Source organism: Vreelandella songnenensis (assembly GCF_003002925.1).
GTDB classification, from domain to species: Bacteria; Pseudomonadota; Gammaproteobacteria; order Pseudomonadales; family Halomonadaceae; genus Vreelandella; species Vreelandella songnenensis.
Genome location: NZ_PVTK01000001.1, coordinates 113430 through 344115, shown reverse-complemented (window position 1 = coordinate 344115; position 230686 = coordinate 113430). Strand labels below are relative to the sequence as shown.

Sequence of the window (230686 nt, the reverse complement as noted above, 5' to 3'; positions counted from 1 at the left end):
AGCATTGGCGCATTGCTGGCACTTTACGAGCACAAGGTGTTCGTGCAATCGGTGCTGTGGAACCTGAACCCCTTTGACCAGCCCGGGGTAGAGCTTGGCAAGCAGCTGGCCACCAGCCTTTATGAATTGCTTGCCGGTGAAGCGGCGGCCCACAAGAACGTGAAAGACCCGAGTACAGAGCAGCTGCTGAGTAAAATCAACGAGTGGCGCCAGTAACGTAACCCGATAAGGAAATTAGTAATGACCCAGGTGCGCAAAGCGATTATTCCAGTAGCCGGTTTTGGTACGCGATTGTTGCCCATCAGCAAGGCCATTCCCAAGGAGATGGTGCCGGTAGTGGACCGCCCGCTGATTCAGCACGTGGTGGAAGAGGCGCTGGCCGCCGGTATCAACGAAATCGTCCTGGTTACCCGCTCGGGCAAGTCATCCATTGAAGATCACTTCGACGCGCATGCCGAGCTTGAAGATGCCCTGGCCAGCAAAGGCAAGGATGAACTGCTGGCTACCCTGGCGGCCATTGCTCCGCCAGAGCTGAAAATCACCAGTGTTCGTCAGCCCAATGCCCAGGGCCTGGGCCATGCAGTCTACTGCGCCGCGCATTTACTGGGCCAGGACGAGCCGTTTGCGGTCATTCTGCCGGACGTATTGGTCAAGCCCCAGGCAAACAGCACTGCCTGTGATCTGGGGCGTATGGTCGAGCTGTGGGATGCCAGCAATGCCGCCCAGATCATGGTGGAAGCGGTGCCCCAGGAAGACGTTTACCGTTACGGCATCGTGGATTGCGACGAACCCAGCGCTGGCGAAAGCGCCGACATGCGCGGCGTGGTGGAAAAGCCCAAACCCGAAGATGCGCCTTCGCGTCTTTCGGTGATTGGCCGCTATATTCTGCCGTACCGCATCATGGAGCTGCTGCGCGACCAACCCCCGGGCGCGGGTAACGAAATCCAGCTCACCGACGCCATCGACCGCCTGATGCAGGAAGGCAAGCAGGTTCAGGCGTTTCGCATGCAGGGCCGCACCTTCGATTGCGGGCATATCGAAGGCTGGCTGCAGGCGAACACCACCCTGGCGCGCGAAGCCGGTTACGACCTCTAAGCACTGCCCGTTCGTGTAAGCAAGAAGCCGCCCCCGATGGCGGCTTCTTGCGTTTTCACCATCGCATAAGGTGAGGAGTTTTATGGATCACTTGCTGAATCAGGTACTGGAGATTGCTCGTGAGGCGGGCGAGGCCATCCTGCGCATCTATGCCGAGGATTTCGAGGTAGATATCAAGGCCGATAACAGCCCGGTCACCGCGGCGGACAACGCAGCCAACCGAGTCATTCTGCAGGGGCTCAACGCGCTTGATGCCTCCATTCCCATTCTTTCCGAAGAGGGCGGGGAGAAATTTACCGGGCCGGATGGCACCGGGCGCTACTGGCTCGTCGATCCGCTAGACGGCACGAAAGAGTTCGTCAAGCGTAACGATGAGTTTACCGTCAATATCGCGCTGATCGAGCACGGCAAGCCGGTGCTGGGTGTAGTGCTGGCGCCGGTGTTCAACGTGGCGTATATCGCCGCCAGCGGGGTAGGGGCGTTCAAGGTGGATGAAAGCGGCCGATACCCCATTCGCGTTGCCGGAAAGCCTGCCGAGGGCGCCAAATGGCGGGTAATGGGCAGCCGCTCCCACGCCCACCCGCATCTCGAGCGCTGGCTCGAGCAGCTAGGCCCATATGACATCCTGCCCATGGGCAGCTCGCTCAAGTTTGGCATCATCGCCGAAGGCAGCGCCGACGCATACCCGCGCCTTGGGCCCACCAGCCTATGGGACACCGCCGCCGCCCAGGGCGTGATCGAACAGGCCGGCGGCCGCGTCGTCACCCTCGAAGGCGCGCCCTTGAGTTACGCCACCCCCACCGAAACCCTCAACCCAAGCTTTGTGGTGTGGGGGCATTGATACCGGCAATGCCCTTTGAAGGGATGCTTACGTAGCGCTGCCAGGGTAGTTGATTTGGCACAAGCGCATGCCTGGGTGCCTCAATCGGGGCGGCTTGTCAGCCGCCATCCGCGGGTGCCTCATTTGCTCGTGCCTCGCAAGATTCGTTACCACGCGCTACGGGTTATCGACAATGCCCAATGTAATGCGAAAACCGTAGCGCGTGGTAAGCCGCCAGGCGCACCCGCGAATGCAGCGCGGAGAGCGCTGCCGGGGTTGGGTGATTGGGCACAAGCGCACGCCTGGGTGCCGCCATCGGGGCGGCTAACCGCCGCCTATCCGCGCCGGGCCGCCGCTGCGGGTGCCTCATTTGCTCGTGCCTCGCAAGATTCGTTACCACGCGCTACGGGTTTGCCAAACGTTTGAGACGCCACGACCGATGGCGCCTCTTGTTACTCAAAAAGGCCACCTACCGTAGCGCGTGGTAAGCCGCCAGGCGCACCCGCGGATGCAGCGCGGAAAGCGCTGCCGGGGTTGGGTGATTGGGCACAAGCGCACGCCTGGGTGCCGCCATCGGGGCGGCTAACCGCCGCCTATCCGCGCCGGGCCGCCGCTGCGGGTGCCTCATTTGCTCGTACCTCGCAAGATTCGTTACCACGCGCTACAAGGTTTGGCGCTACTCCCACTCCCTATGCGCCACGCCCGGTATTTCCTGTCGGCCCCACTCCTTGTCGTACCATCCCTTTTCTACGCACTGATGAAAGCTTGACCACTGCCAATCACTGGGGGCTTTGGCCCAGCCGTGTTTGACCGGGTTGTAGTGAATGTAATCCATATGCTGCTGCCAGTCGTTTTCATCGCGAATGACGTGCTCCCAGAACCCGCGCTGCCAGGCGGTTTGGGTGCCTGGTGGGAGCAGAAACTCTTTCGAGGCGTATTTCTTGATATCCCGCCAGCGGGAGGAGTAGTCCGTATCGCCCTCAGGCAGCGTCCAGAGGCAGTGCAGGTGATCGGGCAGCAGTACAAAGGCGTCCATGACGAACGGGCGCTCTTCCCGCACGCGACGCAGCGCTCGACCAAGTGCATTGATGTTCAAGTGATCCGCCAGTAGCGGTTGGCGAGCATAGGTCACTACGGTGAAGAAGTAGGTGCCGCCAGGTACGTGCGCGCGTCGATGGGTCGCCATCATGGCCTCCTGCCATCCATGCTGTTGAGTAGGAGCAGTAAGCATAATGGTTTGCGAAGGGTACTTCACCCAAGTGGAAGGACGGTTCAATAAGGCCGCCCAGGTTTCCAGGCGGCGTTGGGGATCAGCGGTGGAACTGCTTTTCGCGCTCGGGCTGCCAGAGGATGGCATCCACGCGTAGCTGCACGGTGGCGTTGTTGGGAATCGGCCAGTGGATCACATCGCCCACCTTGAGGCCGATCAGACCCGCGCCAATCGGCGCCATGACAGAAATGGCGTCTTCCACGGAGTCCAGCGCATGCGGGTAGACCAACGTGCGAATCATCTGGCGCCCGCGGGTGAGCTCGGTAAAGCGGATCTGGCTGTTCATGCTGACGACATTATCCGGAATCAGCTCCGGGTCAATCACTTCGCCCCGCATCAGCTCCTCTTCGAGCAGTTCGGCCACGGCCAGCTCCTTGCCTGTGGCGCTATCGATCAGCCGCTGCAGACGCTCGGCATCTAGCCGGTTGATGATGATTGGAGGACGCTGCTCCATTTTACTCTCCTTAGAAAGCAATAAAATCAATCGTATACATTAATTAAATGATAAATAAACGATTTTTGTAGCTACCAATAAAAACAGCCCTCCCCGAAAAGGGAGGACTGTTCGCCATCGCCAGTGTAAGCGATCTATCAGGGGAAGGCGATTACATTACGCCTTGCTCGATCATGGCATCCGCCACTTTCCTGAAACCGGCAATATTGGCACCCAATACAAGATTGGTAGGGTCGCCGAACTCTTCCGCCGTGGAGGCACACTGCTGGTAGATATTGGCCATGATCTGCTTGAGTTTTTCGTCCACTTTTTCCAGCGGCCACTGCTCCATGCTGCTGTTCTGGGCCATCTCCAGTTGGCTGGTGGCTACGCCGCCTGCGTTGGCCGCCTTGCCGGGGCCGTAGGCAATCTGCGCTTCCAGAAAGAGGTCGACGGCAGCGGTGGTAGAGGGCATGTTGGCGCCTTCACTGATACAGCGCACGCCGTTAGCCAGCAGCGTTTCGGCATCGGCTTCGGTCAGCTCGTTTTGCGTGGCGCAGGGGAAGGCCGCTTCCGCCTTGATCTGCCAGACGGCGTGGCCGCCTTCGGGGTAGTCGCTGGCCGGAATGTAGCGGGCGCTGGGGCGCTGTTCCAGATAGTTTTCAAGCGAGGCACGCTCGACTTCCTTGAGCCGCTTGAGCAGGTCCAGATCGATGCCGTCCGGGTCGTGAATGGTGCCGCGAGAGTCGCTGCAGGTAACCGGGCGGGCGCCCAGCTCTAAAAGCTTCTCAATGGTGTAGATCGCCACGTTGCCCGCGCCGGATACCAGGCAGGTCTTGCCTTCCAGGGTTTCATTGCTTGCGGCCAGCATGTTCTGGGCGAAGTAGACCGCGCCGTAGCCGGTGGCTTCCTTGCGGCCCATCGAGCCGCCCCAGTTCAGCCCTTTACCGGTCAGCACGCCTTCATAGCGCCCGGTCAAGCGTTTGTACTGCCCGAACAGGTAGCCGATCTCACGCCCGCCAACGCCGATATCCCCCGCCGGTACGTCGCAGGTAGGGCCAATATGACGCTGCAACTCGGTCATGAAAGCCTGGCAGAAGCGCATGATCTCGTTGTCGGATTTGCCTTTAGGGTCGAAATCCGCACCGCCTTTACCGCCACCGATGGAAAGCCCCGTGAGCGCGTTCTTGAAGATCTGCTCGAAGCCCAGGAACTTGATCGTACCCGCCGTCACGCTCGGATGAAAACGCAGCCCGCCCTTGTAGGGGCCAAGTGCGGAGTTGAACTGGATACGATAACCCTTGTTGACGTGTACACGCCCGGCATCATCTACCCAACTCACGCGAAAGAAGATCTGGCGCTCGGGCTCGACGATGCGCTCAATGATGCTGTGGTCGTGATAGTGCGGATAACGCTCGAACAGCGGGCGCAGGCATTCGAGTACTTCTTCAGCAGCTTGATAAAACTCGCTTTGCGCCGGGCTGCTGCGCTGCAAGCGGGTCAGGGTATCGTGAACATAGGGCATGGGTGTGACTACCGTGTAATGACAGTTGAAGTTATTGGCTGGCCAGCCCTTTTGCATTATTTAACTTCCGAAGCGTTTTCTTGCATACCCTATGCCGGTTTGTAATAGGTCAAAAACGCCAGCAAGTTAGACGAAAGTGGTAGATTTTTGTAAGGAAATGCCGAAAATACGGAAACGTGTTTCACGATATTTAAACGATTTGAGCATGAGCGAGCGACCAAAAATGGTGCATACAAGGCTTTTGAGGCCCCCGCACCCCGTAGCGCGTGGTAAGCCGCCAGGCGCACCCGCAGCGGCGGCCCGGCGCGGATGCAGCGCGGAGAGCGCTGCCGGGGTTGGATAATGAGGCACAAAAGCAGAGTTGGGTGCCGCCATCGGGGCGTCTTGTCAGCCGCCCACCCGCGGGTGCCTCATTTGCTCGTGCCTCGCAAGATTCGTTACCACGCGCTACGGGTTCATTGCCAACGTTTGATGTGGTGCAACACCGTAGCGCGTGGTAAGCCGCCAGGCGCACCCGTGGGAGCAGCGCGGAGAGCGCTGCCGGGGTTGGGTGGTAGGTCGCAAAAGCCGGATTGGGTGCCGCTATCGGGGCGTCTTGCCAGCCGCCATCCGCGCCGGGCCGCCGCTGCGGGTGCCTCATATGCTTGTGCCTAGCAAGATTCGTTACCACGCGTTACGGGTTGGTTGCCTCAATCGGATGTGACGCAACACCGTAGCGCGTGGCAATTAATCAAACGGGAAGCACGGCGCCGTCGGCGCGGGGTTCGGTGCCGCCTTGGAGGATGCCGTTTTCCGGGTTGCGCAGGATGATCTGGCCGCGGCCGAAGGTGAGGCCGTCGGTGCAGCGGACGATGCGGTGGCCGCGCCGTTCGAGCGCCTGGGCGAGGTGGTCGGGGAAGCCGGGTTCCACTTCGACGGTCTTGCCTTCTACCCACTTCCAGCGCGGGAGATCCAAGGCCGCCTGGGGGTTGAGGTGGTCTTCGAGCATGTTGGCGACGACCTGCACGTGCCCCTGGGGCTGCATGTAGCCACCCATCACGCCAAACGGGCCGACCGCCTGATCATCCTTGGTGATGAAGCCCGGGATGATGGTGTGGTAGGTGCGCTTGCCCGGGCGCAGCACGTTGGCATGCTCTTCATCCAGCGAGAACGACCAGCCGCGGTTCTGCAGGCTGATGCCGGTGCCGGGGACCACGATGCCCGAGCCGAAGCCTTCGAAGTTGCTCTGGATGAACGACACCATGTTGCCTTCATCATCGGCGGTGGAGAGATACACCGTGCCGCCCATCAGGGGGTTGCCGTGCAGCGGGTCGATGGCGTCATGGCCAATCAGCTCGCTGCGCTGCTTGAGATACCCAGGCGAAAGCATCTGCTCGACACTGGGCGTCATGTGCTCGCGCTCGGTGATATAACGCAGGCCGTCGACGTAACCAAGCTTGGTGGCTTCGATGCGGCGGTGCACCGACTCCACCGGGTCGCGTGGTTCGTCGCCCATGGCGTCCAGAATGCCCAGCGCCTGCAGGGCGATCAGGCCGCTGCCGTTGGGCGGAATTTCCCAGATATCGTGGCCGCGGTAGCGCACGCTGATCGGGTCGACCCATTCCGGCGTGAAGGCGGCGAGGTCTTCCTTGCGCAGAAAACCACCGTGCTTTTGTGAGAAGGCGTCCATGGCGTCGGCCAGTTCGCCTTCATAAAACGCTTTCGCGCGGGTTTCGCCGATGGCGCGCAGGGTCTTGGCCATTTCCGGCGAGCGCCACACGTCGCCGGGTTTGGGGGCGTGGCCTTCCGGGGCGAAGTGTTCGAACCAGGGCGCGAATTCCGGGCTATCGTACTGGCCGTAGCGCGTATGCGCCTGGGCCCAGAGGCGGCTCGCGGTGGGCAGTACCGCGTAGCCCTCGTCGGCAAGTTCGGCGGCCGGGGCCATCAGCGTTTCGAACGGCAGCTTGCCGAAACGCTCGGAAAGCGCGGCCCAGGCACCCGGTGCACCGGGGACGGTCACCGGCACCAGGCCATGGGCGGGCATTTCCGTGTGGCCTTTGTCACGCACGCCTTCACAGGAGATGCCCTTGGGCGCGCGGCCGCTGGCGTTCAGGCCATGCAGCTTGCCCTTGACCCACACCAGGGCGAAGGCGTCGCTGCCGATACCGTTGGAGGTCGGCTCGACCACGGTGAGGGCGGCGGCGGTGGCAATCGCCGCGTCGATAGCGTTACCGCCTTGACGCAGAATGTTGGCGCCTACCTGGGCCGCAAGCGACTGGGAGGTAGCTACCATGCCGCGCTTGCCGAACGTGACGGTGCGCTTGGAGGCCGCCGGGTAGTAGTGGGGGTCGAGATTCATGGTCAATTCCTTATTCTTGAGAGACGCCATCTTGGTAGGCGCTATTCTGTGCCGCTTCAGCGCGCTGCGCCAGCAAGCGGCGCTGACGAATATAGCTGTAGATACTGTAGGCCACGGACACCACGGCCAGGGTCAGCAGCAGCGCCGAGATCGGCCGGGTGAAGAACAGCGTCCAGTCGGCACTGGTCTGGAAGGCGCGGCGCAGGTTGGTTTCCGCGATGGGCCCAAGCACCACGCCCAGCACCAGCGGGGCCAGCGGGTAATCCAGCTTCTTCATCAGGTAGCCGATGGTGCCGATGGCGGCCAGCAGATACAGATCGGAAAGGCGGTTGTTGAGCGTATAGGTGCCGATCGCACAGCAGGCCAGCACCACCGGTACCACAATGTACTTGGGCACGTTCAAAAGCCGCATGAAGGCGCGCATCATCAATATGCCGATAAACAGCATGAAGAACGACGCCACCGCCATGGCGATGAACATGCTGTACACCAGATCCGGGTGGTCCAGAATCAGGCGTGGTCCGATGCTGATACCGTGCACCATGATCGCCGCCATGAGCACGGCGTCCGCCGGCGACCCGGGAATGCCCAGTGAAATCAGCGGAATCAGGCTGCCACCCACGGTAGAGGAGTTGCCGGCTTCCGAGGCGACCACGCCTTCCGGCTCGCCCTTGCCGAAGGTTTCCGGATGCTTGGAAGCGCGCTTGGCCTGGTCGTAGGCCACCAGGTTGGAGATCGAGCTGCCTGCCCCTGGCACGGCGCCGATAAACACGCCTAGAAGCGACGAGCGCACGATGTTGAACGGTTTACGCAGGGTGCTCATGACCACGTCCCAGAGGTGCGGGCGCATATCGCCGCTGACCAGCGAGGAGGAGGACGCCTGCTGGCTTGCCGAAGTAGGCTCGAGTTCGGAAAGCAGCTGGCTCATGGCGTACATGCCGATCAGTACCACCAGAAAGGGAATGCCCGCCGTGAGCAGCTCGTAACCGAAGGTGAAGCGTTCGCGGGCCATTAGCGGGTCCGGGCCGATGGTGGCAATGCCGATGCCGATCAGCCCGGCAATCAACCCGCGCAGGAGCGAATCCCCCACCAGGCTTGCAATGATCGTGAGGGCAAAGACGATCAGCGCAAAGTACTCCCAGGGGCCGAGCTTGACGGCCAGCAGCGCCAGGGGCGGAGCAGCCACGATCAGCACCACGATAGAGATCAGCGAACCCACGAAAGATGCAAACAGTCCCAGCGACAGCGCGCGGCCGGGCTGGCCGCTGCGCGCCATGGGAAAGGCATCGAAGGTAGTGGCCACCGCCGAAGGCGTACCCGGAATGCCGAGCAGCGCGGCGCTGAACAGGCCGCCGCTCAGGCCGCCTACGTAGACCGAAAGCATGACCGCAATACCCTGCATGGGCGGCATGGCGAAGGTGAGCGGCAGCGTCAGCACGATGGCCATGGTAATGGTGAAGCCCGGAATGGCGGCGGCCACAATACCGGCAAAGGTAGCCACCGCCATCAGCATCAGCGTATAGGGCTCGGTGACACCGCCGAGGGCGAGTAGAAATGCATCCATCATAAAGTCACCTGTTTACCACTTGGCACGGGGCAGGTAGATGCTGAACACGTCAGCGAAGAGATAGTACGGGCCGATTGAAAACAGCAGCGCTACTCCCACCACTATCAGCAGGGTTACCGGGCGCCTGGGTGCCAGGAACAGCTGGGCGAGCAATAGATAGCAGAACGTACCGAGAATGAAGCCGGCAAACGGCATACTGATCATGTAGGCAATGAACAGGCCCAGGTTCACCAGCACGCTCTTCAGCGCGACAAGGCGCCGCCAGGCGCTGTGCAGGGTGGTTCTGGGAATGCCCCGCTTGGCCAGTTCCATGATGAACGCCGCCACGCACAAGACGGCAATGGATGAAAAGATGAGCTGCGGAAAGGTACCGGCACCCATGGGCTCCCAGCGGGAGGCCGGCAGTGAGCCGGCCCTGGAGGCCATGAATATCGCACCTGTCGCAAGCACCACATACGAGGCTAGCTGCAGCGTGGGCACTAGCGCGGCGTCTGGGCTCTTACGCTCCATGAGGACCTCCTGTAAGCGCGGTAATTAATCGAGCAGGTGAGCGTTCTCTTCGATGAACTGATCGTTACGCTCCAGGTAGTCGATGTAATCGGCCCGGTTCATGAAACGTGCGGTACCGCCGATATTGACGATTTCCGACTGGAAGTCTTCGCTTTGTGCCACGCTTTCCAGCGCACTTTCCAGGCGCTCGATGACGGCCTCGGGTGTGTCCTTGGGTACGACGATGCCGCGGGTAACCAGAAACTCGAGGTCATAGCCCAGCTCGTGCAGGGTAGGCACATCGGGCATCTCATCCAGGCGCTCTTCGGTGGCGGCGGCGAGTACGTTGACGTCACCGTTTTCCACAAACGCCTTGGCCGACTGGTAGTCCTCGATGGTCATGGTGATATGCCCACCGGCCAGGGCACGCAAGCGCTCGCCGGTACCTTCATAGCCCACGTAGCCGAACTGAGTATCGGTGGCCTGTTCGAACTGTACGGCCCACAGGTGCGGAATGCCGCCCAGCGTGACGCCCATGCGGTACTTGCCTGGCTCGCTCTGTACGGCTTCGAGCATGTCGTCGAGCGTTTCCCAGCCGCTGTCGGCGCTGACCATGATGACGGAGTTGTCGCTGGTCATCATGGCAATGGGCTCAAAAGAGTCCCAGTTGAGCTCGGTCACACCAGAGTGGTGGGCAATCAGCAGCCCTTCGTGGATCTGGCTGATGGTGTAGCCATCCGGCGCGCGGCGGGAAGCCTCACGCAGCCCAACGGTACCGCTGGCACCGGGCATGTTGATGATGGGCACCGGCTGGCCCAGCTCCTTTTCCATATGCCGGCCGACCAGGCGCATCATCAGGTCGCTGGCGCCGCCCGGGCCCCAGGGCACGATGAATTCGATCGGGCGTTCGGGATACTCGTTGGCCGCCATGGCGAAGGTGGGAAGGGCGAGTGCCGCTGAAAGAGCAGACACGGTGAACAGCGTTTTGAACGTCATCGTTTTTTCCTTTTGCAGGTTGTTATAAATGAGGCGATAAATTCAAATGCTCGCATCGACGGGCACGCCGAGAGAGCAGCCTTGAAGGCAGTAGAGCGAAAAATGGCAGGCCGGAGACGCTGCGGTCGAAACGGTTTATTTACTTATCGTTTATTTTTCAAAAAATCGATTTTTCAACGAAGTTAGACTATAGGTGAAGGAAGAAAGCGACGTCAATAGCGAAGGTAGGATGAAAAGCGCTGATTAATCTTTTACATAGGCGCAAACGCCTCGTAAAACGGCATCGTTAATTTTACTGAGTTAATCTTTCTGAAGAGGGCGTGCGAACAGCCAGCAAGCGCTTCAAGAAGCCGTGCCTTACGCGTCGCCTTTGCGCAACTGATCCAATGGCATGTTTAAGTGCTGTGGCCGCTGCAGCACGTTCAGCAGCACGATGGCGCGCTCTTCGCCCTTGCAGCGCTGGAAGATGGCTTCCAGGTCCTTGAAAGGGCCGCCGGTGATGGTGACCTTTTCCCCGGCGCTGAAGTAGGTGTGTATGCCTTCCTGGCGATGGGGCTGAGCGCGCAGGGCTTCCACCAGGGCACTGGGCACGGCGATGGGCGTGTTGCCAAAGGTGAGCAGGCGCAGGACGCCGCGGGTAGAGCGGATAGGCCGCCAGTTGCTGACGATCTGATCAAGGCGAATAAACAGGTAGTAGGGAAACAGCGGCTCGGTCACCATGACCGGTTTACCCTGGCGGCGGCGTTTGACATCCAGCACCGGGTGAAACACTTCGTAGCCCTGGTTGGTCAGGTGCTCCGCGGCGCGAAACGATTCGCCCCCCTTGCACTGGATAACGTACCAGTTAGGCAGAGCGCCCTGAGCGTCTTCCTCGGCATCACCGGATGCCGAGTCGTTCAGGGCGGAACCGTCAAGAGGGGAGCGACGTTGCTGCATGGTGTCAGGTTTGCGCTTGGGCAAGCAGCGTGGCAAGCGCATCCAGCGTCTGGTCGATATGGGCCTGAGTGTGATCATGGGCGAGGAAAAAGCGCAGCCGGGCACTTTTTTCAGGCACCGCCGGGTGGAGAATGGGCTGCACGTTGATATGGTACTGCTCAAGCAGCGTATGCGAGAGGTGGGCGGCCAGCGGCGAACTGCCCACGATGATGGGCACGACGGCGGCCCCGATGCTGTGCCCGGTATCCATGCCGTGGGCCTTGGCCTGCTGCAGGAAGTAACGCGAAATGGTGTGGAGGTTTTCCACCCGCTCGGGTTCCTGCTGCATCAGCTCGAGCACCTTGATGGACGGCGCCGCTACCTGGGCAGGCATGCCCACACTATAGAGAAAGCCTGGCGCAAAGTAGCGCAGGGTCTCGACCAGCGCCTTGTTGCCGGCAATATAGCCGCCGCACCCGGAGAGCGTCTTGCTCATGGTGCCCATCCAGATATCCACCTCTGTCGGGTCGATGGCAAAGTGCTCGTGCAGGCCCAGGCCCGTGGCGCCCATGACGCCGAAAGAGTGCGCCTCATCCACCATCAGCCATACCTGATGGCGCTTCTTGAGCTCGATGAAGCGCGGCAGGTCCGGGATGTCGCCATCCATGCTGTAGAGCCCTTCGATCACCACGATCACGCGCTCGAACTGGTGACGATGGCGGCTCAGCAGGGCATCCAGCGCTTCCGGGTCGTTATGGGTAAACGACATGCGCTTGGCGCCGGAAAGCTGTGCGCCTACCAGGGAGCTGTTGTGAATGTACTCGTCGTGCAGCACCAGATCCTTGGGGCCTAACAGGTAACCCAGGGTAGAGACGTTGGTGGCATGGCCACTGACAAACGCCACGGCGTCATCGGCCTGGTACGCCTTGGCAATGGCCTGCTCCAGCTCATGGTGAATCGGCCGCTCGCCGGAAACCACCCGGCTGGCCGAGACCGACGTACCGTAGCGGGTCAATGCATCAGCGGCGGCCTGGGTCACCCGGGGGTCACCGGAGTAACCCAGGTAGTTGTAGCTTGCAAAGTTGATACAGGAGGTTCCCTGAATCACGCTGGTAGCGCCGGCGATGCCTTCGTGTACCTTGAAGAAGGGGTCCTTGAGCCCCAACTGCTCGGCGCCCTGGCGCAGCATGGCCAGCTGCTGATAGCCCGGGTGGGCGTCGAAGCGTGTAAAGCGCTCGGCTACAGGCGTTGCAGTTGCATGGGCAGCGCTGGCGCTGCCGTTGGGAGAAGCGGCACGCGGCGCGGTGCGCTTGCGTGCCTGCTCCAGCAACTGCCGTTTTAGATCAGAGCGATGGGCAGTCATGGCGTCTCGGTGGTCGATGAAGTGACGGCTGTTTCAGTAAGGGCGTCCGCGCCGTGGCGCGCGGCCAGGGAGGCTAACGCATCCTGCGGAGCTTCATCAACATCATCGTCATGCTGGTGAAGCTTCTGAATCAGCACCCCGGCAAGCTTGTTCAGCGTCGAGGCTTCGCTCAGCACCATGACCGGCACTTGAACGCCCAGACGGTTTTCGATCGCCGTCATCAGCTCGACGCCCATCAGCGAATCAAAGCCCATGTCGTAGACCGAGCGATTGACGTCGATCTTCTCCTCTTCGATCAGCAGGATGCTGGCAAGTTCGGCGCGCAGCAGCTCGGTCACCGTGGTGTGCAGCTCCTCTGGCGAAAGATCCGCCAGCAAGGCGCTGATATCGTCGTCGGAATCGGCGCTGCCGTCGTCGTCGCTTGCCCGGGCAATCTCGTTGAAGCGCGGCGCCTCGGCGGTGGGCAAAAAGCGCGCAAGCGCGCCCCACTCAAGCTCCAGCACACCCAGGCTCGGGCCAGAGGTGACCAGCATCTGCTCGAGCACCTTGAGCGCGTCATCCGAGCGCAGCGCCGAACCGCCCAGGCGCTCCTGCAGGGCATCGCGGGTGCGGGTGTTGCGGGCCAGGAAGCCGACATCCTCGATGGCACCCCAGCGTACGCAGGTAGCGGCAAGCCCTGCAGCGCGCCGGCTGGCGGCAAACGCTTCCAGCCAGTGGTTGGCGGCTACATAGTTGGCCTGGCCGGGATTGCCGAACAGCGTGGTAGCCGACGAGTAGAGGACAAAGAAGTCCAGCTGCCCGTCGCGCGTCAGGGCGTCCAGGTGGCGAGCGCCCTCGATCTTGGGGGCCAGCACCTTTTGGATACGCTCAGCGTCCAGGTTGCGAATCAGGCCGTCGTCGATCACCGTGGCGGCGTGCACGATACCGCGCAGTGGGCCAAGCTCGCTCTTGACCCGAGCCAGCACATCGGCAAGTGCGGGGCGGTCGGTAATATCGCAGGCCGCGGCGAGTACCTCGACGCCTTGCGCCTCGAATTCCGCCATGGCCGCCTGGGCTTCGTCGCTTGACGGGCCGCTGCGGCTGAGCAGCACCAGCTGGCGGGCGCCTTTGCTCACCAGCCACTGGGCCGTCTTGAGGCCGAAGCCCCCCAGGCCACCGGTGACCAGATAGCTTGCTCTGCTGTCCAGCGTCAGCGTTTCACTACCCAACGCATCGTTCTTGGGCGGGGCAATGGGCTGCTCATAGGTCACTACCACCTTGCCGATCTGACGCGCCTGCTGCATGTAGCGGAAGGCGTCGATCACCTGGCTGTGGCTGAAGGCGGTGAACGGCAGCGGGCTGAGCGTGCCGTCGTTGAACAGCGCCATCATCTCGCCGAACAGGCGCTGGGTCAGGGCAGGCTGCACCTTCATCAGCTGGTCGGAGTCGATGCCGAAGTAGCTCAGGTTGTTACGGAACGGGCGCAGGCCGATATGGGTATTTTCATAGAAGTCGCGCTTGCCAAGCTCCAGGAAGCGCCCGAACGGCCGCAGCGCGCGCAGGTTCTGGTTGATGGCTTCACCGGCCAGCGAGTTGAGCACGACATCCACCCCTTCGCCCTGGGTATCTTCCAGAATCTCTTCGGCGAAGGTGAGCGAGCGGGAGTCGTAAAGCCGCTCGATGCCCATCAGGCGCAGGAAGTCGCGCTTCTCTTCAGAGCCCACCGTGGCGTAGATCTCGGCGCCCATCCACTTGGCGATCTGCAGGGCGGCAATACCCACACCGCCAGCCGCGCCGTGAATCAGCACTTTCTCGCCGGGTTCCAGGCGCGCCAGGTGTTTCAGCGCGTAGTACACGGTGAAGAAGGTAGTCGGGATGGTGGCGGCCGCGGCGTAGCTGACGCCGTTCGGCAGCGGGGCCACCGCGTGCTGGCTGGCCATCAGGCGGTCGCTGAAGCTGGCCGGGCCAAACCCGACTACCGCCTGGCCGGGCGCAACGTGGGTCACGTTCTCGCCCACGGCGACGACTTCGCCGGAGAACTCGAGGCCCAGCGTCGGCCCGGCAAAGCCGTTCTCGATGGCTTCATCGGAAAGCAGGCCGAGGGTGTACATCACGTCGCGGAAGTTGAGCCCGGTAGCCTTGACGCGAATTTCCACGTCGTCGGCTTTCAGGTCGGCAAGCTCGCGCGGGCGCCACTGCAGCTGGCGCAGCTGGCCGGGCAGAGCAAAGCCGAGCGTCATCGCCTGGCGCGCCGGAGCCTGGGCAGTTTTCGCCGGTGCCGGGGCGGGAAGCGTGCGCAGGCGCGTGGCGTAGCGCTCGCCGGTTGCGGTTATCACTATTTCGTTCTCGCGATCCGCGAAGGTCAGCGAATCCGCCCAGGCGTTGAGCGCGGCGTCGCTTACGTCACCAGGAATATCCAGCAGGCTTGCGGTATGGCCGACGGCCTCGTTGGCAAGCGAGCGACCGAAGCCCCAGAAGGCGGCATCGTCGAATTGCGCCAGCGGTGTCTCGCCGGTTTGCCATACCGGGCTGACTCCCTGGGTGGTCAGCCAGAGCGTGGCGGCATTCAGCCCCTTGGCTTCAAGGGCCAGGCTCCACTGCTGGGCGCGGTGACAGCGCTGCGTCTGTGCCTCGATACTGTCGCCACTCAGGCCGCGCAGGTCGATCACGTTAAGTACGTCGGCGGTATCGCCAAATTCAGCCAGCGCCCTGTCCAGGAGTGTTGCCGGCGCCTGTTCGCCCTGCTCGATGACCACCTTGGCCTGGCGCTGGATAAGCGCGTTTGCCAGGCGCTGGGCCAGCGCATCGGTAGCCGCGTCTGTGACGATCAGCTGATACGGCGCCGGGCCATGCTCGGCAGCGCCCGTGGCGGCAGGCATCTGTGCGTGCAGCAGGTAGGCACCGGTCATGCCCTCTTCAAGCTCGATGGGGGCAGACACCATCAGGCCCTGAGCGCTTAGCCACTCGCTTAAAATGGCGGGCTCCAGGGCGGTTTGGTCGATACCCGGGGTGGCCAGCACATCGTCCAGCCAGCGGCTGGGGGCAATGGCGACCACCATGACCTGCGCGCCGGGGGCGAGCTGGCCGGGCAGGGCCTCGATCAGCTGACGCGTCAGGGCCGGCTGGGTAACGTCCGCACTCACGAACGCCAGCTGGGCCTTTTCAGTGCCCGCCAGTGCTTGAGGCGCACCGTCCAGCGGCTGCACGTCCATGAGCGGGAAGCGCTCCTGAAGCTGCTCGGCCTGGTAGCGGGCGCTGTCGTGGGTGGTCATCGCCCGGTAGTGGTAAGGCGCGTTTGGCGCGGAGTGTGCCAGCTCTTCAAGCAAACGCTGGCCCAATGCCGGCGCACACGGGCCGGCCTCGAGCAGCGCAAGGCGCTCGCCACTTGCAAGCTCCCCAAGGGCTGCGCGTGCAAGCTCGCCGAGTTCGCCCGCCAGCAGTTGCCAGCCGGGTTCGCCGATCAGCACGCGGTTCAGCCGGGCGAGATGCTCGGCGGAAATGCCCAGCTCATCGAGGGGCGTGGTGCCGCCCTGCAGCGCCTGGCGGTGCATACCCAGGCGCCCGACCAGGTGAATGGGGACAAAGTAGTCCGGATAATCCTGCACCAGCAGCTGCCAGATGGTTTCCGGTGCCAACTGGTCGTCGCTGCCCTCCACCGCCAGGCCCTGCTGGCTGAACGCTTCGCTCAGGCTATCCAGCAGCGGGGCAATTTCCTGGGCGTAGCGCTGGCCGGTGTGAGCCGCGTAGCGTTCACCGAGGCCTGCCAGGTGAGTCAACGACTCGGCAGGCAATGTCATGGCCGCGGCGGTCAGCGGTGCCGGGGTAAGCTCGACATCCAGGTAGCTGAACTGCTGGTGATGGGCGCGGTTCAGGCGAATCGCCTTGAAGCGGGTCTGGCTGAGCACGGCCACGGCGCGGCCTTCGGCGTCGAACAGCTCAAAGTCGGCGGTGAAGGAGTGCGGTGCCCGCTTGCCCATGACCGCGCGGGCCAGCACGGGCGTGCCGGCCTGAGTGTTCACCTGAATACGGCCTACGCGTACGGGTACGAACGCCAACTGGGCGGCGAACTCGCTGTGCTGGGCCAGCAGCGGAATGAACATCTGGAAGGCGCTGTCCAGAATGCCGGGGTGCACGTGCAGAGAAGCAAGCTGGGCCTCGACGTCGCTGGAAAGCTTGATCTCGCCGATGACGGCGTCTTCCTCGATCCAGCCGTGGCTGATCGCCTGGAAGGCCGGGCCGTAGTGCAGGCCGATCCGCTCGGCCATCTGCAGATGGTCTTCGAGGGTGTAGTCCGGTACCCGCTTGGGCAGTGTCGGCGCCTGGCGTTCGAGCAAAAAGCCCCGGCTTTCGCGCATGGTGCGGGCCACGGCGTTGAGCTGCCACTCACTGCCGTTGGCCGGCTCGCGGGAGTGGATGTCCATGCGCCCGTCATCCGGGTCGAGGGTCAGGCGCATGGCGCGGCCGTTGGGGCCGTCCAGCAACAGCGGCGCGCGAATTTCCAGCTCTTCGATATCCAGAAGCGGGGTATCGTGCTGGGCAAGTGCGGCGGCCAGCGTGAGCTCGACAAACCCGGCGCCCGGGAATACGGCGCCTTCGCCCACCACGTGGTCGGCAAGCCAGGGCTCGCGCTTGGTATCCAGCTGGCTTTCCCAGGTGTGTTCCTGCTGGGCAAGCGGGTAGCCCAGCAGCGGGTGCTGGTAGTAGCGCGAAAGCAGGCCCTGGCTGTCCTGAGTGCTGTTGACCCAGTGGTGAGTATGCTGCCAGGCGTAGCGCGGCAGCAGCACGTGCTGGCCTTCCACGGGGAAAAGATGCTGCACATTCAGCGCAAGCCCGCTCAGCAGCAGTTGGCTGACGCTCTTGTTCAGGTATTCAAGGCCCGGCTTGTGGCGCTCTAGCGTGCCGATGACGAGCCCCGTGCGCTCCTGCTGGCGCAGCGACTCGTTGAGGTAGCGGCGCAGAATGGGGTGCGCACCGACCTCGACAAACACGTTGTAGCCCTGCTCGATCAGTGCCGTGGCGGCGTGGTCGAACAATACCGGTTCGCGAATGTTCTTCCACCAGTAGGTGGCGCCAAGCTCGGTGCCCTGGCTGATCTGACCGGTAACCGTCGAGTAGTAGGGTAGCTGGGTCGGGCGAGGGGTAATGCCTGCCAGCGCTTCGATGACGCCGGCCTGGATGCTGTCCATGGCCGGGCTGTGGAAGGCGTAATCCAGCGGCAGTCGCTTGGCGAAAATGCTCTGGTCGCTCAAGGCTGCTTCAAGAGCGGCCAGCTGTTCGCGTTCGCCGGCCAGGGTAATGCCTTTGGGGCTGTTGACGCCCGCCAGACACACCTTGGCAAATTCGGGCCGGGCAAGCCAGGGTTCGATGTCCTCGGCGCTCATGGCCACGGCGGCCATCTCACCCAGGCCGCGGGTCTTGCCCTGATAGTAGCTGCGGTAGTAGATCACCTTCACCGCGTCTTCCAGGCTTAGGCTGCCCGCCGCCCAGGCGGCAGCCACTTCACCCACGCTGTGGCCAAATACCGCCGAGGGCGTAATGCCCTGGGCTTTCAACCACTCGGTGAGCGCTACCTGCAGGGCAAACAGCGCCGGCTGGGCGATTTCGGTCAGCTCGAAGCGGTGTTCGCCGTTTCGGCCAGCCAGTTCGTCGCGCAGTGAAAAGTCGCCATACTGCTGAAACAAGCGATCCACGCGGTCGATGGCATCGCTGAATACCGGGGCGGTGTCGAGCAGGTCGTGGCCCATGGTTTCCCATTGGCAGCCGTTGCCGTCGTATACGAACACCGGCCCGCGGGCGTTGTTCAGCCGCTCGAGCGTCACCACGCCTGCCGGGCTTTCGCCTTCGGCAAACTGCGCAAGCACCGTGGCGGCTTCCTGCGGGGTTTCGGCAAAGCAGAGCGCGCCGAAACCGTGCTGCTCGCGGCGATGATAAAGCGTGTGGGCGATATCGTAGTAGGCGCTATCGCTCTCGTTCAGGAACGCGGCCAAGGTGCGAGCGCTTGCGGCCAGAGCCTCCGGGCTCTTGGCACTCAGGCGTACCGGCAGGGCATGAGCCGGTGTGACAGCGGGCTGTGCGGTTTTTTCCGGCGCGCTTTCCAGAATGACGTGCGCGTTGGCTCCACCAAAGCCGAAGGAGTTGATACCGATGACCAGGCGGCCCTGCTTTTTCAGCGGCTGCGCCTTGGTGACTACCTCAAGGTTCCACTCATCGAACTTGATGCGCGGGTTCAGCTTGCGGATACCGATGGTGGCGGGCACTTCACGGTGCTGCAGGCTGTACAGCGCCTTGGCAAGCCCGGCCACGCCGGAGGCGGTTTCCAGGTGGCCCACGTTGCTCTTGACCGAGCCAATCAGCAGCGGCGAGTGACGGTACTTGCCCAGCGCTTCACCGATGGCGCGGGTTTCAATCGGGTCGCCGACCGCGGTGCCGGTGCCGTGGGCTTCCAGGTAGTCGATTTCGTCCGGCGTGATGCCGGCCTGTTCGTAGGCGCGGCGCATCAGGTCGATCTGCGCGGTGGGGTTGGGCACCGTCAGGCCGGATTTGTGCCCGTCGGTATTGACGGCCGAGCCTGCCACGACGGCCAGAATATTGTCGCCATCGGCTACTGCCTGGTCGTAATCCTTGAGCAGGAACAGCCCGGCCCCTTCAGAGCGCACGTAGCCGTTGCCCGCTTCATCGAACACCTGGCAGCGGCCGGTGGGCGAGAGCATGCTGGCCTTGGAGAAGATGATGAACCCATAAGGGTGCAGGTGCAGGCTGATGCCGCCGGCCAGCGCCATGCTGGTTTCGCCGCTGCGGATCGACTGACAGGCCTGGTGAAACGCCACCATGGAAGAGGAGCAGGCGGTATCCAGCGACATGCTGGGGCCGTGAAGATCAAATACGTAGGAGAGGCGGTTCGACGCGATGCTCGAGGTGTTGCCGGTAGCGGTCGAGGCGTCGATGGCCGCCATGTCGTCGGCCATGCGATAGGAGTAATCAAGGCTTGCCACGCCCAGGAAGACGCCGCACTGGCTGCCACGCAGGCTGGCGGGCTTGATGCCCGCGCTCTCCATGGTTTCCCAGGCAAGTTCCAGCAGCATGCGCTGCTGGGGGTCCATGTTGGCTGCCTCACGAGGGGAAATACCAAAGAACTCGGCATCAAAGCCGCTGATATCACCCAGGCTACCGGCGGCAAAGGTCACGCTGGTGCCGGGGTGACGTTTGTCCGGGTGCCAGAAAGCGTCATGGCTCCAGCGGTCGGGGGCCACTTGGGTGACTAAATCCTTTTCGGCTTGCAGGTCCTGCCAGAACGTTTCAGGGGTTGTTCCTGGAAAACGATGGGCGGCGCCGATAATGGCAACGCGTTTAGTCATTCTTGCTCCTGAGTTCTGGTTCTGCCTTGATCACATCGCTACTTATATCGTGTCCAAATGCTTGTTCAAATAGCTGGACGCCAAGGTCGCTCGCGGCCAGGGCACGCAGCGGCACCTTTCCGGACGATAGGTCGTCCGGTGGCGTGTGTGCCGCTACCTGGCCTTCGGCTTGTCCCTGCACGCGCTGGCGAGTATGTGTTGACCATAACATGTAGGGAGTAGTGCCGGCAGGCGGTGAAAAATACTGGTACGCTGCGGGCAGTATGGGCACGTGATCACCGTACCAGCCCAGCAGCCCCGGCCGTTTTGCCTCTTTCAAGGCACTTTTGAGGTTTTCGAGCATCTTGTCGGCCTCGCCCAGGTGGCGCAAGTATACGGCCAAATCACGTAAATGTGTGGGCAGCGGCCAGGGGGCCGTGGGCAGCGCTGCCGCGAGGCTTTCCTGAACCGGCGCTTCAAGATGCAACGGCCCGTGATTCTCCATGGTGATCACGAACACGAAAAGCGGCCTATTATCACTATCCTCGAGCAGGCGTCCAACTTTTCTTGCCACGGCCATGTCGCCGATATACTGCCCCTCCCGGTCGCTGCTCTCGAAGCTTTCGATATCGATAAACGTCTCGAACCCAAGCTGCGGGATCACCTTGTGGCGCATATAGAAGCTGGCGGGGTAGGGGTGAATGCACACCGTGCGGTAGCCAGCGGCCTTGAAGGTGCTGGCAAGGCTTGGCAGCGGGTGGCGCGACAGCGTGCGGTAGGGGTTGAACTGACGCGGGCCCCAGGCGCTGGGCGCAAGGCCTGTCAGCACCGCGCATTCGGTACGCACGGTGTTGGCACCCCAGGCGGGCACGCTTAGCTCGCCGTGCTGAAGGGCCTCGGCGCGCGTGGCGTCAAAATTCGCAAGCAGGCCGCCGGCGATATCCGGATACCAGGGGCGCGGGTCGAAGAACGACTCGCTCTGCACCAGCACCACGTTGGCCAGCGCCTCATCAGAAGGCCGCTGGCCGCGGGCCGCAAGCTTCTCGGACAGCTGATGAAAAGGCGACTGCTCCGGCGCTGGCGGGGCGGAGCGCATCAGCGCCACGCCGTAGGCCCAGAGGCTTGCATACAGACCCAGCCGGTCCATGTCATCTGCCGGGTTCAGCGTAATCGGTGCCAGTGCCCGCCAGCCAAGCGCTACCAGTACCGCGCCCAATAGGGCAAGCAGGCCCGCATGCAGCAGGAAGGCAGGCCCGCCCCACTGGCTCACCAGCGAAGGCTCCCAATACAGAAAACCGCCGATGGCGGCTGCCCCGGCGGCGATGGCGGCAATGGCCAGGCCCGTGCCGAAAAAGGGCACATACAGGCGCGGGTGCAGAATGGCGTCCCAGAAGTACTCGAAATCGTGGCAGATGAAGGGCTCGTTCAGAGTGCTCGATTTGGTGTTGCTGGACTGCACGACTACCAGCTGCAGCGAAAGAATGAAGATGACCGCAAACCAGGGGCGCGTGAGCACCAGAACGAACAGGCCAAACAGCAAAAGCCAGCTGCCCAGGTGCACGCTATTGGCCGCCAGCCCGCGCCGCCACAAGGGCTGCGGGCGCGGGCTGAGCAGCGCTTCACCGGCAAGCGTTGCCAAAAGCCCGACCAGCAGCGGCCAGAACAGCTGTGTTACTAACGAGGCGGTCATGTCAGGCGCCTCCCAGATCATCGGTATGGTCGAACCCCAGACGCTTGATCAACCACTGGGAGATAGAGGCTGGCAATACCGCCAGCCACCAGGTGCCGAAATTCAGGGGGAACGGAAAGCTGATGCGCGCCTTGTTGGCATCGATGCCGCGCTTGATGACCCTGGCGGCGCGCTCAGGCGGCCACTCAAAGGGCTTCGGACCCGGCATGGCGTTGCACATGGGTGATGTGACGTAGCCCGGCATTACCACGGTAACGCCAATGCCGGATGGCCCCAGCAGGCCGCGCAGGCCCTCGCCGTAGGCCTTGATGCCCGCCTTGCTGGCGCTGTAGGTGGGGGTAGTCGGCAGGCCGTGCCATCCCGCCAGTGAGCTGATGAACACCAGTTGGCCGCTGCCGCGGGCCTGCATGGCGGGTACCAAGTGCTGGGCCATGGCGATGGGCGTCTTCAGGTTGATATCCAGAAGCGCCTGCACGTCTGCCCAGGGTTCCAGCTGCCCAGGCGCTTCGGGGTGGGTGTTTTTCCCCGCGTTGGCAATCACGATATCTGGCGTGTGCGTGGCGCAAAGCGCTTGCAGCCACTGCGTCAGCGCCGCTTCATCGGTCAGATTGACCGAGGAGGTGGTGACTCGCGCGCCCAGCGTGCGGCAGGCATCGGCCAGGGTAGCGAGTGCGGCCTGCTGGCGCCCGTGAAGAATCAGATGCGTATGCTTGCCCGCGTAGGCCTTGGCAAGCGCCCCGCCAATGGCGCCGGTCGCGCCGGTAATCAGTACGCAGCGTTGGTGCAGGGCATGATGTTCAGCAGTGCTCAAAGCAGTTTCTCCAGCGGCGATGGGCAGGCTTCCAGTATATGGGCGGCGTTGTTGACCGCCAGGTCCATGCTTGGCTGGCAGTAGAAGCCGCCGTTGACCTGTACGGTGTGCATCACCGTCTTGCGAAAGTAGTCAAACAGCTGCTGGCTGGGCGGAGGCGGCTGGTGCCAGAACTCATCCAGGCTCTCCTGGCAGGTAAGACCGGCCAGGTTATAGATCGGGTCGCTTAGCGCAAAGGTAGGGCACTGCTTTTCGAGTGATACGAACCCGACGGTGCTGTTCACCGTGACCACGCCTTCAGCATGTTTGATCAGCACGTCCAGATTGCCGGATTCAAGGTACACGATACGTCCTTCCAGCCCATAGAATCTGGATAGTTGCTCGATGATATCCGGGTAGTTCACCAGGCCCATGTCCAGCGGGTGGTTCTTGATGCACAGCAGCGCGTCACTCGGAGCGTGTTCGGCAAACGAGCCCATCACGTGATCCATCACCTCCTGCATGTTGGCGTAGGGCGAATGGTCTCGGATCTGGGCATCGGTATTGAGCTGCAGCGGCAGAATGAAGTAGGGCTTTTGGCTCTCGATCAACCCCTGGATGCGCTCGGCGTCCCGGGGTTTCCACTTCTTCAGCAGCGTGAAGCGCTTGATATAGCCTGCGTATTCCACCGGCGCGCTGATCGGCGCGTGGTTGCGGTAGCGCGGTGCCACCAGCGGGTTGGCAAGCCCGGCCAGGTGATAGGCCACATCGTGCAGCGCACGGATCTTGAACGATGAGCGAAAGCGCACCGGCGCGGGCAGTTCGGGCAAGGCCTTGCCGGTATCGTAAAACCAGTTGGGGTCCCGGGGCAGCAGCGAATGACCGTTCACGCCGTCGCGTTCCAGCGTGATCCAGAAGGGGCGAAAATAGCCCTCTTCGAACACGTGGGTACGTACCCCGGCTGCGGGGGCATTTTCCACGGCAGGGCGGTGGATCGGACGCCGGTCGCCAAACATCACCTGATCGGTGATGGCGTAGCGCTGCCAGAGCGACTGTATATAAGCCGGCAGCTCGCTTAGCGGCTCGCGGAACAGGTGGGTTTCACTGTGGGTGCGCTGCCAGTAGGCAATATCGCCGGCGTTGAAGTTGACCTTTACCACGCGGTGTCCGTCGTCGGTAAGCCTACGCGCCAAACGTTGATAAAAGGGCGAGCAGACCCCCTGTAAAAATAAGAATGCGCGCTTTTGCTTCAACTTAATGTCTTCCAATCAATAAATTGCGGTATAGCCGGTAAAGACGCTGCTTCCATGTCAGCGCCGGTTGCTGTGCTCTGGCCTGTTCCAGCAGACTGACGACGGTTTCTGCATTACAGAGCTTTCGGCTTTGCGGGTCTACATAGCTTGGGTAGAGAATCAGCGTGCCCGCGACCAGCGCATCAAGCGACAGGCGGCGAGATCGGCGCTCGCAGTGCATGGCATCCTGAGTCAGCCCCCAGCCAGCGTAGAACGGCATGCCGTAGGTAACCACCTGACGGTGGCGCAAAAGTGCCTCGAAACCTGTCAACGAACTCATGGTGTGAACCGCATCGACACGTTCCAGCAAGGTCGCGATATCCATGTGGCTGGCATCCAGATCATACAGGCGTTTGGCATCGGGTTCGAGTGCGCCTATGCGCGCGCCGCTGATGACGTCCGGATGCGCCTTGTAGAGAATGAACGCCTCCGGATTGGCCTGGCGCACTGCTCGCAGCAGGGCGCTGTTGGTGCGCACGTCAGGCGAGCCTGTGGCGATGGACGCGTCGCTTTCCACCTGGCCGGGCACTAAAATGAGGCGCTTGTCCCTTGGCAGCTCGACGTGGCTTGTGCCGCGCACGTTGTACTTGGATAGCTTGAGCGCCACCAGACGCTCGCGAAGGGCAGCGGCGCGTTCGAGCAGGTCATCGCTGAACGGCGTGTGCTCGAGCAGAGTTTCCAGGTCGCTTGGCCGGGTGGGGTCGTAATAGATGCCGCGCGCGTCGATCACCAGCGACAGCGGCTGGGCAAGATCCACCCCCAGCCCCACCGAGCGGATAAAACCATCCTCTATGCGCCACAGGTGCGGCATCAGCGCCTTGTGCTGCTGCTCAAACGCGGCATCGATACGGCTGGACCAGACCAGAAGCCTCTGTTCGGGCGGCGTGGCAGGCAGCGCCGCCTGATAGGTAACGTGGGCAGCGCTGCCCGTAAAGCGATGAATAAAACCGCGTTTCCAGGAAGAAAAACCGCAGGCCAGCCACTGCCCGCGCAGGCGCTCCTGCTGGCGCTTCTGGTCAGCAATCAGCGCGATGGTCTCTTCAAGCGTGGCGGGTTCCTGAGTATAAGGGTTAACGTAGCGCGTGTAGCGCAGGTAGGCTGCGGCGAATACCTCGGTAAGCGTGCGCCGGACACGCCGGCGTGTGCAGGGCAGCCTATCCTGAGTAAGCCCCCAGCCGGCATAGAAGGGCAGGCCAAAGCAGTGCACTTGTTTGCCGGCTAGCAAGGCTTCAAACCCCAACTGGCTGGTGACGACGTAAACCGTATCCACCTGATCGAACAGCGCCCAGGGGTTGATGTCTTCACTCACCACATGACAGCGCGGGTTAGATTGCGCCTTGAGCAGATGGCCCTGCTTCTTGCCGGCAATCACGTCCGGGTGCACCTTGACCAGAATCTCCGCGTCCGGGTGGTTCAAAAGCGCTGCTTCGAGCATCTCGGTAAAGCTTTGCGCACCGGCCCCGCCATACTCGATCGAGGCATCGCCCGCGGTTTGATCCACCACCAGCACGCGGGCCGAGGCCGGGGCGGTAACCGGGCGGTCCGGGGCGTGGTTGTATTTGGAAAGCCGATAGTGGATGAGCTGTTTCATGCAGCGCTGGGCGTGAGCGAGCTCATCGTCGGTAAAGGTGGCGCTATTGAGCCAGTTTTCCAGATCCGAGGGTCGCGAGGCATCGTAGTAAATGCCGGTGTGATCGACCACCAGGCTATGCGCCTGATACCCGCTGACGCCGAGCCCGAGCGAGCGCAAAAAACCATCTTCCAGCGCTATATAAGGTAGCCCATGGCGCTTGGCGTAGCGCCTGGCGCGAAGGCTGGTAGGCTTCAGCCCCCAGCCAAGCACGGCGTCGGGGCTCTTTTGCAGTGGCCGCAGCCGGGAGAATTGGCTAAATTCAGGCAGCAGGGCATGAAGGGTATCGATTCTGCCAATACCTGCGGAGGTGTAGCCTGCCGTGTATTTCGCCATGGGTGTACGTCGTTAGTCTAAAAACGGAGATCAGCGGGCGAACATACGTGAAATAGCCGCGCTTATCAATTAGGCGCAGTAAGTGCTTACTTATCTAGCTCTTTCAATCAAGTAACTACATGGATTTAAAAATTTACTTTTATTATTTTCATCTGCGCGCACAATGACTCTATTTTCGTGACTTGGCCTCTTAAAAAAATAGCTGATGCCGCGTAAGTAAAAGGACGTACTGCAAAAAAGGATAATGGGTGTCTTTGTCTTTTCTGTTTAAAAAACTGCCTTTTTTTCGAACGCTAAAAGGTCGGCTGCTGTTAGGGCTTTTGGTGACCCTGCTGACGCTGGTGGCGTTTCTATTGGGTTTGGCATGGCAGGTGGGTAAAACCATGGTGCTTGAAACCAATATGACGCATCTGCGTTATGAAGCCCGCTTGCTTGCCGATGAAGTCACTCAGCAGGTAGAGCTGCGCTTTCAGGCTCTGCAACGCTTGAGCGAGATAGTCGGCTACAGCGACGACCCGGAGTGGCTGAGCTATGAGTTACGTCATAACGGTACGCTGATGTCCTGGTTCGATGGCATCGTGGTCATGGACCGTAACGGTTATGTCGTTGCCGATTGGCCAAGCGTGGTAGGCCGCGTGGGGCTTGATACCTCGGAAAGCGAGTTTTTCAAGATGGTGCGTGGTACTCGTCAGCCGCATATGAGCGAGCCCTTTATAGGCCGGGCGAGCAAGATGCCCATGGTGGTGGTCAGCGTACCGCGCCTGGATGATCGCGGTGAGTTTGCTGGCATGATCGGCGGCGTACTCAGCCTGGATTCCGGAGGGCTTTTCAATCGCCTGGCAAAAGTCCGCCTGGGTGAAGAGGGTTATGCGGGGGTTGCCACCGCTTCGGGCAATATTCTGTATCATCCGATCTCCTCGCTTATCAATACGCGTGTTTCAAGCGAGGTGGACAACCCGTTGCTTCATCAGGCGCTGGACGGTTGGCAGGGCGACGGGGTGGGGGAACTGGTCAACGGTCAGGTTGGACTGCAATCCTACGCCCAGGTATGGCCGGCCAATTGGGTTATCGGGCTTTTCTTGCCCAATCATCAGGCACAGCTTCCTCTGGCAGGTTTTATTCGCCAGCTTGCATGGATGTGGCTGCTGCTCGCCATTTTGATCATGCCGCTTTTGTGGTGGATTCTGGCGCGTATCCTGACCCCGCTCAATCACCTGGAGACCCAGATAGGTGAAGTAGGCCTGGGCAAGCGACAAAGTGTTGACCTGGCCACCTCCATGCAGGAATTGCAGCAAGTGGCCTCTACCTTCAATCGCGTGGAGGGTGAACGGCAATCGCTGGTCGAGCACCTTCACGAACGCCAGGCCTTTCTGGACACGGTGCTGAGTGCCGTACCCCAGGGCATGTTCGTTGCCGATTTCGATGGCGCCATTACCTACATGAACCCGGCGCTGTTGGGTATGCTGGGCATCTCCTCTGACTGGACCATGGGAGCGCTGCTTGATCAGATTCATGACGATGACCGTAACGGCGCGCGCGACATGTGGCAGTACAGCCTGAGCAGCGGCAGCGACTTTGTGCGCCAGCTGAGATTTACCCGGCTGGACCAGGAAGTGCTGTGGCTGGATATTCACGCCCGCGTAGTGCTGCTTACCCAAGGCGGCCACTCGCTTGGCCTGGTAGGCGTGGTGAAAGATGTTACCGAGCGCCGCCAGCAGGAGGCGCTGCAGCGCTGGGAAGCCGAGCACGACCCGCTGACCGGGCTCTTGAACCGCCGCGGGTTCGAGCGCCGCCTGGAAGAGGCCTTTGCCGATTTCCAGAAAACCAGTACGCCTTCGGCGCTGCTGATGTTTGATCTTGATCACTTCAAACCGATCAATGATGAAGGCGGTCACGCCCTGGGCGATGAAATGCTGCGCCGGATCGCCCAGATCATCGCCTGGGAAGTACGCCGCAGCGACCACGTGGCGCGCCAGGGCGGTGACGAGTTTGGCGTGCTGCTGCCCAGCTGTACGCTTTCCCAGGCCCAGCTGATCGCCGAATCGTTGCGTCAGGCGGTCAGTGAAGTTTCGGTAACCAACGAAGGCAAGGAGTACCGGGTCACGCTGAGCATGGGCGTAACCAGCTTCAACGATAACGATAGCGGCATTGACGATGCGCTTTCTCGCGCCGATGCGGCAAGCTACGACGCCAAGAGCCTGGGCCGGGATAGCGTCGTGGTCAACGTACCCGATGAAATAGACCCCATGACGATCTTCGACTGAGACCATGGCGCCCTGATACATCAATGTGAGTGTACTGATTTGGTAGAGCGACCTCTGTGAACCTACTTGACCTGTTTACCCAGACGCTGGATATCACCCTGCCGGTATTTGCCATGGTGTTTCTGGGAATCGGCCTGAAGCGCCTTGGCTGGATCGATCGGGCCTTTGTATCGACCGCCTCGGCGCTGGTATTCAAGGCCACGCTGCCCACGCTGATCTTTCTCAGCCTGATCAAGGCCGATATAGGCGTGGCGCTGGATATCCCGATGATGCTGTTTTTCGCCCTGGCCACCTTCTGCCAGTTCGTGCTGAGCTGGCTATGGGCGTGTTACCGCATTCCCTACGCCGAGCGGGGCATCTACGTGCAAGGCGCCTTTCGTGGCAACTGCGGGGTAGTGGGGCTGGCGCTTGCCGCGGGCATGTACGGCAACTACGGGCTTTCCGCCGGTAGCCTGCTGGTAGGCGTGGTGATCGTGATGTACAACGCGCTTTCGGTCGTCGTGCTGGCTACCTACCAGCCGGGGCAGGCCACCAACTGGAAGAGCATTCTCAAGCATATTGCCACCAACCCGCTGATCATTTCCGTGGTGGTGGCGCTGCCGTTTACCGCGCTCTCCATCTCCCTGCCCAGCTGGGTGATGACCTCCGGTGACTACTTCGCCTCGCTCACGCTGCCGCTGGCGCTGATCTGCATTGGCGCCACGCTCTCCATGTCCAGCATTCGCGATAAAAGCGATGTGGCACTGAGTTCCAGCCTGATGAAGATGGCCGTGCTGCCGGTGCTTTCCACCGCCGCGGCCTGGCTTGCGGGGTTTGACGGCGAGCGCCTTGGCTTGCTGTTTCTGTTTTTCGCAAGCCCCACGGCCGCGGCCAGTTTCGTGATGGTAAAAGCCATGGGCGGCAACGCCGCCCTGGCCGCCAACATCATCGCCATCACCACCCTGATGGCCAGTATCAGCATCACCCTGGGCATTTTTGCCCTGCGCCTGCTCGGCTGGGTGTAATAACGTGCGCGCGGGTTGGAGTGTTTTACCGAACACGCTATACTACGCGCCCCTTCTGTAAGCCAAGTCCCTGTAGCTCAGTAGGATAGAGCAGCCGCCTCCTAAGCGGCAGGTCGCAGGTTCGACTCCTGCCAGGGACGCCAACTGGGGTTCTTTAGAAGTCCTGGGAAGGCCTAAAAAAGAGTACAATACTCTGAAATACATGGTTTTTTAGCTCCTCATCGTTCCTCGCTGTTCCTTCCCAATCTCGGTGCTAAGTGGTATACCTGTTGGTATATACCTCCATTCGAAGTTGCTCGGTATACCAACATGGCGCTAACTATCCGACAAATAAACACAACCAAGCCAAGCACGAAAATTATTAGCCTCTCTGATGGCTTGGGATTAGAACTCAGGATCTGGCCTGATGGCCGCCGTGGATGGCGTTTGCGGTACACGCGACCCAACGGCAAGCGCAACATGACCAGCCTGGGTATTTACCCTGAGGTAAGCCTTGCTGAAGCGCGAGAGAAGCGGGCAGACATAAGGCGGCAGCTATCCCAGGGCATTGACCCCGTAGAGCAGAAGCAGAGCGACAAACGCCAGCAGCAGTACACCACGCAAAACACGTTTAAAGTGCTGGCCATGGAGTGGCATGCCGCGATGGTGCCGCGCTGGAAAAAAAGCTCTAAACGTGCCAATGACAGCAAGCGCGTGCTTGAAATGTATGTTTTCCCCAAAGTGGGAGATCGTGCGATAGAAACTATCTTGCCCCTGGAATGGCTGGAAATGCTTCGCGGCCTTGAGGATGCGGGCAAATTCGAGCAGAGACGACGTCTACACGCTTTTTGCCGGGATATTTACCGCTTTGCCATCATTACGGGTAGGGCTAGCTACAATCCTCTTACCGACCTAAATACGGCGCTTAAACCGTACAAGAAGAGTAGCTTTGACCACATACCCCAAGAGGAGCTGCCGGAGCTTGTGCGCAATATTGAGGCGTACGATAAAAGCCCCATGGTGCGTGTTGGTCTAAAGCTGCTATTGCTGACCGCCGTGCGCCCTGGGGAACTGCGCAAAGCTGCGTGGGCAGAGTTCGACCTGAAAGCCGCCGTGTGGAAGATCCCAGCTGAGAGAATGAAAATGGGCAAAGCACACCAAGTGCCCCTACCTACACAAGCCATTGATGCGCTGCGCTACCTGCACACGCTAACAGGCCCGTTCAAGCTACTTTTTCCTGGTCGCAACGATCCCAGAAAGCCGCTATCAGATGCGGCCTTTGGCATGGCTCTAAAGCGTATGGGCTATGAAGGGCGTCACGTACCCCACGGCACCCGACATGTGGTGGCCACCGGCTTAAAAGAGTTGGGCTACCCCAGAGAATGGATAGAGCTACAGCTATCGCACAAGCTGCCTGGCATTGAAGGCGTTTACACCCATGCCCAGCACATGGCACCGGATCAGCGGCCCGCCATGATGCAGTTTTGGGCGGATTACTTAGAGAAAATTGGAACGAGGTTAGAATGAGGCTCAAAATCCCTGTTCATTGCCCAAGCTGTAACACTGAGACAAGGATCCGCTCAAGTCGGAAAATGACGAATGGTTACTATGTCACTTACCGAGAGTGTAAGAATAAGGCTTGTGGCGCGCGCTTTAAATTTGACGAAACGTTCTCTGACTTCACTGACGATGAGCATCTCAAGAGTTTCAGGCTTGATAGTTTAGAAATAAGCCAATGCGCGCTGATAATTATTGATCAGCAAGATGCAAACGCATATTTCTCTTACACTCAAAAGCGCAATAACCCTAAAGCAGAATCACATATGCTTAGGTTGCTTAATGCTTGGAGAGAGCATTCCCTTACCGTCATCCACGTGCGTCATATATCAAAGAATTCAGATTCGCCTTTCTCTCCAGGTAGTCCAGGCTCTAATTTTCAACCGGACTTCGAGCCATTACCCAATGAGCACATTGTTGATAAAAGCATACCCGATGCTTTTTTGAGTACAGAGTTAGAGCCTTGGTTGAGGAAGCGCGGTATAGAGCAGTTGGTTATCTGTGGCGCGACTAGTGATCAATCAATTGAAGGAACGGTAAGAACGGCGGGTAATTTGGGGTTTACTGTTTGGGTGCCTGATGATGCTTGTTATACGTTCTCAAAGTATGGCTATGATAGTTCGCATATTCCGGCAGAATTTGCACATATCATTGCCATGACAAACCTCCATCAAGGGCAATCGACCGTCGTAGATACTTCCATGGTGCTCATGGCGATTGAGGCGGGTGTAAGCGTCGGTGGGAAAGGCGCAGTTCGTCACTAACGCTAGCCTTGAAATCAGTCAACACGCGAAAGAATGAGACTTCTTGTTGTAGGATTTGGCATTTCATACAACAGCGCATGCAGGTGATTAACGTTTAATGAAGTTATTATAAGTATATGATTTTTAATATAATAATTTGCATGACGTGCATTTTTGCTGTTGGTTAGCTGCCAGAGTCACTTGATATCGCTTCGATATTGAAGCTATAGCAGCGTGTCAACCTTTCTTAGTGACTTTCTGTTGTATATCCATACAGTTCTTACAACAGCGCTTTCTGGTAGTCCTCCTCGTTCCTCGTCAAGCTAGTGGTGTCTCAAGCGTAAGGCTTGCAGCGTCGCCACTAGCTAAAGGAACCCATCATATGGCTCATCAAAAACCAATCTTTCCTTTGTCATCCAAAGCCGCTTTGGATGCCCGGCTAGCTGTCCAAAATCGTTCGCGTTCCATCCCGTTGGGCGGGAATCGTGGCACAACGCGCACCGATGGCGCGTCATTCTCATAACCGTCAAGCTTCATAGGGCCACTAGGGCACTTGCCTGGAATGACACAGCGAGGACACAAATCAATGCCTGAACTCACCACTCACACACCGCCTTTCAGAACGGTGAACAAGATCCAGCTAGGTAATCGCCTGCTGCGTCGCAAGGAAGTCGAGCAGAAAACCGGTAAAAGCCGTTCGGCCATTTATGACGGTATTCGCCAGGGCACTTTCCCGGCCCCGGTGCCGATTGGCGGCAAAAGCGTTGCTTGGCTAGAGGAGGAGGTGGATAGCTGGATAGCCAACTGTTTGGAAGAGCGCAAACGCCAGCGGCTAGAAGGCATCCCCACCCCGTTACGCATGACCACACACCAGCCGGAGCGCCACGCATGAGCCAATTTGAATTCACTATCAACGGCACCACGCTAAAGCTCACCGCTGGCGATGTGGTCAAGCTTGAAGCCGCCATGGTAGACGCCACCAAATCGCCCAGCAGAAAGGCATTCCGTAAAGGTTCGACCGGTGATATCAGCGCTCAATGGTTAGATGGCCAGGGCGATGGCTTGGAGCGCTTCAACCGTCACCAGCCACCTGCCGAGATCCTTACCGACTGCTAACCCCCTAACCCTACCAAATAGGCATAACGCTGCTGGGCCAAGCCCAGTGGGTATGGGGAAGTTTTGCCCAAAGATCGCAAAAAAGGCCCCAGAGCGGGGAGCACTGGGGCCAAGCGAAGTTACATCAAAGGGAAGACATGAAGCCTATCAAATTGTGCGTAATTTGCTGCCTCAAAAGCTTGCGAGGAACACTGGGGAATGCTTATCATGATAGTGCTGTAGCAAAATCTACAGCCGGGCGTGAGAACCCGAGTTCAAATAGGCGCTACAGCGCCCCTATCACTGCAGGCGCTTTTTTTCCGCCTGAAGTGCGTCGTTATGGCGGCTGTGCGTGGGCACGCTTCGGCGTGGCCGGTTTCCTATTTGACCGGTTTCTCACCCTGCGTACAGTCGCCTCCAATCGTGTGAGAACGGTTGTTGGTGACTCCAAAGATCAAATAGGAGTCTTACCCATGGCCAATCACAGCCAAGGTGCGTACACGCACACCCAAATTTCCCCCTCGCATATCGCTACCGCGCTAATCGGTGCAAAACTGATTGCCTATCGTGTGAACCGTAAGCCTGAACAGCTTCAGCAGCTGTTGGGTATGGCACGTATGGCCACCGCGCTAAACGCCCTCTCTTATCAAGAACACGACCAACTACTCATCGAGCTTGAGCGCCTATGCGTCGAGGAGGTGGGTAATGCTTAATTCACCCATCCCCCCACGCCTTGAAGATGCGGTTTGCCTTACCGAGGCCGAGTGTCTTTTGATCGACCCCCGCGCCAGATCAGAGGATCTTTTCGACCAGTGCGAAACCCGCCTGGAAGCAGCTAGCAATCTCATGATGACACTAAGCACGCTAGATGCGCCTGGGGCCTGCGCTGATGTACGTGATCTAGCTAACGTGGCGTTGTCTTGCCGCTTACTGTTAGCCGACTCGCTTGATTTGCTCATGGCCGCCCGCGTAGCCGAAAAACGCCAACAAGCGCCTGCCAGGAAGGGGGGCGCTCATGCCTAAGACGACCGTTCAAAAAATCCAGCAAGTGGCTATTGCCGCGCTTAATGACGCCGAAACGCTAGTGGCTGAATGGCTGCCAGATGGTGCGCGCCAGGGCAGCGAATGGGTAGCACGCAACACGGCCCGCGACGACCAGGGGAAAGGCTCGTTTGGTGTGTCACTGGCCAGCGGCAAGTGGAACGATTTTGCTGATCCCGACGCCCACGGCGGCGACCTTGTGTCGCTGCTTAGTTACCTGCGCAGCTGTCGGCAGGTAGACGCCGCCATGATGATCGATCAACGGTTGGGGCTGGGCATTTTTCATCGTAACGGTGAGGCGCAAACCTCACCCCCCATTGCAGTTACCCCCACCAAAAGCCAGCTACGCCAGCAGGCGGAAGCGCAACGCCTAGCGGCCCAACAAAAAGCCGCCCAACTGGCCAAGCAACTTTGGCTCAATGGCCAGCCTGCTTGCCCTGGCCATACGTATTTGGTGAGCAAAGGGATTAGCCCTTACCGACTGCGCCAAACACCCAAAGGCCAGTTAATGGTGCCGCTTTATGCGGATGGTGAGCTGGTCAACGTGCAACTGATCGATGCCCAAGGGAATAAGCGTTTTTTGAAAGGCGGGCAGGTGCTGGGGGCTTACTCCCCGCTTGGTCGTGTCATGCCTGGAAAGACCCTTTATGTCTGTGAGGGCTGGGCCACCGGGGCCACGATCCACGCCCACACCCGCGAGCCAGTGGCGTGTGCCATGCACGCGGGCAATTTAGAACCGGTTGCGCGTGGCCTATGTGAGCGCTATGGCCACCTTGAAATGGTCATTGCAGGCGACGACGACCGCGCTACCCCTGGAAACCCTGGCCGTACTGCCGCCAATGCCGCCGCGTTAGCGGTTGGGGCACTGGTGCTGTTCCCGGCTTGGCCGAAAGAAGCCCCGCATATCCTGACCGATTTTAACGACTTGGCGTGCTGGTATCGCCAACAAGGGGGCCACCATGAGTGAGAAAAAACGCGAGCAGCAAAGCCACCTTGCGCTAGTTGGCCAACCCACTGCGCCGGAGATCGACACGTTAGAGCGCCCAAGCTATGCCGTGTATGAAGGCCAAACGCTGGTAGATGGGAAGCTGTTTCGAGCGGGCACATGGTTTCACGGTATTAAGCAGGGCCAAGGTGATGATATTGGCCAACCGTTTGATCTATGGATCTGTGCGCCGCTGCATGTGGATGCTGAAACGCTAAACAGTGATGACGGCAGCGTAGGCCGCTTACTGCGCTTCAAGCACCGGGGCAAGGTCATTGAATACGTCATGCCCATGGAAGCACTGGCCGGGAAGGGCGAGGAGATATTAAAAGCCCTTTTCCGCCAGGGCCTAAAAGTGGAGTACCACCAGCGGCGCTATGTGCCTGCCTATATCGCCAGTCACCACGACTTAAATCGAGTGCTGGCCACCACGACCAAGCCGGGCTGGCACGATGCAAGCGGTGCATTTGTTCTCCCTAGCAAAATCTTAGGCGGCCAGGACGTGCGCTTTCAGGACAGCGGCAAGGGTGCCCACCTATTTTCTGAGCGGGGCACGCTGGAAAGCTGGCAAAGCGAACTGGCGCACTACTGCCAGGGAAACCCGGTACTGATCCTGTCTGTTTGCTGCGCACTGGCGGGGCCACTGCTTTCAAAGGTAGGCGTAAACGGCGGTGGCGTGCATTTGGTGGGTGACTCCTCAAGCGGTAAGTCACTGGCTCAGGCTATCGCCGCCTCAGTGTGGGGCGACCCTAGCCGTTTTGCGGCTTCTTGGGATATGTCAAAGGGTGGTATCGAGATCGAGGCATCATCACGCAATGACACGGTGCTGATTCTGGACGAGATCAAACGCGCCGATCCCAAGCGGGTACAAGAAATGGCCTACGCCATCGCTAACGGCACCGGCAAAGGCACCATGACGCGGGAGCGGGAAGGTCGCCCCAAGCTTTATTGGCGTGTTTTGGCGCTTTCCAGTGGGGAGCGCTCGCTTTCTGAGCATGCGGCCATTTCAGGCAATGCCGCCCACGCCGGGGCAGAGCTGCGCATGGTGGACGTAAACGCGGGCACCCGCACCTATCGCGCCTTTGATGATGTTCATGGCATGAGTGGCGCCGCATTCCATAGGAAGCTGACAACAGCAACCGCGCACCACTACGGCATGGTGGGGCCTGCGTTCGTGGAGCGCTTGATTAAAGAGACTGATCCCGACGTTTTCTATCAGCGCTTTGCAGAGGTGCGTGATGCTTTTCCAGCGGAGGGGCCGCAAGCGGGCAGGGTAGCGGATCGTTTCGCCATTATCGCGCTGGCAGGAGAGATAGCCGTTAGTTACGGGCTTTTACCCTGGAAGCCCGACGATGCCGCGAGTGCCTGCCGCCAACTGTTTGAGGAGTGGTTACTTACGGTCGGTGACGGTAACGCCGAAGATCGTCAAATACTTAGCGCGCTATCGGATTTTATCGCTATGCACGGTGACAGCCGCTTTTCCGACATCGCCGCTACCTTGCCTAATCCCAACGTTAAGCACCGTGCCGGTTACTACGAAATAGAGGGCTTAAAACGCTTCTACCTGTTTAACCGCGCTTCACTGAGCGAGGCTGCCTCAGGCTATGGCCGAGAGCGGGTGATACGCACCCTGGAAACCTACGGTGTGTTGGCCAAGGTGGATTATGGTCGCAACCAGAAAAACTACCGCCTGCCAGGAGGAGGGAGCACGCGCTTTTTCGTCATTGATCCCGACAAGCTGGAGACAGAGCGGAGGAACCCATGAAAAACCAAGCGTCATGGGCGAATTCTGGCGTTCTCTCCCTATCCGTTGCCGTTTCAAAAATAGCGGCTACAGGTGGCAGCCTACAAGGCACTGAAAATAATAGGCTTTATGGCTGTTGCCGTGTTGCCGCCTTTTTCGAGTGTCAGAGAGAGGAATTATATAGAGGGGAAATTCACGCCTGCCAGGAAAGAGGAGTTTCGGCCCATAAGCTCAAGAACCTAACTACGCGTGAACCTAGTTTCTATGGCAACAGTGGCAACAAGGCAACGGCCAGCAACCACGCGGGTTCTAGCGTTGCCTTAGTAATAAGAGAGGTGGCAACAATGGCAACACATATCTTTATATACCTATGTAGTTGTGTGTCTGTTGCCATTTCAAAAAACCGTGGCAACAGTGTTGCCACTAAAAAATCTATTAAAATCAGTGAAATAGACCCTGTTGCCTTGTTGCCACGATTTTTGCGACCTAGAGGGTGGAAACACACAGGTGAGCGTATTCCGTTCGTACTGCGAACAACTTCAAGCGATCTAGTGACGCCGACCCCTTTCCCTTCCTGGCAGGCGTTTTTCACCCAGCTAAACATTTCCCGTTGGTGGGGCTTTGGCTCCACCGTTTCACCCGCGCACCCATGCCAACAGTGAGGCCAACATGACTGAGCAGACACCAGCCACCACCCAAGCACCTGAGCAGGAGCAATGCACCATGCAAGCAACAGATAACAAGCACTTCAAAGCCCCCGAAGCTGCCGTGAGCGGTGAAACTGAAACCGAGCTGGAGACGGAGATCGAGCAGCTACGCGCCACTTACCTCGCCCGGCGCTCGAAGCTCGAAAACGTGGCTGGCAGGTTGGCCAAGCTACGGAAAACGCTCGGCGCCCTACAGCACCAGACGAACACAACGAAGGATGCTTGGCGGCAAGATTTCGTGAAAGGGTTTGGGGAGCAGAGCAAGGCGGTACGTGACCAGCTTAAGCAAAAAGGCCAGTTGACGTCTGAAGCCGAGCAGACCCAGGAAATGATCGAGCTGCTTGAGCCGCAACAGGAATGGCTCAAGATGCAGACTCATTTGGCCCGACAACCGTTGGAGGGAGCTATCGGTCGTCTTGCGGAAATTTCATCCCGCAAGAGGTTGATGAAATGTCTTAAGGATATTAGCAATAGTGAGGAAATGGTCGCCTTGAGCGCTGAGCTGCCAAGGCTGTTCAAACGCATTCATGAAGGGACTTACAACGATTATGCTCACATGGCGAGGCTAGGAATTGATGTTTCAAGCCAGCCAGGGAGCAGTATCGATCCCTTGATGGATAATGCTAGTCGACTGTGGACTAGCGAAGAGATTGAGCGCCGCCAACATGCTGCATTGGGCAAACTATTGATGGACGTCATGCCCAAAGCCAAACCGGTGCCCACGCCAGGGGTTTTACAGTTGCCTTCATTGCTCGCCTGCGAAGCAAACGAACGTGAATACCCATCGCCCATTGGCTTTAACCGCCGGTTGAAAGAACTAGAAGCGCAAATGGAGTATGTACCGAGCCTGGACGACTTGGACAGCGCCCAAGCCTAACCAATCCATTCTCAAGCGTATGGCCAACGCCCTGCCTTTGTGCGGGGCGTTGTCGTGTTAGGCGAGTGAGAGGAGGGCGGAAGGGGAGCCAGCCTTGTGCGAGCGCCTACAGGGCCTCATGCGGCGATGTTGCCAACCATCCACCCCCACACCGGCCGCGACCCACGCCGCGCACTCGACACCCCGCCCCGCCCGCGCGCTAAATGTAGTGGTTTTTATGCACCCCTGCGCCCACCGCCAAGCCGCGCCGCTGCTGGGCTGGCTGGTGGAAATTGGGTGCATGAAAATCATGCGAATTCATGCAGGGTTATGCACTTTCAATAGGCCGAAGAGAGGGCAAGAGCCTAAAGCCAGGCCATCGGCTGGCCGATAGCTTAGAAAGGTATTCTTGAGAAGGCCTGTCAGTGCCTAGGCGTTCCAGTGAGCGGCGGCGCAGAGTGGTCTAAAGTATCAGATGATTGGGTTGTACAGGCTTAGTTAAATGAGGAATACTGCTTAAATATAATGAAGTAGGGAAGTAGTGCCCGATGGAACTAATTAGCTTGTAACCATTGATTTGCGATTCACCGGTCACCGTTGGTGGTACAGAGAAGCAATGTCATTCCTTTATTACAAAAGCACCTATGTTTTTCGATTTTTGCTTTTTAAGTGAGTCATCTCTCTCGAAGTTCAACCATCCCCGACCCCAATTAGGCGTGCAGAAAAATGCAACAGGCATGCAAATCTTTAATATTAAGGAATCAATATTAAAAAATATTATAAGTTTGGATGAATTTACAGAGAGCATTTTCCTGACAAGCTTACCGAAACGTTCATCCAATCATACGATTGGTAGTCTAACACCTGTAATGTGCTACTTAGCATCCTGTCAGTCTCAATACTAACTAAAGCATAGGGAAAAATATGATTACTGAATTGCATATAGAAAATGTTACAAGCTACAAAAAATCTTCAAAATTATCGCCTGTTAATAAGGTTTGCCTAATTTATGGGTTGAATGGAACAGGTAAAAGTACTATTTCCAATTACTTATATAATCCTAGCCTGAAAGAGTACAAAGACTGTAGGCTTAATAAAAAATATGAATGCGAAATACTGGTCTATAATCAACAGTTTCTAAATGATTACTTCTTTGAAGAAGATGGTTTGAAGGGGATATTTACATTATCTAAAGAAAATAAAAATATTTTGCAGAAAATTAAGCAAGAGACAACAAAGCTAGAGAAATTAGAAGAAGATAAGGAAACCATTGACGAAAAGCTAGTTGATATACAAGCTAGACTTAATAGTCAAAAAGAAAATGCCACAAACAATGTTTGGAAGATAAAAACAAATTACTCTGGTGGTGATCGTGTTTTAGAGTATTGTCTAGATGGGTTGAAGAGAACTGAAAAACTTTTCGATCATATAAAAAGCATTGCATTGCCTTCCCAAAAGCCTGAAGATACTATAGAAAAACTTAAAAACGAGGTGTCTTCAATACAAGGGGATAATGCAGTCAGGATTCCTAGGTTAAATGAGTTTAGCTTTTCTGGTTCCAATATAGAGAAAAATGATCTGTTTGAGAAAATAATTGTCGGAAGTCAAGAGGGTAGTGTAGCAGAGTTCATTAACAAGCTGGGCAACATAGATTGGGTAAGAACTGGTCTTGGTTATATCCCTGAAGAAGTTTATGAGAATGCAGCAGAGTGTCCATTCTGCCAAGAGAATACAGTAACTCAAGAACTACTTAATTCGATTAAAAATGTCTTTGACCTTTCATATGAAAATGATGTTGCAGCATTAAAAAAATTGAAAGCAAGCTATCAAGAAGCTGCTGAAGAGCTTGTTTTTGGCAATATTGATGATTTAATAGTGACAACTTCAGAAATCTCAAAGCAATGGAGATTAGCGGTTGAGCAATTAAAGTCAATACACATAGAAAACACACTTTTAATAGAGAATAAATTAAATAACCCAAGTACGCCAATAGAGCTAAAAAGTAGTGATAATGCTATATTTCAGATAAATGATGCTATAAGCAAATTGGATTCATTAATTGTCTCTCATAATAATAAATTGGAAAACAAAAGTAATTCTTTGAATGAAATAAAAGCTCGCTTTTGGAGGCTTATGCGCTGGGAGTATGACCAAACGCTATCAACATATGAAGCTGAGAAAATCAAGCTTCAAAGAGAAGAGTCTGGGATAATGACAGACCAATCAAATAAAGTAGTAGAGATAAGCACCGCTAATCGTAATATTTCCACTTTCAGAAAACAAACAGTAAATATTGAAGAGGCAATTGATAATATTAATAACGCTCTTCTGGAAATAGGAGTAGTTGGATTCTCTGTTGTCAAATATGGAGAGAATCTCTACAGGGTTGCCAGAAGTGATACAGATTCAGATGCATTCCATTCATTAAGTGAAGGTGAGAAAACTGTAATAAGCTTTTTATATTTCATTGAGCTTTGTAAAGGTGAGAAAGCGGCTGAAAGTAGTCCAAAGAAAAAGGTTGTTGCGATCGATGATCCTATATCAAGTCTCTCTCACCTATACATATTTAATATTGGACAGCTTATTAAAAAGATATTTTTCAACTCAAATTTATGCGAGCAAGTTATTGTTTTAACACATAGTTTGTATTTTTTCTACGAACTGACCCATACGAATAAAGAGAAAAGAAATGCAACTCAGAATCTTTACAGAATAATTAAAAATTCAAGTGGTAGCTCAATCGTAAGTATGAAATATGAAGAAATTCAAAATGACTATCAGACATATTGGTCAATGATAAAGGACGAATCTACTCCTCCAGCACTCATAGCAAACTGTATGCGGAATATTATTGAATACTTCTTTAGCTTTGTTCAAAAGAAAGACTTTAATGATGTCTTTCAAAAACCTGCTTTATCAGCAGATAGGTTCAAGGCATTTTATAGGTATATGAATAGAGAGTCGCATTCTCTTGGTCAAAATATATTCGATATTAAAGAATTTGACTACGAAGTGTTTAAAGACGGTTTGAGGTTGATATTTGATGAGTGTGGGTATATTGAGCATTATAATGCAATGATGAAATAGTAAATGAATGTGCATAAAGAATTGTTTTAGATGACGCCCTAGGCGCACCTGAATTAGTATATATATTATAAGGGAAGACGATGAATAACTTCGGGATTTTATTTTTTTCAACAAGCCAGCTAGGAGGGATTCTTGATATTGGCTACACCTCAGAGCAGAGTGAGATTATTACTGACTTACTTTATGTATTTGATGCTAAATTTGATGTCGATAAACAAGAGGTCAGTGTTGATTATAAACAGAAGTACACAACTTTATTCCAAGCAAGACTTAAAGTATTTATTGAAAAATATAAAAGTGTATTGCCTTCAGTTCAAAAGCTAGGTGCAAGATTCGGAAAATTAGAACAAGATGAATGGTTTTTTATCTTGCCTCCGATAGAGCTTAATACAAAACAAAAATATAATTTAGAAGAAGAGTTAGACATTCTTAATGGTCGTAAAAGCAGCTTAAACGAGGAGCAATTGCAGAAATTTTTTGGTGATGTACTGGATAATTATGAAATTATAACATTTGATTTGGATAAAGATAAAAAAATAAAGATTGGCGAAGGGCAAAAAAATAAACGAATTTGTAGGTTCTGTCAGCGCGGGATTTCAGATGTCAGTTTTACACAGGAGGCTCATGCGATATCGGAAGCTCTTGGAAATAAAAAGCTTATACTAAACGAGGAGTGCGATAACTGTAATAAGTTTTTCGACGAGAATATCGAAAGAGACTTTATCTATTATCACGATTTAGCAAGGACGATGTTTGGAATAAAGAACAAAAAAAATGAAGTCCCGGAAATGAAAGGAATTGATTTCCATTTTTATCAAAGTAATGAAAACAATTTATCAATTGCAGTTGTTAGTGATTCTATAAGTGGAGAAAAGAGTGGTACACCTGAAAGTACAGTCTTCAGAACCGGGAACAAAATAAAAATACAAAATATTTACAAGACGTTGTGTAAGTTTTCTTTAAGCGTTATTGGTTCGGAGCATGTAAGCCACTTTTGTGAAACTATTAGATGGATTAAAGATGAAAAGGAGGCTACTGCCTTGCCGAAAATAGCTGTTTTAAATAGCTATGATTTTTTTACTAAACGACCAGAGCTGAATTTGTATTTAAGAAATAATAATAATAAAAAACTACCGTACTTAGTTGGAGAGTTTAGATTTACATTCTATATGTATATTTTTATTGTCCCATTCTCTGATAAAGACAGTAGGGATTTTTTGAGTGAAGAAGATTATGAAGATTTTTTGAACTGCTTTAATCATGTTAAGTCAAAAGAAGGGTTTGAATATATTGACTTCTCTCAAAATGTTGAACGAGAGTTAAGTTTTAATATTAATTTTGAGAAAGAAAAGACTGATAAAATATTGTAGCGGAATAGCCGCTGAATGCTATATAATTTTCTAGGAGGGTAAAGTGTATTTTTATATAGATGAAAGTGGGCATACAGGTTTGAATCTGTTCGATGAGTCCCAGCCTTTTTTATATTATGGAGTCTTACGTTCGAAATTAAATTTAGATTTGCTTGCCGAACAAGATTTAAAGCCTCTCCGAAAAAGACTTGGAGTTGAAAGGCTGCATGCGGCTGATCTGGGGAATGGACGTTTAGTCGAAATAGCTCAAGAGATCAATAAGATTAAGAAAAAGTATGGTCTTGGTTTTGATCTCTACCGAGTTGCCAAGGCAGACCATGCCTTAATCAGTTTTTTTGACCAAGTATTCGATCAAGGCATGAACCCTGCCGTACCTTGGAATGCCTATTGGACGCCATTAAGATATGTTCTTTTAATTAAAGTTGCATATCTTTTTGATGAGAAAACTTTAAAAATGGCTTGGGACGCACGAATAAGTGCTAACGATCAAAAAGCACAAAAGCTTTTGATCGAAGTTTGCGAAACTATTTTGGAGCGAGTCAGTGACATACCTGATGCTAGATCTCAAGAAATAATAACGGATGGCTTGTCTTGGGTGGTCAGCAATGTCGATGCTATTTCTTATAACGTAGACACTAAGAAAGATGCTTTGCAAATATCGCCGAACCTTGTTGGGTTCCAATCCGTCATGCATGGAATAGCTTCTCGTTTGGGAAAAGCAAAAACAAAGGCCAGTAAGGTGATTGTTGATAGACAATCACAATTTAATGCTGCTCAGGAGTATATAGCTAATTTTTATCATGAGGCTCGTGATGTCCCTTGGGCCATCGGCCCAGGCTTACCTGAAATGAATTTAACCCATATGCCTACTATTCCAATCACATGCACCGCTGGTACAGATAGTGTTGGCTTGGAGTTGGTTGACATCTATATTTGGGTTTTCAAGCGTCACATGGAAAACAAATCACTGGCCAACGAGCTTGCCCCTATTATAAATGGTCAGCTTCACCGTGGCAGCTATGATGAGATCTCAATTAATGCACTAATGAATCGGTGGGGAGAATGGTTTCAAGACCTGCCCGAGCCTTCGAAAGGTGATCTAGAAAAAGCAAAAAAAATGATTCATGAGCAAGAGTTGGCCAGAAAGCAGCATGTCCAGAACTGAACTAACAATTTGGCAATTAGGACGCTCGAAAGCACGCGCTCGTTACATTGTTTTTTTCTAAAATATCGCTTTTGACTATAAGCAATCCATATTTGCCACGAATAGCACGATGATATCCAATGTGAGGTCGTCAGTGGGTCGTCAGTGGGTTGTGAGGAGGGATGGTATACGAGGTGGTATATTGCCTCTTTACAATTTAATAAATTGTTTTTTAAGATCATTTGCTTATAGTGTATTTTAGACTCCTGCCAGGGCCTTTACCTTCAACACCCCAATCAATCATGCCCCCACTACTACCGTGCATACGCGGCATCAACCTGGAATTATTAACCTCAAGCCCAGCCCCATGAAAATGCTGCCAGTAACGCGGTCAAGGATTACGCTGGCCTTACGCTGTCTGGTAAGCCATTGACCAACGGCGCCGGAAAAGTAGCCTAGCAAAGAGAACAGTACGGCGGCCTGCAAGGTGAAGGTCAGGCCCAATGCCGCCAGCTGCATGGGAACCTGACCGTGGGTGGCGACCACGAATTGCGGGAGAAAGGATAGGAAGAAGAGCACCACCTTGGGATTGATCGCGTTGGCGATGCAGCCTTTGAGAAACAGGCTACTCAACGAGCTTTCCACTGTTCCCACGGTTTTCACGCCTGCTGAACCGCTGCTGCGCCAGGCGTTGATCCCCAGCCAGACCAGATACAATCCGCCCACGGTTTTCAGCAGCGTGAAGGCGGTAGGAGAGGCTGCAATCAGCGCACTGACGCCGACCACGGCCAGGAGCGTGTGGCTCAAGCAGCCTGCCGCACAGCCCAGGCCAAAGGCGATTCCTTGCCTGCGTCCGTTGGATATACCCATGCCCAGCACCATCAGGTTGTCAGGGCCAGGCGTGGCGGTGATAAGAAGCGCCGCTACAAGGAATCCGGAAAATTGTTCCAGCGTTAACATGGGGTTCTCTTTACGTTGGGCAAGGGCTTATTGATGCCATAAAGGGCACAGACGAGCTTGAATCACCTGGCGTCACGCGTCGTTGGCCAAGCCGCTGGGGCTCAGGAACTGCGATCCTCGACAATGTTGGTAGACGAAGTGGCGGAACCACTGTTGTTCCTGTGAGGTATGAGTACGCCTGTGCCACGCCACCCAGTAGCGGAATCGGTGATCGAGAAACGTTAGCGGGCGCCAGGTAAGATTTGCCTGCTCGGTCCAGGTCTGGGCAATGTGCTCGGGTAGTACCAGCAGCATATCGCTACCCTGCAAGGCGGTCATCGCGGCAGAGTAATAGGGCACTGTCAGCCGCAATTCACGCGCCAAGCCTTTGTGGTGCAGGTAAGCATCGACAAAGCTGTCCTTGTCTCCTCCAGCACTGATCTTCATATGGGGCCAGCCCAGAAACTGGTCGAGAGTCAGATTTTTAGTAGCTGCCAGCGGGTGATCCCCGCGCATGCAGCAAACGGCGACATCCTCGCCGATCACCCGGCCATGGATATCGTCAGGCGCGTCTTCGACCATGCTGGTAATCAGGTCGACAGAGCCACTGACGAGCCAATCGAAGCGATTGGCCTGCCAGGAGACGAAATCGATACTCACGCCGGGTGCCATTGATGCCAGATCTTCAAGCAGGCTTGGCAGTATGTATTGGGCAACATGGTCAGAGCCTGCCATGGTGAAACGGCGCTGGCACTCATGTGGCAGAAAATCTGGCGTAGCCGTGATGCTCTGAAGCTGTTCGAGCACGGCCTGCATCGGCTCTACCAGTGCCAGCGCACGTTCGGTCAGTACATACTCGCGGCCCTGGCGCACCATCAGGGGGTCGCCCAGCGCCTTGCGAAACTGTGTCAGGCTTCGGCTCAGGGTAGACTGGCTAGTGCCCAGGCGTCGTGCTGCATGGCTTAAATTACGCACCTCCAGAATCGTGACCAGCGCGGTGAGCTGAGAGATGCTCAGGTTCTTGAAGGCAGGATTCATGAGATGTCTTGATCAATCTGAAACACCGCGCTCGGGCGCGTGGCGTCGAGCACGGCGTGGCCAACGCGTGTGCCGCCACAATAGCGTTCCACCAGGTCGATGGCATCCGCAATCGCGGCGGTTACCTGGTCTTCGCTCGTGGGGGGAAGCCCGTCGATATTGAAAAATACCGTAGAGGTAGTAGGCAGTGTGCGGGTATCGCCTGCCTGTCGCCATGTCCAGCGCCGAGTCAGCACGCGAGCGCCTTCGGTGAGCACGATTTCGCCAGGGGGAATGGTTTCCGTTTCTTCACCGACATTCGGCAGAAATCGGTCATGCTCGTTCGCTTCGCGCAATTCGATGGAAGTAGTGTCTTCGCCGATAGGGTGCACCCCGGCTGGCAGTCTGTAACGCAGTGAAAGCAGGTTGCCGATATCAACGAGCGGGTTGATGTCTGGAAGGTTGCTGGGCTTGAGTACGCGACGAGCCAGAGCCTCGATGGAACTGCGGTGCTCGGAAGGCTTGGCACCAAACTGGCGGTAAGCGTCGCGCCAAGCTGCCATTTCTGGAACATCGGCGGGATTGCCCGATATCCGGGTTCGCAAGAGCTGCTCACTCTCGCGAAGTAGCTGCGTCAATTGCGGATGGGGTCGAGAGTTGTCCAGGCCCGAAAAAGCCACCACGCCCCGGCGGTACGCCGGGTGAGCGGTAAAGATTTCGGGGCGGATTAGATAGGAAATAGCGCGCACAGAAACTCCGGGAGAATACTCGGCAGTTGTGAATGAGCCCACTATAGCATTGGCGAGCCATTCACTAATTGCCGATATCTGCATAGCATCTATGCAGGTTGTGAATACCGTGCAGGTGCCTTATTGCCGCTCAGATGATGACCGTCTTGCCCATGGCTTGAAAGCGCAAACGTTGACTATAGTGAACAGAGCGCAGGCCTTATCGGCGCTGCCAACCACCCGCTCAACGCATTAACACAAAGGGAGAAGCGCATGGCTCGTTATGGCCTGTTGGTCTTGATAGGGATGGTACTGGCCGGGTGTTCGACCCAGGGCACTACCGCGGGCGCTGAACAGGCGCAGCAGATCGCCGTCAATTACTGTGAGCAGGAGGGCGGCGAAGTGCGCACGCGTCAGGAAGCGGGCGAGACGCGCCAGTATTGCCACCTGGTGGAAGGGCGGGTGGTAGAGGTCAATCTGCTGTATCAGACGGAAGGGTTGCGCGTTCACTGAATACGTAGCCGTATACCGCCATGCCGTGAATCGATTGATAACGCGCCGGGCGTACTGCCGGCGCGTTTCCCTGTTGGGCTTCTAACTTGATACTCTCTCATCCCCTTCATATTAACGCCCAAGGAAGTCACGTTTATGCCCAAGCTCCCGTTGTTGTCTCGAGGCGCTGCCGTTGGTTCGCTTGCCGCCCTGCTGGCGCTGCTGCCCGCCACGCTGCTTGCCCAGGATGCCCATATCGGCAGCGTGCGCACGGAATTTCGCATGCTGGGGCCGAATAACACCATTGAAGTGGAACGCTTCGATGACCCCAAGGTGCAGGGAATCTCCTGCTATATTTCCTACTCCCAGATTGGCGGTCTTTCAGGGGCCGTAGGGCTTGCCGAGGAAGCCAGCGAGGCGAGCGTGGCCTGCCGGCAAACCGGCGAGATCATCTTTGACCCGGCAGAGGTTAACGAGCAGGAAGTGATCTTCACCCAGCGCCGCTCGATGCTGTTCAAGAACATGCGCGTGGTGCGCATGCACGATGCTGAAACCGAGACGTTCGTGTACCTGACCTACAGCACCAAGCTGGTGGATGGTTCACCCAAGAACGCGGTAACGGCGGTGCACTATGGCGATTTGACACCGGCTCAATAGCGGATGCCATCAAGCCGGTAGGAGTGGGGCGTTAGCGGGGCTGGCCCAGGGCCTGGGTCCAGTAGTGGTTGTAGCGCGTTTGGGGGTTATCGGCTTTCGCCATGCCCATCTGGGTAAAGGCGCTGTTCATGATATTGCTGCAGTGGCCGGGGCTTTGTAGCCAGCCCTCCACCGCGCCGGCGGCTGACGGGTGGCCGGCGGCGATGTTTTCACCCACGGCGCGCCACGTATAGCCTTGGGTTTCCACGCGCTGCTCGATCCCCACGCCTTCGGGGCTTGTATGGCTGAAGTATTCCTTCTCGGCCATATCTTCAGAGTGCGCCTTGGCGGCCTCGTGCAGCTTGCAACTCCAGGTAAGCGGCGCTACCGAATCAAAGGATTGCTCGCCGCACTGGCGGGCTTCGCGTCGCGCCTCGTTGACCAGGTCGAGCATCGCCTGCTGCTGTTCCGTGGGCTCGCACTCACCGGATTCGGAGGCCCACGCCGGGCCAGCGCCGAGCAGCACCAGGGCCAGGCAACGAAAAAGCGCCCGGTGAACAGGGCGCTTTACGAATGAATCAACCACCGAATTTTTCATTTTCACCAAGATCCGGGGTGGCATCTTTCTTGAGGTTGGCCTTGGCAATCTCGTAGAGCTGGTAGGTCTTGCTCTCCTTGGATTTCCAGTGCTCGCCCATCTCGACCTTGATTTCCAGAAGCGTGACGTCCGGGTCGTCCTTGCCTTCCGGGAACCAGGCGGCCACGAAGGGATTCCAGTACTTGTGAATCAGCTCGCGGTCATCGTTCAAGTTGGCCTTGCCGGAAAGCGAAACGTACACGCCATCATCCTGGTCGGAGAAGCTCAGGCACACGTCATGATCACTTTCGGTTTCAAACACCTTTTCGGCGCTGCGGCGGGTGTAGAACCATAGCGTGCCGTCGTACTCTTCCTGCACCAGATGCATGGGCCGCGCGCGGGGCGTGTCGTGGTCCATGGTGACCAGCATGCCGACTTTGATATCCTTGATCATCTTCCAGATCTTCTGCTTATGTTCCGGGCTGGACATAGCGCCACTCTCCTTATGATTTGGGTACTGCGATAGACATGACCAGTGCGATTGCATCGTTCATGACTCTTCACAGACTAGACAGCATTGCATGTCTCGGCAAACGTAGGTGCAGTGTTGGTATTCAGTAAGCCCAGATAAGCGCAAACAGGACCCCCCATCCCAGAGCGCATGCCGCCATGATGGTGTAGGTAACTGAAATGGTAACCATATCAAATGCCTTGTGGGTACAAAGGGCCTGTAACCCGTGGTAAAGCATGCTGCAGGAAACGCCCAGCGCCGCGAGTATGACCCCAACGTTGACCCATAAACTGGGTATCAGCAGTACCAGCGACGATACGAACAGCGGCAGTGGGGCAAGGGCTGCCAGTAGATAGGCATCCTGATAGCGGATGGATAGCGCTTCGGTACCGTTGACGACTGCGTGTATTACCCATCCCAGGACAAAGAAGCTTACCAGCTCCGCAAGAAAGATGACCGTGGTGATGAAGCGCCACTCCCGATCGGCAAAACCGGCCATGAACGCATCCCCATAATGGGTGCCTGCAAAATAGAGCATGACAGGTGGCAAGAGCGCCATGGGCAAGACCACGAACCACGCGAGTAAAGCAATGGAAGGGGAGGACGCTTGAAGCTCTTTCCAACCGGCACGGTGGCTGAACGGCAGCTTGAATAACGTCAGTGCATTCATTTCAGACTCCTGCTGTAGAGATAAACTCGATGGCTATGGGCATGATGCCTATATGTATCATGGCGTGATGTTGTTTTTTCAAAAGAACCCCTGTCTACTACCCAAGTGACCGATCAGCCTCTGACAAAGAGAATTGAAAGCATGAGCCAGCAATCCTCCCTTGATAAAAGCGACTTCGAACAGCTGTCGCAATTTCGTTACCGGCTGCGCTGCTTTCTGCGCCACAGTGAAGATATATGCCGTCGTCATGGATTGACGGCCCTGCAGTATCAACTGCTGCTGCATCTGCGCGGTTTTCCGCAAAGAGACTGGGCAACCGTAGGTGAGCTTGCCGAGCGTCTTCAAGCCAAGCATCACGGTGTCGTGGCCTTGATTGACCGCTGCGAGCAGCTGGGGCTGGTCGAGCGGCGGCGAGGGCGCGACGACCGCCGGCAGATAGAGGTGCATCTGCTGGAAGAGGGTGTAAAGCGGGTAACGCAGATTGCGCAAACCCATCAACCGGAGTTGCGGCATTTACAGGAAGACACGCCATTCCCTTTCTGGAAAAACCTCGATTGATCCAGGTATCAGGCGGGCGTATAGCGTCAATGGTCATTGCATACCTCTTTGGCGCCGTTGCCTTTGCGTTGGATGGGTAGTATTTAAGCGGCCTATTTCTATACTGTGGTCTCATACACGTTATCGTTAGGGTATTACGCTATGAGCAAACACGATCTACCTTCCGGCGCCGGAGATGTGGCCAACCAGTACCCGGATATCTGGGATGCCTATGCCTCGCTGGGCAAGGCCTGTGCCGAATCCGGGCCGCTCGATGAACGTAGCCGGCGCCTGGTGAAACTCTCGCTGGCCATTGGTTCGCGCTCCGAAGGGGCCGTCCACTCCCACGTTCGTCGTGCCTTGAAAGAGGGCATCAGTGCCGAGGAGCTCAAGCAGGTGGCCATGCTGGCCATTCCTACCACCGGGTTTCCCACGGCCGTCGCGGCCTTGACCTGGATAGAAGACATTACTGATCCGGATTAAAACCACGCGGTCTTGCAAAGCTCTGCCTGAACCTCATGCGTGTCAGGCAGAGCCGTGATGCTACCGATAGTCCGAACGTCTAGGGCTTGGCACTTTGTAGCGTCTGCGCTTCGATAGCGCGGTCGACGGATGAGACGTAGTACTCGTCATCGAAGGCGCCCTCAGGCTCCTTGAGCCATACAAGGCAGATCAGCCAGCTGATAAACGCGCCGGCCGCGATGATGTAGAAGAACTGCGACGGCGTGACAAACGTATAGATGGTCAAGTAGACCACTGCCCCTACATTACCGTAGGCCCCCGCCATGCCCGAGATCTGGCCGGTAATCCGCCGCTTGATGGAGGGGATGATACCGAAGGTGGCCCCCTCGGCCCCCTGGACGAAAATCGAGGTGGCGATGGTCACGGCAATGGCCAGTATCAGTGGCCAGCTTGCATTGAGCATGGCCATCATCAGAAATCCCACGCTGATGCCGAACATGTAGCACAGCATCACGAAACGTCGATTCCCCATGCGGTCTGACACCATGCCGCCCATGGGGCGAGCCACCAGATTGACGAAGGCAAACGACGCCGCGATGATTCCCGCCGTTGCAGCATTCAGCCCCCAGGTCGCCTCGAAGAACATGGGCAGCATCGATACCACAGCCAGCTCAGCGCCGAAGTTGGCAAAGTAGGTGCTGTTTAGCGCAACCACACTGTTGAACGAGTACTTGTCATCGTCAGGCACACCCTTGCGCAGAATCGGCAGATTGACTCTCAGAATCTGGACGACCTGGTAAATGACGACGGCGATGATGGCCAGGTAAGCGATGACCGCACCGTTGACCGATAGATAGCCCATGTACTGGATACGCCAGACCAGGATAGCGAGTACGCCGACCAGGGGAATGGTCCAGATGATCAGCTTGATCATGTCGCCCCAGGAACTGACTTCCATCGCGGCGCTCTTGCGCGGCTTGCGGTGGGCCTGGGCGTCCGGGCCATCAGTGATCGCGAACCAGTAGTAGACACCGTAGGCGGCCATGACAACAGCGCTTTGGGCGATGGCCCAGCGCCAGCCGTCGGGGCCGCCATACATGCCCAGGGCAATGGTCGGCAGGGACATGGCCGCTACCGCAGAGCCGAAGTTGCCCCACCCGGCGTAGAAGCCTTCGGCAAAGCCGATGTCCTTGGGCTTGAACCACAGTGCGGTCATGTGGATACCCACCACGAAGCTTGCGCCAATCGAACTCAACACCAGGCGTGCCACCAGTAGCTGCGTCATGCTGTTGCCAAAGGCAAATGCCAGCGCCGGTACCGACATGCTGACCATGAGCACCGAGAAAACCCGGCGCGGCCCGAAACGGTCCAGTGCCATGCCGACGATAATACGGGCGGGAATGGTCAAGGCGACGTTGCAGATGGCGAATAGCTTGAGATCGTCCGGGGTCAGCCAATCGACGCTCTTGAGCATGCTCGAGGCAAGCGGCGCCATGTTGAACCATACGTAGAAGGTAATGAAGAAGGCGATCCAGGTCAGGTGCAGGGCGCGGATTTCGGGGCTGCGAAACTTGAATACAGCGGAAACTTTCATGGTCGTATCATCCTGTGTCCCAAGGGTGAGTAGAGGCTGCTCAAGGGCTGGGAAGGATCAATAAGGGACACTCGGCGCGCCGGGCCAGAAACGAGCTGACGCTGCCGAAGGTCATGTAGTCGAGTTCATCGACGAAGTAGGTCAGTGACTTGGCGATAATGCCGCCATCCGGCTGGTGGCTGTGGCGGGCAATGACCAGCAGGTCCGGCGTGATCTTGCGCGTGGCCTGAAGCAGCATCTTGCGGGCGTCGCCTTCGGCGAGCAGCTGTTCGGCCTGGAAGCCTTCGTCAGCCGCAAACGCCACGCCTTCCTGAAGACGCTGCTTGAGGTCGTTCTGCTCCTGTTGGAAAAGCGCTTCATTGTTGTCGGTGGCATCGAGCGGGTTCTCGACGACGCCGACCAGTACAAGCAGCGGCTGGTTGCAGCGGAACATGTTGACGACCTGAGCAAGCGCTAGCTTGGCGTTTCGCGAACCGTCGTAGGCAATCATGATCTTCATGGTGTCCTCCCGCATCGGGGTAGGGGGCAAAACCCGGAGCCTGGCCCCGGGCGTAAAAGGGGCAGGCTAACTTCAGGGATTCTTGACGTAAGCGCCCTTGCGCAGGTAGAACCACCCGTTGATGACCAGGCAAATGGCGTAGAAAACGGCGAACCCGTACATGGCCACTTCCGGTGTGCCTGCCTTGATCTGATCGCCTATCATCACCGGCGCGATAAACGAGCCGTAACCGGCGACCGCCGCTGTCCAGCCCAGTACCGGCCCTTTGCTCTGGGCATCAAAAATGAAGCCGATGCTGCGGAAGGTAGAGCCGTTGCCGATACCGCTTGCAGTGAACAGCACGATAAACAGCAGCATGAATATCCAGAAATACGGGGTGGGGTCTGTGGCGTTGTAAGCCAGCATCATCACGTACCCGGCGGCGATGGATGCTGCGATCATGACGACGGTCACCAGTTGAGTCACCAGCGAGCCGCCGAGCTTGTCGGCGATCCAGCCACCGATAGGGCGTACCAGTGCGCCCACGAAGGGGCCGATCCAGGACCAGGTCATGGCACTGGGCGCATCCGGGTTGACGATGCGGGTCACGGTGCCGTCAGCGGCAACGTCCATCATGTTGCCGAAAATGATGGTGATGGAGAGCGGTAGCGCCGCGGAGAAACCGATGAAGGAGCCGAAGGTAAGCACGTACAGCAGCGTCATTGCCCAGGTGTGCTTATCGCGGAAAATGGCGAACTGCTTCTGGATGTTGGGCTTTATCTCCTCGCCCGGCAGCAGGCGCAGCATGGCCAGCGTCACCAGGATAGTCAGCGGCAGGGCAAGCCACATGCTCAGCCAGTTCAGCGCGGCCAAGCCAATCACCGTGGCGATGATTCCCACGCCATAAAGACCGAGGATCTTGCCGAATGCCTGAATCGGTGTGCCGGGGTTGGGCGTGATGGTGCGCAGGTTGTTCATGCCGAACCAGCAGGCAAAGGCGAGCGGAATCAGGAACACCAGCCAGATGAAACCGGCATTCTGAATCCAGGTGTCGGTACCCGCCTCGATACGTCCGATCAGGGTGCCGCTGGCGCTTTGCAGCTCCATGGGCGACCCCGCAAGCGCGCCGAAAATGCCGATGGTCATGACCACCGGCACCAGAATCTGCATGGTGGTGACGCCGAAATTGCCAAGCCCCGCGTTCATGCCCAGCGCATAGCCCTGCTGGCTCTTGGGGTAGAAGCTTGAAATGTTGCTCATGGAGCAGGCGAAGTTACCCCCGCCGATGCCCGAAAGCAGCGCCAGTGCCTGGAAGACCCAGAACGGCGTGCCGGGAGTCATCAGCGCAATACCGGTGCCGCCGGCGGGTATGATCAGAAGCGCGGTGGTCAGGAAGATGGTGTTGCGCCCGCCGGCAAGGCGCAGCATGAACGAGGCCGGAATGCGCAAAGTGGCCCCGGCCAGCCCCGCCGTCGCGGTCAAGGTAAACAGCTGGTCGGTGGTGAACGCAAAGCCCAGGTTCTGCATCTGGGTGGCGATCATGCCCCACATCATCCATACGGCAAAGCCTATCAGCAGGCTGGGTATGGAAATCCACAGGTTGCGGTTGGCGACGTGTTTGCCTGTCTGCTCCCAGAACTGATCGTTTTCGATGTCCCACGTTTCGATATCAGCATTTCTCTTGCTCATGGCGGTTTCCCTTTAGCGTCAAACCTTTCTGCGGGTAGCAGTTAAGACGAAAGATACGCGTGAGCAAGGGTTTGGGAAACGGGGTGAAAGAGCGTGGAAATCAGCGACATACCACTTGAGAGGTAGTCGCTGATGAGGGCGAGGTAGTTGATTTTAAAGCTGAAAAACCGACCGGGGGTAGGGGGGAGTCAGCGCAAACGTACCCTGAAAGTCTTTGGAGGTAACCACACAGAGTCGGTTAATGATCAAGGCCTTCCTGAACGGCCCAGACGGCGGCCTCCACCCGTGAGCGCAGATTGAGCTTCTTGAGCAGGTGCTTGACGTGTACCTTGACGGTGCCTTCCGTAATATCCAGCTTGCGAGCAATAAGCTTATTGGAGAGGCCAGCCGCCAGCTGCTGGAGGATCTCGCGTTCGCGCTGGGTCAGGCTCTGAATGTCAGGAGTGGTGGGGGCGCTACGCTGATTACGCAGGGCTTCGGCCAGCAGAGCGGTCAGGCTCTCGCTGATCACCATGCGACCCAGCGCCGCCTGACGCAGCTGGCGCACCATGTCCTCGGGCTCCATGTCCTTGAGCAGATAACCGTCGGCGCCGGTACGCAGCGCTGCCACCACATCATCTTCATGGTCGGAAACGGTAAACATTACCACGCGACCGCTGTAGTTGGCCTCGCGCAGGCGGCGTAACGCCTCCAACCCGTTGATGCCGGGCATATTCAAGTCGAGCAGAACAAGGTCTGGTTCAAGCTTGAGGGCCAACGTTATGCCCTCTTCAGGATTGCCTGTCTCGCCAACCAGTTCCAGGTCGTCTTCAAGCTCAAGCAACTGCGCCACACCGCGGCGTAATAGCGGGTGGTCATCAATGATCAGCAGGCTGGCAGGTGTATCGTTGGCGGTTATCAGTGTCATGAAGAGGTCCCTGTACCTGAATGAGAGTGGGTGGCGGTCGAGGCGGGCTGCTGCTGAATTAGCCGGGCGGTCAATGGCGTGAATACCAGCTCGACGCCCGTTCCTCCTGCGGGGCGGTTGGCAATGCTCAGTTCCCCGTTCAAGGTGTTGGCCCGGTCACGTATGATGACCAGCCCATAATGCATGGGTGGCGAGCTGTCGTCTTCCAGGCCGATGCCGTCATCCTCGATGCGAACCAGCAGCTGGGCATCGGCGAAACGCACCGTGACGGCCGCCCAGTGGGCTTGTGCGTGCTTGTGAGTATTGGCCAGCGCCTCGCGGATGATCTGGAGTACATGAATTTCTTCATTGGGATTAAGCAGATAAGGCGGCACGTCATAGTCAAGCTCGACGGTGGCTCCCAGGCGCTGGGTGAACTCATCGACGGTCTGACGCAGGGCAGACTGCAGGCCTGACCCTTCGAGTTTTAGCCGGAACGTGGTGAGCAGTTCGCGCAGTTGGCGATAGGCACTGTTCAGGCCGTTGCGCAACTCATCAAATACCGCAGCCTGGACTTCGCGGGAGGCTTCCTTCTGCTGCATGCGTTCGAGCCGGGCGACCTGCATCTTGAGATAAGAGAGCGATTGGGCCAGAGAATCATGCAGCTCGCGCGCAATGATGGTGCGTTCGTTGATCAACGTGGTCTGCTGCTGTTCTTCGATACGCCGCTGCAGGTATACCGCCGTGGCAAGCTGGTCGGCTAGCATGGTGAGCAGGCGGCGGGTGCTGTCGTGCAGCTTTTCCTTGGGGTACCACACCTCCAGCGTGCCTAGCAGCGTATCGCCCACGCTGATGGGTAATAACAGGCATTGGGCCTGGTCAGAGGCCACCATATCCAAAGGCCTGGGGTCGATCAGGCAGGCATTGCACTCCTGATCACGACAATACTCCGGCCGAGTGTGGGAGTGCGTTTGTAGTACCGCCATTTCCCGCTGGTCGAAAGGATCGTTCAGCGAAAGCCTTATTGGCCCGATATCCAGCAGTTTTTCCAGTTCACGCAGCATGGGGGCTGCGCTGGAGCACAGGTCGTTGCCGCCGCCATACAGTGAGCGGCTGGCATCGTGCATCAAACGCAGTGCCTGATTGCTACGTTCAAGCTCCTGCTCTTTTCGGGAGACTTTTTCTTCCAGCGCCGCGTAGCTTGCAGACAGGTCGGCAGACATCTTGTTAAAGGTATTGCCCAGCAAGGCCAGCTCGTCGCTGCCTCGTATCTGTGAACGGTGGTTAAAATTACGCTGGGCAGCCTCGCGGGCAAGCACCATGAGCTGGCGCAGCGGAACCACCAGATTGTGGCGAACATCGTAGAGAGCGATCAATACTACAATGGAGATCAGCGCCAGAAAGAGTACCTGCATCATGCCCAGTAACCGCACTTTTGCTTCTGTACTTTGCTCAAGGTGCATCACCAGGGTATCGATGTCGCTGACCACGGTGGTGATCATGGCTTGCAATGCGTCCAGGTCGCGTTCGCCGCCAGCCCCCGCCTCGGTCAGGCGGGGGCGGAGCATACGCTGCCAGTAAGACTGGATGTTCTCCAGTTGGCCATGGCGGTCACCGTTGCGAACGCTTTGTTGCAAAGTGGCACCATGCAGACGTTGGTCAAAGCGTGTCATCAATGCTTCGAATCGTGACTCGTTTGCCGTTTCAGGTGCATACTCCGCGCGCTGTAATTCCCCCATGATTTGATACGCATTCATGCGCAGGGAACCTGCAACGTTGATGGCAGCCGCGTCGCCACGGGTGCCGCTGGACATCGCCATGGTTAGCGTGATGCTGATAAAAGCCATGCCGCTAATGGCCAGCAGCGACGCTATAATGCGAGCAACCAGGGAACGTTGAAGTAATTTCATGGTGGTTCCGATAGCGCGTAATAAAAAGTGGAGAAGAGTGTCACTTCTCGCATGGTGATGCGAGGGCTATTCCTTAAGGGATAGCCGAACTACCTCCGATGCTTTTTGACCTGCATACCCTATTTACAGACAATTCTTACATGTCTGTTGATGTCTTCATACCCTAGCCGGGAAACGCTATGCCTTCATCCGTGCCCCCTCCCTCGCTTGAGACATCAACCGAGTCGCTGAATGGCTACCAGCTACTGGTTGCCATGTTGATCATGCCGCTGGCAAGCGCCTTGGCGGTGGCTATCTGGACGCTATATGCCTTGCTCGCCATACAGCCGGCCTATGTAGGGGTGCCCTTGATGAGCGGAATGCTGTTGGCTTGGCCTGCGTGGCGCATTGCCCGGCGAGGTGACACCTGTCGCTTGATGAAATGGCTATTGATGGCGCTGGCGCTGGCGTTGGGCGGGTTTGGTATCGCTGGCCAGCCATGGCAATTCCTGCTGGTGGGGGCAAGCCTTGGGCTAGGCGGCGCAGTAATCGCTACCGGTGTTGCTCATGCCGAGGGCTGGATGCCTGGCCGTACGATTCACTTATGCATAGGTCTATGCCTGGCATTGGTGGCGGGTATCGGGTTTTCCCTTCAGATGGTGCCTTTGGTCGTTGAAGCCTACGGCTGGCGGGTTGCACCGCTTAGCCTGTTGATTCCACTGTTGATGATAACGCTGCTGCTATGGCTTTTCGTCGAGTCGCCTGAGTAATGCCACCTGCCGAACCACGAACATAACTTATTAACGATAAGGCCCGTTTCATGACAATCGCAACGTTTGCCGATTTACTCCTGGAAGCCCGCAGGCAGCCTAAGCCCCAGCGGCTGCTGTTTGTATTTGTGCGCGCGGAATTGCCCGATTTCCCCGATGCCGAGCAGCGTCGCCGCTTTGAGCAGGGAGAAGGCGGTGTGCTGGTGCCGGTGATCTGCGTGGACAAATCGACCGAGGAGTTGAGCAGCATGGCGGCACTGGCCGAGGAGTCGCGCCGTACCGAAATCGAATGGGATCTGATGTTTGCAGCGGCCATGGATGACCCGGGCAATGACGCCGAGGTAGAGCGGCAGCTCCAGCGCATAATGGAATCTCTGCAAATGGGTAATATCACTTCTTTTCTTGTGTTCGACCCGCAGGGTAACGCGGTTAACGTGGGCTAGGCGAGGTTGATATGGAGCACTATTTTCTTATCAAGCATTTGCACATGAGTGCTGCTGCGCTGAGTATCACGTTTTTCGTGCTGCGCGCCTGGTGGTCAGTACAGGAAAGCCCGCGACTCAATGCCCGCTGGGTCAAGGTGTTACCGCACCTCATTGATACGGCCCTGCTGGGGCTCGGGGTGACCTTGATGCTGCTACTTTCCGTATGGCCCTGGCAGCTTCCCTGGCTGGGTGCCAAGTTGCTGGCGCTGCTGGCTTATATCGGTATTGGAACAGTGGCAATCAAGCGGGGCCCAACGCCCAGAGTGCGTGCCTTGGCCGCCGTCGCGGCGGTAGCCACCTTCGTGTATATGGTGGGGGCCGCCATTCGGCATAGCCCGCTCTCCTGGCTTACCTGAAGGGGCATAACTCTCCATGGTGCTATGCCCGAATTCAAGCCCGAATCCGGCTTCAGTAGGCCCATACAATAGCCATCAACAAGCCCCATGCCAGCACCCCGGCGGCCATGACGGTGTAAGTAGCCGACATGGTAGTGACATCATTGGCCTTGCGTTCACACAGGGCCTGTAACCCGTGGTAAACCAGGCTGCAAGAGATGCCAAGTGCTGCCAGCACTACAGCGGCATTCAATAGCAGGTTAGGGATCAGCAATGCGATTGCAGCAGACCACAAGGGAAGCGGCGCCAGTGCCGCTAACAGATAAGCATCGTGGTAGCTGATGGAAAGTTCGCGATGGCTGTTGACCACCGCGTGAATCAACCAGCCCATCACGAAGAAGGTAAGCAGTTCGGCCAGAAACAGGATGGTAGTGATGAAGCGCCATTGCCGGTCGGCGAAGCCGGATACGAAAACATCCCCGTAGTGAGTGCCAGCATAATAAAGCATCAGGGGCGGAACTAACGACATGGGTAATACCAGGCACCAGGCCAGCGTGGCGATGGAAGGGCTACGCTGCTGCAAACGCTTCCAGCCGCCCTGCTGGGTGAAAGGCAGTTGAATAACGGCTAAAGGGGTCATGAGTTCATCTCCCGCTCGTTTGGCGTTGTCATCAACGCTTGTATATCACGTCGTGATACTCCTATTCAGGATTAAGCCGTATCGGATGCTCTGTCAAGCGAGAAGAGTGCCTTGCTCAAACCGGCTGTCACTCGCCACCTCCGTGGGTCTATTCCCTTGTACCGGCCGCTCTATCACCTTGGGGGTAGAAGGGGGGTATATGGAGGTAACCACGCAGTAATTTGCTGATCGATCACGCAGACTTCTCTCCATGGAACCCGTTTAGGGTACGCAATTTTCCGAGGAGCCTGGAGAGCGACCATGAGTCACTTCATAGATCGGCTGAATTTCTTCCGCAAGTCCCGCGAGCCCTTTGCCAACGAGCACGGCGAACTACGCAGCGAATCTCGCCAGTGGGAAGATAGCTACCGCGCCCGCTGGCAGCACGACAAGGTGGTGCGCAGCACCCACGGCGTGAACTGTACTGGCTCGTGCAGCTGGAAAATCTACGTCAAGAATGGCCTGGTGACCTGGGAAACCCAGCAGACCGACTATCCGCGTACCCGGCCTGACCTGCCCAATCACGAACCGCGTGGCTGCCCGCGCGGGGCCAGCTACTCCTGGTATCTGTACAGCGCCAATCGCCTCAAGTATCCGCTGATTCGCAAGCCGCTCTTGGCGCTATGGCGTGAAGCGCTCAAGGCCAACCCGGACCCGGTAGATGCCTGGGCGTCTATTGTCGAAGACCCGGCCAAGACCAAGCAGTACAAGCGTGCTCGCGGCATGGGCGGCTTCGTGCGCGGTGACTGGGATGAACTCAACGAGCTGGTGGCGGCTTCTAACGTCTACACCGCCAAGCAGTACGGCCCGGACCGCATCATCGGCTTCTCGCCGATTCCCGCCATGTCGATGGTCAGCTACGCCGCGGGCAGCCGCTACCTTTCGCTGATCGGCGGCGTGTGCATGAGCTTCTACGACTGGTATTGCGACCTGCCCCCGGCGTCCCCGATGACCTGGGGCGAGCAGACCGACGTTCCCGAATCCGCCGACTGGTACAACGCGGGCTATATCATCGCCTGGGGTTCCAACGTGCCCCAGACGCGTACCCCGGATGCGCACTTCTTCACCGAAGTGCGCTACAAGGGCACCAAGACCATTTCGATTACCCCGGACTATTCCGAAGTTTCCAAATTGACCGATGAGTGGCTGTCGGCCAAGCAGGGCACCGACGCAGCACTTGCGATGGCCATGGGGCATGTCATCCTCAAGGAGTTCCACCTCGAGAACCCCAGCGCCTATTTCACCGATTACGTTCGCCGCTATACCGACATGCCGTTTCTGGTGGAACTGGAGGCGCGGGAAGACGGCAGCTTTGTACCCGGCCGCCAGCTGCGCGCCAGCGATTTTGATGCGGCGCTCGGCCAGGAAAACAACCCCGAGTGGAAAACCGTCGCCTGGGATGAAGCCCGCGACCAGCTGGTAGTGCCGCGCGGTTCCATCGGTTTCCGCTGGGGCGAAACCGGCGATGAAGTGGGCAAGTGGAACCTTGAATCGCTGGACGCCGAAGGCACCGACATCAAGCCGCTTCTGAGCCTGGCTGCCCATCACGATAGCGTGGCACGGGTGGCGTTTCCCTACTTCGGCGGTATCGAGCACGAGCACTTCGAGCACGTCAAAGGGGCGGGCGTGGGCGCCGCTGACGACCTGCTGTTCCACAATCTACCCGTCAAACGGCTGAAGCGCGCCGATGGCAGCGACCTGCTGGCGGTCACCGTTTTTGACCTGATGTGTGCCAACTACGGCATCGACCGTGGCTTTGCCGGAGATGGCGAGGACGATGGCGCGACCTCCTTTGACCAGATTCGCCCTTACACCCCGGCGTGGCAGGAGAAAATCACCGGTGTTCCGGCCGAGCAGTGCACCCGCATTGCCCGTGAGTTTGCCGACAACGCCAACAAGACCCACGGACGCAGCATGATCATCGTCGGTGCCGGCATGAACCACTGGTACCACATGGACATGAACTACCGCGGCCTGATCAACATGCTGGTCATGTGTGGCTGTATCGGCCAGAGCGGTGGCGGCTGGGCGCACTATGTGGGCCAGGAAAAACTGCGCCCGCAAACTGGCTGGACCCCGCTGGCCTTTGGCCTTGATTGGCAGCGCCCGCCGCGCCACATGAACTCGACGTCCTTTTTCTACAACCACTCCTCCCAGTGGCGCTACGAGAAGCTGGAAATCAAGGAAATCCTCTCGCCGCTGGCCAAGGTCGAGGATTACCCGGGCAGCCTGATCGATTTCAACGTGCGCGCCGAGCGCATGGGCTGGCTGCCGTCGGCCCCGCAGCTGGACACCAATCCGCTGCGCCTTTCGAAAAAAGCCGAAGCGGCAGGCATGTCGACCGCCGATTACGCGGTTTCACAGCTCAAGAGTGGCGAACTGCGCTTTGCGGCAGAAGACCCGGACGCGCCGCAGAACTTCCCGCGCAACCTGTTCATCTGGCGTTCCAACCTGCTGGGCAGCTCCGGCAAGGGCCATGAGTACATGCTCAAGTACCTGTTGGGTACCCGCCACGGTATTCAGGGCAAGGACCTGGGCGACTTCGGCGGCCAGAAACCCGAAGAAGTGGTATGGCGCGACGAGGCGCCGGAAGGCAAGCTCGACCTGCTGGTGACGCTGGATTTCCGTATGTCTACCACCTGCCTCTACTCGGATATCGTGCTGCCAACGGCAACCTGGTACGAGAAGAACGACCTCAATACCTCGGACATGCACCCCTTTATTCACCCGTTGACCGCGGCGACCGACCCGGCCTGGGAGTCGCGCAGCGACTGGGATATCTACAAGGGCATTGCCAAGGCGTTTTCCAAGGTGTGCGTCGGCCACCTGGGCGAGGAGACCGACCTGGTCACGCTGCCCATGCAGCATGACTCGCCAGGCGAATTGGCCCAGCCGGCGGTGATGGATTGGAAAAAGGGCGAGTGCGAGGCGATCCCCGGCAAGACCATGCCCTCGCTGATCGAGGTCAAGCGCAACTACCCGGAAACCTATGAGCGCTTCACCTCCGTTGGGCCTTTGCTTGAAAGCATCGGCAATGGCGGCAAGGGCATCGCCTGGAATACCGAGGCTGAAGTCGAGCTGCTGGGCAAGCTCAACCATCGCAAGCTGGATGGCCCCCATAAAGGGCGCCCGTTGATCGACAGTGCCATCGATGCCGCCGAGATGATTCTGACCCTGGCGCCGGAAACCAACGGCCAGGTGGCGGTAAAAGCCTGGGATGCGCTCTCCAGGATTACCGGACGCGACCATACCCACCTGGCAAGACCCAAGCACGAGGAAAAAATCCGTTTCCGCGATATCGTCGCCCAGCCGCGCAAGATCATCTCGAGCCCGACCTGGTCAGGCCTTGAAGACGAGCACGTCTCTTATAACGCCGGTTACACCAACGTACACGAGCTGATTCCCTGGCGCACCGTGAGCGGCCGTCAGCAGTTCTATCAGGATCACGCCTGGATGCGCGCCTTCGGCGAAAGTCTGCTGGTCTATCGTCCGCCCATTGACACCAAGGCTGCCAAGGGCTTCCAGCTTCCCGCTGACAACGGCTTCAAGAGCAAGGCGCTGAACTTCCTCACGCCGCACCAGAAGTGGGGCATTCACTCCACCTATTCGGACAACCTGCTGATGCTGACGCTCAACCGCGGCGGCCCGGTGGTGTGGCTTTCCGAGGCGGACGCTGCGGAGATCGAGATCGAGGACAACGACTGGATCGAGGTCTACAACGCCAACGGCTCGATTGCCGCGCGGGCCATCGTCAGCCAGCGGGTCAAGGCGGGCATGGTGATGATGTACCACGCTCAGGAGCGCCAGGTGAACGTCCCCGGCTCCGAGATCACCGGTACTCGAGGCGGCATTCACAACTCGGTCACCCGGGTCTGCCCCAAGCCCACCCACATGATCGGCGGCTATGCGCAGCTCTCTTACAGTTTCAATTACTACGGCACGGTCGGCTCGAACCGCGATGAGTTCGTGCTGGTGCGCAAGATGAAACACGTCGACTGGTTGGATGGCGAAGGCAATGACAGCGTCCAGGAGAACGTGGCTCTTGAGAACAGCACTAAGGAGGCCATGAAATGAAGATTCGCTCCCAAGTAGGCATGGTCTTGAACCTGGACAAGTGTATCGGCTGCCACACCTGTTCGGTGACCTGCAAGAACGTCTGGACCAGTCGTGAAGGGGTGGAATACGCCTGGTTCAACAACGTCGAGACCAAGCCCGGCATCGGTTATCCCAAGGAGTGGGAGAACCAGGCCAAGTGGAAGGGTGGCTGGATGCGCCGTACCGATGGCCGGATCGAGCCACGCATTGGCGGCAAGTGGCGGGTACTGGCAAATATCTTTGCCAACCCGGACCTGCCGGAAATCGACGACTACTACGAGCCGTTCACGTTTGATTACCAGCACCTGCACACCGCCAAGATCGGTGAGCATCAGCCGGTGGCGCGACCCCGCTCGCTGATTTCCGGCAAGCGCATGCAAAAGATCGAGTGGGGCCCGAACTGGGAAGAGATCCTGGGTACCGAGTTCGCCAAGCGGCGCAAGGATGCCAACTTCGACAAGGTGCAGGCGGACATTTACGGGCAGTTCGAAAACACCTTCATGATGTACCTGCCGCGCCTGTGCGAGCACTGCCTGAACCCTACCTGCGTCGCGTCCTGTCCGAGTGGGGCGATCTACAAGCGCGAAGAGGACGGCATCGTTCTGATCGATCAGGACAAGTGCCGCGGCTGGCGGATGTGCATCTCCGGCTGCCCCTACAAGAAGATCTATTACAACTGGAAGAGCGGCAAGTCCGAGAAGTGCATCTTCTGCTACCCGCGCATCGAGTCCGGCCAACCGACCATCTGCTCCGAGACCTGCGTGGGCCGCATTCGCTATCTGGGCGTGCTGCTGTATGACGCCGACCGCATCGAAGAGGTGGCAAGCTCACCCGACGAGCGCGACCTTTACCACCGCCAGCGCGACATCTTCCTCGACCCGCACGACCCGGAGGTGATCGCTCAGGCCAGGCGCGATGGTATTCAGGAAAACGTGATCAAGGCCGCCCAGGCCTCGCCGGTCTACAAGCTGGCCATCGACTGGGGGCTGGCGCTGCCGCTGCACCCTGAATACCGCACGCTGCCGATGGTGTGGTACGTGCCGCCGCTCTCACCGATTCAGTCTGCCGCCGAGGCGGGACATGTGGAATTCGACGGTATTCTGCCCAAAATCGAATCGCTGCGTATCCCGGTGAAGTACCTGGCCAACCTGCTGACTGCCGGCGAAGAGGCGCCTGTGGTGCTGGCACTCAAGCGCTTGATGGCGATGCGTCTTTACATGCGCAGCAAGCACGTGGAGGGCGCCCCTGATGCCGAGGTGCTCGATGCGGTAGGGCTCAGCGAAGCCCAGGTGGAAGAGATGTACCGCTACCTGGCCATTGCCAACTACGAGGATCGTTTCGTGATTCCCACCAGCCACCGTGAGATGGCGGTTGATGCCTTCCCCGAGCGGGGCGGATGCGGCTTTACCTTTGGCGATGGTTGCCACGGTGAAAGCCAGCCCAACCTGTTCAACGGCCGCAAGCAGACCAGCGTTCTGGTCAAGCCGGTCGGCGTGTTCGAACCGCAACCGCTCGAGGAGGGTCGTCATGAATGATGCCGCTTTGATGAATCTGCCGCCAACCTCCGTTCAAGGCATGCGTAGTCTGCGGGTGCTGGCCCGCCTGCTCGATTATCCAACCCAGGCGCTGCAGGATGCCTGCGGCGAGCTTATCGAAGTCATCAACGCCGAGTGCCGCCTGGGGGCGACACTCAGGGCATCGCTGATGCAGTGGTGCCAGCAACTGCACGACGGTGATCTGCTGGAGCTTCAGGCCGAGTACGTGGCGCTGTTCGATAAAGGGCGCGCAACGTCGCTACTGCTGTTCGAGCACGTTCACGGCGAGTCCCGCGACCGTGGCCAGGCCATGGTCGATCTCATGGCCGAATACAGCGCGGCGGGTTTCGAGCTGGATGCCCGCGAGCTGCCGGACCATCTGCCGGTGTTCCTTGAGTATCTTTCCCTGTGCGATGAGGCCGAGATCGGCCGCTGGCTGGGCGAGATACGTCATATTCTGGCGCTGCTGACCGCCCGGCTGGAAGAGCGGGAGGCGGGTCATGCGCTGGTGCCGCTGTCGCTTCTGGCGTTGATTGGCGCCGAGGGCGATGTCGAGGAGCACCGGCCCCAGGTCAAGCAGGAAAAGCCCGACAATACGCCTGAAGCGCTGGATGCGGTATGGGAAGAAGAAGCCGTGCGCTTCTCGGCGGCGTCGGATGAAGACTGCGCCTTGCAGTCTGCCGAAGGCCGCCGCCTGGCCGAGCGCAAGCATACCGTCACGAGCGAGGCCGTGCGCATCATGCCGGCGGCGTCACCCATTCCTTCCGGCAATCGTTAACAGGAGAGCCGCCATGTATGACGCGATTGGGCACTACTTGATTCACCTCATCTACGGTTACTACCCCTACCTTGCGGGCACGGTGTTCCTGCTGGGCAGCCTGCTGCGGTTTGATCACGGCCAGTACACCTGGAAGACCGGCTCCAGCCAGATGCTGTCTTCGAGAAACATGCGCCTGGCCAGCAATCTGTTTCATATCGGTATCATCGTGATCTTCTTCGGCCATCTGGTGGGCATGCTCACACCGCACTGGGTGTATGCGCCGTTTCTGCACGCCGGCACCAAGCAGCTGGTCGCGATCGTGGTCGGCGGGATCGCCGGGGCCATGTGCCTGGTGGGCGGGGCCATGCTGCTGTATCGCCGTATCTTCATGCCCCGCGTTCGCCAGTCCTCGAGCCTGATGGACACGCTGATTCTGGGTATTCTCGTCGTTCAGGCGGGGCTTGGTATGGGCACCATCTTCTTCTCACTGGGGCATATGGACGGCGAGATGATGCTGACGCTTTCCAGCTGGGCGCAGGCCATCGTGTTCTTCAGCGGCGGCGCGGCGGACTATATGCAGGAAGTCTCGTGGATCTACAAGATCCATATCTTCCTGGGCCTGACCATTATTCTGCTGTTCCCGTTCACCCGGCTGGTGCACGTGTGGAGCGCGCCGTTTGGGTATGTGACCCGGCGCTATCAACTCGTGCGTCGTCGCGGCTAAGGCGGCTTTTACCTGGCCAGGGCCAGAGGAGAAATACCATGCAGATGATTGATATCGAACAGCTACCCGGTGCTGCCGCGGCCCCTCTGGTACGCGTTGGCGACGCCAGTATCGATGAAGCAGCGATTGCGCTTGAGATGCAGTACCACCCCGCTGAAACGGCGGGGGAGGCCCAGCTCAAGGCGGCCCGGGCGTTGGTGGTCAGGGAGCTGCTGCGCCAGCGGGCTGATATGTTGGGTCTGATGTCATCCCGGAACCTGACAGAGGCGCAGGAGGATGCAGCGATTGCCGCCTTGCTCGAACAGGAACTGGACGTGCCCGAGCCTGATGAATCGGATTGTCAGCGCTTTTTTGACACCCATCGCGAGCGTTTCAGCGAACCTACCCAGTTACGCGTGCGGCATATCTTGCTGGCGGCGGCACCCGATGACTCGCAAGGCCGGGATAATGCGTACCGGCTGGGCGAAAAGCTGCTCGAAGAACTGACGCTGATACCGGAGCGGTTTGCCGAATTTACCCAGCATCACTCTGCCTGCCCTTCGAAAGAGATGGACGGTGATATGAGCTGGCTGGTGCCGGGTCAGACCGTACCCGAGCTGGACCGTGCCTTGCAGCACTTGCCCGAAGGGCTGCACGAGCGCCCGCTGGCATCGCGTTACGGCTGGCACGTGGTGAGTATCGACGAGCGTCGGGAAGGGCGGGCGTTGCCCTTTGAACAGGTAGCTGGCCGGGTGCGCCATAGCCTTCGGGAACAAGCGACGCGCCGCGCGTTACGCCACTATCTGCTGGCGCTGGAGAGTGATATTGGCGTCGAAGGGATTGCTCTGGATGACGATGCCGGCGGCAGTTTGATGCAGTAAAGCGGATTCGCCCCGTGAGTACGGATCTATCTACCGACAACTGCGCGTTTTATTGACGCAGCTCATGTACGCATCGCGAAAGGCTTGTTATTTTAAAGATGCATTCAATATGAATCTTTAGCAAGCCGTTGAAAAGAGGCCGTTATGCTGACACAGGCACAAGAACAGACCATCGCCGCCACTGCCCCCGTGGTAGCGGAGCATCTCAATACGATTACCGCGCGGTTCTACCCGCTGATGTTCGAGCGCTACCCGCAGGTCATGCCGCTGTTCAACCAGACGCACCAACAGGATGGCGGCCAGCCACGTGCGCTGGCGGGGTCGATTCTTGCCTATGTGGGTGTACGCCAGAACCCGGAAACGGCGCGGCAGATCATGGAAACCGTGGTGAACAAGCATGTGTCTCTGGATATCCAGCCCGAGCACTACCCGATAGTGGGCGAGTGCCTGATGGCGGCCATTGGTGAGGTGCTGGGGGATGCCGTAACCCCAGAAATTGCCGATGCCTGGGGAGCGCTGTATCAGGAGCTTGCGGACCTGCTTATCGACCTGGAAGCAACGCGCTATCAGGAATTTGAACAGCAGCCCGGTGGCTGGCGGAGCACACGGCGTTTTCGGATTGCCGATACGCGCCAGGAGAGCCGCGTTATCCGCTCGTTTATTCTGGAACCTGAAGATGGTGGCCCGGTGGCTGACTATACGCCCGGGCAGTACATCGGGGTGAAGCTTTGCATCGATGGTGAGCCGGTATTCCGTCACTACAGCCTTTCGGACGTGCCTAATGGCCGCACCTATCGGTTATCCATCAAGCGCGAGCCGCAAGGCGTTGCCAGCCGCTATTTTCATGATCAGCTAACGGTAGGCGATACCATCGAACTGCTACCGCCGGCCGGAGAGCTGACGCTTCAAGCCGGTGATGAGCCCTTGCTCTTGATCAGCGGCGGCATCGGCCAGACCCCGCTACTGCCGATTGCCAAACAGGCGCTCAGCCAGGGCCGTCGGGTTACCTACCTGCATGCAGCCATCGATATGGATAGCCGCGCGTTTGCTGATACGCTCGATGAGCTGGCGGCATCCTACCCGGAGCAGTTGACCGCGATTACCGTATACGAGCAGGGGGGCCAGGGGGACCATCAAGGTCGGATAAACCAGGCGCTGCTGGCCGAGTATCTGATGCCCGATACCCGCTGTTACTTCGTCGGACCGCATGGTTTCATGGCGGCCATCAATCACAGCCTGGAACGCCTGGGGGTGGCGCAAACCCATCGCCACTTTGAACATTTTGGACCTGCGAAGGCGCTTGAAGCTGCCTGACGGGTGAGGATGTTAGTCACCAAATAAAAAAGGCCTGGGCTACGCCCAGGCCTTTGTGGTTTATCGGTTACGCCTGGTCGTCGGTTTCCAGACTTTCGGCCAGTTCATTCAGGCTGCGCTCATAGCTTGCATGTTCGCCCGCGCTGATGAAGCCCTGCTCGCGAGCAAGCTCGGTGACGCTTTGTTCAAGAGACGCAAGCTCCTCAAGGTAGGCCTTGCGCTCGTCTTCACTCAGCGTATCGCGCTTCTCGACCGCCTCGCGCAGCGCCTGGGTACGTGCCTTGACCCAGGCCTGTTCGCGCTCGGAGACTTCAAGCCCCTCATCAGTGGGGTAGCCTTCCCAACCGGTGCCTTTCAGCAGTTCCCAGAGCGCTTCTTCGGGGCGGTAGGTGCCGCTGAGTGCTGGCGCCTGTTCGTCGGCGATGCGGGTCAAGTCCGTATTGATGAAGCAGCCGGAGCGGTGGGCAAGCTGTTGCAGGGCTTCATCCAGCCGCTGGGCAGGAAAGTCATAGTCGACGGCATCACTCTGGCAGGCCGCATAGGCAGGCAGAGCGAACAGGGTAGATAGCAGCAGGGCTGCGGTATAGCGATATTTCATGGCAATCCTCACAAAAGAGGCCGTCGACGAGTGTCCTGAAGCGGTAATGCTTCCACGCCAGATAATAGCGCGACTTCACGAAAAGCGCTTTAAATCTCCTGGGCATCGCAGCGATACCTGGAGCACCAATTTGCCTGCCCTAATCCGCTAGATATTCATTGGCTTCAGTAGTAGAGCGTAATCAACGATGGGGTGATGGGTGCGTTAAGCATTAGAACAATCTTTATCCGCTCTAAGTATATATTTAAAAAAAGAAATATTGGCTTTTTAATGCATTAATAAAACAGTCGTATGAGGCTTGGAATATATAGGGTTTAAATTGAATTACTGACTAACCAATCAGTGCTGCTTTAAATCTCGATGGTATTTTTTTTGTTCAATTTGTCTGATATTTGTTAATTCTACAGGTCTGTAGGAAATTTCTTATTTTGATGTAAGAGATTTCTTACAATGAGTTATTTAATGTATAGAATTTAATTTTTTTAATTCTTGTTGATTTTTAAGTAAATGATTTTATAGGTTTTAATTGCGTATAGGGCTTGGGCATATTTTTATCTTTCCGCCCTTTTCTATTCATATGAGTAAAAGATAATTAGCGATTCTTGACCTGCTGATTATGTTTATCTACTGATAAAGGAGGACAACACTAATATCATTTAAGGGTAGGGAGGCGGGATATGTCTTTTCTTGCAAAAGTATCTGCGCTGGGAAACGATGTCGCTGACGTTGCAGCCTTCGAAGTAGAAAATAGCATTACTCTTTCACAACCCAGTCAGGTGCTATTGCAACTCGCCCCTGAAGACGTGCTATCCATGCTCCGCGATGGCAGCGATCTGGTTATTGAAATGGCTAATGGTGAAACCCTGCGTATTGTCGGTTTTTATAACGATATGCCGGGTGGAGCGGAAAACGAGCTCTATCTCACGGGCGCCAATGACCAGTTGATCCCCGTTGAACTTACTACCCTATCTGATGGCACCGTTACTTACGTAACGTACTATCCTGTAGGTGAATATTCAGGCTTCGAACACTCCCGTGAAAAAGCGGGTTTCTATGCTGAAGACGCCGTATTTCCCATCGCTTTAGGCGCAGTTGGAGCGGCCGCCATTACCTCTGCCAATAGCTCCTCCAGCGCTTCTGCGCCGCCCCCGGTGGATGACAGTGAAGATGATGTCGGTGACCCCCTAGACCCTGATACCCCGCCCGACGGCGATCCAGACGACCCCGATGTACCGGGCGACCCGGACGATCCCGATGTACCGGGCGACCCGGACGATCCCGATGTACCGGGCGATCCAGACGACCCCGGTGTACCGGGTGACCCGGACGACCCCGATGTACCGGGTGACCCGGATGATCCCGATGTGCCGGGCGACCCGGACGATCCCGATGTGCCGGGCGACCCGGACGATCCCGATGTGCCGGACGACCCGGACGATCCCGATGTGCCGGGCGACCCGGACGATCCCGATGTGCCGGGCGACCCGGACGATCCCGATGTACCGGGCGACCCTGATGATCCCGATGTACCGGGCGACCCGGATGATCCCGATGTACCGGGAGATCCCGACGAACCAGGTGATCCAGACGATCCCGATGAGCCGGGCGATCCTGACGAGCCGGGCGACCCTGATGAGCAAACGCCACCCGCGCCCACGCTGAATTTGGTCAATGACACAGGCTTTGCCATTGACGGTATTACCCGTGACGGCACGATCGCGGTCAATGGCCTTGAAGAAGGCGCTACCTGGGAGTACAGCCTGGATAGTGGCGAGACCTGGTTGACAGGTGACGGTGGAAGCTTCGTATTACCTGAAGGTGAATATCCGGCAGGGCAGGTGCGCGTTCGCCAGACCAATGCGGAGGGCCTGACCAGTGAGGCCGGCATTCTGGGCAGCATCGTTGTCGATCAAACGCCGCCCGCGCCGCCCACGCTGACGCTTGCCAACGATACCGGCGATGTTGATGGTGTCACCACTGACGGCACCGTACTGGTGGGCAACCTCGAGCCTGGCGTACGTTGGGAATTCAGCCTCGACGGCGGCGAGACCTGGCAGGCGGGTACCGGCGACCGCTTCATTCTGCCTGAGGGGGATTACGCACAAGGTCAGGTGCAGATTCGCCAGACGGACGCGGCGGGCAATGTCAGCGATGCGGCTGAGTTTGGGCCTGTCACCGTCGATCTCGTAGTCGTTGATCCGGAAGACCCAACGCTACCTGACATTCCTACCCTGACACTTGCCGATGACACCGGCGAAGTGGACGGCATTACCTCCAACGGTACCGTACTGGTCGGTGGCCTGGTGGAAGGTGGTACCTGGGAAATTAGCCTGGATGGCGGTACCACCTGGCAAACCGGCACGGGCGAAAGCTTTGAGCTTGCCGAAGGCACCTATGCTGCAGGCCAGGTGCTGGTGCGTCAGTCAGACGCCGATGGCAATACCAGCGGCACCCGTACACTAGGCAGCGTGATTATCGACCAGACACCGCCTGTCGCGCCGGAGGTGGCGCTTGCCAACGACGTGGGCGCGCCGGATGGCGTGACCTCCGACGGTACGATCATCATTGGTAATCTGGAAGCAGGCGCGCGCTGGGAAGTCTCGCTCGATGGCGGTGAAACCTGGCAGCAGGGCAGTGGTGATCGGTTCATTCTGCCCGAAGGCGAGTATACCAGCGGCCAGGTGCAGGTACGTCAGACCGATGCGGCAGGTAACGTCAGCCAAATCGGCGAGTTGGGGGCGGTCACCATCGACCCCGATCTCTCCCTGCCCGGTGACCCGGACACCCCGGACACGCCTACCCTGACGCTGGTGGAAGACACGAGCGGGAATGATGGTATTACCAGCAATGGCAGCGTACTGGTTGGCAATCTCGATGCTGGCAATTCCTGGGAATACAGCCTTGATAGTGGGGCGACCTGGGTGAGCGGACAGGGTGATCGCTTCGTCTTGCCGGAAGGGGATTACGGCCCGGGGCAGGTGCAGGTACGTCAGACCAATGCGGCAGGCAGTACCAGCGCCGCTGGCGCGCTGGACGCCATTGTGGTTGACACGACACCACCAGCAACGCCCACGACGGCGTTGGACAATGATACCGGCGACGTTGAAGGCATCACCAGCGATGGAACCGTCAATGTCGATGACCTTGAACCCGGTGCCCGCTGGGAGTACAGCCTGGACGGTGGCGATACCTGGTTTGCCGGTATCTTTGCTTCTTTCCTGTTGCAGGAAGGCGCCTACGCCACACGCCAGGTGCTGGTACGCCAATTCGACGCGGCAGGTAACGCCAGCGGTACCAGCAACCTGGGCGCCGTGATCGTCGATACCACGGCCCCGGATGCGCCTTTACTGAGCCTGCTTGACGACACGGGCGGGTTGGATGGCGTCACTGCCAACGGTACGGTCATCGTGGGAGATCTCGAACCCGGTACCGCCTGGGAGTACAGCCTGGATAGTGGCCTGACCTGGCTGCGCGGCAGCGGCGACCGCTTCATTCTGGCGGAAGGTAATTACGCCCCCGGACAGGTTCAGGCGCGCCAGATCGATGCGGCGGGTAACGTAAGCGACGTTACAGAATTCGGACCGGTCACCGTCGATCTGATTATTGATAACCCGAATGACCCCAACCTTCCCGCTATCCCGACGCTTACGCTTGCCAATGATACCGGCGAGCCCGATGGCATTACTGCGGACGGTACCGTGTCGGTGGGTGGCCTGGTCGAAGGCGGTACCTGGGAGTATAGCCTCGACGGTGGTAGCACCTGGCTGGTAGGCGTGGACGATACTTTCGTACTGCCTGAAGGCGACTACGCGCCAGGGCAAGTACTGGTGCGTCAGACCGACGCTGATGGCTTGACCAGCGGTACGCGTACCGTGGGCAGCGTCATTGTCGATACTACCCCGCCGCAAGCGCCCACTATCGATGTCGCCAACGATACTGGTGATATTGCAGGCATTACTGCCGATGGCACTATTGTTATCGGCAATATCGAGCCGGGGGGCTATTGGGAGGTCAGCCTGGATGGAGGCCAGAGCTGGCAGCGAGGTGTGGGTGATCGGTTCATCCTGCCCGAGGGCGATTATGCGGGGGGGCAGGTACAGGTTCGACAAGGCGACCGAGCCGGTAATACCAGCGAGGCCATAAGCCTTGACCCGTTGACCGTCGATCTGACCGCGCCTCAAGTACCCTCCTTGCAGTTGGATAGCGACGCGGCCATCACGAACGAACCGACCGTGACCGTCGGCAATCTTGAAGCGGGAGCGGTCTGGGAGTTCAGTCTTGATGGCGGGGATACCTGGACCATCGGCAGTGGCTCGAGCTTCGAGCTGCCGGAAGGTGAATTCGAGGTCGGGCAGGTGCTGGTACGCCAGACCGATGGAGCGGGCAACCTAAGCCCCATCGCATCGCTTGCCCCGGTCATTATTGATATCACGCCACCTGTTGCGCCCGAGCTATCCCTGGCGGGCGACAGCATCATTACCAATGATGGCACCGTTACGGTAGAAGGTATCGAGCCGGAGGCGACCTGGGAATACAGCTTGAACGGCGGGGCGACCTGGATCGCCGGTGAGGGCACAAGCTTCGTACTGCCTGAAGGCGAGTACGCGGCCGGCCGAATACTGGTACGCCAGACTGATATCGCGGGCAACGTCAGCGCACCGGCGAATCTGAGCACGTTGATTGTCGATACCACGCCACCCCCTGCACCGCTTTTGACCCTGGCCAGCGGCGCGGATGACGATGGCGTAACCGCCGATGGTACTGTGCTGCTGGGAAATCTCGACCCCGATGCGCGCTGGGAGGTGAGCCTGGATGGCGGCCAGACCTGGCAGCCAGGCAGCGGCGACCGCTTCGTGCTGCCGGAAGGCGTTTATGACGCCGGCCAAGTGCAGGCGCGTCAGGTCGATGCGGCGGGCAACGTAAGCCCGGTCACCGGGCTCGGCCCCGTCACGGTCGATCTCACCATCGAGCCACCGACCGACCCGCAGGCGCCGGCAACGCCCACCCTGGCGCTTGCCAACGACACCGGCGATATCGACAGCATCACCAGCGACGGCAGCGTGCTGGTAGGTGGCCTGGTAGAAGGTGGCACCTGGGAGTACAGCCTGGACGGCGGTGCCAACTGGCTGGCCGGCCAGGGCGACGGTTTCACCCTGGCCGAAGGCACCTATGCGGCAGGCCAGGTGCTGGTTCGCCAGACGGACGCTGCCGGTGTGACCAGCGGTATTTCTACTCTTGGCGCGGTGATCATCGATACGACGCCCCCCGCCGCACCCACCATTACGCTGGAAGCCGATACCGGTGGTATCGATGGCGTCACCGCCAATGGCGCCGTGCGGATAGGCAATCTTGACCCGGCGGCCACCTGGGAAATCAGCCTGGATGGCGGCACTACGTGGCTGCGCGGAACCGGCGAGCGCTACCTTCTGCCGGAAGGGGACTACGCGGCCGGCGATATTCTGGTACGCCAGATTGATAGCGCCGGAAATGCGAGTGACTCGACCCCGCTGGGCGCCGTGACCGTCGTGACCCAGCCGCCGCAGGCGCCGACGATCGATCTGGTGGGCGGCAATCTTACCAACGACGGCACGGTCACCGTGGACAACCTGCAGCCTGGCGCTACCTGGGAAGTCAGCCTGGATGGGGGGGAGACCTGGCAAGCCGGTACGGGCGATCGCTTTGCCTTGCCCGAGGGCTCCTATTCAGCCGGGCAGGTTCAGGTTCGCCAGACCGATGGTGCGGGCAATATCAGCGCTTCCGCAGCGCTTGGCGCGGTTGTCATCGATACCACTGCGCCCGCTGCACCGACCGCGAGCCTTGCCGGTAACGGCGGCATTACCAATGACGGTACCGTCGAGATCGGTAACCTGGAACCGGATGCCACCTGGGAGTTCAGCCTCGATGGCGGCCAGACCTGGACCGCTGGCGAAGGCGACCGCTTCGTGCTGCCTGAAGGTGAGTATGCCGCCGACCAGATTCAGGTACGTCAGACCGATGCCGCCGGTAATGTAGGCAAGCCGCTTGCCTTGGGGGCGACGGTAGTGGATACCACTGAGCCTTCGGTGCCGACGCTGACCCTTGCCAATGACACCGGCGATATCGACGGTGTAACGGCCGACGGTACCATTCTGGTAGGCAATCTTGAGCCGGGTGGCTTCTGGGAAGTCAGCCTGGACGGTGGCGATACCTGGCAGCGCGGCGCGGGCGACCGCTTCGTGCTCCCAGAAGGCGTCTATCAGGATGGCCAGGTCCAGGTTCGCCAGGTCGATGCAGCGGGTAACCAGAGCCCGGTCGCTGAATTCGGTCCGGTGACCATCGATTTGACCATTGACCCGCCCGTGGATCCAGAAGCGCCGGCGACACCTACGTTAAGCCTGGCCAATGATAGCGGCGAAGTGGACGGCTTGACGAATAACGGTGCTGTTCTTGTTGGTGGCTTGGCCGATGGCGCGACCTGGCAGTACAGCCTGAACGGAGGCAACACTTGGCTAACCGGCAATGGTAGCGGCTTTACCCTGCCGGAAGGTGTCTACCCGGCCGGCCAGGTGCTGGTACGTCAGACCGACGCCAACGGCCTTACCAGCGGCACCTCGACCCTGGGAGCCGTCACCATCGATACGACGGCGCCTGATGCTCCGACTGTCGAGCTGGTCAACGACACCGGTGATATCGTCGGCCTGACCAACGACGGCACGCTGCGTCTTGATAATCTGGAAACTGGCGCGGTATGGGAAATCAGCCTGGACGGCGGCGCGACCTGGGTGATGGGAACCGGCGAGCGTTACATTCTTCCGCCCGGTAGCTATGCAGATGGAACGGTACAGGTTCGCCAAACCGACGGGGCCGGCAACGTCAGCGAGCCAGCACGCCTGGGAGAGATCGTGGTGGATACCACGCTTCCCGATGCGCCGGTCATCGATCTATTGGGGGGCACCGTCAACAACGACGGCATCGTGCTCGTCAGCGGTATCGAAGCCGGTGCGCGCTGGGAGGTCAGCCTGAACGGTGGCGAAACCTGGATAGCGGGCCGCGGTACCAGCTTTGCACTTGACGAAGGCCGCTACGCGGCGGGCGATATTCAGGTGCGTCAGATTGACGGTGCCGGGAATATCAGTCCAGTGGCGGCGCTGGAAGCGGTAGTGATTGATTTCGAGCCGCCTGCGGCACCGAGCGTGGCGCTGGTCGATGACAGCGCGATTACCAATAACGGCCTCGTGGAAGTCGGTGGGCTCGAGGAAGACGCCACCTGGGAGGTTAGCCTGGATGGTGGCGAGAGCTGGATTGTCGGCACAGATACGAGCTTTACCCTGCCGGAAGGCGACTACGCCCTGGGCGACGTGCAGGTGCGCCAGACCGATGCTGCCGGCAACACCGGCTCACCGGCCAGCCTCGGCGCGGTGGTCATCGACACCACCGCGCCGGACGCCCCGACACTGAGCCTAGCCAATGACACTGGCGTGATTGGCGACGGTATCACCGCCGACGGCACCATCGAGGTGGGCAACCTGGAGCCCGGCGCGTTCTGGGAAATCAGCCTGGATGGCGGCGTCACCTGGCAGCGCGGCCTGGGCGACAGTTTCGTGCTGCCTGAAGGCATCTATCTCGACGGGCAGGTGCAGGTTCGCCAGACGGATGCAGCGGGCAATACAAGCGACTCGGCCGCGTTCGGCCCGATTACCGTCGATCTCGCCATTACCCCGCCCGTGGACCCGGAAGCCCCGGCCACGCCCACCCTGGCGCTTGCGGCGGATACCGGGGAGCTTGACGGCGTGACCAGCAATGGCCTGATCAACGTGGTTGGCCTGGTCGATGGCGCTACCTGGGAATACAGTCTGGACGGGGGTGACAGCTGGATCGACGGCACCGGCACCAGTTTCACTCTGGACGAGGGCACTTACGCCGCCGGCCAGGTATTGGTACGCCAGACCGAAGGAGGCCTTACCAGCGGCACCTCGACGCTGGGTGCGGTCACCGTTGATGCCACCGCACCGGATGCGCCGACTGTGGCGCTCGTCAACGACACCGGCGCGCTTGACGGCATCACCGCCGACGGCACGCTGCTGATCGGCAACCTCGAACCCGATGCGTTCTGGGAAATCAGCCTGGACGGTGGTACTACCTGGCAGGCGGGCACGGGGGATCGTTTCATCCTGCCCCAGGGTGGCTACGCCGCAGGCGATATCGTCGTGCGTCAAACCGACGGCGCGGGCAACGTCAGCGACACCGGCAGCGCCGGAGCGATTTCCGTCATCACCACGCCGCCGGCCGCGCCTGTTGTCACACTGATCGGCGAAGCACCGTTCACCAGCGACGGCACGGTAGAGGTCGACGGCATCCTCGACGGCGCCACCTGGGAATACACCCTGGATGGCGGCGAGACCTGGCTGCCCGGTACAGGAGACGGCTTTACCCTGCCGGAAGGAACCTATGCGATCGGCGACATTCAAGTTCGTCAGACCGACGGCGCGGGCAACGTCAGCTCCCCGGCTCAAGTCGGGGCGGTGGTCATCGATCAGACCCCACCGGCAGCACCCACCGTTACACTGGCGGATGACAGCCCGATCACCAACGATGGCACCGTCACTATTGGCGGGCTTGAAGATGGCGCTACCTGGGAAGTCAGCCTGGATGGCGGCGAAAGCTGGCAACCGGGTGTGGGTGATAGCTTTATCCTTCCGGAAGGCGCCTACGTCCTGGGCGATGTGCAGGTACGTCAGATCGACCGCGCCGGTAACGTTAGCGAGCCGGTCGAGCTTGGGGCGGTCACGATCGATATCACACCGCCCGCAGCGCCCACCGTTACGCTGGTCAGCGATAGCCCGATCACCAACGACGGTGCTGTCGAGGTGACGGGGCTTGAGCCTGATGCTACCTGGGAGGTCAGCCTGGATGGCGGCGAGAGCTGGATCGTTGGCACAGGTACGAGCTTTACCCTGCCGGAAGGCGACTACGCCCTGGGCGATGTGCAGGTGCGCCAGACCGATGCCGCCGGCAACACCGGCGCACCGGCCAACCTCGGCGCGGTAGTCATCGACACCACCGCGCCGGATGCCCCGACGCTAAGTCTTGCCAATGACACCGGCGTGATTGGCGACGGTATCACCGCCGACGGCACCATCGAGGTGGGCAACCTGGAGCCCGGCGCGTTCTGGGAAATCAGCCTGGATGGCGGCGCCACCTGGCAGCGCGGCCTGGGCGACAGTTTCGTGCTGCCTGAAGGTGTCTATCTCGACGGGCAGGTACAGGTTCGCCAGACGGATGCAGCGGGCAATACAAGCGACTCGGCCGCGTTCGGCCCGATTACCGTCGATCTCGCCATTACCCCGCCCGTGGACCCGGAAGCCCCGGCCACGCCCACCCTGGCGCTTGCGGTGGATACCGGGGAGCTTGACGGCGTGACCAGCAATGGCTTGGTCAATGTGAATGGCCTGGTCGACGGCGCCACTTGGGAATATAGCCTGGACGGGGGTGACAGCTGGATCGACGGCACCGGCACCAGTTTCACTCTGGACGAAGGCACTTACGCCGCCGGCCAGGTACTGGTACGCCAGACCGAAGGTGGCCTGACCAGCGGCACCTCAACGCTGGGCGCGGTCACCATTGATGCCACCGCGCCGGATGCGCCGACTGTGGCGCTCGTCAACGACACCGGCGCGCTTGACGGCATCACCGCTGACGGCACGCTGCTGATCGGCAACCTCGAACCCGGTGCGTTCTGGGAGATCAGCCTGGACGGCGGTACTACCTGGCAGGCGGGCACGGGGGATCGTTTCATCCTGCCCCAGGGTGGCTACGCCGCAGGTGATATTGTCGTGCGTCAGACCGACGGCGCGGGCAACGTCAGCGACACCGGCAGCGCCGGAGCGATTTCCGTCATCACCACGCCGCCGGCCGCGCCTGTTGTCACATTGATCGGCGAAGCACCGTTCACCAACGACGGCACAGTAGAGGTCGACGGCATCCTCGACGGCGCCACTTGGGAATACACCCTGGATGGCGGCGAGAACTGGCTGCCCGGCACGGGAGGCGGCTTTACCCTACCGGAAGGAACCTATGCGGTCGGCGACATTCAAGTTCGTCAGACCGACGGCGCGGGCAACGTCAGCTCCCCGGCTCAAGTCGGGGCCGTGGTCGTCGATATCACCCCGCCAGCCGCACCGGTCATCGGCCTGATGGATGACAGCCCGATCACCAACGATGGCACCGTTAACATCGGCGGACTTGAAGACGGCGCCACTTGGGAAGTCAGCCTGGATGGCGGCGAGAGCTGGCAACCGGGTGTGGGTGATAGCTTTATCCTTCCAGAAGGCGACTACGCCCTGGGCGATGTCCAGGTGCGCCAGACCGATGCCGCCGGCAACACCGGCGCACCGGCCAGCCTCGGCGCGGTGGTCATCGACACCACCGCGCCGGACGCCCCGACGCTGAGCCTTGCCAATGACACCGGCGTGATTGGTGACGGTATCACCGCCGACGGCACCATCGAGGTGGGCAACCTGGAACCCGGCGCGTTCTGGGAAATCAGCCTGGATGGCGGCGCCACCTGGCAGCGCGGCCTGGGTGACCGCTTCGTGCTGCCTGAAGGCGTCTATCTCGACGGGCAGGTACAGGTTCGCCAGACGGATGCAGCGGGCAATACAAGCGACTCGGCCGCGTTCGGCCCGATTACCGTCGATCTCGCCATTACCCCGCCCGTGGATCCGGAAGTCCCGGCCACACCCACCCTGGCGCTTGCGGTAGATACCGGGGAGCTTGACGGCGTGACCAGCAATGGCCTGGTCAATGTGAATGGTCTGGTCGATGGCGCTACCTGGGAATACAGTCTGGACGGGGGTGACAGCTGGATCGACGGCACCGGCACCAGTTTCACTCTGGACGAAGGCACTTACGCCGCCGGCCAGGTACTGGTACGCCAGACCGAAGGAGGCCTTACCAGCGGCACCTCGACGCTGGGTGCGGTCACCATTGATGCCACCGCGCCGGATGCGCCGACTGTGGCGCTCGTCAATGACACCGGCGCGCTTGACGGCATCACCGCCGACGGCACGCTGCTGATTGGTAACCTCGACCCCGATGCGTTCTGGGAAATCAGCCTGGACGGCGGTACCACCTGGCAGGCGGGCACGGGGGATCGTTTTATCCTTCCCCAGGGTGGCTACGCCGCGGGCGATATCGTCGTGCGTCAGACCGACGGCGCGGGCAACGTCAGCGACACCGGCAGCGCCGGAGCGATTTCTGTCATCACCACGCCGCCGGCCGCACCTATTGTCACCCTGATCGGTGAGGCACCGTTCACCAGCGACGGCACGGTAGAGGTCGACGGCATCCTCGACGGCGCCACCTGGGAATACACCCTGGATGGTGGCGAGACCTGGCTGCCCGGCACGGAAGACGGCTTTACCCTGCCGGAAGGAACCTATGCGATCGGCGACATTCAAGTTCGTCAGACTGACGGCGCGGGCAACGTCAGCTCCCCGGCTCAAGTCGGGGCGGTGGTCATCGATCAGACCCCACCGGCAGCACCCACTGTTACATTGGCGGATGACAGCCCGATCACCAACGACGGCACTCTTACCATTGGCGGGCTCGAAGACGGCGCTACCTGGGAGGTCAGCCTGGACGGTGGCGAGACCTGGCTACCCGGCACAGGCACACGCTTTATCCTGCCTGAAGGCGAGTACCTGGCAGGTGAGGTTCAGGTACGCCAGACCGATCGCGCCGGCAACGTTGGCGAACCGGCCGAACTGGGCGCGGTGGTGGTCGATATCACGCCTCCCGCCATTCCGCTCGTTACCCTGGCGCTCGATGGCGATATCATCAACGATGGTACGGTCAGCGTAGCGGGGCTTGAGCCCGATGCGATCTGGGAATATAGCCTTGATGGTGGCATTAGCTGGCAGGCCGGCGCGGGAGAGGGGTTCACCTTGCCCGACGGCAATTACGCGCTCAATGCCATACAGGTTCGTCAGTTCGATGCGGCAGGCAACGTAAGCCCGGTCGCCACGCTTGGCCCGGTCATTATCGACACTGTCGAACCGGTAGCCCCCTCGTTGACGCTTGCCGTTGATACCGGGGAGCCGGATGGCATCACCGCCGACGGCACCGTGCTGGTGGGCGAACTCGAACCCGACGGCACTTGGGAGTACAGCCTGGACGGTGGCGCTAGCTGGACGGATGGCACCGGTGATCGCTTCGTGCTGCCGGAGGGTACTTACGCCGCCGGCGACGTACAGGTTCGCCAGACGGATGCGGCTGGCAATACCAGTGATGTCACCCCCTTCGGCCCGGTCACGATAGATCTCACCATCGACCAGCCGGTGGAGCCGGAAGCTCCGGGGGCGCCGTTGCTTACCCTCGAGGAAGACACCGGTGCGCTGGACGGCGTGACCGCCAATGGCACTGTCAACGTGGGTAATCTGGTTGATGGCGGCACCTGGGAATACAGCCTGAACGGCGGTGAAAGCTGGGTCGACGGCGTCGGCACGCGTTTTGTACTGCCCGAAAATGCGTATGCCGCGGGCGATGTGCTGGTACGCCAGACCAACGCCGAAGGCCTGACCAGCGGCACCCGCGTACTGCCGGCGGTGACCGTTGACACCACCGCCCCCGAGGCGCCTGTCCTGACGCTGGTCAATGACACCGGCGATGTGGGTGGCGTGACCGCCGACGGCACCGTGCGCGTCGATGGCCTGGAAGCGAACGCAAGCTGGGAAGTCAGCCTGGATGGTGGCACCACCTGGCAGGCGGGTACGGGCACAAGCTTCGTTCTACCGGAAGGCGACTACGCCCTTGGACAAGCGCTGGTGCGCCAGACCGATGGCGCGGGCAACACAAGCGCCAGTGGCGAGCTTGCTCCGGTCAGCGTTGATATCACCAGCCCCGGCGGTGAGCAGGGTTCTGATGCGCCCTATATCGTGCTGCCGGAACTGCTTCGTGGATTTATCAATGCCGAGGCCGCCGATGACGGTATCGAGCTGGATGTCATGCTCACCGCCGGTACCCAAGCGGGCGATACGTTGACGATCTCGTTTAACGGTAACGCGGCGATTCCGGCACTTAATTATACCGTTACCTCGCAAGACGTAGCCGATGGCATGGTCATGCTGATCCTGGAAGGCGACTACCCGGAAGGTAGCTACACGCTGACCACCACCATTACCGATGGGGCGGGCAATACATCGGCCGTTTCCAACGCCATCGATTTCATCCTCGATACGATCCCGCCGGATGGAACCACCACACAGATCGTGATCGACCCGATTACCGGCGACGACATCATCAACCTTGTCGAATCCAACCAGAGCGTTGCGATCACCGGGCGTGTCGAAGGGGAGTTCCGCCCGGGCGATACCCTGAACATCACCATCAACGGAGCCGAGTACAGCACCAGCGTAGGCGCCAACGGTGCCTTCAGCGTACCGGTATTGGGTAGCCTTTTGGCCGGTGCAACGCCGCCCATAGTGGCCTTTGAACTGCTGGCAAGCGACGCGGCGGGCAACGTGGGTGTGATCGAAGCTGACTATGAGTTCGTGGTCAATCTCGATACGCCGCTGATTACGATCGATCCGTTAGCAGACGACAACGTCGTCAACGGCCAGAACATCGTCAACGGACTTGTGATTACCGGCACCGTCGAGGGGGCACCTGAGGGCGCGCTGGTGACGGTCAGCATTGCCGGCGCCACGTTCGAAAGTACTGTGGTAGACGGTGCCTGGAGCGTTCAGGCGCCGGCCGGTTTCCTGGGCGACCTGGCCAATGGGACCTTCGAGGTCGTGGCTACGGTCGCCAACGAGGTGGGTAACGTCGGCCAGTCGGCGCCTGTCGAAGTGCTGCTGGATACGCTCCGTCCAACCGCGACCATTACCATTTCGGAGACGCTGATCGGTGGTGGCGATGCAGCGCTGGTGACGTTTACCTTCAGTGAGGCGGTGACTGATTTCACACTGGGTGATATTCAGGTAGCCGGCGGCACGCTTGCCAATTTGACGACCCAGGATAATCTCACCTGGACGGCCGAGTTCCAGCCGGGCATATCCGGACAGGCCAGCATTACGCTTCCCGGCGGCAGCTATACCGATGTGGCGGGTAACCCCGGCGTTGCCGCAAGCCTTGGCGGTATCACGGTCGATATCGACCCGCCGTCGCTCACCTCCGTAAGCTTCGCCGTCGATGGCCGGCCCTTGACCTCGGCGGAAACCACCGAGGTGACGTTCACCTTCAGCGAGGCGATTACCGGGCTTGCGCTCGGCGACTTCACCGTGACCGGCGGACGTCTCTCCAACCTGACCAATAACAACGGCGGTACTACCTGGACCGCCACCTTCCGGCCCGATGGCCTGGCAAGTTCGGCTTCCATTACGCTCGCTGATGGCAGCTACACCGATCTTGCCGGCAACCCTGGTACGGGAGGCATCAGTCCGTCGCTGCCCATTACCATCCTGCAACCGGTACTGGTCATCGAGGCCTCTGAAGATGGCTGGATCAACGGGCTTGAAGCGACGGGGGCCGAGGTGCAAGTCGGCTTTGGCGGCCTGCCTGTCTCGGCAGGCGAGGTGGTTACCCTTGATGTATTCGCCAGAGCCGGTGGAGAGTTGGCTGCAGGTGCGGGTATCGCCACGGTGACCTACACGCTGACGGCGACGGATGTTGCCAATGGTTATGCTACTTTCGCTCTCGATATTGGCCTCGAGTATGCCTTCCAGCCTGCCGGCGCAAGGGTACGCATTGGCGATAGCGCGAACTCGCAAGAGATCGACTTCGTTATCGATACCATCGTGCCCGGCAATGCCGTCGAGGGAGAGGTCGAGGTGCGCGGCAACGGTATTCTGCTCGATACGCTGTTGAATCCCGGCGAAGGTATCCGCCTGCGTATCGAAGACGATCAGGATACGCTGCGCATTCTGGATACTGACGACTATCCTGGCCTTCTGGCCCGTAACGCCAGTGGTCAACTGGTCATCGATCTGTTTGCCCTTGCGCTCAATCTGCAGGAGCTGCTGGGCGACGATCTGGGTAATTTGCTGGATCTACGCAGCCTCGATCTGCAGCTCTCTACCTATGACCGCGCTGGCAATGAAAGCGAGATCGTGACGCTGAACGATTTCAATATTCTGGGTCCGGTTGTGTCGCTGCTTGATTTCACCGGCTCGCTTGTTGGCGTGACCGACCCCGGTGCTTCCATTGCGGTCAGCGTTCGCCTGGCCGGCGTGACCCAGACCGTAACGGTCAACTCTGACGCTAACGGTGCGTTTGCCATTGATCTGCTTGCCGACCCTCGCTTGAGCTTCAGCCTGAACGACCTGCTGACGGCTTCGGTTACGGCGGTGGCGACCGATGCCCAGGGCAACCGCACCTTCTCGCCGGTAACCGCGAACCTGGTGGATCTTCTGCCGGTACCGCTTTCCACGCTGGACCTGAGCCCGATCACCAATCTCGTAGTGGGCGGTACCGGCGTGGTGGCCGCGCTCACCAACGTGGTACTCCCGCAGGGCAGTACGCTCTCCGCCACACTAGATATCGTTGGGCTTGGCTCGGTGGCAGTGCCTGTTACGTCAGGCCCCACCGGGGCGCTGACGCTCAACTTGGGCGCCGCCCTGACCTCCGCAGTTACATCATTGAACCTGCTGGGTGGTGTAACCGGGCTTCTGACCGGGCGCGGCGCAACGCTTACGCTCGAGTACACTTCGCCGAACGGCGTGGTGGGTACGACCGAAGTGGCGCTTCTGGGCGGCTCGCTTGCCACGCTGACGTTTGGCAGCGTGCGTGAAACCACGATCAACGGTACGGCTGAAGCGGATGTGCTGATCGCCGGGGCTGGCCAGTCCGTGCAGGCGCTGGGCGGTAACGATCTGATCGTGCTGAGAAGCGATGCGTTTGTCAGCATCGACGGCGGCGCGGGTACCAATACGCTGCTGATCGAGAGCCGTCTGAACCTGGATCTTGCCGATTTCGCGCGTATCAGCAACATCCAGCGTGTGAACCTGGGCAATACCGGCAGTACGCTGACGCTGGATGCTGAAACGGCCAACGCCCTGGCGGGTGATGGCGGCACACTGCAAATATTCGGCGGCGCTACCAACAGCCTGAATATCTCCGGCGCAGCGGTATTTGGTGGCACGACCGTCGTGAATGGCGTGACCTTCCAACAGGTGAGCCTTGGCGATACGACGCTGCTGATCAACCCGGGTATCGCGCTGGATTTCGTGCCCACCATCAACCAGACCGCCGGCTACATCATCAGTGGCGGTGGCGAAGCGGGCGCTGTGGTCGCGGTTCAGGTAGGCAGCACTACCTACAATACGCGGGTCGATGCGGAGGGCGACTGGCGGCTGGTGCTCAACCAGCCGGCGACAGCCGGTAGCCAGATTCGCGCGGTAGTAGGGGGCGATACCACCGAGACCGTCATCGTGCCGACCAGCGTAGCGCCACCTACGGGGCTTCAGATCCGAACGCCTCCTCTACTGGGGCTGTTACAGTCGTTCCTTGAAGGCAGCGCGGTAGGTGCCCAGACAGTAAGGCTGAACGTCTATCAAGACGATCTCTTCACTTCGCTACGCAGCGCTACCATCAACGTCAACTCGAACGGCAGCTTCTCCGTCAGTACGAGTGTATTGAGCAATCTGCTTAATAGTGCGACCGGGCTTCTTGTAGGTAACCAAGGCGTCAACGTGGGCTTTACTGCGGAACGTTCCAACGGTTCTCACAGTACAACGGAGGTGGTCAACTTTGGCTCTGCGGAGTCGGTATTCAGCAATGTGACGGGGGCGATCACGAATACGTTAGGCGGTGTCATAGGAGGTGTGCTTGGCAGTACCAATCCCTTGCCGGTGACCAACTCCTTCTACGATGGCAGTGATAACGCCGATATCGTTCAGGGCAGTGCGCGCAACCAGACCTTTACCACCGATGATGGTAACGACGTGGTGATCAGCACCGGTGGACGGGATGTCATCAATACCGGTTCGGGAGACGATGTTGTCGTGTTGCGCAACACCCAGTTCGCCAGCATCGACGGTGGTGACGGCTTCGATATCGTGGCGCTCGGTACAGGCATCAACCTGAACCTGACCAGTTCGACCGTGGGTGATATTCGCAACGTCGAACGTATCTCGCTTGGTAAGGCCAACGGTGCGAATACGCTGCGCCTGGGCGGTCAGGACCTGATCGAGCTGACCGATAACGACAATGTTCTCCAGATCACCGGGGACGGCCAGGATCGGGTAGAGCTTGCTGGCGGCAGCTGGTCACGTACCGGAACGGCTCAGACCATTGGTGGGGTGGTATTCAACGAGTACGTTAATCAGGATGGCGTTTTGTTCGTCGAACAAGGCATCAACGTGGTGGAGGTGGCTTGATTAACCATCGCATGGAAAGCAAACGTTGTCTCACCGAAAAGCGCCTTGGCCCGGCGCTTTTCGGCCCCCCGTTAGACAGTAGTTCAACAAGTAAAAAAAGGAGGTGGATTCGACAGGTTGGCTGGCTGTTGTGTCTTGCGCCGCTTTCAGCGGCAGGCATGACGCTTGATGAAGCGGTACGCCGGGGGCTTTCGATCAATCCGCTGGTCGCCCAGGCTGAACAGGAGTTGGCAGAGGCAGCAACCGAAGTGGATATCGCCCGGGACGGCTACTGGCCAACGGTGGGCCTGTCTGCCGGCCCCGAGAATTTCTCGACGAGTAACGTTGGTTATGATCTGACCGCACGCCAGACGCTCTACGATTGGGGGCGGGTAAGCAGCCAGGTAGATGGCGCCTCGGCGGCCTTTCGCCAGTTTGAAGAAGAGCTGGTGCTCGTCTCTCAGGAGGCGGCACTGGATATCGCCGAGGTCTATCTCGATGTGCTCAATGCCCGGGAGCGTGAAGCGGTCGTAGATCGGCACATCGAAGCGTTACAGCGTATCGAGCGGCTGGCGGATTCGCGCAGCCAGGTGGGTTATGCCGACCGTACGGAAAGCGACCGGGCAGCGTTGGAGCTGGCGCGTGCCCGTGAGCAGGCGGCCCTTGAAGAAGGAACACGACGCGACGCGGTGCTGCAGTTTCGCAGCCTGGTAGGCAGCGCCCCGAGTGACCTGACGCTACCGGCGCCGCCGGCGCTGACCGCTGTATTACGAGAATCGCCCGAGCTTCTGGAAAGCGTGATTATCGCCTCTCCTCAGTTTCGTCAGGGGGAGGAGCGCGTGGCCCAGGCACGCGCAGATAGTGCAGAAGCACGCGCGGCGCTCAAGCCTCAGCTCAACCTGGAAGGGTCGGTGTTGCGACGCGAGATCGGCGGCACCATGGAAGATGATGCCGTATTGGCGCTGCGACTCCGCATGGACACGTTTCAGGGCTTTTCCAACGTGCGCCGCACGGAGTCTGCTCAGCAGCGCGTGGAGGCCGCGCGGTGGGGAGTACAGGTCGCCAGGCGCGACCTGAGCCGCTCGCTCACCTCGCTGATCGAGAGCCATGAGGCGCTTGGCTGGCGCCAGGAGGCGTTGGAAACGCAGCTGCGCAATGCGGGCAACGTGGTAGAGGTTTACGAAGAGCAGTTCTCCATCGGGCTGCGTGACGTGTTCGATCTGCTGAGCCTGCAGCGCGACGCCTTCGAGGCCGAACGCCAGTTGATCGACCTCAAGACCGAACGGTTGCGTATGCAGTTTCGGGCGGCCGCGCAGCTGGGGCTGCTTGATAGGCTCATGAACGCATCACAAAACGAGGTAGAGCACCTCCTAAGGACGGCGCATGCGCGCAGAGAAGAGTAGCGGTGATGAAAGTTTAGCTGAAAAGTCCGACACGCCGCCTGACCCTGCGTTTGATCCAGGCATCGCAGGCGAAGCGTTCAACGATGGCCTGGCGCTCTTGTGCCGTCAACTGGGTCGGCCGACTACCCCGGTAGAGCTGACCGACGGTTTTGCGCTGGAGCAGGGGCGCTTGCCTCTTGGTACGGTGCCCCGCGCCTTGAAGCGGGTCGGCATGGCCGGGCGGGTGGTCGAGCTCTCGATCCAGCGGCTTTGCCAGGGGCTGCTGCCGGCCATGCTGCTGTTGGAAAACGGAACGGTATGCCTGCTGGTCGAGCAGCACGGGGAGGACGTGGTGATCCTCGTTCCGGAAAGCGGTGATGGTCAGGAGCGCCTGCCTCTCAAGGCGCTTGCTGCGCGTTATACCGGCGTGGCGGTGGTGGCCAGGCAGGTTTACCGCGCCGACAGTCGCGCCGGCGGTTTCGCCCGTGAGCGCAAGGAGCACTGGCTCAAAGGGCCAGTGCGCCGACAGTGGAAAACCTACATGGAGGTAGGGGTTGCCGCCCTGATGGCGAACCTGCTGGCGATTGGCACGGCCATTTTTGCCATGCAGGTCTACGACCGGGTAGTGCCCAACAATGCCATTGATACGCTCTGGATCCTGGCCAGCGGCGTGGCACTGGCCGCCACGCTCGAGTTTGTTCTGCGCGTCTTGCGCGGGCGGCTGATCGACACCACGGGCAAGCGGCTTGACCTTAGCCTCTCGTCCCGCCTGTTCGAGCAGGTCATGCAGCTGCGCCTGGCAGCCAAGCCGGGTTCTACCGGCGCTTTCAGCAGCCAGCTGCGCGAGTTCGAATCGGTACGCGAATTCTTCACGTCCTCGACCATCGGCGCGATCAGCGACCTGCCTTTCGTCATTCTCTTCATCGGCGTGATCGCCTATATCGGCGGGCCGATTGCCTGGGTGCCGCTGGCGGCGGTCATCTTGATGGTGCTGCCTGGGCTGCTTGCTCAGCCGCGCCTTGCCGCCTTGGCGCGCCAGAACCTGCGCGAGGGTGCCATCCGGCAGGGGGTGGTGCTGGAGACGCTGGAAAATCTTGAAACCGTCAAGACCACGCGGGCGGAAGGGCGCCATCTGCGCATCTGGGATTCGCTTTCGGCAGAGCTTGCCGATGCCGGCGTGCGCATGCGCTCGCTCGGTTCCATGCTCAGCTTCGGTGCCGCCTTTGTGCAACAGCTTTGCTATATCGGCGTGGTGATCGTCGGGGTCTATCGCATTGGCGCGGGGGAGCTGACGGTAGGGGCCTTGATCGCTTGCACGATTCTGGCTTCGCGCACCATTGCGCCGATGAGCCAGGTCGCCGGTATTCTCACGCGCTGGCAGCACGTCAAGGTGGCGCTGGAGGGCCTTGACGACGTCATGAAGGCGCCTGTGGAGCGACCCGAAGGGCGCAATTTTGTTCACAAGGCCACCCTTGCGGGAGCCTATGAACTCGAGGGGGTAAAGCTCAGCTATCAGCAGGATGGGCCGCCGGCGCTGAACATCGAGGCGCTGAATATCGCCGCTGGCGAGCGCATTGCGCTACTGGGCGGCAACGGGGCGGGCAAGTCGACGCTCCTGCGGCTGCTGGCGGGGCTAAGCGATGCCGATACCGGTCAGATCCTGCTTGATGACGTGAATATTTCCCAGCTGGAGCCTGCGGACAAGCGCCGTGCCATCGGCTATCTGCCTCAGGATATCGCGCTTTTCTATGGCACCTTGCGAGAGAACCTGATGCTGGATGGGCAGGTTCACAGCGATGATACGCTGCTCGCGACGCTGGAGTCCGTGGGGCTTGGCAACTTCGTTGGCCGCCACCCGCATGGGCTCGATCTGCCCATTCAAGGTAGCGGCAGCCTTTCGGGCGGCCAGCGTCAGGCTATCGGCCTTGCCCGGCTGCTGCTTCAGGACCCGCGCATCGTGCTGCTCGACGAACCCACGGCCGCTTATGATCAGGCCAACGAGCGACGTGTGATTCAGACGCTCAGCGACTGGCTCGAGAACCGCACGCTGATTCTCTCCACCCACAAGTCTTCTCTGCTGGCGCTTACCAAGCGGGCCGTCGTGCTCAGCGACGGGAGAGTGGCGATGGACGGGCCAGTGGAAGGCGTAGTCAGCGGCAATCAGGTCAAGGTCCCCGCCAGAAAACCTCAGGGAGTGCGCCGCCGTGACACCTAGTGAAACGATCCGCCGAGAGCTTGGCGACCCGCGCCTGACGCTGACGCCACGCCGCAGCCACGTCATCTTGTGGGTCAGCCTTTTCGCGTTTGCCGCGTTCATTGGCTGGGCTGCCTGGGCCACCATCAACGAAGTCACCAAAGGCGATGGGAAGGTGGTGCCCTTCACGCGCCTGCAGACCATTCAGAGCTTCGAGGGCGGTATTATCGCAGAGCTGCTGGTCGGCCGTGGCGACCGGGTGGAGGTCGGCCAACCCCTGGTGCGCCTGGACGAGACGCGCTTTCGCAGCGCCTATCTCGAGACGCAAAGCCAGATCGAGGTGCTCCGGGCCGCCATTGCGCGTCTGGAGGCGGAAGTGCTCGAACTAGGGGAGATCGAGTTCCCCGAGGAGATGGACCCGGAGGGTGACCTTGCCCGCTCGGAGCAGGCGCTGTTCACCGCCCGGCGCGGGCGTCTGCGTGAAGCGCAGAGCTCGATGAATGAAGAGATCGCGCTGGCGCGGCGCCAGTTGGCCCTGGTGGAACCGCTGGTGCGCAGCCGCTCGGTCAGCGAGATGGAGTCCTTGAAGCTCAGCCAGACCATTGCAGGCCTTGCGGGCAGGTTAGCGGAGCTGCGTAATACCTACGTGCAAGAGGCCTATGCAGAGCTTGCCACCAAGAAGGCCGAGCTGAGCACACTCGAGCAGATCATGCTGCAGCGGCGCGACCAGCTCACGCGCACCGAGATCCGTTCCCCGGTTCGCGGGCGGGTCAATGATATTCTCGTGACGACGCTGGGCGGGGTGATCCAGTCCGGCGAGCCGATCATGGAAATCACGCCTATTGAAGACCGGCTATTGATTGAAGCCCGGGTCAAGCCTCAGGACGTCGCGTTCGTGGCGCCGGGCATGCCGGCAAGCGTCAAGATCACCGCTTACGACTACACCATCTATGGCGACCTCAAGGGCCGGGTCGAACAGATCAGCGAAGACACCATCGAGGAGGAGACCCCGCGTGGTACGGAAGCCTTCTACGAGGTATTGATCGTCACCGATGAAACTCACCTGGTACGCCACGGCGAAACCCTGCCTATTCGCCCCGGCATGCGCGCGAATGTGGATATCCAGACCGGTGAACGCTCGCTGTTGAGCTATCTGCTGAAGCCGCTCATCAAGGCGCGGCTGTATTGACCTGCACGTGTCCGCCCCACTTCGATAGCGGGGCGGTACTGCTATAAAGCCGTACGGCTATAGAGACGTGCGGCGCCTCAAACAGCCTGCTTCGAGCTCGTCCAAGCGACTGTAGCCCAAAAGCCCAAGCGTCGATTCCATCTCCTTCTTGAGCAGCGCAAGTGCATGCGCAGCCCCAGCTTGCCCGCCGGCTGCCAACCCGTAAAGCGTGGCTCTCCCAAGCCATACCCCGTCAGCGCCGAGTGCCAGCGCCTTGATGATATCGGTACCGCGGCGAAAGCCACTGTCCACGAACAGCTCACAGCGCTCGCCAACGCAGGCCTTTACCTCTGACAGGGTGTCCATGGGCGAAAGCGAGTGGTTGAGCTGGCGCCCGCCGTGGTTCGACAGCACGAGGGCGTCTATGCCCAGGCTGGCGGCGTGCTCTGCTTCTTCCGGCGCCAGAATTCCTTTGAGGATGATCTTGCCCGGCCACAGCTCGCGCAGCCAGGCGATATCTTCCCAGTTGAGCGAGGGATCCAGCTGTGGGCCGATGATCTGCGAGGCGCCCTGAGCGTTGCGCTTGTCCGGCGGCAGCAGGTCGTCCAGGTTCTTGAACGTGGGCAGCCCGTCAGGCCACAGTACATCCTTCATCCAACCGGGTTTGGTCAGCAGATGCAGCAGGTTGGCAAGCGTGGGCTTCATCGGGCGGCGGAAGTTGCGCACGTCCCACTCGCGATTACCGTAAATGGCGCTGTCCGTGGTGACCACGATGGCGTCAAAGCCCGCCTTGGCGCAGCGCCTGATCATCGATTTGACGAAGTCGCGGTCGCGATAGAAGTAGATCTGCATCCAGGCCGTGAGCCCTTCAATGGCGGCGATATCTTCAAGGCGTGTGGTGGACACGCTGCTGAGTATGAAGGGGATGCCTGCATCGCGGGCGGCCCCGGCGAGCTTCAGGTCACCCTCCCGGGTGAGCATGCCATTGAATCCGGTTGGCCCAATCGCCAAAGGCATCTGAAACGTGCCGCCCATCAGCGTCGTGCTCAGATCCCGCACGCCCACGTTCGTCATGGTCTTGGGTTTGAACAGATACTGGTCGAACACCGCACGGTTATGGCGCAGCGTGTGTTCGTCGTCGCTGCCACCATATACATACTCGAATACGAAATTGGGCAGTCTTTTTTTGGCGATGCGTTCCAGGTCTTCGATATTCAAGGCTTTTTTGTAATTCGAGCCGGTATAAAGCTGGCGTTTCATGATCGGTCACCTTCAACCAAAGTATAGCGTGGCGGGGCTTTTGTTTGTCTCGCCATACTACCATACTAGTTATATCAGTTAAGGGCCCAGGCCCCTTCACCCAGGCTGCTGCAGATGAGCAACATCAATACCACGTTACATGCGCTATGGCAGGAGACGCCAGAGACCGAATCGGTTCGCCAGCGGCTTTACCATGTGCTGCGTCAGTCGATCATCCAGATGGTGCTGGCACCGGGCAAGGCGCTTTCTGAAAAGGAAGTGGCAGATGCCTTTTCAGTCAGCCGCCAGCCGGTGCGCGAGGCGTTCATCCGTCTTTCTGAAGCGGGCCTTGTCGAGGTTCGGCCCCAGCGCGGCACCTACGTGGTGAAGATTTCCCAGCGTGCGGTGCTGGAGGCGCGCTTTGTACGCGAAGCGGTGGAAGTTGCCGTGGTGCGCCAGGCAACGGCCAAGGGGCTGGCACCGGAGGTGCTCGACGAGCTGCATGATCTGCTGGAGCGCCAGCGCCGCTGCATCGAACCCCACGACACCATTCGTTTCTATCGTCTGGACGAGCGCTTTCACAAGACGCTGTCGCTGGGCGTTGGCCAGCAGGCCGCCTGGAAAGTCATCGAAGAGGTGAGGGCGCAGCTGGACCGCGTGCGCTACCTGAGCGTGCCCGACACCACGCCCATCGCCCGGCTGATCGATCAGCACGCCGATATCATGGCCGCCATCGAAGCCCGCGACGTGGCCCTGGCCGAGCAGGCCATGCGCCGCCATCTGCGCGAGATATTTGTTTCCCTTCCCGACCTAGTCAAGCGGTTTCCCGAGATGTTCGACGCTCAGGAAACGGTATCCCTCATTGAGGAGGCAACCCCATGAAGATCGAACACGCCTATACCATTGTCACCTCGCCGGGGCGCAACTTCGTCACCTTGAAGATCGTCACCGACGAAGGCACCTACGGGATCGGGGATGCCACGCTCAACGGCCGGGAAATGGCCGTGGTGGCCTATCTGGATGAGCACGTGATTCCTGCGCTGATCGGTCGTGATCCGCAGCGCATCGAAGATATCTGGCACTACCTGTATCGCGGCGCCTACTGGCGGCGCGGGCCGGTCACCATGAGCGCGATTGCCGCCGTGGACATGGCGCTTTGGGACATCAAGGCGAAGCTTGCCGGTATGCCGCTTTACCAGCTTCTGGGCGGCAAGAGCCGCGAGCGCGTGATGGTGTATGGCCATGCCACGGGGCGCGATATCGAGTCGTGCCTTGAAGAGGTCGCCCGCCATGTCGACGAAGGCTACAAGGCGGTGCGCGTTCAGGCCGGCGTGCCGGGTATCGCCAGCATCTACGGCGTGGCCAAGAAAGATGGCGAGCCCTACGAGCCTGCGGATGCCGATCTGCCCGCCGAGCATGTGTGGAGCACCAGCAAGTACCTGAACCACGTGCCCAAGCTGTTTGCCGCCGTGCGCGAGCGCTTCGGTGATGACCTGCATATTCTGCACGACGTGCACCACCGTTTGACGCCCATCGAGGCTGCTCGCCTGGGCAAGGAAGTGGAGCCTTATCACCTGTTCTGGCTCGAGGACTGCGTACCGGCGGAAAACCAGGAAGCGTTCGGGCTGATACGCCAGCACACCACCACACCGCTGGCGGTAGGCGAGGTGTTCAACAGCATACATGACGCCAAGGCGCTGATTGAAAACCAGTGGATCGACTATATCCGCGCCACGCTCACTCACGCAGGCGGCATCACCCATGTGCGCCGAATTGCGGATCTGGCAGGGCTTTATCACGTACGCACGGGTTTCCACGGACCGACGGATCTGTCGCCGGTGTGCCTGGGCGCGGCGATTCACTTCGACACCTGGGTGCCCAACTTCGGTATTCAGGAGTACATGCCGCACACCCGCACCACCAACGAGGTGTTCCCCCACGACTACCGCTTCGAGGATGGCCACTTCATCGTCGGTGAAACGCCGGGGCACGGCGTGGATATCGACGAGGAACTGGCCAAGCAGTACCCCTACAAGCGCGCGAGTCTTCCGGTGAACCGGTTGGAAGACGGCACCCTCTGGCATTGGTGATCTAAAGAACGGGTAAGGAGTCTTGCATCCATGAAAGCATTTCAGGTCAATGCGCCTCACGACTTCAAGGTCGCCGAGGTTGACGTTCCCACTCCGGCGCCAGGCGAGGTGCTGGTACGCGTGGCGTTCGCCGGCATCTGCGGCTCGGACATGCACATCATCCACGGCGACAACGCCTTCGTACGCTTTCCACGCATCACCGGCCACGAGTTTGCCGGCGTTATCGAAGCGCTGGGTGAGGGCGTACCGGACGTGAGCGTCGGTGATCGTGTGTGTGTCGATCCCGTCATCAGTTGCGGCACCTGCTATCCGTGCCGCATCAACCGGCCCAACGTGTGCAGCGCGCTGGAAGTGATCGGCGTGCATCGCGACGGCGGTTTTGAGGAGTTCGTCTGCGTGCCGGCGGCGAACGTGCATCAGGTGCCCGAGCATATTGCGCTGGACGCCGCCGCACTCGTCGAGCCTTACACCATTGCCGCCAACGTGCTGGACCGCATGCAGCCGCACCGCGGCGACCGGCTTCTGATCCTGGGCGCCGGCATGATCGGCATGACCATCCTGCAGATGGCCCGCGCCATGGGCATCGACGAGATCATCGTCACCGATGTCATCGACGAACGTCTGAGCGCGGCCAAGGCGCTGGGGGCGACCCACGTGCTCAACAGCCGCACCCAGGATGTCGAAAAAGAGATTCTGGCGCTGACCGAAGGCGAGGGCGTGCCGCTGATCGCCGATGCCGCCTGTGTGCCTGCGCTGCTGCCTCAGATGCTGCGCCTGGCCTCCCCGGCTGGCCGTATCGGCCTGCTCGGCTTCAGCGTACAGCCAAGCGATTTGATCCAGCTTGAAGTGATCAAGAAAGAGCTGACGCTGGTCGGCTCGCGGCTCAATAATCGAAAGTTTCCGGAGGTGCTTGCACTCATGGCCAGTGGCAAGCTGGACCCGTTGGCGTTGGTGAGCCACCGGTTACCGCTAGGCGAGATGCCCGATGCCATCGAGATGCTCGATCACCGTCCTGAAGAAGCCCGCAAGGTGCTGATTCAGATCAGTAGCTGAGGGTGCCTTACCACGCCATCTCACTAACCTGTGTCAAAACAGTCAAGCACGACTAACAATCAACAACGCAAGAAGTGCAGGAGCGATCAACATGATCAAGAAGCTATTAACCAGTGCGGTACTTGGAACGGTTCTTCTCAGCGCGCAGTCGGCGCTGGCCGCCGACTACACGCTGCGCTTTGGCCACCTGGCCAACGAGCAGAACATCTGGCACCAGGCTGCCGAGAAGTTCAAGGAGGAAGTGGAAGCCAACTCCGACGGGCGTATCGAGGTTCGTCTTTACCCCAGCGAGCAACTGGGCAGCGAAATGGATGTGATCAACAGTATCCAGCTGGGCACGGCGGACATGACCATCACCGGGGAGAGCCTGCAGAACTGGGCGCCCAAGGCCGCCATGATGGCCGTCCCTTACGCCTTCCGCGATTCCGACCACCTGCACGCCGTGGTCAACGGTGATATCGGCGCTGAAATCGAGGAGCAGATCACCGAGCGTACCAATCTGGTACCGCTGGCCTGGTTCGAGCGCGGCGCCCGCGAGCTGACCTCCAACCGCCCGATCCGCACGCCAGAAGAGCTGGACGGCCTGCGCCTGCGCGTACCTAACGTACCGCTGTTCGTGGATACCTGGCAGGCCATGGGCGCACGCCCGACGCCGATGGCATTCAGCGAAGTGTTCACCGCGCTTCAGCAGAACACCCTGGAAGGCCAGGAGAATCCGCTGAGCCTGATCGAGAGCGCGAGCTTCAACGAGGTGCAGGACTACGTCAACATGACCGGTCACGTGCGCAGCTGGATCTACGTGGTGATTGGCCGCAACCAGCTGGAAAACATGCCTGAAGATCTGCAGCAGGTGGTGCGCGACGCGGCTGACACCATGCAGGCTTATGAGTCCGAGCTGTTTGTCGAGGATCAGAAACGTCTGGAACAGGCCCTCCAAGAGCGTGGCATGGAGTTCATCGAGGTGGATGTAGATGCCTTTGCCGAAGCGGCTCGCCCGGCGGTACTGGAAGCCTTGACGCCTGAACAGCGCGAACTGTTCGACGCCATTCAAGACCTGTAAGACCGTTGGTAACGACGATGGGCTGGCCGCAGGCCGGCCCATCGTCAGTTTGCAAGCTTTGTCTGCAAGAGCTGTCTGCAAGTTATATTTGCAAACGCAGTCTGTCCCACGAGGATACGTTTATGAGCTCGGATCAAAAAACGCTTGAGCAAGAAGCGCTCGACAGTCTGGATGCGATGTCGACGGTGCCCAAGCTGCAAGGCCCCCTCGGGCGCCTGATCGGCTGGGTGGATACCTGTTTTCTGACGCTTGCCGTGCTGGCGCTGGTCGCCATTGCGGGTACGGTGCTGCTTCAGGTGTGCTCGCGGCTGTTTCTGCCGATCTCCATTTCCTGGACCGAAGAGCTTTCGCGCTATCTGTTCATCTACATGGTGGCGCTGTCGGTGGGCGTGGTCATGCGTCAAAACCGCAATATCAGCGTCGAGCTTTTCCATCATATGCTTGGCCCGCGCATGAAGGCGGCGTTCCAGGCGTTGATCTGTCTGATGATTGGGGTGTTCGCCTTCATGGTGCTGCCCTACGCCTGGCAGTATGCCCAGAACGGTACCTGGCAGACGTCCCCCACGCTGCGCGTTCCCATGCTGTATATCTTCTTCTCGACGGTCGTCACCTATGCGCTGCTCCTGCTCTACAGCGCCCTGGGGTGTCTTGAGGGAATCCTCGCGATGTGTCGCCCCTCCGCCCCCCGTGAACAGGAGTCCTGAGCATGGAAGTCATCATTTTATTCAGCGTTTTTCTGATACTGCTGGTGGTGGGCATGCCCATCGCCTTTGCGCTCGGCATCGCCTCCACTGCTTATCTGCTGATGGAAGGCATTTCGCTGACCATCGTGCCCCAGCGCATGTACGCGGGCATCGATACCTTCGTTCTGCTGTGTATTCCGGGCTTCGTGCTGGCCGGTAACCTGATGAACGTGGGCAATATCACCGAACACATCGTGCGCTTCTCCAACGCGCTTCTGGGCCATATCCGCGGCGGGCTGGGCCTTGCCAACGTGGGGGGCTCGATGATCTTTGGCGGCATTTCCGGCACCGCCGTGGCGGATTCGGCGAGCATCGGCTCGGTGATGATTCCCGGCATGGCGCGCTCGGGCTACGACAAGCCGTTTGCCGCCGCGGTCACCGCCGCGTCATCCACCGTCGGGCCGATCATTCCGCCTAGCGTGCCGATGATCATCGCGGGTTCCCTGAGCGGTATTTCCGTAGGCCGGATGTTCCTGGCCGGCGCCGTGCCGGGGCTTCTGATGGGCCTGGCCATGATGATCACGGTGTACATTCTGGCCGTGCGCCGCGGCTACCCCAAGGAGAAGCGCGTGCCGGTCCTGCAGCTTCTGCGCGAAGCCAGAACCGCGTTCTGGGCGCTGCTGATGACCGTGATCATCCTCTACGGCATCATCGGCGGCTTCTTTACCCCCACCGAAGCCTCGATCGTCGCCTGCGTCTACGCGCTGGTAGTGGGCATGTACGTCTACAAGGGCCTCACCTGGCTCAAGCTGCCGGGCATTCTGGTCGACACCGTGCTGACGTCATCGGCGCTCTTGTTGATGGTGGGCCTGGCCAACCTGTTCGGCTGGATCCTGACCAGCGAGCAGATCCCGCAGATGATTGCCACGCTGATTCTCTCCATCAGCGAAAACCCGCTGATCGTGCTGCTGATTCTCAACCTGATTCTGCTGTTCGTCGGCGCCTTCATGGAAACCATCGCCGCGCTGATCATTCTGTTCCCGGCGCTGGTGGGTGTGGCGACCGGTGTGGGCGTTGACCCGGTGCACTTTGCCGTGATTGCCGTGCTCAACTTGATGATCGGTTTGACCACGCCGCCGGTCGGGGTGTGTCTGTTCGTGGTTGCCGGTATCGGCAAGCTGCCCATGCTGACCGTCGCCCGCGCCATCGTGCCTTTCTTGCTGTGCAACCTGGCGGTACTGATGTTGGTGACCTATGTGCCGGCCATCTCGCTGTGGCTGCCCAATCTGCTGATGGGGAGTAACTAGCCGTGAGTACCCAACGCATCGAGGCCGCCGCAAACAGCGGCCAGATCGGCATCGTTCACCTGGGCCTGGGCGCGTTTCACCGCGCCCACCAGGCGGTCTATCTCGAGCGCTACCGCCAGCGCAGCGGTGACGGTGAGTGGGGCGTGTGCAGCGCCAACCTGCGTGCCAGCGTCGAGCTGGTGGATAGCCTGAAAGCCGAAGGCTATCGCTACCACGTGGCGGAATATGCCGACAGCGAAACGCTGACCCTGCGTGAAATAGGCGTAATCGAAGAGACGCTGTTCTCGGGACGCGATGGCTCAAACCGCTGGGGGCGGGATAGAGACGCGCTGCTTGCTCGAATGGCCTCACCTGCGACGCGCATCGTCACCCTGACCGTGACCGAGAAGGGCTACTTTCTGAATCCGGCCAGTGGCGAGCTGCGCCTGGAAGACCCCATGGTAGCGGGGGACATCGCCTCTCCTCAGGAGCCGCGCACCGCCCCCGGCCTGCTGGTGGAAGCGCTGGCCCGGCGTCACGCCTCGGGCGTGGCGCCGTTTACCGTGCTGTGCTGCGATAACATGCCCCACAACGGTGCGCGTACCCGTAAAGCCGTGGTCACGCTTGCGCAACAGCGCAGCGCTGCGCTTGCCGAGTGGATCGATACCCAGGTGGCGTTTCCAAGCTCCATGGTCGATCGCATCGTGCCGGCCATGACGGATGCCGATTTCGAGCGCCTGGCGGCGCTGGGCGTCGATGACCCCAACGCCGTCGTGGGCGAGGCGTTCTCGCAGTGGGTAGTGGAGGATCACTTTCCCGCCGGGCGGCCAGCCTGGGAAGCCGACGGCGTGGAAATGGTCGCCGACGTGGCGCCGTTCGAGACCATGAAGCTGCGCATGCTCAACGGCAGCCACTCGCTGCTGGCTTATCTAGGCGCCTTGGACGGCATCGAAACCGTGTATGACGCTATCAACCAGCCGGCCCTGCGCGCGCTTTTGCGCCGCTATATGCTCGAAGAGGCCGCGCCGACGCTGGAGATGCCTGAAGGTACGGATCTTGAAGCGTACGCGGATTCGCTGCTGGCACGCTTTACCAACGACAGCCTGCGCCACCGCTTGCAGCAGATCGCCATGGACGGCAGCCAGAAGCTGCCCCAGCGCTGGCTTGGCGGTGCGCTCGAGCGTACCCGGGCAGGCCTGGCGTCCCCCTGCACCGCACTCGGCGTGGCGGCCTGGATTCGCTACACCGCCGGACATGACCTGAACGGTCAGACCTACCCGGTGGACGACCCGATGGCCAAGCGGTTTGCCGAGCTGCATCATGCTCACGGCAACGCGCCGTCGGCGTTGATCAATGCGTTTCTGGCGCTCGATGACGTCGTGCCGCCTGCGCTTGCCGCCAGCCAGCCGTTTGCTGACGCGGTGCTTGCGGCCTACCGCACGCTATCTACCGATGGGCTGAGTGGCGCACTGGCGGCGCTGGCCAACGAATAGGGAACCGCTTTATGGAACATACCTGGCGCTGGTTCGGGCCGAAGGATCCGATCCAGCTTGGCGAGATTCGCCAGACCGGCGCGACCGGCATTGTCACCGCGCTTCACGACGTCCCCAACGATCAGGTCTGGCCGATCGAGGCGATCAGCGAGCGCAAGGCGATGATCGAGGCGGCGGGGCTCAGCTGGTCGGTCGTGGAAAGCGTGCCGGTGCACGAGGCGATCAAGCAAGGCCTGCCCGAGCGCGACGCGCTGATCGAAACCTACTGTCAGACGCTGCGCAATCTTGCCGCCTGCGGGATCGATACCGTGTGCTACAACTTCATGCCGGTGCTCGACTGGACGCGCACGGACCTCACCCACGCGCTGCCGGACGGCGCTCTGGCGCTGCGTTTCGATCAAACCGCCTTTGCCGCGTTCGATCTCTATCTGCTCGAACGCCCCGAAGCCGAGGCGGAGTACAGCGAGGAAGACAAGCGTGCGGCGCAGGCGTACCTGCACACCCTGGATGAGCCTGGCCGCGACAAGCTGATCAATACGCTGATTGCCGGGCTGCCCGGCGCCGAGGAGCACTACACGCTGGCACAGTTCCGGGAAGTGCTGGCCGGTTACGCGGGCATTGATGCACCCAGGCTTCGCGAGCATCTGGGGTATTTCCTGCGCGCGGTGATTCCGGTGGCACAAGAGGTAGGGATTCGCATGGCGATTCATCCGGATGACCCGCCCCGCCCGCTGCTCGGGTTGCCCAGGGTGGTCTCGACCCGGGAAGATGCCCAGTGGGTGGTGGACTGCGTGCCAAGCCCCGCCAACGGGCTGACCTTCTGTACGGGTTCTTACGGGGTGCGTGAGGACAACGATCTGGTCGCCATGGCCCGCCACTTTGCCGCGCATATCCACTTCATCCATCTACGCGCCACCAAGCGCGAAGCGGACCCGCGCTCGTTTTTCGAAGCGCCGCACCTGGCCGGCGACGTGGATATGGTTGGTGTCATCCAGGCACTGGTGGACGAGGAGCGCCGCCGGGAACAAGAGGGCGGGGCGCGCCTGCCGCTGCGCCCGGACCACGGCCACCAGCTGCTGGACGACCAGGCCCGCACCACCGCCCCCGGCTACCCGCTTTACGGGCGAATGCGCGGGCTTGCCGAGCTGCGAGGGGTAGAGCTTGCGGTGCGGCAGTTGACTGCCAAGTAAGCCAAGCATTAAGAAGCCCCGCCGATAACTGCATCGGCGGGGCTTTTTGCTTTATCCGTGTTGGTGGTAGCACGTTATGCGATTTCATTTACCGCATTGATGGGCTCTTCACCCTGTAGTGCCAAGCGGAGGTTGTCCACGGCACGCTGGGCCATGGCCTGACGCGTTTCATGCGTGGCAGAAGCAATATGCGGTAGTGCGACCACATTCGCCATATGTGGCAGGGGCGAGGAGCTGGGCAGTGGCTCCTGCTCGAAGACATCCAGCCCGGCCGCCTTGATCGTACCGTTCTCGAGCGCTTCGATGAGCGCTGCTTCATCGACTACCTTGCCGCGGGCAATATTGACGAAAATGGCAGACGGCTTCATCAGCGAGAACTCGCGCTTGCCGATCAGCTTTTCCGTCTCCTGGGTGAGCGGAACGGTAATGCATACGTAGTCGGATTCGGCGAGCAGTGTATCCAGCTCACAGCGCTTGGCGCCTAGCTCCTTTTCAAGCGCCGGCTTGGGGGAGGCGTTCGAGTAAAGAATGGGCATGCCAAACCCCAGCGCGCCGCGTCGTGCAATGGCGGCGCCTATGCGCCCAAACCCGACCATACCCAGAGTCTTGCCGTGTATATCACTTGAGAAGAGTTCCGGGCCGATGCTCGACTGCCATTTACCCTGCTTGACCACTTCGGCAAGCTCGACCAGGCGTCGGCCTGCGGCCATGATGAGGGCAAAACCCAGGTCCGCCGTGGTTTCAGTGAGTACGTCCGGCGTGTTGCACAGCAGGATGCCGCGCTTGGTCAGCTCATCGACGGGAATGCTGTCGTAGCCCACGGATACCGTGGAAATCACTTGGAGTGCTGGCGCGGCGTCCAGCAGTTCCGGCGTGACGGGCAGGCCCGAGCCGATGATGCCATGAGTCTTGGCAAGCACCTCGCGTACCTCCGCCCGGGAGATATCCAGCGAGCCTGAGTGCTCCAGCAGGGTAAAGTGCTCGGCGAGTTCCGCTTCCTGTCGGGCGTCTAGGCGCCCCATTACCATGATGCTCTTTTTCATGCTCTCTCCTGTCGGCGTGGGTCTTGTCGATGTAAGCCGTTAACGCTCGAGCGATTCGAGCGTGGCGCGGTCGGGCAGGCCTTCCATGTCGCCCACCACCTGCACGGCCTGGGCACCTACCAGATTGCCACGCTCGAGCGCCTGGCGCGGCGCAAGGCCATCCAGTAAAGCACTGATGATGCCCACTGCAAAGCCATCGCCGGCACCCACGGTGTCCACCACGTTGGCAACGGGCTGGCCGGGCACCAGAAAGCTCTCCAGGGTGCCGTCAAGGTTGCCGCGGTAGTAGCTGCCTTCTGGGCCCAGCTTGATAATCACCGCCTTGGCGCCGCGCTCGAGATAGAAGTCGGCTATCGCCTCGGGTGTTTCGCCGCCGGTCAAGAGCCGGCCTTCGGAAAGCCCTGGCAGTACATAGTCGGCGTGGAGTGCCAGCTCATTCAAGGTATCACGCATGACCGCCTCGCTTGGCCAGAGCGAGGGGCGCAGGTTGGGGTCGAAAGAGACGCTGACGCCGCTTTCCCGCGCCGTCTGCATCAAGTGGCGTGTCAGTTCGAGGGCGCTTTCGGAGAGCGCCGGGGTGATGCCGGTGGCGTGCAGGTGCGTGAGTCCCTGAAAATCGATGTCCGCGGCGTCCTCGATACTCAGGTGGCTCGCCGCGCTGCCGCGCCGGAAGTACTCCACCTTGGGGTCGGCGCCGTTCTCGGCGCGCTCCTTGAACATCAGCCCGGTAGGGTGCTGGGGATCGAGATGGATATAACGCTCGTCGATTCCCTCGGCTTTCAGGGCTTGCTGGATAAACCGGCCCAGGCTGTCGTTGCCTACCCGGCTCAGCCAGCCTACGTGAAAACCCAGGCGGGAGAGGCCGATGGCGACGTTATTATCAGCACCCGCCAGGCGGCGGTGAAAGCTCTCGACCCCGGAAAGTTCTCCGGGTGTATTGGCCACCAGCATGGCCATGGCTTCGCCGAAGGTGAGAATGGCGGGAGACGACGTTTTATGGGACATGGGCGTACTCATGGGTTGTTTGCTTGTTCGGGCGTAAATGATGAAAGGGTGGGTGAACGCTGCGTGCTGCCGCGCGCGAGCAGTCTGGGTGCGTGGCGGTGGATGACGGTAGCGGGTGTTGTGCCCTTGAGCTGATTGAGCAGGCAGGTTACCGCGGCGGCGCCGATGGCATCGGTTGGCTGGGCGAGGGTAGTGATACCGGGGGCGATCAGCGCACACCAGTCGAGCTCATCGATACCCATCAAACCGACCTGCCCCATGGCAAGCCCGAGGCGCTGAAAGCCGCGCGCAAGCGCCAGCGTCACGTTACCATTGCCGCACAGCACGGCTGTCGGACCCGCGGACTGGGCAAAGGCTTTCAGGGTGGGCATCACCGCCTCGAGTTCGAGGCTATCCAGCAGCAGCGTCCGGCGAGTCAGCCCGCGCGGGCGCGCCTGCTGTTTGAAGCGAATGAGTCGCGCCTGGCGAGTGCTGGCCTGAGTGGGGGATTCGCTGACATACAGCACCGAGCGGTAGCCCTGCAAAGCCAGATGATCCAGCGCCATATCGATGGCCTGCGCGTTGTCCAGGCCGATCACGTCAGCCTTCAACTGATTGACTTCACGATCAAGCAGCACCAGCGGAACGCCGCTGTGCATCAGCGTCTGCAGAGGCGCTTCCGGCTGGCCCGAGGCGTTGATGACCAACCCTTCCACCTGATAGGCCGCAAGCGTTGCCAGCTGGGTCTGCTCGAGTGCCGGGTCGTTATCGGTATTGCACACGATCAGCGAATAACCCTGGGCGCGCGCCGCCTGCTCGACGCCGTGCACCAGCGCCACGGAAAACGGGTTACGGATATCGGCGACCAGCATGCCCAAAAGGCGCGAGCCGCCGCCTTTCAGGCCACGTGCCATCAGGTTGGGGCGGTAGCCAAGCGTGTGCGCGGCGCGTTCGATACGCTCGCAAAGCGCAGGCGAGAGCTTGTTACGCTCAGTGCCGAAAAAGCGCGAGACGCTGGATTTGGACGTTTCTGCCAGCGTGGCGACTTCGATCAGGGTGGCGCGAGACGGCGACAAGGGCGTGATATCCGTTCATTGCAGTGAGTTGGGAACGTTCCCATTAACGTTTCACGTTAGAGGTTTCGCCCTTTAAAGGCAATATCGCCAAAAGTGGTAGATTGAACTCGCCTTGCCCCCGCGTATGCTGGAGAAAAAGAAAAAGGGAGCTGCCATGAGATGCGACGAGTATCAGCGCTTTGATGCCACGGGCCTTGCCGAGCTGGTACGCCGGGGCGAGATAAGCCGGGAGGAGCTTCTGGAAGCCGCCTTGAACGCTATCGAGCGGCGCAATAAGGCTCTGCACGCAGTGGTCAGGCTGCGCGCCGAAAAGGCTCGGCTTGAGAGCCGCCAGATGGCGGATGATGCGTTCTTTGCTGGCGTCCCGACGCTTGCCAAGGATCTGTTGATGGGGCTGTCGGGCGAGCCTTTAACATCGGGAAGCGCCGCGCTAATGAGCTGGTGCGCCCTCGAAGATGCTCCGCTGATCACCCGTTCCCGTGCGGCAGGACTGGTGATCGTCGGGCAGAGCGTCACGCCGGAACTTGGTTTAATGGGTATTACCGAGCCCAGGGCCTTCCCGCACCCGGTCAACCCCTGGCGTGAAGGCTATTCGCCGGGCGGCTCGAGCGGCGGAGCGGCGGTGGCGGTGGCCAGCGGTATGGTGCCGCTGGCATTGGCGGGCGACGGCGGCGGCTCGATCCGCATACCTGCCAGCTACTGCGGCCTGTTCGGTTTCAAGCCTTCTCGGGGGAGAGTGCCGCTGGCCCCGGGGGTTGGCGAAGTGTGGCAGGGGGCCGTGATCGAGCACGCCATTACCCGCAGCGTGCGCGACAGCGCCGCACTTCTGGAACAGATCAACGGCATGACGCCGGCAGGCCCTTACCCCGTTCTACGCGAGACTGGCTATCTGGCAGCGCTTGCATCCCCCGCCAAGCCCCAGCGCATTGCCCTGTCGCTTGGCGAACCGCTGGGGCGCAGCCTGGGAACCCGGGTCAGCGCCGAGGTCCGTGCAGCCGTTGAAAAGACGGCAGCTTATCTGGCCGATATGGGCCACGAGGTTGAATGGTGCGACCCTCCCGTGAATGGTGAGGCTCTGGTGGAAAGCTATCTGACGCTTTATCTAGGCCATCTGGCGGCGGATCTTGAGTGGATAAGCCGTCAGACCCACACGCCTGTGCATCGGTTGGCGATAGAGCCGTCCACTCGCGCCATCGGCCGGCTGGGTGCAAGGCTGTCGGCCCGGGCCTACGAGCTGGCCAAGCGGGAATGGTTCGTGGCTGCCGGGCAGATGAGTGACTTTCATCAGCGTTATGATGCCTTGGTGATGCCCGTCACGGCGGATACCGCGCCGCGGCTGGGTGAACTCTACCCATCGGGCGCACGCGAGAAGCTGATGGGGCTTCTGGCAATACCCGGCGCGGCGTGGCTGGCGCTGAAGGGGGGGCTGCTCAAGCGCATGGCCGCGGACGCCCTGAGCCGCACGCCGTTCACTCAGCTTGCCAACTTTACCGGCCAGCCGGCCATGTCGGTGCCAATGCATATTGGCGCCAACGGCCTGCCGATCGGCGTGCAGATAGTTGGCCGCCTTGGTGAAGATAAACAGCTGATGCAGCTGGCGTTTGCCCTGGAACAGCAGGAAAACTGGCAGATGCACCTGCCCCGGCAAGCGTTTCGCGTTCGAGAAGGGTAAACTACGCGCTTTTGCATGAGCGATGCGCGTGGCATGCCAACCCCTTATGAATTGACCCATGCAGGTGATCGTTACTTCGATGGCCTGGTCGACAAGTTTTCCCGCTCGCTTTATCAGGCGCCGCGCGGCGAGCTGCGCCTTGCCATGCTCGATTACCTGCTACCGCAAATGCTGCGCCTGGATCAGCAGAGCGTACTGGATATTGGCGGCGGACTTGGCCAGCAGGCGGCCTGGTTTGCCGAGCGCGGCCATTCGGTCACCATGGCCGAGCCTTCCATTGACATGCTCGACTACGCCCGCCAGTGGCACCGTGAGGCGAAGGGGCTTCCCCATGAGGCGATTCGCTACGTGAACGCGCCGCTGCAGGCGCTTATTGATGAAACCCCTGGGCCTTGGCCGATGATTACTTGCCACGCCGTGCTCGAGTGGCTGGGCGATCCGCGTGCGGCCATTGCCGTTCTGGCCGACCTGCTGGCCCCGGGTGGGCAGCTCAGCCTGATGGTATTCAACCGCGATGCGTTGCGCTTTTCCAATGCCGTGAAGGGCAATCTGGAAAAGGCGCTGAGCGACCGCCTGGAAGGAATGGGCAAGCGCCAGCGGCTGACGCCGATATCGCCGGTCACCCACGCACAGATCGAGGCGTGGGGCGCGGAAAACCAACTGGTGATCACCGAGGTAGCGGGCATCCGCGTGTTTCAGGACTACCTGCGCCATCCGCCAGCCAGTGACGGCGAGCGCGAGACCCTGCTGGCTCTGGAAAAACAGTACTGCCGCCTTGATCCCCACTGGCGGCTGGGCCGCTATCTGCTTTATACGTTAACCAAATCGGAGGCCGTCCAATGAGCGCGCAACTACCCGCCTGTCAACTGCTGGAGCGCCAGCAGAGCGACTACACGCACCACTTTGCCATCGCGCCGCCGCTTGATACCTGGCTTGTGGAGCACACGCTTGGCGCGGTAAGCGGAGATCTCAACGTGGTCGAGGCCTGGGACGAGCGCGGCAAGCTCGCCAACAGCCCGTTTGCGCTTTCGGCCTCTTTTGATCGCGCGGTGCTGTTCTGGCCCAAGGCGCTGAAGCTGGGCATCTGGTGGGTAGAGTGGCTGTGCGAGACGCTGCCCGAGGAAACGTCGCTCGAGATCGTCGGCGAACACAACGGCGGCATCAAGCGCGTGCCCAAGGTGCTCGAAGAGCTGGGCATGGCCTGCGACAAGCTGGATAACGCTCGGCGCTGCTCGCTTTATGCCACGCGTACGGTAAAAAGAGCGAGTGACGCCGTGCAGGCCGCTTGGCAACACTTCGATGCACTGGGTTTGACCCTGGTCAGCCATCCTGGCGTGTTTGGCCACGGCAAGCTGGACGAAGGCACGCAGCTTCTGCTGGAAAGCCTGGCAAGCAGGTTACCCAAGGTGCCCAGGCGAATACTCGACATGGGTTGCGGCGACGGCATCATCAGCGCCTGGCTTGCAAGCAAGGGTCATACGGTCACCGCCGTGGACGTCAGCGACTTTGCGGTGGAAGCTACCCGGCGCACGTTAGCGGCCAACGCGCTGGAAGGACGCGTGCTGCAAAGCGATGTGTACAGCGCGCTTGATGGCGAGACGTTCGACCTGATCATCAGCAACCCGCCGTTTCATCAAGAGCGCGATGTAAGCTACGGCCCCAGCCAGCGCTTGATTCAAAAAGCGCCAGAGCAGCTGGCTAGAGGCGGGCAGTTCATCATCGTCGCCAACGGGTTTCTGCCGTACCCGGCGCTGCTCGAAAGCTCTTTTGGCAGCTTCGAGGTGTTGGCCGATAACCGCCGTTTCCGGGTGTATGCTGCCAGCAAGTAACCAGTGTTCAGAGACGCTGCTTCGCTAGTAATACGTGCTTGAGGGCCGCCCACCTAACCCGCCGGTAGCACCGGCAGCCAGAAGGCCAGCGCCAGAAGCGTTGCCAGCAATACCGGCGGGGTGATCATAAGCCCCACCTTCATGTACTGCCCCCAACTGATTCGATACCCCTTGCGCGCCAGCACGTGGAGCCAGAGCAGCGTGGCGAGGCTGCCGATGGGAGTGAACTTCGGCCCCAGGTCGTTGCCGATCACGCTTGCGTAGATCATCAGTTCCTGGGTCAGCGCGGGAAGCGTTGCCTGGTCGATTGCAAGTGCTGCCACCAGGGTGGACGGCATATTGTTCATGATGGATGCAACGAGGGCGACCAGAAACCCGGTGCCTACCGTGGCGACGATATTGCCTTGCCCCGCGAGCCACTCGAGCGCCTGTGCGCCGTAGCCGGTCAAGCCCGCATTACCCAGCCCGTAAACCACCAGATACATGCCGATGGAGAACAGCACGATCTGCCAGGGCGCGCCGCGCAGCGCCTGATTGACCGATACGACCGCACCGCGGCCGCCGCGCCACCAGCGCCCGGCAAGCGCCATCAGAAGCACGGCCGCGGTACCGGTGACAAAAGCGATGGGCACGTCCAGCGGGGCGGTGACGAAGTAGGCCACCATCAGCAGCGCCAGAAGCGGAAAGGCGGCTTTGAACACCAGCGGGTCCTTCACCGCCGAGTGCGGCGCTTCGAGCTTGTCCATCGCGTACCTTGCCGGTATTCGGCGGCCGAAGGCGAGCCAGAGCACGCCGAGGGTGGCCGCAAGCGACACCAGGTTGACCGGTACCATGACCAGGGCGTAGCGATCAAAGCCGATGCCGAAATAGTTGGCGGTAACGATATTGACCAGATTGGAGATCACCAGCGGAAGGCTTGTAGTATCCGCCACGAACCCGGTGGCGATGATAAAGGCCAATGCTGCGGGCGGCGTGAAGTTCAGACGCAGCAGAATGGCGATGACGATGGGCGTGAGCAGCAAGGCCGCGCCGTCGTTGGCAAAAAAGGCCGCAATGAAGGCACCCAGCACGACCACCAGAGGGAAGAGCAGGTGCCCCCGGCCATTACCCCAGCGCGCCACGTGAAGCGCGGCCCAGGCAAAGAAGCCGGCTTCGTCGAGAATCAGCGAAATGATGATCAGCGCGACAAAGGTGAACGTGGCGTCCCAGACAATCTCCCAGACGATGGCGACCTCGGCCAGTTGCACGACACCCGTCAGCAGCGCTGCCACTGCGCCGCCCAACGCGCTCCAGCCAATGCCCAGCCCCTTCGGCTGCCAGATCACCAGCAGCAGGGTCACGATGAATATTGCCAATGCCAGCATGTTGCACGCTCACTCTAGAGGGTGGGTTGATTGACGCGCTCGGAGAGCGCTTCGACGCTTTCCACGCGCTCGGAGTAGCGGTCGGTCAGGTAGGCCGAATGGCCTCGGGTCAACCAGGTGAACTTCACCAGCTCCTCGCAGACATCGACAACGCGGGCATAGAGGGGGGATGGCTTCATGCGCCCGGCCTCGTCGAATTCGTTGAAGGCCTTGGGGATCGAGGATTGGTTGGGAATTGTCACCATACGCATCCAGCGCCCGAGAATGCGCATCTGATTGACGGCATTGAAGCTCTGGCTTCCGCCTGAGACCTGCATCACCGCCAGGGTCTTGCCCTGGGTGGGGCGCACGCCGCCCAATGACAGCGGCAGCCAGTCGATCTGGGTTTTCATGATACCGGTCATCGCGCCGTGGCGTTCCGGGCTGACCCACACCATGCCCTCGGACCACGTGGCCAGATCGCGAAGCGCCTGCACCCTGGGGTGGTCGGCCTCGGCGTCGTCGGGCAGCGGCAGGCCGGACGGGTCGAAAAGCTCGACTTCGCAGCCGTACCAGCGCAGCAGCCGCGCGGCTTCCTCGGCGGTCAGGCGCGAATAGGAGCGTTCGCGCAGCGAGCCGTAGAGCACCAGAATGCGAGGTGGATGGCGCGGCGCATCAGAGCCGGCCAAGCGGTCGATATCGACAGGGTGCAGGCGTGCAGGCTCGATGTTGGGAAGATCATCAGAGTCGCCGGTTCTAGACATCGACATGATCCTTGGCCGCAACAACTTCCCCATCTTCCTTGGTATAGCGGGCGACCGGTGTGGCCAGCAGACCGAAGACCCGCTCCGAGGGGCGGCAGAGCCGAGCGCCCTTGGCGGTCACGACAATAGGGCGATTGATCAGGATCGGGTGTTCCAGCATGGCATCGATCAGCGCATCGTCGCTCAACGCCGGATCATCCAGGCCAAGCTCGTCGAAGGGCGTTCCCTTGCGGCGTAAAAGCTCCCGGGGTGCAATGGCCATCATCGCTATCAGATCACAAAGCCGCTCGCGGCTGGGCGGGGTCTTGAGGTATTCGACGACTTCAAGCGGCTCCTTGGAGGCCTGCATGATGGCCAGCGTGTTGCGTGAGGTGCCGCAATCGGGGTTGTGGTAGATCAAGGACGTCATGGCGTTGGCTCCTTCGTTGAGGATGATGAACAGGTTGTCAGGGCATCGACGAGCGGCGCGCATAGCGTAGGGTCGCCGTTGCAGCAGTCGCTGACGAGAAAGGTGAGCACCCGCTGCATGTGCCCAAGGTTTGCGCGGTAGATGATCGAGCGGCTCTCGCGCTGCGAGCTTACCCAGCCTGCTCGGGCAAGTACCGCGAGATGCGCCGAAAGGGTGTTGTGGGGGACATCGAGCCTGCGGGCGATTTCGCCGGCGGGCAAGCCCTCGGGTTCATGACGCAAGAGCAGGCGTAGCGCCTCCAGGCGAGTTGCCTGGGAAAGCGCGCTGAAACTTGAGGTGGCATCGTTTATTTCCATATGTCCAGTATTATGGACATATGAAGCGACGACAAGCGTTTCATCAAATATTCATGAACGGAGAATGGTGGTCGAACGCGTCTTGCTGACTGTTCTTTTTACTGACTATGCGCCTTCGTAGCGAATCGCCGTGACGATATAGAACGTTTCGCCGTTGGGGGTGAGCACCGTGATCTCGTCGTCCACCTGCTTGCCCAGTAACGCCTTCGCCATGGGGGCGTCAATGCTGATCCAGCGCTTTTGCGTATCGATCTCGTCATGGCCGACGATGCGGATATCAAGGTTTTCTCCCTCATCGTCCTCGAGGCTGACAAAAGCGCCAAAGAAGACCTTGCCGGTATCCGCAGGCAGCCGGTCCACCACCTGAAGCTCATCCAGCCGCTTGGTCAGATAGCGAATGCGCGCGATCACGCGGTTGAGCTCTTTCTTGTTGTAGGTGTAGTCGGCGTTTTCAGAGCGGTCACCAAGGGCCGCAGCTTCGCCCACCTTGGTGGAAAGCGCCGGGCGTTTCACCCGCGAGAGGTGATCGAGTATGCCGCGCAGCCGGGCGGCGCCCTCTGCCGTGATCAGGTTGCTCTTGGGCTCCTGGCGCGGGTCCTTGGCCGGGTCGCGCCAGCGGGTCATGTTGCGGCCTTTCATATGAATGCTCTCTTGAGTCAATTCGGTAGCTTACGTGAACCCAGGCGCTGCGAGCAAAGCAGAATACGGCGAAGGGTGACTGGCGAATCATTCAAACGTTCGTTACATTGTCGGAGTAGGCGATTTACCCCTTAACCGCTACGCTGATAAAAATAATCCAGGAGACTGTCATGCGCGTCATACCCGTTTCACGTTTACTGATTACCGCCGCCCTCAGCGGCACGCTGGCGCTGGCCTCGGTAACGGCCTTTGGCTACGAGAGCGAACTTTTCTCGCTGAAGAATCGCTGGGAACATACGATGAGCGATCTGCCGGCCAATCAGCGCGAAAGCACCTTGAAGACCTTGTCCGGTGAGGCCGCGGCCCTGGTCAGCGAACATCCTGATCAGGCCGACCTGCTGGTGTGGCAGGGCATCATTCTGGCCTCTTATGCGCGTGAACGTGGCGGGCTGGGCGCATTGGGTGTAGCCAGCGATGCACGCGATATACTGGAACGGGCCATCGCGCTTGACCCGCAGGGCGGCAACGGTTCTGCCTACGTCACATTGGGTGCGCTTTACGACAACGTGCCGGGGCGCCCGATCAGTTTTGGCAGCAGCGAAAAAGCCCGGCAAATGTTCCAGCGTGCCGTCGAGGTTCGCCCGGAAGGGATCGATGTCAACTACTACTATGCCGAGTTCCTGCTTGATGAAGGCGATACCGAAGCGGCCCGCGAACACGCCGAGCGTGCGGTGAACGGCACGCCGCGTGCTCAGCGTGAGCTTTCCGATGAAGCGCTGCGCCGCGATGCCCAGGCCATGTTGAGCCGAATGTAATCCCGCCCCGGCCAGATTGGCATTCCCGGTAGCAAGCATTGATAATGGAACGATTGTGACTACTGGGAGTGCCGCATGGCATTCAATGCTGAAACTTCATCGCTGAACACGCCGCTATTTGGCCGCGACGATATTGAACTGATCGAGCGCAAGCCGCTCTATCAGGGGTTCTTCCGCCTGGAAGCCCTCGAACTTCGCCACCGACTGTTCGAAGGCGGCTGGAGCAAGCCCATGCACCGCGAAGTGCATAGCCGCTTTGATGCGGTAGGTGTGCTGCTGTACGACCCCGCGCGGGATGCGGTGGTGCTTGTCGAGCAGTTTCGAGCAGGCGCTGTTGATGACCCGGTTTCGCCCTGGAAGCTTGAACTGGTGGCAGGACTTGTCGAGCAGGGCGAATCCCTTGAAGAGGTTGCCCGGCGTGAAGCTCAGGAAGAAGCGGGCTGCACGGTGGGTGAGCTGACGCTGCTGCACACTTATTACCCAAGCCCCGGCGCCTGCAATGAGCGCGTCACGCTTTTTTGCGGGCTGGTAGATACTCAAGGGCTGGGAGGGATTCACGGGCTGGATGAAGAGCACGAAGATATTCGCGTACACGTGGTGGCGTATCCCACCGCCTGGGAACTCTTGAACCAGGGAAGACTCGACAACGCCATGTGCTTGATTGGAATGCACTGGCTGGCGGGGCAGCGCGCCTCGCTGCGTGCAGGCTCACAGCGAGCGCTCATGCATAGCGAAAACGACGAGGAGTGAGCATGGCGAGAACAGCCTACGTCACCGATTTGAAATCGCTCCAGGGGGAATGCAGCGCCAACTACCTGCGCCTTTCACGCCTGGTGGGCGATATGGAGAGCGGTCAGCGTCGTGAAATTGCGCTAAGCAGTGACGAGCGCCATTTCGGCGACCTGCAGCTGACGGTAGTGGAGCAGGCGCCCTACACTACCATGGTCGACGTTACCCAAAGCGGCCCGCTGGATACCATCATGGCAGGCCCGCGCATGCGTGTGCATCTGTATCACGATGTGCGTATGGCCGAGGTCACTGATTTTCAGCGCGAGCGTCACTTCAGCGGGCGCTACCGTTACCCCAATGCCCGCATGCATCAGCCGGATGAAAAGCTTCAGCTCAACCGTTTTCTGGGTGAGTGGCTGGCGCACGGATTGGCCCATGGGCATGCCTACGATCTGCCGGAGATGCGCTGATGCGACTGGTGCAGATTACCGATGCTCACCTGCATGCAGACATCGATGCCCGTTCCCGGGCAGGCGTGCCTTGGGAGCATTTTCAGCAGGTGCTCGCCGCGGTCATGGCCGAACGGCCGGATATCATCGTGTTTACCGGCGATATCAGCCAGGACGAAACACCGGCCTCCTACACGCTTGCCAAAGAGGCCATGACCGCGCTGCCATGCCCCTGGTTCTGGCTGCCGGGCAATCACGATCAGGTCGAGCTGATGCGCGCCGAACACCCGCTGCTGGATGAGGTGGATATGCAGCAGTGGCGCATGCTGATGCTCAATACCCAGGTGGCTGGCCAGCCTCACGGTGAGCTGGGTAGCGAGCGACTGATGGCGTTGACCGAACAGCTTGAAGCGGATGACCGGCCCACTGTGATTGCCATGCATCATCCGCCGGTAGAGGTGGGTGCTGCCTGGATGGATGCCATTGGCCTGCAGGATCGCGAAGCCTTCTGGCAGGTGTTGAGCGCCTATCCTCAGGTCAAGATGGTACTGTTTGGTCATGCGCATCAGGCTCACGCCCAACACTTTGAGGTAGGCGAGAGCCGCATCGGCGTGTACGGCTGCCCGGCGATGTCGGACCAGTTCATGCCCGGCGCCGAGGCCTTTGCCATTGATGAAGCCTCACGGCCCGGCTATCGGGTAGTGGATCTGAGCGGCGAGCAGTGGGAAACCTGGGTCGAGCGCGTCGACGTTTAGGCAATAAAAGAATAAAAAGATAGTTATTAATTCTTTTGGGTTATTATCGACTCAGCGTTACTCTACTCACAATCGAACGTATAGCGTTTTAATTCAGCGTGTACTGCAAGCTTAAAACAATCGGCTTGTTTTGTGAGGTAGCAGACCATGACTCAGTTCTCCACACTCTCTTCGACGCCGCGGCGCGAGGCGCCCGGCGCGCTCAGCGCCGCGCGCCAGACCCACCTGAAACAGCTTGAAGCCGAGTCCATTCACATCATTCGTGAAGTGGCGGCTGAGTTCAGCAATCCGGTCATGATGTACTCGATCGGCAAGGACTCTTCGGTCATGCTGCATCTGGCGCGCAAGGCGTTCTATCCCGGTACGCCGCCATTCCCGCTGTTGCACGTGGATACCACCTGGAAGTTTCGCGAAATGATCGAATTTCGTAACCGCATGGCATCCGAGGCGGGTATGAAGCTGATCGTGCATACCAATGAAGAGGGGCGGGCGGCCAATATCAATCCGTTCGACCATGGCAGCGCGAAATATACCGATATCATGAAGACCCAGGCGCTCAAGCAGGCGCTGGACAAGTATGGCTTCGACGCCGCTTTTGGCGGTGCCCGGCGTGATGAAGAAGCGTCGCGCGCCAAGGAGCGCGTCTACTCCTTTCGCGACAAGTACCACCGTTGGGATCCCAAGAATCAGCGCCCGGAACTCTGGAGCATCTACAACGCCAAGGTCAACAAGGGCGAGTCGATTCGCGTGTTCCCGCTGTCCAACTGGACGGAACTCGATATCTGGCAGTACATCTATCTGGAGTCGATACCAATCGTGCCGCTGTACTTCTCCGCCAAGCGCCCGATCGTCGAGCGCGACGGCATGCAGGTCATGGTCGATGACGACCGCCTGCCGCTGGCACCCAATGAAGTGCCCGAAGAGAAGTCGGTACGCTTTCGAACGCTGGGCTGCTACCCGCTAACCGGCGCGGTGGAATCTGAAGCGGCTACGCTCCCGGAAATCATTCAGGAAATGCTCTTGACCCGTACCAGTGAGCGCAGTGGCCGCGCCATTGATCGCGACCAGGTAGGCTCCATGGAGAAGAAAAAGCGCGAGGGGTACTTCTGATGTCTCACCAGTCCAATTTGATCGCCGACAATATCGAGCAGTACCTGCACGAGCACGAGAACAAGGACCTTCTGCGGTTCATTACCTGCGGCAGCGTGGACGATGGCAAATCGACGCTGATCGGGCGCTTGCTGCACGACTCCAAGATGATCTTCGAAGATCAGCTCGCAGCGATTACCCAGGCCTCCAAGACCAGCGGTACCACCGGCGACACAGTGGATCTGGCGCTGCTGGTCGATGGTCTGCAGTCCGAGCGCGAGCAGGGTATCACCATTGACGTTGCCTACCGGTTCTTCTCTACCGACAAGCGCAAGTTCATCATTGCCGACACGCCGGGACACGAGCAGTACACGCGTAACATGGCCACCGGCGCTTCCACCGCGAGCCTGGCCATCATCCTGATCGATGCGCGCTATGGGGTTCAGACCCAGACGCGTCGCCACAGCTTCATTGCCGACCTGCTGGGCATTCAGCACCTGGTGATCGCGGTCAACAAGATGGATTTGATGGGCTTTTCCGAGCAGCGCTTCAACGAAATCGTGGAAGAGTACCGCACCTTTGCCACCAACCTTCAGGCAAGCGATATCCGGTTTGTGCCAATGTCGGCGCTCAATGGCGACAACGTCGTCAACCGTAGCGAGCAGACGCCCTGGTACAGCGGCGAGACGCTTATCGAGCTTCTTGAAAATACCGAGATCAGCCGCGACCAGAACCTGAGCGATCTGCGTCTGCCGGTGCAGTACGTGAACCGGCCGAATCTCGATTTCCGCGGCTACTGCGGCACCCTGGCCGCCGGCGTGCTGCGCCCGGGGCAGGCAGTGAAAGCGCTGCCTTCCGGCAAGACGTCCAAAGTGGCACGCGTGGTTACCTACGATGGCGACCTGAGCGAGGCTTACCCGGGCCAGGCGATTACCGTTACCCTGGAAGATGAGATCGATATCTCCCGCGGCGACTGGCTGGTAAGCGCCGAGGCGGACGTGCCGCTTTCCAATACCTTCACCGCCGATATCGTGTGGATGCATGAAACCCCGCTGACCCCGGGCAAGCTTTATGACTTCAAGCTCGCCACCCGGGATCTTTCCGGCCAGGTGCGCGGTATCGAGTATCAGGTGGACGTCAATACACTGGAGAAAAACACGGCGGATGCGCTGGAGCTGAACGCCATCGCCCGCTGCGAAGTGGAACTGACCGCGGCTATCCCGGTGGATGACTACCGCACCAGCCCGGGTACCGGCAGCTTCATCATTATCGACCGGCTGACCAATGTGACGGTCGGGGCAGGCATGATTCGGGCGGTGGCCTCCGGCGAGAGGGGCAACTCGCCCACCACCGACTGGGCCGCATTTGAGCGCGACTTGAACGCCCTGGTAAGAAAGCATTTCCCGCACTGGGAAGCCAAGGACATTCGCGAGCTGTTCTAAGTCAAATGTTCTAAGCCGAATGTTCTCAACGCAAACGCCGCCGCTATCACTAGCGGCGGCTTTTTTTGGGCAAGCTTACTTGGCGTTCGGGAAGAACAGCTGCTGGCCGTTGACTTCGAAATCGGCAATGGCCTGCTGGCCCTCTTCAGACAGCAGCCACTTGTGCCACTCGTTGGCCAGATCCTGCTTCAGATGCGGGTTGTTCTCGGTGGACAGCAGCAGGCTGCCATACTGGTTGAACAGCGCTTCGTCGCCTTCAAACAGCAGGGTCAAATCCTGCGGGTTTTCAAACGCGACCCAGGTGGCACGGTCGGTAAAGGTGTAGGCGTTCATGCCGGCGGCGGTGTTGAGCGTCTGGCCCATGCCGCTACCCAGCTCGCGGTACCACTCGCCGTGGGCGGTGACGCCTGCGTCTTCCCACATGCGTAGCTCGGCGCGGTTGGTGCCGCTGTCGTCGCCACGTGAGGCGAAGGGCGACTCACTCTCGGCGATCAGCGCAAAGGCTTCTGCCGCGCTTTCGCTATCGCGAATGCCCGCCGGGTCGTCGCTGGGTCCGACCAGTACGAAGTCGTTGTACATCACATCCTGGCGCTCAGTGGCGTAGCCATCGGCCACGAACTGCTCTTCGCCGGCGGTATCGTGAACCAGAAGGCTATCGGCATCGCCACGGCGGGCAATCTCGAATGCCTGACCGGTGCCTACCGCGACCACCCGCACGTCGATGCCCGTGGCATCGGTGAAAGTGGGGATGATGGCATCAAACAGGCCCGAGTTCTCGGTGGAAGTGGTGGAGGCCAGCGTGATGAAGTCATCCTCGGCGAGCAGAGAGGCACTCCAGGAAAGGCTGACCAAGCCGGCAGTTATCATGGTTGTCATTTTCTGCATTCGTCTGCTCCTTGCGGGTAATGGGGCGCAGCCTGCGTGGTTACCACACAAGCTCTCCCCGGATAAAGGCGTCTGCCTCGGGCGATTGTGGCGCCTTGAAAAAGTGTTCTGCGGGGGAGTGTTCCAGTACCTGGCCGCTGTACATGAACAGCACATCGTCGGCCAGGCGGCGCGCCTGGTGAAGATCATGGGTGGCCATGATGATACGCGTGCCCTGCTGATGAAAGGCATTGACCGCGTCTTCCACCGCCTTGATGGCTGCCGGGTCCAGGGCTGAAGTGGGTTCGTCCAGAAACAGCACTGAAGGATTGAGCAGCCAGGCCCGCGCAAGCGCCAGGCGCTGCTGTTCTCCGCCGGAAAGCACTCGCGCCGGGCGCTTGGCCAAGGCAGCCAGGCCGAAGCGTTCCAGCGCATCGAGCGCGCGGGCCTTGCGCAGGGCGCGTGGCACCCGATGAACCGCCAGCACGTAGGTCAGGTTATCCAGCGCCGAGCGGCGCAGCAGCACCGGGCGCTGAAACACCATGGCCTGTACCGGCGGCGTGCCTTGCCAATGGATACGCCCGCCGCTGGGGCGCAAAAGCCCGTGGGCCAGGCGCATGAGCAGGCTTTTGCCCGCACCGTTGGGGCCCATGATCAGCGTACGCCGGCAGCCTGAAAACGACACGCTGGTTGGCATCAACAGGCGATGGCCGCGGTGTTCGAAACGTACCTGATCGAAATGCAGGGGGGCGATGTCATTGCACATGGTCGTTTCAGCGTTCATCCCAGGCGCCTTTTAGCCATTTCACTGACCACATGCGCCAGCGCGTTGATCAGGGTGACCAGACTCAGCAGGATGATGCCCAGGCCGAGTGCGAGTGGCAGGTTACCCTTGCTGGTTTCCAGCACGATGCTGGTGGTCATGACCCGGGTGACGCCATCGATATTGCCGCCCACGATCATCACCGCCCCTACCTCGGCACTGGCACGGCCAAAACCCGCCAGAACCACGGTCAGAAGTCCGAAGCGGGCATCCCATAACAAGGTGGGAATCATGCGCAGCGGGCTCAAGCCCAGCGAGTGCAACTGCTCGGCATACTCCTGGTGCAGGGACTCCACCTGCTGGCGCGTCAGGGCGGCGATGATGGGCAGCACCAGAATGACCTGAGCCACTACCATGGCGCTGGGCGTAAACAGCAGCCCCCAGTGTCCCAGTGGCCCGGCGCGCGAAAGCAGCAGGTAGACGCAAAGCCCCGCCACCACGGGCGGTAAACCCATCAGGGCATTGAGCATCACGATAACGATATTGCGCCCAGGAAAGCGCCAAAGCGCGAGAGCGGCGCCCAGGGGCAAGGCCAATAGGCTGGCCACCAGCACGGCGATGAGCGATACCTGAAGCGACAGGGTGACAATGTCAAAAAGCCTCTGATCCATGCTCATGATCATCGTCAGTGCCGTGTAAAAAGGGTTATCGCTTGCCGCCATGATATTCCGCAGGGTTATGTTTCAAGGCGGCATTATTTACGTTATGTTGGCTAAATGCACTGACAGCTGAAATATATGCAGCCATATGCAGTAAATGGGGAGTGTGATCATGTTAAGGGAGTATCTGACGACCAGCGAAGTGGCTGACTATCTGCGCCTCAAAGAGCGCAAGGTCTACGACCTGGTACGCCAGGGGCAGATACCCTGCAGCCGCGCGACGGGCAAGCTGCTGTTTCCCCGCCAGCGAATTGATATGTGGCTGCTCAACCACCTGGAAGGGGACCAGGCCCAGCGGCTGGCGTTGCCCACGGTGCTGGCAGGTAGCCAGGACCCGCTACTGGAGTGGGCCGTGCGTGAAAGCGGCAGCGAGCTGGCGCTGCTTTGCCACGGTAGCTGGGACGGCGTACGCCGCTTGGTTGATGGCAAGGCGCTACTGGCCGGCGTGCACCTGCTTCATCCCGAGACGCAGAGCTACAACGACCCGGCCATGCTGGGACTTGGCGGTATGCGCGACCTGGTCATCATGCATTGGGCAAAGCGGCGCCAGGGGCTGCTGGTAGCGCCGGGCAACCCTCTCAAGATCGAGTCGCTTCAGGACCTTGCGCGAAAAGAGCTGACGGTGGCGCACCGCCAACTGGATGCCGGTGCGGCGCAATTGCTTAAATGCCTGCTCGAGAAAGCCGCCATGGATACCCGCCGAATTGGCTGGGCGCCTCATGCCTCGCAAAGCGAAGATGACCTGGCACTGAGCATTCGCCAAGGGGATGCCGATGTGGGGCTGGGTGTCGAGGCCGCCGCGCGTCGCCAGCAGCTTTCATTCATCCCCCTGCACGACGAATCGTTTGACCTTTTGATGCCCCGGCGAAGCTATTTCGAACCGCCGATTCAGGCGCTGATCGACTTTACCCAGCAGGCACGTTTCAAACAGCAGGCCGATACGCTGGGAGGCTACGATATTCGCAAGCTGGGGGCGGTGTTGTACAACGCGTGAGTAGGTGGCTAGTGGTCTGGTCAGGTTTGCATGCTTGACGATTGTACAAGATGGTCCACACTGTTAAGGCGTTGGTTAACGCAAACCTCATCACGAAATGGAGAGCATGATGAATCAAGCATTAAACGGTAAACGCGTCGCCATTCTGTCCGCCGACGGCTTTGAAGAGTCCGAGCTGAGCGTGCCGCGGGCAGCGCTTCAAAAAGCAGGCGTTGAGGTGCATGTCGTAACGCCTGACGGTAAGGGCATCCGTGCCTGGGCCGAAACCGAGTGGGGCGACACTTACGACGCCGACAAATCACTGTCCGATGTAAGCGAATCTGACTATCACGGCCTTGTACTGCCGGGTGGTCTGTTCAACCCGGACGAGCTGCGCATGAACGAAGACGCCTTGAGCTTCGTTAAAGCATTCTTCCAGGCGGGCAAACCGGTTGCCGCTATCTGCCACGCGCCCTGGATCCTCATTAACGCAGGCGTTGTAGAAGGTCGCAAGATGACCTCAGTACCAAGCGTCGCCCAGGACCTGCGTAACGCCGGTGCCAACTGGGTAGATGAGGCCGTGGTGTGCGATAACGCCCTGGTCACCAGCCGCACTCCGAAAGATCTGGATGCGTTCAACGCCAAGCTTCTCGAAGAGCTGCAAGAAGGTCGTCATTCAGGCCAACACGCCTAATGTCCTGGCTAACGCCGTGGACAAGTTTTGTCAAAAGGCTTGTCCACGTTATCGCAAAACCCATGAAGCGAGACCGTGGCCACGGGGGGATGATGGTGCATCCCTACCGTGGCTACGGTTCTTCTGATGAAGTATTTGTCATGGGGCGAGTGTTTCGTCAGGCTGCACTTGGCCGCGCCATCCCTCGGCGCGGTATTCTACGCGACACTGCGGACGTCACCCGGCGTATTTTTCGCCGCGGCCTGGCCGATGCAAAGGTCGATATTCGAATCGGTGAAAACGAGCTGACCCTCACGACGGATCGCGACGGTTATTTCGATGCCCACCTGCCGATTACCCACTCACTCCCCATCGACGTTTCCTGGCATCGGGCTGATATCTGTGTTCATGCCGAAGGTCAGTCGCCGGTACGTACCGATGTGGAGGTCTATATTCCGCCGCCGGAAACGGATCTGCTGGTCATCAGTGATATCGATGACACGGTGATGTTCACCGGGGTAGCAGAAAAGCTGAAGATGCTTTATCGCCTGTTCGTGCGCAAGCCGCATCGGCGCACGGCGTTTCCCGGCGTGGCATCGCTGTATCAGGCGCTGCACCGTGGCGAAACCGAAAAGGCTGAACGCCCCATCTTGTATGTTTCGCGGGGGCCGTGGGCCATCTACGAGATGCTGGAAGCGTTTTTCCAGCTCAACCGTATTCCTGTCGGGCCGATTCTGTTTCTGCGCGAATGGGGGATTTCGTTACGCCATCCCTGGCCGCGCAAGGCTGAAGCACACAAGCGCCTGCTGATAGACCGCATGCTCACGCTGTTCGATGAGCTGCCGTGTATTTTGATCGGCGATAGCGGCCAGCACGACCCCGAGGTGTATACCGAAATCGTCAAGGCCTACCCCGGCCGCATCAAGGCGATCTATATCCGCCGTGTGGACAAGGACCCCAAGCGTGAAGAGGCTATTCAGCGGCTGCACGAAGAGCTTGCCGATACCCAGTGTGAGCTGGTGCTGGCGCCGGACAGCATACTGATTGCCGAGCACGCCCATGCCAACGGGGATATTTCCGCCCGCGGTCTCGAGGCGGTTATTCGTGACGTAAAAGAGCACCGTGAAGAGGAGCGGCGTGAGGCCAACGGTTAAGGTGTTGCTTGAGCGGCACGCATGGTAAAACGAATGCTTCAACTGTCGGGTAGCTCAATACCATGTTCGTTCTGCTTATCCTTGCTGCGCTTGCCATCTTCGTTCTGCCCAACCTGTGGGCCAAATGGGTGCTCAACAAGCATCGCCAGGGGCGCGATGATTATCCCGGCAGCGGCGCCGAACTTGCCGAGCATCTGCTGCGTCGATCAGGCGTAGAGGGCGTCACGGTTGAGCGCACCGAACACGGCGACCACTATGACCCGCAAGCACGCTGCGTGCGGCTATCAGATGAACACTTTGATGGCCGCTCGCTAACGGCAGTGACTGTTGCCGCCCATGAAGTAGGTCACGCCATTCAGCACCACCAGGGCTATGCGCCACTGCTGGCGCGTAGCCGCCTGGTAGGCGTAGCCCAGAAAGCCGAAAAGCTCGGCGCTTTACTGATGATGGCCGCTCCCTTTCTGTTTCTGCTCACGCGCCTGCCCGGCGGGCTGGCGCTGGTGATCGCCATGGCGGTCATCAGCTTTGGCACTGCTGCGGTAGTGCATCTGGTAACCCTGCCGGTCGAGTTCGACGCCAGCTTCAACCGCGCGCTACCGCTTTTGAAAGAGTACGTGCCGCCTTACGACATGCCGGGCGCCCGTCATGTGCTCACCGCCTGCGCCTTTACTTACGTTGCCGCATCGCTTGCCAGCATGTTGAATCTGGGCCGCTGGCTGGCGATTCTGCGTAGGTGAATGTCACAAATACAACCTATTCAGGCCGGTTGGCCATGATCACCGCCCGCCGCGGTGCGGAGTAGCCCTCGATGGTGCGGGTGCGGTCATCGGGGTCGAGAAAGTCCGTCAGCGACTGGTAGGTCATCCACTCGGTGGAGCGCTGCTCATCGAGCGTGGTGACCGCTTCATCCACCACGCGGATGTTGGTGAAGCCGCAGCGGCTGAGCCAGTGGCACAGCGCCTTGGAAGAGGGCAGGAAGTAGACATTGGGCATGGCGGCGTAGCGCTCACCGGGCACGAAGACCGTCTGCTCGTCGCCTTCGACGACCAGGGTTTCCAGTACCAGTTCGCCGCCGGGGGCCAGGGCCGCTTTCAGCTGCTGAAGATGTTCAAAAGGGGAGGCGCGGTGATAAAGCACTCCCATGGAGAACACGGTATCGAAAAAGCCGAGATTTTCCGGTACGTCTTCAATGCCCACGGGAAGAAACTGAGTGCGCCCGCCGTCGGCATCGCCTACGAAGTGGCGTACCGCCTGGAACTGCCAGTAAAAGCGCGGTGAAGGGTCGATCACCAGTACAAACGCCGCGCCGGCGCCGGCCATTCGCCAGGCGTGGTAACCGCTGCCGCCGCCTACGTCCAGCACCTTGCGGTACTTGAGCGGCGCCAGGTGCGGGGCGACGCGTTGCCACTTCCAGTCCGAGCGCCATTCCGTATCGATAGTAATGCCGCCCAGCGAATAGGGCCCCTTGCGCCAGGGGGCAAGCTTTTTCAGCAGGTTGAAACACTGGCGCTGCTGGCTTTCGCTGAGGTCGAGCTCCACTGTCAGTGTATCGCTTTCAAGCTGAACACGGCGCTCGGCGGGCAGGGCGGGCAGTTTGGCCACGGCCTTTTCCCAGGCAGGCAGATCGCCGTGGCGCTGGCGGTCAAGCCCCTTGGCAAGCTGTTCGGGCAACCGGGCAAGCCAGGTGGTCAGGCCCTGGTCCAGAAACGCCTGGTATAAAGCGCGGTGGTCGTCGGAAATCTCCACTCATGCCTCCTTGAACGCGATGACCGAGGCAAAATTCAGGTACTGAAACCAGGTCACCGAACGCGGGAAACCGGCTTGCTGCAGGCGTTCGTGCAGCGCGTCCAGCGTATCCGGCACCAGCACGTTCTCGAGCGCGGTGCGCTTCTGGCTGATTTCCAGATCGCTGTAGCCGTTGGCGCGCTTGAAGTCGTGATAGCGCTCGACCCGCCAGGCGTTGTCCTGCTCGTCGGCATCGATGGTCTTTTCCGAAAGAATCAGCACGCCGCCGGGCTCCAGCGCTTCATAGAGGCGCTTCAACAGCGCATCGCGGTCTGCCGGCGGCAGGAACTGCAGGGTAAAGTTGAGAATGATCATGCCCGAGGGCGCATAGTTCAGCGTGCGAATATCCGCCTCTTCCACGCTCATGGCGTAATCGGGGCACTCTTCACTGAAGGTTTGTCGGGCGCGTTCGGCCATGGCGGGGGAAAGATCCACCCCGGTGTAGCGAAATGCGTCGGGTTTCAGCGCGCCGGCCAGGGCCAGACCCGAGGCGCCCAGCGAACAGCCAAGGTCATACACATGGGCGCCGTGGCGCAGGTGGCGCTGGGCAATCAGGCTCAGCATGCCGAGAATCTGGCCGTAGCCCGGCACCGAGCGGCGGATCATGTCGGGGAAGCAGGCAACCACCTGCTCATCGAAGGAGAAGCGCGCTACTCGATCAAGGGGTGTCGAAAAGATAGCGTCACGGTAAGATGCATTACTCATTGGCAAGCCGGGAGTCATCAAAAAGGGGGGATAGTTTACGCGCCCTGATTTGACCAGAACAGACCCGAGCTGCATGCTTCGCCGCCACAGGAGAGGGCAAATGGCCTCAGCATCACGCGCTACCCCCGATAAACTGCCCGCATGGCAGACGCTCAAACAGCATGCCGAGGAGCTGAAGGGCGTCCATCTGAAAACGCTGTTTGGCACGGATCGCAGCCGCTGGTCGACATTTACTCGCCAGGTGGCGGGGCTGACGCTGGACCTTTCCAAGCAGCGCTGGGACGACGATACGCTTGAGCACCTGCTGGCACTGGCCCACGATGCCGGCGTGCCCGGAGCCATTGATTCGTTGCTGAGCGGCAAGCGGGTGAACGTCAGCGAAAACCGCCCGGCGCTGCACACGGCGCTGCGCCTGCCGGCAGACGCCACGCTCAATGTCGAAGGAGAGGATATCGTTGCCGGTGTGCATGAAAGTCTCGAGCAGATGGAGCGCCTGGTGTGCCGCCTGCACGCAGGGCAGTGGCGCGGGGCAACCGGCAAGCCGATTCGTCATGTGGTGAACCTTGGCGTGGGCGGCTCGGATCTCGGGCCGCTGATGGTGACCCATGCGCTCGCCGACTGCCGCCCGGACGACATTCATCCGGTAGAAGTGCACTTCGCCTCCACCATGGACGGCTCGCAGCTGGCCGACTACCTGAGCCGCTTCAATCCTGAAACGACGATTTTCGTGCTTTCGTCAAAGTCGTTTACCACCATCGATACGCTCTCCAACGCCAACACGGCGCGGGACTGGCTACTTGGCCGCCTGACCCAGCAGGGTGATTTCGTCAGTACCCCGGCGGTAAGCGCCGAGCTGATCGTGCGCCAGCACTTTATCGGTGTGTCGGCAAGTCCCCAGAAAATGAGCGAGTGGGGCATCGCGCCGGATCATCAGCTCACGTTCTGGGAGTGGGTGGGCGGGCGCTACTCGCTGTGGGGCACCATTGGCCTGCCGATTGCGCTGGTGATTGGCATGGCCCACTTCCGCGAGCTGCTGGCCGGTGCGCATGCCATGGACCGCCACTTTCGTGAAGCACCCATGGAAGACAACCTGCCCGTGCTGCTGGCGCTGGCGGGCATCTGGAACGTCAACTTTCTGGATATCCGCGCCCATTCGATTCTGCCCTATGATGGTCGCCTCGAGTATTTCGCCGCCTACCTCGAGCAGCTCGAGATGGAGTCCAACGGCAAGTCGGTCACCCGCCAGGGCCAGGCAGTCAGCTATTCGACCTGCCCGGTACTCTGGGGTCAGCTGGGTCCCAACGCCCAGCACGCTTTCTACCAGTTGTTGCATCAGGGCACTCAGCCGGTGGTGTGCGACTTCATTGCCCCGCTCAAGCGCTACGACGAGGTGGAAGACCCGGATACCCGCCGTCATCTGAAATCCCAGCATCGCCTGGCGCTGGCCAACTGCTTTGCTCAGTCGCGGGTATTGATGCTGGGGGATGACGCACTCGAGGATGATGGCCCGCGTCCGGAACACAAGCGCTATCGCGGCAACCAGCCCTCGACCACGGTACTGCTGGACAAGCTGACCCCGCACAGCCTGGGCGCGCTGATCGCGCTTTATGAGCACAAGGTGTTCGTGCAGGCGGTCATCTGGGATATCAACCCGTTTGACCAGTGGGGCGTGGAGCTTGGCAAGCAGATTGCCACCGACACCCAGGCGATCATCGAAGGCGAAGGGGATGTCTCGCGTATGGATGCCTCCAGCCGTGGTTTGATCGAAGCGTTCTGGGCCGCCGAGCAGGATGAGTAACTATCTCTGGCAGCTATAAAAAAAGCGCGCTGCGTCTCTCTTCGCCAAGCAATAGATATGGCTGGATATACAGCTTTTTGCTATCCTAGCGATCTTTGTCGGCCGCCTGTACCAGTCACCGGCGGCTGCCAGCTTTACCCTTCAGGAACCGACGTTACATGACCCAGTTTGATGCCTCTCAGTACGGCGCGAGCTCTATCGAAGTCCTGTCCGGGCTCGAGCCGGTACGTAAGCGTCCCGGTATGTACACCGACACCTCCCGGCCCAATCACCTTGCTCAGGAGGTGATCGACAACAGCGTTGACGAAGCGCTTGCCGGCCATGCCTCCGCGATTCGCGTCATGCTGCACAGCGATGGAGCCATCGAGGTGCAGGATAACGGCCGCGGCATGCCGATAGACCTTCATCCCGAGCACGGCGTCTCCGGGGTGGAGCTGATCCTTACCAAGCTGCACTCCGGCGGCAAGTTCTCCTCCTCGAGCTACCGTTTCTCCGGTGGTCTTCACGGGGTGGGCGTTTCGGTGGTCAACGCGCTCTCAAGGCGCCTGGAAGTCGAAGTGACCCGCGGCGGCGCGCGTCACGCCATCGCCTTCGAGTTCGGCGAAAAGGTCGAAGAACTGCACGAAATCGGCAAGGCGCCCAAGCGGGCTACCGGTACGCTGGTGCGCTTCTGGCCTGATGAGAGCTACTTCGACAGCCCCAAGCTTGCGCTTTCCAGGCTCAAGCACCTGCTGCGCGCCAAGGCGGTGCTGTGTCCGGGGCTTGCGGTGACGCTGATCGAGCCTGACGGTACCACTACCGAGTGGGCCTACGCCGATGGCCTGCGCGACTATCTGGCCGAAGCGACCGACGGCTACGAGGTGCTGCCAAGCGCGCCCTTCGTGGGCCACTTCAACGATGACGAGCACGGCGTCGACTGGGCCATTCAGTGGCTGCCGGAGGGCGGCGAATCGCTTTTGGAAAGCTACGTCAACCTGATCCCCACGCCCCAGGGCGGCACCCACGTCAACGGTTTTCGCTCCGGGCTTCTGGACGCGCTGCGCGAGTTCTGCGAATACCGCAACCTGCTGCCCCGAGGCATCAAGCTGACCGCCGACGATCTCTGGGAGCGCGCCTCCTTCGTGCTCTCGGTGAAGATGCTCGACCCCCAGTTTGCCGGGCAGACCAAGGAGCGCCTCTCGTCGCGCACCATTGCAGGCTTCGTGTCCGGCGTGGTGAAAGATGCGTTCTCGCTGTGGCTCAATCACCATATCGACCAGGCCGAACAGCTGGCGGAGCTTGTCATCAGCGCCGCCCAGAACCGCCAGAAGAAAGCCAAGAAGGTGGCCCGCAAGAAGGTGACCTCGGGCCCCGCGCTACCCGGCAAGCTGGCGGACTGCTCGGGCCAGGACCCGGCCCTGAGCGAGCTGTTTCTGGTCGAGGGCGACTCCGCCGGTGGCAGCGCAAAGCAGGCGCGCAATCGCGACACCCAGGCGATTCTGCCCCTGCGCGGCAAGATCCTGAATACCTGGGAGGTCGAGACCCACGATATTTACGGCTCTCAGGAAGTTCATGACATCGCCGTTGCCATTGGTGCAGACCCGGGTAGCGCTGATCTTGAAAAGCTGCGTTACCACAAGATCTGTATTCTTGCCGACGCCGACTCCGACGGGCTGCACATCGCCACGCTGCTGTGCGCGCTGTTTGTTCGTCACTTCCCTGCACTGGTGGATGCCGGCCATGTATTTGTCGCCATGCCGCCCCTTTACCGCATCGATCTAGGTAAAGAGGTGCACTACGCCCTTGATGAGAGTGAAAAAGCCGCCGTGCTCAAGCAATTGGCGAAAAAACGCGGCACGCCCAATGTTCAGCGATTTAAAGGCCTGGGCGAAATGAGTCCTTTACAGCTGCGCGAAACCACCATGGCGGTCGAAACCCGTCGCCTAGTGCAACTCACCCTGGAAGAGGGCGATGGCACAATGGAAATGATGGATATGCTGCTCGCCAAGAAGCGTGCCAGCGACCGCAAGAAATGGCTGGAAGATTACGGCAACCTCGCAGACATTGAGGTATAACCCCCGATGACCATGGATATTCAGGTAGCGGAGGGGGACGTCGAACGTCTATCCCTGCGCGACTATACCGAAAAAGCGTACCTCGACTACTCGATGTACGTCATCTTGGACCGTGCGCTGCCCAACATTGGCGACGGCATGAAGCCCGTGCAGCGGCGGATCATCTACGCCATGCGCGAGCTGGCGCTGCACGCCAATGCCAAGTACAAGAAGTCGGCGCGTACCGTAGGTGACGTGCTGGGTAAATTCCATCCCCACGGCGACAGCGCCTGTTATGAAGCCATGGTGCTGATGGCTCAGCCGTTCAGCTACCGCTACCCGCTGGTGGATGGCCAGGGCAACTGGGGTAGCCCGGATGACCCCAAATCCTTTGCGGCCATGCGCTACACCGAAGCCAAGCTCTCCAAATTTGCCGAAGTGCTGCTGGGCGAGCTTGGTCAGGGCACGGTCGACTGGGCGCCGAACTTTGACGGCACCATGCAGGAGCCCATCGTGCTGCCTGCCAAGCTGCCCCACGTGCTGCTCAATGGCGGCACCGGCATTGCCGTCGGCATGGCCACGGACATCCCGCCCCACAATATTTCCGAGGTGGTCGAGGCGACCTGTCATCTGCTGCGCAACCCAGGTGCCACGACCACGGACCTGCTCGAATTCATGCCCGCGCCGGATTTCCCGACCGATGCAGAAATCATCACGCCGAGATCAGACCTGCGCAAGCTCTACGAATCCGGACGGGGTTCGGTCAAGCTGCGTGCCCGCTACCTCCGCGAAGACGCCAATATCGTGATCACCGCGGTGCCTTATCAGGTCAGCGGTGCCAAGGTGCTCGAGCAGATCGCCGCGCAAATGCAGGCCAAGAAGCTGCCCATGGTGGCCGATCTTCGCGATGAGTCGACCCACGAAGAGCCCACGCGCCTGGTGATCGAGCCGCGCTCCAGCCGTGTGGACGTCGAATCGCTCATGGCGCACCTGTTTGCCACCACGGATCTCGAGAAGAACGTGCGGGTCAATATGAACGTGATCGGCCTGGATGGCCGCCCACGGGTCATGCCGCTGCCCGAACTGCTGGACGAATGGCTGCAGTTCCGACGCAGCACCGTACGCCGGCGTCTTGAGCACCGCCTGGGCAAGGTGGAAGACCGCCTGCATATTCTGGAAGGCCTGCTGACGGCCTATCTCGATCTTGACGAAGTCATTCGCATCATTCGAGAAGAGGACGAGCCCAAGGCCGCGCTGATCGGCGCGTTCGGGCTCTCCGAGCGCCAGGCGGAGGCCATTCTGGAGCTGCGCCTGCGTCATCTTGCCAAGCTTGAAGAGATGAAGATTCGCAGCGAGCAGGATGAGCTCGAGAAAGAGCGCAAGCGGCTTCAGACCTTGCTGGGTAGCGATGCCAAGCTGACCACGCTGATCGAAAAAGAGATTCGCGCCGCCGGTAAGGAGCACGGCGACGAGCGCCGCTCGCCGCTGGTGGAGCGCGCCGAATCCAAGGCACTTTCCGAAGTGGAGCTGCTGGGGGCCGACCCGATCACCGTGGTGCTCTCCGACAAGGGCTGGATCCGTGCGGCCAAGGGCCACGATATCGACCCGGAAGGGCTCTCCTACAAGGCGGGCGACAGCTTCCATCTGGCCGGGCGAGGCAAGACCAACCAGCCGCTGGTGCTACTGGATGACACCGGGCGCGCCTATACGCTGGCTGCTCACAACCTGCCCAGTGCCCGTGGGCAGGGCGAACCGGTCACCGGACGGGCAAACGTATCGGCAGGCGCTCAGATGGCCGGGCTGATGCTCGCCCCGCCGGAGCGGCGCTTTATTCTGGCAAGCGATGGTGGCTACGGTTTCATGGCCCGGCTTGACGCGCTGACCGGCAAGAACAAGGCCGGTAAGGCGGTGCTCAGTCTGCCCAAGGGGTGCAGCGTCATGGCTCCTGTCGAAGTGCCTGAAGGTGAAGGCCAGTGGGTGGCTGCGGTTTCCAACGAAGGGCGGCTGCTGCTGTTCCCGCTGGAGCAACTGCCGGAAATGGCCAAGGGCAAAGGCAACAAGATGCTGGATATCCCTGGCCCCCGCGCGGCGCGGCGGGAGGAGTTTGTGCGCGATATCACCGTGCTTTCGTCAACCGATGCGCTGTTGATTCATGCCGGCAAGCGCAAGCTCACGCTGAAAGCGGATGATCTGGCGTACTATCGCGGCGAACGAGGCCGGCGGGGCAGCAAGCTGCCGCGCGGTTTCCAAAAAGTTGACCAGCTTGAGGCAGGGGAGTAGCACATGGCAAGACGTTGTTTGATTCGGGCAACCGGCATGGCCCGACCGGGCCAGCTGGAAGGCCTGGGCAAGGCGCTGGGCCGCACGGGCGCGCAGCTTCTGGATATCAATCAGAGCGTGACCTTTGGCATGCTCTCTCTGGAAGCATTGGTAGGGCTTGATCACGATAGCGCTTTGGAAGCAACGCTAAGTGAAGCGGGCGACGCGTTGGGTCTGGATGTTCAGGCGATTACTGTCGATGCCGAGGATTATCAGCGCTGGAGCAGCGATGCCAGTCAGCCGCGGCTGATCCTGACGCTCTTGGCCCCCCGCCTGCCTGCCGGTATCCTGGCCGAAGTTGGCAGCCTGACCGCCGAGTTCGGCTTGACCGTCGAGCTGATTCACCGCCTTTCCGGGCGTGAATCCCTGGATGGGCAGGCACCCCAGGGTGGCTCCTGCGTCGAGTGCTGGCTGCGCGGTGAAGAGGCGAATATTGAAGCGCTGCGCGAAAAGGCACTGGCGCTTGGCGCGGAGCACGGCGTGGACATCGCCATTCAGGAAGACTCGATCTGGCGCCGGCACCGGCGTCTGGTGTGTTTTGACATGGACTCTACGCTGATCAAGGCCGAGGTGATCGATGAGCTGGCAAGGCGCCACGGCGTGGGCGATGAAGTGGCAGACGTCACCGAGCGCGCCATGCGCGGCGAGCTGGACTTTCAGGCGAGCTTTCGTGAGCGGATGAGCAAGCTCAAGGGCCTGGACGAGTCGGTACTTGCCAGCATCGCCGAGGAGCTGCCGCTGATGGATGGCGTCGAGCGCCTGATGGTCAACCTCAAGCGCTTTGGCTATCGCACGGTGATTCTGTCCGGCGGCTTCACCTACTTTGCCCGTTACCTGCAGGAGCGGCTGGGCTTTGATGAAGTTCATGCCAATGAGCTGGTCATCGAGAATGGCAAGGTGACCGGCGAAGTGCGCACCCCTATCGTGGATGCCGAGCGCAAGGCGGAGCTTCTTGAGCAGATTGCCCTTCGCGAAGGCTTTACGCTGGAGCAGACCATTGCGGTGGGCGATGGCGCCAACGACCTGAAGATGCTGGCCAAGGCGGGGCTGGGGATTGCGTTTCGTGCCAAGCCGCTGGTTCGCGCCCAGGCGCGCCAGGCAATTTCCACTCTGGGTATCGATGCGGTGCTGTACCTGATCGGCTATCGCCAGGCCGACCTGATTGATTGAACGCGGTTAACCCCGTCAGGCGGCCGCCAAGCGCCGCCTGATGCACTACTCTTCTGTCAGGGCGATGCCCTGATACTCCTGATGCAGCCTGGCAAGCTTGGCCGCCTCGCTTTCGCTCAGGGCAGGTGCTGTCCATAGTGGATGGCCCTCGGCGTCCTTGAGTCCTTCAAGGGTTACCGCAAGCGTTGCATCTTGAGGTATCCGGGTGTTGCCCCACACGCCAAAGCGATTGGGGGCCAGACTCCACTTGGCCGTTTCACCTGGCTCCAACCCGCCTGAAATCACGTAGTAGAAGGTATCGTTGATCCAGGGCGTGGCGCGATCATCTGTCGTCACCACTCCTCGCAGGCGCACCTCGGATATCGCCTCATCCGTGCCGTTGGTCACTTCCAGATCGATGACCGGCTCCGGCGAGCCGTAGGGGCTCTGGCTCATGGTGTAGCGGGCGCTATCGATACGAAAGCGCGCCAGCTGCGCGGCATCATGCTCGGCCTGGGCCCGCTTTTCGCTCAGGCGGGTCAGGGTACGCACAGCCTGCTCTCGCTCTCGGGCGCGCCTTTCACGCAGTATTTCATCGGCACGATGAATGATCTGATCGCCCGTGAGTCCGTGCATCTGAGCATTCGCCGCTTCGGCAATTTCCGCGCCGTTCATGCGCTTGGGGCTCAATAGCGCCATGCTGCTGAACGAAGGCATCGCCATGATCGCCAGCGCCTTGTCAAACTCGTCGCGCTTGTAGGCGGGCAGGGATTCGCGCACGTTCTCTATCGAGACCACGGCGGCCGGCATTGAGCTGGTGTCGATTTTAGGGTCTGAACAACCGGCCAGCACGCATAGCGAAAGTGTAAGCGCGGGCAGGCGTAGGAGGCTCCACATGCATTCACCTCAAGGCATTAAAAAACGAGTGGAGCTTACCCGAAAGCGTTAGCGACCACTACCATCTCTGCGAATTGTTAAAGCGTATAGCGGGCAATAAAAAAGCGCTGGCGGTCAGGCCAGCGCTTGGATACTTCGCTATACACGCACGGGTTGCCGATGGGGCATCCGTTAGCCGTGGCCTTTATCCGGATGCGGAACCGGCTTGTCGCCAACCTCTTCATCGCGAAGCTCGAACGGCTTGCCCTCGGTGGCATCGGTATGCGGCAACTGCATGTGCAGGCCGGTCTTGGCCAGCAGGTGGGCGCTTACCGGCGCGGTAATGAACAAAAACAGCGTAATCAGCATTTCCTGGATATCGGGCTTACCTTCCATGCTCCAGAAATACACCATGGAGGCGATCAGCATGCAGCCGATGCCCAGCGTGGTGGCTTTGGTGGGGCCGTGCAGGCGCATGTAGAAATCGCGCAGGTGCGCCATGCCCAGCGAGCCGATAAACACGAATACGCCGCCGGCAATCAGTAGCAGCGAAATTATCGCTTCTATCACTAGCTGCATTTTATGCCTCCTTCTGGCGAGCGGTCAGCGGGGATGAAAATGGGATCATTCGATGATATCCCCGCGCAGAATGTACTTGCACACGGCCACGGTGCTGATAAACCCGAGCATGGCGATCAGCAGCGCCGACTCGAAGTAGGTCTTGCTGTTGAGCCACAGCCCGAGCAGCACGATCAGCGCAATGGAGTTGACGTACATGGTGTCCATGGCGAGTACCCGGTCCGGCATGGCCGGGCCCACCACCAGCCGAAACAGGTTCATCAACAGCGCCAGGACCACCAGCGTCAGCGTGATATACAGCGCAACCTCTAGCATTCGTAAATCTCCTTGAGCGGGCGCTCGTAGCGCTCCCGGATCTGCTCGATCAGCGCATCTTCGTCATCCACGTTGAGCGCGTGGATCAACAGTGACTTGCCATCCATACGCAGGTTGGCCGATACCGTACCCGGAGTCAGGCTGATGGTGCTTGCCAGCAGGGTAATGGTGAAGCGCTCCTCCAGCATCAGAGGATACTCGATGAAGTGCGGCTTGAGCGTGCGCCACGGGTTGGAAATCAGGTAGGCGACTTCAAAGTTGGCGGTGACGATATCACCCAGCACGCGCAGCCCGTAGCGCAGCAGCTTGAAGGGCTTCTTGATGCGCGGTTTGGAATCCCAGAAGCGATAGGTCAGCAGCGGAATGAGAATCGCCAATGCTCCGCCCAGCACGAACTGCCCGAATGCATAGCTGCGCGCCAGCAGCAGCCATACGATGAGCAGCAGAATGGATAGAACCGGCGTGGGTAGCCAGGAACGCGGCGTAATCATGAAGCCTCCTCGGCGGCAGGCAGTAACGTATCAATCAGGCGTTGCGGGTTGGCAAGCTGTTCGGCGGTGGCCTGGGTGTACTCGCTGATTGGCCCTGCCAGAGCCACCAGCAGCGGGGCAGCACTCAGCAGCCAGACTACGCCAAACCACTGGCGGCGCGGCAATACGCTGCCGCTCAGGCTTCCCCGGTGGCTCCGCCAGAACATGGTCGAGCCCGCCCGGGAAAGGGCGATCAGCGAGGCCAGGCTTGCCAGCAGCAGAAGCGGCCATAACCACAGCCGTTGAGTGCCTTCCGCTGCATTGAGTACCAATGCCTTGCCGATGGCGCCGGAAAGCGGCGGCATGCCGATCACCGCGATAGCGCCGATGAAAAACAGCAGGGCCAGCCCGCCGCCTTGCACCATGGGGCGTCCCTTGACGATCCGGGTGCCTGCCTTGCCGCGCTGCTGTCCGATCATGTCGGCCAGCAGGAAGAGCCCGCCGGTGATCAGCGTGGTATGAATCAGGTAGTAGAGCAGTGCCGAGATGGCCGCAGGCGTACGGATGCCCACCGCAGCAAGCAGCGTGCCCACGGAAATCAGCACCAGATAAGCGACCAGCAGGCGCAGATCGCGTGCGGCAATAACGCCCGCACCGGCAACGGCCAGTGTGGCCAGTGCCAGCCACCATACCCAGGGCTGCTCGAGGGCGGAAAGCGCACCGGCGTTGTCGCTGAACAGCAGAGTATAGACGCGCAGAATGGCGTAGATACCTACCTTGGTCATGATCGCAAACAGCGCCGCTACCGGTGCGGGTGCGGCGGCGTAGGCCCGCGGCAGCCAGAAGTAGAGCGGCATGATGGCCGCTTTCAGGCCAAATACCACCAGCAGCATCAGCGCGCCGGCAGTTACCAGGCCTTGGCGTTCGGCTGGAAGGCTGGCCAGGCGCTGCGCCATGTCGGCCATGTTCAGTGTGCCGGTGGCCCCATAAAGAATGCCCACGGCAATCAGGAACAGCGAGGAGCCTGCCAGGTTCAGCACCACGTAGTGAACACTTGCTTGAATGCGCGCCTTACCGCCTCCGTGAAGCAGCAGGGCGTAGGACGCCAGCAGCAGCACTTCGAAAAACACGAACAGGTTGAACAGATCGCCGGTCAGGAAGGCACCGTTGATGCCCAGCAACTGCCACTGGAACAGGCCGTGAAAGTTGCTGCCCTTTTCATCGTCTCCTGCGCAGGCATAGATCACCGCGCCGATGGCCAGCAGTGCCGTCACCAGCAGCATCAGTGCCGAAAGCCGGTCGAGTACCAGCACGATGCCAAAAGGCGGCTGCCAGTCGCCAAGAGCGTAGTAGACAATCTCGCCCTGAACGGCCACGTTGACCAGGCCAACGGCGGTCGCCAGCGTGAGCAGGGTGGCCAGAATACTGACGATGCGCTTGTAGCGGATCAGCCCCTGCCGCTGGTAGAGCAGCAGGATGCCCGCGACCAGCGGCACGATGACGGGTAAAACAATCAGATGTTGCATCATTCACGGTCTTCCTTTTTGCCGTCTACGTGGTCGTTACCCGCTTCGCTGCGGGCACGCATGGCAAGAATCACCACGAACGCGGTCATGGCAAAGCCGATGACGATGGCCGTGAGTACGAGCGCCTGAGGCAGGGGGTCGGCGTAGTTGCCATCGCCGTGCACGATAGTGGCGCCGTCGGTGGTCAGGCCGCCCATGGAGAACAGAAACAGGTTCACCGCGTAGGAGGTCAGCGTCAGGCCGACCACCACGGGAAAGGTGCGCCCGCGCAGCGTCAGGTAAAGACCGCACGCAGTAAGTACGCCGGTGGTAATCGCGTAAAGGGTCTCCATTAGCGGGGCTCCTTGGCAGGTGTCGGGGCGGGCGTGTCGGACTCTATAGGGTCGGTAACCGGGCGGTGCGCGGTGGTGACCTTGCCCAGATTGGCAAGAATCATCAGCGTGGCGCCCACTACCGCCAGATAGACACCCAGATCAAACAGCAGGGCAGTGGCCAGCTCAAACTTGCCGATGCCCGGCAAGCTGAAATAGCCAAACGCCGAGGTCAAGAACGGATAGCCAAACAGCCAACTGCCAAGCCCGGTCAGAGTGGCGATGGCGACACCTACCACGGCGACCGGCTGGAAGGGGAAGTCCAGACGGGCCTGGGCCCATTCCACGCCGCGCGCCATGTAGAGAAGAATCAGTGCCACTGCGGTAATCAGGCCAGCAATAAAGCCGCCGCCCGGCTGGTTATGCCCGCGCAGGAAGATAAACGCCGAGACGAGCAGCGCCAGCGGCAGCAGGGTCATGGAAATCGAGGTCAGGATGGCCGGGTAGCGGTCCGGTGACCAGACGCGGCCTTCACCGTCACTGTGCGGCATGAACAGGCGCAGGCGGTTCAGAAGCTTGAAGATCGCCAGGCCCGCGAGCGCCAGTACGGTGATTTCACCCAGGGTATCGAAGCCGCGGAAATCGACCAGGATAACGTTCACTACGTTATGGCCGCCGCCGCCGGGTACGCTGTTGGCCATGAAGAAGCTTGAGATCGACAGCGTTTCGCGAGTCATGACCGCGTAGTTGAGGCTGGCGACCACCAATCCCAAGGCACCCGCCAGCAGCATGTCGCGTACATTGCGCAAAGGGCTTGATTCGCGCGGCGTTCGCTGGGGCAGGAAGAACAGCGCCAGCATCAGCAGGATCATGGTCACCACCTCAACGGAGAGCTGGGTAAGCGCCAGATCGGGGGCAGAGAAGCGGGCAAAGGTCAGCGCCACAAACAGCCCGACAATCGATAGCATCAAGAGCGATATCAGGCGATAGCGGTGGGTGGCCGCCGTGGCGATACCGCCAAAGATCAGCATGGCCGCACCAAACACCAGAATGCCATCGGACGGCTGATTACTCTTGCTGCCCGAAAGGATATCCATCTGCGCCAGGCCCAGTACGCCCATGCACAGGGCGGCCAGCAGCAGCCAACTCATGAAGCGCTGCAGCGAGTTGCCGTCCAGCGCGGCGATGCTCTGCTCGGCGCGGTAGCTCAAGGTCACCATGAAGCGCTCGAATACACGCCGCGCATCGATGCTTGCAAAGGGCTGCAGGAAACGGCGCAGATCGGCGTGGCGCCAATACATCACAAAGCCCAGCGCGAAGGCGATGATGCTCATCACCAGCGGCAGGTTAACGCCGTGCCAGATGGCCAGATGGAAATCCAGCGGCTCGCCCAGCACCGCCTGGGTGGCCAGATCCAGCAGGTTGGTGGCAAAGAATGCCGGGAACAGGCCGACCACTACACACAGCGCCACCAGTATTTCCACGGGCAGGCGCATCAGATGCGGTGGCTCGTGAGGTTTCTTGGGCGATGCTTCCTTGGCGGGCTTGTAGAACACCGCGTGCACCAGGCGAACCGAATAGGCGACCGACAGGATGCCACCTACCGCGGCAAGGGCGGGAATCAGCCAGCTGAGCCCGCCCAGCACCGGTGTCGCCAGGGTTTCGGTAAAGAACATCTCTTTGGAAAGAAAGCCGTTGAACAGTGGCACCCCCGCCATGGCCGCTGCCGCCAGCGTAGACAGCAGTGCGGTGACCGGCATGGTCTTGCGCAGGCCACCCAGCAGCTTGAGTTCCCGCGTGCCGGTTTCATGGTCGATGATGCCGGCGCTCATGAACAGCGCCGCCTTGAAGGTGGCGTGGTTGACGATATGAAACAGCGCAGCGAGTACCGCCATGGGGCTGCCGATGCCCAGCAGCACGGTGATCAGCCCCAGGTGGCTGATGGTGGAAAACGCCAGAATGGCTTTCAGGTCAGTCTTGAACAGCGCAAACCAGGCTCCGTAAAGCAGTGTAATCGACCCCACCAGCGGTACCACGACGCTCCACAGCTCGCTGCCCGCAATGGCCGGGTGCAGGCGCGCCATCAGGAAAATACCGGCTTTCACCATGGTGGCCGAGTGCAGATAGGCCGATACCGGTGTCGGTGCCGCCATGGCGTGGGGAAGCCAGAAGTGAAAGGGGAACTGGGCGGATTTGGTAAACGCGCCCAGCAGCACCAGCGCCAGCATCAGCGGGTAGCGGCCGTCGGCCACGATCTGCGCGCCGCTTGCCAGCACATCGTCCATTCGGTAGCTGCCCGCCATGTCGCCCAGCAGCAAAAGGCCTGCCAGCAGCGCCAGCCCGCCGGCGCCGGTAATGGTCAGCGCCATCCGCGCGCCCTTGCGTGCATCGCCACGGTACGACCAAAAGCCAATCAGCAGGAAAGACGAAAGACTGGTAAGTTCCCAGAACAGCCAGAGCAGTATCAGGTTGTCAGACATTGAAATGCCGACCATCGACGCCATGAAGAGTATCAGAAAGGCGTAAAAGCGCCCGTAAGGCTCATCCTTGGCAAGATAGAAGTGGGCATACAGCAGAATCAAGAGGCCAATGCCCAGAATCAGCAGGTTGAACAGCAGCGAGAGTCCATCCAGGCGAAAAGCCAGCTCAAGCCCCAGTTCAGGCAGCCACATAACGCTTACGCGCAATGCTTCGCCGGCCAGCAGAGCGGGCAGTTGCATCAACGTAAGCAGCAGGGCAATCGCCGGCACGATGCCCGTGGCAAGCGAGCACAGCGTGCGGCCGCGTTGGGCAGTGAGTGCCGGCACCAGTACGCCCAACAGGGGCAGTAGGGCTATCCACAGCAGTGTCATGGGATCCATCCAGCGCAATTAAAAACTAAAAAATGCCACCAGGTCGCCCGAGGGCATACCGGTGGCGCAGGATACGTTAAGTGAAACAAGAGGATATCACTTGTATGGTCGTTATGGGGTTTTAGTATAAAGTGGTGACGTTAACCGTTCAGAGACTCCTTGCTTCATGAGTGAACCCTTCAATACCTGGCAGGATCGCTTCGAAAAGCTGCGTAGTAACAAGATTTTCGAAGGCGTTGTCATCTCCATTATCGTGCTCTCCGCCCTGGTAATTGGCGCGAAAACCTACGAAGAGACGTCGCGTATAGAGCAGTGGCTGCTCTATCTCGATATTGCCGTCACGATATTTTTCCTGGTCGAGATTTTGATCAGAATGGCCGCCGAACGCAACTTGATCAGCTTCTTCAAGAAGGGCTGGAACGTGTTCGACTTTCTGATCGTCACCGCAAGCCTGATCCCCATGGATGACTCGGAGATGGTACTGCTGGCGCGGCTGTTGCGAATCTTCCGCGTATTGCGCCTGGTATCCATGATCCCCGAGCTGCAGATGCTGCTGGTGGCCTTGATGAAATCCATCCCCCGGATGGGTTACGTCGTCCTTTTGATGTTCATCATCTTTTATATCTATGCCGCGATTGGCAGTTTCCTCTTTCATAACGTGGATGAAGGGTTGTGGGGTAACATCGCGCTTGCCATGCTGACGCTCTTTCAGGTGGCCACCTTCGAGAGCTGGGCAACCGCCGTGCTGTATCCCACCATGGAGGTCTACCCTTACGCCTGGATCTACTTTCTTACCTTCATCTTCCTGAATGCCTTTATCTTTCTCAACATGATGATCGGCATCGTGCTGGACGTCATGCAAAAAGAGAGCGCCCAGATGGCGCTGGATAACGGCGAAGGCGAAGAGGCCGAACTGCAGGCGCTACGTAACGACGTCCACGGGCTCAAGGCCCAGCTCGATCGCATGGAAGCCGCCTTGGCGCAGCGTGATCCACCTGCAGCGGAATCGTCACCGGCTACCCAACGAGATCAAGGCAGCCGGTGAGATTACTACTTATCGAGAGAAAACGCGTAGGTCAATTTGCCGCGCTCCGAGAGCAGTTTTTCGAGCTCCTTGTCATTGAAGGCGGGTAGCTGGCCCATTTCCCGAGCGGTCAGCGGCCCCGTGGCGGTATCGGCAATGACGGTGTCGGCGGGCACTTCAACCATCAGCGTTGCAGCCTGGGTAACGGCCTCGCCATAGCCCTCCAGGGTGCTCAGGTCCAAGGCTTCGAGCGGCAGTTGGTCAACAAGCCACTGGCCCCAGTAAAACTCCAGAAATGGCGGCGGGGTAGCGGGCTTCTTATACCCCACGCCACGGGTGAAATAGACCAGTGAGCGGTAGGCGTCGTCCGCCTGAGCGTCGCGCCCCAGCCGTTCGGGCAGCTCTTCAGGGGTGATGGCCCCGCCAGGCGCGTCGAGCCAGACCAGGCGCTCATCCTGCATGGTCGCCCAGAAGCTCTCCATATCCGGCAGGTTGCTGAAGTCATGGGTAATCAGCACCGGCACCCTGAGCTCGCGCCCTTCAAGGGCCAGATAATTGCTGAACGTGTGGTGGCCATCGGTAAGGTACATTTCGCCATCTGGCGCAATCACGGCGGTCTTCATGTCCTCTGGATGCGTGCCGAGAGCATCGGTGCAGGTAAAGCTATCGGCATCCTTTAACGAAGACGCCTCGTCAAATAGAGCAATGCTGCCCTGACCGCCGGTTTCACAAAACTCGTCAAAAAACTTCTCACGGTCCACCGCGAAGCGACCCTGCTTGTAATCCATCTGCCGATAGCCGAGCGCGGGCTGCGTCGGGTGCAGTTCGCCCACGCCAACGTGGCGGATATCCTGCGAACCTGCTTCTAGAGCCAGGGCCATGCCGGGCACCAAGGCCAGCAGCGTCAAAGCGTGTTTCATGCATCTCTCCGGAGTTGTCATCATTGCTATGCCAGCAGGCAACGATACGGATCAATGATGACACTCCCTTGACGCTCAGTGGATGAGACGCAGATGGGCGCGCCGATACTCCCCAGGTGCTACACCATATTCACGCTTGAAGGCCGTGGTGAAGTTGGCAGCGCTGGTGTAGCCAGCAAGCGCAGCGGCAGCGTCAATGCTGATGGCCTGCTGCGCCATGGCGTTTCGGGCCAGATCAAGGTGGTGCCGACGTAGAAAACTTCCCAACGCTTCACCCTGCTGGTGATAGAAGCGCCGCTGAAGGGTGCTTAAACTCATGCCCAGCTGTTCGGCAAGCGCTGCCTGGGGCACGCCTTTCGCCTGGCCGCTGTCGATCAGGTTCATGAGCCTGGCCAGCCGGTGGTCCGGCATGATGGAGGAGGTTGTTCTTGAATCCGCTTGAGGCAGGCAGGCCAGCGCTTCACCCGCAAGCGTTGTGGCAAGCCCCGCAAGCTGCAGGCGTGCCGCGACGCTTGTGGGTGCTTTTTCATCCACTGCAAAGAGCCTTGAGGCCAGCGCAACAAGCCCCGAGGAGGGCGCCCAATGCCTGAGCGTTGGCGTGCTCAGGCAAGACATTACCAGCTCGCGATGCCCATGGCGGGCAAGCCAGTGGGGCGAAAGGCTCAAGGTCAACGTGCGTTCAGACGCGCCCGCTTGACCCAGGCGTGTGAAGCTTGCCGCTTCAGGAAGAGTAACCATCAAACCGCAGTGGGGGGCCTCCGGGCCCAGACGAGTTTCCACCGCGCCGTAGCGAACGCGTGCAGTTCCGCCAATCACCAGAGCAATCTTGATCCCTGCAGGCAGTACCGCCTGGCTGGTCAGCCCGAACCGATCCTGAATATCGGCCAGGCGCAGCTGCATACCCGGCTCGACCTCCGCCACCCACATTCGCCCGGTTAAAAGCGCTGAACGCCGATCCCAAGCGGGCGCTTCGAGCCGCTGGCGCTTGACCAGCGGAGCAGAAAGCGCGCGCAGATCGGCGGCGCTGATCTCATGTATCGCTGACGTTTCACCCATGTATGCCCTTTCGCGGGAGTGAGTCCTGATACGCCCATTTGCCGCGTTTGCAAAGCAAGCTGCCCGATGTGCAAAGGTGCGCTGAACGAGTGAGTGGCATAATGCGCTGCCGTAAAATTTATTGCAACGGATTCTCATTCGCAAGGCGAGCGTTAAACCAAGGGAACCAAAGGGGAGCAGCATGGCATCAGTGATATCGGGTTATCGTTTGGCAACAGTGATTGGCGGCGTTGCCGTTCTACTCAGCTTTGCGCCCAACATGTGGGCGCAGGCGGTAGAGGACGCCTCGCGGCTTGATACCGTTACGGTGGAAGGCAACCGCCTCTATGAAATGTTGCCCTCTGAAGTGACCGGCGGCTATAGCGTTGACGCAGCAACCGTCGGCACCCGAACGCCCGCCTCACTGCGTGATATTCCCCAATCGGTCAGCGTGGTCACGCGCGATGCCATCGAGGATCAAAACTTTACCACGCTGGACCAGTTGGGCCGCCGTACGCCGGGCATGCGCGTACTCTCCAACGATAACGGCCGCTCTTCCATTTATGCGCGCGGCTATGAGTACGACGAGGCCAGCATTGACGGCTTGCCCGCACCCATGACCAGCATCACCGGGTCGGTACCTACGCTTTCGGCCGTTGACCGTGTCGAGATCATGCGTGGCCCGTCGGGGCTGTTTGACAGCACCAGCGAGATGGGCGGCATCGTCAATCTGGTACGCAAGCGCCCCACGCACGATGTTCAAGGGCATGTGAGCGGCAGCCTGGGCAGCGACCAGCAGCGCGCAGGCCAGGTGGATCTGTCTGGGCCCATCGATGCAGAGGGGCGCATACGAGGGCGCCTGGTCATTGATCATGCCGAACACGGCCAATTTGTGAATAATAACGCCAATGACCAGCACGATCTTTATGCGGCCGTGGATATCGATCTCGATGACGCCACCAAGCTAGGGCTTGGCTACCTTCACAACACCAAGAACATCACGGTGAATAACGGCCACCCGGTGGGCAGCAGTGGCGAGCTTTTGTACGGGTCGCGTTCGGATTTCTACGGCGCACGCTGGAACGACTTCAATAGCCACTCGAACGACTGGATTGCCGAGCTTACTCACCGCTTTGCCACAGGCGGCTTCGGACGCTTGGCCGCGCGTTACTCCAACCGTATCGCCGATTACAACTACGCCTTTGGCGGAAGCGCCCTGAATGCCAGCGATACGCTGACCGTGGCGGGTACCGGCAGCGTGATCGATCAGCAGTCAGTGGCTGTGGACGCAAGCTACAGTCAGCCGTTTTCCGCGTTTGGCAACGTCAGCGAATTTGTACTGGGCAGTGACTACAAGCGCTTTGACACTGACATGGAGTCGGGACGCGCGCGTAGCCTGACCGGTGGGCGCGTCACACGTGACGAGCTGAACGCGCTGGCCTTCGTGGATATACTGGATAGCGCACGTACCAGTGGCCGGGGCTACTCGCATGCCAATACCACGCTCGAGGAAACCGGGCTTTATGGCAAGCTGACCCTGCGTCCGGTGCAGCCGCTGGCGCTGATTGCCGGTGGGCGGGTAAGTCGTTATGACCTTGATTACGAAGACCTTGCGGCAGGCTCAGAGCAGAGCCGTAGCGGTACAGAGGTAACGCCTTATACGGGCCTTGTGGTCGATCTTGATAATGAGCATTCGCCGTATGCCAGCTACTCACAGGTTTTCAAGCCGCAAACCGAAAGCGATATCAACAACGACCTGCTCTCTCCGCGGCAAGGCGATCAGTACGAGGTGGGCATCAAGGGTAGCTACCTGGGCGGTGATGTGAACGCGCGTATCAGCGCTTTTCGCCTGTATGACGAGAACCGTGCGGCAGCGCCGACGGACCCGGCGGCCAACTATTCAGAATCCGTGGGCAAGATGCGCATTCAGGGGGCTGAGTTCGAGGTCACAGGAAGTCTTACCGATCAGTGGGACATCATCGCCGGCTATACCTATCTGGACACCAAGGTGGAGCGCCGCTCATCGGATCGTGAAGATGGGCTGTTTCTCTTGATGCCCAACAATATCGTCAATCTCTGGACCCAGTACGATTTTGCCGGCCAGACGCTGGGCGGTTTGCGAATCGGAGGCGGCGTGACGGCAATGAGTGATTTTGCCTCGAGTAACGGCATTAAAGCGCCCGGCTACGCGGTAGTGGATGCTATGGTGGGGTATGACGTTACTTCTCGACTAAGCGGGCAGCTCAACATTCATAATCTGCTGGATCGTGATTACTACAACCGGGTAGGCAGCGACGGGACGTTCAACATGCCAGGCAACCCGGCCAACGTGGTGGCATCGCTACGCTATGATTTCTAAGTATTTGATAAAGCGCCATGGGAAACCGTGGCGCAGTTGGTCATCACCAGAAGGAGGCTTGCGATGGCTGCCTTTGTTGCTTTGCTGGTGCCCAATCATGGCCTACAGCGCGTCGCCTGGTGAGGTGACGCTGCCGGGCACTTCCCAGTTTCTGCTCACCGCGCCTGAACCGGAGCGTGAGTACCTGATCCAGGTCTCGATACCCGACGCGGCGCCGCCGGATGCGGGTTACCCGGTTCTCTACCTGCTTGATGGTAACGCGCGCTTTCCGCTGGTACAGGCAGCGCGCGATACGCTGACACGCCAGGAGCCGGATGGCGCGAGCAATTCGCTGCTCATCGTGGCGATTGGCTACCCGGATACCGAGCGTTTTAATCGAGAGCGGCGCAGTGAGGACTTTACTCCTGATATCTCGGCGGATGGCGCCCACTCCCAGTACGCCTTTGGCGGGGCGGAGCGCTTTCTGGAGTTTATCCAGACGCGCCTGAAGCCCGCCATTCAGCAACGCTTTGCAGTTGATTCAGGCCAGGAGGCGATTCTTGGCCACTCCTACGGCGGCTTGTTCGTACTTCACGCGCTGCTTACCCGGCCCTCAAGCTTTGATACCTATATCGCCATCAGCCCGTCACTCTGGTGGTATGGGGATACGCCGCTCGATAGGCTCGCCAGCCGCTACGCGGTATCATCTGCGCTGCCAGACACGCGGCTGATGCTCGGGGTAGGGGAAGACGAGCAGCCAGGCCATGACCAGCCGGATACGAGCGAACGCGTTAGCCGTCAGCGCACGCGCGCCATGGTAGACAACACCCGGGCGTTCGCTGAGTGGTTCGGCGCCCGGCAAGACGTCAACGTAAGCCTGACGGTTTTTCCCGGCGAGAATCACGGCAGCGTGATGTGGCCGGCCACGCGCCAGGCGCTGGAGTTCTTGAATGAACCTCCTCAGTGAGTCGTACAGCGTGTGCGGCTGCCCCGTCAAACCATCTTGGGTCTAACAGGCCCAGCAGGAGAGCAGCGCGTGCGTAGCGGATTACTTGTCTTGATAGTGGCAGTGGGATTGGCAGGCGGATTTTCGGCCCTGGCATCAACGGATACCTACGCGCCGCGCCTGATGCGCCTGGAAGCACGCAGCGCTCTGCCTTCCATAGAGGCATCTCTTGCTCAGGAATCCGCTGCCCTCAATAGCGTGTTTCTCGCCTACGCAGAGGATCAGCCGCTATGGATGAGTGCGCATCTGGCCATTCTGCGCTACGGCGATATCGCACGCGCGGCGCTGCTTGAGTACGCCGCGCTACCCGAATTCCAGCACGTGCTGGTGCGCTTCGGCCCCGATGCAGTGCTGCCAATCAGTTACTTTCGCGCCCACGATGTCGCAACGCTTCGCGCTCAGCACTGGGTAGGCGAGCGCTATCAGCAGTTGAGCCGCTGGTGGAGCGAGGAGGGCGAACAGGCGCAAGGTGACGCCGAGTGGACACCGCACCGGCGTGGGCAGATCGGCATTGCTCTGCTCGATGCCGAAGGGCACGCCCTGCTCAACCAGTTTGTGGTGGATGCCGAGGGCGAGGTGCATTGGCTGCAGGGCGAGCGCGTTGTGGCGGGTATCAGCGATTTTTTCACCAGCGGCCTGCGCCATCTGGAAAATCAGTGGCGCCGCGATGAAGCGATCGGGGCAAGCGACATCGGCTGGGCTGGGGTGGATCTTCTGCTGATGGCCAGTACCGTCAAGGTATTGCGTGCCGGGCGTCTAGCGCGGGGTGCCAGAGTTGGCAGCGCTGAAGCACAGGGCGTGAGGGCAGGCATGCGTCAGGGAATCGCCGCAGGCGCCGGACGGTTTGCCAGCCTCCCCCGCATGGCCAAGATAGCCGCCGTGACCACCACCGCCTACGTGGTGGTTCGCCACCCCTCACTGATCAGCGCCTTGGGTGCCAACGCGGCGAAGTGGCTAAGCCTGCCGGTATGGCTTGGCCAGTTTGGGGTATGGTTCATCGTGCTGCTGCCGGTGCTGATGGCTGCGCGATTTATCTGGCGGTGGGTAATGGTGCCTCTCTTGTGGCTGTTGATGCCGGTGATACGGACCGCCCTGAATGTTCTGGACAAGGCGCATCCGCGCAAGGCAGCGGGTGCGCCCGATAACTAACGTGAAAAGCCTCCAGTCAGTAGCGCAGAACCCCCACGATGCGGCTAGGCGGATGCCCAGGAGACGGCTACCCGCACATATTTGATACGCTGCCGGAAATAGGTGAAGGCGATGTGCAGCTTTCCATCCTGGCCTTGAATGATCGTGGGGTAGGAGTACTCACGGTTTTTCTTTTCGACCGAATTGTTGGTCATGCAGTAGCCGTCGCCGATTTCCAAGTCGCGCTTTATTGGCCAGCTATGTCCGCCATCGGTTGAAAGGGCAAGCGTCATGGGTGCCCGCGGTGCGCCCCAGAAGGCGGCTTTCCCATGCTTGCTTGCCTGATCGATGAGTTCGCCATGGTCCTCGGCGTCTTCGATATCGTCATAAAGCGAGGCCCGGCGCTCGCCTTCGAGGTCCGCCCGGCGGTGGTTGTAGACCAGCGCCAAGTGGCCGTTATCCAGGCAGGTAAACTGAAGGGAAGAGTTGTTGTTAGGAAGTTCGGTCGCTTTCGGTGCGCTCCAGGTGAGAGCGTCTTCGGAGCGGCTTGAGTAGATCGCATCCGCCCAGCGGCTGCGGTAGAGCGCCAGGTAAGTGCCATCCTTGAGCGGCTGAATATTCATATGCACACAGCCCACGCTGTCGGGTACGTCGTGCTGATGCCAGGTGGTGCCGCTATCTTCAGAAACCATGACGGCGCTGATGTCGTCGTTGCCCGTCCAGCGTTCTCCCTCGGCCACACGGCACACGAAAACGGGTAGTACCCAGTTGCCCTGGCGTGTAAAAACGGGCGGCTGGCGAATAAAGATACCTGGCGTATCAAAAAGCGCGCAGGGCTCGCTCCACTGTCTTCCGCCATCTTGAGAGATACGATACCTGACGATGGCCGTGTTTTGATGCCCGGAAAGCTGGGCGGTATAGAGCAGCCACAGCGCGCCATCTGGCGCTGTAAAGAGCACCGGGTTCTGCTCGGAGCGAGTCCCATCGTCGGATAGTTTCACCGGCTCCGACCATTGGTCGTTACCTTTTTTCAGCCGAGAGATGTGAATGGATATATCGGGCACCCCCTCCTGAGTGCCGCCAAACCAGGCGCAGAGCAGGTCGCCGTTAGGCAGCTCGTGCAGAAACGAAGCATGGTTTTGCAGGCAGGGAGTGGGCAGGTAGGCCTCAAGGCGACTACCGTCGATGGCGGCGGTATGCAGGCCACCCGTGAGTGTGTCTTGTGTGAGCGTGCTCATGCGTCATCCTTTTTACGGTATCAGATAGGCTTGTTGTGATAGGTCGGGCGGGCTTTGAGGCGGCGAAATGCAAAGCGCAGCAGAGGCCAGTAAAGCGGCAATAGTGCGACTGCCCAGATCACGGCGCTGATCGGCGTAATGAAATCCAGGTAGTTACCGCGTGTGATCAAAAGCCCGCGAGCAATCTCGCTTTCAATAATGGGCCCAAGCGTCATGCCGATGACAATAGGTGCACGTGGGATACCGGCTTTCGCCATGTAGTAGCCGAATACACCAATGCCCAGCATGACCAGAATATCCCAGGCGTTATTGCGCAATGCATAGGCGCCGATGATGCATATCAGCAGGATGATCGGCAGCAGAATGCTCTCCTTGACCTGAAGCGCTCGAGAGAAGAGCTTGGCGCCGGGAAGCCCGATCAACAGGACGATAAAGTTGACAATGACCGTGGTGGCGAAGAACTGATACACCAGCGGCGCGTGGTCACGCATCAAAAGCGGGCCAGGCTGGAGGCCGTGAATCATGAAGCTGCCAATAATGACCGCCGTGACCGCGCCGCCCGGCAGGCCAAGGGTCAACAAAGGGATCAAGGCGCCAACGCCGGAGGCGCTGTTGGCCGTTTCAGAGCACGCAATGCCCTCGGGCTCGCCGGAGCCGAATTTATCCCGGTTCTTGGAGATATTGCGCCCTTGGCTATAGGAGATGAGCGAGGCGACATCAGCACCCGCGCCAGGTATGGCACCCACGATGGTACCGATGCCGGTCGAGCGTAGCTGGGCGGGCAGCAGGCGCCGCAACAGGCTCCATGAAGGCATGACTTCCGAGACCTGAACGATGGGTTGGCTGCGATGAGAGATGCGTTCGAAACGTTGCATGATCTCGGGGATGGCAAAGAGTCCGATGATCACTGCGATGAAGGGAATGCCGCCCATCAGATAGGGGGTATCCATGGTAAAGCGTGGCTGGCCGTTGATCTCGTCAAGTCCTACGGTAGCCAGGAAAAGGCCGATCAAACAGGCGATAGCACCTTTCAGGAACGAGCCGCCGGTCAGCGATGCCACGGCCATCAATGCGAGTACGGCAATGGCACAGTACTCCCGAGGCCCCAGCGATAGTGCAAACTGCGAAATGGGGTAGGCGAGAACGATCAAGATCAGCGAGGCGAGCACACCGCCCACGAACGAGGATATGGTGCTCAATCCAAGCGCAAGCCCGGCCTTGCCCTTACGGCCCATAGGGTAGCCATCAAACACCGTGGTGACGGCCATGGCCGAACCGGGAATGCCGATGACCGTTGCAGGAATCGAGCCGCCGAAAACGGCGCCAATGTAGATACCCAGCAGGCAGCTGATACCGGTAAAGGGATCAAATACGAAGGTGAGCGGGCTGGCAATGGCTACCCCTAGCGAGGGTGAAATGCCTGGCATGGCGCCCACTACGATACCAATGGCCACGGCGCCTACCAGCAGCAGTAACAGCAGTGGGTCCAGGAGCGAGGCAAACCCTTGTAATAATAATTCGAACATACCGAACTCCTTACCAGACCGACCCTAAGGGCAGGGGGATGCTGAAGACGTGGTAAAACACCAGATAGGTACTTACCGCGATGACGACATTGATCACGCCAATTTTGACAAGGCTTGTAAGACTGAACTCGGCTCGCAGGAGCGCCATGATAAGTGACGTCACCAGAATGGACGTGGCAATAAAGCCAATGGCGTTCATCAAAAACGGGAATAGCGCAATCGCGCCTAGCGTCACGGGAATGGCATGAGCGCGGTTACGGGCGGGCTTCGCCTTGACCGTGACGCCCTGTGTGCCCTGGTGCGCGAGCATCGTGAGCTTGCCGATATCTTTAGTCGTCTCGCTCGGCTGCCAAGGTAGCTGCACATTCTGAAGCTGAGCGGTGAAGGCTTCCGACTGCGTGGCCGTTTGCAAGCGGGCCACGTTTGCCGTTTGAGTGTCTCTGGCTTGCGCTGCCGGGGCGAAAAGGGCAGCCCATTCGCCGTAGATCAGCATCGTCTCCTTTGAAGGGGTAGATTGACCGTCAAAGGTTTCCATCACGATCGCTTTCCCGGCTTGAATCGCCTGCTCGAAATCTGAGCGGGCCGCAACCACGGCATCAAGTTTTCCAGCCTCCAGATCGCTACGCAGGTCTTTTATATCCATCGGCTGCCACTGGCCGTCGGAGGACGTCTGGCCATCTTGGCGCTTCTTGAGCTTTTCTAAAAAGACCGTATCTTCGATCAAGCTGTCGTAGCCAATGCGGCTGTTTGAGCCCAGTGCTGCATCGTCAGCCCCTTGGGATGCAGATTTGACCAGAACGTAGGCGTCAAAGTAGAGCAGCGAGAAGGGTGTGAAGCCGGTCAGATGCTGCCTGGCAGCAAGCTCGGCGTTTTCCTGAGTGGCTCTCGACGAGACGGCCAGGAGTGATGTGTCCGGGTGACTTCTTTGGATGACGCTCAACGCAGAGAAACGACCAAGGCCGGAATGGTTGCAGAGTTCGAGCCGCGTACCGGGGGATTGGTTAAGCGCTTGAAAGAGGATCTTGAAGGTGGTGTCGTCTTCAGAGCCGTCGGGGAAATTGACGAATATCTTGTGATTGCGGTTCACCAGGTATTGTACGAGGGCAATAAAGGTAAAACTGATCAGGGCTACCAGTACGATAGTCGGAATGAAACCCGGTCCAATGGTGCGGCGCATCTCAAACGGCATGCCCAGCGCCTGAACAAGAAAATAGCTACCTACCACCAAAAGCAGCAGCAGCGTCCAGAACTCTATGGTTTTCAGCCGATATTTAAGGATCTGATACTTCATCGCGGTACGGTCCTTATAGAAACGCTGGAGCACTCAGATTGCCGTCCGAATACTCCAGCCCATTTGGCGTGGTTTACTGCTCGAGTAGATCGGCAGCGGCAACAAAGGCTTCGCTTTGCCGTGTCAGCCACTCGCTGAAATCATCCCCGGTACGTAACTGAACATTGAAGCCAATGCGGTTCATGCGTTCGTTGAACTCATCCTTCTGGGCAATCTGGGTACACGCATCGATCAGATAGTTTTCTACCTCCTCGGGAATATTGGCGGGCGCACCGATGGCGCGGAACAGCCCGATATCCAGCGGGTATCCCTCTTCGGCGGAGGTGGGTACCTCCGGCAGGCTCTGCGAGCGCTCGTCGCTGAAGAACGCCAGCATGCGTAGCTGGCCTGCTTGTACCTGTGAGTAGGCTTCGGCATCGGACACGACAGCACCATCCACATGTCCGCCAATGACGGCGGTAATGGAGTCGCCTGAACCTGAGTAGGGGATAAGCGTCGGATCGGTGTCAGTAACATTACCCGCCGAAAGGGCGATCAGCTCACCGATGGAGGTGTAACCCAGTGCCAACCGGTCAGGATCTTCCTGGGCGATGGTCACCCAGTCTTCAAGCGTTTCGATATCGCTGTCGGCGCTGACGGCGATCCCCACGGGTTCGGCGGAAAGTAGACAGATGGGCGTAAAATCTTCAACGCTTGCCGGGAAGCCATTGATGATGTGGGGATTGCCAACCAGAGAGCTATTGATCATCGCAATGGTATAACCGTTTGGACGTGCCGATGAAGCGGCATGAAAGCCGACCGCACCGCTGCCTCCGGTACGATTGACAGGCAGCACGTCCACGCCGCTGTATTCAGCAAGCGACTGAGCGAACGCGCGCCCAACCAGATCGTTTCCTCCGCCTTGACCAAAGGGGATGATCAGCTCGATCGGGCGTTCGGGATAGTCGGCCAAGGCGGTCATGGGAATAAGTAGCGAGGAGGCGAGAAGTGCTCCGAGTGACTTGCGTACCGTCATGTTGATCTCCGGTTTTTTTATTGTGCAATGCATTAATGAATGAAGACGATTCTCAAGAGGTGGTAACTGCCTATATCGATCGCTACCGACCTCTAATGACAATAAAATGATCGCATCGATCATGTTGTGCATTTGCACTTTTGTCTCATATACCAAAGTTTTTGTTCGGTAAAATATATTTAAATCAAATAATTGGTCTTATTTTTCATGGAATAAGTCATCGATTATGCTTCGTTAACTTGCGATATTTTTTTGAATCAATCATTTTTGTGATCGATTCAATCGAAAAGAATGTTCATCCTCGTTAAGGACGCCAGCCTCATGACGCTATTCAAGGGCATCATTCCCGCTCTCATTACCCCCATGACCCAAGAACAAAAGGTTGATGAGTCTGCCTTGCGCACTTTGGTGGATACCTTGATCGAAAAGGGGGTGCATGGGCTCTTTGCGCTGGGCACTAACGGAGAGTTCTTCGCTTTAACGGATGACGAAAAAATCAATGTCGCGCAAGTGGTCGTCGAGCAGGCGGCAGGACGTGTGCCGGTCATTGCCGGGACCGGCGGCTTCACCACGCAGAGCGTGATTGAGCTAAATGCACGTATGGCGACGGTAGGTGTCGATGCCTGCTCGATCATCACGCCTTACTTCAATGCGGTTTCCCAGCGCGAGCTGATTGCTCACTACACGGCGATCGAGAAACAAGCCGAGCTGCCGTTCATGCTCTACAACATCCCCGCCAAGACCGGCGGCACGATCACTATCGACACCGTGGCGGAGCTTTCGTACCTGCCGATGGTGCAAGGTATCAAGGATAGCGGCGGCGACTTTGATCGTCTGACGCAGTTGATTGGCCTGAAACGTGACGATTTCGCCGTCTTTACCGGTACGGATTCGCTCATTTTGTGGGGGCTTCTCGCTGGAGCCGATGGGGCTGTGGCGGCAACCACCAACGCCGTGCCGGACGTGGTCATGACGATCTATAACGCCTACCAGGCTGGCGACATGCAAACCGCCCGTGAAGCTCAAGAGAAGCTGCGCGTTCTGCGCAACGCCTTCGGTATGGCTACCATGCCGGTGGTGCTCAAGGCCGCCGCCGAGCTTTTGGGCATGCCCGCTGGCCCCACGCGTGCCCCGGCGCTGCCACTGAGCGATCAGGAGCGCCAGCGTCTTGATGAACTGCTCAAGGTTTATCGCTAATGACGGGACAGGATCGATCAGTGCCACCTTGCAAGACGCAGCTTGTCATTCTGGCCGACGACCTGTCGGGCGCAGCGGACTGCGCGGTGAGCTACGCCGCGAAAGGTTTGTCGACGACGGTCGAACTTACTGCGCAGAGCAGGGCCGATAGTCATATAGCGGTCTTCGATACCGACTCTCGCCACTTGCCGCCTGTTGAGGCGGCCAACCTATGCCTTGAAACCTGGCGCTTGAACGGGTCTTCAGATCTCAAGCTTTACAAGAAGATCGACTCTACCCTGCGCGGTAACTGGGCCGAGGAGGTTGCAGCGCTCATACCTGAGGCCGGCATGGCGATCGTTGCCCCCGCCATGCCCGCCATGAAGCGCGTGACCCGCCAGGCCAGGCAGTACATTGATCAGACCCCGGTCGAGGAGAGCGAGGTATGGCGCAACGAGCAGCTCGCCGGCCGGGCCGATATCGTTGTCATGCTCGCTCACCAGGGCGTCAAGTCGGCTCACTTGCCGCTCGCGACACTTCGCAAAAGCTCGATTGAGACGCTGACTCGCTGGTTTGCCGAGCAGCGTGAAAATACATTGCGCGCAGTGGTATGTGACGCCGAAACCGACGAAGACCTGAAGCGCATCGCCAGCGCAACCCAGTCTATCGAAGGGGCTTTCTGGGTGGGCTCGGCGGGGTTATCACAAGCCTTGAGCCACTATGCAGGGAGCGATTCCTCATCAGCGGTTCCCGTACGCACTGAAGTCAATGGCCCCGTGCTTGTGGTCGTGGGAAGCATGTCACCGATTTCGCATCGCCAGATCGACTATCTCACCCAGCAAGCTGGCGAGGCGCTTGGCGTCTTCCGGGTAGATATCCACGCATTATTGAACGCCTCGACGGCGCCCGACACACTGCTCAACGCTCAAGCAGCGCTCGAACGGGGCGAAGACGTGCTGGTCACACTTGACCAGCAAACCCCGGATGCTTCCATAAACGGCTATGCGCTATCGCGTCGGTTGGCGTACTACCTGGGGCCGCAGCTAGGGGGCTTGGGCGGTCTGATTGCCACCGGCGGTGAAACGGCGAAAGCGCTGCTGAGCGCCGGCGGGATCGAACGGCTGAGCCTGACTGATGAGCTCGAGCCGGGCGTGGTGCTATCGCTTGACGACCATGGGTTGCCCGTCGTGACCAAGGCTGGCGGTTTTGGCAAGGATTCCTCTCTCTATCAGGCGTGGCGCTATCTAGCACATCAGCGTCTTGACGATTCACTCGTCGGCGAGTCTTGCCAGGCTCATCGACGCACTTAGTTACTTACGTCGGAGTACAACAACGATGAGTTATCTTCCAGTTGTAGGTATCACCATGGGGGATGCCGCAGGCATTGGCCCCGAGGTCATCATGAAGGCGCTTGCTCACGCTAGCGTCTACCAGAACTGTCGGCCGCTGGTGATCGGTGATGCTAAGCGCTTGAAAAAGGCTGGCGGCATCGTCGGCAGCCAGCTTGTACTGAACGTGATCGAGAATGTGGAAGAAGCCACGTTTCGCCCCGGCACGCTGGATTGCATCGATCTGGGACTGATCCCGGAGGATCTGCCCTACGGCAAGGTATCCCCGGTGGCGGGTGATGCCGCTTACCAGTTCATCGCGCGCACCGTCGAGCTGACCAACGCTAGCATGCTGGACGCCATCTGCACCGCGCCGCTCAACAAGGAAGCGCTGCACGCCGGCGGGCATATCTTTCCCGGTCACACCGAAATGCTGGCGCACCTGACCGGAATCGATGAAGTCTCCATGATGCTGGTTACGCCGAACCTGCGCGTCATTCACGTGACCACCCATATGGGGCTTATTGATGCGATTGGCAAGATCGAGCCGGGGCTTGTCACGCGCACCATCGAGCGTGCCCATGAAACGCTGGTACGCGCCGGTATCGATAATCCGCGTATTGGCGTTTGTGGCATCAACCCCCACGCCGGCGAGAACGGCCTGTTTGGCTACGGTGAAGAGGAAGAGAAGATCGTCCCGGCCATCGAGGCGCTCACCGCGCGCGGCTGGGACATTCAGGGGCCACTGCCGGCTGATACGCTGTTTTTCCGCGCGGGCCGCGGGGATTTCGATGTGGTCGTGGCGATGTATCACGACCAGGGCCACGGCCCTGTAAAAGTGATGGGGCTCGAGGCGGGTGTCAACGTCACCGTGGGGCTACCGGTGATTCGCACTTCGGTGGATCACGGCACCGCCTTCGATATCGCTGGCAAGGGCATCGCTGATGAACGAAGTCTGCTCGAAGCGTTGACCCAGGCGATCGATCTTGCCAACCGCCGTGAAAGATCGGTTAAGTCGTCTAACAAGGAGAATATTTCATGAAACGTATCGGTTTTATCGGTCTGGGGCTGATGGGGGCCAACATCGCCCGTAATATCATGCAGGGCGGCTACGCCATGACGCTCTTCGATCCCAATCGTGAGAATATGGCGCCACTTCTGGAGCAGGGCGCCCAGGCGGCGGACTCTCCCAAGGCCGTGGCCGAACGCTCGGATATCGTCTTCATCTGCGTGCCCGGCGCCCCCCAGGTCGAAGCGACGGTTGAGGGCGAGCAGGGTCTGGCTCTGGGCGCTCACGAGGGGCTGATCATCGTGGATTGCTCGACTTCGGCGCCCACCCTGACTCAAAGGCTGAATGAAACCCTGGCCGCCAAGGGGGTGACGTTCATCGATGCCGCACTCGGAGGAACGCCTACTCAAGCCGAAACTGGTGAACTTCAGGCGATCGTCGGTGCCGATGAGGCAACACTGGAAGCCGTGCGCCCGGTCCTTGAGTGCTGGGCGAGCAAGATTCTACACGTGGGCCCTGCAGGCGCTGGCCACACCATGAAGCTGCTCAATCAGTTTCTGGCCATGGGGTACGGCGCTATCTATTCGGAAGCCTTGACCATTGGCGCGAAAGCTGGCGTGACGCCGGAAGTGTTCGATAGCGTGATCCGCGGCAGCCGTATGGATAGCGGTTTCTATCAGACGTTCTTCCAGTACGTGCTGGAGCGTGACCGTAATGCTCACCGCTTTTCGCTGGCCAACGCCGGCAAGGATATTCGCTACGTGGCCAATCTGGCGGACGATCTGAACGTGAAGGCGGGCGTGGCCCACGCCATCGAGGCACTTTACGCAAGCGCCTTGGCAGAGGGCGCGGGGGAAAGCTTCGTGCCGGAGCTTTCCGATATCGTAGCCAAACGTCACGGGGTCTCCTTCTCACAGTAACGGCAGGATTCGTTCTTGGTCAGGTTTTACAGGAGTCGCTATGAAGGTGGTCAATCGCCGCAAAGCAATGCTGGAAGCCGTGCACAGCGGAATAACGGATGTCGAAACGCTGTGTGAGCGCTTCGATATTTCCGAGGCGACGGTGCGGCGCGATCTTACCGCTTTGGCTGATGACGGTCATATCGTGCGCACCTACGGTGGGGCAGCGGCGGTGGTGGGCAAGCGCGAGCCGGAGCTTTCACTGCTTCAGCGCCAGCACGAGCGGGGTGATATCAAGGCCCATCTGGCGAGTGCCGCCTTAAAGCATATCGAGGATGGTGACACGCTGCTGCTTGACGGCGGCTCGACCACGACGGCCCTTGCAAAGCTATTGGGTCAGCGCCGTGGTCTGCATGTATTTACCAACAATCTGGCGGCCATGCCGGCTTTGGCTGCCATCGAAGACTGTAAGGTGACCTTTCTTGGCGGTGACCTGCGTGCGGCCAGCATGACCACCTATGGCGTGATGGCGCAGGCGGCGCTCGAGCGCCTGTCGGTGAACAAGTTGTTCATGAGCGCCGACGGCGTGGTGGCAGACCTGGGGCTTTGCGAGGCGAGCGCGGAACAGGCTTATCTGAAGGAGATGATGATCCGTCGCGCGCTGCACGTAGTCGTGCTGGCCGATTCAAGCAAGCTGGGCAACGCACGCCAGCAGCACTGGACACCCATGCTAAGCCACTGGACCTTGATTACCGACGACCAGGCCAGCGACGACCGGCTGGAGGCGTTCAAGCGCCGGCGCGCCGTCACTCTCGAGGTGATCAGAACCTAGCCTACAGATAATCGCAGGAAGTATATTCATGCATGTATTAGTGACAGGATGCAGTTCAGGCATCGGCTTGTCGATATGCCGCCACCTGCTCGATCAGGGGCATGAGGTGACCGGACTTTCGCGCCGCTCTCCGCCGATTGAAAGTGGGAATTTTAATTGGGTAAAGGCCGATTTGAGTGCGCTGGCCTCTACGCCGCTTGAGCTTGATTCAGGCAGTTTCGATGCCTTCGTTCATGCAGCGGGCATCATGCACACGGGGGATATCCAGGCGTATGAACATGAACTTGCCCAGCAAATGTGGCGGCTGCACGTTGATGCACCAGCGCTGCTGGTCAAAAAGCTGCTGGCCGAACAGGCGCCCTTGAAGCGAATTATTTTGATCGGTAGTCGAACTCAGCAAGGCGCATTGGGCAAAAGTGCCTACGCCGCATCCAAGGCGGCCCAGCAGGGCTTGGTGCGTTCATGGGCGCTGGAACTCATGGCTGGGCAGACCACGGTCAATCTGATCGCCCCCGGCGCTACGCGGACTCCCATGCTCGAAGACCCAAATCGACAAGGGGTAGCGCCCAAGCTACCTCCAATGGGGCGCTTTATAGAGCCAGAAGAAATTGCGGCCAGCGTTTCGTTTCTGTTGGATGAGCAGGCGCGTTCCATTACCGGACAGACACTGACAGTCTGCGCTGGCGCCTCGCTTTAACAATCCTCAAAGCGGCGTCTTGCTCGCCTCGCCGGGAATTTCCCGCACCAGTCGCGGCATCAAGAATCCCGGCAGATGATCACGAAGGCGGGTAACCAAGGCGCGCGCTTCGTCATCCGGCACGTCGAAATGCGCCGCGCCCTGCACCGGGTCGAGCACGTGCAGGTAGTAGGGCAGCACGCCAGCCTCGAACAGCCGTTCGGAGAGAGTAGCGAGCGCGCTCACCTCGTCGTTGACCCCGCGCAGCAGCACGCTCTGGTTCAAGAGCGTCACCCCCGCCGCTTTCAGCCGGGCGCAGGCATCAATCACCGCCGGGTCGATTTCGTTGGCATGATTGATGTGCAGTACCAGCACTTTCTGCAGCCGCGTGTTACTAAGCCACCCAAGCAAGGCGCTATCCACCCGGTCCGGAATCACCACAGGCAAACGGGTGTGGATGCGCAGGCGCTTCAGGTGCGGGATGGCTTCAAGCTCGTTGACCAGCCAGGCCAGTTGACGGTCGCTTGCCGCCAGCGGGTCGCCGCCGGAAAGAATCGCCTCGGTGATGCTGGGTTCAAAGCGCAAGTAGTCAAGCGCCTCCTGCCACTGGGCGCGGGAGGGGGCGTTCTCGCTGTAGGGGAAGTGGCGGCGAAAGCAGTAGCGGCAGTTCACCGCGCAGGTGGGGCTTGCGATCAGCAGTACCCGGCCTGCGTACTTGTGAATCAGCCCGCGGGCAGGGCGGTGGTCGGCCTCCTCAAGCGGGTCGGTCACATAGCCCGGGCGCGCAAGCGCCTCGTCGCCCAGCGGCAGTACCTGGCGCAGGAGCGGATCGTCCGGCGCGTTGTGGGCAATTCGCTTGAAGTAGGCTTCCGGCACGCGCACCTCGAACAGTGCATGCCCGGTTTGCGCGCCCGGAAGCCATGCGTCATCAAGCCCCAGGCGCTGGCAAAGTAGCTTGGGGTCGCGGATGGCGTGAGAAAGCTGGTGTTGCCACGACGAGGGCTGCGCTTGGCTTGCTCGCTCGTGATTATCCGAGGCAACGATCATAATGTTCTCCTGCAAAAAAGCCCTCCTTCGGGTTATCATGCGCGCACTTATTGAACGATGCAGTGTAAACGGCGCGATATGAGCAGTACCGCGCCCGCAAGGCGCAGTATGCCTTTACGCATCGGCTCCAGTAATCGATAACTGAAATAGATCATTGAGAGGCAACATGGCTAACTATTCTACCAATGAATTCAAGGGCGGTCTGAAAGTAATGCTCGACGGCGATCCTTGCTCGATCGTCGAGAACGAGCTGGTCAAGCCGGGCAAGGGCCAGGCGTTCAACCGCGTGAAACTGCGCAACCTGATGACCGGTCGCGTGGGCGAGCGTACCTTCAAGTCTGGCGACTCGCTGGAAGGCGCCGACGTCATGGATCTGGAGATGGAGTACCTCTACACCGACGGTGACATGTGGCACTTCATGAAGACCGACGGCTCCTTCGAGCAGTACGCGGTCGAGAAGAAAGCCCTCGGCGACACTGAAAAGTGGCTCAAGGAGCAGGTGCCTTACACCATTACGCTGTGGAACGACAAGGCGATCTCCGTCACGCCGCCCAACTTCATCGAGCTTGAAGTGGTCGAGACCGACCCGGGCCTGAAGGGCGATACCGCCCAGGGCGGCTCTAAGCCGGCTACACTTTCATCAGGTGCCGTGGTACGTGTGCCGCTGTTCATCAACCAGGGCGAAGTGCTGAAAATCGATACCCGCTCCGGCGAGTACGTTTCCCGCGCCTGACAGCCGCGTTAAATGAGTGCGTAGCGCCCGTGTATCGACTACGCACTCAGTGATCGTGTACTACATTATTGCCACGCATTTGCGTGGCTTTTATTTTGTCCAAGGAGCGGTGATGGCCATTGATTGGCGACCCAGTGCAGACATGGCAACGCTGCGTGAGCGTGCCCGCCTGCTTGCCAGCGTGCGGGCGTTTTTTGCCGTGCGCGATGTTCTGGAAGTGGAAACCCCGGTGCTGGGGCAGGGCGGCAGCACCGATGTGCATCTGGTGTCGCTTGCCACGCAGGCTCGCACCGATAAAGGCCAGCGACGGCTGTGGCTGCAAACCTCGCCGGAATTTCACATGAAGCGCCTTCTGGCTGCGGGTAGCGGGCCCATTTTTCAGCTTGCCCGCAGTTTTCGCGATGGCGAAGTGGGTTCGCGCCATAACATCGAGTTCACCATGCTCGAATGGTACCGACCGGGCTTTACGCTGGCCGACCTGATCGAGGAAACGACCGCGCTGGTAGCGGCGCTGATGCCGTCTGCTGCAAGGCCTGTTGTCACCTATCGCTATCGCGAGTTGTTTCATGCTCACCTGTCGATCGACCCATTTACCTTTTCGCTTGAAAAGCTGCGCGGGCTGGCGGCGGAACGCGGCCAGATGCTTGCGGGTGCGCTTGCCAATGAGAGCCGCGAAACCTGCCTGGATCTATTGATGAGCATGGTGATCGAGCCCTCCCTGGGCCGGGGTGAACTGAGCGTAGTGATGGATTACCCGGCAAGCCAGGCGGCGCTGGCGCGCCGGCACCAGGACAGCGACGGCGAGTGGGTGGCATCGCGCTTCGAGCTTTACCTTGATGGCGTGGAGCTTGCCAACGGTTACCACGAGCTGACCGATGCCAGCGAGCAGCGCGCCCGCTTCAAGGAAGATAACGCCGAGCGCCGCCGTCTGGGGCTGCCGGAAGTGGATATCGACGAGCGCCTTTTGGCCGCCCTCGAGCACGGCATGCCCGAAGGATCAGGCGTGGCGCTGGGCATCGACCGCCTGATTCAGCGGGCGCTGAACAAGCCGCGCCTTGAAGACGTACTGGCGTTTGCCACACCCGGTTGTTGAGTATCAAGCGTCGAGGCGTTTGAGCAGAAACACCAGCGGCACCGTAACGATGTAGATCAGCCCAAGCCAGGTGAATATATCGTTGAAGGCGAGCACCTGGGCCTGCTGCGCCACTCGCTGGGCCAGAAGCCCTACGGCGGCGTGGTAGGCGTCGGGCACCGTGCCGCTGAGCATGGCTTCATACTTGGCGATCTCGGAAACGACCACCTCGCGGCCGGTGTCGATAGCCGGAATCAGCTGGTTCCAGTGGAAGTCCTCGCGGATATCACGCACGGTATCGAGCAGGGCCAGCCCCATGGCGCCCCCCAGATTGCGCATCACGTTGAATAGCCCGCTTGCGTTACCCACTTCACTTTGTGGCAGGGTGCCAAGCGCGATGCGTGAGGCGGGTATGATGCACATGATCAGCCCTACGCCGCGTACGATCTGCGGCACGCAGAACTGCCAGAAGCCGGACTCCACGGTCAGGTTGGCGTTCATCATGGTGCCCACCCCGACCAGCAGTAGCCCGAAAAAGAGCAGAATACGCAGGTCCAGTCGGTTGGACAGCTGGCCGACGATGGGAGCGCACAGGAACATGGTGAGCCCGGTGACGAACATGACCTGGCCGATCTGCAGGCTGGAGTAACCCCGCACATAGCCAAAGAACAGCGGCATGATATACACCAGTCCGTAAAGCGCGATGCCGATGATAAACCCCATGCCCGCGCCAATGGCAAAGTTGCGGTTGGCAAAGGCGCGCAGATCGACGATGGGATGGTCACTTCGTAATGTGCGCGTAAAGAACCAGATGCCGGCACCCAGGCAGACCAAGCTGAACAGCACGATCTGGCGGCTGGCAAACCAGTCATCGCCAGGGCCTTCTTCGAGCACGAACTCAAGCGTTCCCAGAAATACCGCGATCAGCGCCAGCCCGATCAGATCCAGGCGGCGCGCCAAGGCGTGGTTGGGCTTGTCGATATCCAGAAAGGTCCAGGCCGCCCAGCACACCAGGATGCCGGGGATCACGTTGGCCAGAAACAGCCAGTGCCAGCTCTGGGTTTCGGTGATGTAGCCGCCTACGGTCGGGCCAATCGAGGGTGCCATGGTCACCACCATGCCGATCACCGCCTGCACGCTGCCCATCACGCGGCGCGGGAAGATCGAGAAACTGACCGCCTGGGTGATCGGAATCATCGCCCCACCCATGAACCCCTGAATGGCGCGCAGCACGATGAGCTGTTCGATGGAGGTGGCCAGCGCACAGCCAAGGCTTGCCAGGGTAAAACCGGCGCAGGAGAGAGTGAACGCCACCCGTGTCGAGAGAATGCGCATCAGCATGCCGGACAGCGGGATCATCACGATCTCCGCGATCAGGTAGGCGGTCTGTACCCAGGAGATTTGATCTTCGCTGGCGGAAAGTCCCGACTGAATCTCGTTGAGCGAGCTTGCCACGATCTGGATATCCAGAATCGCCATGAACATGCCAAACACCGCAGCGATAAAACCAATCCGCTGGCGCCAGGGTGGCATCTCGCTGGGGCCCGCAGCGGCGGGGGCGGCACTCATGAGCCAGGCTGCTCACGCGCCATGGCCGGAGCAGCCCTGCGGGTGGACGGTGTCTCGGTGGTGGGTTCGAGCTCGCGGGTATCGATTTCGGGGATTGCCGAAAGCCCGGCACGTAAAAGGCCCAGCGCCTCAACAGGGCCCGTCACGCGGATCTTGACCGGCACGCGCTGCACGATCTTGTTGAAGTTGCCGGTGGCATTGTCCTGGGGAAGCAGGCTGAACTCGGTGCCGGTGGCCGGGGAAAGGCTCTCGACGATGCCGTCAAAGGTGATGTTCGGGTAAGCGTCCAGATGCACGGCCACCGGCTGGCCGATGCGAATGCGCTCGAGCTGGGTCTCCTTGAAGTTGGCGGTAACAAAGGCGGACTCGAGCGGCACCAGCTGCAGCAGCGTCAGCGAAGGCTGGGCCAACGTGCCGGGTTCGACCCGCAGGTTGCCGATCACCCCGTCGCGCGGTGCGCTGACCAGCGTTTTATCGAGCTGGTGACGGGCATAGGCGAGATCGGCATGGGCGGCGTCCTGGTTGGCCTCGGCGCGGACCACGTCGCTCTCCGCCACGGCCAGCTGGCGCTGAGCCGAGATGACCGCTGCACGGCGGCTGGCCAGGTTGGCTTCGGCCACCCGCAGTGCGCTCTGGTCATCTTCGCGCTGCTGGCGCGAGCCGTAATTGCTGGCGGCAAGCGAGGAGGAGCGCTCCAGGTGCGCTCGCGCCTGATCGACTTCTGCCTGGGCGGCGTCCACTTGGGTGGCTGCCTGATCAATGGCCGCCTGCTGTAATTCAACCTGACGCTGCGACTGAGCAATGGAGGCCGCCGCAACGGCCTGCTGGGCTTGCGCCTGGTTAACCTGATCGCGGTAGCTGGCATCATCCAGGCGCAATAACGGCTCGCCGCGTTTGACCACCTGGTTGTCATCCACCATGACCTCGACCACCCGCGCCGCAAGCTCGGCGCGTATGGCAACGCTATCCGTGCGCACGTAGGCATTGTCCGTCTCTTCCAGGAAGCGCCCGACCTGCCACCAGCCCACGCCCCACCACGCAAGTGCGGCGAGTGCTACGATCCCCACCAAAAGTAGCAGTAGCTTTCGGCTCCGGTGAGCACTCTTGGGCGTATCGGAATTCAGCGTTTCCGACGCCTCATGTTGATTCTGTCCGCCATCTGCTGTCATGGCTATTTCTCTCCTCACGCGTCACGCCTGTCGTTCTGGCGGGTTGGCCGCCGGAAAAGAAGCTTCATAGTGTAATGAATGCTACACTACATAGCTACTTTGTTAGCACGCTACAGGTAAATATTAAAAATGTCTCGCTCAACGTCTTCTGATACCGCAACGCTGACCACACGCGGTGAGGCGCGCCGCGAGCGTCTGCTGGACGCCGCTCGGGATGTCTTTCTGGAGCAGGGCTATGCTGGGGCCAGCGTCAACGAAGTAGTGGCCCGGGCGGGGGGGTCGCTGGCGACGCTTTACAAGCAGTTCGGTAACAAGGAAAAGCTGTTTACTGCGGCCATGGAGCGCCATATTGCTACCGCCTGGGCAGTGCTGGAGGAGGGGCGGCGCGACCGTCAGGCCCCGGAGCAGGTGCTTTTCGAGCTGGGCCGTCGCATGCTGGTGCTGGTGTTCGACCCGGGCGTCATCCGACTGGTGCGTGGCCTGGCGTTCGAAGCCGAGCGTGCGCCCGAGCTTGGCGAGCTGTTTTTAAGCCGCGGCCCTGATCATACCCGCCAGGCCCTGGCCCACTACCTGAGCGATCAGGCAGCCCAGGGCCGGCTGGTCGTGGATGATCCGTATGAGACCGCCGGGATGTTCATGGGCATGCTGCTGGGCGAGTGGCATATCAATGCGCTGCTGGGGCGCCGCCTGCAGGTTGATGAGACGCAGTGCAGTGCTCGGGCACGGCGCTGCGTCACGATCTTTCTGGCGGGCGTGACGCCATCAGATTGAGGAGGGGGAGTGCATCGGCGGGTGGGTAAAGTCGCCCAGTGTCTGGCCCATGCTGATCTTCGTTTCCGGCGGGTAGTCTTCAAACGTGACCGGGTTGGCAAAACACATCACCACCGTCGAGCCGAGCTTGAAAAGGCCCATCTCCTCGCCGCGTTCAAGCGTGATTGTCTTGTCAAAGCGCATGCGCTGTGGCACACCGGCAAGCGGGGTTACCTGGCCAGACCACACCGTCTCGATCGCCGCGACGATCATTGCACCTACCAGCACCATGGCGAACGGGCCTTGGGGCGAGTCGAAGATGCACACCAGGCGTTCGTTGCGGGCAAACAGGTTGGGCACGTAGCGCGCGGTTGCCTGGTTGACCGAGAAGATGCGCCCCGGTACGTAGATCATTTCCCGCAGCGTGCCCGTGGCCGGCATGTGTACCCGGTGATAGTCGCTGGGGGAGAGGTAGACGGTGGCGAAGCTTCCGCCCATGAACTCTTCGGCCAGCGCCGCATCACCGCCCAGCAGCGTCTGGGCGGAGTAGGTGTGGCCCTTGGCCTGCACCAGCTGGCCCGCTTGAAGTCGGCCGTGGCGTGAAAGTGCGCCGTCCGCCGGGCTTAGAATGCCTTCGCCGAGCGGGCGCGCGCCGGGCTTCAACGCTCGGGTAAAGAACGCGTTGAAGTTGGCGTAGGCCGTGGGCTCGGGCTCGAGCGCCTCGCTCATGTCGACGTTGAAGCGCTGGATGAACGCCTTGATCAGCGCGTTTTTCAGCCAGGGCGTTTCGCTCTGGGCGACCTTGCCCGTCAGGCGCGAAATCGCATGATGGGGAAGCGGGTATTGAATCAGGGAAAAGAGTTTTTGAGATAGCGTCACGTTAATTACTTTTGCAGTCGTAAGTCCGGCAAGCGGGAAGGTTACTTTTCAATGGGCGTATCATCGCGATTGCCCCATTCGCCCCAGGAGCCCGCGTAGCCGCGGATATTGAACCCGAGCGCCTTGCCCACCAGCCAGGTAAAGCTGCTGCGGTGGTGGCTCTGGCAGTGGGTGGCCACTTCCATGTCCGGTGTCAGGCCCATGGCTTCAAGCTCGGTGATCAGTTCGGCGTAGTCGCGAATGCGCAGGGCGCGGCTTCTATCCATGGCGTGGGTCCAGTCCATGTTCACCGCGCCGGGAATGTGGCCAAGGTGCTTGTTGTTGCCTTTCTCACCGTCGTACTCGCCCTTGGAGCGTGCATCCCAGACCGCAAACTGACGATCGTCCAGCTTCTCCTTGATCTCCTCAAAAGTGATCAGCGCGTGAGGGTTGAGGATCTCGGCATGGTAGTCGCTGGGCGTGGGCTGCGTCTGCTCGGTGCTTTCATCAAGGCCGTCGTCGCGCCAGGCATGAATGCCACCGTTCAGGTAGGAGTAGCGGGTGTGGCCGATCAGTTCCAGTGTCCACAAGAGCCGCGCCGCCCAGCCGCCGCCTTCGTCATCGTAGGCCACCACGTGAGTGTCGCGGGTAAGCCCCAGCGCGCTGAACAGGCGGGAGAGAAACTCGACGTCGGGCACGTCGTTAGGCACGGGGCCTTCACCGCGCATCAGGTAGCGAAAATCCAGGTAGACCGCGCCCGGCACGTGGCCCTGGCGGTAGCTGTCCGGATTCACGGGTACGTCAATAATCAGAAGCTGAGGATCCTCCAGATGCTCCTTGAGCTGCTCTGGTTCAACGATCAGCGGCAGCAGGTTCGATTCCGACGATGGGTGCGCGTTGCTCATGGGCAGCTCCTTTGAAATCAGGCGTCGAGACTATCGAGAATGCGTCGATAGCTGGCAAAACGTTCTGGGTGAATCTTGCCTGTCTCCACCGCTTCAAGTAAAGCGCAGCCCGGCTCTTCCCGATGGCGGCAGTCGCGAAAGCGGCAGTGGCCCAGAAAGGGGCGAAACTCGATAAAGCCGTCGGTCACGTCCTGTTCGGTGAGGTGAATCAGGCCGAACTCGCGAATGCCGGGGGAGTCGATCAGCTCGCCGTCGGTGACTTCGTCGCGGTTCATGGTGTAGAGCCGGGCGGTGGTCGTGGTGTGCGTACCCTTGCGCGAATCTTCGGAAAGCGCACCGATCCGCAACGATTCATCGGGCAGCAGCAGGTCGATCAACGAGGATTTGCCCACGCCGCTTTGCCCCACGAATACCGAGGTTCGGCCTTCAAGCTGTGCGCGCAGAGCATCAAGCCCTGCTTCATCGGCCGTAGTGGTGCGCACTACCGGATAGCCCAGCGCCCGGTAGCGCTCCAGGAGCTTGCCAAGCTCGCCACCGTCTTCCGGCAGCAGGTCGGTCTTGTTGAGCACCAGCACCGGCGCGATGTCGGTGGCTTCGGCGGCCACCAGATAGCGGTCGATCAGGTTGGGGTGCGGCGCGGGTTCGACGGCAAACACGATCAAAATCTGGTCGATATTGGCAGCCACGGGCTTTAGCTGCCCGCGGGCGTCCGGGCGCTTGAGTACGGTGTCGCGCTCTTCACGGGCCACCACGACGCCCGAGCCCTCCTGGCCTGCCCGCCAGATTACCCGGTCGCCGGTCACCATGCCTTCCAGATTGGCGCGCAGGTGGCAGCGCACCGGAGCGCCTTCGGCGTTGCGCACCTCGAGGGTACGCCCGAAATGGGCCATTACCCGGCCGGGCTGTTCGGCGCCGTATTCACCGGCGGCCAGCTTCTCGGCATCGCGCACGTCGCGCTTTTCAGCGCGGCTTGCACGCTCTGCCTGGACTTTGTCTACTCGCCATTGCTGCTGGCGACTCAATTTACGTTTGCTCATGACCACCTGATGCTCGGTACAATGGGGACAGTGTACCTGTTAACGGACGCCGGGTAACTCGACCCGGTGGCGATTGTGGAGAAAAGCATGAGTAATGGTAGCGAACCGCGCAGCGACCTGCTGGTCTGGATCGATCTGGAAATGACCGGCCTGGACCCCGACAAGGAGCGCATCATCGAAGTGGCTACACTGGTGACCGATGCGGACCTGAACGTGGTGGCCGAAGGCCCGGTGATTGCCGTGAAGCAGCCAGACAGCCTGCTGGCCGGTATGGATGAGTGGAACCAGAAGACGCACGGCGAATCGGGGCTGGTAGCACGGGTCAAGGCAAGCCAGGTACAAACCGCGGCCGCCGAGCAGCAGACGCTGGATTTCCTGCGTCAGTACGTGGTGGCCGGCTCATCGCCCATGTGCGGCAACAGCATCCACCAGGACCGCCGCTTTCTGGAGCGCGAAATGCCCGCCCTGTGGAGTTTCTTCCACTACCGCAACCTGGACGTTTCAAGCGTCAAGGAGCTTGCCAAGCGCTGGAATCCGGGCGCTCTGGCAGGTTTCAGCAAGCGCAACGTGCACCTGGCGATGGACGATATCAAGGAGTCGATTGCCGAGCTTTCCCACTACCGCAACACCTTCTTGCGCGTAGCGAGCGAGCAGGACGAAGAGGAGTAGGGCACAGAGGAACCAGGCAGCCCGCGTATCAGGGGGCGGCAGTAGCAATGCGCGCGCCGCGCTTGTGGCGCTGTTCATCCAGCGCCCAGGCCACGTGTTCGCGCACAAGCGGGCTTGGGTAGGCGCGACGCGCCCAGAGTGCGGCTTCCACCGCCTCGCTCCAGGGGGCGTTGCCCAGGCCCACAGCAAGATTTCGTAGCCAGCGCTCGTAGCCGATGCGCCGAATCGGGCTGCCGGCGGTCTTGTCCAGAAACTCTTCCTCGCCCCAGGCAAACAGGCTGATCAGCGAGGCGCGATCCAGGTCGTGGCGGGGAGCGAAATCCTGCTCGCGGCTAATCCGGGTAAAACGCGTGAATGGGCAGACCAGCTGGCAGTCGTCGCAGCCGTACACCCGATTGCCCATGGCGCGGCGAAACTCCACCGGAATGGCGCCCTGCAGCTCGATGGTCAGGTAGGAAATGCACTTGCGTGAGTCGATTACCTTGTCATCCACGATGGCGCCGGTGGGGCACGCCGTGCGGCAGGCGCTACAGCTGCCGCAATGCTCCTGCTCGAAGGGTGGGTCCACGGGCAGGGGCAGGTCGGTGTACAGCTCGCCGAGAAAGAACAGTGAACCCGCTTTCGGGTTGAGCAGCATGGCGTTCTTGCCAAACCAGCCAAGCCCTGCCTTCTGCGCCAGGGCGCGCTCCATTACCGGGGCGGAGTCCACGAAGGCGCGGTAGCCGAACGTGCCCACTTCCTGCTCTATCTGCCTGGCAAGCTGGGCCAGGCGCTTGCGCATCAGCTTGTGGTAGTCACGGCCCAGCGCATAGCGCGATACATAAGCGTTGCCGGGCTGGCCCAGCACCTTGGTGGTTTCCACCTCCGGCGGCAGGTAATCCATACGCACGCTGATCACCCGCTGCGTGCCGGGCTCGAGTTCAGCCGGGCGGGTGCGTTTGGTACCGTGCTTGGCCATGAAGCCCATTTCGCCGTGATACCCTTTATCCAGCCAGGTGGCCAGATGCTGTTCGTGAGCATCCAGCTGGACATCGGTAATGCCGACCTGCTGAAAACCCAGCTCGCGGCCCCAGGTCTTTACCAGGTCGGCCAGGCGGGCCAGCTCATCGTGGGGCATGGATGGGCGGGAATGTGCAGAAGCAGGGGAACTGGGCATCATCGGTCTACGGTCGAGCGTTTGGCACGCTATGCTAACGCATTGGCTGCCATCACAACATGCAAAGGAGAGATCGTGTTCACCTTGAGTGCTTCCACGTTACGCCCGCTGTTCAAGGCCGAGCAGGTACGGGAACTGGATCGCCGCACCATTGCCGGCGGTATCGAAGGCTTCGCCCTGATGCAGCGGGCCGCTTCCAGCGCCTGGCACAGCTTCCGGGCACGCTGGCCCCAGGCGCGTAGCGTCACGGTGGTGTGCGGCAGCGGCAACAACGGCGGCGACGGCCACGTGCTGGCCGCGCTGGCGATCCAGTCCGGGCTCAAGGTGCAGCGTATCTCTCTCAAGGCGCTGGATGAGCTTGCCGGCGATGCCGCCCGTGCGGCGGAGCTTGCTACTTCTGCCGGGGTGGGTTGCGAGCAGTGGCATGCAGAGTGCGTATTTACCGGTGAAGTCATTGTCGATGCCCTGCTGGGTACGGGGCTGCGTAATGAAGTGACCGGGCCTGCCCGCCAGGCGATTGGCGCCATCAATGCTGCCCGTCAGCCTGTGCTTGCGATCGATATCCCCTCGGGGCTTGCCGCCGACACCGGCGCGGTGCTGGGTGAGGCGGTGCAGGCCGATGGCACGGTGACGTTCATCGGCGACAAGGTTGGCCTGCACACCGGCGAGGCGCCAGCCTACACCGGTGAGATCGACTTTCGCCCGCTGGGCGTCAAGGCCGAGGTCTTTTTCGATATCCCGCCGTTTGCCTGGCGTCTTGATGAAACCTGGCTGAAAGAGGCGTTTGCGCCGCGCTCGCGCACCAGCCACAAAGGGGACATGGGGCACGTGCTGGTGCTGGGCGGCGCGCCGGGCTTTGGTGGTGCGGCGCTCTTGGCGTCTCAGGCAGCGGCGCGGCTGGGGGCTGGCAAGGTTAGCTTGGCCACCGCCCCGGAGCATATTACGGCGAGCCTGATACGCTGCCCGGAGGTGATGGCCCACGGCGTGCGCGGGGTGGCAGATATTGACGAGCTGCCCCAGCAGGCCGATGTGCTGGTCGTGGGGCCGGGCACGGGGCAGGGCGCCTGGGGGCAGGCAGTGCTCCAGCATGCCCTGGCCGCCAACGCGCCGCTGGTAGTGGATGCCGATGCGCTCAACCTGCTGGCCAGCCACTGGCCCGATGAACGGCGCGACAACTGGATTCTGACGCCACACCCCGGCGAGGCCGCGCGCCTTCTGGGCTGCTCGGCCGCCGAGGTCCAGGCGGACCGGCCTGCCGCGGCGCGCGCCTTGCAGAAAGCCCGCGGCGGGGTGGTGATTCTCAAGGGCTCGGGGAGCCTGGTGGCAAGCTCGGCAGGCCTTGCGGTATGCCCGTATGGCAACCCGGGTATGGCCAGTGGCGGCATGGGTGATGTGCTCAGCGGTATGCTGGGTGCCCTGGTGGCCCAGCGTGGCGAGGTGGAACAGAGCGCCTGCCTGGGAACCCTGGTACACGCGCTGGCCGCCGATCGGGCGGCAAAGGGTGCAGGAGAACGTGGCTTGCTGGCAAGCGATCTGGCATCCTATGCGCGAGAATTGATCAACCCGTAAAGGCAGCCCGCATGCAGGTGCAATTGGATAATGAAGAGGCGCAGGTCGCCTTTGGTGAAGCGCTGGGACGCGCATTGCAGGGACGTGGGCGCGTTTATCTCGAAGGCGACCTGGGCGCCGGCAAGACGACCTTGACCCGCGGGATCCTGCGCGCCTACGGGCATGAAGGGGCAGTCAAGAGCCCTACCTACACGCTTGTTGAACCCTATGAGTTTGGGCTCAAGCGTGTCTATCATCTGGATCTTTACCGTTTGGCAGACCCTGAAGAGCTTGAGTTCATCGGTGGGCGCGATGTGCTGTCCGACGATGCGCTATGCATTATCGAGTGGCCAAGCCGTGGCGAAGGCTGGCTGCCTGCCCCGGATCTTCGCCTTTCGCTCGCGGTGGGCGAGGTGGGGCGTCAGCTGACGCTGCGCGCCGAGAGTGCGCAGGGCAAGGGTATCCTTCAAGCGCTTGATGCACATGTTTCTTCTCATCAGTCACAGGACGGTGCTCGCCATGCCGAGTAAACACATGGCTTGCCTGGGGCGTCTATTGATGCCTGGACTGGTCGCGCTGCTGGCCGGCATGTCATCGGCCCACGCTGCCACCGTTGAAAGCATGCGGCTATGGGCGGCGCCGGACCACGCGCGCCTGGTGTTCGATCTTTCCGGCGCCACCAATGCCAACGTCTTTTCACTGGCGAACCCGGACCGGCTGGTCATCGACCTTGACGAGAGCCGCCTGGATACCGACGCCTCCACGCTGCCCCTTGAAGGAAGTGCGATCGAGGCCGTACGCACCGGGGCGCGGGACGGCGGCGGGCTGCGCGTGGTGCTGGAGCTTAATCGTTCCGTCGAGCCGCGCCATTTTGTTCTGCCGCCCAACGATCAGTACGGACATCGCCTGGTGGTGGATCTCGAATACCCGGGCGAGAGCGCGGTCGAAAACCCCATTGACCCTATCGAGGCAATGATTCGCGATCAGGAAATGCTCGCGCAGCGCAGCAATACCCAAGCCCAGGCGCAGGTGCCGGGCAGCGAAGCCTCGCCCGCTCCGGCAACGCCTGCCCCGGTGGAAGTGCAGCCTGCCCAGCCCCACCCACAGCGCGATATCATCATCGCCATCGACCCCGGCCATGGGGGGGAGGATCCGGGGGCCATCGGCCCCGGCGGTACGCGCGAGAAGGATGTGGTGCTGGATATCGCCCGCAAACTGGCAGCAGATGTCAACGGCACGCCAGGCTTCAAGGCGGTGCTGATTCGCGACGGCGATTATTACGTGGGCCTGCGCCAGCGTACCCAGCTGGCCCGTGAGCAGAAGGCGGACTTCTTCGTATCCGTGCACGCCGATGCCTTCAGCAGCCCGCGCCCGGAAGGCAGTTCGGTGTATGCGCTTTCCCAGCGAGGCGCTACGTCTGAAACTGCCCAGTGGCTGGCCGACAGCGAAAACCGCGCTGATCTGATTGGCGGCGTCGATGGCAACCTGTCGCTGCGCGACAAGGACCAGGTGCTGCGCGGCGTGCTGCTCGATTTGACCATGACCGCCACGCTCAACGACTCGCTGTCGATTGGCGGGCAGGTGCTGGAGCAGTTGGGTCGGATCAATCGGCTGCACAAGTCGCGCGTAGAGCAGGCAGGCTTCATGGTACTCAAGTCGCCGGATATCCCCTCCCTGCTGGTAGAGGTCGGGTTTATTTCCAACCCGAGCGAGGAGCGCCGGCTGCGTGATCCGGTGCACCAGCAGGGGCTTGCGGATGCCATATTTGGCGGCCTGCGCGCTCACTTCGAACGCAACCCGCCGCCGGCCAGCCGGCTTGCCTGGCAGCGTGACCATCAGCGTCAGCCCACGGGCAACGAGTACCGTATTCAGTCCGGGGATACGCTCTCCTCGATTGCGGTGCGCCACGGCGTGCCGGTAGGCCAGCTGCGTCAGGCGAATGATCTGAACGGCGACGTCATTCGCGTCGGCCAGGTCTTACGTATTCCCAACTCTTGAGGTGCCTGTGTCCGAGTTGCCTGCATCACCGCGTATTCATGTGCTCGACCCTCGCCTGGCCAACCAGATTGCTGCCGGGGAGGTGGTCGAGCGTCCCTCTTCGGTGACCAAGGAGCTGATCGAGAACGCCATCGATGCGGGCAGTCAGCGTATCGAAGTGGAGATCGAGCAGGGCGGTGCGCGGCTCATCAAGGTGCGCGATGACGGTATTGGTATTGGCGAACAGGATTTGCCGCTGGCGCTGGCGCGCCATGCCACCAGCAAGATCGGCAGCCTTGAAGATCTGGAAGGCGTCAGCTCGCTGGGGTTTCGCGGCGAGGCGCTAGCCTCGATCAGCTCGGTGTCGCGCCTTGAACTTGTCTCCAACGCCGAGGACGATCCGCGCGGCGGCTGGCGCGTGGTGGCCGAAGGGCGGGGAATGGAAGCGAGGGTGACGCCCGCCCCGCACCCGCGCGGCACCAGCGTGGCGGTGCGCGATCTGTTCTTCAATACGCCGGCGCGGCGCAAGTTTCTACGCACTGAAAAGACCGAGTTTGCCCACGTGGAAGAGGCGTTTCGGCGCCAGGCGCTGTCGCGCTACGACATCACCTGGGTGCTGCGCCATAACCAGAAAGTGGTGCATCAGCTGCCTTCCGGCCACTCGGCGGCCGCCCAGGAGCGGCGCATTGCTTCACTGCTGGGCAAGAACTTCATCGAGCATGCCCGCTATATCGAACGCGAAGCGGGCGGGCTGCGCCTGAACGGCTGGGTGGGGTTGCCTACCCATTCGCGCTCCCAGGCGGATCAACAGTACTTTTTCGTCAACGGCCGCGTGGTGCGCGACCGGCTGGTCGCCCATGCGGTGCGCCAGGCTTACCGCGACGTACTGTATAACGGCCGCCATCCGGTATTCGTGCTGTACCTGACCCTCGACCCGGACGTGGTAGATGTCAACGTGCATCCGACCAAGCACGAAGTACGCTTTCGCGATGGCCGAATGGTGCATGATTTTCTCTACTCCAGCCTGCACCACTGCCTGGCCGCGTCCAGGCCGGCCGAAAGCGATGCGCAGGAGGGTGCTGAAGCGCCTCAGCCCCTGAATGCTTCACCTGCCGAGCCGGGGGCTGGCGAAGACGCCGCGGCCAACTCGCCAGAATCGGGTAAAGCGTCTGGCACGTGGCAGCAGCAGGGCATGGCGCTTGCCCCGCCGCAGGCACCCGACCGCCACCCGGGAGCGGAAAAGGTGCGGCGCTTCATGCAGGGGTATCAGGCGCTGCATCCCGGCCACGAAGAGACGCTGCTGACGCCTCAGGCGCCAGGCGCGAGAGCTGGCGAGGCGTTATCCGCCAACCAGGTGCGCGAGGCGCCGCTGGCCATGCCGGAAAGCGACCCTGCCAGCGCACCGCCGTTGGGTTTTGCGCTGGGGCAGCTGCATGGCATATACATTCTGGCTCAGAACGCTCAGGGGCTGGTGCTGGTGGACATGCACGCCGCTCACGAACGCATCGTGTATGAACGCATGAAAGACCAGCTGGCAGCGGCAAACGGTATCGATACGCAGCCGCTGCTGGTGCCGGTTTCGCTGGCCGCCAGCCGGGCAGAGGTGGCCACTGCCGAAAGCGAGCAGGAGGCCATTTCCAAACTTGGCATAGAGCTGGATATCGCCGGGCCGGAAACGCTTCTGGTTCGCCAGCTACCGGCGCTGCTTGCCCAGGCGGACCCCGAAGCGCTGGTACGTGAAATGCTCGAGGAGCTGGCCCGTTTTGGGCGCACCCACCAGGTGGAAGTGCGGATCCATGAGCTGCTCTCTACCATGGCCTGCCACGGCAGCGTGCGCGCCAACCGGCGCCTGACCGTAGCCGAAATGAACGCGCTGCTGCGTGATATGGAGCGCACCGAGCGCAGCGACCAATGCAACCACGGCCGGCCCACCTGGACTCAGATGAGCATGAAAGCGCTGGATAAGCTGTTTCTGCGCGGCCAGTAGTTTCTTACCCTTCTTTCAAGCATGGCGGAGTTTGCCACCCTATGGCTGATACGCGCCCCTGGGCGATTTTCCTGATGGGCCCGACCGCGGCCGGCAAGACCGATACGGCGATAGCGCTGCACGAACGGCTGGGCCATGAGTTGATCAGCGTGGATTCCGCCATGGTCTATCGCGGCATGGATATCGGCAGCGCCAAGCCCAGCGCCGCAGAGCTTGCCCGCGCGCCCCATCGGCTGATCGATCTGCGCGATCCGTCAGAGCCCTATTCCGCGGCAGATTTTCGTGAAGACGCACTCTCCGAGATGCGACAAATCAGCGCGGCGGGCAAGGTCCCGCTGCTGGTGGGCGGCACCATGCTGTACTACAAGTGCCTGGTGGAAGGCGTGGCAAAGATGCCCGCGGCCGACCCTGCCATCCGCGAGCAGCTGGCACTGAAGCGCGAAGCCGAGGGCCTGGGCGCACTGCACGAAGCGTTAAGGCAGGTGGACCCGGTGTCGGCTCAGCGCATTCATCCCAACGACCCCCAGCGCATGATGCGCGCGCTGGAGGTCTATTACTCAACCGGCAGGCCCATGAGCGCACTATGGGCAGAACAGCAGCCGGAAACCTTTCCCTGGCGGGTGTTGTCGATAGCTCTGTCGCCCGCGGACCGAAGCGTTTTGCATGGCCGCATCGAAAAACGTTTCACCACGATGCTTTCAGAGGGCTTGATAGAGGAAGTAAGCGCCCTCAAAAAGCGTGATGACCTGCATATCGATCTTCCCGCCATGAAAAGCGTCGGCTATCGGCAGGCATGGGAATATCTGGACGGCGAGTACGATTACCCTACGCTTAAAGAGCGCGGAGTGATCGCGACGCGTCAGCTCGCCAAGCGTCAGCTGACGTGGTTGAGAAGCTGGAAGAATCTCAACTGGATTGATTCGCAGCAGGGCGACGTGGTGGATAAGACGCTGAAATTCGTGCGTGAAAGCGGTGCTTAGCGTAAGATAGTGATTTCGTAAGCGAGTGTTTTCGAGCGGCCATGTGACCAGGCCTTTCGGGCAACAGATTGCGGCGTAGCACCAGTAGGGCACGCCATTAATAACCAACCCCAACGACAGTTTTAGGGAGAGCAACATGTCCAAAGGGCAGTCCCTTCAAGACCCATACTTGAATATTTTGCGCAAAGAGCGCATTCCGGTCTCCATCTTTTTGGTCAATGGCATCAAGCTGCAAGGCCAGATCGAATCCTTTGACCAGTTTGTCATTCTACTGCGTAATACCGTAAGTCAGATGGTTTATAAACATGCTATTTCCACGGTGGTGCCGTCACGCAACGTGCGTTTGCCGGCACAGGATCCAGCCGCACCCGATGCGGACATTTGACACCGCTGGATGAGCAATAGAATCCTCGAGGTATTGATTGTTTTTTGAGCGCCCAGAAGCCGGTGAAACGGCGGTACTTGTTCACGTAGACTTTCACGATGAGCAGGCACGTGAAGACCCAGGTGAGTTTCTTGAGCTCGTGCGCTCTGCTGGTGCAGAGCCTGCGACGCTACTCACCGCCAGTCGTCAGCGCCCGGATTCCCGGACCTTTATCGGTTCGGGCAAACTGGAAGAGCTGCGAGCCATGCTCGCGGCTCATCAGGCTGAACTGGTGATCTTCAATCACAGTTTGAGTCCTTCCCAACAGCGCAACCTTGAGCGTGAGCTCAAATGCCGGGTTCTTGACCGTACCGGTCTTATCCTGGATATCTTTGCGCAGCGGGCACGAACCCATGAAGGTAAGCTGCAGGTCGAGCTTGCCCAGTTAGAATACATGTCTACTCGCCTGGTGCGCGGGTGGACGCACCTTGAGCGCCAGAAGGGCGGGATCGGCCTGCGCGGGCCCGGCGAAACACAGCTGGAAACCGACCGTCGCCTGCTCCGAGGACGTATCAAGGCCATCAACAAACGCCTGGATAAAGTGCGTAGCCAGCGTGAACAGAACCGCCGGGCACGCGCCCGCGCCGAGATTCACAGCGTATCGCTGGTGGGCTATACCAATGCGGGTAAATCGACGCTGTTCAATGCGCTGACCGATGCTGAGGTATACGCCGCGGACCAGCTGTTTGCCACGCTGGACCCGACGCTCAGGCGTCTTGAAATCGAAGATGTCGGCCCCGTGGTCATGGCGGATACGGTGGGGTTTATCCGCCATCTGCCGCACAAGCTGGTCGAGGCTTTTCAGGCCACGCTTCAGGAAGCCGCCGAAGCCACGCTGCTGGTCCACGTGATCGATGCGGCCGACCCCGACCGCGAACTGAATGTCGATCAGGTCGAGTACGTGCTAAAAGAGATTGGCGCGGACAGCGTGCCGGTACTCAAGGTCATGAACAAGATCGACAAGCTTGACAGCGCCCCGCGTATCGAACGCGACGGCCATGGCGTGCCCGAGGTCGTCTGGCTTTCGGCCCAGCAGGGGCAGGGGCTGGAGCTGCTTCACGAAGCGCTCACCGAGCGACTGGCTAGTGACGTTATCGGCTTCTCGCTCACGCTGACCCCGGAACAGGGCAAGCTGCGCGCCGGGCTGCATGAGCTTAACGCCGTGCGTGAGGAGGCGTTTGATGAGCAGGGGCACTCGGTACTGGATGTGCGCCTGCCTCGGCGCGATTTCAATCAGTTGATGGCCCAGCTTGGCGAGCGCGCCAATACGTATCTGCCTGAAGCGCTGCGCGAAACGGATGAGTGGTAACAGGCTACCCATCCGACTTCGCAGCGTCTGATCGTATGACGATGGTAATAACAAATTGAGATAGCAATAATTTCAAAAAAGCGCGGGGTGCTGCTACGGCAGGCCCTGCGCAGGTGAGCACCTTAGTGGAGACGAAGTATGGCCTGGAATGAGCCTGGTGGTGGCAACCAGCATGACCCATGGAGTGCTGGCGGCCGACGCGGTGGCAACGACGGTGGAAACCGTGGTGGCAACGATGATGGCAACCGCGGAGGGGGCGGTGGCAACAACAACGGCGGCAACAATCAAGGGCCTCCCGACCTTGATGAAGCACTCAAGAAATTTCAAGACAAGCTGAACGGCATGCTTGGCGGCGGTGGCAAGAAGGGCAAGGGCAGCGGCGGCAACAAGGGTGGCGGTAGTGGTAAACCGCGTAACGCGCTGGCTCTGCCTGGCCTGCTGGTGGTCGTGGCGCTGGCTATCTGGGCAGCTTCCGGCTTCTATCTTGTCGACCAGTCCGAACGTGGTGTCGTGCTGCGGTTTGGTGAATATCAGGGCATCGTCAATCCCGGTCTGCAGTGGAACCCGCCGCTGATCGACGACGTGCGCATGGTCAACGTCACCCGCGTGCGCTCTGTCTCCCAGACCCAGTCGATGCTGACTCGCGACGAGAATATCGTCGAAGTGGAAATCTCGGCACAGTATCAGGTCGCTAATCCGAAGGATTTCGTGCTCAACGTGCGCGACCCGGCGCTTTCCATCGAGAACGCACTTGATTCCGCTCTGCGTCACGTGGTTGGCGGTACGGACATGATCGATATCCTGACCTCTGGTCGTGAGATTCTGGGTAGCTCGGTCGCCAGCCGTCTGCAGACGTACCTTGACGCCTATGGCGCGGGTATCAATCTGCAAACCATCAACATCGAATCTACCTCGGCACCTGCGCCGGTCATCGATGCTTTTGATGACGTTATTCGTGCCCGCGAAGATCGTCAGCGCACGATCAACGAAGGCATGGCCTACGCCAACGCGATCATCCCGGCTGCCCAAGGTCAGGCTCAACGCGTAGTCGAACAGGGTCAGGGTTATCGCGAATCGGTCGTGGCCGAAGCGCAGGGTCAGGCCAACCGCTTCAATGCGCTGTTGACCGAGTACCGCAATGCGCCGGAAGTCATGCGCGAGCGCATGTATCTGGATGCCATCGAGGAAGTGTTTGGCAATACGCCCAAGGTGCTTCTGGATGTAAGCGAAAACGCGCCGCTCATGTACCTGCCGCTGGACCAGATGCGCGGCAACAGCGAGCGCAGCAGTTCTACCGATGGTAACAGCAGCAACAACAGCAGTAATGCCGGTGGTGAAGAGCTCGACCCGCGCGTGATCGAGAACCTGCGCAGTGGGCAAGGCAGCAGCAATTCATCCTCAGGCAATAGCTCCATCCGCAGGGAGGGCCGGTAAATGATTAACAATCGATCCCTGCTAATTGTAGGTACCCTGGCCGCCGTTGCATGGCTTGCCAGCAACACGCTGTACGTCGTCGATGAAACCGAGCGCGCGGTCAAGCTGCGCTTTGGTGAGGTGGTTGAAGAGAACATTCAGCCAGGGCTTCATGCCAAGATGCCGATCGCGCAGACGGTGCGCAAGTTCGATACGCGCCTGCTGACCCTGGATACCGATACCAGTCGTTATCTGACGCTTGAGCAGAAGGCCGTCATCGTCGACTCCTACGTCAAGTGGCAGGTGGTCAACCCTACCCGCTACTACGAAGCCACGGCGGGCGACGAAATGATGGCCATTCGCCTCATTCAGCCGCGTGTTGACGAGAGCCTGCGTAACGAGTTTGGCCGTCTGAACCTTCAGGAAATCATTGCTGAGCGCCGTGATGACCTGATGATTGGCCCGACTGAAGAGCTGGACCAGCTGATGCGCGAAGAGCTGGGGGTGGCGATTCGCGATATTCGTATCAAGCGTATCGACCTGCCTGACGACGTTTCAGCCGCTGTATTCGAGCGGATGCGTTCAGAGCGTGAGCGCGAAGCGCGTGAATGGCGTGCCCAGGGTCAGGAAGAGGCCGAACGTATTCGCGCCAACGCCGACCGTCGCCGCCAGGTACTTATTGCCCAGGCGAACGAGCGGGCAGAAACCCTGCGCGGTGAAGGTGACGCCGAAGCGGCCGGCATCTTCTCTGAAGCCTATGGCCAGGATCAGGAATTCTTCGCCTTCTGGCGCAGCCTGAACGCCTACCGCGACAGCTTCTCGGGCGATGGCAACCTGCTGGTACTGGAGCCTGACAGCGACTTCTTCCGCTACCTGCGCAGCGCTTCTCCCAACGCAGGGGAAGGCGGCGACGAATAAGCCCACGTAACAACAGGCAGGGATGAACAGTGCCGCATGACGCAGGCGGGGTTCATCCCGGTGTTAAACGTGGTAGACTTAATTGAACCGGGCGTTCGCCCGGTTTTTTTGTGGCCCTCATTCAGGATTTGTGCGTTTATCGCGTCCGGGGCCTTCATCGTCTTGCAGGATTGTTGACATGACCATCGCTGACCGCTGGCTGCTGCCCGACGGCATGGATGAGGTGCTGCCGCCTCAGGCAAGCCGCATGGAAGAACTGCGCCGTGCGCTGCTCGACCTCTACCATTGCTGGGGCTACGACCAGGTAATGCCGCCACCGGTGGAGTTTCTGGACTCCTTGTTGACCGGTACCGGTACCGACCTTGACCTTCAGACTTTCAAGCTGACTGACCAGTTGACCGGCCGCATGATGGGTGCCTCGGCGGACGTGACGCCGCAGGTGGCGCGCATGGATGCCCACTCGCTCAAGCGCCAGGGCCCGGTGCGGCTTTGCTACTGCACCAACGTGCTACGCGCCAAGGCCGATCAGCATCAGGGCGGGCGTAGCCCGGTTCAGGTAGGCGTCGAGCTGTTTGGTCATGCTGGCCTCGAGGCCGATAGTGAAATCATTCACCTGGCGCTCTCAAGCCTGAAGGCCGCGGGCGCCGACGAGATACACCTGGCGCTTGGTCATATCGGTATCTATCGTAGCCTGGTGGAAGCCGCCGCCCTCAGCGATGAGCAGGAGAGTGCTTTATTCGAAGCGCTGGCCCTCAAATCGCCGGGCCAGTTGGCCGAGCAGGTAAGCGCCAGCGTGGGCGATCCGGTGCTGGCGGATATGTTCATGGCCTTGGGCGAGCTGCACGGCGATACCGGCATACTCGGTCAGGCGCGTGAGCGTTTTGCCGGGGCGCCAGTGTCGGTCACCGCCGCGCTTGATCAGCTTGATGCGCTCTACCAGGGCATACTGGCCCGCTTTGACGTGTCACTCTATTTTGATCTTGCCGAGCTTCGCGGCTATCAGTATCACACGGGAATGATGTTCGCCGCTTACGTGCCAGGCTACGGCCATGCGTTGGCCAAGGGCGGGCGTTATGATGATACGGGTCGCGCCTTTGGCCGCGCCCGGCCTGCCACCGGCTTCTCCATGGATCTGAAGCAGCTGGCATCATTGGCGCTGGCATCACCCGCCAATGGCGCAATCTGGGCACCTGCGCAGGAAGATGAGTCTCTCAATGCGGTTATAGTCGCACTGCGAGAGCAGGGAGAACGCGTGATTCAAGCGCTGCCTGGGCAGCGTACTGGGCCGGCGGAGCACGACTGTGACCGCCGTCTTGAGTTTATCGATGGCTGTTGGCAGACAACGGCCCTGACACAAGAGACGAGTGCATAATGGGTAAGAATGTCGTAGTCCTGGGTACCCAATGGGGTGATGAAGGCAAAGGCAAGATCGTCGACCTGCTCACCGAGTCAGCGGCGGCGGTAGTGCGTTTTCAGGGCGGCCATAACGCCGGCCATACCCTGGTGATCGACGGTGAGAAAACCGTTCTTCACCTGATCCCTTCTGGCGTACTGCGTCCAGGCAAAACCTGCGTGATCGGCAACGGGGTGGTGCTTTCCCCCGAGGCGCTGATCAAGGAGATCCGCGAGCTTGAAGACAAGGGCGTACCGGTGCGCGAACGCCTGCGCCTGTCGCCGGCCTGCCCGCTGATTCTGCCATACCACGTGCGTCTTGATCAGGCGCGTGAAAAAGCCCGCGGCGTTGCCAAGATCGGCACCACGGGCCGTGGTATCGGCCCGGCCTATGAAGACAAGGTAGCCCGCCGCGGCCTGCGCCTGGGCGACATGCTTCACCGCGAGCGTTTTGCCTCCAAGCTGGGTGAAGTGCTGGATTATCACAACTTCGTGCTGGTCAATTATCACGGCGAGCAGGCAGTCGATTTCCAGGAAGTGCTGGACAGCGCCATGCAGATGGCCGACGAGCTGCGCCCGATGGTGTGCGACACGGTCAGCATGGTGCACGACCTGCGCAAGGCCGGTGAGAACATCCTGTTTGAAGGTGCCCAGGGCTCGCTTCTGGATATCGACCACGGCACCTACCCGTTTGTTACCAGCTCCAACACCACCGCAGGTGGTACGGCTACGGGCTCCGGCGTAGGCCCTCTCTATCTGGATTACGTGCTGGGTATCACCAAGGCGTACACCACGCGCGTGGGTTCTGGCCCGTTCCCCACCGAACTGTTTGACGACCACGGCCGCCACCTGGCTGAGCGTGGTCACGAGTTTGGGGCTACCACCGGCCGCCCGCGCCGCTGCGGCTGGTTTGATGCGGTGGCCCTGCGCCACGCGGTACAGATCAACTCGGTCTCCGGCATCTGCCTGACCAAGCTTGATGTCCTCGACGGACTGGAAAACATCCGCGTCTGCGTGGGCTATCGCAGCAAGGATGGTGACGTGCTGGACAACCCGGTCGATTCAGAAGGCTATGAAGCCGTCGAGCCGGTGTATCACGACCTGCCGGGCTGGAAAGAGTCGACGCTGGGTGCCAAGAAGGTCGAAGACCTGCCGGCGAACGCGCGCGCTTATATCAGTTTCCTGGAAGAGCAGGTGGGTACCAGTATCGACATCATTTCAACCGGCCCCGACCGCGTTGAAACCATCGTGCTGCGTAACCCGTTTGACGGCGAATGATACGCATCAGAACAGGCAGGCTCTGCGTGTAAGCGATTGGGCCGCTACGAAAGGGGCGCTTCGGCGCCCCTTTTGCGCTCTTTGCTATCTGAATAATTAGCGTTTAAAAATCGATACCCCGCCGCGCCTGCAAACCGTTGTTGAACGCGTGGCGCACTTCCTGCATTTCCGTCACGGTATCGGCCATGGCGACGAGTTCACGGTGCGCATTGCGCCCGGTAATGATGACGGTCTGCTCACGCGGGCGGTTTTCAAGCGCGGCCTTGACGGTGGCGATCTCCAGATAGCCAAACTTGAGCATGTAAGTGATCTCATCCAGCACCACAAGGTAAGTGTCTGGGTCGGCCAGCATGCGTTCGGCGTCTTTCCATACTGCCTGGCACGCTTGAGTGTCGGCTTCACGGTTTTGCGTATCCCAGGTGAAGCCGGTGGCCATGATGGCTACTTCAAGGTTGGGGTCGGCTTCCAGGCGGTTGCGCTCGCCGCACTCCCAAAGTCCCTTGATGAACTGCACAACGCCTACCTTGTAACCGTAGCCCAGAGAGCGGGTGACGGTGCCCCAGGCGGCGGTGGTTTTACCCTTGCCGTTGCCGGTATTGATCAGCAGCAGGCCGCGCTGCTCGGTGGCATTGGCCACTTTTTCGTCCACGCGGGCCTTGAGCTTTTCCATGGATGCCTTATGGCGCGTATTACGGTCTGTCATCGTTGCTCCTGTACCGCGTCGGTCGATTAACACGCCTATAGGTTACGGTATGTGGCTGATAATGCGTAGCCGGCGGATAAAGCGGGTGCCGCGGGGTGTTTTTGACTAACGCATGTGGAATTTTTGGAACGAATCGGCAACAGGATTAGCCGGTAGGGGGCTTGCTGCTCTAAAATAACGAGTCATGTCTTGCTAGGATAACTGTCATGCCCTCATTTGATATCGTCTCGGAATTTGATCAGCACGAAGCTACCAATGCCATTGACCAGGCCAATCGTGAAGTACAGTCACGCTTTGATTTCAAAGGCGTTGACGCAAGCTTTGCCCTTGAAGGTGAGAAAGTCCAGCTGGAGGCCGAGGTTGATTTTCAGCTCAAGCAGATGCTGGACGTACTGCGCGGCCGATTGATTGCACGGGGTATCGATGCGCGCTGCATGGATATCAAGGACCCGGAGCTTTCCGGTGTAAAGGCCCGCCAGGAAGTGGTACTCAAGCAGGGGCTTGATCAGGCCGAAGCCAAGGATGTGGTCAAGCGTATCAAGGCAAGCAAGCTCAAGGTACAGGCGCAGATCCAGGGCGAGAAAGTCCGTGTGACCGGCAAGAAGCGCGACGACCTTCAAAGCGTGATGGCCTTGCTGCGTGGCGAAGAAGGCCCCGAATTGCCGCTGCAGTTCGACAACTTCCGCGACTGAGTCTATTCGCGACAGCAACTATTCGCGACTAAACATACAAGGGCAGCGCCGCCGCGTTGCCCGATTCCCGACCTTCAACAATCGTTTACCACAGGAGCTACGCACTATGTCTGATCCGCAGCCGGTTTATTTAAGCGACTACCAGCCGCCCGCCTATCGCGTTACCCATACCGAGCTGACGTTTGATCTTGACCCTGCCGCCACCCGTGTAAAAGCGCGATTATTGATTGAACGCAACGACCAGGCCGATGGCAAGGCGCCGTTGGTGCTCGAGGGCGAGCATCTGACATTGATTTCGCTTGCCATTGACGGCACGCCGCTCACTGAATCCGAGTATCGCTTGGATGATCACGGCCTTGAAATTCATGCCGTGCCGGCCAGCTTCAGCCTCGAGAGCGAGGTCGAAATCGCCCCCAGTGCGAACACGGCGCTGGAAGGTCTGTACCAGTCAAGCGGCATGTATTGCACCCAGTGCGAGGCGGAAGGTTTTCGGCGGATTACCTTCTACCCGGACCGCCCGGATGTCATGGCGACCTTTACCGTTACGGTGATCGGGGACGCCCAGCGCGAACCAGTGCTGCTGGCCAATGGCAACCCGGTAGAGCGGGGCGAGCTTGAAAATGGCCGCCACTTCGTAAAATGGGACGACCCGCATCCCAAGCCCTGCTACCTGTTTGCTCTGGTGGCGGGCAATCTGCACAAGGTCGAAGATACTTTCACGACCATGAGCGGGCGCAACGTGACGCTACAGATCTGGGTCGAGAAGGAGAACCTGGATAAAACCGAGCACGCCATGGCGTCGCTCAAGCGTTCCATGACCTGGGATGAGCAGACCTACGGCCGCGAGTACGATCTCGACCTGTTCATGATCGTGGCAGTCAACGACTTCAACATGGGCGCCATGGAAAACAAGGGGCTGAACATCTTCAACTCCGCCGCCGTGCTGACTCACCCGGATACCGCCACCGATGCCGCGTTTCAGAATGTCGAAGGCATCGTGGCCCACGAATATTTTCACAACTGGTCGGGCAACCGTGTCACCTGCCGCGACTGGTTCCAGCTATCGTTGAAAGAGGGCTTCACGGTCTTTCGCGACCAGTGCTTTTCCGCCGATACCAACTCGGCGCCGGTCAAACGAATCGAAGACGTGTCTTTTTTCCGCACTGCCCAGTTCGCCGAAGATGCAGGCCCCACGGCGCACCCGGTACGCCCGGATCACTATATCGAAATCACCAACTTCTACACCCTGACCATCTACGAGAAGGGCGCTGAGGTTGTACGCATGCTGTGTAATCTGGTCGGGTGGGATGCTTTTCGCCGCGGCGCCGATACCTACTTCGAGCGTTTCGATGGCCAGGCGGTCACGATTGAAGACTTCGTGAACTGCATGGCCGAGGCGTCCGGTGAAGACCTCGGTCAGTTCATGCGCTGGTACTCTCAGGCCGGTACGCCGGAAATCGATGCCTACGGTGAATATGACTACGCCCATAGCGAATATCATCTCACCCTGCGTCAGCGCACTCCGGCAACGCCGGGGCAGACTCAAAAGCAGCCGCTGCATATCCCGGTGCGGATGGGGCTTGTCGGCACCAAGTCCGGGCAGGATCTGACGCTGACCCTGGCAGGCGAGAAGCTAGGCAAGGATGCCGTCGTCCACCTGCGTGACGACGAGCAGACTTTCGTATTTACCGATGTGGCCGAGGCGCCGGTGCCGTCATTGCTGCGCGATTTCTCGGCGCCGGTAAAAATGCATTTTCCCTACTCCCGCGAGGATCTTGCGTTTCTGCTGACGCACGACAGCGACGGTTTCAACCGCTGGGATGCCGGTCAGCGCCTGGCCATGCTGGCGCTGGATGACCTGATCGCCGCTCATCGCAATGGCGTTGAAAAAGTCATGGATACGCGAGTGACGGACGCCTTTAAAACATTGCTGACCGGGGCCGGAGCAAGTGCAGACAAGGCCGTGCTGGCCGAGATGCTGACCCTGCCCTCAGAAGCTTACATTGCCGAGCAGCAGCCCATTGTGGATGTGGATGCCATCCACGCGGCGCGGGAATTCGTGCGTCAATCACTGGCATTTGCGCTGCGTGATGAGTTCATGGCGGTCTTTGAAGCCAATCGCTCGGACGAGCCCTATGCGCCTACGCCTGAACAAATCGCCAAGCGCAGCCTCAAGAACGTAGCGCTTGGCTACTTGATGGCGATTGAGGATGATCAGGCCATCGCTTTCTGCCAGGAGCAGGTGGCGGCCAAGCACAACATGACCGACGTGCGTCATGCGCTTACGCTTCTGGTGCACAGCGACCGCGACGACCTTTCCGGCCCGGCACTCAAGGCGTTTGGTGAAAAGTGGGCGCATGATCCGTTGGTAATGGATCAGTGGTTTACCATTCAGGTGACCAGGCCGCAGCCTGATGTACTCGAGCGGGTGGAGTTTTTGATGCAGCACCCGGCGTTTTCACTTCGCAACCCCAACAAAGTACGTGCGTTGGTGGGCGCTTTTGCGCAGAATCGAGTCAACTTCCATCGCCTGGATGGAAAGGGATATGCACTACTGGCCGATGTCGTCATCGAGCTTAACCGTCTGAATCCCGAAATCGCCGCGCGGCTGGTGACTCCGCTTACCCGCTGGCAGCGGTTTGACGAAGCGCGCCAGGCGCTCATGCGTCACCAGCTTGAGCGGATCAAGCAAGAGCCGCTATCTTCTAATGTATACGAGGTAGTCGCAAAAGCGCTGGCGTGAGCAGTACCAGCCCTTCAACCATGAAAGGAATGCATTGGTGAAAGACTCACAGCAGCGTTTTTTACTTATTGTGAACGGTAAGTCTGCCGGTAACCCGGCATTACGCGACGCTGTTGAAGAGCAGCGCAACGCAGGGATGCATATTACCGTACGCTCGACCTGGGAAGGCGGCGATGCGGCGCAATTTGCCGAAGAGGCGTTTGACGCGGGTATCACGCATGTCATTGCCTGCGGTGGGGATGGTACGGTCAATGAGGTGGTCAATGGCTTGATGCGCGTGGCCCATGACAAGCGCCCGGCGCTGGGTATCGTGCCGCTGGGAAGTGCCAACGATTTTGCTACCTCAACCGGGCTACCGCTGGAGCCGGGGCCTGCGCTTGCGGCGGCGATGACGCTGAATGCCTATCCCGTCGATGTAGTGCGCGTCACCGCCGAGGAGGGCGAGGCGAGTTCCACCAAGTACTACGTCAACATGACCACCGGCGGGTTTGGCGCTGAAATCACCTCCACGACCCCCAAGACGCTCAAGCGGTTGCTGGGAGGCGGTGCCTATTCGCTGATGGGCGCCCTCAAGGCCTGGCGGCATCGCAGCTATCGCGGCACGTTGCACTGGAGTGATCAGGAAGAAGCGGCATCGCTGCTGCTGCTGGCCATCGGCAACGGCCGCCAGTCCGGTGGCGGCCAGGTGCTGGCGCCCCGCGCCAAGCTCGACGATGGGCGTCTCGATATACTGCTGGTTCGGGATTTCAGCTCGGTGACCGAGCTGCCGACGCTGGTGAGCGAGCTGCAGAGCTTTCCGGCAAACGGCGAATTCGTGCGCTATTTTACGGCGACCCAGCTCACCGTCACTACCCAGCGCGACGACCCGGCCTGGCCGCTGACGCTGGATGGCGAGGCGTGTCAGTACGACCGCTTTAGCGCCGAAGTGGTGCCCTTGGCACTGCGCGTACTGTTACCCGAAGGCTGTGCGCTTTTGTCGACCAACGATCGGCATTGATGCGCGGTCTTTAAACGAGTTATTCAAGGAGAGGGAAATGGTTAATCGTCTATGGATACCCGCTGTTGCGGCGCTGTCGCTGTTGCTCAGCGCCTGCGGAGATTCCCAGGAAGAGGCCAATGTAGCGCCTGACGAATCATCGGTGGCCGATGATGAAGTGGTGCAGGAGCAGGAAGCCCCGGCAGCCGCCGAGAATGCAGCCGAGATGCCAAGCCCCGACGAGATGGAAGATGATGTCGAGGCGCGCCAGGCTGCTGAAGAGCTGGAGCGTGCCGAGTCGCTACGCGGCGATATGCAAACCGACCCGGCCGCACGCGATGAAAGCGTGGCTGAAGAGGTCACCGCCAATGAGGATACGCTGGCAGCCGACCCCGATGACGTACTGGAGGAAGGCGGTGCCATGCCGGGCGAGGCCACGCGCTCGGATGTTGATGACATGATTGCCGAAACCGAGCAGCGCTTTCAAGAAGCGCAGCGTCGCCTGGAAGAGCAGTTTCAGGAAGTCGAGCAGCAGGACGCTGAGCGGCCAGCCGTGGATGAAGAAACCTTTACCACGGACTGGGAGGTCGAAAGCAGCCTGCCCGAAAGCACGCGCCTGGACGATAACCTTGAAGCCACCGATGTAGAAGCATTGATCGAGGATACCGAGCGGCGCTTTGAAGAGGCGCAGCAGCGCCTTGAAGAGCAGTTCAAGGAGATCGAGCGCGAGCATGACGATAGCCGTAGCCGCGGCGCTATTCTGGATAATGAAACTGACGCGGATTCGCGCTCTAATGGGCGCACACGGCAGACGCCGAGTGAAAACGAAGGTCAGTGAGGTTACCGGTCCTATAAAGAACGCGCACAAAAAAGGCCCGCTGAACGCGGGCCTTGCTTCATTCGCGGCTGCTTAGGCAGGACGAATGTTGGAAGCCTGAAGGCCCTTTTTACCCTGAGTCACTTCAAAGCTGACTTTTTGACCATCTTGCAGGGTCTTGAAGCCTTCAGCCTGAATTTCGGAGAAGTGGGCAAACAGATCGTCTCCGCCGTCATCGGGAGAGATGAAGCCGAAGCCTTTCGTGTCGTTGAACCACTTAACAGTACCAGTTGCCATTATGCGTTTCCTTAACGTGCTTATAATGTTCAGACAAGCAGTCATTGTGCCTGCCCGCTAAAACAATGTAGATGTAAAAAAATGGATCGTCCAGTGATGATCTAAAGTTTCTTCACCCCTTTTTGAGTGCCTTTTTATGACGTTAATGAGTCTGATGGATTCGCAGTTTGTGGCCTTCTTGATTGCCATTACGCTGCTGTCCATTACGCCTGGTGTCGATACGCTGCTGGTCATTCGCAATACCGCGCGGGGTGGGGTTCGTGACGGTGTAATCACCAGTGTGGCGATCTGCTGCGGCCTGTTTGTGCATGCGACCATTTCGGCACTGGGCATTTCGCTGATTCTGCTGCAGTCGGCCTGGGCCTTTCATCTGCTGAAGCTTGTCGGGGCGGGATATCTTGTATGGCTGGGGGTGACAAGCCTTCTAGCCGCACGGCGCGGTCAGCCTTTACCGGTGCAAGGTGTCGCGGGGGTGAAGAGCACCGTTTCCCTATGGCAGCCGGTAAAAGAGGGGCTGCTTTCCAATGTGCTCAACCCCAAGACCATCGTGTTTTACATGGCCTTCCTGCCACAGTTCATTTCTCCGGGGGACCCGGCGCTGTCGAAGTCGCTCTGGCTTGCAAGCGTACATTTCGTGATTGCCAATATCTGGCAGATTGGTGTGGTGCTGATGATAGGCAGTGCCGGCAAATGGCTATCAAGCCCGCGCTTTGCCCAGACCCTGAATGCGGCCACGGGATCGGTACTGATAGCCTTTGGTATTCGCCTGGCCATGGAGCAGCGCCCGGTTTGACCGGGCGCTCAAGGTAAAAGCCGAAAGATTAGCGCCGGGCCAGCAGGGCGCGGTCATAGCGCACCTGCTGCTCGTTTTCGCTGAGTAACGAAACGCCTTCACTATTGCCGCCATTGGCCAGACTTTCAAAGATGACCCGGTAGCTGAGTACCGCCTGTACATAGTCGCGGGTTTCCCGGAAGGGAATGCTTTCCACGAACAGGTCAAACGACTCCATTCCACTGCCCAGCCACTGATCCACACGCCCCGGGCCTGCGTTATAGGCCGCAGCAGCGGCCAGCCGGTTACCCTGGTAGCGATTCAGCTTGTCGCGCAGGTAAGTGCTGCCCAGGCGAATATTGAGTTCAGGGTCGAGAATGCCGTAAGGCCCCGGGTCGCTGATACCCAGTTGGCGGCTTACCAGGGTCGCTGTGCCCGGCATCAGCTGCATAAGCCCACGTGCACCGGCCGGCGACAGCGCTACCGGGTTGTAGGCGCTTTCACGACGGGTGATGGCCATCAACAGGTAGGGGTCCACGCCGGTCTGATTACCCCAGTGCATGAAACTGTCGCGGTAGGCCTGCGGAAAGCGCCAGTCCAGCGCATCCCACATGTTGCCGGCAATGGTGGTCTGCACCAGGCGCGCGTGCCACTGCTGGTGGTCGGCGTAGTCAGCCAGTGCGCGGGCCTGTTGATGCGAGCCGTTTTGCACCGCGTAGAGCCACTCGCTGTTGGCCAGGCCGTCTTCACCAATGCGCAGCAGTGCCTCGGTACGCTGTACCGCAGGTAGCTGCGCGGTGCGCTCGCGGGAGGCATCGTCGAAATGGTTGCGCTCCAGGTTGAGCTGGTAAGGCTGGCCCAGCTTTTCAGCCGCCGCAAAGCCGAAGAAGCTACGGTCCTCGGCCGCCTGGCGATAGCGAGCGGTGGCAGCATCCTGATTGCCCAGCTGCTCGTTGGCGCGCGCCAGCCAGTACTGCCAGCGGCTGTTCTCCTGCTGCCCGGCAGGCATGGCCGCAATCCAGCGTATCACGTCCTGCCAGCGGCGCTCGGCCAGGGCGCGGCGTACGCGAAGTTCAAGCACGCGCTCGCTTTCAAGCGAAGGGAGAACGCTGTCTACCCAGCTGATCGCCCCGGGTACATCACGCACCAGCGCGTAAAACGCGAGTTCTTCTTCAATAACCTGGCGGTCATCGGGCATCAGGTTCAGGTTGGGAGCCATGGTTTGCCAAGCGGCCAGCGCGGCGGGCGTATCTTCGCGGGTAAAGCGCTGCATGGCGGCCTGATAAAAGGCCGCAGTGGCCTTGCACTCTGGGCCAAGACAGGCAGGTGCGGAGAGAATCGCCCGCGTCTGGCTGCTTACCCGATCAGCGGTTTCGATGGCCGTTTGCCATTGACCGCTGAGCTGGCTGCTTAAATACGTCGACAGGCCTGCTTCACCGGCTTGCCAGGCGAGCATCTTGCGATCCCAGATAGCCGCTTCATCGATAGTGCCGTTGGCACGCAAGCGATTGAAAAGCGGGTCGCAGGCATCCGGTTGAGAATTGCCTTCAAGCCACAGGGCAAGGCCCGCCTCGGAAGCGGCCTGGGGCTGTGAATCCAGCAGTGCAGCGTAGTAGTAGCACTGGCGCGCAGTGCCAGCAGGCTCGCCGTCAGCCACAGCCAGTAAATCGCTGTAACGGCCCGCATGGCCGTACTTGGCAATGGCCTGGCCACGCAGCCACTCTGAAAGCGGCGAGTCGCCATGCCGGTCGATAAAGCCTTGAACCTGGCCGGGCGACAGGTTGGGCAATTGATTGCGCAGCCGATGGTACTCGACGTAGCCGCTGAGCACATGGCCCTCGATGGCGCGTTCATCCACGCGGTTCCACTGCTGTTGGCGCGCTGCTTCCAGCGCATCGCGCATGGCGGTATCGGAAGCGCCCCACGACACGGCGGGCAAGCCCACTAACAAGGCCGCGCAAAGCGCGCGAAAGGGAGTTCGAAATGGCGATGCCTGCATAGCACTCTCTCTTGATCGCTGACGGATTCACATCCGCTATAGTGAACTAAATGGTCAAATATTGTTCAGACAATCGTGACACTTGGAGGATTCAATTACGATGGCTCGATTATCCACTTGGTGGTTATTTCGTCGACTTAAATCCCGCGTGTGGGCAGTCAAGCGTATTGGCCGAGCGCTCAAGATCTTCGTGCCCATGACTCGCGATGTCATCGCGGGCCGCTTTCGTCCCGTACCCTGGTCGGCCTTTGGCATGATGGCGCTGGCGCTTGCCTATCTTGCCATGCCGTTTGATCTTATCCCCGATTTTATCGTCTTCATTGGTCTTATCGACGATGTCGTCATCGTTGGCTGGCTGCTCAACCGTATCGATCAGCGTCTGGCAGATTACCGCAACTGGAAAAATGGCAATATCGATATTGCCACTTCTGCACACACACCTTCTTGAAATCGCACCGCTTATCCCCATATTCAGTTCACACGAATTTTTGCGCCTGCCGTCAGGCGGGCGCACCCGGCACCATGTAATTGAAGAGGGCTAGGCGTATGACGACTGCGACCCACGAAGAAACTCTAGGCTTTCAAACCGAAGTCAAGCAACTGCTTAATCTGATGATTCACTCCCTGTACTCGAACCGGGAGATATTTCTGCGCGAGCTGATTTCCAACGCCGCCGATGCCTGCGACAAGCTGCGTTATGCCGCCCTGGATAACGACGCCCTGTACGAAGGCGACAGCGAGCTGCGCGTTGAAATCGAGCACGACCGTGAGGCCAATACCATTACCCTGCGCGATAACGGTATTGGCATGAACCGCGAAGACGTCATTGCCAACCTGGGTACCATTGCACGTTCGGGCACCGCTGAGTTTCTCAAGCAGATGTCCGGCGAGCAGCAGAAGGATGCCAAGCTGATTGGTCAGTTCGGTGTGGGCTTCTACTCCGGATTTATCGTGGCCGATGAGGTGGCCGTGCGCACCCGCAAGGCGGGCACTGAAGCCTCCGAGGGTGTCGAGTGGCGCTCCAGGGGTGAAGGCGAGTTCACCGTAGCCGATATCGAGCGTGAGACCCACGGCACTGAAATCACCCTGTATCTCAAGGAAGACGCCAAGGAGTTTGCCGACGATTACCGTCTGCAGAGCCTGGTACGCAAGTACTCCGATCATATCGAAGTACCCGTGCGCATGCCGAAGACGGAAACAGCCAAGGATGACGAAGGCAACGACATCGAGGGCAGCGAAGTCACGACCTGGGAAACCGTCAACGAAGCTACCGCACTCTGGGCGCGCCCCAAGAGCGAGGTCAGCGATGACGAGTACAAGGCGTTCTACAAGCATGTCGCCCATGACTTCAGCGACCCACTGGCCTGGAGCCATAACAAGGTAGAGGGCAAGCTCGAGTACACCAGCCTGCTTTACGTGCCGGGACGCGCACCGTTTGACATGTACGAGCGTGACGGCGCCCGTGGGGTCAAGCTCTACGTACAGCGCGTGTTCATCATGGACGACGCCGAGCAGTTCCTGCCACTCTACCTGCGTTTTATCAAGGGTGTGCTGGATACCCGCGACCTGTCGCTCAACGTTTCCCGCGAGCTATTGCAGCAGGACCCGCAGGTCGACAAGATCAAGGGTGCGCTGACCAAGCGCGCGCTTGATATGCTTACCAAGCTTTCCAAGGACAGCGAACAGTACCAGACCTTCTGGAACACCTTCGGCAGCGTGCTCAAGGAAGGCCCGGGCGAAGATTTCGCCAACCGCGAAAAAATCGCCGGTCTTCTGCGCTTTGCGTCCACGCACAACGACACGGCCACCCAGGATCAATCGCTTGCGAATTACGTCGAGCGCATGAAAGAAGGCCAGCAGAAGATCTACTACGTGGTAGCTGACAGTTTCAACGCAGCCAAGAACAGCCCGCATCTGGAAATCTTCCGCAAGAAAGGCATCGAGGTTCTGCTGCTGTCTGACCGCATCGATGAATGGCTGATGAGCCACCTGACCGAATTCGACGGCAAGTCGTTCGCGGATGTCGCCAAAGGCGAGCTTGACCTTGGCGACGTGGAAGACGAAGCCGAGAAGAAAGCCCAGGAAGAGACCGCCAAGGCCAAGGAAGATCTGGTCAAGCGGGTAAAAGAGGCGCTGAGCGACGGTGTTCAGGAAGTGAAGGTGACTCACCGCCTGACCGATTCTCCGGCCTGCGTGGTGCTGCCCGAGCACGAAATGGGCTACCAGATGCGCCGCATCATGGAAGCGGCTGGTCAGAAAATGCCCGAAGTGAAGCCGATTCTTGAGCTTAACCCGGAGCATGCGCTGGTCGCCCGGCTGGAAAGCGCCGAGGGTGAGCTCTTTACCCATCTGGCGCACATTCTGCTTGATCAGGCGATCATCGCCGAAGGCGGCCACCTGGACGACCCGGCGGCTTATGTGAAGCGTCTGAACAGCGTACTGACGGCGTAAACTCAGTCGCTTGATCTATCACGGCCCGTTTGGATTCCCAGGCGGGCCGTTTGTTTTGGTAAAGTAGTCAGATATTTGGCAAGACTCTTAGGACACTCCTATGGCTGAGCAGCAAATCAAGGTCGCGGTGCTGGGTGGCGGCAGTTTCGGCACGGCACTTGCCAGCATCGCAGCGGACAACGGCGCCCAGGTGCGTCAGTGGATGCGCGATGAAGTGCTGGTCGCACAGATCAATCAGGAGCACCGTAATGGCCGCTACCTGCCACACTACGCGATCAACCCGGCGGTCACCGCCTCGACGGATCTCCAGGCGGTGCTTGAAGAGGCTGAGCTCGTCCTGATCGCCATTCCTTCCAAGGCGTTTCGCAGTGTCGTGCAGGCAGCCAAGCCCTGGCTCTCGGCCAGCCAGATTCTGGTCAGCACGACCAAGGGTATCGAGCAGGACAGCTTTTTCCTGATGAGCCAGGTGCTGGAGCAGGAAACCGGCTTTACGCATATTGGCGTGATCGCCGGACCGAACCTCGCCTCGGAAATTGCCGACAAGCAGCTGACCGCCACGGTGATTGCCAGCGCCGATGCGCTGACCCGCACCCGCGTGCAGCAGGCGCTGGGCTGCCGCTACTTCCGCGTGTATGCCAGCAACGACCGCCACGGCGTCGAGCTTGGCGGGGCGCTCAAGAACATCTACGCGATTGCCGCTGGCATGGCGGCGGCGCTGGGCATGGGCGAAAACACCCGCAGCATGTTGATGACCCGGGCGCTTGCCGAGATGAGCCGCTTTGCCGTGGCCCAGGGCGCCAACCCGATGACCTTTCTGGGCCTGGCTGGGGTGGGCGATCTGATCGTTACCTGCTCCTCCAGCCTGTCGCGCAACTACCGCGTGGGTTACGCCATGGGTGAGGGGCGCAGTCTCGAGGAGGCCGTCTCGGCGCTGGGGCAGGTGGCCGAAGGGGTCAATACCGTCAAGCTGGTATGCGCCAAGGCCCAGGAAATGGGGGTTTACATGCCGCTTGCCGAAGGGCTTTACCATGTTCTGTTCGACGGCGTGCCCGCGAAAGAGATGGCACGCACGCTGATGATGGGCGAGCAGAGCAGCGACGTGGAGTTCATTCTACCCCGGGAAGCGGTACAGCAGGCCCATCAGAAGAATCGAGGTTGGCATGAGTAGTCTCTTGATCATGCGCCACGGTGAGGCGGCCCCGGGCTTTCCGGACAGCAAGCGGGCGTTGACGCCCCGTGGCGAGCAGGAGGCGGCGGCCATGGGGCACTGGCTGGCTAAGCGTACGGAGCAGGGCGAGCTTGCAATGCCCGTTGTGTATGCAAGCCCTTACGTCCGCGCTCAGCAGACCGCCGAGCTGATTGCCAAGGCGCTTGGCTGCCCGGTTGCGACCCTTGATGTCATTACTCCCGATGACGATCCGGCAGGCGTCAGCGAATGGCTGCTGAACCAGCCGGATGGGGCGCCTATCATGCTTGTCAGCCATATGCCGCTTGTAGGCGAGCTAACCGGGCTGCTGGTAGAGGGAAAAGCCGGGCAGGGGGTAGGGTTTGCCACGGCCGCCATCGCCGAGCTCGAAGCCGAAGTGTGGGCGGCGGGCTGTGCGTACTTGAAGCGCTTTACTGCGCCAGGCCAGCTTGGCTAGTCAAGCACTGGCCACAAAAACGGCGACCCTTGGGTCGCCGTTTTTATTACTGCCAAACAGAACCCGCTTAAACCAGCGCGTCGAGCTTGGCTTTCAGCACGCCGTTGACCTGCTGAGGGTTGGCCGTGCCGCGTGACGCCTTCATGACCTGGCCGACAAAGTAGCCAATCATCTTGCCGCGCTTGTCCGGCTCGGCGTCGCGGTACTGGGCGACCTGGGCCGGACTCTCGGCGATGACCTGATCGATCATTGCTTCAATGGCACCGGTGTCGGTCACTTGCTTGAGACCCTTGGCGTCTATGATTTCATCGGCATTTTCGCCCTGGCCATTCCATAGCGCCTGGAAGACCTGCTTGGCCGCCTTGCCGTTGATGGTGTCATCCACTACTCGGCTGACCAGCTCACCCAACTGACGTGCTGATATGGGGCTGTTGGTGATGCTCAGGTTCTCACGGTTGAGCGCGCCGGCAAGCTCGCCCTGCACCCAGTTGGCCGCCTGCTTGGCATCACCGCACACGTGGTGTACTTCCTCGAAGAATTCGGCCATCTCGCGGCTCGCTGACAGCACGCTGGCATCGTAGGCGGAGAGGCCCAGCTCGTTCTGGAAGCGCTCACGCTTGTCCGCCGGCAGTTCCGGCAACTGGCCGCGCAAGTGATCAAGGTAGGCTTCGTCCAGCACCACGGGCAGCAGGTCCGGGCAGGGGAAGTAGCGGTAGTCGTTGGCTTCCTCCTTGGTGCGCATGCTGCGGGTTTCGTCGCGCTCGGGGTCGAACAGGCGGGTTTCCTGAACGACGCTGCCGCCGTCTTCGATCAGTTCGATCTGGCGCTCCACTTCAAAGGCAATGGCGCGCTCGACAAAACGAAACGAGTTGACGTTCTTGATTTCCGCCCGCGTGCCAAACGCTTCCTGTCCCTGGGGGCGCACCGATACGTTGACGTCGCAGCGCATGGAGCCTTCGGCCATGTTGCCATCTGAAATGCCCAGATAGGTAACGATCGAGTGAATCGCCTTGAGATAGGCGGCCGCTTCCTTGGCGCTGCGCATATCCGGCTCGGAAACGATTTCAAGAAGCGGTGTCCCGGCGCGGTTCAAGTCGATGCCGGTCATGCCCATGAAGTCTTCGTGCAGCGACTTGCCGGCATCCTCTTCCAGGTGAGCGTGGTGGATACGAATGCGCTTGCTGGTGCCATCTTCAAGCGTAATGTCCACTGCACCCGGGCCGACGATGGGGTGGTACATCTGGCTGGTCTGATAGCCCTTGGGCAGATCGGCGTAGAAGTAGTTCTTGCGATCAAACACCGATACTTCGGCAATATCGGAATGTACCGCCAGGCCAAACTGGACGGCCATGGCCACCGCCTGCTCGTTGAGCACGGGCAGCGTGCCGGGTAGACCCAGATCGACGGCACAGGCTTGAGTGTTGGGCTCGGCACCAAACGCCGTGGACGCGCCGGAGAAGATCTTGGAGCGGGTCGCGAGCTGAACGTGGACTTCAAGCCCAATTACGGTTTCCCATTGCATTAGGCGTGCTCCTCGGCGAAGGCGGGAAGTTGAAGGTGCCAGTCCGTTGCCTGCTGGTACTGATGCGCCACGTTGAGAAGCTGCGCTTCGGCAAAGTGGGTGCCCAGAATCTGCAGGCCCACAGGGCGGCCGCCGGCAAGGCCTGCCGGCACGCTGATACCGGGAATGCCGGCCAGGTTGACGGCGATGGTGTAGATATCCTGAAGATACATCGACACCGGGTCCTTCTTGGCGCCGAGGTCAAAGGCAGGGGTCGGCGAGGCCGGACCCATCAGCACATCGACATCTTCAAAGGCATCGAGGAAGTCCTGACGAATCAGGCGTCGAACTTTTTGCGCCTTGGTGTAGTAGGCGTCGAAAAAGCCTTCGGACAGCGTGTGCGTGCCGATCAGGATGCGCCGCTTGACCTCTTCGCCGAAGCCTTCCGCGCGCGAACGCTTGTAGAGGTCAATCAAATCGACCGGATCCTTGCAGCGATGGCCAAAGCGTACGCCGTCAAACCGGGAAAGGTTCGAGGAGGCTTCGGCCGGGGCGATCACGTAGTAGGCCGGAATCGCGTAGTGGGTGTGCGGCAGGCTGACTTCACGTACCGTCGCACCCAGGGATTCGTACACCTTGACCGCCTCACGTACGGCGCTTTCCACTTCAGGATCCAGGCCGTCGCCAAAATACTCCTTGGGCAGACCGATTTTCAGGCCTGACAGCGGCGCGTTCAGGGTTTCGGTGTAGTCCGGCACCCCGCGGGCAACGCTGGTCGAATCGCGGACGTCGTGCCCGGCAATCACGTTCATCAGGTGCGCGCAGTCTTCGGCACTGCGCGCCATGGGGCCCGCCTGATCAAGGCTCGAGGCGTAGGCAATCATGCCGTAGCGCGAAACGCGCCCGTAGGTGGGCTTCAGGCCGGTAATACCGCAGAACGCCGCCGGCTGACGAATCGAGCCGCCGGTGTCGGTGCCCATGGCCGCCGGGACCAGGCCTGCGGCCACGGCCGCGGCGCTGCCGCCGGAGCTTCCGCCGGGCACGGCGTTCAGGTCCCACGGGTTCTTGACCGGGCCATAATGGCTGTTTTCGTTGGAAGAGCCCATGGCGAACTCATCCATATTGGTCTTGCCCAGGCTGATGGTGCCGGCAGCGTTAAGCTTTTCCACCACGGTGGCATCGTAAGGGGCGATGAAGTTATCCAGCATCTTGGAGCCGCAGCTGGTCTTGACGTCGCGGGTACAGAAAATGTCTTTGAGTGCCAGCGGAATGCCGGTCAAAAGGCCCTTGTCGCCGGCGGCGCGTGCATTATCGGCAGCTTCTGCCTGCTTGAGCGCCTGCTCACCGGTCACGGTAATGAAGCTGTTGAGCTTGCCGTCGGCCTTCTCGATCTTTTGCAAATAGTGTGCGGTCAGTTCGCGGCTGGAAAACTCGCCGCTTTTTAGAGACGCCGCGAGTTGCGTTAACGTTTTATCATGCATGACCCAAATGCTCCGTTCGGAAACGAAAGAAAAGTATGAAAACAGCGGCTTGAAAACCCTGGGATATTTTTTTCAAGTCGTTACTCAACGACGCGAGGAACCAGGTACAAGCCGTTTTCCACTGCCGGAGCACAGCGCTGAAAAGTATCGCGCTGGTTGGTTTCCGTTACTTCGTCTGCACGCAGGCGCTGGGTCGCGTCCAGCGGGTGTGAGAGTGGTGAAACGCCTTCAGTATCAATGCTTTGAAGCTGATCGACCATGTCCATAATGCGGCTTAGATCGTCTACAAAGCCGGTGGCTTGGTCATCGCTGACGGCGAGTCGGGCCAGGTGCGCGGCCCGGCGCACATGAGATTCTTCAAGCGCCATGATCGAAATTTCCTCGCTAAAACGTGATGGAACATATTCCGCTTTGTGCGGTATACAGTCAGTCATCGAAAAAAACGTCTTAAGTATCAGACGTGGAAAATAGCCGCAAAAGGTACCACATTTTGGCCCCCACGGGCAGTGTTCAGCGCGACTCGTGCTTGCTGCCAGGGGGTTGCGGTGATACCGTTTGCATCCGCACAGGGTTCCCGGTCTGCACTAGGTAACAACATCCATGTTCAAACGTTTGAGGGGGCTGTTTTCCAGCGATCTGTCGATCGATCTGGGTACGGCCAACACACTGATTTATGTACGCGGTCGTGGCATCGTGCTCGATGAACCGTCCGTAGTCGCCATCCGTCAATCCGGCAATATGCGTAGCGTGGCATCGGTAGGTGCTGACGCCAAGCGCATGCTGGGGCGTACGCCTGGCAATATTACCGCCATTCGGCCGATGAAAGACGGCGTGATCGCCGACTTTACCGTCACCGAACAGATGCTTCAGCACTTTATCCGTAAGGTACACCAGAGCACCTTTCTGACGCCCAGCCCGCGTGTGCTGGTATGCGTGCCCTGCATGTCCACCCAGGTGGAGCGACGCGCCATTCGTGAGTCTGCCGAAGGTGCCGGTGCCCGTGAAGTGTTTCTGATAGAAGAGCCCATGGCGGCGGCCATTGGCGCGGGGCTTCCGGTCGAGGAAGCTCAGGGTTCGATGGTGGTGGATATCGGTGGTGGTACCACTGAAATCGCGATTATCTCGCTCAACGGCGTGGTCTATTCAGAATCCATACGCGTAGGCGGTGACCGTTTTGATGAGGCGATCACCGCGTACGTGCGCCGCCACTACGGCAGCCTGATTGGTGAGGCAACCGCCGAGCGAATCAAGGAAGAGATCGGCTGCGCCTACCCGGGCGGCGAACTGCGCGAGATCGACGTGCGTGGGCGCAATCTGGCCGAAGGCATTCCGCGCAGCTTCACTCTGAACTCTCACGAGATTCTCGAAGCGCTTCAGGAGACGCTGGGCTCGATTGTCGCCGCTGTGAAAAGCGCACTTGAGCAGTCGCCACCGGAGCTTGCCTCGGATATTGCCGAGCGTGGCCTGGTGCTGACCGGCGGCGGCGCGCTGCTGCGTGATCTCGACAAGCTGATTGCCGAAGAGACGGGGCTGCCGGTCATCGTGGCCGAAGACCCGCTTACCTGCGTGGCAAGAGGCGGCGGTAAAGCGCTTGAAATGATTGATCAGCACACGTTTGAGCTGCTCTCAAGCGACTGATTTGTAGCGGTTTATCGCGGGGGATTGCCTATTAAACCGCTATTTTCACACGCCTCGCTGCCGGGTTATCGGCTGTTTTTCTGCGTGTTGGCGGCAAGCGCCTTGATGTTTGCCGATCATCGCTTTACCCGCATGGAAGACGTGCGCGCCCAGATGACGATGGTTGTTGCACCTGTTCAATGGGTCGTTAGCGTGCCTAGCGATCTGTTGAATTGGGGCGCGCTCGCGCTGTCGGATCAGCAGGCGCTGGTCGATGAAAACCGTCGATTGCGTGAACAGATTCTTACGCTCTCCCATCGTGGCCAGCGCATGGCCAATCTGACGGCTGAAAACAGCGAGCTGCGCGAGCTGCTGAAAGCCGGCGAGCGGCGTGAGATTCCCTATATTACCGCTGAGCTGCTGTCGCTGGATAACGACCCCTTCAGCCACCAGATGGTGATTGACCGTGGGCATCGTAACGGCGCTTATGTAGGGCAGCCGGTCATTGATGCCTCCGGCCTTGTGGGGCAGGTCACCGCCGTTTCCGCCTACTCAAGCCGGGTGCTGCTGCTGGCCGATGCCAGTCACGCACTGCCCGTTCAGATCAATCGTAACGGCTTGCGCTTCATTGTGCAGGGGGCGGGGCGTTACGGCAGCGTGAACGTGCTTCACGTGCCGGATACAGCCGATATTCGCGAAGGCGACCTGCTCACGACCTCCGGGCTTGCCGGGCGATTTCCGCCAGGCTATCCCGTCGCCCGAGTGACCGAGGTCTACCACGACCCCGGTCAGCCGTTTGCCCGAGTGAGCGCTGAGCCCACCGCGCAGCTTCAGCGGGCGCGGCATTTTCTGCTGCTGTTTCCGCCGCCGCGTGAAGAGGTGGACGACCCTATCTGGGACGAATCCATGGATATTTCGGCAAAAGCTATTCACGCCGCTCAGCGGCTGGCGCCGGTCGAGCCTTCCGATGTCGAGGAGGAGCGCTGATGGCGCGTGTTCCCGTCATACCGCTGGTGGTCGTATGGTTCAGCCTGGTGCTGGCGCTTTGCCTGCAGGTAATGCCCCTGGCCGAAGGCTGGCAGGTATTTCGCCCGGAGTGGATTGGCCTGATGCTGATCTACTGGTGCATGCGCGTGCCGGATCGGGTTGGCGTCTTCCACGGCTTTGTGCTGGGCGTGCTGCTGGACCTGATCGAGGGTACTGCGCTTGGTCAGCATGCGCTGATCCTGTCGCTGCTGGCGTTTCTGTGTGCACTGGTCTATCCCCGTTTTCGCGCCTACTCGCTGGTTCAGCAGTCGGTGCTGGTGCTGGTGCTGCTCGGCCTGGTGCAACTGGTCGAGCAGTGGCTGCGCACCTTGACCGGCGAGTTTTCGATACACCTCTCCTTCTTGATTCCCTCCTTGATCAGCGCCTTTCTCTGGCCATGGCTTGCCACCATGTTCAAGGCGCTTGAAAAACGTTTGCTCGGGCCTTGAGAATGGACTCAGCATCGCTTCAGGAAAAAAGCCCCGTGCTGTGCCTGGCGTCGGCTTCTCCCCGGCGCCGGGATCTGCTTGCCTCCATCGGCGTGGAGGTGAGTGTCCGGCCAAGCGAGGTGGATGAAACGCCCTACCCAGGTGAGCAGGCCACAGCTTATGTAACGCGGCTGGCCATCGCCAAGGCAGAAGCTGCCATGCCTCACACAGCGTTACCCACACTAGGGTCTGATACCGCGGTGGTGGTAGATGGGGCTATATTGGGTAAGCCTGCGGATGCCGATGAAGCGGCGTCCATGCTCGGCCGACTCTCCGGCAGGACCCATCAGGTGATGACGGCGGTGGCGGTTACCGGGCCTTGCGGTGTGCTTTATCGCTGCGTGAGTACTGACGTCACCATGCGCAGGCTCACGGGGCAGGAGATCAGCCGCTACTGGCAGACCGGCGAGCCTGCCGACAAGGCCGGCGGCTACGCCATCCAGGGCCTGGCGGCGGTGTTCGTTGAAGAGATCAAGGGCAGCTATTCAGCCGTGGTTGGCCTGCCGCTGTATGAAACGGCGCAGTTGCTGCATCAACAGGGGGTGCCTATCTGGATGGGGCATTATAACTCGCACACCTAATCGTCTCATTGCCTGCATGACTGGCGTGGAATACGTGAATCAAGAAGGAATTTTGCATGAGCGGTGAAGTCCTCATCAATTTGACGCCAATGGAAACCCGCGTTGCGCTCGTCGAGAACGGTGTATTGCAAGAGGCGCTTATCGAGCGCTCACGGCGGCGCGGGATCGTAGGCAATATCTACAAAGGCAGAGTGGTTCGCGTGTTGCCTGGTATGCAGGCTGCCTTTGTCGATATTGGCCTCGAGCGCGCGGCGTTCATCCACGCTCACGAGGTCATGCCGTCCGGAACGCCAAGCGACGAACAGCAGACCATCGGGCAACTGCTGCACGAAGGCCAATCGCTGGTGGTGCAGGTCACCAAGGACCCGATTGGCACCAAAGGGGCACGCCTGACGACCCATCTGTCGATTCCTTCGCGCTATCTGGTATATATGCCGGACTCGCCCCATCACGGCGTTTCCCAGCGTATCGAAGACGAGCGTGAGCGCGAACGCCTCAAGGCCCTGCTGGACAGCAGCATCGCCGAGCAGACCCTTGAGGTAAGCGGCGGGTTTATCGTGCGCACGGCGGCCGAGGGCGTCGGCGATGAAGAGCTTGCCGGTGACATGCACTTTCTCCTGCGCATCTGGCGCAAGGTCGCCGAGCGCAAGGTGACCGCCGCGCCGCCCAGCGTCATCTATGATGATCTGCCGCTTTTCATGCGCACCCTGCGCGATGTCATGCGTGACGAGATCGAAAAGGTGCGTATCGACTCCCGCGAGAATTTCGTCAAGCTGGTCGAGTTTGCCGAGGAGTTCATGCCCGATGCGGTCGACAAGATCGAGTACTACCCCGGCGAGCGGCCGATTTTCGATCTCTACAGCGTCGAGGATGAAATCCAGAAGGCGTTGGGACGCAAGGTGCAGCTCAAGTCCGGCGGCTATCTGGTCATCGACCCGACCGAAGCGATGACCACCATCGACGTCAATACCGGCGGCTATGTAGGGCACCGTAATCTTGAGGAAACCATCTTCAAGACCAACCTGGAGGCAGCCACTGCCATTGCTCGTCAATTGCGCCTGCGCAACCTGGGCGGGATCATCATCATCGATTTCATCGACATGATCGAGGTGGAGCACCAGCGTCAGGTGCTGCGCGTGCTTGAAAAGGCGCTGGAGCGCGATCACGCCAAGACCAAGTGTACGGGGGTGACCGAGCTTGGCCTGGTGCAGCTGACCCGCAAGCGCACCCGAGAGAGCCTTGAGCAGACGCTATGCGAGGCATGCCCCACCTGCAGCGGGCGAGGAACGCTGAAAACGCCGGAAACCATCTGCTACGAGATCTTTCGCGAGATTCTGCGCGAAGAGCGGGCCTATAGCCCGGAAACCTACATGGTGCTGGCCTCCCAGCCGGTGGTCGACCGCCTGCTGGATGAAGAGTCCGCCGCCGTGGCCGACCTGGAAACCTTCATCAACAAGACTATCCGCTTCCAGGTAGAGCAGCACTACTCGCAAGAGCAGTACGATATCGTGTTGATGTAATCCATGACCATTCGTTTGCTGACGCGTTGGGGGCTACTGCTGCTGGCCTGGGGGTTGGGCCTTACGGCAGTGCTCCTTCTGCTTTTGAGGCTAGCCTTTAGCCAGGTAGATACGTTCACGCCGCGCATTGAAGCCTGGCTGGAGCGCCAGATTGGCGCGCCGGTAGAAATTGAAAGCCTTTCGCTCTCCATGGCGCGCAGTGAACTTGTTCTCGAGCTTGAGGGGTTTAGCTCCACCACGCCGGATGGACAGTCGCTGTTTTCACTGGACCAAGCCGAGCTTCGCCTGGACGTAGTGGCTTCGCTGCGCAGTCTTCTACCTATTTTCAGCCATGTCAGATTTCAGAATACCGAGTTTCATCTCTACCAGGATGAGCAAGGCAACTGGCAGTGGCCGACCCCCGCTCACCTGCCACTTGATATGGCACCCGAGACGGAAGTCGATCTCGTAAGGATTGATGCCTGGACCGAGTGGCTGCTGCGTCAGCGTATCTGGGTGGAGGATACCCGCGTCATGCTGCATGGCCAGCAGGATAACGTCACTCTGTATGCCGAAACGCTGCTGCTGACGGGCGATGCCCAGAGTACCAAGCTGCAGGGGGCAGTGAATATTCTGGAGGCTCGCCCTGAACAGAAAGATACCGTGCTGCCCGCCGCCCAGGTGCTAGCGGAAATGGAACCCGGAAAGCGCGGTATCAACGATTTTACCGCCACGCTCAAGCTTGAAGTGCAGTTTGACCAGCTATTGATGCTTGCCGAGATGTTTCGCCCGGAGCACGTGCCTTACCTGGAACAAGCGGGGGGAGATGCACGCCTGTGGGGGCGCTGGTATGAGGGCAAGCTACAGGAGTCTCGGCTGGCGGTGAGTGTTCCCCAACTGACGTTGCGTCACGATGTCGAATACGCCGTGTTGCGCAATATCGTGGCCAATGGCAAGTGGCAGCGTGATGGTGACGGCGGTGAGGCGTGGCTGAGTGGCGATGCCCAGAGCGTCGAGTGGGCAGAGCCTGCTGGCGCCGTGGAAGGACCTGCCTTGCCGCGCCACTGGTATCTTGCCCATCAACCGGGCCGCTGGGAGCTGCGCACCAGCGCGTTTGAGCTTGCCTCACTGACGGCCTGGCGCGACTACGTCTTTTTGCCCGAATCGGTAACGCGTGTGCTGCAGACGCTGGCCCCGGAAGGCCAGGTGCAGGGGCTGCGCCTGGGCCAGCGGGAGGGAAGCTGGGGCGTCGATGCGGCGCTGACCAATCTTCAAGTATCCCCCTGGCAGCAGGCGCCGGGCGGCGGCCCGCTGGATGCCTGGGTGCAGGCGCGTGATTTTCGCGGTCGCGTCACGTTCAATAGTGTCGGCGATAGCACGCTCTATTTTCCTGACCTGTTCATGGCGCCCATGGAGCTCGATCACGCTGATGGCATTGTCGAGTGGGTCTACGACGGCCCCAATACCATGATCAGCGGGCGTGATCTCAACGTGGAGTGGGATGGGGCTGAGGTCAGCGGCGGTTTTGGTCTTGTCGCCGGCGAGCGCAGCGGGCACTTCGGTCTGGATATCGACTTTGCCAATGTTGATGCACTTGAGCGCCCGCTGGCGCAGTGGCTGCCGCTCAAGGCGTTTGATCAGGAGCTGCGCGACTGGCTGCTGGATGATATTGGCGGCAGGGTGCCTACCGGCTCCCTGAAGCTTAGCCTGCCGCTGGGCGATAATGTTACTGCCGAGGATATATCGACAACCTTGGCGCTGGAAGTTACCCAGGGGCATCTTCCGATTGCGCCGGACTGGCCGCGCCTCGAGGAGGTTGAAGGGCGCCTTCGCTGGCAGAATCAGGTGCTTGAAGCGCAGATAGATCATGCTCAGAGCCACGGGGTGACGGCCTCCGGCGGTGAGCTGACCATGCAGGATGAAACGCTCAACGTCTCGGGAGATCTGCACAGCGACGGCGCCTCGCTCATAGCCTTTCTGCAGGCCATTCCCGACATGGACATGAGCCTGCTTGACGACCTTGAAGCCCAAGGGGAGGTGGACGGTAATCTTGCTCTGTCGTTACCCCTGCAAACCCCCGAGGCGCTGAAGCTTGAAGTCAACGCCACCCCGGTCTTTTCACGCATTCTCTACACGCCGCTGAATATTGCCCTCGAGAAAGCGGAAGGCGAGCTCACCTGGCAGCAGCATGCCGACAGCATGGCGCTGATAGGCACTGCCCGAGGCCGTTTTCTGGGCGGCGAGGTCAGCGCCGATATGCACACTCAACGCGATGGCATTGCGCTGCGCGGGCGCTCTCGAGTGGCGCCGCTGTTTTCGCTGGCGAATATACCGCTCGAGCAGAGTCGCCAGGTGGCCGAGGGAGATTTTCAGTGGCAGGGGCGCGTTACCCTTGAGCCCATGCTTTCATTGAGCCTGAATAGCCAGCTGCGGAACGTGACAAGCCACCTGCCCGAGCCTTTTAGCAAGCGCGCCGGAGAGCCCTGGCCCTGGACGCTTGAGGCCAATTTCGACAATAACCGCGTGGAGAGCCGCCTGGCAGACAGGGCGCATCTGCGCCTCTTCAACCGTCCTCACACCATTGCCGGTAATCTGCACATCGCAGGCGCTGACGTTGATGTGCCCGAGTGGCCATCAAAGCCGGGGCTGAACATCGCCGCAAGCGTTGCGCGCATTGATCCCCTGGCATGGCAGCAGGCTCTCGACCCGCTTGTTTCAAGAAGCGGTGAAGGGGGAGGTGAATCGATGGGCGAGGCTCCACCGCTTGAGATAGCGCTCGACACCGACTGCCTCGTCTACGAGCAGGCCTGCATCGGTGCGTTGAACCTCGACGGGCGCGTTCAGGGCGATACGCTGAGTGCGGCGGTACACAGTGATCTGGTATCCGGGCATGTGCAGTACCAGCCCCAGGCGCGCTATCCGCTGGATATCACCGTCGAGCAGCTGGCCGTGGATCGGCTGCTCGACCTGACCGAGACCGAGCATGATGTCCCGAGCGTATCGCCTGAATCCTGGCTGCACGCTGTGGAAACCGACCAGCCGCCGCCAATGGGCATGCCCGACTGGCTTGCCAGCATGCCCGATGGACGCCTGAGACTGGCCGAAATCGGCATGGGTGAGCGCCGTTTTGGACCCCTCTCAGCCTATTGGCAAGCCGATAGTGATCGCCTTTCGCTGGCACCGGTGGAGCTTACCCTGGGGCAACTGACCGCTCGCGGTGAACTCTACTGGGAAGGTGATGCCTCACAGAGTGAAACTCGTGCTCACCTGGCCATTGAAGGGGGCGATGTGGGCAGCGCGCTGGAGCGGCTGGACCAGCCAGTAGTGGTTCGCAGCCGTACAAGCGCCGCCGCCGCCAATCTGGGCTGGGCCGGCGCGCCGTGGCAGTTTGACCTGCGTCGTGCCGAAGGCGGGTTGAATCTTGACCTGCGCGACGGTCGCTTCGTCAAGTTGGAATCAGCGCCGGTGCGCCTGGTGGGTCTGCTCAACCTTGACAACCTTCTGCGTCGACTGCGTCTGGATTTTTCCGACATGACCGGGCAGGGCACGGCCTATGATAGAGTGTATGGTTCGGCAGACATTGCCAATGGTCAGCTGACGCTGCGCGGACCATTGAAAATTGAAGCACCCGCCGCCAATCTGACCCTGACCGGGCGCGTGAATTTGCTGCGCCAGGAGCTGGATCAACGCCTTGGCGTAACGTTGCCGGTGACGCAAACCCTGCCCATTGCCGCCGTAGCGGTAGGCGCCCCGATGGTGGGGGGCGCTCTGTTTATTGCCGACCAGCTGCTGGGTGATGCGCTGGATCGAGCAACGACCATTCATTATCGCGTGCAAGGTCCCTGGACCTCGCCGCAGGTTACCTTAGAAGGCCCCCAATGACCGCACTGAACAGCGATATAGCGTCCGCCGTTTCCATCCTGCTTACCCCGGGTGGTCTTGATCTGGATGGGCTTGATAAAGGCCTTGAGTACGCCATGGGCGCTGGCGTGGATTATGCCGATCTGTATTTTCAACGTACCTGGCAAGAAGGCTGGGTGCTGGAAGATGGTGAAGTAAAAGAAGCAAGCTACAACATCGATGGTGGGGTTGGTGTGCGCGCCCTGGCCGGTGAAAAGACCGGCTTTGCCTACTCCAACCAGATCAGTGCCGATGCGCTGGTGGATACCGGACGCACGGCGTCCGGCATCGTACGCAGCGGCAAGCGCCTGCCCGGCCAGAAAATTCAGCCGGTCAGTGCCGCGTCTTACTATGCAGGGGTGGACCCGCTTGCCGGGCTTAGCGCCGAAGAGAAGGTCGCCATGCTGAAAGAGGCCGACCGCGCGGCGCGCGCTGCTGACCCAAGCGTGACTCAAGTGAGCGCTTCGCTTTCCGGCACCTACGAAGTCGTTCTGGTACGAGCAAGCGACGGCACCCTGGCCGCAGACATTCGCCCGCTGGTACGCTTCAACGTCAGCGTGATTGCGGTCAAGAATGGCCGTCGTGAGCGCGGTGGCGCGGGCGGCGGTGGACGCTACTCCATGGCCCGGCTGCGCGATGAAGGCGTGGCCGAGCGCTACGCCAAGGAGGCCGTGCGCCAGGCGCTGGTGAACCTTGAGGCAGTCGATGCCCCGGCCGGGCAGATGCCTGTGGTGCTGGGCTCGGGTTGGCCGGGCATCCTGCTGCATGAGGCGGTTGGCCATGGCCTTGAGGGGGATTTCAACCGCAAGGGTAGCTCGGCATTTTCCGGGCGCATGGGGCAGCGCGTGGCAGCGAAAGGCGTCACGATTGTGGATGACGCCACCATTGCCGACGGGCGCGGCTCGCTGAGCATCGATGACGAGGGTACGCCGGGGCAGAACACGCCGCTGATCGAAGATGGCATTCTGACTGGCTACATGCAGGACAAGCTCAATGCGCGGCTGATGAACATGGCGCCGACCGGTAACTCTCGGCGCGAATCCTTTGCCCACCTGCCGATGCCACGCATGACCAACACGGTCATGCTGGCAGGCCAGGATGAGCCCGAGGATATTATCAAGAGCGTCAAACGCGGGATCTATGCGGTCAGCTTTGGTGGCGGCCAGGTGGATATCACCTCGGGCAAGTTCGTGTTTTCGGCCAGCGAAGCGTACCTGATCGAAGATGGGCGCATCACGGCACCGGTAAAAGGCGCCACGCTGATTGGCAATGGCCCGGAAGCCATGGGCCGGGTATCCATGATCGGCCATGACATGGCGCTGGATACCGGCGTGGGCGTGTGCGGTAAAGAGGGGCAGGGCGTGCCGGTCGGTGTAGGTCAGCCCACGTTGAAGCTGGATGAGCTGACCGTTGGTGGCACGCAGTCTTGACCGGTATTAAAGCGCCAGCGTTTCGCGCAGGTGCTTGAACAGCTTGCGCGAGCTGGTAGGCGGCTTGCCCTGATCGCGTTCGCGCTGGGCGTTGCGCACTAGCTGGCGCAGTGCCTGGCGGTCAGCGTCAGGGTATTCGGCCATAAACAGGTCAACGGCGGGATCACCCTCTTCGACCAGGCGGTCACGCCATTTTTCCAGCCGATGGAACGCGTGGTCGCGCTGCTCTTTTTCCTGTTCGATTGCGTCGAAAACCCCCTGTATGGCGGCCAGGTCCTCCTTGCGGATCAGCTTGCCGACATACTGCATATGGCGACGACGGCCTTCATGAGAGCGGATGCGCGCGGTTTCATCGATAGCGCGCAGCATGTCGTCGGAAAGCGGAAAGCGGGCGCGTTCGGCAGGGCGCATGGCAATCAAGGTTTCGCCAAGGGCCTGAAGGGCGTGCATTTCGCGCTTGAGCTGCGATTTACTCGGCCGCTCTTCTTCGGGTTCCTGAGTATCAAAAGGCTCGGGACGTTTTTTCGGCATAATAGGGCTCACTGACTACATTGGGCTTACTGACTGAAGTGGGCTTGCTAGCTAAACAGGGCTCACTGACAAGATTTGTTGGCAGCATTATATCAGGCTGCGACCATAACATTGATTCGCCGACGTGATTCGGGCGAAAAAGGAGGCCACATGGCACAGGCATTTGATGCATCCGCGCAGCAGGCTTTATTGACGACGCGGGCAGAAGAGGCGTTGGCCCTGGCCAAGCGTCTGGGCGCCGATGCCGCCGAGGTAGGGGCAAGCGTCGATCAGGGTATCGGCATCAGCGTGCGTCTGGGCGAAGTGGAAACCGTAGAGCTTTCCCGCGATCAGGGCATTGCCGTGACGCTTTACGTGGGTAAGCGCAAGGGCAGCGCGTCATCGAGTGACGCAAGCAGCGCCTCCATTCAGGCAACGGTCGAGAAAGCCCTGGCGATTGCTCGCTACACCGGGGAAGACCCGGCGGCGGGCCTGGCGGATGCCGATCAGATGGCAACCGAGCTGCCGGATCTCAAGGTTCACTACCCCTGGGCGCTGACCACCGAGCAGGCGATCGAACTGGCGCTTGCCTGCGAACAGGCCGGGCGCGATGTTGAAGGCATCAGCCAGTCAGAAGGTGCATCGCTGTCCAGCGGCGAAGGCGTGCGGGTATATGCCAACAGTCATGGCTTTCTGGGCACCCAGAAGGGCAGCAGCCATTCACTTTCCTGCATGCTGATTGCCCAGGATGAAAGCGGCATGCAGCGCGACTACGACTACACCTCGTCACGTAACCCGGCGGCGCTGCGCGACCCGGCAGAGGTCGGCCGCGAGGCGGCAGCCCGTACGCTGCGCCGGCTTGGCGCCAAGCGGCCGCCCACGGGTACTTTTCCGGTGCTGTTTGATCCCTCGCTCTCCGGCGGATTGATCGGTCATCTCTTGAGCGCGCTGGCAGGCGGTGCCCTGTACCGTCAGTCCTCCTTTTTATGCGACCGCCTGGGAACGCCGCTTTTCCCGGAGTGGTTCAGCCTCGAAGAGCGGCCCATGGAAGTGGGCGCCACGGCCAGTACGCCGTTTGATGGCGAAGGCGTGCAGACCCGCAACAACCGCTTTATCGATCAGGGCAGCATCGCAAGCTACATGCTGTCTTCCTACAGCGCCCGGCGCCTGGGCATGCAAACCACCGGTAACGCTGGCGGTGCGCGTAATGTGCGCCTGGATGCGCCGCTCAAAAGCCGCGAAGCGCTGCTCAAGGAGATGGGCCGCGGTATCTGGGTTACCGAGCTGATGGGCCAGGGGGTCAATGGCGTGACCGGGGACTACTCACGGGGCGCAGCCGGTTTCTGGGTCGAAAACGGCGAGATTCAGTACCCGATCGAGGAATTCACCATTGCCGGCAATCTGGAGCGCATGTTCTCTGGCCTGGTGGGTATTGGCAGCGATACCGATACGCGTGGCAGTGTCCACACGGGCAGCTGGCTGATCGATGCGATGACGGTGGCCGGCAGCTGAATCCGGTGCGCACCGTTTGATAAAAAAGCCCACGATCATGTCGTGGGCTTTTTAGTAAGTGAACCTTGGCTCGATGCCCAGGTTTAGCGCTTGGATCGGTAGTTCTCGTCCAGCTCAAGGCGCTCGAGAAGGCGGCTGAACAGAAAGGCCTCATCGCCTTCGAGCGAGCGGCTCAGGCAGTCCAGATACTCGCGGCGCGGGTAGCGCCACCAGCGCGGTGCCTTGTAGGCATCAAGGTCGATGGCGAACAGGCAGCCATCGCGGACCAGAAAGTTGCCGGTATGCAGACCGCGACAGTGAATGCCCTCGCGGTCGAAGGCGACCAGAGCATCCAGGTACTGCTCCTGCAGGTCTGTTGAGCCGAGGATCAGTTGCCGAAGCGGCACGCCGTGAATGTTTTCGGTCACCAGCCGGTAGGGGCGGGCCTCGGTAATCGTTGGTGTCGCGATGCCCAGCGCCTTCAGGCGCGAAGCGACGAGCGCGAAGTTGAGCCCCGGGTAGGGGCGGATGCGCAACAGATAGCGGAGCTTGTCGAAAGCCTTTGGCTGAAACGTCTTGATGAAATGATCGAGCTCAGAATCAAAATGCACCCGAGAATACTTGCCGGTCTGGATTAACTGCATGGTTGTGCCCGATAGATGAGGAGTACGGCTGAAAGCCGGTGGTCAGGCGTCTTCGTCGAAACGGGCCTTGAAGAGTGCCTCCAGCGCATCCAGCGCCGCTTCGGCGTCATCGCCGACGGCTTCGACGGTCAATACCGTGCCGCAGGGGGCCGCCAGCATGAGAAGCGACATGATGTTGGCGGCGTCGGCCTTCTGGGTCTGCTTGTAGACGTACACCCGGGAGTCGAACTGCTGCGCACAGGTGACGAGTTTAGTGGCGGCGCGGGCGTGCAAACCACGCTGATTGGTAAGGGTTAAGGTTCTTTCTGGCACCCTGGTTCCTTTTGTCCGAGTGGTGTCATACAAGCTGGGCGATCAGGGGATGCCGGATTTCTGCTCGGCAAGTGTCGCGATATCCGTCGGTGCTGTCTGAGAGCCGCCAAGCGTGTATTGCAACCCGAGTTCACGATGGCGCAACTGCACATCGCCTATCTGCGGTACCAGCGCCTGGGCCAGCTGCTCGGCTACGTACACCGAACGGTGCTGCCCACCCGTACAGCCAATTGCGACGGTCATGTAGCTTCGCTGGCTGTTCTGATAAGCCGGCAGCCAGCGTTCCAGCAGCGCCTGAATATCCTGGGTCATATCTTCGACAATCGGGTAGCCACGCAGGAAGGCGATGATGGTGGCGTCACGGCCAGTATATTGACGCAGCGTCGGATCCCAGTAGGGGTTGGGCAGGCAGCGTACGTCGAATACCAGGTCGGCATCCATGGGCACGCCACGCTTGTAGCCAAAGGATTCGAAGGTCAGCGTCAGCTGGTCCTTACGCTGGTGAGCTACCTGATCGGTAATGCGACGACGCAGATCGTGGACTGAAAGCCGCGAGGTATCGATCATCAAGTCGGCAAGATCGCGTATTTCGTTGAGCGTCTCTTCTTCCTTGGTAATCGCCTCTTCAAGTGTCATGTGGCTGCCCCGGGTCAGCGGGTGGCGCCGCCGCGTGGCCGAGTAACGCTCCAGAAGAATGCGGGCATCGGTGGTCAGATAGATGACCTGGCAATCGATCGGGCGCTGGCGCAGCTCTTCAAGAAGTACGGGCAAGCGCTCAAGTGCACCCGGCAGATTGCGCGCATCAATACTTACCGCAAGGTGCGTACGTCCACCTTCATCACAGAGTTCATCAACCAGCGATCCCAGCAGCATGGCGGGCAGGTTGTCGATAGCGTAGTAGCCGATATCTTCAAGCGCCTGTAAGGCAATGGACTTGCCCGACCCTGAGCGGCCGCTGATGATCACCAGTTGCATAGTGACTCTCTTTGCATAAAAGCATGAGGGGATGAAAGCGAGAAGATACGCTGCTGTGCGAGTAGGTTACGGTATTGCCTGTTCACGAATCTTGCTGGCAAGCAGGTCAAGTAGCTCACGCTGGCTGCCGGTTTTTCGCAAGGCCTGACGCGTCTGCGCATCGTTCATGATGGTGGCTACCTGCCCAAGCAGCGAAAGATGCGTATCATCCGCTTCTTCCGGTACCAGAAGCACGAACACCAGATCGACCGGATCGCCATCGATCGCATCAAAATCGACCGGCTCGGACAGCTTCAGAAAACCGGCGATAGGCGTTACGCAGTGAGGGCTGCGCGCGTGGGGAATGGCAACACCGTTGCCGATGCCCGTACTGCCCAGACGCTCGCGGCCAATCAGACGGCTGAAGACTTCCTGGCTATCCAGACTGGGTGTATTTTGCGCAATAAAGGTGCTGAAAAACTCCAGCACCCGTTTTTTGCTGCCCCCGGGTACGTCATAAAGCACGCGCTCCGGGGGGAGAATGGTTTCCAACGTCATTGAATTAACGCACGCCAGCGCCTTGGGCGCGGGCTTGTGCTTTTTCCTTGTGCTTGACGAGTTGACGATCGATCTTATCGGCCAGAGCGTCGATAGCGGCATACATGTCGACATCTTCGGCGTCGGCATGCAGATCGGCGCCTGCCGCGTGAAGGGTGCACGCCGCCTGCTGACGCTCCTTCTCTATGGATAAGGTTACTTGTACCGTAGTGATGTTGTCGTAATGACGTTCGACGCGTTCAAGCTTTTCATTAACATAGTCACGCAAGGCGTCAGTCAGTTCTACGTGATGACCAGTGATATTTACTTGCATTGACGTGCTCCTTATCCATCGGACTGTATTTCGATTGTAACCCTTTTTACGCTATTGCAAAGCCCTGAGGGCGAGTTTTGGCGTTTCTATTTCAAGCGTCTGCTTTAAATGGCTATCTCAAACGGCGACGCTCGCTCGATGAGGGAATGCCCAGCGACTCGCGGTATTTGGCTACGGTACGGCGGGCAACGGCAATGCCGCCTTCTTCGAGTAGCGTTACCAGTCGGCTGTCTGAAAGCGGTTTGCCTGGCGGCTCGTCCTGAATCAGCTTTTTCAGCCGGGCACGAATGGCGGTACTCGAGTGGCTGTCGCCACCATCCTGGCCGCTGATCTGGCTGGAGAAGAAATATTTGAGTTCGAACACGCCACGCGGCGTATGAATATACTTTTGTGTGGTAACACGTGAAATGGTCGATTCGTGCATTTCAACGGCTTCGGCGATATCCGCCAGAATCAGCGGTTTCATGGCTTCTTCACCATGCTCAAGAAAGCCGATCTGACGGGTGACAATCTCCCGGCCCACGCGCAGCAGGGTATCGTTGCGGCTGGAAAGGCTCTTGATCAGCCAGCGCGCCTCCTGCAGATGTTCTTTCAGGAACTGGTTGTCCTGACTCTTGTCGGCGCGCTTGATCAGACTGGCGTAGTCGGGCTGGATGCGCAGCCGCGGCAGGGCGTCAGGGTTGAGCTCCAGATGCCAGCCTTCGTTGTCGTGACGTACCACGAGATCCGGCGTGATGTAGCTGTCGTCGGTAGGGCCGTAGGCGCTGCCGGGGCGCGGGTCCAGGCTGCGAATCAGATGGATGACATCCTCGAGCTGCTCGTCATCCAGCCCAAGACGACGCTTCAGAAGACGCATGTCGTTTTTACCCAGCGCTTCCAGGAACTGACGTACCAGACGCTTGGCGGGAACCAGCAGGGGTGTGTCTTCAGGCAGGGTTGCCAACTGCAGCATCAGGCATTCGCGCAGGTCGCGAGCGAATACTCCGGTAGGCTCAAACTGCTGCAGGCGCAGCAAGATGGTTTCCATCTCGCGCTGATTGAGGCCGTCCAGACCCTGGGCGCGTAAACCGTCGCGAATATCGTTGAGCGGCTGCGTAAGGTAGCCGTTGGCATCGAGCGCATCGATCAGGCTTTCCGCCACCAGCTGCTCACGGACGTTGAAATCAGTCATGGCGAGTTGCCAGAGCAGATGCCCGTAAAGGCTCTGGCCGGCGGCCTGGCGTTCGAAATCGGGGCCATCGCTGCCACTGCCCGCCGCGCTTGGCATGTCCTGGTAGGTATCTGACCAGTCGCTATCCACCGAGAGTTCGGTGGGGATACTCTCTGACCACTCCGCTTCCTGCGGTTCAACGGCGGCCTGCTCGCCGAATTCGTCTTCCTGCTCCAGCATCGGGTTGGCATCCAGCGCCTGCTGAATTTCCTGGCGCAGATCCAATGTGGAGAGCTGCAGCAGAGCAATGGCCTGCTGCAGCTGGGGTGTCATGGTCAGCTGCGTGCCGATACGCAATTGAAGAGAAGCTTTCATGACCATCTGAGAACCACTCGTTAATCGGAAAGCTTCACACTAGTGCGAGTCATGATCATGTGCAAGTGCAATAAGCATGCCATTGATAATAATTTTGCTGCAGGTCACTGTTTAAAGACGGAAATCGGCGCCCAGATAAACCTCTCTGACTTTCTGGTTGTTCAGGATGGTTTCGGGGCTTCCGCCGGCAATGATATGCCCGTCGCCAACAATATAGGCAACGTCACAGATATCCAGCGTTTCCCGAACGTTATGGTCAGTGATCAGCACGCCGATATGGCGCTTTTTAAGTGCCCGGATAATGCTCTTGATCTCACCGACTGAAATGGGATCTACCCCGGCAAACGGCTCATCGAGCAGAATGAAGGCAGGCTCTGTGGCCAGTGAGCGGGCAATCTCGACCCGCCGCCGCTCGCCACCTGACAGGCTCATGCCCAGGTTGTCGCGAATATGGGTGATGTGAAAATCTTCCAGCAGGCTTTCCAGGCGCTGCTCGCGTCCGGCACCATCCAGCTCCTTGCGCGTTTCCAGGATAGCCATGATGTTGTCGGCCACCGAGAGCTTGCGAAAGATCGAGGCTTCCTGAGGCAGGTAGCCAATACCGGCCATGGCGCGTTCGTGCATGGGCGCGCGGGTAAGGTCCAGCTCATCGATGCTGACGGTACCAGCATCTGACTTGACCAGCCCCACGATCATGTAAAAAGAGGTCGTCTTGCCAGCGCCGTTGGGGCCCAGGAGGCCTACGACGCTGCCCTGGGCAATCTCCAGGCTGATATCCTGAACCACCCGGCGACGCTTGTAGCTCTTGGCCAGATGCTTGGCATAGAGGGTTTTAATCGGCGCTGATTCCGCAGTAGCCATCGACCGCTCCTGTTATTGCGCTGGCTGAAGTGTCATGCGAATACGCTGCGGCTCGCTGCCGCTGACATCCGAGCGTGCCTGAACCACTTCGCGATCAAGGAAGTACTCAAGGCGTCCACCGTTGAACGTGTCCCCGCCCTGAATCAGTTCGGCCTGATCGATAAGCTCGACGCGACGCTCCGCCACGTGATAGATCACCCGACGTGCCCAGCCTTCGATAGGCGTTTCCTGTCCCTGCTGCTGGTTGCGCAGGTAGGCGCGCTCGCCAGTCGCTGTCACCAGCGAGAGCTCACCGGCGTCATTGCGTTGAATTTCAACGCGCTCACCGCGAAGCTGCATCTCACCCTGACGGATATCGACATTGCCGGAATAGACCGCAGTGCCGGCGCGCTGGTCAAGGTCCAGCCGGTCGGCTTCCACTTCAACCGGGGCCTGGCTTGTCTGGGCCGCTGCCGAGAGCGGCACCGCCAGGGCGAAAAGCGCGGTGCGAAATAGAGCTTTCATAGCGACTCCTAAGGGGTCTGTGTCGCGGGCGGGTGGTGGCCGCGTACGTTATCGGTTAAGCGGACCTGGCTGGTATCCAGCCAGACGTCCATGCGCGTAGCGCTCATGCGCTGGGGCGGCTGTTGCAGCAGTGCGGGCGCCTCACTCCAGGCATGGCGCGCCAGGCCATCGTAATGCAACTCGTCAGTATCCAGCTGCCAGCCCTCGGAGGGGGCTAGAAGCCTTGCATCACCGGAAAGGGTGAGTGCCTGGGTATCGGTATTCAGCGTGCCTTCATCGGCATTGGCGAGCCACTCACGATCTTCGTTGTCGTAAAGGCTGGCCACGGGCTGGGTAGCCTCGGCCGTGGCGCGCTGGGGAATGTACACCAGCAGCGGCGATTTCAGCGACTGCTCGACCCGACCCGATTCGCCAAAAAGCGTCATTTCGGCGTTTTCCAGCACGTGGCCGGGTTCCTCAGCCTGGGCCGCTGGATCGACCGGCCGCTCATCCGTGCTGCGCGGATCAAGCCAGACCAGCAGCACCCCGAGGGCAATGACCAGCCCGGCCAGCCAGACGCGCTTTCTGATCCGCCTGAACATTACGGGCGACCGTGCAGGTAGGTGTCAAGCACCGAGCCCCAGTGGCCCTGGGCTTCAAGGAGCGTGTCACAGATTTCCCGCACCGCGCCATGCCCGCCCAGGCGATCGGTAATCCAGTCGGCGTGGCCGTGCATGTAATCTGGCGCATTGGGTACCGTGATGCCGACGCCTGCGCGCTTGATCGGCGCCAGGTCGGGCAGGTCATCGCCGCAGTAGGCGACCTGGCTCAGATCCAGATCCAGCCGCTGACAAAGCGCCTTCAGCGTGGTGAGCTTGTCCTCGCAGCCCTGGAAAACGTGAGTGATGCCTAGAGAGGCAGCACGCTGGCTGACCATTGGTGAATCGCGGCCGGTGATCAACGCCACGTGAATGCCCACTCGCTTGAGCAGCTTCAGGCCGTGCCCGTCCTGAGTGTGAAACGCCTTGATCTCGACGCCGTCGGCCTGGAAATAGAGCCGCCCATCGGTCAGTACGCCGTCAACATCAAGGGCCAGCAGGCGTACGTGGCGAATCCGGTCAAGCAAGGCAGTGGGGAGGGCCATAAAGACTCCTTGTCAGTAAGCGTATTGATAAATAAGCGTATTGATACATATAGGTCTGGCGTTCAGATAACGCCGCTGGCGAGCAGGTCGTGCATGTGGAGCGCGCCAATCGGCCGCTGCTCGTCATCCACTACCGCCAGGGCGGTAATCCGGCTATCTTCCATGATGCGTACGGCTTCGGCCGCCAGAATGTCGGGGCCGATGCGCTTGCCAGGCCGGGTCATGACATCATCCACGGCCACTTCGCGCAGGTCGTGGAACTGGTCCAGTGTACGGCGAAGGTCGCCATCGGTGTAAACCCCGGCAAGTCGGCCTTCACTGTCCACCACGCAGGTAAATCCCAGGCCCTGGCGCGTGATTTCCAGCAGGGCATCACGCAGCGGGCTGCCAAGCGCTACCTGAGGCAGCCGCGAGCCGTCATGCATCAAGTCGCGCACCCGCAGCAAGAGCCGCTTGCCCAGGCTGCCGCCGGGATGCGAAAGGGCAAAATCATCGGCGGTAAAACCGCGCGCTTCAAGCAGGGCAACGGCCAGTGCGTCCCCAAGAGCAAGTGCGGCCGTGGTCGAGCTGGTCGGGGCCAGATCAAGCGGGCAGGCTTCACGCTCGACACCGCTGTCCAGGTGCGCATCAGCATGCTTGGCAAGCGTCGATGCGGGCTTTCCGGTCATGCTGATAAGCGGCGTGCCCAGGCGCTTGAGCAGGGGCAGCAGCGCCGTTACCTCGGCGGTTTCGCCGGAGTTGGACAGCGCCAGCACCACGTCGGTGCGGGTAATCATGCCAAGATCGCCGTGGCTCGCTTCACCCGGATGAACGAAAAAGGCCGGGGTGCCGGTGCTGGCCAGGGTTGCTGCCAGTTTGCCGGCAATATGCCCCGACTTGCCCATGCCGGTCACCACTACGCGGCCCTGGCAGGCCAGCATCAATTCGCAGGCACGGTCAAAGCTCTCGTCAAGCTTGCCTTGCAGGCCGCCAATGGCCGCCTGTTCGATTTGCAGCGTGCGTAAAGCGCTTTCACGCAGGAGGCTAAGAGTGGAAGAGGGCTGGTGCATGAACATCTCGTTTTTGATTGAAACAGTTTAATTGAAGCATGGGCATTTAACGCACAAGAATACCATTTAGTGCACGTCTGTAAGCATAGCGCTTTAAAGGGTTTTCATGCGCCATTGGAACGCGCGCTCGTCTGTTAGTGCCAATCGAGTTAAGATACGATGTTCGATAATTTTTCGAAAACACTGTTTTTAAACTGTAGAATAGGCTGAAAGCCTCATCGGCACGCTCGACACAAGCGACTAGGGGAGTCGAACCACCCATGACGGATGTTCCCTTTATTGAGATACACGATGTGCACTTCTCGCGTGGGAGCCATGAGATCTTTCGCGGCATCGACATGATTATTCCGCAGGGCAAGGTTACCGCGATCATGGGCCCCAGCGGTACTGGCAAGACCACGCTGCTGAAGCTGATCGGCGGACAGCTGACGCCGGACCGGGGGCGTATTCTGGTGGACGGGCAGGATGTTCAACGGCTATCACGCAAGGCGCTGTTTGCGCTGCGCAAGCGCATGGGCATGCTGTTTCAAAGCGGCGCGCTGTTTTCGGATCTGGACGTATTTGAAAACGTGGCGTTCCCGCTACGGGTTCATACCGACCTCCCCGATGCAATGATTCGCGATCTGGTACTTTTAAAGCTTCAGGCGGTGGGGCTGCGCGGTGCGCGCCATCTTACCCCCGCCGAGCTCTCCGGCGGCATGGCAAGGCGGGTAGCCCTGGCCCGGGCCATTGCGCTGGACCCGGAGCTGATTCTTTACGATGAGCCCTTTGTTGGTCAGGACCCCATTTCCATGGGAGTGCTGGTGCAGTTGATCAAGCGGCTCAATGAGGCGCTCAAGCTGACGTCCGTGGTGGTGTCTCACGATATAAAAGAGACGCTGAGCATTGCCGACTATCTTTATCTACTGGCCGATGGTCAGGTGGTGGCGGAGGGCACGCCGGACACGCTGAATGCCAACCAGGACCCGCGGGTAAGCCAGTTTGTACACGGTGAGCCCGATGGGCCGGTGCCGTTTCACTATCCCGCCGAGACGCTATACAGCGATATTCTTGGCGCTACCGCGACAAGGGCCAGGTAATGCAGTCGAAATTTGAACAAGGCGTTGTCGGCCGTATCGTGAGGCTTGGGCGCAAAGGGTGTGATGTCATGGAAGCCCTGGGCCGGGCCGGGCTTTTTCTGGGCCAATCGGTGGTAGGTGTGCCTTCCCGTGAAGGGTGGTACCTGTGGCTACGTCAGATGCACTTTGTCGGGGTGCTGTCGCTTGCCATCGTGATTGTGTCGGGGCTATTCATCGGCATGGTGCTGGCGCTGCAGGGTTATACGATTCTGGTCGATTTTGGCGCTGAGCAGGCGCTTGGGCAGATGGTGGCGCTGTCGCTTTTACGCGAACTGGCGCCGGTAGTGGCGGCTCTTCTGTTTGCAGGACGGGCGGGCTCTGCGCTGACGGCAGAAATTGGCCTGATGAAGGCCACCGAGCAATTGACCAGCATGGAAATGATTGGCGTTGACCCGCTGCGCCGGGTGATCGCGCCCAGGCTATGGGCCGGCTTCGTCGCCCTGCCGATACTGACCGTGGGCTTTAGCGTGGTAGGTATCTGGGGGGGATATCTGGTGGGTGTTCAATGGCTAGGCGTCTTTGAGGGCTCTTACTGGAGCAACATGCAGGCCAGCGTCTCCTTCATGAACGATGTGGGTAACGGCATGATCAAGAGCCTGGTCTTTGCGATCGTCGTGACCTGGATCGCGGTTTTCCAGGGCTATGATCTGGTGCCTACGTCAGAAGGCATTTCGCGCGCTACCACGCGCACAGTCGTGTATTCGTCGCTTGCGGTACTGGGGCTTGATTTTGTACTAACCGCCGTGATGTTCGGTGGTCTTTAAGGGTGGAGTGATTTCATGAAGCGCAGTAAAACCGTGGAGTTTGGCGTGGGCCTGTTCATGCTGGCGGGTATCATTGGTCTTGTGTTCCTAGGGCTTCGTGTGAGCGGCATGAGTCTGAGCGCCCCTTCTGAAACGTTCCGCCTTGATGCCAATTTTGCCAACATCGGCGGCTTGAGGCCTCGTGCCCGCGTCACCATGGCCGGGGTGACGGTCGGGCGCGTGGAGTCCATCGATCTGGATACCGAGTGGTATGACGCCAAAGTCACGCTACGCTTGGATAATGATCTGGAGGGCCAGCTTTCAAGAGATACTACCGCCGCCATCCTGACTGCCGGCCTGCTCGGTGAGCAGTATATCGGTCTGAGTATCGGCGGTGACCCTGAAGTGCTGGGTGATGGCGATACCATTCGTGATACGCAGTCGGCGCTGGTGCTGGAAGAACTTATCCAGCAATTTGTGTCCAACATGGCAACCAACTAATCACTAACCACTAACCGCTTTTTCGAGGTAAGCACGATGCGTAAGATGACCGCTTTGAAATTCCCCTGGCTGGTGGCTCTGCTGGCGCTGGCAATGGCTCTCCCTTTACAGGCCCAGGCGCAATCCCAGAGTCCTGAAGCGATGATCCGTGAGAACGTCGACTCCCTCATGGGCGAAATTGAAGGCAAGCGCGACTATTACTCCAGCAACATTGATGAGCTGGAAGCGCTGGTCAACGAAAGCCTGGATGACGTGGCGGACTTTCGTTACATCGGCGCAAGCGTCATGGGCAGCTACTTCCGTAATGCAACCCCCGAGCAGCGTAGCCGCTTTGCCGATGTATTCCGCCAGACCTTGATTGATACCTATACCCGCGGCCTGGTTACCTTCGACTATCAGGATCTGCGCGTGCTGGATACCCAGCGCAGCCAGCGCTATGACGATCAGGCAAGCGTGGATATGGAAGTGGTGGCCAGCAACGGCCAGGTATACCCGGTAAGCTACAGCCTGCGTCTTGCGGATAACCAGTGGCGCGTTGTCAACGTGATCGTCAACGGCATCAACCTGGGCCTTACCTTCCGCAACCAGTTTGACCAGGCCATGCGTCAAAACAACCGCGATTACGATGCCGTCATTCGTGGCTGGGCGCCGGAAATTGGCGTTGAAGAGCTGGAGCAGGGGGGCGATGCGTGACACGCCTACTGTCACAGCCTCTAGCCACGCTTGATGTCGAGCAGAGCACGCTGCGTGTGACTGGCGATGTAGGCATGACCGCGGCGGCCGAACTGGCCGCCGCCGGTGCGAAGTGGCTTGAAACCGGCGGTGAAAAGGCCGTCGGGTTCGATTTCAGCGGCGTCGAAAAGGCCAGCAGCGCTGTCATGAGCGTACTCTTTGAATGGCTGCGTACCTGCAAGCGCCACCACATCGAGGTGAGCGCTATCACTCTCTCTGCTCCGCTTGAGCGTCTGGCTGCTCTCTCCGAGCTTGATGCCCTGATCCATTCGCCGGCCCTCACCGAGTAGGGTCGGCGCCCTTGGCATCGCCAAGCGTGCCGCTTTTCTTTATCATGTTGCCTCATTGTTATCATTTACCACGACGTCGAAGGAGTTTCCTGTCTCATGCAACCCAATGAGGTAAAAGCACTGCTTGAATCCCGTATCGATGGGTGTGAATTTCATATACAGGGTGAGGGCTGTAATTTTCAGGTGATTGCAGTCGGTGAAGCCTTTGAAGGTCTCTCTCCGGTAAAGCGTCAGCAGCTAGTGTATTCAGCACTGAGTGATGAAATTGCCTCGGGCGCGCTGCACGCTATTAGCATCAAAACCTTCACTCCGGCGCAGTGGTCCTCCGCGCCGGAAAACGCCCAGTAACGGCGGCCTCATGGATAAGTTAATCATTACCGGCAACGGGTCGGTAGACGGTGAAGTGTGGGTGAGCGGCGCCAAGAATGCGGCTTTGCCGATACTGTGCGCCACGCTGCTGGCCGATGGCCCGGTGGTCATCGGCAACCTGCCGCATCTTCAGGACATCACCACCACGCTTGAGCTGCTCGGGCGCATGGGGGTGGAGCCGGTGATGGGCGAGAAGCTGAGTATCCAGCTGGATGGCTCTCAGGTAACCCGCTGTCACGCGCCTTACGAGCTGGTCAAGAAGATGCGCGCCTCCATTCTGGTGCTTGGCCCTCTGCTTGCCCACTTTGGCGAGGCGGACGTCTCGCTGCCCGGCGGCTGCGCCATCGGTTCGCGGCCGGTCGATCTGCATATTCGTGGCCTGGAAGCCATGGGAGCAGAGATTCGCGTGGAAAGCGGCTACATTCGCGCCCGTGTGGACGGCCGCCTGAAAGGCGCCACGATCTTCTTTGATACGGTCACGGTTACCGGCACCGAGAACCTGCTGATGGCCGCTACTCTGGCCGACGGCAAGACGATTCTCGAAAATGCCGCGCGTGAGCCCGAGATTGTCGATCTCGCCGAGTGCCTGATCAAGATGGGCGCCAATATCCGCGGGCATGGCACCGATACCATCGTGATTGAAGGTGTCGAGAAGCTTCACGGCTGCCATCACGACGTCATGCCGGACCGTATCGAGACCGGGACCTTTCTGGTAGCGGCGGCCATGACCGGCGGCCGGGTCAAGGTCAAGCGCACGCGCGCCGACATACTCGAAGCCGTACTTGCCAAGCTTGAAGAGGCGGGTGCCGAGATCACCAGCGGCGACGACTGGATTGCTCTGGACATGCACGGTAAACGGCCCAAGGCGGTCAATATTCGTACCGCGCCTTACCCCGCATTCCCGACCGACATGCAAGCCCAGTTTGTTGCCATGAACGCCGTGGCCGAAGGTCATTCACGGGTGGTGGAAACTATCTTCGAGAACCGCTTCATGCATGTGCAGGAGCTCAACCGCATGGGGGCCGATATCGCTCTTGAAGGCAATACCGCGCTGATCAAGGGCGTGGAGAAGCTTTCCGGCGCGCCGGTGATGGCAACCGATCTGCGTGCGTCCGCTTCGCTGGTGATTGCCGCCATGATGGCGGAAGGCGAAACGCTGGTCGACCGCATCTATCACATTGACCGTGGCTACGAGTGTATCGAAGAGAAATTGCAGCTGCTGGGCGCGCGTATTCGCCGTATTCCCGGCTAAGCCATACTATTAACCGTTGGCCAATACAATGAGTAAGCAACTGATTCTCGCCCTCTCCAAGGGGCGTATTCTGGACGAAACGCTGCCGCTGCTCGCGGACGCCGGTATTACGCCGGCGGAGGATCTAGGCAAGAGCCGCAAGCTTCTGTTCGACACCAATCTGGCGGATGTGAAGCTGGTGGTCATTCGTGCAACCGACGTGCCGACCTATGTTCAGCTAGGCGCCGCTGACCTGGGAATTGCCGGCAAGGACGTACTGCTCGAACACGGTGCCGAGGGGCTTTACGAGCCCCTGGATCTCGACATTGCCCGCTGCAAGCTGATGACCGCCGGGGTAACCGGCCAGCAGCCAGCGCTGGCCCGCCGCCGTGTAGCCACCAAGTTCGTCAATATTGCCAGGCGCTACTACGCCGAGCAGGGCATTCAGGCTGAAGTCATCAAGCTTTACGGGGCCATGGAGCTTGCGCCCTTGATGAACCTGGCCGACGAGATTGTCGATATTGTGGATACCGGCAATACGCTGCGGGCCAACGGTATGGAGCCGCGCGAATTGATTGCTCATATCAGCACTCGTCTGGTCGTCAACAAGGCGGCCATGACCATGAAGCACGAGCGTATCAAGCCGCTTTTGGCCCGTCTGGACAGCGCAGTGAAAAAACGCCAAGCACTGCTTACGCAATGATGCGGGAGTCTTTATGAGCACCATGTCTTCTTCAACGGGGGCTTCGTCAAAAAAGGCTTTGCCCACGATTGCCCGTCTCTCGACGCGTGATGCCACTTTCGAGCAGCGCCTGAACGCGTTGCTGGACTGGGAGGGCGTTTCGGATAACGCCGTGCAGACACGGGTCGATGAAATTCTGGCCGACGTCAAACAGCGTGGCGACGCCGCGGTGATCGATGCGACCAACCGCTTTGACCGTCTTTCGGTTGATTCCATGCAGGCGCTGTGCCTGACCCCTGAGCGCCTCAAGCAAGCGTTTGAGAATCTGCCCGGCGAGCAGCGCGAGGCGCTTGCCAGTGCAGCAGAGCGTATCAGGCTTTACCACGAGCGTCAGAAGCCCGGCTCCTGGCAGTACGAAGAAGCCGACGGTACGGTGCTGGGACAGAAGGTGACGCCACTTGATCGCGCGGGTATCTACGTGCCCGGCGGCAAGGCGGCCTATCCTTCCTCCGTACTGATGAATGCCATTCCGGCGCACGTGGCGGGTGTGCGCGAAATCGTCATGGTGGTGCCCACCCCGGATGGCGTGGTCAACGAGCTGGTGCTGGCGGCCGCGCACCTGGCAGGGGTGGATCATGTGTTCACCATCGGCGGCGCTCAGGCAATTGCCGCCATGGCCTACGGCACGCAGACGGTGCCGCGGGTGGACAAGATCGTGGGGCCTGGCAATATCTATGTGGCCACCGCCAAGCGGGCCGTGTTTGGTCAGGTGGGGATCGACATGATCGCCGGGCCTTCCGAGATTCTGGTGGTCTCCGATGGCCGCACGGATCCTGACTGGCTCGCCATGGATCTTTTCTCCCAGGCAGAGCATGACGAAGATGCCCAGGCCATTCTCGTGAGCTGGGATATTGAGCATCTGAACGCGGTGCAGGAGGCCATCGAGCGCCTGTTGCCGACCCTCGAGCGTGAAGCGATCGTGCGCGAATCGCTTGGTCAGCGCGGTGCGCTGATTCTTTGTGAAGACAAGGTAGACGCGATCAGCCTGATCAATCGGATTGCCCCGGAGCATCTTGAACTCTCGGTGGATGCCCCGGAAAGCTGGCTGGATGACGTGCGTCATGCCGGGGCTATCTTCATGGGCCGCTACACTGCCGAGGCGCTGGGGGATTACTGCGCGGGACCCAATCACGTCCTGCCGACGTCGGGCACGGCGCGCTTCTCGTCCCCGCTGGGGGTGTACGACTTTCAGAAGCGCTCCTCGATCATCAACTGCTCGCGTGAAGGCGCGTCAACGCTTGGCAAGGTCGCCTCTGTACTGGCCCGCGGCGAGTCGCTGACCGCCCACGCGCGGTCAGCCGAGTACCGTATCGAAAAGTAAACGCTCAGGCGGGCGTCACGAATCCTTCGGACGCTCGCCGGCCGGCGCATTGTCCATCACCGGGCGCTCGCCCACTTCAAGCGTAACGTCCATTCGCTCGCCGCTACGCACAATGGTGAGCGGAAGGGAGGTGCCGGGTGGGATCGAGGCAATATTGCTCATGGTGGCGCGGGCATCCAGTACCGCCTGGCCATCGATAGAGAGCAGAATGTCTCCGGGTTCCAGGCCGGCATTGTCCGCTGGCCCACCGCTGACCACGCCTGCCACGATCACGCCCTGGGGAGTGCGCAGCCCAAACGACGCGGCAAGCTCTCTGGAGAGCGCCTGCGCTTCAATGCCCAGCCACCCGCGAATTACCCGCCCTTGAGTGACCAGTTCATCGAGAATGCTATGGGCCAGGTTGGCAGGAATGGCAAAGCCGATGCCTTGCGAGCCCCCGGAGCGCGAAAAGATGGCGGTATTGATACCTACCAGGGCGCCGTCGGGATTCACCAGCGCGCCGCCCGAGTTGCCGGGATTGATCGCCGCATCGGTCTGAATGAAGTCTTCGTAGGCGTTCAGGCCAAGATGGCTGCGGCCGGTGGCGCTGATGATACCCATGGTCACGGTCTGGCCGACGCCAAACGGGTTACCGATCGCCAGGGCGACATCGCCCACGGCCACGTCGGCGGAATCCGTCATCTCGATGACCGGGAGGTCATCCAGGCTGATGCGCAGCACCGCCAAATCGCTTTCGGGGTCGGTGCCGATCACTTCAGCAAGGGTCTCGCGGCCGTCGCGCAGCGCCACCTGAATTTCATCGGCGCCGTTGATCACGTGGTGGTTGGTCAGCACATAGCCGTCGTGGCTGACGATAACCCCTGAACCCAGGCTCGACAGCATGCGCTGATGCGTGGTGGCGTCGTCACCGTTGAAGAACTGCTGGAAAAAAGGATCCGACATCAATGGGTGCTGGTCGCGTTCGACAATGCGCGACGAGTAGATGTTGACTACGGCGGGCGCAGCCTGGCTGACGGCGTTGGCGTAACTCGCCGGCCCCTGATCACGTGATAGCGGTGCGGCCTGGCGAATTTCCGGTGCAGGGCGGCTGCTGGCCTGCTCGCTGGCCGTTACCAGTGGCGAGGCCGGAGGCGGTGTCTGTGCCGGGGGAGCGCTTGAAAACGGATTGGACAGCCTGTCTGGAAAGATGAAAAGCAGCAGGGCAGCCAATAGCACCCCGGTCAAAACGGGCCATAAATAGGGCAGCACGAAGCGGTGCATGCAAGTGTTCCTCAGCGGGTGGCAATCTTGGGAAACGTGAGGTTCGCGATAACACGAAACGAGTTTTACTATGGCATTATGGTAACACTTTATAGCCTTGTTCCTCACGACCCCCGGCGAATCATTAAAGGAGTCTTTGTGACCCATCGCGATCAGATAGTTGCCGCCTGCGATCACCAGCTGCGATCAGCCACTTTCAAGGATTACACCGTCAACGGCTTGCAGGTGGAAGGCCGCGAGCAGGTAAAGCGCGTACTGAGCGGCGTGACGGCGAACCAGGCACTGCTTGATGAGGCGGTGGCCTGGCAAGCCGATCTGGTGCTGGTTCATCACGGTTACTTCTGGAAAAACGAGCCGGTTGCCATCACCGGGATGAAACATCGGCGTATCAAGACGCTGATCAATCACGATATCAACCTGCTGGCGTACCACCTGCCGCTGGATGCGCACAGCGAAATGGGCAATAACGCCGAACTCGCTCGCCGCTTGGGCTGGAAGGTAGAGGGTTGCCTGGACGGTGAGCTGGGCGAGGGCTTGCTCTGGTCTGGGCGTCTGCCTCAAGTGCAAAGCCTGGCCGCCCTCGGCGAACAGATCGGCAGCACCTTGCAGCGGGCGCCGCTGTTGATTGAAGCCCCGGGCGTTGGCGATATCGAGCGGATTGCCTGGTGTACTGGCGGGGCGCAGGACATGATTACTCAAGCCTTTGAGGCGGGGGCGCAGGCATTTGTTTCCGGTGAGATCTCCGAGCGCACCACGCATCTGGCCCGTGAGCTGGGAATTCACTACATCGCCGCTGGACATCACGCTACAGAGCGCTATGGCGTTCAGGCGCTGGGCGAATGGCTGGCCGATGAGTACGCGATCGAGCATCGCTTTGTAGATATAGATAACCCCGCCTGACCTGAAGGCGGCGGGGTTCAACGCCGCTTACGCTAAATCTAGTGCCTAGTAGCGGGGCGGCTGTGGGGCGGTGGTGCTCTCTTTCAAGCCGAAATTTTCCGACAGCGTGCCGTTCTTCCCGTCAGCGTAGTCACGAGGGGTTGCCGGGGCGCTCTCGTTTTCCGGCAAGGATGCACCTGATGTAGCGGGCTGGGCTGGCATCTGGCGCTCCTTCAGAGCCGCTGGAGTGTTGCTGCCCAGGTGCCACTCCTGCACCTCCTCGGTAATCTGCTTCTCTAGCTGGTCGGCTTCGGCACGGATGCTGTCCAGGCGCTCGAAAACGCCGGTCAGATGACCGCCCATGCCTTTCTTCAGTTCAGCAATCTGGTGTTCTCGTTCCAAAAGCGTTTGGCGTAGGGAGGCGTTGTGACGCTCTCCTTTACTAAACAAACGATAGCATCCCAAACCGATGACGAAGCCGATAAGTATGCCAATAATGGCAAAGGTATAAGGCGAGCTTGCTTCCACAGTTTTCTCCCTGACACTTGGTGCGCCCCGTTACCCTTGAGTTAACGGTTTGCGAACGAAACAAGCTTCATTATAGGCGTCGATTAGTTGGTTAGGTCAATCCAACCATGCGCTTAGCGTGTGCGAAGCGTATAATCTTCTTTTTTTGAAAGGCGCTTGGCCGCCTCGTCAACGCCGCGCAATACGCTTTGGAGCAAGCAAATGTCAGCTACTTCTGCAGGCCAAAAGGTGAGTCAGACATCGCGGCCAACCCCCATGGAGCGCTACCGTGCCGACCTCGCACGGGAAGATTTTCAGCACGATGCGGCTCAAGAAACGGCGGTCAAGCACCTGCAGCGTCTTTATGATGATTTGATCAAGACGCCGACTACCGTACCCAAGGCGGTCATTGCCAGCGGTGGGTTCAAGGCCAGAATGGCCGGGCTGTTTGGTAAATCCTCCTCGCAAGGCGAGCCTGCGCTGCCTCAGGTGCAGGGGCTCTATTTCTGGGGCGGGGTGGGGCGCGGCAAGACTTATCTGGTGGACACCTTTTTTGAGTCGCTGCCGTTTCCTGAAAAGATGCGTACTCACTTTCACCGTTTCATGCAGCGGGTGCATAACGAGCTGACTCACTATAAAGGTGAGAAGAACCCGCTTACCCTGATTGCCGGCAAGTTTGCCTCTGAAGCCCGGGTGATCTGCTTTGACGAATTTTTCGTCAAGGACATTACCGATGCCATGATTCTGGCCACTCTGTTTGAGGCGCTGTTCGAGCGGGGGGTGGTGTTGGTGGCTACCTCGAATATCGTGCCAGATGATCTATACAAGGATGGCCTGCAGCGGGCACGCTTTCTTCCCGCCATCGATCTGGTCAAGCGCCACTGCGAGGTGGTCAACGTCGATTCCGGCGTCGACTACCGGCTGCGTGCGCTCGAGCGTGCAGAGATATTCCACTCGCCGCTGGATGAATCAGCCGAGCAGGAGCTTTCGCGCAGCTTTCGCGAGATTGCCGGTAACGAGGGCGAAACCGACGCGCCGCTTGAAATCAATCATCGTGTGCTGAAGACGCGCCGTCTGCATGAGAACGTTGCCTGGTTCGAGTTTCTTGAGCTATGCGACGGGCCGCGCAGCCAGAATGACTATATCGAGCTTGCGCGAGGCTTCAACACCGTGCTGGTCTCCAATGTCAAACGCATGCGAGGGCTGCAGGACGACCAGGCGCGCCGCTTCATCAATATGGTCGATGAGTTCTACGACCGCGGGGTGAAGCTTCTCATGTCTGCCGAAGTGCCGGTAGAGGAGCTTTACAGTGACGGCAAGCTCACGTTCGAATTTCAGCGTACGCTGTCGCGCCTTCAGGAGATGCAGTCCCGGGAGTATCTGGCCTTGCCGCACAAGCCCTGAGCAGGCCCGTCAGCCCAGGATAAGAAAAAGCGTCAAAGGGCTTAACTTGTTCGAGGGCTTGCTGTAGAATGCCGCCTCGCTACATGTTGTCGGGTTGGTCCGGCAACCAAAAAAAATAGGGACGGCGCTTCACCGCCTGGCGGTGTGAGTTGCCCAACACACTTAATCTGGTGATTTCATCCATGAAGACGTTCAGTGCTAAGCCGCAGTCCGTCCAGCGCGACTGGTATGTTGTCGACGCTACGGACAAAACGCTCGGTCGTCTGGCAACCGAGATTGCTCGCCGCCTGCGTGGCAAGCATAAGCCCGAATTTACTCCTCACGTTGATACCGGCGACTACATCGTTGTCATCAACGCTGAAAAAGTCCAAGTGACTGGCAACAAGGCGAAGGCTAAGACCTACTATCGCCACACCGGTTACCCGGGCGGCCTGCGCTCCATGACATTCGACAAGATGCTTGATCATGCGCCCGAGCGCATCATCGAGTTCGCCGTTAAGGGCATGTTGCCGAAAGGTCCGTTGGGTCGCGCCATGTACTCCAAGTTAAAAGTGTACGCCGGTGCCGAGCATCCGCATGCTGCTCAACAGCCGCTTGAACTGAACATCTGAGGAAATCTTCGCCATGACACAGCAGTATTACGGTACCGGGCGCCGCAAGACTTCCACCGCTCGCGTGTTTATGAAGCCGGGCTCTGGCAAAATTACTGTCAACGACAAGGACCTCGACCTGTACTTCGGTCGTGTGACCGGTCGTATGGTGGTTCGTCAGCCGCTAGAGCTGACTGAAACCCTGAGCCAGTTCGACATCTTTGTTACTGTCGCTGGTGGCGGCGGTTCTTCACAGGCTGGCGCCATTCGTCACGGCATCACTCGTGCCCTGATGAACTACAACGAAGACCTGCGTCCCACGCTGCGTGCCGCTGGCTACGTAACGCGTGATGCGCGTCAAGTTGAGCGTAAGAAAGTCGGCCTGCGCAAAGCACGTCGTCGTCCGCAGTTCTCCAAGCGTTAATTTTTCAACGCGATGCGGCAAAACGCCCAGGCCACCGGCCTGGGCGTTTTTTTATTGTACTTTCCAAAGTATTTTGAATAGCAGTAAGCGGGCAGGGCGAGCTGACGTGCTGTTCAAAGTGCTTTGAAAACGGCGGTTCACTTGATATAGCGCATCAGCAAACCTATGACCGGATGCTATCATGGATGCGGCGTTTTCTTGGATGGGAGAGGTTCTGCATGGCTGATCACGGCATTAACAAGGCTCGGCGCCGCTTCCTTGTTGGGGCTACTTCCGTCATTGGTGCGGTAGGCGTAGTGGGAGCGGCCGTGCCTTTTGTCGCCGCAGGGAAGCCAAGTGCGCGGGCGCGCGCTGCCGGTGCGCCGGTTCAGGCCGATATATCCAAGCTACGCCCGGGTCAGCGGATGACGGTTGAGTGGCGGGGCAGGCCCGTATGGATCATCCGTCGAACGCCGGAAATGATTGCGCGTATCCAGGCGCTTTCCCCCGCCGCGCTGGCCGACCCCGATTCCCGTCAGCCGCAGCAGCCAGCCTACGCTCAGGGCAAGCTTCGTTCGCGCAGGCCCGATATTGGTGTCCTGGTTGGCCTGTGTACCCACTTTGGCTGTTCGCCTTTATATCGGCCGGAACCCGATGCCGCCGAGCCCAAGGGCGATGACTGGCCCGGCGGTTTTTATTGCCCGTGTCACAGTTCGCGCTTTGATCTTGCAGGGCGCGTGTATACCAATATGCCGGCGCCGACCAACCTCGAGGTGCCGCCGTATCGTTTTCTGAGCGATGCGATTATCGAAGTAGGTGAAGACGGGGAGCTTGGCTGATGGCAGCGCCGAAGCGGGAAGAAAACCAGGGCTGGATGGATAGGCGCTTTCCGGCACGCAGGCTATGGCAAGATCATCTGGCCAATTACTATGTGCCCAAAAATCTGAATGTCTGGTACCTGTTTGGCTCTCTGGCGTTATTGATGCTGGTCAATCAGGTGCTCACCGGGATCTGGCTCACCATGAGTTACGACCCTTCGGCCGAGGGAGCATTTGCTTCCATTCAGTACATCATGCGTGACGTAGAGTGGGGGTGGTTGATTCGCCACCTGCATACCACAGGCGCATCGGCGCTATTTATCGTCATGTACCTGCACATGTTTCGCGGGCTTCTCTACGGCTCCTACAAGGCGCCTCGGGAGCTTGTGTGGATATTCGGCATGGCGCTTTATCTGGTGTTGATGGCGGAAGCCTTCATGGGATATCTGCTTCCCTGGGGGCAGATGTCCTACTGGGGCGCGCAGGTCATTACCTCGCTGTTTTCGGCTATTCCCGGTATCGGCCCTGGCCTTGCCGAGTGGGTGCGCGGTGACTACCT

Annotated in this window: 198 protein-coding genes and 1 tRNA gene (2 of these 199 only partly in view); 118 read left to right on the top strand and 81 right to left on the bottom strand. The window is 59.8% G+C overall.

Annotated elements, in window-relative coordinates; genetic code table 11:
• From pgi (B0H98_RS01515) to cysQ, 3 genes are all read left to right on the top strand, one after another.
• Positions 1 to 216, top strand: partial view of a glucose-6-phosphate isomerase gene (pgi, locus tag B0H98_RS01515; RefSeq protein WP_106373305.1) — the 3' portion only. The gene continues 1458 nt to the left of window position 1, outside the view; the window shows 216 of its 1674 coding nt (coding positions 1459-1674); its start codon lies off the left edge, out of view; the stop codon is at positions 214 to 216.
• 24 nt (positions 217 to 240) lie between these two features.
• Positions 241 to 1095 carry a UTP--glucose-1-phosphate uridylyltransferase gene (locus B0H98_RS01510; protein ID WP_106373304.1) on the top strand — a complete coding sequence of 285 codons (855 nt, stop codon included), beginning with the start codon at positions 241 to 243 and terminating at the stop codon, positions 1093 to 1095.
• 82 nt (positions 1096 to 1177) lie between these two features.
• Positions 1178 to 1936: a 3'(2'),5'-bisphosphate nucleotidase CysQ gene (gene cysQ, locus B0H98_RS01505; RefSeq protein WP_106373303.1), complete on the top strand. Its 759-nt coding sequence runs from the start codon at positions 1178 to 1180 to the stop codon at positions 1934 to 1936.
• Positions 1937 to 2591: 655 nt separating this feature from the next.
• Here cysQ and B0H98_RS01500 read toward each other — a convergent pair.
• From B0H98_RS01500 to B0H98_RS01435, 14 genes are all read right to left on the bottom strand, one after another.
• Complete coding sequence (locus B0H98_RS01500; RefSeq protein WP_106373302.1) at positions 2592 to 3101, bottom strand: REP-associated tyrosine transposase; 510 nt, start codon at positions 3099 to 3101, stop codon at positions 2592 to 2594.
• A 124-nt stretch (positions 3102 to 3225) separates the two neighbouring features.
• Positions 3226 to 3639 (bottom strand): nucleoside diphosphate kinase regulator, encoded by a 414-nt coding sequence (gene rnk, locus B0H98_RS01495; RefSeq protein WP_106373301.1) that lies wholly within the window; start codon positions 3637 to 3639, stop codon positions 3226 to 3228.
• 151 nt (positions 3640 to 3790) lie between these two features.
• On the bottom strand, positions 3791 to 5143 hold the full coding sequence (gene gdhA, locus B0H98_RS01490) for an NADP-specific glutamate dehydrogenase (RefSeq protein ID WP_106373859.1): 1353 nt from the start codon (positions 5141 to 5143) through the stop codon (positions 3791 to 3793).
• A 730-nt stretch (positions 5144 to 5873) separates the two neighbouring features.
• The gene (locus B0H98_RS01485) at positions 5874 to 7481 is read right to left on the bottom strand and encodes a gamma-glutamyltransferase family protein (protein WP_106373300.1); all 1608 of its coding nucleotides are present in this window, start codon (positions 7479 to 7481) and stop codon (positions 5874 to 5876) included.
• Between the two features lie 10 nt (positions 7482 to 7491).
• Entirely contained in the window at positions 7492 to 9048 is a 1557-nt protein-coding gene (locus B0H98_RS01480; RefSeq protein ID WP_244182945.1) for a tripartite tricarboxylate transporter permease, read from the bottom strand.
• A gap of 12 nt (positions 9049 to 9060) precedes the next feature.
• On the bottom strand, positions 9061 to 9558 hold the full coding sequence (locus B0H98_RS01475; protein WP_106373299.1) for a tripartite tricarboxylate transporter TctB family protein: 498 nt from the start codon (positions 9556 to 9558) through the stop codon (positions 9061 to 9063).
• 24 nt (positions 9559 to 9582) lie between these two features.
• Positions 9583 to 10533: a tripartite tricarboxylate transporter substrate binding protein gene (locus B0H98_RS01470; RefSeq protein ID WP_106373298.1), complete on the bottom strand. Its 951-nt coding sequence runs from the start codon at positions 10531 to 10533 to the stop codon at positions 9583 to 9585.
• A 357-nt stretch (positions 10534 to 10890) separates the two neighbouring features.
• The gene (rfaH, locus tag B0H98_RS01465; protein ID WP_244182944.1) at positions 10891 to 11469 is read right to left on the bottom strand and encodes a transcription/translation regulatory transformer protein RfaH; all 579 of its coding nucleotides are present in this window, start codon (positions 11467 to 11469) and stop codon (positions 10891 to 10893) included.
• 4 nt (positions 11470 to 11473) lie between these two features.
• Positions 11474 to 12811: an aminotransferase class I/II-fold pyridoxal phosphate-dependent enzyme gene (locus tag B0H98_RS01460; protein WP_106373297.1), complete on the bottom strand. Its 1338-nt coding sequence runs from the start codon at positions 12809 to 12811 to the stop codon at positions 11474 to 11476.
• Positions 12808 to 20145: a type I polyketide synthase gene (locus tag B0H98_RS01455; protein ID WP_106373296.1), complete on the bottom strand. Its 7338-nt coding sequence runs from the start codon at positions 20143 to 20145 to the stop codon at positions 12808 to 12810. The genes B0H98_RS01460 and B0H98_RS01455 overlap by 4 nt, the downstream gene beginning before the upstream one ends.
• Positions 20138 to 21814, bottom strand: coding sequence for an LTA synthase family protein (locus B0H98_RS01450; protein ID WP_106373295.1), 1677 nt, complete (start codon positions 21812 to 21814; stop codon positions 20138 to 20140). The genes B0H98_RS01455 and B0H98_RS01450 overlap by 8 nt, the downstream gene beginning before the upstream one ends.
• Before the next feature lies 1 nt (position 21815).
• Complete coding sequence (locus B0H98_RS01445; protein ID WP_106373294.1) at positions 21816 to 22625, bottom strand: SDR family NAD(P)-dependent oxidoreductase; 810 nt, start codon at positions 22623 to 22625, stop codon at positions 21816 to 21818.
• Positions 22622 to 23857, bottom strand: a complete 1236-nt coding sequence (locus tag B0H98_RS01440) for a capsule biosynthesis protein (protein WP_106373293.1) — start codon at positions 23855 to 23857, stop codon at positions 22622 to 22624. Before B0H98_RS01440 ends, B0H98_RS01445 begins: the two co-directional genes overlap by 4 nt.
• 1 nt (position 23858) lies before the next feature.
• Positions 23859 to 25862: a capsular polysaccharide biosynthesis protein gene (locus tag B0H98_RS01435; protein WP_106373292.1), complete on the bottom strand. Its 2004-nt coding sequence runs from the start codon at positions 25860 to 25862 to the stop codon at positions 23859 to 23861.
• Between the two features lie 248 nt (positions 25863 to 26110).
• Here B0H98_RS01435 and B0H98_RS01430 point away from each other — a divergent pair, with 248 nt between their 5' ends.
• From B0H98_RS01430 to B0H98_RS01360, 16 genes are all read left to right on the top strand, one after another.
• On the top strand, positions 26111 to 28126 hold the full coding sequence (locus tag B0H98_RS01430) for a diguanylate cyclase (protein WP_106373291.1): 2016 nt from the start codon (positions 26111 to 26113) through the stop codon (positions 28124 to 28126).
• Positions 28127 to 28182: 56 nt separating this feature from the next.
• On the top strand, positions 28183 to 29130 hold the full coding sequence (locus B0H98_RS01425) for an AEC family transporter (RefSeq protein WP_106373290.1): 948 nt from the start codon (positions 28183 to 28185) through the stop codon (positions 29128 to 29130).
• A gap of 66 nt (positions 29131 to 29196) precedes the next feature.
• Positions 29197 to 29273 (top strand) — tRNA-Arg (locus B0H98_RS01420).
• 166 nt (positions 29274 to 29439) lie between these two features.
• Positions 29440 to 30636 carry a tyrosine-type recombinase/integrase gene (locus B0H98_RS01415; RefSeq protein WP_106373289.1) on the top strand — a complete coding sequence of 399 codons (1197 nt, stop codon included), beginning with the start codon at positions 29440 to 29442 and terminating at the stop codon, positions 30634 to 30636.
• Positions 30633 to 31430, top strand: a complete 798-nt coding sequence (locus B0H98_RS01410) for an isochorismatase family protein (RefSeq protein WP_106373288.1) — start codon at positions 30633 to 30635, stop codon at positions 31428 to 31430. The genes B0H98_RS01415 and B0H98_RS01410 overlap by 4 nt, the downstream gene beginning before the upstream one ends.
• Before the next feature lie 565 nt (positions 31431 to 31995).
• Positions 31996 to 32301 carry a helix-turn-helix transcriptional regulator gene (locus B0H98_RS01405; protein WP_106373287.1) on the top strand — a complete coding sequence of 102 codons (306 nt, stop codon included), beginning with the start codon at positions 31996 to 31998 and terminating at the stop codon, positions 32299 to 32301.
• The gene (locus tag B0H98_RS01400; protein ID WP_106373286.1) at positions 32298 to 32525 is read left to right on the top strand and encodes a hypothetical protein; all 228 of its coding nucleotides are present in this window, start codon (positions 32298 to 32300) and stop codon (positions 32523 to 32525) included. Before B0H98_RS01405 ends, B0H98_RS01400 begins: the two co-directional genes overlap by 4 nt.
• 137 nt (positions 32526 to 32662) lie before the next feature.
• Positions 32663 to 33217: a hypothetical protein gene (locus tag B0H98_RS16925; RefSeq protein ID WP_146130223.1), complete on the top strand. Its 555-nt coding sequence runs from the start codon at positions 32663 to 32665 to the stop codon at positions 33215 to 33217.
• On the top strand, positions 33210 to 33527 hold the full coding sequence (locus tag B0H98_RS01390) for a hypothetical protein (RefSeq protein WP_106373284.1): 318 nt from the start codon (positions 33210 to 33212) through the stop codon (positions 33525 to 33527). The genes B0H98_RS16925 and B0H98_RS01390 overlap by 8 nt, the downstream gene beginning before the upstream one ends.
• Positions 33520 to 34512 carry a toprim domain-containing protein gene (locus tag B0H98_RS01385; protein WP_106373283.1) on the top strand — a complete coding sequence of 331 codons (993 nt, stop codon included), beginning with the start codon at positions 33520 to 33522 and terminating at the stop codon, positions 34510 to 34512. The genes B0H98_RS01390 and B0H98_RS01385 overlap by 8 nt, the downstream gene beginning before the upstream one ends.
• Positions 34505 to 36295, top strand: coding sequence for a DUF927 domain-containing protein (locus B0H98_RS01380; RefSeq protein ID WP_106373282.1), 1791 nt, complete (start codon positions 34505 to 34507; stop codon positions 36293 to 36295). The genes B0H98_RS01385 and B0H98_RS01380 overlap by 8 nt, the downstream gene beginning before the upstream one ends.
• Positions 36292 to 36936, top strand: coding sequence for a hypothetical protein (locus B0H98_RS16920; protein WP_146130222.1), 645 nt, complete (start codon positions 36292 to 36294; stop codon positions 36934 to 36936). Before B0H98_RS01380 ends, B0H98_RS16920 begins: the two co-directional genes overlap by 4 nt.
• Before the next feature lie 7 nt (positions 36937 to 36943).
• The gene (locus B0H98_RS01375; protein ID WP_106373281.1) at positions 36944 to 37858 is read left to right on the top strand and encodes a hypothetical protein; all 915 of its coding nucleotides are present in this window, start codon (positions 36944 to 36946) and stop codon (positions 37856 to 37858) included.
• Positions 37859 to 38761: 903 nt separating this feature from the next.
• Positions 38762 to 40924 carry an AAA family ATPase gene (locus tag B0H98_RS01370; protein WP_106373280.1) on the top strand — a complete coding sequence of 721 codons (2163 nt, stop codon included), beginning with the start codon at positions 38762 to 38764 and terminating at the stop codon, positions 40922 to 40924.
• A gap of 80 nt (positions 40925 to 41004) precedes the next feature.
• Positions 41005 to 42294 carry an HNH endonuclease gene (locus tag B0H98_RS01365; RefSeq protein WP_106373279.1) on the top strand — a complete coding sequence of 430 codons (1290 nt, stop codon included), beginning with the start codon at positions 41005 to 41007 and terminating at the stop codon, positions 42292 to 42294.
• Between the two features lie 43 nt (positions 42295 to 42337).
• Complete coding sequence (locus B0H98_RS01360; RefSeq protein WP_106373278.1) at positions 42338 to 43459, top strand: DUF3800 domain-containing protein; 1122 nt, start codon at positions 42338 to 42340, stop codon at positions 43457 to 43459.
• Between the two features lie 312 nt (positions 43460 to 43771).
• Here the strand turns inward: B0H98_RS01360 and B0H98_RS01355 are convergent, their stop codons facing one another.
• From B0H98_RS01355 to B0H98_RS01345, 3 genes are all read right to left on the bottom strand, one after another.
• On the bottom strand, positions 43772 to 44398 hold the full coding sequence (locus B0H98_RS01355; RefSeq protein WP_106373277.1) for a LysE family translocator: 627 nt from the start codon (positions 44396 to 44398) through the stop codon (positions 43772 to 43774).
• 72 nt (positions 44399 to 44470) lie between these two features.
• The gene (locus tag B0H98_RS01350; protein WP_106373276.1) at positions 44471 to 45415 is read right to left on the bottom strand and encodes a LysR family transcriptional regulator; all 945 of its coding nucleotides are present in this window, start codon (positions 45413 to 45415) and stop codon (positions 44471 to 44473) included.
• A complete protein-coding gene (locus B0H98_RS01345) occupies positions 45412 to 46143 on the bottom strand; it encodes a B3/B4 domain-containing protein (RefSeq protein WP_167392637.1) in 732 nt (243 codons plus the stop codon). The genes B0H98_RS01350 and B0H98_RS01345 overlap by 4 nt, the downstream gene beginning before the upstream one ends.
• Before the next feature lie 252 nt (positions 46144 to 46395).
• Between B0H98_RS01345 and B0H98_RS01340 the strand changes: the two genes are divergently transcribed.
• The gene (locus B0H98_RS01340) at positions 46396 to 46635 is read left to right on the top strand and encodes a DUF333 domain-containing protein (protein ID WP_106373274.1); all 240 of its coding nucleotides are present in this window, start codon (positions 46396 to 46398) and stop codon (positions 46633 to 46635) included.
• A gap of 135 nt (positions 46636 to 46770) precedes the next feature.
• Positions 46771 to 47271 (top strand): CreA family protein, encoded by a 501-nt coding sequence (locus B0H98_RS01335; protein ID WP_106373273.1) that lies wholly within the window; start codon positions 46771 to 46773, stop codon positions 47269 to 47271.
• Positions 47272 to 47302: 31 nt separating this feature from the next.
• Here the strand turns inward: B0H98_RS01335 and B0H98_RS01330 are convergent, their stop codons facing one another.
• The 3 genes from B0H98_RS01330 to B0H98_RS01320 all read right to left on the bottom strand — a co-directional run bounded on the left by B0H98_RS01330 (position 47303) and on the right by B0H98_RS01320 (position 49008).
• The gene (locus B0H98_RS01330) at positions 47303 to 47836 is read right to left on the bottom strand and encodes a CAP domain-containing protein (protein ID WP_106373272.1); all 534 of its coding nucleotides are present in this window, start codon (positions 47834 to 47836) and stop codon (positions 47303 to 47305) included.
• Complete coding sequence (locus tag B0H98_RS01325) at positions 47829 to 48317, bottom strand: pyridoxamine 5'-phosphate oxidase family protein (protein ID WP_106373271.1); 489 nt, start codon at positions 48315 to 48317, stop codon at positions 47829 to 47831. Before B0H98_RS01325 ends, B0H98_RS01330 begins: the two co-directional genes overlap by 8 nt.
• A gap of 124 nt (positions 48318 to 48441) precedes the next feature.
• Positions 48442 to 49008: a YIP1 family protein gene (locus tag B0H98_RS01320; RefSeq protein ID WP_106373270.1), complete on the bottom strand. Its 567-nt coding sequence runs from the start codon at positions 49006 to 49008 to the stop codon at positions 48442 to 48444.
• 141 nt (positions 49009 to 49149) lie between these two features.
• Here B0H98_RS01320 and B0H98_RS01315 point away from each other — a divergent pair, with 141 nt between their 5' ends.
• Both B0H98_RS01315 and B0H98_RS01310 read left to right on the top strand, forming a co-directional pair.
• A complete protein-coding gene (locus tag B0H98_RS01315; protein WP_106373269.1) occupies positions 49150 to 49566 on the top strand; it encodes a MarR family winged helix-turn-helix transcriptional regulator in 417 nt (138 codons plus the stop codon).
• 141 nt (positions 49567 to 49707) lie between these two features.
• Positions 49708 to 50028: a carboxymuconolactone decarboxylase family protein gene (locus B0H98_RS01310; RefSeq protein WP_106373268.1), complete on the top strand. Its 321-nt coding sequence runs from the start codon at positions 49708 to 49710 to the stop codon at positions 50026 to 50028.
• 79 nt (positions 50029 to 50107) lie between these two features.
• Here the strand turns inward: B0H98_RS01310 and B0H98_RS01305 are convergent, their stop codons facing one another.
• The 5 genes from B0H98_RS01305 to B0H98_RS01285 form a co-directional block, all read right to left on the bottom strand.
• Complete coding sequence (locus B0H98_RS01305; protein ID WP_106373267.1) at positions 50108 to 51601, bottom strand: MFS transporter; 1494 nt, start codon at positions 51599 to 51601, stop codon at positions 50108 to 50110.
• Positions 51602 to 51641: 40 nt separating this feature from the next.
• Positions 51642 to 52100 carry a universal stress protein gene (locus B0H98_RS01300; protein WP_106373266.1) on the bottom strand — a complete coding sequence of 153 codons (459 nt, stop codon included), beginning with the start codon at positions 52098 to 52100 and terminating at the stop codon, positions 51642 to 51644.
• 72 nt (positions 52101 to 52172) lie between these two features.
• Positions 52173 to 53768 (bottom strand): MFS transporter, encoded by a 1596-nt coding sequence (locus B0H98_RS01295; protein ID WP_106373265.1) that lies wholly within the window; start codon positions 53766 to 53768, stop codon positions 52173 to 52175.
• Between the two features lie 238 nt (positions 53769 to 54006).
• Positions 54007 to 54675, bottom strand: coding sequence for a two-component system response regulator NarL (gene narL, locus B0H98_RS01290; RefSeq protein ID WP_106373264.1), 669 nt, complete (start codon positions 54673 to 54675; stop codon positions 54007 to 54009).
• Positions 54672 to 56564: a type IV pili methyl-accepting chemotaxis transducer N-terminal domain-containing protein gene (locus B0H98_RS01285; RefSeq protein WP_106373263.1), complete on the bottom strand. Its 1893-nt coding sequence runs from the start codon at positions 56562 to 56564 to the stop codon at positions 54672 to 54674. The genes narL and B0H98_RS01285 overlap by 4 nt, the downstream gene beginning before the upstream one ends.
• A 179-nt stretch (positions 56565 to 56743) precedes the next feature.
• Between B0H98_RS01285 and B0H98_RS01280 the strand changes: the two genes are divergently transcribed.
• From B0H98_RS01280 to B0H98_RS01270, 3 genes are read left to right on the top strand one after another with little or no spacing between them, the layout of a single operon-like run.
• A complete protein-coding gene (locus B0H98_RS01280; RefSeq protein ID WP_244182942.1) occupies positions 56744 to 57313 on the top strand; it encodes a hypothetical protein in 570 nt (189 codons plus the stop codon).
• Positions 57314 to 57363: 50 nt separating this feature from the next.
• On the top strand, positions 57364 to 57756 hold the full coding sequence (locus B0H98_RS01275) for a ribonucleotide reductase subunit alpha (protein ID WP_106373262.1): 393 nt from the start codon (positions 57364 to 57366) through the stop codon (positions 57754 to 57756).
• A gap of 11 nt (positions 57757 to 57767) precedes the next feature.
• Entirely contained in the window at positions 57768 to 58154 is a 387-nt protein-coding gene (locus B0H98_RS01270) for a SirB2 family protein (protein WP_106373261.1), read from the top strand.
• A 52-nt stretch (positions 58155 to 58206) separates the two neighbouring features.
• On the opposite strand, the gene B0H98_RS01265 is transcribed toward B0H98_RS01270, so the two are convergent.
• Positions 58207 to 58773 carry a YIP1 family protein gene (locus B0H98_RS01265; RefSeq protein ID WP_106373260.1) on the bottom strand — a complete coding sequence of 189 codons (567 nt, stop codon included), beginning with the start codon at positions 58771 to 58773 and terminating at the stop codon, positions 58207 to 58209.
• Positions 58774 to 59073: 300 nt separating this feature from the next.
• Between B0H98_RS01265 and B0H98_RS01260 the strand changes: the two genes are divergently transcribed.
• The 6 genes from B0H98_RS01260 (at position 59074) to hmpA (ending at position 68100) form a co-directional block, all read left to right on the top strand.
• Positions 59074 to 62886 (top strand): nitrate reductase subunit alpha, encoded by a 3813-nt coding sequence (locus tag B0H98_RS01260; protein WP_106373259.1) that lies wholly within the window; start codon positions 59074 to 59076, stop codon positions 62884 to 62886.
• A complete protein-coding gene (narH, locus tag B0H98_RS01255; protein ID WP_106373258.1) occupies positions 62883 to 64442 on the top strand; it encodes a nitrate reductase subunit beta in 1560 nt (519 codons plus the stop codon). Before B0H98_RS01260 ends, narH begins: the two co-directional genes overlap by 4 nt.
• Complete coding sequence (gene narJ / locus B0H98_RS01250; protein ID WP_106373257.1) at positions 64435 to 65220, top strand: nitrate reductase molybdenum cofactor assembly chaperone; 786 nt, start codon at positions 64435 to 64437, stop codon at positions 65218 to 65220. Before narH ends, narJ begins: the two co-directional genes overlap by 8 nt.
• Before the next feature lie 13 nt (positions 65221 to 65233).
• The gene (narI, locus tag B0H98_RS01245; protein WP_106373256.1) at positions 65234 to 65926 is read left to right on the top strand and encodes a respiratory nitrate reductase subunit gamma; all 693 of its coding nucleotides are present in this window, start codon (positions 65234 to 65236) and stop codon (positions 65924 to 65926) included.
• 38 nt (positions 65927 to 65964) lie between these two features.
• Positions 65965 to 66786 (top strand): peptidylprolyl isomerase, encoded by an 822-nt coding sequence (locus B0H98_RS01240; RefSeq protein WP_106373255.1) that lies wholly within the window; start codon positions 65965 to 65967, stop codon positions 66784 to 66786.
• A 144-nt stretch (positions 66787 to 66930) separates the two neighbouring features.
• Positions 66931 to 68100 (top strand): NO-inducible flavohemoprotein, encoded by a 1170-nt coding sequence (hmpA, locus tag B0H98_RS01235; RefSeq protein ID WP_106373254.1) that lies wholly within the window; start codon positions 66931 to 66933, stop codon positions 68098 to 68100.
• A gap of 67 nt (positions 68101 to 68167) precedes the next feature.
• On the opposite strand, the gene B0H98_RS01230 is transcribed toward hmpA, so the two are convergent.
• Positions 68168 to 68698 (bottom strand): hypothetical protein, encoded by a 531-nt coding sequence (locus B0H98_RS01230; protein WP_106373253.1) that lies wholly within the window; start codon positions 68696 to 68698, stop codon positions 68168 to 68170.
• A 677-nt stretch (positions 68699 to 69375) separates the two neighbouring features.
• Between B0H98_RS01230 and B0H98_RS01225 the strand changes: the two genes are divergently transcribed.
• From B0H98_RS01225 to B0H98_RS01210, 4 genes are all read left to right on the top strand, one after another.
• Positions 69376 to 86052, top strand: coding sequence for an Ig-like domain-containing protein (locus B0H98_RS01225; RefSeq protein ID WP_106373252.1), 16677 nt, complete (start codon positions 69376 to 69378; stop codon positions 86050 to 86052).
• Between the two features lie 158 nt (positions 86053 to 86210).
• Entirely contained in the window at positions 86211 to 87434 is a 1224-nt protein-coding gene (locus B0H98_RS01220) for a TolC family protein (protein WP_208623566.1), read from the top strand.
• On the top strand, positions 87415 to 89628 hold the full coding sequence (locus B0H98_RS01215; protein ID WP_106373251.1) for a type I secretion system permease/ATPase: 2214 nt from the start codon (positions 87415 to 87417) through the stop codon (positions 89626 to 89628). Before B0H98_RS01220 ends, B0H98_RS01215 begins: the two co-directional genes overlap by 20 nt.
• Positions 89618 to 90796: a beta-barrel domain-containing protein gene (locus B0H98_RS01210; protein WP_106373250.1), complete on the top strand. Its 1179-nt coding sequence runs from the start codon at positions 89618 to 89620 to the stop codon at positions 90794 to 90796. The genes B0H98_RS01215 and B0H98_RS01210 overlap by 11 nt, the downstream gene beginning before the upstream one ends.
• A gap of 57 nt (positions 90797 to 90853) precedes the next feature.
• On the opposite strand, the gene B0H98_RS01205 is transcribed toward B0H98_RS01210, so the two are convergent.
• Positions 90854 to 92035 (bottom strand): alpha-hydroxy acid oxidase, encoded by a 1182-nt coding sequence (locus tag B0H98_RS01205; protein ID WP_106373249.1) that lies wholly within the window; start codon positions 92033 to 92035, stop codon positions 90854 to 90856.
• Positions 92036 to 92149: 114 nt separating this feature from the next.
• On the opposite strand from B0H98_RS01205, the gene B0H98_RS01200 reads away from it, so the two are divergent.
• From B0H98_RS01200 to uxuA, 8 genes are all read left to right on the top strand, one after another.
• Complete coding sequence (locus B0H98_RS01200; RefSeq protein WP_106373248.1) at positions 92150 to 92896, top strand: GntR family transcriptional regulator; 747 nt, start codon at positions 92150 to 92152, stop codon at positions 92894 to 92896.
• Positions 92893 to 94104 (top strand): D-mannonate dehydratase ManD, encoded by a 1212-nt coding sequence (gene manD, locus B0H98_RS01195; protein WP_106373247.1) that lies wholly within the window; start codon positions 92893 to 92895, stop codon positions 94102 to 94104. Before B0H98_RS01200 ends, manD begins: the two co-directional genes overlap by 4 nt.
• A 30-nt stretch (positions 94105 to 94134) precedes the next feature.
• Positions 94135 to 95157: a Zn-dependent oxidoreductase gene (locus B0H98_RS01190; protein ID WP_106373246.1), complete on the top strand. Its 1023-nt coding sequence runs from the start codon at positions 94135 to 94137 to the stop codon at positions 95155 to 95157.
• A gap of 91 nt (positions 95158 to 95248) precedes the next feature.
• The gene (locus B0H98_RS01185; RefSeq protein ID WP_106373245.1) at positions 95249 to 96217 is read left to right on the top strand and encodes a TRAP transporter substrate-binding protein; all 969 of its coding nucleotides are present in this window, start codon (positions 95249 to 95251) and stop codon (positions 96215 to 96217) included.
• 122 nt (positions 96218 to 96339) lie between these two features.
• Positions 96340 to 96921, top strand: a complete 582-nt coding sequence (locus tag B0H98_RS01180; protein WP_106373244.1) for a TRAP transporter small permease — start codon at positions 96340 to 96342, stop codon at positions 96919 to 96921.
• Between the two features lie 2 nt (positions 96922 to 96923).
• A complete protein-coding gene (locus tag B0H98_RS01175; protein ID WP_106373243.1) occupies positions 96924 to 98207 on the top strand; it encodes a TRAP transporter large permease in 1284 nt (427 codons plus the stop codon).
• Between the two features lie 2 nt (positions 98208 to 98209).
• Positions 98210 to 99679 (top strand): mannitol dehydrogenase family protein, encoded by a 1470-nt coding sequence (locus tag B0H98_RS01170; RefSeq protein ID WP_106373242.1) that lies wholly within the window; start codon positions 98210 to 98212, stop codon positions 99677 to 99679.
• Positions 99680 to 99690: 11 nt separating this feature from the next.
• On the top strand, positions 99691 to 100869 hold the full coding sequence (gene uxuA, locus B0H98_RS01165) for a mannonate dehydratase (RefSeq protein WP_106373241.1): 1179 nt from the start codon (positions 99691 to 99693) through the stop codon (positions 100867 to 100869).
• A gap of 74 nt (positions 100870 to 100943) precedes the next feature.
• Here uxuA and B0H98_RS01160 read toward each other — a convergent pair whose 3' ends face one another.
• Genes B0H98_RS01160 through B0H98_RS01150 form a run of 3 tightly spaced genes read right to left on the bottom strand, consistent with a single transcriptional unit; the run spans position 100944 to position 103972 of the window.
• The gene (locus B0H98_RS01160; RefSeq protein WP_106373240.1) at positions 100944 to 101912 is read right to left on the bottom strand and encodes a 2-hydroxyacid dehydrogenase; all 969 of its coding nucleotides are present in this window, start codon (positions 101910 to 101912) and stop codon (positions 100944 to 100946) included.
• Between the two features lie 39 nt (positions 101913 to 101951).
• A complete protein-coding gene (locus B0H98_RS01155) occupies positions 101952 to 102917 on the bottom strand; it encodes a sugar kinase (RefSeq protein ID WP_106373239.1) in 966 nt (321 codons plus the stop codon).
• 8 nt (positions 102918 to 102925) lie between these two features.
• On the bottom strand, positions 102926 to 103972 hold the full coding sequence (locus B0H98_RS01150; protein ID WP_340162370.1) for a LacI family DNA-binding transcriptional regulator: 1047 nt from the start codon (positions 103970 to 103972) through the stop codon (positions 102926 to 102928).
• A 154-nt stretch (positions 103973 to 104126) separates the two neighbouring features.
• On the opposite strand from B0H98_RS01150, the gene B0H98_RS01145 reads away from it, so the two are divergent.
• The 3 genes from B0H98_RS01145 to B0H98_RS01135 are packed head-to-tail and all read left to right on the top strand — an operon-like array spanning position 104127 to position 107473.
• Positions 104127 to 105644, top strand: coding sequence for an amidase (locus B0H98_RS01145; RefSeq protein ID WP_106373237.1), 1518 nt, complete (start codon positions 104127 to 104129; stop codon positions 105642 to 105644).
• 33 nt (positions 105645 to 105677) lie between these two features.
• On the top strand, positions 105678 to 106487 hold the full coding sequence (locus tag B0H98_RS01140) for a methyltransferase domain-containing protein (protein WP_106373855.1): 810 nt from the start codon (positions 105678 to 105680) through the stop codon (positions 106485 to 106487).
• A complete protein-coding gene (locus B0H98_RS01135) occupies positions 106484 to 107473 on the top strand; it encodes a methyltransferase (protein ID WP_106373236.1) in 990 nt (329 codons plus the stop codon). The genes B0H98_RS01140 and B0H98_RS01135 overlap by 4 nt, the downstream gene beginning before the upstream one ends.
• A gap of 53 nt (positions 107474 to 107526) precedes the next feature.
• Here B0H98_RS01135 and B0H98_RS01130 read toward each other — a convergent pair whose 3' ends face one another.
• From B0H98_RS01130 to greB, 5 genes are all read right to left on the bottom strand, one after another.
• Positions 107527 to 108837: an arsenic transporter gene (locus tag B0H98_RS01130; protein ID WP_106373235.1), complete on the bottom strand. Its 1311-nt coding sequence runs from the start codon at positions 108835 to 108837 to the stop codon at positions 107527 to 107529.
• Between the two features lie 14 nt (positions 108838 to 108851).
• The gene (arsH, locus tag B0H98_RS01125) at positions 108852 to 109580 is read right to left on the bottom strand and encodes an arsenical resistance protein ArsH (protein ID WP_106373234.1); all 729 of its coding nucleotides are present in this window, start codon (positions 109578 to 109580) and stop codon (positions 108852 to 108854) included.
• Positions 109573 to 109989 (bottom strand): arsenate reductase (glutaredoxin), encoded by a 417-nt coding sequence (gene arsC, locus B0H98_RS01120; RefSeq protein WP_106373233.1) that lies wholly within the window; start codon positions 109987 to 109989, stop codon positions 109573 to 109575. Before arsC ends, arsH begins: the two co-directional genes overlap by 8 nt.
• Positions 109986 to 110345 carry an ArsR/SmtB family transcription factor gene (locus B0H98_RS01115; RefSeq protein WP_106373232.1) on the bottom strand — a complete coding sequence of 120 codons (360 nt, stop codon included), beginning with the start codon at positions 110343 to 110345 and terminating at the stop codon, positions 109986 to 109988. Before B0H98_RS01115 ends, arsC begins: the two co-directional genes overlap by 4 nt.
• 105 nt (positions 110346 to 110450) lie before the next feature.
• Entirely contained in the window at positions 110451 to 110984 is a 534-nt protein-coding gene (gene greB, locus B0H98_RS01110; protein ID WP_106373231.1) for a transcription elongation factor GreB, read from the bottom strand.
• Between the two features lie 170 nt (positions 110985 to 111154).
• On the opposite strand from greB, the gene B0H98_RS01105 reads away from it, so the two are divergent.
• The 6 genes from B0H98_RS01105 (at position 111155) to cysN (ending at position 116263) form a co-directional block, all read left to right on the top strand.
• Positions 111155 to 111799, top strand: a complete 645-nt coding sequence (locus B0H98_RS01105) for a TRAP transporter TatT component family protein (RefSeq protein WP_106373230.1) — start codon at positions 111155 to 111157, stop codon at positions 111797 to 111799.
• 75 nt (positions 111800 to 111874) lie between these two features.
• Entirely contained in the window at positions 111875 to 112549 is a 675-nt protein-coding gene (locus tag B0H98_RS01100) for an NUDIX domain-containing protein (protein ID WP_106373229.1), read from the top strand.
• Positions 112550 to 112551: 2 nt separating this feature from the next.
• On the top strand, positions 112552 to 112998 hold the full coding sequence (locus tag B0H98_RS01095; protein ID WP_106373228.1) for a DUF1249 domain-containing protein: 447 nt from the start codon (positions 112552 to 112554) through the stop codon (positions 112996 to 112998).
• Complete coding sequence (locus B0H98_RS01090; protein WP_106373227.1) at positions 112998 to 113732, top strand: phosphodiesterase; 735 nt, start codon at positions 112998 to 113000, stop codon at positions 113730 to 113732. Before B0H98_RS01095 ends, B0H98_RS01090 begins: the two co-directional genes overlap by 1 nt.
• 147 nt (positions 113733 to 113879) lie before the next feature.
• On the top strand, positions 113880 to 114842 hold the full coding sequence (cysD, locus tag B0H98_RS01085) for a sulfate adenylyltransferase subunit CysD (protein ID WP_106373226.1): 963 nt from the start codon (positions 113880 to 113882) through the stop codon (positions 114840 to 114842).
• Positions 114842 to 116263 carry a sulfate adenylyltransferase subunit CysN gene (gene cysN / locus B0H98_RS01080; RefSeq protein WP_106373225.1) on the top strand — a complete coding sequence of 474 codons (1422 nt, stop codon included), beginning with the start codon at positions 114842 to 114844 and terminating at the stop codon, positions 116261 to 116263. Before cysD ends, cysN begins: the two co-directional genes overlap by 1 nt.
• A 75-nt stretch (positions 116264 to 116338) precedes the next feature.
• Here cysN and B0H98_RS01075 read toward each other — a convergent pair whose 3' ends face one another.
• From B0H98_RS01075 to B0H98_RS01065, 3 genes are read right to left on the bottom strand one after another with little or no spacing between them, the layout of a single operon-like run.
• Complete coding sequence (locus B0H98_RS01075) at positions 116339 to 117148, bottom strand: ABC transporter substrate-binding protein (RefSeq protein ID WP_106373224.1); 810 nt, start codon at positions 117146 to 117148, stop codon at positions 116339 to 116341.
• Between the two features lie 40 nt (positions 117149 to 117188).
• The gene (locus B0H98_RS01070) at positions 117189 to 117911 is read right to left on the bottom strand and encodes an ATP-binding cassette domain-containing protein (protein WP_208623564.1); all 723 of its coding nucleotides are present in this window, start codon (positions 117909 to 117911) and stop codon (positions 117189 to 117191) included.
• The gene (locus tag B0H98_RS01065) at positions 117908 to 118561 is read right to left on the bottom strand and encodes an ABC transporter permease (RefSeq protein WP_244182941.1); all 654 of its coding nucleotides are present in this window, start codon (positions 118559 to 118561) and stop codon (positions 117908 to 117910) included. Before B0H98_RS01065 ends, B0H98_RS01070 begins: the two co-directional genes overlap by 4 nt.
• 160 nt (positions 118562 to 118721) lie before the next feature.
• Between B0H98_RS01065 and B0H98_RS01060 the strand changes: the two genes are divergently transcribed.
• The 4 genes from B0H98_RS01060 (at position 118722) to B0H98_RS01045 (ending at position 122146) form a co-directional block, all read left to right on the top strand.
• Positions 118722 to 119603 carry a helix-turn-helix transcriptional regulator gene (locus B0H98_RS01060; protein ID WP_208623563.1) on the top strand — a complete coding sequence of 294 codons (882 nt, stop codon included), beginning with the start codon at positions 118722 to 118724 and terminating at the stop codon, positions 119601 to 119603.
• 109 nt (positions 119604 to 119712) lie between these two features.
• A complete protein-coding gene (locus B0H98_RS01055; protein ID WP_106373222.1) occupies positions 119713 to 120276 on the top strand; it encodes a type 1 glutamine amidotransferase domain-containing protein in 564 nt (187 codons plus the stop codon).
• Positions 120277 to 120338: 62 nt separating this feature from the next.
• The gene (locus tag B0H98_RS01050; RefSeq protein WP_422822132.1) at positions 120339 to 121409 is read left to right on the top strand and encodes an App1 family protein; all 1071 of its coding nucleotides are present in this window, start codon (positions 120339 to 120341) and stop codon (positions 121407 to 121409) included.
• Positions 121410 to 121471: 62 nt separating this feature from the next.
• Complete coding sequence (locus B0H98_RS01045) at positions 121472 to 122146, top strand: zinc metallopeptidase (RefSeq protein WP_106373220.1); 675 nt, start codon at positions 121472 to 121474, stop codon at positions 122144 to 122146.
• A 16-nt stretch (positions 122147 to 122162) separates the two neighbouring features.
• On the opposite strand, the gene cmoB is transcribed toward B0H98_RS01045, so the two are convergent.
• Positions 122163 to 123155: a tRNA 5-methoxyuridine(34)/uridine 5-oxyacetic acid(34) synthase CmoB gene (cmoB, locus tag B0H98_RS01040; RefSeq protein ID WP_106373219.1), complete on the bottom strand. Its 993-nt coding sequence runs from the start codon at positions 123153 to 123155 to the stop codon at positions 122163 to 122165.
• Positions 123156 to 123899, bottom strand: coding sequence for a carboxy-S-adenosyl-L-methionine synthase CmoA (cmoA, locus tag B0H98_RS01035; protein WP_106373218.1), 744 nt, complete (start codon positions 123897 to 123899; stop codon positions 123156 to 123158). It lies immediately after the preceding gene.
• 100 nt (positions 123900 to 123999) lie between these two features.
• Between cmoA and pgi (B0H98_RS01030) the strand changes: the two genes are divergently transcribed.
• The 4 genes from pgi (B0H98_RS01030) (at position 124000) to serB (ending at position 131219) form a co-directional block, all read left to right on the top strand.
• Complete coding sequence (pgi, locus tag B0H98_RS01030) at positions 124000 to 125697, top strand: glucose-6-phosphate isomerase (RefSeq protein ID WP_106373217.1); 1698 nt, start codon at positions 124000 to 124002, stop codon at positions 125695 to 125697.
• Positions 125698 to 125855: 158 nt separating this feature from the next.
• Positions 125856 to 127751, top strand: a complete 1896-nt coding sequence (gene parE / locus B0H98_RS01025) for a DNA topoisomerase IV subunit B (RefSeq protein ID WP_106373216.1) — start codon at positions 125856 to 125858, stop codon at positions 127749 to 127751.
• A gap of 6 nt (positions 127752 to 127757) precedes the next feature.
• On the top strand, positions 127758 to 130010 hold the full coding sequence (gene parC, locus B0H98_RS01020; protein WP_106373215.1) for a DNA topoisomerase IV subunit A: 2253 nt from the start codon (positions 127758 to 127760) through the stop codon (positions 130008 to 130010).
• 3 nt (positions 130011 to 130013) lie between these two features.
• Positions 130014 to 131219, top strand: coding sequence for a phosphoserine phosphatase SerB (gene serB, locus B0H98_RS01015; RefSeq protein ID WP_106373214.1), 1206 nt, complete (start codon positions 130014 to 130016; stop codon positions 131217 to 131219).
• Positions 131220 to 131264: 45 nt separating this feature from the next.
• Here serB and B0H98_RS01010 read toward each other — a convergent pair whose 3' ends face one another.
• From B0H98_RS01010 to B0H98_RS00980, 7 genes are all read right to left on the bottom strand, one after another.
• A complete protein-coding gene (locus B0H98_RS01010) occupies positions 131265 to 132095 on the bottom strand; it encodes a DUF6694 family lipoprotein (RefSeq protein ID WP_340162369.1) in 831 nt (276 codons plus the stop codon).
• Between the two features lie 171 nt (positions 132096 to 132266).
• Positions 132267 to 132653 carry a Na+/H+ antiporter subunit G gene (locus tag B0H98_RS01005; RefSeq protein WP_106373212.1) on the bottom strand — a complete coding sequence of 129 codons (387 nt, stop codon included), beginning with the start codon at positions 132651 to 132653 and terminating at the stop codon, positions 132267 to 132269.
• A gap of 45 nt (positions 132654 to 132698) precedes the next feature.
• The gene (locus tag B0H98_RS01000) at positions 132699 to 132968 is read right to left on the bottom strand and encodes a K+/H+ antiporter subunit F (protein ID WP_106373211.1); all 270 of its coding nucleotides are present in this window, start codon (positions 132966 to 132968) and stop codon (positions 132699 to 132701) included.
• Positions 132962 to 133459, bottom strand: a complete 498-nt coding sequence (locus B0H98_RS00995; protein ID WP_106373210.1) for a Na+/H+ antiporter subunit E — start codon at positions 133457 to 133459, stop codon at positions 132962 to 132964. Before B0H98_RS00995 ends, B0H98_RS01000 begins: the two co-directional genes overlap by 7 nt.
• Complete coding sequence (locus B0H98_RS00990; protein ID WP_106373209.1) at positions 133456 to 134967, bottom strand: monovalent cation/H+ antiporter subunit D; 1512 nt, start codon at positions 134965 to 134967, stop codon at positions 133456 to 133458. Before B0H98_RS00990 ends, B0H98_RS00995 begins: the two co-directional genes overlap by 4 nt.
• Positions 134964 to 135296, bottom strand: a complete 333-nt coding sequence (locus B0H98_RS00985) for a Na+/H+ antiporter subunit C (protein ID WP_106373208.1) — start codon at positions 135294 to 135296, stop codon at positions 134964 to 134966. The genes B0H98_RS00990 and B0H98_RS00985 overlap by 4 nt, the downstream gene beginning before the upstream one ends.
• Positions 135296 to 138127 (bottom strand): monovalent cation/H+ antiporter subunit A, encoded by a 2832-nt coding sequence (locus tag B0H98_RS00980; protein ID WP_106373207.1) that lies wholly within the window; start codon positions 138125 to 138127, stop codon positions 135296 to 135298. The genes B0H98_RS00985 and B0H98_RS00980 overlap by 1 nt, the downstream gene beginning before the upstream one ends.
• A gap of 166 nt (positions 138128 to 138293) precedes the next feature.
• Here B0H98_RS00980 and B0H98_RS00975 point away from each other — a divergent pair, with 166 nt between their 5' ends.
• Entirely contained in the window at positions 138294 to 139172 is an 879-nt protein-coding gene (locus B0H98_RS00975; RefSeq protein WP_106373206.1) for an ion transporter, read from the top strand.
• A 5-nt stretch (positions 139173 to 139177) separates the two neighbouring features.
• Here B0H98_RS00975 and B0H98_RS00970 read toward each other — a convergent pair whose 3' ends face one another.
• Both B0H98_RS00970 and B0H98_RS00965 read right to left on the bottom strand, forming a co-directional pair.
• Complete coding sequence (locus B0H98_RS00970; RefSeq protein WP_167392634.1) at positions 139178 to 140071, bottom strand: ParB/Srx family N-terminal domain-containing protein; 894 nt, start codon at positions 140069 to 140071, stop codon at positions 139178 to 139180.
• A gap of 75 nt (positions 140072 to 140146) precedes the next feature.
• A complete protein-coding gene (locus tag B0H98_RS00965) occupies positions 140147 to 141127 on the bottom strand; it encodes a helix-turn-helix domain-containing protein (RefSeq protein ID WP_167392633.1) in 981 nt (326 codons plus the stop codon).
• A gap of 181 nt (positions 141128 to 141308) precedes the next feature.
• On the opposite strand from B0H98_RS00965, the gene B0H98_RS00960 reads away from it, so the two are divergent.
• From B0H98_RS00960 to B0H98_RS00950, 3 genes are all read left to right on the top strand, one after another.
• Positions 141309 to 143465 carry a TonB-dependent siderophore receptor gene (locus tag B0H98_RS00960; RefSeq protein WP_106373203.1) on the top strand — a complete coding sequence of 719 codons (2157 nt, stop codon included), beginning with the start codon at positions 141309 to 141311 and terminating at the stop codon, positions 143463 to 143465.
• A gap of 97 nt (positions 143466 to 143562) precedes the next feature.
• Positions 143563 to 144411 (top strand): alpha/beta hydrolase, encoded by an 849-nt coding sequence (locus tag B0H98_RS00955; protein WP_167392632.1) that lies wholly within the window; start codon positions 143563 to 143565, stop codon positions 144409 to 144411.
• Positions 144412 to 144480: 69 nt separating this feature from the next.
• Complete coding sequence (locus B0H98_RS00950; RefSeq protein ID WP_244182940.1) at positions 144481 to 145599, top strand: hypothetical protein; 1119 nt, start codon at positions 144481 to 144483, stop codon at positions 145597 to 145599.
• A 44-nt stretch (positions 145600 to 145643) separates the two neighbouring features.
• Here B0H98_RS00950 and B0H98_RS00945 read toward each other — a convergent pair whose 3' ends face one another.
• From B0H98_RS00945 to B0H98_RS00930, 4 genes are all read right to left on the bottom strand, one after another.
• Positions 145644 to 146816: a sialidase family protein gene (locus tag B0H98_RS00945; protein WP_106373200.1), complete on the bottom strand. Its 1173-nt coding sequence runs from the start codon at positions 146814 to 146816 to the stop codon at positions 145644 to 145646.
• Between the two features lie 20 nt (positions 146817 to 146836).
• Positions 146837 to 148342, bottom strand: a complete 1506-nt coding sequence (locus B0H98_RS00940) for a tripartite tricarboxylate transporter permease (RefSeq protein WP_106373199.1) — start codon at positions 148340 to 148342, stop codon at positions 146837 to 146839.
• 10 nt (positions 148343 to 148352) lie between these two features.
• A complete protein-coding gene (locus tag B0H98_RS00935) occupies positions 148353 to 149633 on the bottom strand; it encodes a tripartite tricarboxylate transporter TctB family protein (protein WP_106373198.1) in 1281 nt (426 codons plus the stop codon).
• A 73-nt stretch (positions 149634 to 149706) separates the two neighbouring features.
• A complete protein-coding gene (locus B0H98_RS00930) occupies positions 149707 to 150648 on the bottom strand; it encodes a Bug family tripartite tricarboxylate transporter substrate binding protein (RefSeq protein WP_167392631.1) in 942 nt (313 codons plus the stop codon).
• 321 nt (positions 150649 to 150969) lie between these two features.
• Here B0H98_RS00930 and dapA point away from each other — a divergent pair, with 321 nt between their 5' ends.
• Genes dapA through B0H98_RS00900 form a run of 6 tightly spaced genes read left to right on the top strand, consistent with a single transcriptional unit; the run spans position 150970 to position 156589 of the window.
• On the top strand, positions 150970 to 151845 hold the full coding sequence (gene dapA, locus B0H98_RS00925) for a 4-hydroxy-tetrahydrodipicolinate synthase (protein WP_106373196.1): 876 nt from the start codon (positions 150970 to 150972) through the stop codon (positions 151843 to 151845).
• Positions 151846 to 151865: 20 nt separating this feature from the next.
• Complete coding sequence (locus tag B0H98_RS00920; RefSeq protein ID WP_167392630.1) at positions 151866 to 153134, top strand: four-carbon acid sugar kinase family protein; 1269 nt, start codon at positions 151866 to 151868, stop codon at positions 153132 to 153134.
• Positions 153135 to 153159: 25 nt separating this feature from the next.
• On the top strand, positions 153160 to 154194 hold the full coding sequence (gene pdxA / locus B0H98_RS00915; RefSeq protein WP_106373194.1) for a 4-hydroxythreonine-4-phosphate dehydrogenase PdxA: 1035 nt from the start codon (positions 153160 to 153162) through the stop codon (positions 154192 to 154194).
• Positions 154191 to 155081, top strand: coding sequence for an NAD(P)-dependent oxidoreductase (locus tag B0H98_RS00910; protein ID WP_106373193.1), 891 nt, complete (start codon positions 154191 to 154193; stop codon positions 155079 to 155081). Before pdxA ends, B0H98_RS00910 begins: the two co-directional genes overlap by 4 nt.
• Positions 155082 to 155121: 40 nt before the next feature.
• Positions 155122 to 155892 (top strand): DeoR/GlpR family DNA-binding transcription regulator, encoded by a 771-nt coding sequence (locus B0H98_RS00905; RefSeq protein WP_106373192.1) that lies wholly within the window; start codon positions 155122 to 155124, stop codon positions 155890 to 155892.
• Positions 155893 to 155920: 28 nt separating this feature from the next.
• Positions 155921 to 156589 (top strand): SDR family NAD(P)-dependent oxidoreductase, encoded by a 669-nt coding sequence (locus tag B0H98_RS00900; RefSeq protein WP_106373191.1) that lies wholly within the window; start codon positions 155921 to 155923, stop codon positions 156587 to 156589.
• 6 nt (positions 156590 to 156595) lie between these two features.
• Here B0H98_RS00900 and epmB read toward each other — a convergent pair whose 3' ends face one another.
• Positions 156596 to 157615, bottom strand: coding sequence for an EF-P beta-lysylation protein EpmB (epmB, locus tag B0H98_RS00895; RefSeq protein WP_106373190.1), 1020 nt, complete (start codon positions 157613 to 157615; stop codon positions 156596 to 156598).
• Positions 157616 to 157781: 166 nt separating this feature from the next.
• On the opposite strand from epmB, the gene efp reads away from it, so the two are divergent.
• Positions 157782 to 158348, top strand: coding sequence for an elongation factor P (gene efp / locus B0H98_RS00890; protein WP_106373189.1), 567 nt, complete (start codon positions 157782 to 157784; stop codon positions 158346 to 158348).
• Positions 158349 to 158460: 112 nt separating this feature from the next.
• A complete protein-coding gene (gene epmA, locus B0H98_RS00885; RefSeq protein WP_106373188.1) occupies positions 158461 to 159441 on the top strand; it encodes an EF-P lysine aminoacylase EpmA in 981 nt (326 codons plus the stop codon).
• A gap of 3 nt (positions 159442 to 159444) precedes the next feature.
• Here epmA and B0H98_RS00880 read toward each other — a convergent pair whose 3' ends face one another.
• Together B0H98_RS00880 and B0H98_RS00875 are read right to left on the bottom strand one after the other, a co-directional pair.
• The gene (locus B0H98_RS00880; RefSeq protein WP_106373187.1) at positions 159445 to 160989 is read right to left on the bottom strand and encodes a DHA2 family efflux MFS transporter permease subunit; all 1545 of its coding nucleotides are present in this window, start codon (positions 160987 to 160989) and stop codon (positions 159445 to 159447) included.
• Positions 160986 to 162158, bottom strand: coding sequence for an HlyD family secretion protein (locus tag B0H98_RS00875; RefSeq protein WP_106373186.1), 1173 nt, complete (start codon positions 162156 to 162158; stop codon positions 160986 to 160988). The genes B0H98_RS00880 and B0H98_RS00875 overlap by 4 nt, the downstream gene beginning before the upstream one ends.
• Before the next feature lie 129 nt (positions 162159 to 162287).
• On the opposite strand from B0H98_RS00875, the gene B0H98_RS00870 reads away from it, so the two are divergent.
• Complete coding sequence (locus B0H98_RS00870) at positions 162288 to 162929, top strand: TetR/AcrR family transcriptional regulator (RefSeq protein ID WP_106373185.1); 642 nt, start codon at positions 162288 to 162290, stop codon at positions 162927 to 162929.
• On the opposite strand, the gene asd is transcribed toward B0H98_RS00870, so the two are convergent.
• The 3 genes from asd to rsgA are packed head-to-tail and all read right to left on the bottom strand — an operon-like array spanning position 162921 to position 165708.
• On the bottom strand, positions 162921 to 163787 hold the full coding sequence (gene asd, locus B0H98_RS00865) for an archaetidylserine decarboxylase (protein WP_106373184.1): 867 nt from the start codon (positions 163785 to 163787) through the stop codon (positions 162921 to 162923). The genes B0H98_RS00870 and asd overlap by 9 nt on opposite strands.
• Positions 163788 to 163828: 41 nt before the next feature.
• Complete coding sequence (locus B0H98_RS00860) at positions 163829 to 164671, bottom strand: sulfurtransferase (RefSeq protein ID WP_106373183.1); 843 nt, start codon at positions 164669 to 164671, stop codon at positions 163829 to 163831.
• Positions 164672 to 164688: 17 nt separating this feature from the next.
• Positions 164689 to 165708 (bottom strand): small ribosomal subunit biogenesis GTPase RsgA, encoded by a 1020-nt coding sequence (rsgA, locus tag B0H98_RS00855; protein WP_106373182.1) that lies wholly within the window; start codon positions 165706 to 165708, stop codon positions 164689 to 164691.
• An 87-nt stretch (positions 165709 to 165795) separates the two neighbouring features.
• Here rsgA and orn point away from each other — a divergent pair, with 87 nt between their 5' ends.
• The gene (orn, locus tag B0H98_RS00850; RefSeq protein WP_106373181.1) at positions 165796 to 166377 is read left to right on the top strand and encodes an oligoribonuclease; all 582 of its coding nucleotides are present in this window, start codon (positions 165796 to 165798) and stop codon (positions 166375 to 166377) included.
• 28 nt (positions 166378 to 166405) lie between these two features.
• Here the strand turns inward: orn and queG are convergent, their stop codons facing one another.
• Positions 166406 to 167494: a tRNA epoxyqueuosine(34) reductase QueG gene (queG, locus tag B0H98_RS00845; protein WP_106373180.1), complete on the bottom strand. Its 1089-nt coding sequence runs from the start codon at positions 167492 to 167494 to the stop codon at positions 166406 to 166408.
• A gap of 114 nt (positions 167495 to 167608) precedes the next feature.
• On the opposite strand from queG, the gene B0H98_RS00840 reads away from it, so the two are divergent.
• From B0H98_RS00840 to B0H98_RS00790, 11 genes are all read left to right on the top strand, one after another.
• Positions 167609 to 169102, top strand: a complete 1494-nt coding sequence (locus B0H98_RS00840; RefSeq protein ID WP_106373179.1) for an NAD(P)H-hydrate dehydratase — start codon at positions 167609 to 167611, stop codon at positions 169100 to 169102.
• Positions 169103 to 169113: 11 nt separating this feature from the next.
• Positions 169114 to 169611, top strand: a complete 498-nt coding sequence (tsaE, locus tag B0H98_RS00835) for a tRNA (adenosine(37)-N6)-threonylcarbamoyltransferase complex ATPase subunit type 1 TsaE (protein WP_106373178.1) — start codon at positions 169114 to 169116, stop codon at positions 169609 to 169611.
• Between the two features lie 28 nt (positions 169612 to 169639).
• Positions 169640 to 171079, top strand: a complete 1440-nt coding sequence (locus tag B0H98_RS00830; protein WP_244182959.1) for an N-acetylmuramoyl-L-alanine amidase — start codon at positions 169640 to 169642, stop codon at positions 171077 to 171079.
• 7 nt (positions 171080 to 171086) lie between these two features.
• Positions 171087 to 173045, top strand: a complete 1959-nt coding sequence (gene mutL / locus B0H98_RS00825; protein WP_106373176.1) for a DNA mismatch repair endonuclease MutL — start codon at positions 171087 to 171089, stop codon at positions 173043 to 173045.
• Between the two features lie 41 nt (positions 173046 to 173086).
• Positions 173087 to 174025 (top strand): tRNA (adenosine(37)-N6)-dimethylallyltransferase MiaA, encoded by a 939-nt coding sequence (miaA, locus tag B0H98_RS00820; RefSeq protein ID WP_106373175.1) that lies wholly within the window; start codon positions 173087 to 173089, stop codon positions 174023 to 174025.
• 136 nt (positions 174026 to 174161) lie between these two features.
• Positions 174162 to 174410 (top strand): RNA chaperone Hfq, encoded by a 249-nt coding sequence (gene hfq / locus B0H98_RS00815; protein ID WP_009099947.1) that lies wholly within the window; start codon positions 174162 to 174164, stop codon positions 174408 to 174410.
• A 37-nt stretch (positions 174411 to 174447) separates the two neighbouring features.
• On the top strand, positions 174448 to 175758 hold the full coding sequence (gene hflX, locus B0H98_RS00810; protein WP_106373174.1) for a ribosome rescue GTPase HflX: 1311 nt from the start codon (positions 174448 to 174450) through the stop codon (positions 175756 to 175758).
• 138 nt (positions 175759 to 175896) lie between these two features.
• Positions 175897 to 177192, top strand: coding sequence for an FtsH protease activity modulator HflK (hflK, locus tag B0H98_RS00805; RefSeq protein ID WP_106373173.1), 1296 nt, complete (start codon positions 175897 to 175899; stop codon positions 177190 to 177192).
• Positions 177193 to 178089, top strand: a complete 897-nt coding sequence (gene hflC, locus B0H98_RS00800) for a protease modulator HflC (RefSeq protein WP_106373172.1) — start codon at positions 177193 to 177195, stop codon at positions 178087 to 178089.
• Positions 178090 to 178267: 178 nt separating this feature from the next.
• Positions 178268 to 179461, top strand: a complete 1194-nt coding sequence (locus B0H98_RS00795) for an ATP phosphoribosyltransferase regulatory subunit (RefSeq protein WP_106373171.1) — start codon at positions 178268 to 178270, stop codon at positions 179459 to 179461.
• The gene (locus B0H98_RS00790) at positions 179461 to 180759 is read left to right on the top strand and encodes an adenylosuccinate synthase (RefSeq protein ID WP_106373170.1); all 1299 of its coding nucleotides are present in this window, start codon (positions 179461 to 179463) and stop codon (positions 180757 to 180759) included. Before B0H98_RS00795 ends, B0H98_RS00790 begins: the two co-directional genes overlap by 1 nt.
• Positions 180760 to 180862: 103 nt before the next feature.
• Here B0H98_RS00790 and cobO read toward each other — a convergent pair whose 3' ends face one another.
• A complete protein-coding gene (cobO, locus tag B0H98_RS00785) occupies positions 180863 to 181462 on the bottom strand; it encodes a cob(I)yrinic acid a,c-diamide adenosyltransferase (protein WP_106373169.1) in 600 nt (199 codons plus the stop codon).
• A 206-nt stretch (positions 181463 to 181668) separates the two neighbouring features.
• On the opposite strand from cobO, the gene B0H98_RS00780 reads away from it, so the two are divergent.
• From B0H98_RS00780 to B0H98_RS00765, 4 genes are all read left to right on the top strand, one after another.
• Positions 181669 to 182154: a YajQ family cyclic di-GMP-binding protein gene (locus B0H98_RS00780; protein WP_106373168.1), complete on the top strand. Its 486-nt coding sequence runs from the start codon at positions 181669 to 181671 to the stop codon at positions 182152 to 182154.
• Between the two features lie 106 nt (positions 182155 to 182260).
• Positions 182261 to 184897, top strand: coding sequence for an aminopeptidase N (gene pepN / locus B0H98_RS00775; protein WP_106373167.1), 2637 nt, complete (start codon positions 182261 to 182263; stop codon positions 184895 to 184897).
• A 37-nt stretch (positions 184898 to 184934) separates the two neighbouring features.
• Complete coding sequence (yegS, locus tag B0H98_RS00770) at positions 184935 to 185894, top strand: lipid kinase YegS (RefSeq protein WP_106373166.1); 960 nt, start codon at positions 184935 to 184937, stop codon at positions 185892 to 185894.
• Between the two features lie 37 nt (positions 185895 to 185931).
• Positions 185932 to 186711, top strand: a complete 780-nt coding sequence (locus B0H98_RS00765; protein ID WP_106373165.1) for a hypothetical protein — start codon at positions 185932 to 185934, stop codon at positions 186709 to 186711.
• 72 nt (positions 186712 to 186783) lie between these two features.
• Here the strand turns inward: B0H98_RS00765 and B0H98_RS00760 are convergent, their stop codons facing one another.
• The gene (locus tag B0H98_RS00760) at positions 186784 to 186987 is read right to left on the bottom strand and encodes a cold-shock protein (RefSeq protein WP_007114660.1); all 204 of its coding nucleotides are present in this window, start codon (positions 186985 to 186987) and stop codon (positions 186784 to 186786) included.
• A 145-nt stretch (positions 186988 to 187132) separates the two neighbouring features.
• Between B0H98_RS00760 and B0H98_RS00755 the strand changes: the two genes are divergently transcribed.
• Positions 187133 to 187780 (top strand): LysE family translocator, encoded by a 648-nt coding sequence (locus tag B0H98_RS00755; RefSeq protein WP_244182958.1) that lies wholly within the window; start codon positions 187133 to 187135, stop codon positions 187778 to 187780.
• Between the two features lie 28 nt (positions 187781 to 187808).
• On the opposite strand, the gene B0H98_RS00750 is transcribed toward B0H98_RS00755, so the two are convergent.
• A complete protein-coding gene (locus B0H98_RS00750; RefSeq protein WP_106373163.1) occupies positions 187809 to 189758 on the bottom strand; it encodes a transglycosylase SLT domain-containing protein in 1950 nt (649 codons plus the stop codon).
• 100 nt (positions 189759 to 189858) lie between these two features.
• Here B0H98_RS00750 and B0H98_RS00745 point away from each other — a divergent pair, with 100 nt between their 5' ends.
• The 4 genes from B0H98_RS00745 to sixA all read left to right on the top strand — a co-directional run bounded on the left by B0H98_RS00745 (position 189859) and on the right by sixA (position 193852).
• Positions 189859 to 190206 (top strand): YkvA family protein, encoded by a 348-nt coding sequence (locus B0H98_RS00745; RefSeq protein WP_106373162.1) that lies wholly within the window; start codon positions 189859 to 189861, stop codon positions 190204 to 190206.
• 98 nt (positions 190207 to 190304) lie between these two features.
• The gene (gene htpG, locus B0H98_RS00740) at positions 190305 to 192209 is read left to right on the top strand and encodes a molecular chaperone HtpG (protein ID WP_106373161.1); all 1905 of its coding nucleotides are present in this window, start codon (positions 190305 to 190307) and stop codon (positions 192207 to 192209) included.
• A gap of 100 nt (positions 192210 to 192309) precedes the next feature.
• Positions 192310 to 193377: an NAD(P)H-dependent glycerol-3-phosphate dehydrogenase gene (locus tag B0H98_RS00735; protein ID WP_106373160.1), complete on the top strand. Its 1068-nt coding sequence runs from the start codon at positions 192310 to 192312 to the stop codon at positions 193375 to 193377.
• Positions 193370 to 193852, top strand: a complete 483-nt coding sequence (sixA, locus tag B0H98_RS00730) for a phosphohistidine phosphatase SixA (RefSeq protein WP_106373159.1) — start codon at positions 193370 to 193372, stop codon at positions 193850 to 193852. Before B0H98_RS00735 ends, sixA begins: the two co-directional genes overlap by 8 nt.
• Before the next feature lie 67 nt (positions 193853 to 193919).
• On the opposite strand, the gene gatB is transcribed toward sixA, so the two are convergent.
• The 3 genes from gatB to gatC all read right to left on the bottom strand — a co-directional run bounded on the left by gatB (position 193920) and on the right by gatC (position 197202).
• The gene (gatB, locus tag B0H98_RS00725; protein WP_106373158.1) at positions 193920 to 195374 is read right to left on the bottom strand and encodes an Asp-tRNA(Asn)/Glu-tRNA(Gln) amidotransferase subunit GatB; all 1455 of its coding nucleotides are present in this window, start codon (positions 195372 to 195374) and stop codon (positions 193920 to 193922) included.
• Entirely contained in the window at positions 195374 to 196834 is a 1461-nt protein-coding gene (gene gatA, locus B0H98_RS00720) for an Asp-tRNA(Asn)/Glu-tRNA(Gln) amidotransferase subunit GatA (RefSeq protein WP_106373157.1), read from the bottom strand. The genes gatB and gatA overlap by 1 nt, the downstream gene beginning before the upstream one ends.
• A gap of 80 nt (positions 196835 to 196914) precedes the next feature.
• Positions 196915 to 197202, bottom strand: a complete 288-nt coding sequence (gene gatC / locus B0H98_RS00715; protein WP_106373156.1) for an Asp-tRNA(Asn)/Glu-tRNA(Gln) amidotransferase subunit GatC — start codon at positions 197200 to 197202, stop codon at positions 196915 to 196917.
• Positions 197203 to 197434: 232 nt separating this feature from the next.
• Between gatC and B0H98_RS00710 the strand changes: the two genes are divergently transcribed.
• From B0H98_RS00710 to tldD, 7 genes are read left to right on the top strand one after another with little or no spacing between them, the layout of a single operon-like run.
• The gene (locus tag B0H98_RS00710; RefSeq protein WP_018915723.1) at positions 197435 to 198472 is read left to right on the top strand and encodes a rod shape-determining protein; all 1038 of its coding nucleotides are present in this window, start codon (positions 197435 to 197437) and stop codon (positions 198470 to 198472) included.
• 24 nt (positions 198473 to 198496) lie between these two features.
• On the top strand, positions 198497 to 199438 hold the full coding sequence (gene mreC, locus B0H98_RS00705) for a rod shape-determining protein MreC (protein ID WP_106373155.1): 942 nt from the start codon (positions 198497 to 198499) through the stop codon (positions 199436 to 199438).
• A complete protein-coding gene (mreD, locus tag B0H98_RS00700) occupies positions 199438 to 199926 on the top strand; it encodes a rod shape-determining protein MreD (protein WP_106373154.1) in 489 nt (162 codons plus the stop codon). The genes mreC and mreD overlap by 1 nt, the downstream gene beginning before the upstream one ends.
• 2 nt (positions 199927 to 199928) lie before the next feature.
• The gene (locus B0H98_RS00695) at positions 199929 to 200546 is read left to right on the top strand and encodes a Maf family protein (protein WP_106373153.1); all 618 of its coding nucleotides are present in this window, start codon (positions 199929 to 199931) and stop codon (positions 200544 to 200546) included.
• A gap of 56 nt (positions 200547 to 200602) precedes the next feature.
• Complete coding sequence (rng, locus tag B0H98_RS00690; RefSeq protein WP_106373152.1) at positions 200603 to 202066, top strand: ribonuclease G; 1464 nt, start codon at positions 200603 to 200605, stop codon at positions 202064 to 202066.
• Positions 202067 to 202069: 3 nt separating this feature from the next.
• Positions 202070 to 205927 carry a YhdP family phospholipid transporter gene (locus B0H98_RS00685; RefSeq protein ID WP_106373151.1) on the top strand — a complete coding sequence of 1286 codons (3858 nt, stop codon included), beginning with the start codon at positions 202070 to 202072 and terminating at the stop codon, positions 205925 to 205927.
• Positions 205924 to 207375: a metalloprotease TldD gene (tldD, locus tag B0H98_RS00680; RefSeq protein ID WP_106373150.1), complete on the top strand. Its 1452-nt coding sequence runs from the start codon at positions 205924 to 205926 to the stop codon at positions 207373 to 207375. Before B0H98_RS00685 ends, tldD begins: the two co-directional genes overlap by 4 nt.
• 6 nt (positions 207376 to 207381) lie before the next feature.
• Here the strand turns inward: tldD and yjgA are convergent, their stop codons facing one another.
• Positions 207382 to 207906 carry a ribosome biogenesis factor YjgA gene (gene yjgA / locus B0H98_RS00675; protein WP_106373149.1) on the bottom strand — a complete coding sequence of 175 codons (525 nt, stop codon included), beginning with the start codon at positions 207904 to 207906 and terminating at the stop codon, positions 207382 to 207384.
• Between the two features lie 150 nt (positions 207907 to 208056).
• Here yjgA and pmbA point away from each other — a divergent pair, with 150 nt between their 5' ends.
• Complete coding sequence (gene pmbA / locus B0H98_RS00670) at positions 208057 to 209397, top strand: metalloprotease PmbA (protein ID WP_106373148.1); 1341 nt, start codon at positions 208057 to 208059, stop codon at positions 209395 to 209397.
• An 83-nt stretch (positions 209398 to 209480) separates the two neighbouring features.
• Here pmbA and B0H98_RS00665 read toward each other — a convergent pair whose 3' ends face one another.
• From B0H98_RS00665 to B0H98_RS00615, 11 genes are all read right to left on the bottom strand, one after another.
• Positions 209481 to 210020 carry a BUD32 family EKC/KEOPS complex subunit gene (locus tag B0H98_RS00665; RefSeq protein WP_106373147.1) on the bottom strand — a complete coding sequence of 180 codons (540 nt, stop codon included), beginning with the start codon at positions 210018 to 210020 and terminating at the stop codon, positions 209481 to 209483.
• A 42-nt stretch (positions 210021 to 210062) separates the two neighbouring features.
• A complete protein-coding gene (locus tag B0H98_RS00660) occupies positions 210063 to 210332 on the bottom strand; it encodes an HPr family phosphocarrier protein (protein WP_106373146.1) in 270 nt (89 codons plus the stop codon).
• 42 nt (positions 210333 to 210374) lie between these two features.
• Positions 210375 to 211307, bottom strand: coding sequence for an RNase adapter RapZ (gene rapZ, locus B0H98_RS00655; RefSeq protein ID WP_106373145.1), 933 nt, complete (start codon positions 211305 to 211307; stop codon positions 210375 to 210377).
• Positions 211308 to 211373: 66 nt separating this feature from the next.
• On the bottom strand, positions 211374 to 211844 hold the full coding sequence (locus B0H98_RS00650) for a PTS sugar transporter subunit IIA (RefSeq protein ID WP_106373144.1): 471 nt from the start codon (positions 211842 to 211844) through the stop codon (positions 211374 to 211376).
• 4 nt (positions 211845 to 211848) lie between these two features.
• Positions 211849 to 212157 carry a ribosome hibernation-promoting factor, HPF/YfiA family gene (gene hpf / locus B0H98_RS00645; protein WP_018915735.1) on the bottom strand — a complete coding sequence of 103 codons (309 nt, stop codon included), beginning with the start codon at positions 212155 to 212157 and terminating at the stop codon, positions 211849 to 211851.
• Positions 212158 to 212269: 112 nt separating this feature from the next.
• The gene (locus B0H98_RS00640; protein ID WP_106373143.1) at positions 212270 to 213688 is read right to left on the bottom strand and encodes an RNA polymerase factor sigma-54; all 1419 of its coding nucleotides are present in this window, start codon (positions 213686 to 213688) and stop codon (positions 212270 to 212272) included.
• Between the two features lie 105 nt (positions 213689 to 213793).
• On the bottom strand, positions 213794 to 214543 hold the full coding sequence (lptB, locus tag B0H98_RS00635; RefSeq protein WP_244182939.1) for an LPS export ABC transporter ATP-binding protein: 750 nt from the start codon (positions 214541 to 214543) through the stop codon (positions 213794 to 213796).
• 12 nt (positions 214544 to 214555) lie between these two features.
• Entirely contained in the window at positions 214556 to 215047 is a 492-nt protein-coding gene (lptA, locus tag B0H98_RS00630) for a lipopolysaccharide transport periplasmic protein LptA (RefSeq protein WP_106373142.1), read from the bottom strand.
• Positions 215048 to 215055: 8 nt separating this feature from the next.
• A complete protein-coding gene (lptC, locus tag B0H98_RS00625) occupies positions 215056 to 215628 on the bottom strand; it encodes an LPS export ABC transporter periplasmic protein LptC (RefSeq protein WP_106373141.1) in 573 nt (190 codons plus the stop codon).
• Positions 215628 to 216170: a KdsC family phosphatase gene (locus B0H98_RS00620; RefSeq protein WP_106373140.1), complete on the bottom strand. Its 543-nt coding sequence runs from the start codon at positions 216168 to 216170 to the stop codon at positions 215628 to 215630. The genes lptC and B0H98_RS00620 overlap by 1 nt, the downstream gene beginning before the upstream one ends.
• Positions 216171 to 216232: 62 nt before the next feature.
• Entirely contained in the window at positions 216233 to 217219 is a 987-nt protein-coding gene (locus tag B0H98_RS00615) for a KpsF/GutQ family sugar-phosphate isomerase (RefSeq protein WP_106373139.1), read from the bottom strand.
• A gap of 260 nt (positions 217220 to 217479) precedes the next feature.
• On the opposite strand from B0H98_RS00615, the gene B0H98_RS00610 reads away from it, so the two are divergent.
• The 9 genes from B0H98_RS00610 to hisD all read left to right on the top strand — a co-directional run bounded on the left by B0H98_RS00610 (position 217480) and on the right by hisD (position 224266).
• Entirely contained in the window at positions 217480 to 218298 is an 819-nt protein-coding gene (locus B0H98_RS00610) for an ABC transporter ATP-binding protein (RefSeq protein ID WP_106373138.1), read from the top strand.
• Positions 218298 to 219101, top strand: a complete 804-nt coding sequence (gene mlaE, locus B0H98_RS00605) for a lipid asymmetry maintenance ABC transporter permease subunit MlaE (protein ID WP_106373137.1) — start codon at positions 218298 to 218300, stop codon at positions 219099 to 219101. The genes B0H98_RS00610 and mlaE overlap by 1 nt, the downstream gene beginning before the upstream one ends.
• A gap of 15 nt (positions 219102 to 219116) precedes the next feature.
• Positions 219117 to 219581 carry an outer membrane lipid asymmetry maintenance protein MlaD gene (mlaD, locus tag B0H98_RS00600; protein WP_106373136.1) on the top strand — a complete coding sequence of 155 codons (465 nt, stop codon included), beginning with the start codon at positions 219117 to 219119 and terminating at the stop codon, positions 219579 to 219581.
• Between the two features lie 36 nt (positions 219582 to 219617).
• The gene (locus B0H98_RS00595; RefSeq protein WP_106373135.1) at positions 219618 to 220274 is read left to right on the top strand and encodes an MlaC/ttg2D family ABC transporter substrate-binding protein; all 657 of its coding nucleotides are present in this window, start codon (positions 219618 to 219620) and stop codon (positions 220272 to 220274) included.
• The gene (locus B0H98_RS00590; protein ID WP_106373134.1) at positions 220271 to 220603 is read left to right on the top strand and encodes an STAS domain-containing protein; all 333 of its coding nucleotides are present in this window, start codon (positions 220271 to 220273) and stop codon (positions 220601 to 220603) included. The genes B0H98_RS00595 and B0H98_RS00590 overlap by 4 nt, the downstream gene beginning before the upstream one ends.
• Positions 220604 to 220699: 96 nt before the next feature.
• Positions 220700 to 220951, top strand: coding sequence for a BolA family protein (locus tag B0H98_RS00585; protein ID WP_106373133.1), 252 nt, complete (start codon positions 220700 to 220702; stop codon positions 220949 to 220951).
• Between the two features lie 10 nt (positions 220952 to 220961).
• Positions 220962 to 222224 carry a UDP-N-acetylglucosamine 1-carboxyvinyltransferase gene (gene murA / locus B0H98_RS00580; protein ID WP_106373132.1) on the top strand — a complete coding sequence of 421 codons (1263 nt, stop codon included), beginning with the start codon at positions 220962 to 220964 and terminating at the stop codon, positions 222222 to 222224.
• A 28-nt stretch (positions 222225 to 222252) separates the two neighbouring features.
• Complete coding sequence (gene hisG / locus B0H98_RS00575) at positions 222253 to 222906, top strand: ATP phosphoribosyltransferase (RefSeq protein WP_106373131.1); 654 nt, start codon at positions 222253 to 222255, stop codon at positions 222904 to 222906.
• A 13-nt stretch (positions 222907 to 222919) separates the two neighbouring features.
• On the top strand, positions 222920 to 224266 hold the full coding sequence (gene hisD, locus B0H98_RS00570) for a histidinol dehydrogenase (protein ID WP_106373130.1): 1347 nt from the start codon (positions 222920 to 222922) through the stop codon (positions 224264 to 224266).
• Positions 224267 to 224281: 15 nt separating this feature from the next.
• Here the strand turns inward: hisD and B0H98_RS00565 are convergent, their stop codons facing one another.
• Positions 224282 to 225526, bottom strand: a complete 1245-nt coding sequence (locus B0H98_RS00565) for a Do family serine endopeptidase (RefSeq protein ID WP_106373129.1) — start codon at positions 225524 to 225526, stop codon at positions 224282 to 224284.
• Between the two features lie 138 nt (positions 225527 to 225664).
• Here B0H98_RS00565 and B0H98_RS00560 point away from each other — a divergent pair, with 138 nt between their 5' ends.
• Positions 225665 to 226426 (top strand): Nif3-like dinuclear metal center hexameric protein, encoded by a 762-nt coding sequence (locus B0H98_RS00560; RefSeq protein WP_106373128.1) that lies wholly within the window; start codon positions 225665 to 225667, stop codon positions 226424 to 226426.
• Between the two features lie 45 nt (positions 226427 to 226471).
• Here the strand turns inward: B0H98_RS00560 and B0H98_RS00555 are convergent, their stop codons facing one another.
• Entirely contained in the window at positions 226472 to 226933 is a 462-nt protein-coding gene (locus B0H98_RS00555) for a ZapG family protein (protein ID WP_106373127.1), read from the bottom strand.
• 201 nt (positions 226934 to 227134) lie between these two features.
• Here B0H98_RS00555 and zapE point away from each other — a divergent pair, with 201 nt between their 5' ends.
• From zapE to B0H98_RS00530, 5 genes are all read left to right on the top strand, one after another.
• On the top strand, positions 227135 to 228316 hold the full coding sequence (zapE, locus tag B0H98_RS00550) for a cell division protein ZapE (RefSeq protein ID WP_106373126.1): 1182 nt from the start codon (positions 227135 to 227137) through the stop codon (positions 228314 to 228316).
• A gap of 182 nt (positions 228317 to 228498) precedes the next feature.
• A complete protein-coding gene (rplM, locus tag B0H98_RS00545; protein ID WP_106373125.1) occupies positions 228499 to 228927 on the top strand; it encodes a 50S ribosomal protein L13 in 429 nt (142 codons plus the stop codon).
• Between the two features lie 13 nt (positions 228928 to 228940).
• A complete protein-coding gene (gene rpsI, locus B0H98_RS00540; protein WP_106373124.1) occupies positions 228941 to 229330 on the top strand; it encodes a 30S ribosomal protein S9 in 390 nt (129 codons plus the stop codon).
• A 218-nt stretch (positions 229331 to 229548) separates the two neighbouring features.
• On the top strand, positions 229549 to 230148 hold the full coding sequence (gene petA / locus B0H98_RS00535; RefSeq protein WP_106373123.1) for a ubiquinol-cytochrome c reductase iron-sulfur subunit: 600 nt from the start codon (positions 229549 to 229551) through the stop codon (positions 230146 to 230148).
• Positions 230148 to 230686 carry the 5' portion of a cytochrome b gene (locus B0H98_RS00530; RefSeq protein WP_106373122.1) on the top strand. The gene runs 712 nt beyond the window's last position, so 539 of the gene's 1251 nt are visible here — the first part of the coding sequence; the start codon lies at positions 230148 to 230150; its stop codon lies beyond the right edge, outside the window. The genes petA and B0H98_RS00530 overlap by 1 nt, the downstream gene beginning before the upstream one ends.

What these genes read in the sequence shown, in the direction of transcription:
- B0H98_RS01270 (WP_106373261.1), top strand. Translation starts at nt 57,768, where the DNA reads ATGGAGCACTATTTTCTTATCAAGCATTTGCACATGAGTGCTGCTGCG.
- hisG (WP_106373131.1), top strand. Translation starts at nt 222,253, where the DNA reads ATGAGTAAGCAACTGATTCTCGCCCTCTCCAAGGGGCGTATTCTGGAC.
- B0H98_RS01400 (WP_106373286.1), top strand. Translation starts at nt 32,298, where the DNA reads ATGAGCCAATTTGAATTCACTATCAACGGCACCACGCTAAAGCTCACC.
- orn (WP_106373181.1), top strand. Translation starts at nt 165,796, where the DNA reads ATGAGTAATGGTAGCGAACCGCGCAGCGACCTGCTGGTCTGGATCGAT.
- B0H98_RS01145 (WP_106373237.1), top strand. Translation starts at nt 104,127, where the DNA reads ATGAGATGCGACGAGTATCAGCGCTTTGATGCCACGGGCCTTGCCGAG.
- cmoA (WP_106373218.1), bottom strand. Translation starts at nt 123,899, where the DNA reads ATGAGTAATGCATCTTACCGTGACGCTATCTTTTCGACACCCCTTGAT.
- B0H98_RS01335 (WP_106373273.1), top strand. Translation starts at nt 46,771, where the DNA reads ATGCCCAAGCTCCCGTTGTTGTCTCGAGGCGCTGCCGTTGGTTCGCTT.
- B0H98_RS01365 (WP_106373279.1), top strand. Translation starts at nt 41,005, where the DNA reads ATGAATAACTTCGGGATTTTATTTTTTTCAACAAGCCAGCTAGGAGGG.
- B0H98_RS01415 (WP_106373289.1), top strand. Translation starts at nt 29,440, where the DNA reads ATGGCGCTAACTATCCGACAAATAAACACAACCAAGCCAAGCACGAAA.
- B0H98_RS00710 (WP_018915723.1), top strand. Translation starts at nt 197,435, where the DNA reads ATGTTCAAACGTTTGAGGGGGCTGTTTTCCAGCGATCTGTCGATCGAT.
- hpf (WP_018915735.1), bottom strand. Translation starts at nt 212,157, where the DNA reads ATGCAAGTAAATATCACTGGTCATCACGTAGAACTGACTGACGCCTTG.
- B0H98_RS00780 (WP_106373168.1), top strand. Translation starts at nt 181,669, where the DNA reads ATGCCCTCATTTGATATCGTCTCGGAATTTGATCAGCACGAAGCTACC.
- pdxA (WP_106373194.1), top strand. Translation starts at nt 153,160, where the DNA reads ATGAGTTATCTTCCAGTTGTAGGTATCACCATGGGGGATGCCGCAGGC.
- B0H98_RS01455 (WP_106373296.1), bottom strand. Translation starts at nt 20,145, where the DNA reads ATGACTAAACGCGTTGCCATTATCGGCGCCGCCCATCGTTTTCCAGGA.
- B0H98_RS00595 (WP_106373135.1), top strand. Translation starts at nt 219,618, where the DNA reads ATGCGTAAGATGACCGCTTTGAAATTCCCCTGGCTGGTGGCTCTGCTG.
- B0H98_RS01240 (WP_106373255.1), top strand. Translation starts at nt 65,965, where the DNA reads ATGCAGATGATTGATATCGAACAGCTACCCGGTGCTGCCGCGGCCCCT.
- B0H98_RS01225 (WP_106373252.1), top strand. Translation starts at nt 69,376, where the DNA reads ATGTCTTTTCTTGCAAAAGTATCTGCGCTGGGAAACGATGTCGCTGAC.
- B0H98_RS01275 (WP_106373262.1), top strand. Translation starts at nt 57,364, where the DNA reads ATGACAATCGCAACGTTTGCCGATTTACTCCTGGAAGCCCGCAGGCAG.
- B0H98_RS00760 (WP_007114660.1), bottom strand. Translation starts at nt 186,987, where the DNA reads ATGGCAACTGGTACTGTTAAGTGGTTCAACGACACGAAAGGCTTCGGC.
- B0H98_RS01285 (WP_106373263.1), bottom strand. Translation starts at nt 56,564, where the DNA reads ATGAAATTACTTCAACGTTCCCTGGTTGCTCGCATTATAGCGTCGCTG.
- B0H98_RS01475 (WP_106373299.1), bottom strand. Translation starts at nt 9,558, where the DNA reads ATGGAGCGTAAGAGCCCAGACGCCGCGCTAGTGCCCACGCTGCAGCTA.
- zapE (WP_106373126.1), top strand. Translation starts at nt 227,135, where the DNA reads ATGTCAGCTACTTCTGCAGGCCAAAAGGTGAGTCAGACATCGCGGCCA.
- B0H98_RS00650 (WP_106373144.1), bottom strand. Translation starts at nt 211,844, where the DNA reads ATGACGTTGGAAACCATTCTCCCCCCGGAGCGCGTGCTTTATGACGTA.
- B0H98_RS00735 (WP_106373160.1), top strand. Translation starts at nt 192,310, where the DNA reads ATGGCTGAGCAGCAAATCAAGGTCGCGGTGCTGGGTGGCGGCAGTTTC.
- B0H98_RS01280 (WP_244182942.1), top strand. Translation starts at nt 56,744, where the DNA reads ATGCCTTCATCCGTGCCCCCTCCCTCGCTTGAGACATCAACCGAGTCG.
- hflC (WP_106373172.1), top strand. Translation starts at nt 177,193, where the DNA reads ATGATTAACAATCGATCCCTGCTAATTGTAGGTACCCTGGCCGCCGTT.
- arsH (WP_106373234.1), bottom strand. Translation starts at nt 109,580, where the DNA reads ATGTCTAGAACCGGCGACTCTGATGATCTTCCCAACATCGAGCCTGCA.
- B0H98_RS00585 (WP_106373133.1), top strand. Translation starts at nt 220,700, where the DNA reads ATGCAACCCAATGAGGTAAAAGCACTGCTTGAATCCCGTATCGATGGG.
- B0H98_RS01485 (WP_106373300.1), bottom strand. Translation starts at nt 7,481, where the DNA reads ATGAATCTCGACCCCCACTACTACCCGGCGGCCTCCAAGCGCACCGTC.
- greB (WP_106373231.1), bottom strand. Translation starts at nt 110,984, where the DNA reads ATGAAAGGCCGCAACATGACCCGCTGGCGCGACCCGGCCAAGGACCCG.
- B0H98_RS00610 (WP_106373138.1), top strand. Translation starts at nt 217,480, where the DNA reads ATGACGGATGTTCCCTTTATTGAGATACACGATGTGCACTTCTCGCGT.
- B0H98_RS00960 (WP_106373203.1), top strand. Translation starts at nt 141,309, where the DNA reads ATGGCATCAGTGATATCGGGTTATCGTTTGGCAACAGTGATTGGCGGC.
- rfaH (WP_244182944.1), bottom strand. Translation starts at nt 11,469, where the DNA reads ATGCAGCAACGTCGCTCCCCTCTTGACGGTTCCGCCCTGAACGACTCG.
- B0H98_RS01070 (WP_208623564.1), bottom strand. Translation starts at nt 117,911, where the DNA reads ATGAACGCTGAAACGACCATGTGCAATGACATCGCCCCCCTGCATTTC.
- cobO (WP_106373169.1), bottom strand. Translation starts at nt 181,462, where the DNA reads ATGACAGACCGTAATACGCGCCATAAGGCATCCATGGAAAAGCTCAAG.
- B0H98_RS00955 (WP_167392632.1), top strand. Translation starts at nt 143,563, where the DNA reads ATGGCCTACAGCGCGTCGCCTGGTGAGGTGACGCTGCCGGGCACTTCC.
- epmA (WP_106373188.1), top strand. Translation starts at nt 158,461, where the DNA reads ATGGCCATTGATTGGCGACCCAGTGCAGACATGGCAACGCTGCGTGAG.
- B0H98_RS00910 (WP_106373193.1), top strand. Translation starts at nt 154,191, where the DNA reads ATGAAACGTATCGGTTTTATCGGTCTGGGGCTGATGGGGGCCAACATC.
- B0H98_RS01055 (WP_106373222.1), top strand. Translation starts at nt 119,713, where the DNA reads ATGAATCAAGCATTAAACGGTAAACGCGTCGCCATTCTGTCCGCCGAC.
- B0H98_RS00970 (WP_167392634.1), bottom strand. Translation starts at nt 140,071, where the DNA reads ATGAAACACGCTTTGACGCTGCTGGCCTTGGTGCCCGGCATGGCCCTG.
- B0H98_RS16920 (WP_146130222.1), top strand. Translation starts at nt 36,292, where the DNA reads ATGAAAAACCAAGCGTCATGGGCGAATTCTGGCGTTCTCTCCCTATCC.
- B0H98_RS00755 (WP_244182958.1), top strand. Translation starts at nt 187,133, where the DNA reads ATGAGTCTGATGGATTCGCAGTTTGTGGCCTTCTTGATTGCCATTACG.
- B0H98_RS01480 (WP_244182945.1), bottom strand. Translation starts at nt 9,048, where the DNA reads ATGATGGATGCATTTCTACTCGCCCTCGGCGGTGTCACCGAGCCCTAT.
- B0H98_RS01060 (WP_208623563.1), top strand. Translation starts at nt 118,722, where the DNA reads ATGTTAAGGGAGTATCTGACGACCAGCGAAGTGGCTGACTATCTGCGC.
- B0H98_RS00565 (WP_106373129.1), bottom strand. Translation starts at nt 225,526, where the DNA reads ATGCACCGCTTCGTGCTGCCCTATTTATGGCCCGTTTTGACCGGGGTG.
- B0H98_RS01200 (WP_106373248.1), top strand. Translation starts at nt 92,150, where the DNA reads ATGAGCAACATCAATACCACGTTACATGCGCTATGGCAGGAGACGCCA.
- B0H98_RS00790 (WP_106373170.1), top strand. Translation starts at nt 179,461, where the DNA reads ATGGGTAAGAATGTCGTAGTCCTGGGTACCCAATGGGGTGATGAAGGC.
- hmpA (WP_106373254.1), top strand. Translation starts at nt 66,931, where the DNA reads ATGCTGACACAGGCACAAGAACAGACCATCGCCGCCACTGCCCCCGTG.
- B0H98_RS01185 (WP_106373245.1), top strand. Translation starts at nt 95,249, where the DNA reads ATGATCAAGAAGCTATTAACCAGTGCGGTACTTGGAACGGTTCTTCTC.
- arsC (WP_106373233.1), bottom strand. Translation starts at nt 109,989, where the DNA reads ATGACGTCCTTGATCTACCACAACCCCGATTGCGGCACCTCACGCAAC.
- B0H98_RS01410 (WP_106373288.1), top strand. Translation starts at nt 30,633, where the DNA reads ATGAGGCTCAAAATCCCTGTTCATTGCCCAAGCTGTAACACTGAGACA.
- yjgA (WP_106373149.1), bottom strand. Translation starts at nt 207,906, where the DNA reads ATGCCGAAAAAACGTCCCGAGCCTTTTGATACTCAGGAACCCGAAGAA.
- miaA (WP_106373175.1), top strand. Translation starts at nt 173,087, where the DNA reads ATGGCTGATACGCGCCCCTGGGCGATTTTCCTGATGGGCCCGACCGCG.
- B0H98_RS00945 (WP_106373200.1), bottom strand. Translation starts at nt 146,816, where the DNA reads ATGAGCACGCTCACACAAGACACACTCACGGGTGGCCTGCATACCGCC.
- mlaE (WP_106373137.1), top strand. Translation starts at nt 218,298, where the DNA reads ATGCAGTCGAAATTTGAACAAGGCGTTGTCGGCCGTATCGTGAGGCTT.
- B0H98_RS01090 (WP_106373227.1), top strand. Translation starts at nt 112,998, where the DNA reads ATGCGACTGGTGCAGATTACCGATGCTCACCTGCATGCAGACATCGAT.
- B0H98_RS01115 (WP_106373232.1), bottom strand. Translation starts at nt 110,345, where the DNA reads ATGGAAATAAACGATGCCACCTCAAGTTTCAGCGCGCTTTCCCAGGCA.
- uxuA (WP_106373241.1), top strand. Translation starts at nt 99,691, where the DNA reads ATGGAACATACCTGGCGCTGGTTCGGGCCGAAGGATCCGATCCAGCTT.
- gatA (WP_106373157.1), bottom strand. Translation starts at nt 196,834, where the DNA reads ATGCATGATAAAACGTTAACGCAACTCGCGGCGTCTCTAAAAAGCGGC.
- B0H98_RS01265 (WP_106373260.1), bottom strand. Translation starts at nt 58,773, where the DNA reads ATGACCCCTTTAGCCGTTATTCAACTGCCTTTCACCCAGCAGGGCGGC.
- B0H98_RS00640 (WP_106373143.1), bottom strand. Translation starts at nt 213,688, where the DNA reads ATGGTCATGAAAGCTTCTCTTCAATTGCGTATCGGCACGCAGCTGACC.
- murA (WP_106373132.1), top strand. Translation starts at nt 220,962, where the DNA reads ATGGATAAGTTAATCATTACCGGCAACGGGTCGGTAGACGGTGAAGTG.
- B0H98_RS00940 (WP_106373199.1), bottom strand. Translation starts at nt 148,342, where the DNA reads ATGTTCGAATTATTATTACAAGGGTTTGCCTCGCTCCTGGACCCACTG.
- B0H98_RS00685 (WP_106373151.1), top strand. Translation starts at nt 202,070, where the DNA reads ATGACCATTCGTTTGCTGACGCGTTGGGGGCTACTGCTGCTGGCCTGG.
- B0H98_RS01470 (WP_106373298.1), bottom strand. Translation starts at nt 10,533, where the DNA reads ATGACGTTCAAAACGCTGTTCACCGTGTCTGCTCTTTCAGCGGCACTC.
- gdhA (WP_106373859.1), bottom strand. Translation starts at nt 5,143, where the DNA reads ATGCCCTATGTTCACGATACCCTGACCCGCTTGCAGCGCAGCAGCCCG.
- B0H98_RS01230 (WP_106373253.1), bottom strand. Translation starts at nt 68,698, where the DNA reads ATGAAATATCGCTATACCGCAGCCCTGCTGCTATCTACCCTGTTCGCT.
- B0H98_RS01005 (WP_106373212.1), bottom strand. Translation starts at nt 132,653, where the DNA reads ATGCAGCTAGTGATAGAAGCGATAATTTCGCTGCTACTGATTGCCGGC.
- B0H98_RS01175 (WP_106373243.1), top strand. Translation starts at nt 96,924, where the DNA reads ATGGAAGTCATCATTTTATTCAGCGTTTTTCTGATACTGCTGGTGGTG.
- B0H98_RS16925 (WP_146130223.1), top strand. Translation starts at nt 32,663, where the DNA reads ATGAAGCCTATCAAATTGTGCGTAATTTGCTGCCTCAAAAGCTTGCGA.
- B0H98_RS00750 (WP_106373163.1), bottom strand. Translation starts at nt 189,758, where the DNA reads ATGCAGGCATCGCCATTTCGAACTCCCTTTCGCGCGCTTTGCGCGGCC.
- B0H98_RS01050 (WP_422822132.1), top strand. Translation starts at nt 120,339, where the DNA reads ATGAAGCGAGACCGTGGCCACGGGGGGATGATGGTGCATCCCTACCGT.
- petA (WP_106373123.1), top strand. Translation starts at nt 229,549, where the DNA reads ATGGCTGATCACGGCATTAACAAGGCTCGGCGCCGCTTCCTTGTTGGG.
- B0H98_RS01190 (WP_106373246.1), top strand. Translation starts at nt 94,135, where the DNA reads ATGAAAGCATTTCAGGTCAATGCGCCTCACGACTTCAAGGTCGCCGAG.
- B0H98_RS01260 (WP_106373259.1), top strand. Translation starts at nt 59,074, where the DNA reads ATGAGTCACTTCATAGATCGGCTGAATTTCTTCCGCAAGTCCCGCGAG.
- mlaD (WP_106373136.1), top strand. Translation starts at nt 219,117, where the DNA reads ATGAAGCGCAGTAAAACCGTGGAGTTTGGCGTGGGCCTGTTCATGCTG.
- B0H98_RS01340 (WP_106373274.1), top strand. Translation starts at nt 46,396, where the DNA reads ATGGCTCGTTATGGCCTGTTGGTCTTGATAGGGATGGTACTGGCCGGG.
- B0H98_RS00665 (WP_106373147.1), bottom strand. Translation starts at nt 210,020, where the DNA reads ATGCAGTTAATCCAGACCGGCAAGTATTCTCGGGTGCATTTTGATTCT.
- B0H98_RS01215 (WP_106373251.1), top strand. Translation starts at nt 87,415, where the DNA reads ATGCGCGCAGAGAAGAGTAGCGGTGATGAAAGTTTAGCTGAAAAGTCC.
- epmB (WP_106373190.1), bottom strand. Translation starts at nt 157,615, where the DNA reads ATGATCGTTGCCTCGGATAATCACGAGCGAGCAAGCCAAGCGCAGCCC.
- B0H98_RS01385 (WP_106373283.1), top strand. Translation starts at nt 33,520, where the DNA reads ATGCCTAAGACGACCGTTCAAAAAATCCAGCAAGTGGCTATTGCCGCG.
- rng (WP_106373152.1), top strand. Translation starts at nt 200,603, where the DNA reads ATGAGCGGTGAAGTCCTCATCAATTTGACGCCAATGGAAACCCGCGTT.
- hisD (WP_106373130.1), top strand. Translation starts at nt 222,920, where the DNA reads ATGAGCACCATGTCTTCTTCAACGGGGGCTTCGTCAAAAAAGGCTTTG.
- B0H98_RS01205 (WP_106373249.1), bottom strand. Translation starts at nt 92,035, where the DNA reads ATGAAACGCCAGCTTTATACCGGCTCGAATTACAAAAAAGCCTTGAAT.
- B0H98_RS01300 (WP_106373266.1), bottom strand. Translation starts at nt 52,100, where the DNA reads ATGAAGATCATGATTGCCTACGACGGTTCGCGAAACGCCAAGCTAGCG.
- B0H98_RS01305 (WP_106373267.1), bottom strand. Translation starts at nt 51,601, where the DNA reads ATGAAAGTTTCCGCTGTATTCAAGTTTCGCAGCCCCGAAATCCGCGCC.
- pepN (WP_106373167.1), top strand. Translation starts at nt 182,261, where the DNA reads ATGTCTGATCCGCAGCCGGTTTATTTAAGCGACTACCAGCCGCCCGCC.
- B0H98_RS01435 (WP_106373292.1), bottom strand. Translation starts at nt 25,862, where the DNA reads ATGGCGAAATACACGGCAGGCTACACCTCCGCAGGTATTGGCAGAATC.
- B0H98_RS00975 (WP_106373206.1), top strand. Translation starts at nt 138,294, where the DNA reads ATGAGTGAACCCTTCAATACCTGGCAGGATCGCTTCGAAAAGCTGCGT.
- rsgA (WP_106373182.1), bottom strand. Translation starts at nt 165,708, where the DNA reads ATGAGCAAACGTAAATTGAGTCGCCAGCAGCAATGGCGAGTAGACAAA.
- narJ (WP_106373257.1), top strand. Translation starts at nt 64,435, where the DNA reads ATGAATGATGCCGCTTTGATGAATCTGCCGCCAACCTCCGTTCAAGGC.
- B0H98_RS00860 (WP_106373183.1), bottom strand. Translation starts at nt 164,671, where the DNA reads ATGAGCAACGCGCACCCATCGTCGGAATCGAACCTGCTGCCGCTGATC.
- B0H98_RS00985 (WP_106373208.1), bottom strand. Translation starts at nt 135,296, where the DNA reads ATGGAGACCCTTTACGCGATTACCACCGGCGTACTTACTGCGTGCGGT.
- B0H98_RS01500 (WP_106373302.1), bottom strand. Translation starts at nt 3,101, where the DNA reads ATGGCGACCCATCGACGCGCGCACGTACCTGGCGGCACCTACTTCTTC.
- B0H98_RS00615 (WP_106373139.1), bottom strand. Translation starts at nt 217,219, where the DNA reads ATGCACCAGCCCTCTTCCACTCTTAGCCTCCTGCGTGAAAGCGCTTTA.
- cysQ (WP_106373303.1), top strand. Translation starts at nt 1,178, where the DNA reads ATGGATCACTTGCTGAATCAGGTACTGGAGATTGCTCGTGAGGCGGGC.
- B0H98_RS01375 (WP_106373281.1), top strand. Translation starts at nt 36,944, where the DNA reads ATGACTGAGCAGACACCAGCCACCACCCAAGCACCTGAGCAGGAGCAA.
- narH (WP_106373258.1), top strand. Translation starts at nt 62,883, where the DNA reads ATGAAGATTCGCTCCCAAGTAGGCATGGTCTTGAACCTGGACAAGTGT.
- cysN (WP_106373225.1), top strand. Translation starts at nt 114,842, where the DNA reads ATGTCTCACCAGTCCAATTTGATCGCCGACAATATCGAGCAGTACCTG.
- B0H98_RS01355 (WP_106373277.1), bottom strand. Translation starts at nt 44,398, where the DNA reads ATGTTAACGCTGGAACAATTTTCCGGATTCCTTGTAGCGGCGCTTCTT.
- B0H98_RS00795 (WP_106373171.1), top strand. Translation starts at nt 178,268, where the DNA reads ATGACCATCGCTGACCGCTGGCTGCTGCCCGACGGCATGGATGAGGTG.
- B0H98_RS00935 (WP_106373198.1), bottom strand. Translation starts at nt 149,633, where the DNA reads ATGAAGTATCAGATCCTTAAATATCGGCTGAAAACCATAGAGTTCTGG.
- rnk (WP_106373301.1), bottom strand. Translation starts at nt 3,639, where the DNA reads ATGGAGCAGCGTCCTCCAATCATCATCAACCGGCTAGATGCCGAGCGT.
- B0H98_RS01310 (WP_106373268.1), top strand. Translation starts at nt 49,708, where the DNA reads ATGAGCAAACACGATCTACCTTCCGGCGCCGGAGATGTGGCCAACCAG.
- B0H98_RS01315 (WP_106373269.1), top strand. Translation starts at nt 49,150, where the DNA reads ATGAGCCAGCAATCCTCCCTTGATAAAAGCGACTTCGAACAGCTGTCG.
- B0H98_RS01160 (WP_106373240.1), bottom strand. Translation starts at nt 101,912, where the DNA reads ATGAAAAAGAGCATCATGGTAATGGGGCGCCTAGACGCCCGACAGGAA.
- htpG (WP_106373161.1), top strand. Translation starts at nt 190,305, where the DNA reads ATGACGACTGCGACCCACGAAGAAACTCTAGGCTTTCAAACCGAAGTC.
- rplM (WP_106373125.1), top strand. Translation starts at nt 228,499, where the DNA reads ATGAAGACGTTCAGTGCTAAGCCGCAGTCCGTCCAGCGCGACTGGTAT.
- dapA (WP_106373196.1), top strand. Translation starts at nt 150,970, where the DNA reads ATGACGCTATTCAAGGGCATCATTCCCGCTCTCATTACCCCCATGACC.
- pgi (WP_106373217.1), top strand. Translation starts at nt 124,000, where the DNA reads ATGGCCTCAGCATCACGCGCTACCCCCGATAAACTGCCCGCATGGCAG.
- B0H98_RS00980 (WP_106373207.1), bottom strand. Translation starts at nt 138,127, where the DNA reads ATGACACTGCTGTGGATAGCCCTACTGCCCCTGTTGGGCGTACTGGTG.
- tsaE (WP_106373178.1), top strand. Translation starts at nt 169,114, where the DNA reads ATGCAGGTGCAATTGGATAATGAAGAGGCGCAGGTCGCCTTTGGTGAA.
- rapZ (WP_106373145.1), bottom strand. Translation starts at nt 211,307, where the DNA reads ATGCAACTGGTGATCATCAGCGGCCGCTCAGGGTCGGGCAAGTCCATT.
- B0H98_RS01460 (WP_106373297.1), bottom strand. Translation starts at nt 12,811, where the DNA reads ATGACTGCCCATCGCTCTGATCTAAAACGGCAGTTGCTGGAGCAGGCA.
- B0H98_RS01000 (WP_106373211.1), bottom strand. Translation starts at nt 132,968, where the DNA reads ATGCTAGAGGTTGCGCTGTATATCACGCTGACGCTGGTGGTCCTGGCG.
- B0H98_RS01095 (WP_106373228.1), top strand. Translation starts at nt 112,552, where the DNA reads ATGGCGAGAACAGCCTACGTCACCGATTTGAAATCGCTCCAGGGGGAA.
- B0H98_RS01135 (WP_106373236.1), top strand. Translation starts at nt 106,484, where the DNA reads ATGAGCGCGCAACTACCCGCCTGTCAACTGCTGGAGCGCCAGCAGAGC.
- B0H98_RS00900 (WP_106373191.1), top strand. Translation starts at nt 155,921, where the DNA reads ATGCATGTATTAGTGACAGGATGCAGTTCAGGCATCGGCTTGTCGATA.
- B0H98_RS01075 (WP_106373224.1), bottom strand. Translation starts at nt 117,148, where the DNA reads ATGCAGAAAATGACAACCATGATAACTGCCGGCTTGGTCAGCCTTTCC.
- parE (WP_106373216.1), top strand. Translation starts at nt 125,856, where the DNA reads ATGACCCAGTTTGATGCCTCTCAGTACGGCGCGAGCTCTATCGAAGTC.
- efp (WP_106373189.1), top strand. Translation starts at nt 157,782, where the DNA reads ATGGCTAACTATTCTACCAATGAATTCAAGGGCGGTCTGAAAGTAATG.
- hfq (WP_009099947.1), top strand. Translation starts at nt 174,162, where the DNA reads ATGTCCAAAGGGCAGTCCCTTCAAGACCCATACTTGAATATTTTGCGC.
- B0H98_RS01140 (WP_106373855.1), top strand. Translation starts at nt 105,678, where the DNA reads ATGCCAACCCCTTATGAATTGACCCATGCAGGTGATCGTTACTTCGAT.
- sixA (WP_106373159.1), top strand. Translation starts at nt 193,370, where the DNA reads ATGAGTAGTCTCTTGATCATGCGCCACGGTGAGGCGGCCCCGGGCTTT.
- B0H98_RS00905 (WP_106373192.1), top strand. Translation starts at nt 155,122, where the DNA reads ATGAAGGTGGTCAATCGCCGCAAAGCAATGCTGGAAGCCGTGCACAGC.
- lptC (WP_106373141.1), bottom strand. Translation starts at nt 215,628, where the DNA reads ATGTTCAGGCGGATCAGAAAGCGCGTCTGGCTGGCCGGGCTGGTCATT.
- B0H98_RS01510 (WP_106373304.1), top strand. Translation starts at nt 241, where the DNA reads ATGACCCAGGTGCGCAAAGCGATTATTCCAGTAGCCGGTTTTGGTACG.
- B0H98_RS00765 (WP_106373165.1), top strand. Translation starts at nt 185,932, where the DNA reads ATGGTTAATCGTCTATGGATACCCGCTGTTGCGGCGCTGTCGCTGTTG.
- B0H98_RS01390 (WP_106373284.1), top strand. Translation starts at nt 33,210, where the DNA reads ATGCTTAATTCACCCATCCCCCCACGCCTTGAAGATGCGGTTTGCCTT.
- parC (WP_106373215.1), top strand. Translation starts at nt 127,758, where the DNA reads ATGACCATGGATATTCAGGTAGCGGAGGGGGACGTCGAACGTCTATCC.
- B0H98_RS00695 (WP_106373153.1), top strand. Translation starts at nt 199,929, where the DNA reads ATGGACTCAGCATCGCTTCAGGAAAAAAGCCCCGTGCTGTGCCTGGCG.
- cysD (WP_106373226.1), top strand. Translation starts at nt 113,880, where the DNA reads ATGACTCAGTTCTCCACACTCTCTTCGACGCCGCGGCGCGAGGCGCCC.
- manD (WP_106373247.1), top strand. Translation starts at nt 92,893, where the DNA reads ATGAAGATCGAACACGCCTATACCATTGTCACCTCGCCGGGGCGCAAC.
- B0H98_RS00745 (WP_106373162.1), top strand. Translation starts at nt 189,859, where the DNA reads ATGGCTCGATTATCCACTTGGTGGTTATTTCGTCGACTTAAATCCCGC.
- B0H98_RS01155 (WP_106373239.1), bottom strand. Translation starts at nt 102,917, where the DNA reads ATGTCCCATAAAACGTCGTCTCCCGCCATTCTCACCTTCGGCGAAGCC.
- B0H98_RS01130 (WP_106373235.1), bottom strand. Translation starts at nt 108,837, where the DNA reads ATGCTGGCATTGGCAATATTCATCGTGACCCTGCTGCTGGTGATCTGG.
- B0H98_RS01105 (WP_106373230.1), top strand. Translation starts at nt 111,155, where the DNA reads ATGCGCGTCATACCCGTTTCACGTTTACTGATTACCGCCGCCCTCAGC.
- B0H98_RS00875 (WP_106373186.1), bottom strand. Translation starts at nt 162,158, where the DNA reads ATGACAGCAGATGGCGGACAGAATCAACATGAGGCGTCGGAAACGCTG.
- B0H98_RS01380 (WP_106373282.1), top strand. Translation starts at nt 34,505, where the DNA reads ATGAGTGAGAAAAAACGCGAGCAGCAAAGCCACCTTGCGCTAGTTGGC.
- B0H98_RS01045 (WP_106373220.1), top strand. Translation starts at nt 121,472, where the DNA reads ATGTTCGTTCTGCTTATCCTTGCTGCGCTTGCCATCTTCGTTCTGCCC.
- B0H98_RS01010 (WP_340162369.1), bottom strand. Translation starts at nt 132,095, where the DNA reads ATGTGGAGCCTCCTACGCCTGCCCGCGCTTACACTTTCGCTATGCGTG.
- B0H98_RS01350 (WP_106373276.1), bottom strand. Translation starts at nt 45,415, where the DNA reads ATGAATCCTGCCTTCAAGAACCTGAGCATCTCTCAGCTCACCGCGCTG.
- B0H98_RS00880 (WP_106373187.1), bottom strand. Translation starts at nt 160,989, where the DNA reads ATGAGTGCCGCCCCCGCCGCTGCGGGCCCCAGCGAGATGCCACCCTGG.
- B0H98_RS00965 (WP_167392633.1), bottom strand. Translation starts at nt 141,127, where the DNA reads ATGGGTGAAACGTCAGCGATACATGAGATCAGCGCCGCCGATCTGCGC.
- B0H98_RS01180 (WP_106373244.1), top strand. Translation starts at nt 96,340, where the DNA reads ATGAGCTCGGATCAAAAAACGCTTGAGCAAGAAGCGCTCGACAGTCTG.
- tldD (WP_106373150.1), top strand. Translation starts at nt 205,924, where the DNA reads ATGACCGCACTGAACAGCGATATAGCGTCCGCCGTTTCCATCCTGCTT.
- B0H98_RS01295 (WP_106373265.1), bottom strand. Translation starts at nt 53,768, where the DNA reads ATGAGCAAGAGAAATGCTGATATCGAAACGTGGGACATCGAAAACGAT.
- gatC (WP_106373156.1), bottom strand. Translation starts at nt 197,202, where the DNA reads ATGGCGCTTGAAGAATCTCATGTGCGCCGGGCCGCGCACCTGGCCCGA.
- rpsI (WP_106373124.1), top strand. Translation starts at nt 228,941, where the DNA reads ATGACACAGCAGTATTACGGTACCGGGCGCCGCAAGACTTCCACCGCT.
- serB (WP_106373214.1), top strand. Translation starts at nt 130,014, where the DNA reads ATGGCAAGACGTTGTTTGATTCGGGCAACCGGCATGGCCCGACCGGGC.
- B0H98_RS01220 (WP_208623566.1), top strand. Translation starts at nt 86,211, where the DNA reads ATGACGCTTGATGAAGCGGTACGCCGGGGGCTTTCGATCAATCCGCTG.
- B0H98_RS00990 (WP_106373209.1), bottom strand. Translation starts at nt 134,967, where the DNA reads ATGATGCAACATCTGATTGTTTTACCCGTCATCGTGCCGCTGGTCGCG.
- B0H98_RS01450 (WP_106373295.1), bottom strand. Translation starts at nt 21,814, where the DNA reads ATGACCGCCTCGTTAGTAACACAGCTGTTCTGGCCGCTGCTGGTCGGG.
- gatB (WP_106373158.1), bottom strand. Translation starts at nt 195,374, where the DNA reads ATGCAATGGGAAACCGTAATTGGGCTTGAAGTCCACGTTCAGCTCGCG.
- B0H98_RS00830 (WP_244182959.1), top strand. Translation starts at nt 169,640, where the DNA reads ATGCCTGGACTGGTCGCGCTGCTGGCCGGCATGTCATCGGCCCACGCT.
- B0H98_RS00620 (WP_106373140.1), bottom strand. Translation starts at nt 216,170, where the DNA reads ATGGCCCTCCCCACTGCCTTGCTTGACCGGATTCGCCACGTACGCCTG.
- B0H98_RS00870 (WP_106373185.1), top strand. Translation starts at nt 162,288, where the DNA reads ATGTCTCGCTCAACGTCTTCTGATACCGCAACGCTGACCACACGCGGT.
- B0H98_RS00995 (WP_106373210.1), bottom strand. Translation starts at nt 133,459, where the DNA reads ATGATTACGCCGCGTTCCTGGCTACCCACGCCGGTTCTATCCATTCTG.
- narI (WP_106373256.1), top strand. Translation starts at nt 65,234, where the DNA reads ATGTATGACGCGATTGGGCACTACTTGATTCACCTCATCTACGGTTAC.
- queG (WP_106373180.1), bottom strand. Translation starts at nt 167,494, where the DNA reads ATGCCCCACGATGAGCTGGCCCGCCTGGCCGACCTGGTAAAGACCTGG.
- pmbA (WP_106373148.1), top strand. Translation starts at nt 208,057, where the DNA reads ATGGCACAGGCATTTGATGCATCCGCGCAGCAGGCTTTATTGACGACG.
- B0H98_RS01065 (WP_244182941.1), bottom strand. Translation starts at nt 118,561, where the DNA reads ATGGATCAGAGGCTTTTTGACATTGTCACCCTGTCGCTTCAGGTATCG.
- lptB (WP_244182939.1), bottom strand. Translation starts at nt 214,543, where the DNA reads ATGGCTACTGCGGAATCAGCGCCGATTAAAACCCTCTATGCCAAGCAT.
- B0H98_RS00930 (WP_167392631.1), bottom strand. Translation starts at nt 150,648, where the DNA reads ATGACGGTACGCAAGTCACTCGGAGCACTTCTCGCCTCCTCGCTACTT.
- lptA (WP_106373142.1), bottom strand. Translation starts at nt 215,047, where the DNA reads ATGAAAGCTCTATTTCGCACCGCGCTTTTCGCCCTGGCGGTGCCGCTC.
- B0H98_RS01405 (WP_106373287.1), top strand. Translation starts at nt 31,996, where the DNA reads ATGCCTGAACTCACCACTCACACACCGCCTTTCAGAACGGTGAACAAG.
- mreD (WP_106373154.1), top strand. Translation starts at nt 199,438, where the DNA reads ATGGCGCGTGTTCCCGTCATACCGCTGGTGGTCGTATGGTTCAGCCTG.
- narL (WP_106373264.1), bottom strand. Translation starts at nt 54,675, where the DNA reads ATGACACTGATAACCGCCAACGATACACCTGCCAGCCTGCTGATCATT.
- B0H98_RS01370 (WP_106373280.1), top strand. Translation starts at nt 38,762, where the DNA reads ATGATTACTGAATTGCATATAGAAAATGTTACAAGCTACAAAAAATCT.
- B0H98_RS01325 (WP_106373271.1), bottom strand. Translation starts at nt 48,317, where the DNA reads ATGTCCAGCCCGGAACATAAGCAGAAGATCTGGAAGATGATCAAGGAT.
- B0H98_RS01100 (WP_106373229.1), top strand. Translation starts at nt 111,875, where the DNA reads ATGGCATTCAATGCTGAAACTTCATCGCTGAACACGCCGCTATTTGGC.
- hflK (WP_106373173.1), top strand. Translation starts at nt 175,897, where the DNA reads ATGGCCTGGAATGAGCCTGGTGGTGGCAACCAGCATGACCCATGGAGT.
- B0H98_RS01320 (WP_106373270.1), bottom strand. Translation starts at nt 49,008, where the DNA reads ATGAATGCACTGACGTTATTCAAGCTGCCGTTCAGCCACCGTGCCGGT.